The sequence below is a fragment of the Enterobacter sp. ECC-219 genome, from assembly GCF_043966805.1.
Taxonomy (GTDB): domain Bacteria; phylum Pseudomonadota; class Gammaproteobacteria; order Enterobacterales; family Enterobacteriaceae; genus Enterobacter; species Enterobacter cloacae_N.
This window is the reverse complement of the sequence record NZ_CP143680.1, coordinates 971810-1200021: the sequence shown is the minus strand read 5'-3', so window position 1 is coordinate 1200021 and position 228212 is coordinate 971810. Positions and strand designations below refer to the sequence as shown.

The window sequence follows — 228212 nt, the reverse complement described above, 5'->3', positions numbered from 1 at the left end:
CCGGCGACGTGCGCGGCTGGCTGGCGGATATGCCGCACCGCGAACTGGCGCGCAGACTGAGCGGCGGATTAACCTACGGTGAAATTCCGGCGGCCATTAAAAATATGGTGGTCGATACCCACACGGCGAATGATTTTATTATGAAGCCGCTGCCGAACCATTTATTTACCCGCGACACCTCGTGCTGGATTTATAACGGCGTCTCTATTAACCCCATGGCCAAACCGGCGCGTCAGCGCGAAACGAATAACCTGCGGGCAATATATCGCTGGCACCCGGCGTTTGCCGACGGCGATTTTATTAAGTATTTCGGCGACGAGAATATTAATTACGACCACGCCACCTTAGAGGGCGGCGACGTATTAGTAATTGGCCGCGGCGCGGTACTGATCGGCATGTCCGAACGCACGACGCCGCAGGGCGTGGAGTTCCTCGCCAACAGCCTGTTCAAACACCGTCAGGCCGAGCGCGTGATCGCCGTTGAGCTGCCCAAACACCGCTCCTGCATGCACCTCGACACCGTGATGACCCACATCGACGTGGACACCTTCTCCGTTTATCCGGAAGTGGTGCGCAAAGACACCCAGTGCTGGACGCTCACCCCGGACGGACGCGGCGGCCTGCTGCGCAACCAGGAAACCGACCTGCTGCACGCCATCGAGAAAGCGCTCGGCATTAGCCAGGTGCGCCTGATCACCACCGGCGGCGACGCCTTTGAAGCCGAACGCGAGCAGTGGAACGACGCTAACAACGTCCTGACCATCCGTCCGGGCGTGGTAATCGGCTACGAGCGCAACGTCTGGACCAACGAGAAGTACGACAAAGCGGGCATCACCGTGCTGCCCATCCCTGGCGACGAGCTCGGACGCGGCCGCGGCGGCGCGCGCTGCATGAGCTGCCCGCTGGAACGCGACGGAATTTAAAGGAGCCATCATGGAACGAAAACCCACTCTGGTTGTGGCCCTGGGCGGCAACGCGCTGCTCAAGCGCGGCGAGCCGCTGGAAGCGGAGATCCAGCGCCAGAACATCGAGCAGGCCGCCCGCACCATCGCCGGGCTGACGGCGCAGTGGCGCGTGGTGCTGGTTCACGGCAACGGCCCGCAGGTCGGGCTGCTGGCGCTGCAGAACAGCGCCTACGACAAAGTGACGCCCTACCCGCTGGACGTTCTCGGCGCCGAAAGCCAGGGGATGATCGGCTACATGCTCCAGCAAGCGCTGAAAAATAATCTGCCGCAGCGCGAGGTGAGCGTCCTGCTCACGCAGGTCGAAGTGGACGCCGCCGACCCGGCCTTCAGCAACCCGACCAAGTACATCGGCCCGGTGTACAGCGAAGCCCAGGCGAAAGCGCTGGCCGCGGAAAAAGGCTGGGTGTTCAAGGCCGACGGGAGCTACGTCCGCCGCGTGGTGCCGTCGCCGCAGCCGAAGCGCATCGTCGAGAGCGACGCCATCACCGCGCTGATTCAGCGTGACCACCTGGTGATCTGCAACGGCGGCGGCGGCGTGCCGGTGGTGGAAAACGCCAACGGCTATCGCGGGATTGAAGCGGTGATCGACAAAGACCTCTCCGCCGCGCTGCTGGCGAGGCAGATCGAGGCCGACGCCCTGCTGATCCTCACCGATGCCGACGCGGTGTACCTCGACTGGGGCAAGCCGACCCAGCGCCCGCTGGCGCAGGTGACGCCGGAGCTGCTCAGAGATATGCAGTTCGACGCCGGATCGATGGGGCCGAAAGTGGCCGCCTGCCGCGAGTTTGTTGAAGCCTGCAACGGCATTGCCGGGATCGGCGCGCTGGCCGACGGCGCAGAGATCCTGGCGGGCGAGAAAGGCACGTTGATTCGTAATTGAACACCCTTTTCCCCTCACCCACCTCTCCCTCTCCCCGTGGGAGAGGGCCGGGGTGAGGGCATCAGACAGCTAAATTTTAAAAAGGATTTACCCATGACCATCAACCTGAAAAACCGCAACTTTCTGAAACTGCTGGACTACACCCCGGCGGAGATCCAGTACCTGATCGATCTCGCCATCGACCTGAAGGCGGCCAAAAAAGCCGGGCGTGAGAAGCAAACCCTGGTCGGGAAAAACATCGCCCTGATCTTTGAAAAAACCTCCACCCGCACCCGCTGCGCTTTTGAAGTGGGCGCGTTCGACCAGGGCGCGCAGGTCACCTACCTCGGCCCAAGCGGCTCGCAGATTGGCCATAAAGAGTCGATGAAGGACACCGCCCGCGTTCTGGGGCGCATGTATGACGGCATTGAATACCGCGGCTACGGCCAGGCCATCGTCGAAGAGCTGGGCGAGTACGCGGGCGTACCGGTATGGAACGGCCTGACCGACGAGTTCCACCCAACGCAAATCCTCGCCGACCTGATGACCATGCTGGAGCATTCGCCGGGCAAAACCCTGCCAGAGTTGAGCTTTGCCTATCTCGGCGACGCGCGTAACAACATGGGCAACTCGCTGATGGTCGGGGCGGCCAAGATGGGGATGGATATCCGCCTCGTCGCGCCGAAATCCTTCTGGCCGGAAGCCGGGCTAGTTGAGCAGTGCCGCGCCATCGCCAAAGAAACAGGCGCGCGCATTACCCTCACCGACGACGTGGAAGAAGGCGTGCGGGGGACCGATTTCCTCTACACCGACGTGTGGGTCTCCATGGGCGAGCCGAAGGAAGCCTGGGCCGAGCGCGTCAGCCTGATGAAGCCGTATCAGATTAACGCGGACGTGATGAAGGCCACCGGAAACCCGAACGTCAAGTTTATGCACTGCCTCCCGGCGTTCCACAACGAGCACACCAAAGTGGGCCGAGAGATCGAGATGGCGTACGGCCTGAAGGGGCTGGAGGTGACGGAAGAGGTCTTCGAATCACCGAACTCCATCGTTTTCGACGAAGCAGAGAACCGCATGCACACCATTAAAGCGGTCATGGTGGCGACACTCGGCGACTAATCACCGCCCGGCGCGCCGCGGGGTGCGCCGGGTTTCAGGAGAACATCATGGGCAAGTTTAAGTTTCCCTCCGCTTACACCATTCTCTTTTTTCTGATTGCCGTGGTTGCCGTGCTGACGTGGATTGTGCCGGCCGGGCAGTACCATATGGCGATGAACGAGGCGCTCGGCAAGGACGTGCCGGTTGCCGGCACCTACGCGCACGTGGCGGCGCATCCGCAGGGGCTGGTTTCGGTGCTGATGGCGCCGATTGCCGGGCTCTACGATCCGGAATCCGGCCAGGCCGGGGCGATCGACGTCGCGCTGTTTATTCTGATCATCGGGGGCTTCCTCGGGATCGTCACCAAAACCGGGGCGATTGACGCCGGGATCGAGCGCGTCACCACTAAGTTGCGTGGCCGCGAGGAGTGGATGATCCCGATCCTGATGGCGCTGTTTGCCGCTGGCGGCACAATTTACGGCATGGCCGAGGAGTCGCTGCCGTTCTACACCCTGCTGGTGCCGGTGATGCTGGCGGCGCGGTTCGATCCGGTCGTCGCCGCGTCCACCGTCCTGCTCGGGGCGGGGATCGGTACCCTCGGCTCTACTATTAACCCGTTCGCCACGGTGATCGCCGCCAACGCCGCCGGGATCCCCTTCACCAACGGCATCATGTTGCGCATCGCGCTGCTGGTGATTGGCTGGGTTATCTGCGTGGCGTGGGTGATGCGCTACGCCCGCAAGGTCCGCAAGGATCCTTCGCTGTCGATCGTGGCGGATAAGCAGGAAGAAAACCTCGCCCATTTCCTCGGCAACAAGGGCGAGCAGTCGCTGGAATTTACCCCGGTGCGCAAACTCATCCTGGTGATTTTCGCCCTCGCCTTCGCGGTGATGATCTACGGCGTGGCGGTGCTGGGCTGGTGGATGGCGGAGATCTCGGCGGTGTTTCTCGCCAGCGCGATTATCGTCGGGCTGATTGCGCGGATGAGCGAAGAGGAGCTGACCTCAACCTTTATCAACGGCGCGCGAGATTTGCTGGGCGTCGCGCTGATTATCGGCATCGCGCGCGGTATCGTAGTGATCATGGATAAGGGCATGATTACCCACACCATTTTGCACAGCGCCGAGGGGATGGTCACCGGGTTGTCGACGGTGGCGTTTATCAACGTGATGTACTGGCTGGAAGTGGTGCTGTCGTTTCTTGTGCCATCTTCGTCCGGCCTGGCCGTTCTGACGATGCCGATCATGGCGCCGCTTGCCGATTTCGCTAACGTCAACCGCGACCTGGTGGTAACGGCTTACCAGTCGGCGTCCGGCATCGTTAACCTTGTCACTCCCACCTCTGCCGTTGTGATGGGCGGGCTGGCTATTGCCCGCGTGCCCTACGTGCGCTATCTGAAATGGGTCGCGCCGCTGTTGGGGATATTAACGGTGGTGATTATGGTGGCGTTAAGCCTGGGTGCCATGTTGTGATTTGCCGGATGGCGCTGCGCTTATCCGGCCTACGGATCGGTGCAGTGCCACCGGTTATTTCGGGAACTGATATGGGAACTATGATGGATTACGAAGAGTACTCTCCCAAAGAGCAACTACAGCTAACGGTCTGCCAGCGTCTGATCGCGGAAAAAAGCTATCTCTCTCAGGAGGAGATCCGCCGCGACTTGCAGGAGCGGGGTTTTGAGACCATCAGCCAGTCCACCGTTTCACGTCTGCTCAAGTTGCTTGGTGTCATAAAAATTCGAAATGCCAAAGGTCTAAAAATTTATTCGCTGAATCCCCAGCTGCGCCCTGCCCCCGATGCCGCGCGCACCGTATCCGAAATGGTGGTGAGCGTGGAGCACAATAGCGAATTTATCCTTATCCATACCGTTGCCGGATATGGCCGCGCGGTGGCGCGTATTCTGGATTATCACCAGTTACCGGAAATTTTAGGCGTGGTGGCCGGAAGCAGTATCGTCTGGGTCGCACCCAGGGTCGTGAAGCGCACCGCGCTGGTGCATAAGCAAATTAATTATTTACTCAGAACGCATTAATATTCATAAAGAACCGTTTGCATTGAGTAAAGCGTGCATTAAATCGCTTGATCCGCAAAGCGAGCTGCGTATAATGCCCGACAATTTGCCGGGAGGAAGCATGGTCAAGCGTGTACGACATAACGTCTTACCGCGTCTGAATTCAGACGCTGGCCTGCCGTTTTTCTTCCCGTTGCTAAACCTATTCCCAGAGCCCCTCATTTGAGGGGCTTTTTTTTGCCCGGCGTCAGGAGATAAACATGAATCCGCTTTATCAAAAACACATCATTTCCATAAACGACCTCAGCCGCGAAGAGCTGGAACTGGTTCTGGAAACCGCGGCAAAACTGAAGGCCAATCCGCAACCGGAGCTGCTGAAGCACAAGGTGATTGCGAGCTGCTTCTTCGAAGCTTCAACCCGCACCCGCCTCTCCTTTGAAACCTCCATGCACCGCCTGGGCGCGAGCGTGGTGGGCTTCTCGGACAGCAGCAATACGTCGCTGGGTAAAAAAGGCGAGACCCTGGCGGACACCATTTCAGTCATCAGTACCTACGTGGACGCGATTGTGATGCGCCACCCGCAGGAAGGCGCGGCGCGTCTGGCGACGGAATTTTCCGGCGGCATTCCGGTGCTGAACGCCGGTGACGGTGCCAACCAGCATCCGACGCAGACCCTGCTGGATCTGTTCACCATTCAGGAGACGCAGGGCACGCTCGAGAACCTGAACATCGCCATGGTCGGCGACCTGAAGTACGGCCGCACCGTCCACTCCCTGACCCAGGCGCTGGCGAAATTTAACGGCAACCGTTTCTTCTTCATCGCCCCGGACGCGCTGGCGATGCCGCAGTACATTCTCGACATGCTGGACGAAAAAGGCATTCAGTGGAGCCTGCACGCCAGCATCGAAGAGGTGGTGGGCCACGTGGATATTCTCTACATGACCCGCGTGCAGAAAGAGCGTCTGGATCCGTCCGAATACGCCAACGTGAAGGCGCAGTTCGTGCTGCGCGCCAGCGACCTCGACGGCGCGCGCGACAACATGAAGGTGCTGCATCCGCTGCCGCGCATCGATGAAATCGCCACAGACGTGGACAAAACGCCGCACGCCTGGTACTTCCAGCAGGCCGGAAACGGCATCTTCGCCCGCCAGGCGTTACTGGCACTGGTTCTGAATCGCGAATTGGCACTGTAAGGGGAAACAACAATGACACACGATAACAAACTCCAGGTTGAAGCCATCAAGCGTGGCACCGTGATTGACCACATCCCTGCACAGGTGGGCTTTAAGCTGCTGACGCTGTTCAAACTGACCGAAACCGACCAGCGTATCACCATCGGCCTGAACCTGCCGTCGGGTGAAATGGGCCGCAAGGATCTGATTAAAATTGAGAACACCTTCCTGACCGACGAGCAGGTTAACCAGCTGTCGCTGTACGCGCCGGACGCCACGGTCAACCGCATCGACGAGTATGAAGTGGTCGGCAAATCCCGCCCGAGCCTGCCGGATCGCATCGAAAGCGTGCTGGTCTGTCCGAACAGCAACTGCATCAGTCACGCTGAGCCGGTTTCCTCCAGTTTTGCAGTGAAAAAACGCGCCAATGACATCGCGCTCAAATGCAAATACTGCGAAAAAGAGTTTTCTCATTATGTGGTGCTGGCCAACTAATTGAGGTTGGTAAAGGATCCCGGCCTCCCTATAATGGCCGGGAACATTTAATCAGCTGTTATTCTGGAGAAATCATGACCAAAGTACTCGCGACGGAAAGTGCACCAGCGGCTATCGGCCCTTACGTTCAGGGCGTCGATCTGGGCAGCATGATCATCACCTCTGGGCAGATCCCGGTGAACCCGAAAACTGGTGAAGTGCCGGCCGACGTAGCGGCACAGGCGCGTCAGTCGCTGGAAAACGTGCAGGCGATCGTTGAAGCTGCCGGTCTGAAAGTGGGCGATATCGTGAAAACCACCGTTTTCGTGAAAGATCTGAACGATTTCGCGACCGTTAACGCCACGTATGAAGCCTTCTTCAACGAGCACAACGCCTCCTTCCCGGCGCGCTCCTGCGTTGAAGTGGCCCGTCTGCCAAAAGACGTGAAAATTGAAATTGAAGCGATTGCCGTACGTCGCTAATTTATTTCAATAAAGAGAAGGCAGCTCCGGCTGCCTTTTTTATTTCGACTACTTTTACTCTCTGTATAATATGACATGTCAGTCAGTCCATTATTAGACTCTCCCCTCCCGGTAATATTCTCTAATAATGGATGAGTAATGAAACTTTCAAAAATTGCACTTGCCCTTGCGACATTGACCGTTGCATCTTCAGCATTTGCTCACGGATATATTGAATCTCCGGCCAGCCGCGCTTATATGTGTAAGCTGGGTCAAAACGTTGACTGCGGCTCTGTACAGTATGAGCCACAGAGCGTAGAGAAAACCTCTGGCTTCCCGTCAGGCGCTGAGCCCGCGGACGGACATCTCGCCAGCGCGGGTATTTCTCAGTACTCTCAGCTTGATAAGCAGAGCCTGAATGCCTGGACCAAAAACCCGATGACGGCGGGCCCACATGAATTCGTCTGGCACCATACTGCACCGCATAAAACCACCAACTGGCGTTATTACATTACTAAGCAGAACTGGGATCCAAATAAGCCGCTGACTCGCGATCAGTTTGAATTAACCCCATTCTGTACAATCAACGGAAATAACCAGGCTCCTGCCGTCACAAAAAGCATGACCTGTAATGTTCCTGAGCGCACGGGCTACCAGGTTATTTACGGCGTATGGGAAATTGCGGATACCTCGAACAGTTTCTATCAGGCCATTGACGTTGATTTCGGCAACGGCGGCAACGTCACCCCGGACGACACGCCTGCGGTGGTGTCCGAATGGAACAAAACGCTGAGCGGGCAGATTGCCGGTAATAACCTGAATGCAGGCGATAAAGTCATCGCGCGATTCTTCGATGCCAACGGCGAAGTTGCCGCCATGCGCACCGAGATGACCATTAGTTCAGCAGCCCAGGGGGATGCGAACCAGTGGGCATACGATCTGGCGCAGAAAATCAACGCGGCGCACAGCGACGTACGCGTCGGCGTGAAGGATGAAGCGGGTGAAATCAGCCCGGTCCACGGCGCGAACAGCGTCTTCGTCAAAGACGGCAGCGCCCTGCAGTCCGTTGCGATCTCGTATGAAGAGCAGAAGGCGGAAGTGCATGAAACCATTGCCGTTTCTAACCTGCAGTACAGCAAAATCGAGAACGGCAAGGCAACCGTCACCTTCCACGTAAACACCAAAGGTGACGTGAACCTTGAAGCACACGTGATGAACCACAGCGGTGCGGAAAAAGGCTACTTGAAGCAGGACATGAACAACGCCAACCAGGACGTGACCATGACCCTGAATGACGTGACGGCGGGTCACCACATGCTGAAATACTACGCGACCAACAAAGACGGCACGATGTTCGCCCAGGACGTGCTGAACCTGATGCTGGAAGGCGATTCAGCCGCAGACGGCACCGGTCAGCACGATTTTATCTTCCCGGACAGCATTGCGTCTTACAAAGCGGGTACCGTGGTACTGCAGCCTAAAGACGGTAAGACCTACGAGTGCAAGCCGTTCCCGTACAGCGGCTACTGCGTGCAGTACAGCCCAACCGCAAACCAGTATGAGCCAGGCGTTGGCGCACACTGGAAAGAGGCGTGGGTGCTGAAGAACTGAGTTGCTTGATTCCCTCACCCTAACCCTCTCCCAAAGGGAGAGGGAATTTATACACCCTCTCCCTTTGGGAGAGGGCCGGGGTGAGGGGTTACTGATTCCGCGTCGCCCGCAGCAGCGTCTCCAGCGGATATACCGCCGCAATCACCACCTCGTCCTGCACCTTCGCCGCGTTATCCAGCTCGCTCTGAATCGACGCAATCTCTTTATCATCCAGCGTGCCCTGGCGCGCCACCAGATCCGTCAGCCTCAGGCCAATCGAGGCCAGCTTATCCACCTCCTGAATCACCGGTTTCATGCTCTTCAGCTGATAGCTGTTTTCGCTTAGCGCCAGCGCGTCGCTGGTGTTGCCCTGCCAGCGGTTAAAGACGTGGCGCAGCGCGTCGGCACTTTCCGTGTCTTCCGCATCGCTCACCAGCCTGTCGGCCCATTTGTTCATCTGCCGCACCGTGGCGCTTTCGGCGTTCAGTGCATCCGCGAAGCGGTTGAGCGGTTCGAACTGATGATAATTTCCCGCCTGGAACTTCAGGTGCTGGCGGGTGTAATACTGCGCGGGCTCCACCGCCTGGGCGAGGATTTGCAGCGGCAGGGTGTCGGCACTGTTAGAAAGGCGCGTGAACTGCACCTGCTGCTGGGTATGCTGCTGCAGCCCGACGGACACCGTCGACCAGCTGTCCATCGCCTGCAGGCGGGTATACATGTTGTCGACGTCGTTGACGTCCTTCGCTGACCACAGCCGCTCCGCCACCGCAAAGGCGCGCGGCCACAGGCGGATATCCAGCACCGGTGCGACCACGTTCTCCGCCCACAGCGCGGCTTCACCGCCGAGCAGGTTGGCCTGATTCGCCACGTCCGGCACGACGGGCGGAATGCCTTTCGGTACCTCGTCCACACGCGAGCCGCTAATCGGGTAGCGCGTATTCCCCATCAGGAAGTAACCGGAAAGCTTGTCGTTATCAACGTTGACGACCGGGCGCGTCTCGCCCATCCAGGTGTCGACGGTGAAGGTCACCTGATTGTCGTCACGCCATTCAATGTCCTGCACCGCGCGGCGGGATTTCCCGGCAAAATCAATAAATCCGCGCCAGCCGGCATCCCCTTTTACCAGCGTAAAGCTCCCCTCTACCGGCTTGCCCTTCAGGCGAGGCATGGTGAAGGCCCAGCTCTGGACGCTGTCGGTGTCTGCAATCACATCCACGCCGTTCAGCCCCTGCGGGACGATTTCATTGCGGTAGTGGTAGGCGGTGGACTGGGGCTGATCGAGATAGAAGCCCGTCGAGAGAATGCCTTTGTAGCCGTTCTGCGCCACCTGCCCCAGCGCGTCCTGCCCCTGCCAGGACTGGATCAGAATGCTTTTCGGCAGGTCGGGATGGTAGATCTCGTCCCAGCCGACCATCTGCCGGTGATGCTTCTCAAGGATCGTTTCCAGCCTGCGGTTGAAATACGCCTGCAGCGCGTGGCTGTCGGCAAGCTTCTTATCGCGCATAAATTGCTGAATGGCCGGGTTCGCTTTCCACTGGCTGTCGTCCACCTCATCACCGCCGATGTGCAGATAGTGATCGGGGAAGATCGCCGCCAGTTCGCTGACCATCGCGTCGGCAAAGGCGTAGGTTGCGTCTTTTGTTGGATCCAGCACCGGCTTCAGCACGCCCCAGCTGCGCTCCATGCTGTATGGCCCCGGGGCGCTCATCAGCTCCGGATAGGCCACGGCAATCGCCGAGGCGTGGCCCGGCATGTCGATCTCCGGCACCACGCGAATGCCGCGCTCGGCGGCGTAACGCACCACCTCGCGCATCTGTTCAGGGGTGTAGAACAGCCCGTCGCTGGCAAGCTGCGTCAGCTTAGGGTAGCGCTTCGAGCTGAAGCGCCAGCCCTGATCGTCGGTCAGATGCCAGTGCAGGACGTTGAGCTTCGCCGCGGCCATACCGTCGATCTGGCGCTTGATATCCGGCAGCGGGATAAAGTGGCGCGCCGAGTCGAGCAGCAGTCCGCGCCACGGGAAGCGCGGCGAATCTTCAATGGTGACCCACGGCAGCGAGGTGTTTTCCGCGCCGTTCTGCATCAGCTGGAGCAGCGTTTCCATGGCGCGCAGCGCGCCGAAGCGGGTGTTTGCGGAGATATCGACGCCGTTGGCGTCCACCGTGAGCCTATAGCTTTCATCGCTGTCCGGCAGCGGCTGCGGCTTGACCTTTTTGGCAATCGCGATGCGGATGGTCGGTTTGTCTGGCTTTTCAGCCTGAGGCTGCAGCGTCCAGCCGGTTTGCAGGGCAATGCGCTGGCGCAGGCGGTTGACGGCGTCACCGAGATCGTCCCCGGTGACGCTAATGGATACGTTGTTGCTGAGCACCAGCGCGCCCTGGGTGGTCGGGCGTTCGACCTTAGCAGGCCAGGGCATCAAAGGGAGATCGCCTGCCGGAGCGGCAAAGGCAGAGGCGCCGAGCATCAGCCCGGCGGTTAAGAGACTGTACCGTAACATGAATGTTCCTTATCTGACGGGCCAAATAAAGGCAAAACATTCTGTTAACATGCGCTCAATTTGTCGTCAAGCGAATGCGCCGATGGAGATCACAGGTTGTTGAATTTGGGAGGAAAGCCAGTCCCCTCACCCCGGCCCTCTCCCCAAAGGGGAGAGGGTGAAAAACTTACTGCCACCCGTACCGACGCGCATAGAATCCTTTCACCATTTGCGTCAGCACCATATAGCCCGCGAGGATCGCCACCAGCCACGGGAAGTAGCTCAGCGGCAGCGCCTGCAGCTGCAGGTAGCCTGCCAGCGGCGAGAACGGCAGCGCGATGCCGAGCGCCATCACAATCCCCGTCATCACAATCAGCGGCCACGCGGCACGGCTCTGGATGAACGGAATGCGGCGGGTGCGGATCATATGCACAATCAGCGTCTGCGACAGCAGACCTACCACGAACCAGCCGGACTGGAACAGCGTCTGATGTTCCGGGGTGTTGGCGTGGAATACAAACCACATCAGGCAGAAGGTCAGAATGTCAAAGATGGAGCTGATCGGCCCAAAGAACAGCATAAAGCGCCCCAGATCGGCGGGGTTCCAGCGCTGCGGCTTCTGGATCTGCTCGTCGTCCACGTTATCAAACGGAATCGCTACCTGAGACACGTCGTACATCAGGTTCTGGATCAGCAGATGCAGCGGCAGCATCGGCAGGAACGGCAGAAACGCGCTCGCCACCAGCACGCTGAAGACGTTACCGAAGTTGGAGCTGGCGGTCATTTTGATGTACTTGAGCATGTTGGCGAAGGTGCGACGCCCTTCGATAACGCCCTCCTCCAGCACCATCAGGCTCTTTTCCAGCAGGATGATATCCGCCGCTTCGCGGGCGATATCCACCGCGCCGTCTACGGAGATACCGATATCCGCCGCACGCAGCGCGGGCGCGTCGTTGATGCCGTCGCCCATAAAGCCCACCACGTGCCCTTCGCGACGCAGCAGGGTGACGATGCGCTCTTTGTGCATCGGAGTCAGGCGGGCAAACAGCGTGGTGCGCTGGGCAAGCTGCGCCAGTTCGTCGTCGGTGAGGTGCTCAATGTCGCTCCCCACCACCACGTCGCCCGCGTCAAGGCCGACCTCGTGGCACACTTTGGCGGCCACCAGCTCGCTGTCGCCGGTGAGGATTTTGACGGTAATACCGCTTGCCTTCAGCGCCTTCAGTGCCGGCGCGGTGGTCTCTTTCGGCGGATCGAGGAATGCGATGTAACCCTCAAGGATCAAATCGGATTCGTCGATACGCTGATAGTCCCCCTCACGCGCGGGCAGGAACTTGCTCGCCACCGCCACCACGCGCAGCCCCTGACGGTTCAGGTTGTCGGTGACGCGCTTGATGCGGCGCAGCATGGTGTCGTCCAGCGGGACGATCTCACCGTTATAGCGAACCTGCGTCGATACGTTGAGGATCTCCTGCAGCGCCCCTTTGCAGATCAGCTGGTGCACGTCTGTCTGCTCGCTCACCACCACCGACATGCGGCGGCGCTCGAAGTCGAACGGGATTTCGTCCACCTTCTGCCAGCGGCCGGAGAGCGTGCGGGCGGCTTCCTCGTCCACGCCTTCCAGCACCGCCACGTCGAGCAGGTTTTTCAGCCCGGTCTGGTAGTGGCTGTTCAGCCACGCGCTGTGGAGCACGCGCTCGCTGGTTTTACCGGCGATATCGGTGTGGTTCTCCAGCACGATTTTGTCCTGCGTCAGGGTGCCGGTTTTATCGGTGCAGAGGATGTCCATCGCGCCGAAGTTCTGAATGGCGTCCAGGTGCTTGACGATCACTTTCTGTTTAGAGAGTTTCACCGCCCCGCGCGCCAGCGTGGAGGTGACAATCATCGGCAGCATTTCCGGCGTTAAGCCAACGGCCACGGAGAGCGCAAACAACGCCGCCTCCCACCAGTCGCCCTTGGTGTAGCCGTTGATCAGCAGCACAATCGGCGTCATCACCATCATAAAGCGGATCAGCAGCATGCTGACGCGGCCAATCCCTTTCTGGAAGGCGTTAGGCTCGCTCTCCTGCTCGCTGACGCGCCCGGCAAGCTGACCAAACCAGGTATTGCCCCCGGTGGCGGTGACAATCGCCTGCGCGGTGCCGCTCACAACCGTGGTGCCCATAAAGCACAGGGTATCGCACTCGAGCGGGTTCATCTGCTGCGGGTCGCGGCTGCGCGATACCTTTTCAACGGGCAGGGATTCCCCGGTCAGAGAGGCTTGCGCCACGAACAGATCGCGCGCCTGGATGATGCGTAAATCCGCCGGGATCATGTCCCCCGCCGCCAGCTTCACCAGATCGCCCGGCACCAGTTGGTCGATAGGCAGCTCCACCCAGGCGTTTTCGCCGAGATCGTTAATCACCCGCGAGACGGTCGCGGTGTTGCTGACCATCGCCTTCAGGGCATCCGCCGCTTTGGTGGAGCGGGCTTCCTGAATGAAGTTCAGCAGCGTGGAGATGCCCACCATCAGGGCGATGACGCCCGCGGCGAACAGATCTTCCGTCGCGTAGGAGATAATGCCGAGCACGGTCAGCAGCAGGTTGAACGGGTTGCGGTAGCAGAGCCACAGGTGCACCCACCACGGAGAGGGCTTCTGCGCCGGGATCTGGTTATCGCCGTGCACGGCGCGGATTTTTTCCACTTCAGACGCGTTCAGCCCTTCAGGATGACCGCCAAAGGCGCGCCAGACTTCGTTTTCATCCATCGCCGCCACGTTCAGGCAGCGTTCGGTCAGGGACGCGGGGATCGCCGCCCCCGCCATGTTTTTGGCATTGGGCAGCGGGTCGCGCTGAACAAGACGGTGTGGCAGGTGGCGGCTCAGCAGCGCCTGCAGCTGCCGGGTGATATTTTTAAACATAGACATTCCTCCGCATCCGCCTGGGCGGACGCAGCATTCCCTTCAGGCGTGGCAAAGCCGTACCTGTCAGGCACTCAATTTTTCAAGCAGGAACGTTTGGGACGTTGCTGCCTCACATTACCGGTGAGACAGCAAAAGCTGGCTTACCGGAAAGAACGTGTTCTCCCGTTCAGGAGAGGTGTGGGATCGGGATCCATAAAGCCTCCGGTAAGTAAAAAAACAGGGTGTCGCCGCGCAGTATAAGGATTTAAGCGTACCCTTTGTGGCGATTCGGGCGGTATTATACCCGCCTGCAAATAAACAGTACGTAAACCAGACTTTGCCCATAGCGAAATCGCGCTATAGCATTAGGCTCAATTGACCATTTTGTCGTTGTTACAGGGAAAACAGCATGCAGAACCGCCTTACGATTAAAGACATCGCGCGTTTAAGCGGCGTGGGGAAATCCACCGTGTCGCGCGTGCTGAACAACGAAAGTGGTGTCAGCGAACGCACCCGCGAACGCGTTGAGGCGGTCATGAATCAGCACGGTTTTTCCCCTTCCCGCTCCGCGCGGGCCATGCGCGGGCAGAGCGATAAAGTGGTCGCGATCATTGTTTCGCGTCTGGATTCACTCTCAGAGAACCTCGCCGTGCAGACCATGCTGCCCGCCTTCTACGAGCAGGGCTATGACCCGATCATGATGGAGAGCCAGTTCTCGCCGCAGCTGGTGGAAGAACATCTGGGCATGCTCCAGCGACGCAACATTGACGGCGTGGTGCTGTTTGGTTTTACCGGCATCAACGAAGAGATGCTGAAACACTGGCAGCCGTCTCTGGTGCTGCTGGCGCGCGATGCCCACGGTTTTGCCTCCGTCTGTTATGACGACGAGGGCGCGATTATCACCCTGATGCAGCGCCTGTTTGACGAAGGCCATCGCCACATCAGCTTCCTTGGGGTACCGCACGCGGACGTCACCACCGGCAAGCGCCGTCACGAGGCATACCTGGCCTTTTGCAAAAAGCACAATCTCCCGGCCGTGGCCTCCCTGCCGGGGCTGGGCATGAAGCAGGGCTACGAGCAGGTCGCCAGCGTTCTGACGCCGCAGACCACCGCGCTGGTGTGCGCCACCGATACCCTGGCGCTGGGCGCCAGCAAATATCTGCAGGAGCAGCGCATCGATAGCCTGCAGGTGGCGAGCGTGGGTAGCACGCCGCTGATGAAGTTCCTGCATCCGGAGATCATCACCGTCGATCCGGGCTACGCCGAGTCCGGCAGACAGGCCGCCGCGCAGCTGATCGAGCAGATCAACGGGCGGAGCGAGCCGCGTCAGATCGTCATTCCCGCTCACCTTTCGTAACCCCTCTAAAACGGATTATTGTGATCTTCGCCTGATTTCGGGAACGTTCCCATTTTCGCCGTCACGCTGAAGGAGTAGGCTTGCGCTCAGGTCATTACACCCCTCTCACCATCTGTCATGAGGTTTCATGATGAGTAAAGTCAAACAAGCAGATATCGATCGGCTGATCGTCCTGGTCGGCGGCCGCGAGAACATCGCAACCGTCAGCCATTGCATTACCCGCCTGCGCTTCGTGCTGAATGATCCGGCCAAAGCCAATCCGAAGGCCATTGAAGAGCTTTCCATGGTTAAAGGCTGCTTCACCAACGCCGGACAGTTCCAGGTGGTTATTGGTACCGAAGTGGGCGATTACTATCAGGCTCTGCTGGCGACCACCGGGCACAGCGCGGCGGATAAAGAGCAGGCCAAGAAGGCCGCGCGCCAGAATATGAAATGGCACGAGCAGCTGATTTCCCACTTCGCGGAAATTTTCTTCCCGCTGCTGCCGGCGCTGATCAGCGGGGGCTTAATCTTAGGCTTCCGTAACGTCATCGGCGATGTGCCAATGAGCGACGGCAAAACCCTGGCGCAGATGTATCCGGCGCTGAAAACCATTTACGACTTCCTGTGGCTGATTGGCGAGGCGATCTTCTTCTATCTGCCGGTCGGGATTTGCTGGTCCGCGGTGCGCAAGATGGGCGGTACGCCGATTCTCGGTATCGTGCTGGGCGTCACGCTGGTCTCTCCGCAGTTAATGAACGCTTACTTACTTGGTCAGCAGGTGCCTGAGGTGTGGAACTTCGGCCTGTTTACCATCGCCAAAGTGGGCTATCAGGCGCAGGTCATTCCGGCACTGCTGGCCGGTCTGGCGCTGGGCTTTATTGAAACGCGCCTGAAGCGCATCGTGCCGGATTACCTCTATCTGGTGGTGGTGCCGGTCTGCTCGCTGATTCTGGCGGTGTTCCTGGCGCACGCCTTTATCGGTCCGTTTGGCCGCATGATCGGCGACGGCGTGGCCTTCGCGGTCCGTCACCTGATGACCGGCAGCTTCGCGCCAGTCGGTGCCGCGCTGTTTGGCTTCCTGTACGCCCCGCTGGTGATCACCGGCGTGCACCAGACCACGCTGGCTATTGATATGCAGATGATCCAGAGCCTCGGCGGCACGCCGGTCTGGCCGATTATCGCCCTGTCTAACATTGCGCAGGCGTCGGCGGTCACCGGCATCATCATCGTCAGCCGTAAGCACAACGAGCGTGAGATCTCCGTTCCGGCGGCCATCTCTGCCTACCTCGGCGTCACCGAACCGGCGATGTACGGTATCAACCTGAAATACCGTTTCCCGATGCTCTGCGCGATGATCGGCTCCGGTCTGGCGGGCCTGCTGTGCGGCCTGAACGGCGTGATGGCAAACGGGATTGGCGTCGGCGGCCTGCCGGGCATCCTCTCCATCCAGCCCGCTTTCTGGCAGGTGTTTGCCCTGGCGATGGCGGTAGCGATTATCGTCCCCATGGCGCTCACCACCGTGGTTTACCAGCGTAAGTTCCGTCAGGGCACGCTGCAGATTGTTTAACTTCATCTTTCGGGGCGCAGTTGCGCCCCTTCGCATTTGCAGGAACGCACTATGAATACCCTTCCTCACTGGTGGCAGAACGGCGTCATCTATCAGATTTACCCAAAGAGTTTCCAGGACACCACCGGCAGCGGCACGGGCGATCTGCGCGGCGTGACCCAGCGCCTGGATTACCTGAAATCCCTCGGCATCGACGCCATCTGGCTGACGCCGTTTTATATCTCCCCGCAGGTGGATAACGGCTACGACGTGGCGAATTACACTGCCATCGACCCGTCCTATGGCACGCTGGATGATTTCGACGAGCTGGTTGCCCGGGCGCACGAGCGCGGCATTCGCATTGTGCTCGATATGGTGTTTAACCACACCTCCACGCAGCACGCCTGGTTCCGCGAGTCGCTGAACAAAGCGAGTCCGTACCGACAGTTCTACATCTGGCGCGACGGCACGCCGGAGCAGCTTCCTAACAACTGGCGATCCAAGTTTGGCGGCAACGCCTGGCGCTGGCACGCCGAGAGCGAGCAGTACTACCTTCACCTTTTTGCCCCAGAGCAGGCGGATCTCAACTGGGAAAACCCGGCGGTGCGCGAAGAGCTGAAAAAGGTGTGCGAGTTCTGGGCCGATCGCGGCGTGGACGGCTTGCGCCTGGACGTGATTAACCTCATCTCTAAAGATCAGGATTTCCCGGACGACAGCATCGGCGACGGCCGCCGCTTCTACACCGACGGGCCGCGCATCCACGAATATCTGCAGGAGATGAGCCGCGACGTCTTCACCCCGCGCAACCTGATGACGGTGGGCGAGATGTCCTCAACCTCCCTGGAGAACTGCCAGCAGTACGCGTCGCTCGACGGGCGCGAGCTGTCGATGACCTTTAACTTCCATCATCTGAAGGTGGACTACCCCGGCGGCGAAAAGTGGACGAAGGCGAAGCCTGACTTCGTGGCGCTGAAAACCCTCTTCCGCCACTGGCAGCAGGGGATGCACAACAAAGCCTGGAACGCGCTGTTCTGGTGTAACCACGACCAGCCGCGCATCGTGTCGCGCTTTGGTGACGAAGGGGAACATCGTGTGGCTGCCGCGAAGATGCTCGGCATGGTGCTGCACGGCATGCAGGGCACGCCGTATATCTATCAGGGTGAAGAGCTGGGAATGACCAACCCGCACTTCAGCCGCATCACCGACTACCGCGACGTGGAGAGCCTGAACATGTTCGCGGAACTGCGGGCCAGCGGCCGCGAGCCGGATGAATTGCTGGCAATTCTGGCGAGCAAATCCCGCGATAACGGGCGCACGCCAATGCAGTGGGACGCGTCGCACAATGCGGGCTTTACCGAGGGCGAGCCGTGGATTGGTGTCTGCGACAACTACGAAACCGTGAACGCCCGCGCGGCGCTGGACGACCCTGATTCGGTGTTCTACACCTATCGGTCGCTGATTAGCCTGCGCAAAACCCTGCCGGTGCTGACGTGGGGAGACTATGACGATCTGCTCCCGGAACACCCTTCCCTGTGGTGCTATCGCCGCCGGTGGCAGGGCCAGACGCTAATGGTAGTAGCTAACCTGAGCGGCGAGCGCCAGCAGTGGCAGCCGGACCCGGTACAGGGCGCATGGCGGGTCGCCCTTAGCAACTATGAGGACGTCCCCTCCCGTCCCGATACGCTGCTATTGCGCCCGTTTGAAGCCATCTGGTGGGTGCAGGAATAAACGTCAGGAGATACAGCATGCTGTATCTCCTTTTTTATGTTTAGCGATACGCTAAATGTACGACGATAACTTTTACATCACGACGTACCCAAAATAAAAATAGCCCTGCCAATTAAATAACCTCGGCAGGACATTATGAAAAAGACAATTATTAAAGCAACGTGTATTAGCGCATTATTATTAAGTACGCAGGGATGGTGCGGAAATACGTCCGTCGACCTTCGTTTTGGGCATAATACGCGCTCAGACGTCAATGATTCACGTATTAAAGTGATGCACCAGGCGAATAACGGCTTTTACTTCTCCGTTGAAGCCGCACAAAACCACAACGATACCTTTTTTGGTGATACCGACCGTTATAATTCCGACGACAAGGGGTTAACGGAAGCGGCGCAGGAGATTGAAACGCGCTGGCGCTTCGATCTGGGAAATGGCTTCGCCGTTGCGCCTGGCATGGTGACGGTTTTCACCGCCAGCAATACCCATTACCGCCCCTTCATTCAGGGGTGGAAAGCGTTCGATAATGGTCTGAACCTCTCCGCCCGTTATCGCTATAACACCGTCAATGACGCGCACAGCGACAAAGAACTCGACGGCAGCGGCTACACCCGCCGCCAGTCACACCAGTTCGACATTTGGTTCGCGTACAACATTGGCAAATTCGGCATGTCCTACAACCCGCGCTTCCGCTGGCAGGATAATGTCGATCAGGGAACCGGGGATGATACCTACTGGGAACATACCGTCGCGTTCAACTACAAGCTCGACGATGGCTGGACGCCATACGTCGAACTGGTTTCGCTGGATAAAACCTATATCAACGATGACGGCAACCATGAAAATGATTATGCCGTACGTCTGGGGATAGTGAAGCAGCTCTGACGACCTGACTACACCGTATCGTGCTGCAGCAGCCTGCAGCCGATACGGTCCACGGCGCTTAACAGTTCAAGCTGGCCCTCCCGCTGATACAGCGACACCGCGTTAATGTCGATCGGTAACGGCCAGCATAGCGTTGAAATTGCCGCCAGTGCCGACCCCTCGCGGGTAATGGCAATAATCTTTAAGCCTTTACGCAGCGCGTTACGCGCCATTTCAATCAGCGACTGCGTCTCCCCGGATTTACTGATCAGCACCAGCGTCCCCTTCGATACCCGTGTCAGCTGGTGCATGTCATTCAAAATAAGGTGCGGCAGGCTCGCCAGCGATAAAAAGCGCGACAGGTAGTTGAGGCTGGTGAGCGAGGCGCCGCGTGCGTACAGATAGATATGGCTGGAATGGGCGAGCAACCTGGACACCTCCGCCACAATATCGTCCGCCTGTGGCCCTACGTCGGGCGCTACTGGCGCAGGGGTAAAATGATCGCGCAAAAAACGGTACCGGAGCTCGGTATAACTTTTATATCCCATTTTTTTACACACACGATTAACGGATGTTGTCGTTGTAAAGGTATCACGGGCAATCTCTTTTGCCGATATATTAGAAATATTACACGCGTGATGCTGAATGTATTCAAATATCAAGCGTTCACTTCCCTGGAATGAATTCATATATTACACCCTGTTTAATCCCGGCATGATATTAACACAACGGGAAAATAGTCTCTGGAAGGCGCTTCACACATTGCATTTACGCGTATCACGATACGTAATTAGTATTAGCAAACGTTAAAAACTGTTTTAGGTTCTCTTTATACTTTCCCTGTTTTCACATCCAGGGAATTATGACAATGACGAAACAAAAAGTTGTCGCGGTAACAGCCTGCCCGACGGGCATTGCACATACCTTTATGGCGGCGAATAAAATTATTGCATGGGCTAAAGCGCACAATATTGAGGTTAAGGTCGAAACGCAGGGCAGCGACGGCGTTAAAAACCGCTTAACGAAGCAGGACATCGCCTCCGCCACGGCCATTATTCTGGCAACCGACGTCCCCATTCAGGATGCCGAGCGCTTTGAAAACATTCCTCACCTTCAGACCCGTACGCAAGAGCTGATCAAGCATACCGATCGATATCTGCGCCAGGCGCTGGCCATGGAAAAAAGCGTCACCACTGTCGTACATGAAGACGATCTCCAGCGTTCGGCTTACCAGATTTTTATCGGCCATATCATGGCAGCCATCAGCTATATGCTGCCGGTGGTGGTCATGGGCGGGCTGATGATGGCAACGGCTAAAATTACCGGCCAGTTTATTAACATCGAACATTCGCCGTTCAGCGTGCTGGATAAAGTGGGCTTTATGACCATCAAGTTCATGTATCCGGTTTTCGCTATGTATCTGGCATTTTCCATTGCCGGCAAACCGGCGCTGATCCCAGGGCTTATCGGCGGCATTATGTCCGACGAAGTCTACAAGCGCTTCTTTGATATCGAAGGTTTTATGCCGTCCGGCTTTTTCGGCGCGATCGGCATCGGCTTTTTTGTGGGCTATCTGGTGCGCTGGCTGAACGATGCTATTCACGTCCGCCAGCAACTGACCACCATTAAGACCATGCTGATCGTCCCGCTGATCACCGGCATTACGCTGGTGATGGTCATGGAGTATTTGATTAACCCCATTTTTGGCTCACTTAACCAGCTGATGGTGGTCTTTTTTACCTCGGCAGGTGACACCGGGCGCGGGTTCTATTCTGCGATGATAGCCGCAGGCACCGCGTTCGACCTGGGCGGCCCGGTTAACAAGGCGGCAGGTTCCGTCGCACTCGGCCTGAATGGCATGAGCGAGACGTTTGATTTAACCGCCCGTGAACTCTCCATCGTCATCCCCTCTATTGGCGTTGGCTTTGCCGCGTTCCTTAACGGCCGCTTTGGACTACCGGATGTCTTCAGCCGGGAAGAGAAGACCGTTGGCAGCACCTCGCTATTGCTGGGCGTTATTGGGATCTCGGAAGGTGCGATCCCGTTCATCCTGAAAAACCCACGCCTGATCCCGGTGTTCATGACCGGTGCCGTCGCCGGCGCGCTGGTCGCCATTGCACTCGGCGTGAAGCAGACGCTGCCGCTACCGGCCATCTGGGGCTGGCCGCTGGCAACCAACGTGGCGGGCTACCTGGCGAGCGTCTTTATTGGCGCACTGATTTGCGCCCTGGGCGTGCTTTACGTCAGCCCAAAGAACGCCAGGTAAGGGGAACGTCATGAATCAGATCCATGTCATTGCCCACACGCACTGGGATCAGGAGTGGTATTTCACCCGTCAGGACAGCATGGTGCTGGCGTCATATAACTTTGCGGAAGTCATCGACACGCTGGAGCAGGACCCGGCATATAGCTGCTATCACCTTGACGGCCAGATGGCGGTGGTGGAGGACTTTCTCGCCATCAATCCCGATTATCGCGCCAGGCTGGAAACGCTGGTCAGAGACAAAAGGATCTTCGTGGGGCCATGGTATACCCAGACGGACACCTACAACGTGCATGGCGAATCCATCATCCGCAACCTCAAATACGGCATCTTCGCCGCCCGGACGCTGGGGCACGCCATGCAGGTTGGCTATCTTCCGGATACCTTCGGCCACAATGCGCAGATGCCGACGATCTTGCAGGGCTGCAATCTCGACAGCATCGTCTTCTGGCGCGGTATCGATCATGACAGGCACGCCAAAAGCAGCCAGTTCCTCTGGCGCGCGCCGTCAGGGGCGACCGTTATCGCCTGCGCGATGTCGTTCGGTTATGGCGCGGCGAAAAACATAGAGTCAGAAGCGAGCCATCTGGAGGGCAAAATCTTTCCGATGGTCAATCACCTGCGTTCACGCGCCGGTATCAACGACCTGCTCCTGCCCTGCGGCGGCGATCAGGTCAGCATCGACCCGGCGCTGCCGAAAATCCTGGAGCTCGCCAGCGCACGCTCCCCCGACGAGGACCGTTACGTCCTCAGTTCGCTGGAGCGCTACGTCGACACCCTGCGCGCGCAGCGTGAGCTGTTTGAACTATGGGAAGGAGAGTTGAAATCACCGCGCTACACCCGCATTCATAAAACGATCGGCTCCGTGCGCTACGACATCAAAAAGAAAAATGATGAGGTTGAGCAGTTCATCCTGCGACAGCTGGAGCCGACAATCGCCATGGCGCGTCATCAGGGCATCCCGGTCAACCTCTCAGTGGTCGATACCCTCTGGAAGAAGCTGTTGCGAAGCCACGCCCACGACTCCATTGGCGGCTGTAACAGTGATGCCACCAACCGCGACATCCTGCATCGGCTGGAGCAAACCGAACAGCTGTGCCACAGCCTGTGGAATCTGGTGGTGAAAACCCTGGCCGCCTGCATTCAGGACGGCGACCTGCTGATTTTCAACCCGCTGGCCGCGCAAACGCAACGCGTGGTGAAAACCACTCTCTACAGCCGCGCTGACAATATCGCACTGACGTATCAGGGCCAGCCCATCCCCTTCGACGTCCTGAAAAGAGACGTGTTGCCCGGCGGAACGGCGATCTCCCTTACCGCTGAAGGCGAGTGTGAAACGCCCCTTCCCCCTTATTTCCGCTGGCAGGTTGCTTTGCAAACCCCGGTTCTGCCGTCGGTCGGCTACATCACGGTTAACGTGGAAGATGACCCTGCGCCGTTCCGCCAGCATTTACAGACAAAGGGAAGCGAGATAGTGAATGCGCACTATCGACTGTCGCTGGACGCCGGAACGCTAACCCTGGAAGACAAACGCAGCGGCAGGCGTATCCCCTCTCTCTTTACCCTTGAAGACTGCGCAGATGCGGGCGACAGCTACGATTTCTCGCCGCTTGCGGGCGACGTACCGACGCGCTGTTCGCATTTTACGCTCGTCGACAGCCTGAAAACGCCACTTGTTGAAAAGCTGATCGTTGAGGCCACGATGCTTCTTCCGCAGGATCTCGCAGGCCGTCAGAATACGGACCGAACGCCGCTATCCATTCGTCTGGTGTGCGAATTACGCCACGACGATCCGAACCTGTATGTCGAGAGTACGCTTGAAAACAGCCACTGCGATCACCGGCTACGTTTACTGATCGGCAGCGATATTCACACCCGTCACGCTATCGCCTCCCAGCCCTTCGCGATAATCCAGCGCGAAACGGGATGTGCCGGAGAAAACTGGCAGGAGCGCTATCGCGAGATGCCCGTGGATATCGAAACCACCGAAGGCATTATTGCCGTCGCGGAAGCGGGCAAAGCGCTGGTGGTGAATAGCCGAGGTATGAAAGAGTTTCAGATTATCGGCAGCGAACCGGCGGCGATTGCCCTGACATTGTTTAAAGCGACGGGCGTGCTCGGGCGCAACGATCTCGACTGGCGGCCAGGCCGGGCGTCCGGCATTAATAATACGGTGGTTGAAACCCCCGATGCCCAGTTGCTGAAACCGCTGCACTTTTCATTCACCGTCGCGCTGGCCGACAGCGCCGACCATCTCACGCTTCGTCGGCTGGAAAATCAGGCCGCCGGGCAGCCCTTCACCTATCAGCGGCAATCGTTGCACACGCTCGATCACCGTCTTGAGCGCTTTTCGTTGCGCCTGCCCGACCGCCAGCTTCCGGCACAATTCTCACTATTGACCCTGCCGGAGCCGCTCATCCTTTCTGCCCTGCCCCATGCGCAGCAGTCGCGCGGCACGGTCGTCCGGGTGTTTAACGCCGGGACGCAGCCGGTTCCCGTCCCGGCAGCGCTGGCAGAGCTCCATCAGATCAACTATCTGGAAGAGCCGGTGCAGCCGGTAACGGCGATCCCCCCTTCCGCGACCTGCGATTTTTTAATGGAGGCTTAATATGAACTTGCTTGCATTGACGCACCCCGATCTGGTTTTTATCAACCCGCCGCACCGTACGCCTGAAGCGCTGATCCGCTGGCTCGCCGAACCGCTCGCCGGGCGGAAAATCATCAGCGATCAAGAAACGTTTATCCAGAGCGTTTTACAACGCGAAAGCGAAGGTCCTACCGCGCTGGGTGAAGCGCTCGCCGTTCCGCACGGTAAAACCGAGGCGGTGCAGCAGGCGGCGTTTTGTCTGGCGCTCTTTGACGACCCGATACGCTGGCCGGGTCTGGAAGGGGATGAAGAGGTGAGAATGGTTTTTCTGCTCGCCATTCCGCCCGCAGAAGCAGGCAGTACCCATATGCAGCTGCTGACGACGCTGACCAGTTTATTGACGGAAGATCGGGTACGTGAGCAGCTTCTGGCGTCGCGCACCCGGGAAGAGGCGATGTCAGCCCTGAGTGCTGAAGAACCGCAAAAACAGGATGCGTCCCCCGACCGCTCCCTTCTCATTCCGGTGATACTGGGTAGTATCGCTACCGCAGCCTTTATACAGGCAGGATTGAGCTGGGCCTGCGGAATGAGTTAACCGAACGGCGCTCAGCACGTACCGTGCTGAGCGCTTGTTTTTGTTGAATAATTAATCAGATTTTTCCTCTGCGTCTTTACAAAGGCTGAAGCGCCCGCCGTTTGTACTCTCGTCTTTTTACTTTGTTCTGCGTCAAATAAATCGCAAACTTGTTTGATGCAAATCACTATATGTAGCACTTAAAATGCACGCCGACCCAACATCTTGTATTTTTCGTCTACTATTCCAACAACAAGACGGCGCTGACGCTGGCCGGAACTGTGGATAACACGAGCTGGGAACGCGGGAAGTCTTTGGCCCGGCGGGGAATACGCCCGGTGAATACTTCTCCACCTCTGTGGATAACCTGTTTTCAAAAAATGGAGTGATCATGACACCGCATGTGATGAAACGTGATGGCTGTAAAGTGCCGTTTAAATCAGAGCGCATCCAGGAAGCCATTCTGCGTGCAGCTAAAGCAGCGGGAGTCGATGACGCAGATTACTGCGCCACCGTCGCAGAAGTCGTTAGCAGCCAGATGACTGAACGCAGCCAGGTCGATATCAATGAGATCCAGACCGCGGTTGAAAACCAGCTGATGGCGGGGCCTTACAAGCAGCTGGCGCGCGCCTACATTGAGTACCGCCACGATCGTGACGTGCAGCGTGAGAAGCGCGGTCGCCTGAACCAGGAGATCCGTGGCCTGGTGGAGCAGACCAACTCTGCCCTGCTCAACGAAAACGCCAACAAAGACAGTAAAGTGATCCCGACCCAGCGCGACCTGCTGGCCGGTATCGTCGCCAAACACTATGCCCGTCAGCACCTGCTGCCGCGCGACGTGGTGTCTGCGCACGAGCGCGGCGAGATCCACTATCACGATCTCGACTATTCGCCGTTCTTCCCGATGTTCAACTGCATGCTGATCGACCTGAAAGGCATGCTGACCCACGGTTTTAAAATGGGTAACGCCGAGATTGAACCGCCAAAATCCATCTCCACCGCCACCGCGGTTACGGCACAGATCATCGCCCAGGTGGCGAGCCATATTTACGGCGGGACCACCATTAACCGCATTGATGAAGTGCTGGCCCCGTTCGTAACGGCGAGCTTCAACAAGCACCGTAAAACCGCCGAAGAGTGGCAGATCCCGGACGCGGACGGCTATGCGCACTCCCGCACCGAAAAAGAGTGCTACGACGCGTTCCAGTCGCTGGAATATGAGGTGAACACGCTGCACACCGCCAACGGCCAGACGCCGTTTGTAACCTTCGGCTTTGGCCTGGGCACCAGCTGGGAATCACGCCTGATTCAACAGTCCATCCTGCGCAACCGTATTTCCGGCCTTGGCAAGAACCGCAAAACGGCGGTATTCCCGAAGCTGGTGTTCGCGATTCGTGACGGCCTGAACCACAAGTTTGGCGACCCGAACTACGACATCAAACAGCTGGCGCTGGAGTGCGCGAGCAAGCGCATGTACCCGGACATCCTGAACTACGATCAGGTCGTTAAAGTGACCGGCTCGTTTAAAACACCAATGGGCTGCCGCAGCTTCCTCGGCGTGTACGAAGATGAAAACGGCGAGCAGATCCACGACGGGCGTAACAACCTGGGCGTGATCAGCCTGAACCTGCCGCGCATCGCGCTGGAGGCCAAAGGCAATGAAGCTGAATTCTGGAAGCTGCTGGATGAACGCCTGCAGCTGGCGCGTAAGGCGCTGATGACCCGTATCGCTCGGCTTGAAGGAGTGAAAGCCCGCGTTGCACCAATCCTTTATATGGAAGGGGCATGCGGCGTGCGCCTGAAGGCGGACGATGACGTGTCCGAGATCTTCAAAAACGGCCGCGCGTCGATTTCGCTGGGCTATATCGGCATCCACGAGACCATCAACGCACTGGCTGGCGATACGCATATGTACGACAGCGAGGCCCTGCGCGAAAAAGGCATTGCGATTGTTCAACGCCTGCGCGACGCGGTTGACCAGTGGAAAGAGGAAACCGGCTACGGATTTAGCCTCTACAGCACGCCGAGCGAGAACCTGTGCGACCGCTTCTGCCGTCTGGATACCGCCGAGTTCGGGATTGTGGAAGGCGTGACCGACAAAGGGTATTACACCAACAGCTTCCACCTCGACGTGGAGAAAAAGGTGAACCCGTACGATAAGATCGACTTCGAAGCGGCCTATCCGCCGATCGCCAGCGGCGGCTTCATCTGCTACGGCGAGTACCCGAACATTCAGCACAACCTGAAGGCGCTGGAAGACGTATGGGATTACAGCTATCAGCACGTGCCGTATTACGGGACCAACACGCCCATCGACGAATGCTACGAATGCGGCTTTACCGGTGAGTTCGAGTGTACGAGCAAAGGCTTCACCTGCCCGAAATGCGGCAACCACGATGCGGCCCGCGTCTCCGTGACCCGTCGCGTGTGCGGCTATCTCGGCAGCCCGGACGCGCGTCCGTTTAACGCCGGCAAGCAGGAAGAGGTGAAGCGTCGCGTCAAGCATTTGGGGAATGGGCAGATCGGGTAAGTTCTGCGCAGGGTTTTCCCCCTCACCCTACCCCTCTCCCTCAAGGGAGAGGGAACTCTTCCCCCTCTCCCACAGGGAGAGGGCCGGGGTGAGGGCATCAGCGCGCGCACATTCTCTGGACATTTTCTATGCGATACCATCAATACTACCCCGTCGACATCGTCAACGGCCCCGGCACCCGCTGCACCCTGTTCGTCTCAGGCTGCGTCCACGAATGCCCCGGCTGCTACAACAAAAGCACCTGGCGTCTGAACTCCGGCATGCCGTTTACCGCTGAGATGGAAGACAAGATCGTCAACGACCTGAACGACACGCGCATTCACCGTCAGGGGATCTCACTTTCCGGTGGCGACCCCCTGCACCCGCAAAACGTGCCGGATATCCTGAAGCTGGTGAAGCGCATTCGGGCAGAGTGTGCGGGAAAAGATATCTGGGTCTGGACAGGCTATAAGCTGGATGAGCTGAACGCGCAGCAAATGGAAGTGGTGGAACTGATTAACGTGCTGGTCGACGGCAAGTTCGTACAGGATTTAAAAGACCCGGCGCTGATTTGGCGCGGCAGCAGCAACCAGGTTGTGCATCATCTGCGTTAAACGCTAAAGCCGTTTGTTTGCATCATGATAAACGGCTGATTTCTCTCTCTTTCCGATAGCGATAACAAATACCGTTACTACGTTGTCCTGCACCTGATAGACCAAACGATAACCCTGAGATCTGAGTTTTATTTTGTAGCAATCCGGCAGACAGTGCAGGCGTGCCGATTCGATCCTGGGGTTCACTAAGACGTCAGCAAGTTTCTTTTTAAACTGGCATTTCACCGTATCGCCCAGCTTATGCCACTCCTTTAACGCCCTCGGGTCAAATACCAGCTCATAAGTCATCCAGACTAACCTTAATTCCCTTTTGCGGATTCGCCAGTCGCTCCCGGACTGCCTGTACCAGTTCATCTTCACTGTCGCTAATGGTGACAGTTTTCACTGGCATACGCCCTGTTTCCGCGACGTACTGAAACAGTAACCGCACGGCTTCCGTTGGGGTGATATTCAGTTTTTCCAGCACGGCATAAGCCTCATTTTTGAGTTTGTCATCCAGACGGACGTTCAGCGTGGCCATTATGCCTCCAGTAAAATCGAATGTGTAATGCAGTTTAGCATTACATTCGCATTACATCGAATTCTGGATAACGCCTCTCAAAACCGGCTCAAACTCTCCATCGCCACCGCCTTAAACCCGGCAAAATCTCCGCACTGGCACAGGCGCGCCATCGCCCGTTCACGCAGGAAGGTGACGAAGATATCGTAAATCGCCATCGCCTCTTCGTACTCGCTTTTGCTGATGGCGAGCAGGAAGATGACGTGCGCGGTTTCATCCCCCCACGGGATGCCCTGCGGAGCCAGAACCGTGTAGACCACCGTTTTCTGCGCCAGCAGGCCGAGGGAGTGAGGCAGCGCAATGCCGTCGCCGAGCATGGTGCTGACGATGGCTTCACGCTCGACGACCGAATCCAGAAACTCCGCGCCAACAAAACCTTCGCGTTCAAGTTGATCACACAGCTCGCGGAACAGCGTTTGCTGGTCAACGGGCTTGTCGAGAATGCGGAAATGGGCCGCGTCGAAGTATTTCTCCAGCATCCACGGGCGGGTGCGGTCCACCAGCACCAGCTTGCCGATCTGCTCTAACTGATAGTCGGTCGGGAACGGGGCGATCGTCACCACCGGTTTGGATTTTTCGCTGACGCGGGCGGTAGAGATAACAAAGTCCTCGCCGATGGCATCCGCCAGCTCGTACTCGCGCAGGGTGAGCGTGCGCGTCACCTCGATCTGCGGATACTTGCGCTGAAGCACCGCCTCGATCATGCGCACCATGGCATTCCCGGCATCGCACACCAGCAGCACGCGCGGCTGGCGCTGGTAGCCGATGTTGTAGTGGCGCTCCAGCCCGACGCCGATATGCAGCACCAGAAAGCCAATCTCGTTTTCGCTGATCGCATACGGCGTGTATTTGCCCCAGCTCGACACCGCCGCCAGCGTCATATCCCATGCCATCGGGTAATGCTGCTTGATGTTTTCCAGCAGCGGATTGGGGATCATGATTTGATACCGCACGCGGGTGATCATGGTTTTAATGTGCGTGAGCAGATCCGCGTGCAGCTGCGCGTCGCTGAGCAGGTTGTAGTTATAGTGGGTGTTGATGTAGCGCAGGATGTAGTTGACCAGCGCTTCGTCGTCGTCGGCGTTAATCGCGCTTGGGGCGATCTCCTGAATCTGCCGCGCCGCAATGTGCACGCACAGCCAGCTCTCTTCTGACGGCGACAGCGCTTTGCCCGCCAGCTCCTGAATGACCACCGCGATATCCTTCGCCGCCTCGCGCACGTTCTCTTCCACGTCTTCCGCATGAAATTCCGGCAGCGGAAAGCCTTCGCTGATACGACGCACCGACACCGCACAGTACAGACGCAGGAACAGCTCGCCTTCGTCAGTCAGGCGGATGTGGTGCCGGGTAAGCGCGTCGTGCAGCACGGCTACCATCTGCTCCGGTACCCCGGCGTTGAGCGCGATCTCCGTCACCAGCGGGTTGAGGCTGTCCTGCTGCGCCAGTTCCCACAGGAGATCGGTGAGGCAGGCGCGGACCGACATCTCGCTGCCAAACAGCTTCATGCCGTGGCGCGGGCGGGTTTCCAGCGTCAGGTTATAGCGCTGGAACCACTCGCGCACTTCCACCATGTCGCTTTGCAGCGTGGCGCGGCTGACAAACCACTCGTCAGCCAGATCTTCAAGCTTAAGCGAAAACGCCGACGTCAGAAAACGCACCACCAGATAGTGCACGCGCTCCGGTCCCGTTCGGGGAATTCGCAGCGCGCGCGGGTGCGATGCCTGAAGCTGCTGATAGCGCTCGGCATCATCAATTTTTAGCTGGTAGCCGTTGCCCCGGCTCAGAATAAACTGCGCGCCGTGGCTTGCCAGCAGCGCGTTCAGGGCGGTGATATCGGCGCGGACGGTTCGCGTGGAGACCGACAGCCGCTGCGCCAGCTCGTCCTGTGGCAGCGTCTCGTTTTGCAACAGATCGAAAAGTTGCGCTAAACGTTGGTTCGGAAATCGCACGGGTTTGTCCTCTTACAGCTTAAGGTGAAATGACCATCTGGGATGGGCTGCCGACCGGGGTATAGTCAGGCTCGAAGCTCAGCTTGCCGTCCTGCGCCACGCGGAAACGGGTAATGTTGTCGCTGCGCTGGTTCATGACGTACAGCCAGCGTCCCTGCTTATCAAGCGTCAGGGTGCGCGGGTAGTCGCCGCGCGTCCACACGTCATCCTGATGGGTCAGCGTGCCCTCCGCTGTTACGGTAAAGTGCCCGATGCTGTTATGCAAACGGTTAGCCACATACAGCTGCTTACCGTCGGCGCTTAATGCGAGCCCGGCTGCAAAGCTGGTGCCTTTATAGCCGTCCGGCAGGGCAGAGACCGTTTTGCCCTCTTTCAGCCTGCCGCTGCTGTCCAGCGCATAATGGGTGAGCGTAGACGCCTCTTCGTTAATCAGCCACAGGGCGTCCCCCTTTGGCGTAAAGACAAAGTGGCGCGGGCCGGCGCCTTTTGAGGAGGCGCTGATAAACGGCGGATCGTTCGGCGTCAGCTTTCCGGTTCGATCGTCAAAGCGGTACTGATAGATACGATCCAGCCCCAGATCGGTAGAAAAAACATATTTCCCGCTCGGATCGGCAGCGATCATGTGCGCATGGGGGCCGTTGTGATCGCTGATGGCAAAGCTACCTTCGACAGCCGCTTCCGGCTTCGCCGCGCCCGGTTCCCCTTGATCCTGATGTTTGTCCGTAGCGTCACCCAGGCTGCCGTCCGCGTTGAGGGGCAACACGGCAATCGATCCGCTGACATAGTTCGCCACCAGCAGATGCTTGCCGTTCGGCGTCAGGGAGAGATACACCGGTCCGGCACCGCCGGAGGCCACCTGATTCAGCTCGCTCAGCTCCCCGTTATCCCCCACCCGCAGCGCCTGCACCACGCCCTGCTCCACTTCGCTTGCCAGATAGAGCGTTTTGCCGTCGTGCGAGACGGTCAGCTGCGCGGCGTTCGGCAGCTTGCTCACCAGCGTTTTATTCGCCAGCGCGCCGGTTTGTGGGTCAACGGTAAAGCGGTACAGCCCTTCACCGTTGGGGTTGTAGGTGCCCACCCAGGCGTATTGCGTCTGGGCGACAGCGGCAGTGGCGAACATTGAGAGTGAAGCAACAAGCAGGGTACGGGTGTGCATGGTGGCTCCTTTATATTTGTGCGGTTTGTTTTCCCTCACCCCGGCCCTCTCCCAAAGGGAGAGGGGGTAAAAGTTCCCTCTCCCTTTGGGAGAGGGTTAGGGTGAGGGCAGATACTACTTCACCAGCTTCTTCGTCATTTCAAGCAGCGTACGTACATCTTCCGGACGCGTGTCGCCGCTGGCCTTGTCGATAATCGAGCTGTAGATATGCGGGATGATTTTGCTCACGCCCGCGTCGAGGGCGATCTGCAGGATCTCCTCATAGTTTTCCAGATCGATACCTCCGGTTGGCTCGAGCCAGAAGTCGTGACGGGCGCAGGCTTCCGCCACCGCTTTGTACTCGTCACGGCACTTCAGGCCGCCCATCGGGAAGTATTTGATGGAGCTGCCGCCGAAATCTTTCAGCAGGGCAATCGCCGTTTCAACCGGCACGATGCCGTCCGGTGCTGCGCTGCTCAGCGGACCGGTGGAGATTTTTACCATGCCGACGGTGCCGGTCGGAGAGACCAGACCGTTGACCACAGACTCATTCTGCCCCAGCAGCGCGCGGCTGGTGGCCACGCCGGTAAAGACCTGGTTGACGTGCTGCGGCTGCACCTGACGGGAGATTTCGCTCACCATCGCAGACTGGTTCGGATCCCCCGCGCCGAGGCCGACGGAAAGCGCGTTATCAATCAGCGCGGCATATTCACGCATATCGGCAACGGCGCTCGCCACGTCCGGGTAATTTTTGGAGAGCACGCCCACCAGCACGTGGCCTTCCGCCGCCTCGTAAATGGCGCTGGCGTTGGCTTTCGATCCTGCCAGCACGTTCAGGCAGACGCGGTCACGGTAAAAGTTGGGGGTCAGTTTCATGCGTTTTTCTCCTGTCCTAATACTTCGCTAATGCGGCGGTAGACGATGTTCAGCTGGTCAGCGCTCACGCTGCGCACGTCCGCCTCGATAATCCCTTCGTTGGCCTTGTAGCCGCGGAAGTAAATGGCGTATTCCCCCTGTTTCAGCTTCGCCACCAGGTCACCCGTGCCGACGCCCGTTGCGGCTTCGTCGAACTTAATCTCGGTGCGCGCGATATCGCGACCGGCGCTGTCCCAGACCACGCGCGCGGTCACGCCGTTCAGGGTATTGAGCGCGTCGATAAACGGCGTCATCTTCGCCACCATCTCGGCCCCGCTCTCTTTGGTCGCCGTCAGGTAGTGTTCGATGGCGCAGGTCAGACCAAGAATGCCCTCTTTCCCGACCTTCATCGCACGGCCAATGCCCGCAGTCTGGCGCTTCACCCACTCAACGTACTGGGTTTTGCCGATCACCAGCCCGCTGGTTGGCCCTTCAATCGCCTTCGCGCCGCTGTAGATCACCAGATCGGCACCGGATCGGTAGTAAGCGTGCAGATCTTCTTCCGCCGCCGCATCGACGATCAGCGGGAGATCGTGCTTGCGTGCCACGACCGCCGCCTGCTCGACGCTGAGCATGCTTTTCTGCACGCAGTGGTGAGATTTGATGTAGAGGATCGCCGCGGTGCGCGGGGTGATCGCCGCCGCCAGCTGATCGGCAGAGCATTCGTTGGCGTAGCCCGCCTCCACCAGCTTGCCGCCGCCCAGCGCCACCATGGTGCCCACCGGCGCGCCAAAGTTCACGTTGTGGCCTTTCGGCAGGACGATTTCGTTGTTCTCAATCGGGGTCACGTGCAGGTTTTCCAGCAGCCAATCGCTGTCTTTCACCAGCACCGCCGCCACGGACTGGGCAATGCCCGCTGATGCGCAGGAAACTACCGTCGCGCCCTCCACGTCCAGCAGCTTCGCGATGTACTCCCCGGTTTTGTTAACCAGATCCTTCATCTCGAAATAGTGATTCATGCCGTCCATCGCCGCCTGCACCACTTCCGGGCGCGGCGTGGAGACGCCCAGCGCCGTCATGCGGCCAGAGGTGTTGATAACCTGCTTTAAATTATACTTCTCATAAATCGAAGGCATGTTCCGTGCTCCCTTGTTCGGTCATGTAGCCCTTGCCCGCGCGGATCGCGGCAAGCGGCACCAGAATGTGTTCAGCCTGCAGGCTGTCGTTTTCAGCATCCGTCAGCACCGTTGGCTGGCGTTTAATCGTGAACAGCGTCAGGTCGGCGTCGAGACCCGGCTGGATGCGACCCTTGCGCGTCAGGCGCAGGCCGTCGGCGGCGTTGGCGGTCACGCAGTCAATCACCTGCGGCAGCGACATGCCGATGGCGAGGAATTTCGACATCACGCTCGCCAGCGAGCCCACCGGGCCGTTGATGCGGTTGCGGCAGTAGATATCCGAGCTGATGGTGTGCGGCAGAATGCCCATGGCGATGGCGCGTTTCGCCACCTCAAAGCTGAAGCTCGCCGTGCCGTGGCCGACGTCCAGACGCACGCCGCGCTTCAGGGCGGAGGTGATGGAGGCGCGCAGCTCGCCGGAGGGCGTCAGAATGCGGTTTGGCTTGCCGTTGTAGCAGTGGGTGATGATGTCGCCCGAGCTCAGCAGCTCGGCAATTTCGTCGAGGTTCGGCGGGTTGTTGCCAATGTGCACCATCAGCGGCAGGTCGCCGTTCTCTTTCTGAATGGCTTTGGCGCGCTCCAGCGGCGTAATGCCGTTTTCACCGACCACGCTACTACTCATGCGCGCCTTCAGGCCGACGATAAAATCCGGATGGCGCTTCACCGCCTGCTTCACCGCCTCGGCGTCAATATTCGCCATGTTGGCCAGCTCGTTCTGGGCAATCAGCCCCACGCGGGAGATGTTCAGCAGGGCAAAGACTTCGGTGGAAGCTTTGCGGGTGATGTCGTAGAAATCGTCCACGTCGTCGGCCCCGGTACTGCCCGCGTCCACCACGGTGGTAACGCCGGTGGCAATGCCCACGCTGTCCGGCTCGTCGTGGTAAATCGGGGAGTTCGGGTAGCAGTGAACGTGGGAGTCAATCCAGCCTGCGCTGACGAACACGTCGCCGTTCAGCTCAACCGTTTTATGGGCGGGAGCGTCAATGTCGCCCGTCGCGGCGATCTTTCCGTCCTGAATGGCGATATCGGTCAGGGTATCGTCGGCGAGGCGCGCACGGCGCAGGAGTAAATCAAACATGAGGATCTCCTGATAAGGCGGGCGCCGGAGCGCCCGCAGGTATTAAAGGGCGACCGGGAACAGCCAGCCCAAAATCATTGCGCCGAGGATAGCGCCACCGGTAATCGGCTTCTGCCAGATGTAAAACAGCAGCGCGCCCACCAGTGAACCGACGCCGATAGGAATGGAGGCGGTCATGGCGCTGAGGATAATCAATGGCCCGAGGAAGCGGCCGGAGGCGTTGCCCGCGCCCATCATCACGTCTGCACCGTAGGTAGAGTTGCTCTGGTTGATGGTGAACTTACGCGCCAGGATGATGACGTAGCCGATCGCCAGACCAATCACCAGGCCGGTAATCAGCGAGGCGATGAAGTTGGTCACCGGGAACATGATCCCCGCGCCCAGCAGCAGCGCCGGAACGCCGAGGCCCACGCCGGTCTGGATCGCACCGCCGATATCAAGAATACCGACCAGCGACCCTTCGATAATGCGGGCGAACAGGAAGCTTGCGCCGAACGCCGCCACCGCGCCGTAGACGCCGGTATCAATCCCCGCTTTCAGCATCGCCACGAAGGCCACTTCGTTAAACGCGCCGATGCCGTAGAGGTAGTACATGTGCGTCCCGGCGAAAACGCCGGAGGAGAGCAGGCCAACGAAGATCGGGAACGACCAGTCGGCATACCAAAAACCTTTATTCTGTTCCATGTAGAGGCTCCTGTTATTTACCGCTGAGCGAGTTGTGGATCATATCGAGCCAGTTCGGCACGGTCAGATGGAAGGATTCGATCATCTTCATGTCGAAGCCGCGGAAGAAGCCGCTCAGCACGAAGAGCAGGACGATAGCCGCCATCATCACTTTGGTGACGTGGTTCCAGCCGCTCTCTTCCACGCCTTTACCGATCAGGATCCCCAGCACCAGGCCCGGTACGGCGTTGCCCATAATCAGCTGCGCCGCGCCGCCGAAGATGGTGGCCCAGAAGCCCGATTTTTTACCCGCGTCGATAGCCGCCAGCCAGAAGATCACCGGCATGACGGTGTTCACCAGCAGGTTCGCGGCAGGCACCAGTACCTTCACGGCGGTGACCTGAAGCGCGGCCGGAACGGAGGAAGCGGTCAGGTTAAGGAAGGTGACGACGAGCATGCCAATCACACCGCAGGCAATCGCCATTTTGCGGGGATCGTGCAGCGTTTCGCCGACGTTACGGTTTTTGATCATCAGTGCAGCAGCACCCCAGTTCGGGATGATGCGGTGGTCAACGTCCTGTGTGAAGGCGCCTGCAGCCACGGAAGAGGCCCAGGCGTTAAAGAAGAAACCTAACCCAAAGGAGAAGTGAGAAGCCGGATCCCCTTCGCAGGAGTTCAGTTCCCCCAACGTACGAAACGCGCCCATACCCTGAGTGGTAGGCGCATGAAACATGCGTGCAGCCCCGGCGCCAACACCGACGCCTACCAGGCCGCCGATGATGAGCGATTTTATTAATATAATTAAGAACATCAGTCTGCCCTTTTTATGAATAATCAGCGTTGCGTGACGAAATCCACCCGGTCGAGATTGATGGCGGTCACGTTGACGGTCACATCCAGCTCCACGCTGTAGGTGCGTCTCTCCCGGCGCAAAAAGAAGAACAGAAACGCTTCTTTACGCACCGCTTCTTGCGCCTGAACAACCTGCACATCCTGTGGCTCAATACGCAGTAAGATATGCGGTGAGGCTTTCATCACCGCGGCCTGAACGTGGTTGAGCGCGTCAGCAAAGGCGCGCGCTTTGGCGTCGCCCTTCCCCTTCACTCTCACCGTGGTTGTGAACTGTTCTTTCATGCTTATGCGCCGTATTTCTTCTGCCACGCCTGTACCAGACGCTCGCCCAGCTCTTCTTTATCCATAAAGCCAAAGCCCAGCACGTTGCAGCCTTCGTTGATGGCGGTCACGCCCTCATCCACGGAACGCATGCCGTATTTGGCTTTGTAGCCATATTTGGTTTGCGCGGTGATAGCGCCCGCACCGCCACTGCCGCAGAAGGAGATGCCGAAGGTGGCATTTTCCGCTTTCATCACGTCGCCGAGCTTCATGTCCGCCGCCATGCCCGGCACAACCACCGCGCGTCCGCCTGCTTTTTCCACACCGGCAGCCACTTTCTGACCTTTGCCCAGGCGATCGCCAATCACGACTGTAATCTGTTCCATGTGTTGCTCCTTAAAGGTTGTCTTTCGCGACTTCAAAGTGAACGGAGAGCAGCCAGGCCTCTTCATCAGGAAGATTGCCAAACTGCGCTACCACTTCACGGGCAAGTTGCATTGAATCTGGTGAAATTTCGTCAAACAGCTCTGCTTCTACCTCCGGCAGCGGCTCGCCGGTCACGGACCGGTGCGCCATTGCGCGCACGTGGGAGGTGAGCATCTGCTCCTGTACCGCATTGGGGATGATGTTGTTTCGGGCCAGCAGGGCATAAACCTGCTGCAGCATGGTGGTCGCGAGCTGTTCTGTTTGCTCCGCCTGTTCCCCAACGTCGTTCATTACCGCTCCGTTAATCACTGGTCTTACCCCGTTAATGGCTCTGGAATAAAACTAACGTTGGGGGGGAATTGTTTGTAGCGAGTTGTTTTCCACTTCGAAGTGGAAAGGCGAGCCGCAGCAGTGATCTGTGCCACATAAATGCGGTGAATCTGGATTAATAACGGTATTTGCGTGATGAATATCACATATTCCAGCGGCAAAACGCGCGCCGGGGAAACGAAAACGTTCAGGCGTGGTGACGCAAAAATGTGATGGCGATAGGGTTTACTTATTACCGCGAAAAAAAAAACGGGAGCCACTGGCCCCCGCTGGTTGTTTGTCAGATGCGCGATCGATTAACGATATTTCTTGTGATACGTGTTACGCGTCGCCACAAACTGGTCAGCCGCCGCCTGGGCTTCCTTCACTTTGCCTTCGTTAGCCAGCTTCAGCGCACCGTCGATCTGGCCGACCAGCACGTCAAAGCCGTGGCGATAGTCTTTCATCTCTGCGCTGTCTGCCGCTTTGCTTTCCAGCTTTGGCGGGGTCGCTTTTTGCGCGTCCAGCGCCGCTTCACGCATTTTGGTCAGTGCGCCTTTCATTTCCGCCGCATTGTCCGTTTTCTGCACTATCTTCAGGTTTTGACTGAGGATGTCCATGTTGTCTTCGAGATCGGCAGCAAACGCAGAAGAGCCAAGAACCAGCGTTGAAGCCGCGACGATCGCTAACAGGTGTTTACGCATTGCTCACTTCCTTTTTTATTATTAAAACGCTTTTCGGGTATTACTGGCCGGCGATTTTCATTTCCGGCAGTAATACAGAACCACACTGTATATTGCTACGTGTTTCAATATCGTTACCGACCGTAACGATATTGCGCCACATGTCCTTCAGGTTGCCGGCGATGGTAATTTCGCTCACCGGATACTGAATTTCGCCGTTTTCGACCCAGAAGCCTGCCGCACCGCGCGAGTAGTCGCCGGTGATGCCGCTCACGCCCTGCCCCATCAGCTCGGTGACCACCAGACCGGTGCCCATCTCTTTCAGCATCTGCTCGAAGTTAAGGCCCTGACCGGCAATGCGCCAGTTGTGGATGCCGCCCGCGTGTCCGGTGCTTTTCAGCCCCAGCTTGCGCGCGGAGTAGTTGGTCAGCAGCCACTGGGTCAGAATGCCGTCTTTAACGATATCGCGGCGTTCCGTGCGCACGCCTTCGCTGTCGAACGGCGTCGAGGCCAGCCCTTTCAGCAGGTGCGGGTGCTCTTCAATCGTCAGCCACTCCGGCAGGATCTGCTTGCCCAGCGAGTCGAGCAGAAAGGTCGATTTACGGTACACCGAGCCGCCCGCGATAGCGCCCACCAGATGGCCAAACAGGCCGGTCGCCACTTCATTGGCAAAGATCACCGGGGCCTTCATGGTGGAGAGTTTACGCGGCGACAGGCGCGACAGCGTGCGTTCGGCACACTCTTTACCCACCCACTCAGGAGACTGCAAATCCCCCAGCGCGCGGCCAATGGTGTAGGCGTAGTCGCGCTCCATGTCGCCGTTCTCTTCAGCGATGACGCAGCTGGAGAGCGAGTGGCGGGTAGAGCAGTAGCCCTGCAGCATGCCGTGGCTGTTGCCGAACACTTTGATGCCATAGTGGCTGTTGAAGCTGCCGCCTTCGGTATTGGTGATGCGCTTGTCAGCCTGCAATGACGCCTGCTCGGCGCGCGCGGCAAGTTCAATGGCTTCATCCGGCGTCACTTCCGCCGGGTGGAAAAGATCGAGATCCGGCGCGTCAAACGCCAGCAGCTCTTTATCCGCCACGCCTGCGTAAGGATCCGGAGAGGTATAGCGGGCAATATCCAGCGCCGCCTGCACCGTACGGGCAATGGCATCCGGGCTGAGATCGGTGGATGACGCGCTGCCTTTGCGATTCTGGTGATACACCGTGATCCCAAGCGCGCCATCGCTGTTAAATTCTACATTCTCCACTTCGCCATAGCGGGTGCTCACGCTAATGCCGGTGGTTTTGCTGACCGCCACTTCGGCGCCATCTGATTTACCTGAAGCGAGCGTCAGCGCGGTGGAGACGGCTTCTTCCAGAATCTTACGCTGCGCTTCAACTTGTGAGGTTACTTTCATCGCAAATGCCATACTGTAAGAGAGAGTTAAGTGAAGTCTAACAGAGAACCGTTTTTCAGTGCGCGTCTTAACTGGTAACATTAGCCTCTTTTTTTAAGGAGCCTGACATGACTAAGCAGCCCGAAGACTGGCTCGACGACGTTCCCGGTGATGACATCGAAGACGAAGATGATGAGATCATCTGGGTCAGTAAAAGTGAAATTAAACGTGACGCCGAAGAGTTAAAACAGCTTGGCGCAGAAATGGTAGAACTGGGTAAAAACGCGCTGGACAAGATCCCGCTCGACCAGGATCTGCGTGATGCCATTGAACTGGCACAGAAAATCAAAAAAGAAGGCCGTCGTCGCCAGCTTCAGCTTATCGGTAAAATGCTGCGTCAGCGCGACGTGGATCCGATCCGTCAGGCGCTGGACAAGCTGAAAAACCGCCACAACCAGCAGGTTGCGCTGTTCCATAAGCTGGAGCAGATCCGCGATCGTCTGATTGAACAGGGTGATGATGCAGTACCGGAAGTACTGAACCTGTGGCCGGATGCCGACCGCCAGCAGCTGCGTTCTTTGATCCGCAACGCGAAGAAAGAGAAAGAAGGGAATAAGCCGCCGAAGTCCGCGCGCCTGATTTTCCAGTATCTGCGCGAGCTGTCTGAGAACGGCGAGTAATCTCTTCTCCTCACCCCGGCCCTCTCCCCAAAGGGGCGAGGGAGAAAACACGGGAAAGTAGGCCCGGTAAGCGCTAGCGCCACCGGGCTTTTTTTTACTCTGCAGCCGCCGCTTCCGCTTTCTTCGCCAGACCGTCCAGCAGCTTCTGATGGATCCCACCGAACCCGCCATTGCTCATCACCAGAATGTGATCGCCAGGCTGAGCCGCTTTCACCACCATATCCGCGAGCACATCCACGTCCGCACTCCAGTGCGCAGGCTGAATGCAGGCATCCGCCACTTCAGCCACCTGCCACGGAATATGCTGCGGCTGCAGCAGGAAGACTTCGTCGGCACGTCCCAGGGACGGTGCGAGGTCGTCTTTGCAAATGCCCATTTTCATGGTGTTTGAGCGCGGTTCCAGCACCGCCAGAATGCGCGCGGTACCGCCAACCTTGCCGCGTAACGCGGCAAGCGTCGCCAGAATGGCGGTCGGGTGGTGCGCGAAATCGTCATAGACCGTCACGCCATTCGCTTCGCCGCGCAGTTCCAGGCGGCGGCGGGCGTTAATGAACGAGCCGAGCGCATTAGCGGCATCCGCAGGCAGCACGCCCACGTGGCGCGCCGCAGCAATCGCCATCAGGCCGTTGTGCATGTTGTGCTCGCCCACCAGGCCCCACTTCACCTCGCCCACTTTTTCACCGTCGAGCAGCACTTCCCACTCGGAGGCATCCGCGTTGAGCTTTTTCGCCTGCCAGTGGCCCTGCTCGCCCACCAGCTCCTGCTCGCTCCAGCAGCCCATCGCCATGGTCTGCTTCAGGTTGATGTCGTTCTCCGGCAGGATGATGCGGCCCTGACCCGGAACAATGCGCACCAGATGGTGGAACTGTTTCTGAATCGCTTTCAGATCGTCAAAGATGTCCGCGTGATCGAACTCAAGGTTGTTGAGGATCAGCGTGCGCGGGCAGTAATGCACGAACTTGGAGCGCTTGTCGAAGAATGCGCAGTCGTATTCATCCGCTTCAATCACAAAGAACGGGCTGTCGCCAAGACGCGCAGAGACGTCGAAGTTACCCGGCACGCCGCCGATCACAAAGCCCGGCTTGTAGCCGCAGGCTTCGAGGATCCAGGTCGCCATGCCGGCGGTAGTGGTTTTTCCGTAGGTACCGGCCACGGCAACTACCCAGCGGTCGCGCAGCACGAAGTCATGCAGCCACTGCGGGCCGGACATGAACGGAATATTGCGTTCCAGCACCGCTTCAACGCACGGGTTACCGCGGGTCATGGCGTTGCCAATAATGACCAGATCCGGCTCGGGATCCAGCTGGCTGGCATCGTAGCCCTGAATTAGCGAGATGCCCTGTTTTTCCAGAAGCGTGCTCATCGGCGGATACACATTGGCGTCCGAACCTGTCACTTCATGGCCCAGCGAGCGCGCCAGCATTGCCAGTCCGCCCATGAAAGTGCCACAAATCCCCAATATATGAATGCGCATACGTCACTATCCTTCTTCAATGTGGCGCACATTTTACTCACATGTTAGCGGCTGTGAAACGCATTTCAGGTAAATCCGTATGTTGCTGGCGCGATTCACCTCTGCGCTACTATTTGAATATTTGTTAAGATTGTTGGGCTTTAGTCGTTTTAGTGAACATACAATCGCTCTACTCACAAAGATGCAGGGAAAGTGTTATGAAAACGTTAGGTGAATTTATTGTCGAAAAGCAGCACGAGTTCTCTCATGCTACGGGTGAACTCACTGCTTTGCTGTCGGCAATAAAGCTGGGCGCTAAGATCATCCACCGTGATATCAACAAGGCCGGTCTGGTCGATATCCTGGGTGCCAGCGGTGCCGAAAACGTTCAGGGCGAGGTTCAGCAGAAACTCGATCTGTTCGCAAATGAAAAACTGAAAGCTGCACTGCGCGCGCGCGACATCGTTGCGGGTATCGCCTCTGAAGAAGAAGATGAAATTGTTGTTTTCGAAGGGTGTGAACACGCTAAATACGTTGTTCTGATGGATCCGCTCGACGGCTCCTCCAACATCGACGTTAACGTTTCTGTCGGTACCATTTTCTCCATCTACCGCCGCGTCACGCCTGTTGGCACGCCGGTGACCGAAGAAGATTTCCTGCAGCCTGGCATTAATCAGGTTGCAGCCGGTTACGTCGTTTATGGCTCCTCCACCATGCTGGTGTATACCACCGGGTGCGGGGTTCACGCCTTTACGTACGATCCGTCACTGGGCGTTTTCTGCCTGAGCCAGGAACGCATGCGCTTCCCGGAGAAAGGCAACACCTACTCCATCAACGAAGGCAACTACATCCGCTTCCCGAACGGCGTGAAGAAGTACATCAAATTCTGTCAGGAAGAAGATAAAGCGACCCAGCGCCCTTACACGTCCCGCTATATTGGCTCTCTGGTCGCGGATTTCCACCGTAACCTGCTGAAAGGCGGTATCTACCTTTACCCAAGCACCGCCAGCCACCCGGACGGGAAGCTGCGTCTGCTGTACGAATGCAACCCGATGGCGTTCCTGGCCGAACAGGCGGGCGGTAAGGCGAGCGACGGTAAAGAGCGTATTCTGGATATCGTGCCGGAAAGCCTTCACCAGCGCCGTTCATTCTTCGTCGGCAACAACCACATGGTTGAAGACGTTGAACGTTTTATCCGTGAGTACCCGGACGCGTAATCCCCCTCCCCCGGGGAGCCAGTCAGGCTCCCCGACACATTTATATATTTTACCGTATAAGTGTTTATAAAAAACACGCTTTAATATTCACCCCTGCTCCTGCATTATTTCCATAACAGTTTGACAATTATTTCCTGGAGCAGAACTGCAATGAAAAATTATTCCCGGGCTAATACCGGCATTGATTTAAACCTTATTCCTGTATTTATTGAAGTCGTCCGCTGCGGCAGTATGGCAAAAGCCTCTTTGCGCCTGGAGATGTCCCGTCCTGCGGTGAGCCTGGCGTTGAAACGCTTTAATCAACTGTTTGATGAGTCTTTATTTTCCCGAAAAGGTTTATATCTTGAACCGACGGAAAAAGCGTTAGCGTTAACCAGCTCGCTGGAAATATTAATGGGTGATATTCACGATAATATTGCGGCGGTAAATTCCGCGAGGAATAAAACCCCGGCACAGAATGCACCGGGGCCGGGGAATATTATGCCGCAGTCTGAGCCGTCACTTTGAACGATGACATGGCTTCCATCAGCTGACGCGACTGCTCCTCAAGGGAGCGGGTCGCGGCGGAGGATTGCTGCACCAGCGCCGCATTCTGCTGCGCGGTTTCGTCCATCTGATTCACCGCAATATTCACCTGCTCAATGCCGCGGCTCTGCTCCTGAGACGCGGTGGCAATTTCGCGCATCAGTTTAGTCATGCGCAGCACTTCTGTTGCGATCTCATCCATCGTTTCACCCGCCTGCTGGGCCAGCTCGCTGCCCTCGTTAACGTGGGTCTGCGAATCACTGATAAGCGAGCGGATCTCTTTCGCCGCGTCGGCGCTGCGGCTGGCAAGGTTGCGGACTTCACCCGCGACGACGGCAAACCCGCGTCCCTGCTCGCCCGCGCGCGCCGCTTCCACGGAGGCGTTGAGCGCCAGAATGTTGGTCTGGAAGGCAATACCGTCGATCACGCTCAGGATGTCGGCGATGCGCGCCGAGCTGCCTGAAATATCGCGCATTTTTTCAATCACGTAGCAGACCATTTCGCTGCCGTGATCGGCGGTGTCGGAAACGGACTTCGCCAGCTGGTGCGCCTGCTCGGCATTATCGGCGTTGAGCTTCACCGTCGCGGTGATCTGCTCCATGCTGGCGGCGGTCTGCTCCAGCGACGTGGCGGTAGATTCGGTGCGCTCGGCAAGATCCCGGTTCCCCGCCGTCAGCTCGCGGCTGCCGGTGTCAATTTGCGAGCTGGCATCGCGTACCCGCATAACCGAGCTCATCAGCGACTGGCGCATCTCCTCTATCGCCGCGTTGAGGCGGTTAAACTCCTGGCTCGCCGGCGCATTCAGCGTATGGGTTAAGTCCCCCGCCGCCACGTTCTCCAGCTGCGCAATGGAGGCCGACAGCGGCTTAAGCAGCATATGGCGCAGCACCAGCCAGGCGAGCACGATAATGCCCGCCGTCAGCAGCGCGGCGACGATAATCAGGATCAGCACGCGGGTTTTGCTCGCCTGCACAGCGCTCACTTCCGCCTGACCTCGCACTTCGCTCCATTTTTGAAACGCCTGCATATCGTTATCAAACTGCTTCGCTACCGGGATTAGCGTGTTCTCCAGCAGATCGTAATAGCTGTCCGCGCTCTGGTCATTCAGGGTTTTCAGCATCGGGCCGATCCCCTGCTGGTTATACGTCGCCAGGCTGGCCGCGACTTTATCGAGGAGCTGCTGCCCCTGCTCGTCAGCCACGCCGCCGTCAATCACGCCTTTCAGCGTTTTCTGGGCCAGGGCAACTTCCTGATTGATGTTTTTTACCGCTTTGGCCGCATCGTCCAGCATGCCGATTTCCATCATCCGGACGGCCTGGCCCGCCTCATTGCGCGCGCGCAGGAGCAGCGTATAGCCTGAATTAAGCTGCACCATCTGCTCACCCTGAAGGTGATTAATGCGCTGCAGTGAAGAAGAACTCTGTGTGAGGGCATAAATGCCGATACCGCTGACAATCAGCAGCAGAAGGGTCATAACGGCCAGTAAAGAGAGCAAGCCGGTACGAATCGATAGCGTTTTAAGCATGATATTATTTCCGGTAGCGAGATATTTCTGGGCATAAAAGAAGAGTATCGGCCGCTACCGGTAAATGTTTATACACGTCATCCTTCAAGCTGCCTCTGCGTTGGCTGCGTCTGCTCACCCCAGTCACTTACCTTAGTAAGCTCCTGGGGATTCTCAGACTTGCCGCCTTGATGCAGCTTGAATGATTTAGTGTATAGACTTTAAGCAAATTCAGCGTGTTATCGCTCTGTTACTGATGTGTTTACGCGGGTAACAGGCGAGCTTTGTCGGTTCTCCCAGAGCACCGTCAGGCCGCGCTGGAGCGCGATAAAAATAAACAGCAGAATGCCGATGGCGATCTTCGTCCACCATGAACTGAGCGTGCCGTCAAAGTTGATATAGGTTTGTATCAGTCCCTGGATGGCCACGCCGAACAGCGTCCCCAGCACCGTTCCTACCCCGCCGCTGAGCAGCGTGCCGCCGATAACCACCGAGGCAATCGCATCCAGCTCCACGCCTACGCCTGCAAGGGCATAGCCCGCCTGGGTATACACCGAGAAGACGATACCCGCCAGCGTCGCCAGGCCTGTCGAGAGCATATAGATGCGGATGGTGGTGCTGCGGGTCGAGATCCCCATCAGGTTTGCCGACGTAGCGTTGCCGCCGATGGCGTAAACCTGATTGCCGAACCGAGTGCGGTGGGCGAGGAAGATGCCAATCACTACCACGCCCAGCATCAGCAGCCCCATCGCGCTCAGGCGGCCGCCGCCGGGAATTTTCCACGCCAGGCTGGAGAGCGTGTCGTACACCGGATGGTTAATCGGAATCGACTCTTCCGACACCAGATAGCTCACCCCGCGCAGGAAGAACATTCCCGCGAGGGTAATAATAAACGCCGGGATTTTTAACGCGTCGATCAGCAGCCCCATAAAAGCGCCAAACGCGCAGCCCATCGCCAGCACCAACGGAAACGCCACCAGCGGAGAGATGCCCCAGAAGCCGATCGCCTTCGCGAGGAATACCCCCGTAAACGCGATCACCGAGCCGACGGAGAGATCGATCCCGCCGGAGAGGATCACAAAGGTCATCCCGACCGCGATGATGCCTAAAAAGGCGTTATCGGTCAGGATATTGCAGATCACGCGCGTCGAGGCAAAACCGGGGAATTGAGTGAGGCAGTAGAGATACCCCAGCACAAACACGCCCAGCGTGATCGTTAACGGTAAATTACGTTTTATCATGGCCACGGATCCCCTTAATGATGCTGACAAAGCGCGGCGACTGGACGATCAGCACGCAAAGCACGACCACCGCTTTTACCACCTGGTTGAGTTCCGGCTGGAACCCCGAAAGCAGGATCCCGGTGTTCATGCCCTGAATGATCAGCGCGCCTATCACCGAGAGCAGCAGGTTAAAACGCCCGCCCATCAGCGACCCGCCGCCGATCACCACCGCTAGGATCGCGTCCAGCTCCAGCCAGAGCCCGGCGTTGTTGGCATCGGCCCCGCGAATATCTGCCGCGACGATGACCCCGGCGATGGCGGCACACACGCCGCTCAGCACGTAGGTCAGCATCACCATCAGCCGGGTGTTGACCCCGGCATTTCGTGCCGCACGAATGTTGATCCCCACCGCCTCAATGAACATGCCGAGCGCCGTTTTGCGGGTGAAGAGCCAGAACACCACTAACGTGATCAGCGCAACGATCACCGGTGTCGGGAAGAACAGGAGATTGCCGCTGCCGATCCACGCCAGGCTCGGCGAGTTGAAGGTGACAATCTGTCCGGAGGTAATCAGCTGCGCCACCCCGCGCCCGGCCACCATTAAGATAAGGGTGGCGACAAAGGGCTGAATTTTCAGCACCGCGACCAGAATGCCGTTCCATAGTCCGGCCAGCACCCCGGTGCCCAATGCCGCCAGCAGTACCACCGGCAGGCTGTGTCCGGCCACGGTCATGGAGGCAGCGGTAGCGCCGGCGATTGCCATTACCGCGCCGACGGAGAGGTCAATCCCGCCGGTGGCGATCACCAGCGTCATCCCAATCGCCAGCAGCGCCACGGGCGCAGCACGGTTTAAAATATCGATCGGGCTGCCAAACAGGCGGCCATCCTGCACGACGATCTGGAAGAAATGCGGTGCGACAAGGCTATCTACCAGCAGCACGACCAGCAGCGCCGCAATTTGCGGCGTGCCGGTTGGCCAGCTAAAGCGGCGCTTTGACTCACCGGTTTGCGAAAGCGAACGGGACATCACGATTCACTCCTTACGCCGCGATGGCATTCATGATTGCCGGAACGGACAGCTTATCCAGCGGGATCTCTGCCACCTGTTTGCGATCGCGCATGATAATGACGCGATCGGCATAGCCCACCAGCTCTTCCAGCTCGGACGAAATAACCAGCAGGGCCAGCCCGTCCGCACAGAGCGTTTCGATAAGCCGTATAATTTCGGCGTGCGCGCCCACGTCGATACCGCGCGTCGGCTCGTCGAGGATCAGGAACTGGGGTTTGGTCAGCAGCCAGCGGGAGAGCAGCACCTTCTGCTGGTTACCGCCGGAGAGGAACTCAATCGGCTGTTCCGCGCTCGGGGTGCGGATGCCGAGCTGGCGGATAAAGCGCTCGGCGATCGCGTTTTGCTCTTTACGGGGGATCGGGCGTAGCCAGCCGCGCTGCGCCTGCAGGGCCAGGATGATATTTTCGCGCACCGAGGCGGCGGCAATAATTCCGTCCGTTTTCCGGTCTTCCGGGCAGAAGCCGACGCCCAGACACGACGCCTGATGCGGCGATCGCAGGGTTTGCGGTTTGCCTTTGATCATCGCGCTGCCGCTGTCCGCTGGCTTGATCCCGAAGATCACCTCGGCGGTTTCGGTTCGTCCTGAGCCTAACAGGCCCGCCAGCCCGACAATTTCACCGGGCCGCACTTCAAGGTTAAACGGCGAGATCACCCCTTTTTTACCGTAATCGCTGAACGCGGCGACCGGCTTCTCGCTCAGCAGCGTGCGCCCTGCGCGCTGAAGGGCGTTAGTTTCCAGCTCACGGCCCAGCATCATTTTCACCAGCTCTATTTGCGGCAGCTCGCGGGTTTCGCGGCAGCCGACAAAGCTGCCGTTGCGCAGCACCGTAATGCGATCGCTCACCTCATACACCTGATCGAGGAAGTGCGTGACGAAGATCAGGCTCACGCCCCGATCGCGCAGCTGGCGCATCAGGGTAAAGAGCATCTCCACTTCCTGGGTATCGAGGCTGGCGGTGGGTTCGTCGAGGATCAGCACCTTCGCGGAGAGATCGATCGCCCGACAGATGGCGACGATCTGCTGCATCGCCACGGAAAAGCGGTTCAGCGGCTCGCGGACGTCGAGGGAGAAGCCGTACGACTCCATCAGCTGCGTGGCGCGCGCCTCCATCTCTTTGCGGCGCAGCAGGCCAAAGCGGCGTGGCTCGCGGCCAATAAACAGGTTATCCGCCACCGACATATTCGGCAGCAGGTTCACTTCCTGGTAAACCGTCCCGATCCCCAGCTGCTGGGCATGGGCGGTATTTTTTGGCGAAATGGCGTTACCTTCCAGCCAGATGGTGCCGCGATCGGCTTGATACACGCCGGTCAGAGATTTAATCAGCGTTGATTTGCCCGCGCCGTTCTCGCCCAGCAGCGCCATGATCTCACCTCGCCGCAGGCTGAAATCGACGTTATCCAGCGCCTTTACGCCAGGGAAGAATTTGCTTAAGCCCTCTGTGCGGAGGATTTCCTGGTGTTGTTCAGTGGTCATAATGTCCGCCCCTCACCCTGACCCTCTCCCCGGAGGGGAGAGGGGAATGTTCGTGCCTGTCTTTAATTTTCTGCCCAACCCGCCTTTTTCCCTCTCCCCTCCGGGGAGAGGGCTAGGGTGAGGGGCGCGGCGGGGCTTAGTAGCCCATATTTTTCTTCTTCTCTAACTCTTCTTTCGCCGTATCCGGCAGGTAGAGCGTGGACTTGGTGACGGTCACCTTCTCAGGCATCGTGCCGTCTTTCTTGAATTTCTCCAGCGCGTCGAATGCCGGACCGGCCATGTTTGGCGTAAGCTCCACGCTGGCGTTGGCTTCACCATCGATCATTGCTTTATAGATGTCAGGCACGCCGTCGATAGAGCCGGTGAGGATGTCTTTGCCCGGCTTCAGGCCCGCTTCTTTAATGGCCTGAATTGCGCCGATCGCCATGTCATCGTTGTGGGCGTAAACCATGCAGATGTTCTTGCCGTTGTTTTCAGCCTTGATAAAGCTCTCCATGACCTCTTTACCCTTACTGCGGGTAAAGTCGCCGGACTGGGAGCGGATAATCTTGATGTTTGGCGCTTTGGCAATGGCCTCAGCAAACCCTTTCTTACGGTCGATGGCCACGCTGGCACCGACGGTGCCCTGCAGCTCAACGACGTTACACGGCTTGCCGTCGACCTGTTTAATCAGCCAGTCGCCAATTAACTGTCCTTCAAGCACGTTGTTGGCAGTGACGGTGGTCATATAGAGAGATTTGTCTTTGACGTCGATGGAACGGTCGAGCAGGAAGACCGGAATTTCAGCGTCTTTCGCTTCCTTCAGGACGGGTTCCCAGCCGGTCGCCACCACTGGTGCAATAAAGATGGCATCCACGCCCTGGGCGATAAAGGAGCGTACGGCTTTGATCTGATTCTCTTGTTTTTGCTGACCATCAGCGATTTTCAGGGTGATACCGCGTTTCTGAGCCTCGCTTTTCGCAACGTTGGTTTCTGCCGCACGCCAGCCGGATTCAGAGCCAACTTGCGAGAAACCTACGGTTAAGGGAGCGGCCATCGCCATAGACGACATGGCTGCCGAAACTGCTGTGACAAGAAGTAAGCGCTTCCACATATGAGCGTCCTCGTAGGGGTGTTTATTGTTGGTTAAAAGATGTTCTGCGAAATGACTATAGCCAATGAAATATGTAACGAATTGCGTTACATCACACTTCAGAAAAGTGAATAAAACGTTAATCACAAGTTTGTAATCGCTTTCATTTCACCATTAAAAATGCGGCTGAGTTTATGGATATTTCTGTCATGGAAACGGTCTGAAAAGTGGGGCTAGCGGGGAGAGAAAGCGAAAACAGGCGGAGACATTCGGCGTGAGTTGGCTATAATACCTGCCACTTGTTTACCATCCATTTTTAAGGACACCGACATGAGCTTACTCAACGTCCCTGCGGGTAAAGAACTGCCAGAAGACATCTACGTTGTTATCGAAATCCCGGCCAACGCAGATCCAATCAAATACGAAATCGACAAAGACACCGGTGCGCTGTTCGTTGACCGTTTCATGTCTACCGCAATGTTCTATCCGTGCAACTACGGCTACATCAACCACACCCTGTCTCTGGACGGTGACCCGGTTGACGTGCTGGTCCCAACGCCATACCCACTGCAGCCAGGCTCAGTCATTCGCTGCCGTCCTGTTGGCGTGCTGAAAATGACTGACGAAGCGGGTGAAGATGCGAAGCTGGTTGCGGTACCGCACACCAAGCTGAGCAAAGAGTACGATCACATTAAAGATGTGAACGACCTGCCAGAGCTGCTGAAAGCGCAGATCGCCCACTTCTTCGAGCACTACAAAGACCTCGAAAAAGGCAAATGGGTTAAGGTTGACGGCTGGGACAACGCAGAAGCGGCGAAAGCAGAAATCATCGCCTCCTTCGAACGCGCTGCTAAGAAGTAATTCTTACTGCCAGACACAAAAAACAACGCCACCTTACGGTGGCGTTGTCGTTTTTCAGTACTGGTCTCTGTCTAACCAGTTACCGCTTACAATCCGCGTTAACCCGTCGACCGGACGCTGGTAGACATACATCCACGCGCTTCCGTACGGCGTCTGGATCAACTGGCGAGCGTATTCACCGCCCCTGGTGCGCAAGGCATCAAGTTCGGCAAGTGTCGCGTTATCAATACGATAAACTTCACCCTGTACTGTTCCTTCGCCGGGAACCGCGCCTGGATAGTGGCCCAGGCTGTACAACTGGTAGTTCTCGATATTGTAATTCCCCAGTAGCTGGGCATTGGTCATCCAGTGACTGTTGCCTTGCCTGGTTCGTAAACTGCCGTAGACAAATATTCGCATTGCTAAAACTCAAACTGATAGAGCAGATCAAGTGCCTGGTCTACGCCGGACACTGCTTCCAGATATAGCTTAGGCATCAGGCGATAGCGTAACGTGAGTGTTGCCAGTGAGTCAAAGATCCCCACACCATATTTTACCTGCAGACCCGGCAGTACATAGCCGCTGACCACCACCTGCGAGGAGTCACCCACGCCCTGGGTGTCCAGCGCCAGATTGCTTACGCCGAACGTCTCGCCGATTTTACCCACAACCTGCCCACTTTGTGCAACCCCCAGGCCGACCAACATTGAGGTCATCGCCGCGCTGTCGCTCTGACCGCTGTCCAGGCCTTGTCCGCGCAGCAGGTAAGAGAGAGCTTCCTGCTGCGACATCGCCGGGTCAGAGAAGATCTCCGCCTTCGGTTCGTCGGCAGAGCCGGTAACGCGTACGCCAGCAATGACGTCGTTTTCCGTCGCTTCCGGGTTACGAATCGCTTCGATGTTCAACAATGGTTGATCCGGTGGACCGGAGAACAGCAGCTCGCCTTTGCGGACAATCAGATCCTGACCATAGGCGTGGAAACGCCCTTCAGGGATATTGATCTGCCCGTTCAGGCCAAGCCCTTGCTTATCCTGCGCCACTTTCAGGTCGCCCGTGAGCCTCGCCTTCAGCCCAAACGCATCCAACCGCACGTTATTCCCCACGTGCACGATAAGGTTACTATTAATCGGTATGCCAGCGCTCTTCTCTTCGGCAGGTTTCAGATTTTCATTGAGCATAACTTCATCACTGGAGACGCCGACCGCGCTTTCCGGTACCTCGTGAACCACGATGCGCGCCCACGGCACGTCCACGCGGCCATCCAGGGTGAAGAGGCTTGGCGTCGCTTCAAAGACCACGTCCGGCGAGACGTCCAGGCGCACCATTGGCGGTACAGTGATGCGCACCTTACTGCCTTTCGCAGCAATACGGGCTCGCCAGTTGTCGAGCTGGCTCCAGTCCGCGTCGCCGCTCAGGTTAATTTGCCCCTGCTGAGTTAATACCGAGCCGCTCAGCGTCGAGCTCATGCCGTTGAAGTTCATCGCGATCTGGCTGGGCTGCATATCAAACGGCATGAAGTTACCGTCGATATCCACACCGCTGAGCCGCAGCTGGCCGAACAGCTGAGGGCTTTGCGCGTCGCCAGCCAGACGCAGATTGGCATTCACCATGCCCTCGGCTTTTTCCCCGCGGGCGAAAATCGGGTTCACCATCGCCAGGTTGAAGTTCCGAATATTGACGTTACCGCCCAGATTGCGCCGTCCCTGCGGATCGGTGATCTGTATCTGCCCGTCCATCTGCCCGTTGTTGGTCAGTCGGATAAGCCATCCCAGCTCCGCACGGTTGTTATGCAGGTCCGCGCTGACGTTCAGGGTATCGAAGGCCACCGGCAGCGGCGCGTCGTTCACCTCCTGCGTCACCTTCACGTTGCGGCCGGAGAGCGTAACGCTGCCCTGTGGCAGCCCCTCTTTGGTGGTGTCCCAGGCGACATCGGCTTTCCCGCTGAAGACGCCGCTTGCCTGCGTGGTATCCGGCATAAACGGTTTAAGCATCGCCAGATCGAAACGGTTGAGGTTGATCTGCGCGCGCCCTTCCGCGCCCGCATCAATGGTCTGCGGCACGCACAGCTCCGCATTCGGGTTGGTCCAGCAGTGTGGCCCGATGCTGATCTTCTGCTCGGCGTTACGGTAGTCCAGCGCAATAGAGCGCGACAGCGCCAGCGGACCCACCGGGGTGTTGAAGCGGGTGTTGTCCAGCGTCCCTTTCCAGCGCGCTTCTTTGCGATCGAAGCTGCCGGTCAGGTGAAGCTGGCCGGAAACCGGTTCGCCCTGCACACGCAGCTGGAGATCGTGCTGCTTCTCGTTCCCTTTGGCGTCCAGAGTCACCAGGCTAATGTTGACGTCCGGCTGGGAAATGCGCTCCACGCGCAGGTTCAGGTTGCCGCCGATTTGATCGGTGGATTTCACATCCCCTTCCACGCGGACGCGGGCGACGCTCAGTTCCTGCCAGCGCAGGTTATTGGCGGTAATGTCCGCCAGCAGCTGTGGCGCCTCCACGGTGCCGCGCACTTTCACGAGCCCTTTCGCCGTACCGCCCAGACCCGGCAGAGCGTTATCCAGATTCGGCGCGTCGATGGTGGCATCCAGATTGAGATCCTTCACCCCCAGTTCGCCTTTGATATCCGCCGTGTTGCGGCCCAGCGCCACGTGCAGCCCTGGAATCACCCACTGCAGGTAACTGTTGCCTTTCACCGAGCCTTCAACGTTCACCTTGTTCTGCTTCACGTTCCCGGTGAGCTTGATTTCCGGCACGTCCATCTGCCACGTACCGCCGTAGAGGCTGCCGCGGGTTTTAATCAAACCATCGAGCTTCGACGGCCAGTCCGGCACCTCTTTGGCGGTGTTGATCCCCTTCAGCTTCAGTTCGCCGCGCCAGCTGATCGCCTGCTGCCAGTCGAGCAGCGCGGTCAGCTCGGTCTTACCTTCCAGCGCCGCGACGGTCAGCTTGTCGAGGTTAACCTGCTGTTCGTTGCCTTTTGCATCCAGCGTGATAGTTGCGGGCGGGACGTCCTGCCCCTTCACCGCGGTGCGGAACGAGAGCGTGTAGTCGGTCATCTTGCCGCTCAGCTTCAGCTTCAGGTCATCGGCCTGATACTGTTTTTCGCCGGTAAACGGCCAGTAAAGCTGCTTGCTGACCACCTCAAGATTGAGCGGCAGCCCGGCTTCCGCCAGCTGGGTTTGCGCACGCAGGACCATGTCTACCGGGCCGGAGAGATTCACCCCGACGTCCAGCTTTTCGCGCAGCGCCCCGCCCACTTTAACCTTCACTTTTTCGCCCTTCAGCGGGTCAATATTAAGCGAGCTGTTGAGGGTGATATCCACCGGCCAGTTGTCGCGCAGCAGGGCGTTGCCTGACGCTTTCACCGAGCCCTGGTTGGTGTCGATATCCAGCGCGTCGAGCTTCATGTTGCCGTCAATGCTGCTGACTTTCAGCAGCATGTTATAGACCGTCAGGTCGGTATCGCCGGTCAGGCGCAGCTGTTCGCCTTTGAACTCCTCAATGTTGAGGTTCAGCGGCAGATGCACGTCGGTCATTTCCGGCAGGACAGGCTTCGAGAAGAGATCTTTCAGCGTTTCGCCCAGCGGCTTCTCTTCCGGCTGCGGGTTCTGGATCTTCGGCTCGACGATCTCCTCCTGCGCCACGTCCGCCACTTTCGGCAGCGCGATCAGCAACCCCTGCAGTGAGGTTGGCGTCAGGGTGAGGTTTTTCTCCTGCCAGCGCAGCCCGGAGGTGAAGTCCATGACGGACACAGTGGTGTCGTCGATTTTGATATTGACGTTATCCAGCGCCACCCGATAAAGCGCAATCGGGTACGGCGTGGAGAGATTCAGCGGGCCGCCGTCCTCTTCCTCGGCCGGCGCAGACGGCGGCATCTTCTTTGAGTCTATCGCCACGTTGACGTCTTTTAGCGACAGATCGTTCACGCAGAGCTTACTGTCCCGAAGGCAGCCCAGCTTCACCGCGAGATGGAATTCCCCGGCGTTGACCGCCACGCCAGGTTGCTCGTAGCGGATGTTCTTCAGATGCAGATCGCGCCAGCCGCCCGTCACCTGACCAATCTCCAGCCCCGGCACCCAGCGGTTCGCGGCGTTAAACAGCAGATGCAGCCCGGTCGTCGTTCCTACCAGAAACGCCACCGTACCGAGCAGTAACACGATAAAAATCAGCACCCCGAGGCTTATTTTCTTCCATAAACTCATAATTCAGGCCCCAGACCGATGTAAAACTGTAATCCGTGTTCGTCTTTGTCGCCGACAGGCACGGCGAAATCGAGCTTGATGGGCCCGACGGGTGATTGCCAGCGTACGCCCACGCCCGCGCCGGTTTTGAAATCGCTGCGGCGGATATCGTTCACCGCTTCACCACCGTCAACAAACATGGCGCCCCACCACTTGCCGCTGACGTTGTACTGATACTCCAGCGATCCGGTCGCCAGTTTTGATGCCCCGGTCAGCTGGCCTTTTTCGTTTTCAGGCGAGATCGATTTGTACTTATACCCGCGAATGCTGCGGTCGCCCCCGGCGAAGAAGCGCAGGTCCGGCGGAACGCGCTCGAAATCGCCCGTTTCAATCCAGCCGAGATTGCCGCGCATGACAAAGCGGTGTTTATCATACAGCGTACGGATCCAGACGTTTTGCGCCTGCACCACCGTGAAGTCGACGTCAGAGCCCCACATCGTATTGGAGTAGTCGATAGAGTAACGCTGTGAATCCCCCCAGGTTGGCATCAGGCCACCGCGCGAGCGGGTGCGGCTGATCATCACCCCAGGATAGAGCAGCATGGTGGTGTTGGTGACGTTAGCCTGGGTAAAGTGGTCCAGGCTCCAGCGCAGGTTAATGGCGCGCTGCCAGCCGCTGGAGAGATCCCAGAAGCGGGAAACCGCGAGCGTGGTGGAGTCGGACTCCGTATCGTTCAGGTCGGTACGCTTAAAGCCCCCCTGGACCAGATAGTACTGCTCAAGCGGGTTTTTCAGCAGCGGCATTTTGTAGCTGAAATCAAGCTGCTGTTCCGGGGCGGAAATGCTGGCGCTGGTGGTCAGGCTGTGACCGTAGGAGTTCATCCACGGCTTTTTCCAGGTGGCCTTCACGCGCGGGCCGACGTCCGTCGAGTAGCCAACACCGGTCTCAATGGTGTTCTCGGTGCGCGGCGAGACAACGCCATGCAGCGGCAACACCTTGGTTTTGCGAGACTTATCAAATTCCGGTGCGACAACCACGGAGTTAAACCAGCCGGTAGCAGAAAGACGACGGTTCAACTCCGCCAGGTCGCTCGACTGGTAGTAATCGCCTTTTTTGAACGGCACGAGGTTTTGCAGGTACTCTTCACGAATTTGCGAACCTTCAAACGTCACATCGCCAAAGCGGTAGCGTTCTCCACTGTCGTAATCGATATCCCAGAAGGCCTGACGTCGATCCAGCGCAATGCCCAGCTGGCTTTTATTGAACTGGCTGTCGAAGTAGCCCTTGCGCAGGGAGACGCTCGTCAGCTCTTTTTTGAAGTGGTCGTAGTCGCCGTGATTGAGCACGGTGCCGACTTTTGGCCGCGTGCTGAGCAGATCCAGGTAATCCCGGTCGGTACGCGCGCCGCCGCGCAGGATGACGTTCGTGCCACCGATCAGCACCGGCTCACCCGGTGAGACGCGGGCAATAAGCACCTGACGCCCCTTCTTTGGCGGCGGGCGGAGATCGAAATCAATGGTGGGTTCGTAATACCCCAGCGCTTTTAGCCCTTCACGGATCGCATCATCCACGCGCGCACGAAAACGCCGGTCCGGCGTCACCTCATCACTCTGGATGGTCGACAGCTGCGCACGCACGTTTTTTTCCAGCGCCCCGGATAACCCCTCAACCTGCAAACGGACATTCGCCGCGCTGGCAACCCCGCTTGTCAGCAACACACTGACTAAACATAACTGGCGGATTTTTGTCACGTTTTCTCCTGAATATCCCTTTTCCACCCTGGAAGCAAATGAAGCGCCGCTGTGCGGCAAAATACGGCCTGGTAGCCAAAAACCCAAATCGTGGGTTGAAAACGGGTGTAACACCCAAATATTTCTTATGATTAAATCTAGTCTCATTCAGCGCATTTATTGTGTTCAATTAAACGCTTCGTGACAACCTTAACCGAAACATCGCACCCCGGGAGGCCCCATCGTGAGTTTATTCGACAAAAAGCATCTGGTTTCACAAGCTGATGCATTACCGGGACGCAACACCCCTATGCCTGTGGCAACCTTACACGCCGTCAACAACCATTCAATGACCAACGTGCCGGATGGAATGGAAATCGCCCTGTTCGCCATGGGCTGCTTCTGGGGCGTTGAGCGCCTCTTCTGGCAGTTGCCCGGCGTGTACAGCACCGCGGCCGGCTACACGGGCGGTTACACGCCGAACCCAACCTACCGCGAAGTCTGCTCCGGCGAAACCGGGCATGCGGAAGCGGTCCGCGTGGTGTATGACCCTGCGGTCATTAGCTACGAACAGCTCCTGCAGGTCTTCTGGGAAAACCACGACCCGGCCCAGGGCATGCGTCAGGGCAACGACCACGGCACGCAGTACCGCTCGGCGATTTATCCGCTCACGCCTGAGCAGGATGCCGCCGCGCGCGCCAGCCTTGAGCGTTTCCAGCAGGCCATGCGTGAAGCGGGTGATACGCGCGACGTGACGACAGAGATCGCCGCCGCGAAACCGTTCTACTATGCCGAGGACGATCACCAGCAGTACCTGCACAAAAATCCGTACGGCTACTGCGGTATCGGGGGCATCGGCGTCTGTCTGCCGCCACAGCTGGCCTGATTAGCGTTCCAGCGCCACGCGAGCCGCGTGGCGCGTGGCGTTACTGACCGAACCGTAGTCCATTACCTTCCCCTGCAGCAGCAGGTTAAAGACCGGCGCCTGCGGCCGGTTGAGCCGCGTTTGCAGCAGGTGTACGGCTTCAATCCCCAGCTCGCGACAGGGCACCGTCACGCCCGTGACCGGTTTTTCCAGACGGTGCGCCAGGTTCCATGCAAAATCGGTCGTAATCAGCGAAATGTCTTCCGGAATGCGCAGCCCGTGGCGGGTTAACGCCCTGACTACCCCCTCCACCATACTGGTGCTGTTCGGGAAAATAACCTCCGGCCACTGGGATCTGTCATGATTCATCAGCCACGCATCCAGCGCCCGCTCGGCCTCCTCTGCGGTAAACCACTCCGTCACCAGCAAATCTCGCTGGGGATCAAAGGCCACGTGAAAATGGCGGTACGCCTCTTTAATGCCGTCCAGACGCGCATACAGCGTTTCTCGCCGCAGGCAGGTGAGCGTGAGTACCCGCCGATGTCCCTGCTCAAAAAGATACTGCATGGCGGTAAAGCCAATCGCCCGGTGATCGGGCGAAACGGCATCCAGCTCCCGATCCCGGTCAACGGAATTAATTAATACGCAGGGCTTATTCAGCGTGCTGGCGAGTTTAAATATGGTGGAATCATCAGTCCCAATAATAATTATCGCGTTGATATTCTTCTGGCTGGCCTTTTCCATAAATAATTTCACATCGGCGTGCTGCTCTTCTAATCCACAGCAGCTGACCCACACGTTGTGCCGCGCGCAGGCTTCAGCAATCCCTTTCGTCACCTCCAGATAAAAAATATCCCCGCGTCCCTGAAAAGTTCTTTCTGGTGCAAAAACAGCGATACCGTTAATTAATAGTCTGCCGCTCGCCATTGACTCCAGTACGCCTAATTCTCGTGCGGTGCGAACGATCGCCTCCCGGGCTTTATCGCTGGTATACGATTTGCCGCTTAACACCCGCGAAACCGTGCTGACGGAAAAGCCCGTCAGGGCCGCAATTTCCTCCATTTTTAACCTGCCGGGCATAGTGTGACCTCGCTCTCATTCAGTTTTTGCAAATATTTGCAGAAACAGCCTTTTGATTTTAAAACCAAATTTCAAAAAGCCTGGAGATTACTTAACCACCTTGCGAGTATTCTCACAAAAACACATTGTCGCTGCGGCTCGCCTTTCCTATTTTCCGGTCATCACTTCTTTTCAACAGAAATTAAGGTGTGACATGGAGAAGGTACGTTTTGGCATTATTGGAATAGGTAATATCGGTACGGTCCACGCACGCTATTTACTGGCGGGTACGGTCAGCGACGCCTGCCTGACGGCAGTTTGCGATAATGCCGTTGAAAAGCACCCGGCTATTCGCCAACTGGTCGGCACCCTCCCGTTATTCAGCGACGCGCAGGAGATGCTCCAGAGCGGGCTTATCGACGCGGTGATTGTCGCGACGCCGCACTACGAGCATCCGCGCCTGTCGATGCTGGCGATGCGCAACGGTATCCACACCCTGTGTGAAAAACCGGCAGGCGTATATACGGCGCAGGTGCAGGAGATGAACGCCTGCGCCCGGGAGTGCGACGTGATGTTTGGCATCATGTACAACCAGCGCCCGAATCCGCTTTACCAGAAGGTGAAAGATCTTATCGACAGCGGCGAGCTGGGTGAGATCCGCCGCTCCAACTGGATCATCACCAACTGGTATCGCTCGCAGAGCTACTACAACTCCGGCGGCTGGCGCGCTACCTGGAAAGGAGAAGGCGGCGGCGTGCTGCTCAACCAGGACCCGCATCAGCTCGATCTCTGGCAGTGGCTGGTGGGGATGCCGGTCCGCCTGCGCGCGTTCTGTCAGTTCGGCAAGCATCGCGATATCGAAGTGGAAGACGAGGTCACCGCCTACGCTGAGTATGCCAACGGCGCGACCGGCGTGTTTATCACCACCGTGGCGGAAACGCCGGGTACCAACCGGCTGGAAATCGTCGGCGACCGCGGCAAGGTGGTCGTTGAAGAGGGCAAGCTGCGCTACTGGCGGCTGCGTGAGTCCGAAACCGCTTTCAACGCCCGCTGGCAAAACGGCTTCGGTGAACCTGAATGCTGGGAGGTGACGCTCCCCGTCGCCCCGGAATGCAGTGATCATCACGTTATTACCGCCAACTTCTGTGCCGCCATCCTTCGCGGCGAGCCGCTGATTGCGCCGGGTCTGGAGGGGATCCGCGGGCTGACGCTCTCCAACGCCATGCACCTCTCCACCTGGACAGACGACTGGGTCGACCTGCCGCTCAACGAGAAACAGTATCTGCGCCTGCTTCAACAGCGTATCAGCACCTCAATAGCTAAAGAGACCGCCAGCGTCACGCTGGACGCCTCTGGCACCTGGTAACTTCGGAGATAAAACGATGTTAAATGTCGCCATCGTGGGAACAGGGAATATCTCCCATAACCATATTCAGGGCTATTTGCAGTTTGACCAGCGCTGCCGGATCGTCGCGCTGGTCGATATCTACCCGGAAAAAGCCCACGAGAAAAAAACGCGCTACGGCCTGACAGATGCGCGCGTGTATGAAAGCCACCAGCAGATGCTGGCGTCAGAGGCGGATATCCACATCGTCGACGTATGCACCCCGCCTTACGTCCATGCAGAAATCAGCATTGATGCCCTGCACGCGGGTTGCCACGTGCTGTGCGAAAAACCGATGGCCGCCTCGCTGGAGGAGTGCGACGCGATGATCGCCGCACAAAAGGCCAGCGGCAAGACGCTCTCCATCATTGCCCAGAACCGTTTTACCGATGCCTTCTGGCGCTTAAAAGCCGCGCTGGAATCGGGGCTCGCCGGGAAGATTTGCCACGCGCAGGTGGATTCGCTCTGGTGGCGCGGACACTGCTACTACGACCTGTGGTGGCGCGGCACCTGGGAAAAAGAGGGCGGCGGCTGCACCCTGAACCACGCGGTACACCATATCGACGCCATTCAGTGGATGCTCGGCTTCCCGTCAGAGGTGGTGGCGATGATGACCAACGTGGCGCACGACAACGCCGAAGTGGAAGACCTCAGCGCGGCAATTTTCAAATATCCCGGCGGCGCGCTCGCGCAGCTTACCGCCTCTGTTGTGCACCACGGGGAAGATCAGAAGATCGTCATTCAGGGCGATAAGGCGCGCATCTCCGCGCCGTGGCAGGCCTTCGCCAGCGTCAGTGCCGATAATGGCTTCCCGCAGGAAACTAACGATCTGTCGCGAGAAGCGCAGCTCAACGCCGTTTTTCACGACACCCGGAAACTCGAATGGACGCTGCACGCCGGTCAGATTAACGATCTGCTTTATGCCATCGAGCACGGCACGGCGCCGTTAGTGGATGGGTTACAGGGCAAACGCTCGCTGGAGCTGATTACCGCGATCTATAAATCCGCCATTACCCGGAGCGTAGTTTCGCTGCCGATTCAGCGTGATGACCCGTTTTATCGCACCGGCGGGACCAACGCCCTCGCCCCCCGTTTTTATGAAAAATCTGCAAGCGTCGCCAACTTCAGCGAAGTGGGCGCTATCCCTCTGGGTAAAGATTTGGATCGAGGAGTATCAGCATGAACAAAAATGACGGAATGAACTACGCCCCGGTGGGCAAACCGCAGCCCGTTGTCAGGGAAGGAGAGTTTGTGTTTGCCGCCGCCGCGCTCGACCACGGCCATATCTACGGGATGAGTAACGGCCTGATTGAAGCCGGCGCCACGCTGAAGTGGGTGTACGACCCTGACCCGGCAAAAGTGGATAAATTTATCCAGCAGTACCCGCAGGCAAAAGTGGCGGAGTCGCTGGAGGTGATACTCAACGACGACGAGGTGCGTCTGGTTGCGGGTGCGGCCATCCCGTCCGAACGCTGCGCGCTGGGGCTGAAAGCGATGGCGGCGGGCAAGGACTACTTCACGGATAAAGCACCGCTCACCACCCTTGAACAGCTGGCCGACGCTAAAGCGATGGTGGAGAAAACCGGGAAGAAATACGCGGTGTACTACAGCGAACGCCTGCACGTAGAGAGTGCGGTTTTTGCCGGACAGCTGGTGCAGCAGGGCGCGATTGGCCGCGTCGTGCAAACCCTGGGAACCGGCCCGCACCGGGAAGGCACCGGTCGCCCGGACTGGTTCTACGATCGTCGTTACTTCGGCGGCATTTTGTGCGATATCGGCAGCCACCAGATTGAGCAGTTCCTGTTTTACACCGGAAACAGCGAGGCCTCCGTGGTGGCAAGCCAGGTTCGCAACGTTAAACACCCGCAGTACCCGGCATTTGAAGATTTTGGCGATGCCATGCTGAAAGGAGAAAACGGCGCCAGCGGCTATTTCCGCTGCGACTGGTTCACCCCGGACGGGCTCTCAACCTGGGGCGACGGCCGCCTGACGCTGCTCGGCACAGAAGGCTATATCGAAATCCGTAAATATGTCGATCTCACTCGCGGCGAGCAGGACGTGGTTTACCTGGTCAATAAAGAGGGGGAATTCCGTTATCCGGTGGCTGGGCAGGTCGGGTTCCCGTTCTTTGGGGAACTGATCCTCGACTGCCTGCACCGTACCGAAAACGCCATGACGCAGTCGCACGCCTTCAAGGCGGCGGAGCTCTGCGTGAAGGCACAGATGCTGGCCAACGCGACGGCATAACGGGAGGTAACGATGACGATCCTGAACACGGCGGTTATCGGCGCCGGCGCGATTCACGGCTGCCATGTGAACGCCTTACGCCAGATCCCCAACGTCGCGCTGCGCGCGCTGGTAGACATCGACAGCGTCAAAGGACTGAAGCTGGCGATGGATTACCAGTGCCGTTTTTATCAGGATTACCGGGAAATGCTGCGGGATGATGCCATCGACGTGGTCCATATCTGCACGCCGCATTTCGAACATAAACGTATGATCCTGGACGCACTCTCTTCCGGGAAGCATGTGTTCTGCGAAAAACCGGTAGGGATGAACAGCAGCGAACTCGACGATATCGCCCGCGCCGTTGAGCAGGCTCCAGGCCTGCTTGGCGTTTGCTATCAGAACCGGCTCAACCCCACCAGCCTGCGCATCCGTCAGGCGCTGAACGATGGCGAGCTGGGGAAGATGCTCAGTATGAAAGCGGTGCTGACGTGGTCACGCTCGGGGGCGTACTACACCGAAAGCCCGTGGCGTGGACGGCTGGCAACGGAAGGCGGCAGCCTGCTGATCAACCAGGCGATCCATACCCTTGACCTGATGCAGTGGTTCACCGGCGGCGTGACGCGTCTGAAAGGCGTGGTGGATAGCGGTGAACTGGCGGACGTCACCGAAGGGGAAGACAGCGCAATGGCGACGCTGCACTTTGCCAACGGCGCGCGCGGCCTGTTTTATGCCAGCAACTGCAATACCGTGGATTCCCCTCTCTGGCTGGAAATCCACTGTGAACGGGGTTCGCTGTTAATGAATGACAACGTGCTCTGGCGCATCACCCCCGGCGAGCGTCGCAGGCTGGTGAGCGATGACTCCCCTGACGGCTCGGTCAAAAGCTACTGGGGGCTGGGACATCAGCAGGCGATCCGCCGTTTTTATCACGCCATTAATCACTCGGGAGAAACGGACTACACCGATATCCATTCTGCCGGAAAATCACTCGCGCTTGTGGAGGCCCTTTATCGCTCATCTCAATTGAGACAATGGATAGATATCAATAATTAGAACGTAATGTGTCGTCCAGCAGTAAATAAAAATACGACCTGAAAACAGGTTAATCATTACCCTACACTGGATATTATTATGGTCAAACCAACTGAACGTAGAGTTGGTTATGGCGTAGCGCTTGGCTACGGCGTAACCGATCTGTTTGGCGGAGGCGCTTTCGCCATTATCGGCACCTGGCTGCTATTTTTTTACACCACCTATTGCGGACTCTCGGTTATTGAAGCGGGTTCGATATTCGCGATTGCCCGCGTCATTGATGCACTCTTAAGCCCGATTATGGGCTATATCACCGATAATTTCGGCAATACCTGGCTCGGCCGTAAATTTGGCCGTCGCCGCTTCTTTTTATTACTCAGCGCCCCATTAATGTTTTTGTATGGCCTGCTGTGGCTGACGGATATGGGCTACTGGTATTACCTGGGAACCTATCTCTCGATCGAATTGCTGTCGGCGATGGTGCTGGTGCCCTGGGAGACGCTGGCGGCGGAAATGACAAACCGCTATGAAGAGCGTAGCCGCCTCTCCGGCGTGCGTATGATCTGCTCCCAGCTGGGTGGTTTCCTTGCGGTTTCCGTCCCGGGCGTGATCATGCAGTTCACGGGGAAAGATAATCCGTTTACCTATACCCTCACCGGGCTGATATTTTCCTGCGTATTTTGCATCGCGGTATTTATTACCTGGTACACCACCTGGGAAGCCAAAGATGTGCAGCAGGAATCCGATTTTAAGGTGGATAACCAGCGCAGCAGCGGAATACTTAATCACCTGAAATATCTGGTACTGGATCTCTTTTCCTCATTCCGCATTCGCGCGTTCCGCCTGCATATTATTATTTATATCTTTTCGTTTACGGCGATGGACGTATTCGGTTCGGTGTTTACCTATTACGTCGTGTACTGTCTGAGCCAGGATGCAGCTGCGGTATCCGGCTGGTTGAGCATTGCGGCCTTCGCCTCGGTACCCGGCACGTACGGGTTTATGCTACTGCTGAACCGGCTGAATGTTACCCCTTCGGCCGCTCTGCGCCTCTCCTACGGCTGTATCTTCTGCGTGCTGGTATTCCTGTTTACGGTCTACCTCACCAAAACGCAGGTGCCGACGCTGCTGTTCTCGGCGGTCTTTATCCTGCTGGGCGCTTCCCGCTCTGGCCTCTACTATATTCCGTGGAACATCTACAGCTTTATTCCGGATATCGACGAGATGGTGACGCAGCAGCGCCGCGAAGGGATTTTTGCCGGCGTGATGGTTCTGACCCGCAAAAGCACCGTGGCAATTGCCATCATGATTATTGGCCTTGTGCTGCAGGAGTCCGGCTTCGTGAAGGGCAGCGGCGCACAGCCAGAAAGCGCGCTGGGGGCAATTATCGGCCTGATGATCTTCGCAACGGCAGCCCTTCTGGCGGTGAGCTTCTTTACCACCTACAAATTTAAGCTCACCCGCGAGACGCATAAGCTGCTGCTCAAGGAGATTGCCCGCCGGAAATTGGGCGGAGATTACCGCGACTGCGACGCCAAAACCCGCCTGATAATCAAGCAGTTGACGGGTTATGAGTATGACCAGGTGTGGGGAGGCGATGCCACAAGACGGACGGTGGGAAGCGCCCGCTTATCTCCCGTGAAATAACCTCGCGTACCGGGCAGCCCCCCGCTGTCCGGTCTGTTTTTATGCCAAAATGTGACCTCTGGCAGATTTACATCTCTTTACGCTATACTACCGCTGAAATAATCGGCTCAACGCTACGAGCTGACGTTCTACGTGTTTTCACACAAATGGTATCAACTCCCCTTCTGAGGATCTGGCGTGAAGCCGGATAAACTATGTTAAACAGTATTTTAGTAATACTTTGTCTGATTGCCGTCAGTGCATTTTTCTCGATATCTGAGATCTCGCTGGCCGCGTCCCGTAAAATCAAACTTAAGCTGCTTGCCGATGAAGGCAACATCAATGCCACCCGCATCCTGAAAATGCAGGAAAACCCCGGTATGTTCTTTACCGTGGTGCAGATTGGCCTGAACGCAGTCGCCATCCTCGGCGGTATCGTAGGGGATGCAGCGTTTTCTCCGGCGTTTTATAGCCTCTTTGTGAAGTACATGTCCGCTGAGCTTGCCGAACAGCTGAGCTTTATTCTCTCCTTCTCGCTGGTAACCGGCCTGTTCATCCTTTTTGCAGACCTGACCCCGAAACGCATCGGTATGATTGCGCCAGAAGCTGTGGCTTTGCGTATCATCAACCCGATGCGCTTCTGTCTGTACGTGTTTCGTCCGCTGGTGTGGTTCTTCAACGGCCTGGCGAACGTGATTTTCCGCATCTTTAAGCTACCGATGGTGCGTAAAGACGACATCACCTCTGACGATATTTATGCGGTGGTGGAAGCCGGCGCGCTGGCCGGGGTGCTGCGTAAGCAGGAACACGAGCTGATTGAGAACGTGTTTGAACTGGAATCCCGTACCGTGCCCTCTTCCATGACGGGCCGTGAAAACATTATCTGGTTCGATTTACATGAAGATGAGCAGAGCCTAAAGAACAAAGTGGCGCAGCATCCGCACTCCAAGTTCCTGGTCTGTAATGAAGATATCGACCACATCATCGGTTACGTCGACTCCAAAGACCTGCTGAACCGAGTGCTGGCAAACCAGAGCCTCGCGCTTAACAGCGGCGTACAGATCCGCAATACCCTGATTGTGCCGGACACCCTGACGCTCTCAGAAGCGCTGGAAAGTTTCAAAACCGCCGGGGAAGACTTCGCGGTGATCATGAACGAATACGCGCTGGTGGTGGGCATTATCACCCTGAACGACGTGATGACCACGCTGATGGGCGACCTGGTAGGCCAGGGTCTGGAAGAGCAGATTGTCCAGCGTGACGATAATTCATGGCTGATTGATGGCGGCACACCAATTGAAGACGTGATGCGCGTGCTGGATATCGACGAGTTCCCGCAGTCCGGCAACTACGAGACCATCGGCGGCTTTATGATGTTTATGCTGCGTAAAATCCCGAAACGTACCGACTCGGTGAAGTTCTCCGGCTACAAGTTTGAGGTGGTGGATATTGATAACTACCGCATCGACCAGCTACTGGTGACGCGCATCGACAACAAGCCGACCGTGCTGGTGCCGAAGCTGCCGGACGCGGAAGAGAAAGTGTCGGCGTAACGTTCATGCCTCCCACAAACATCAACGGCTCCCATCGGGAGCCGTTTTTCTAACTACTTACTGCATAGCACGTTGGTTAAGCCATCTCAGTTTGCAGACGCATAACCTGACGGTTGACTTCGGACATCACAGACAGGTGCTGTTTGTCCTTCACTTTTGGGACAAGGATCTTGCCCTTATCAAACTCAAAAGCGCCAACATCCTTGATGTACAACCGTCCACGGAACAGGATCTTCACGTACTTCGCCACCTGAAGCGGGTTGTAGCGTTGGAAAATTTTCATTCTTGTATCTCCTGCGAATCATACGCTCTTGCGGTGCCACAATCGGCCCGACTGTCCTGAGCGCAAATTTTGATGCCCAATGACTATAGACCAGAACTACGGTGTTACCCAGTGTGCATAAGTTTATTTACCGTTTGATTACAATTATTCAGAATAATCTTTGCAAAGCGTGATAGAGAGCAGTATAAGCCGTCGTTTTTTCATGGATATGTGCGTTCGCCCGCAAACTGGCATCGGGATTGCGGGAAAACCACATTGATCGCACTTATGATTAAAAGCGTATGACCAAGTGGTCGGATCACCTGCAAACAATAAGGAAACGCCATGACCCTACGTAACATCCTTGCAGCAGCTTGTCTGCTGCTGCCCCTGTGGGCTTGCGCTCACAACATTGAAAAAGGACAACGTGTACCGCCAGTCGGCATTGCAGACCGGGGAGAATTGATTCTCGACAATGCTAAGTTTAGCTATAAAGCCTGGAATAGCGCGCAGCTCGCGGGCAAAGTGAGAGTTGTACAACATATTGCCGGTCGTACATCCGCAAAAGAGAAAAATGCCAACCTGGTGGAAGCGATCAAGGCCGCAAAATTCCCTCACGACCGCTACCAGACCACCACGATCGTGAACACCGATGATGCTATTCCGGGCTCCGGGATGTTTGTGCGCTCGAGCCTTGAGAGCAATAAAAAGCTCTATCCGTGGTCGCAGTTTATCGTCGACAGCAACGGCATCACCCGTAAGGCCTGGCAACTGGAGGAAGAGAGCTCTGCGATTGTCGTGCTGGACAAGAACGGTCGCGTACAGTGGGTGAAAGACGGGGCGTTAACCCAGGAAGAGGTGCAGCAGGTTGTCGACCTGCTGCATAAGCTGCTGGCTCAATAAATAGAGACGCGGAAGCCGGGGTTGAGGAAGGATTCGCGCGGGGTGTAGTCCAGCGGCTTGCCCTGCCAGTCATGAACGTGCGCCCCGGCGGCCGCAGCCACGGCGTGACCTGCCGCAGTATCCCAGACGTTGGTTGGCCCAAAGCGCGGATACAGCTGCGCCTGACCTTCCGCCACCAGACAGAATTTCAGCGACGAGCCAATCGAGGTAGTCTGGTGTTCACCCAGCTGTTGCAGGTACTCCTGCAGCTCGCTGTCGCTGTGCGAGCGGCTGATCACCACCAGCGGTGGACGCGCATCGCGCACCTGGATCTGCTTCCGTACGCCGCACTCCTCTTTCCAGGCCTTGCCTTCTGCGGCGCTGTACATCACGTTCATCACCGGCGCGTAGACCACGCCGAGCACCGCTTTGCCCTTCTCAATCAGGGCGATATTGACGGTGAACTCACCGTTGCGCTTGATGAACTCTTTTGTCCCGTCCAGAGGATCGACCAGCCAGTAGCGCTGCCAGTGCTGGCGCTCGTCCCAGCTTTGCGGCGCTTCTTCTGACAGAACGGGGATCTCCGGCGTTAAAGCCTGTAATCCTTTCAGGATCACCTTATGCGCCGCAATATCCGCCGCCGTGACTGGAGAGTCGTCGGCTTTGCTGACCACCTCCATGGGTTTACTACCGTCATACACCTGCATGATGGCATCTCCCGCATCCCGTGCGAGCTGACAAATTTTATCTAGCATTCTCCACCTCTTTGTTAACGCAGTGAGGTTAACTCTTTGTTTTAGTTATATCGTAATGTGAACAATTCCGCTATCTGTGAAGCAATTCTGGTTTCAGGACGCTTTTTTCTGTCAGGATTCACATTTCTGTAAGCAACAAGCGATAGATACATACTCTTTTGTGGTCTGCATCGAAAAAAGGACTCCTCTGATGATTAAGTTTAGTGCAACGCTCCTGGCAACGCTGGTTGCAGCAAGCGTACAGGCGGCGACGGTAGATCTGCGTATTCTGGAAACGACCGATCTGCACAGCAATATGATGGACTTCGATTACTACAAAGATACCCCTACGGAAAAATTCGGACTGGTACGCACAGCAAGTTTGATTAACGCCGCGCGCGGTGAAGTAAAAAATAGCGTGCTGGTGGACAACGGCGATCTCATTCAGGGCAGCCCGCTCGGCGATTACATGGCGGCGAAAGGCCTGAAGAAAGGCGAGATCCATCCGGTTTATAAAGCGATGAACACGCTGGATTATGCCGTCGGTAACTTGGGCAACCATGAATTCAACTACGGCCTGACATACCTGCACGATGCGCTGGCCGGCGCGAAATTCCCGTACGTTAACGCCAATATCATTGACGTTAAGACCCGGAAGCCGCTCTTTACCCCTTACCTGATAAAAGAGACTGACGTTGTCGATCAGGACGGTAAAAAGCAGACGCTGAAAATCGGCTATATCGGCTTCGTACCGCCGCAGATCATGACCTGGGATAAAGCCAATCTCGACGGTAAAGTGACCGTTAACGACATTACCGAAACCGCGCGCAAATACGTGCCGGAAATGCGCGAAAAAGGCGCGGATCTGGTCGTGGTTGTCGCCCACTCGGGTCTCTCCGCCGACCCGTACCAGGCCATGGCTGAAAACTCCGTTTATTATCTGAGTGAAGTTCCGGGCGTTGACGCGATCCTGTTCGGCCACGCCCACGCCGTCTTCCCGGGCAAAGATTTTGCCAGTATCAAAGGGGCTGATATTGAGAAAGGGACGCTCAACGGCGTGCCGTCGGTGATGCCGGGCATGTGGGGCGACCATCTTGGCGTGGTGGACCTGGTGCTGAATAACGACGGCGGCAGCTGGAAGGTGACGCAGTCAAAAGCCGAAGCGCGCCCGATTTACGACGCTGCGGCTAAAAAATCTCTGGCGGCTGAAGATAAAAAACTGGTCGACGTGCTGAAGCACGATCACGACGCCACCCGCGAATTCGTCAGCAAGCCGATCGGCAAATCCGCCGACAATATGTACAGCTTCCTGGCGCTGGTGCAGGACGACCCGACCGTTCAGGTGGTCAACATGGCGCAGAAAGCCTATGCCGAACACTTTGTGCAGGGCGATCCGGATCTGGCAAAACTGCCGGTCCTGTCTGCCGCTGCGCCATTCAAAGTGGGCGGGCGTAAGAATGACCCGGCAAGCTATGTTGAAGTTGAAAAGGGCCAGCTGACCTTCCGTAACGCCGCCGATCTCTATCTCTACCCGAACACGCTGGTAGTGGTTAAAGCCACAGGAAAGGAGGTGAAAGAGTGGCTGGAGTGCTCCGCCGGACAGTTTAACCAGATCGATCCGACAAGCAGCAAACCGCAGTCGCTGATTAACTGGGACGGCTTCCGCACCTACAACTTCGACGTGATCGACGGCGTGAATTACCAGATTGACGTCACCCAGCCGGCGAAATATGACGGTGAGTGCCAGGCCATTAATCCGCAGGCGGAGCGCATTAAAAACCTGACCTTCAACGGCAAGGCGATCGACCCGAATGCCACCTTCCTGGTGGTGACAAATAACTATCGCGCCTACGGCGGTAAGTTTGCCGGTACGGGGGATAGCCACATCGCTTTTGCGTCACCGGACGAAAACCGCTCGGTATTGGCGGCGTGGATCGGCGCAGAGTCGAAGAAGGCGGGCCAAATTCACCCGGCGGTGGATAACAACTGGCGTCTTGCGCCGATTCATAGCGAGACAAAACTGGATATCCGCTTTGAAACGTCACCGTCCGATAAGGCGGCCAGGTTCATTAAGGACAAGGCGCAGTATCCGATGAAGAAGGTTGCGACGGATGATATCGGGTTCGCGATTTATCAGGTGGATTTGAGCAGGTAAAAGCAAAACGGCAACGCACGTTGCCGTTTTTGGTGTTTGTTCCCTCTCCTTGTGGGAGAGGGGCATCAGGCCTCACATACCCGGCTTTTACGCCGCACGCTCATCCCGATTCGCCATCACCTTCGGCGTATTGACCTCAATCCAGTCTGCCAGCGCGGCCACTTTCTCACTGACCTCAATCCCCATCGGCGTCAGGCTATACTCGACATGAGGCGGCACGACCGGATACGACACGCGATCGACAAATCCGTCCTGCTCCAGCGCCTGAAGCGACTGGGACAGCATCTTTTCGCTCACCCCACCCATTTTACGGCGCAGATCGCTGAAGCGGTGCGTTCCCTCCTGCAGGGCCAGCAGAATCAGTACCCCCCAGCGGCTGGTAACATGCTTGAGCACCTCCCGTGAAGGGCACTGTTCCGCGAAAAGATTGCCATCGCGCATTTGTTCGCTGAGCGTTGGTATCGTTGTTTTCATACTTACCTTTTTGTACGTACTTACTAAAAGTTAGCTATGGTGCTAGTGTGCCACAACACCAGACAAACACGAAGGAGATTCATCATGATCGCGATTACCGGCGCTACTGGTCAGCTTGGCCATCTCGTTATTGAGCAGCTGTTAAATACCGTACCGGCCAGCCAGATTGTGGCTATCGTGCGTAACCCGGCGAAAGCTGAAGCATTGAGCCAGCAGGGCATTGTGGTTCGTCAGGCGGATTACACCGACGAAGCCGCCTTCACCGCCGCGCTGAGCGGTGTGGGTAAGCTGCTGCTGATCTCTTCCAGCGAAGTGGGCCAGCGCGCAACCCAGCACCAGAACGTCATTAACGCCGCCAAAACGGCAGGCGTGAAATTTATCGCCTACACCAGCCTGCTGCATGCGGACAAATCACCGCTGGGTCTGCACGTTGAACACGTCGCGACGGAAAAAGCGCTGGCGGCGTCCGGCATTCCTTATGCCCTGCTGCGCAACGGCTGGTATACCGAAAACTACCTGGCGAGCGCGCCCCCCGCGCTGGAACACGGCGTGTTTATCGGTGCCGCAGGCGAAGGCAAAATTGCCTCTGCGACCCGTGCAGACTATGCAGCGGCGGCCGCCAAAGTCATCGCTGAAGAGGGTCATGCGGGCAAAGTATACGAACTGGCAGGCGACCACGGCTGGACGCTGAGCGAGCTGGCGGCGGAGCTCAGCAAGCAGAGCGGAAAGCCGGTAACCTATCAGAATCTCAGCGAGGCAGATTTCGCCGCTGCGCTGAAAAGCGTCGGCTTGCCTGCCGGGCTGGCAGATATGCTCGCGGACTCCGATGTGGGCGCGTCCAAAGGCGGTCTGTTTGACGACAGCCGTACCCTCAGCAAGCTGATTGGCCGTCCAACCACGCCGCTGGCGGAGAGCGTCAAAGCCATTCTGTAATTGTTACGGATTGGTTATTTTTTGTGGCATCCCCTCGGGTCATCTCTGATAATGAAACGATGACCCATGAGGAGGCTCACCGTGCAAGGCGTACCGGAACAGTTTATTGATGAGAGAGACAGCGCGCGCTTTCGCCACCTGGCGCAGCTGCCGGGCCTTGAACTCTATCACGCGCATATCTCTGACTACGCCTTTGAGCCTCACACCCATGAAGCCTTCGGGATCGGCACGATTGAAACCGGTGCCGAACGCTTTCGCTATCGCGGTACCCAGCATCTCGCACCTGAAAAATCCGTTGTTACCATGAACCCGGATGAGATCCATACCGGGGAGTCCGCCACTGAAGACGGCTGGCGCTACCGGATGGTTTACATCGAGCCTGACCTGCTGGAAGAGGTAACCGGCCTGCGCCACTGGTGGTTCAGCGACGTAACACGCTATGACCCGCTGCGCTCGCAGCAAATCGGCAGGCTGATTTACGGCCTGTGGCATACGGACGACCCGCTGGCGCAAAAAGGCTTATTGCTGGATTTGATTGAGACCTTTCAGCCGTTAGCCCATCACGCGCCGGTAGTTCAGGAAGGTGCACACCGGTTCGAACGCGTGCGCGAGTATCTGCACGACAACTATATGCACGCCCTGACGCTGGACGAGCTGGCGAACGTTGTCTCGCTCAGCCCGTACCATTTTCAGCGTCAGTTCAAAGCCCATTTCCACGTTACGCCGCACCAGATGCTGATGGCCATCCGCCTGTGGCGCGCCAAAGCGTTCCTCACCCACGGCATGCCCGCAGCTGAGGTCGCCGCCGCAACCGGGCTGACCGACCAGTCGCATTTAACCCGCGCGTTTACCCGCCGCTACGGCATTACTCCCGTTCGCTACCAGAAGCAGGTCACCCGGCGCTAAAGCGCAATCTCATACAATACGTGCGTATTTGTCCCTCCTACACTGAGTGCAACGTGAATCAAACAGGATGGAAAAATGATTAGTGGCGTGTTGTATGCCCTGCTGGCAGGGATGATGTGGGGGCTGATTTTTGTCGGCCCGCTGATCGTACCCGAGTATCCGGCCATACTGCAGTCGACCGGACGTTACCTGGCGCTGGGGCTGATTGCCCTGCCCCTGGCGTGGCTGGGACGCGCGCGCTTGCGTCAGCTCAGCCGTCAGGACTGGGGTACCGCGCTGGCGCTGACCATGATGGGTAACCTGATCTATTACGTCTGTCTGGCAAGCGCCATTCAGCGTACCGGTGCGCCGGTTTCCACCATGATTATTGGCACGCTGCCGGTGGTCATCCCCATCTTCGCGAATCTGCTCTATAGCCACCGGGACGGCAGGCTGGCGTGGTCAAAAATGGCGCCGGCGCTGATGTGCACCGCAGTGGGACTGGTGTGCGTCAATATCGCCGAGCTGCGCCACGGGCTGGGCGATTTCAGCTTATGGCGTTACGGTTCGGGGATCGTTTTAGCGTTCGTCTCGGTAGCGTGCTGGGCCTGGTACGCCCTGCGCAATGCGCGCTGGCTGCGGGAAAACCCGGACAAGCACCCGATGATGTGGGCGACGGCGCAGGCGCTGGTCACCTTGCCCGTATCACTGGTGGGGTATGTCGGCGCGTGCATCTGGTTAGGCCATCAACAGCCAGACTTCGCCCAGCCCTTCGGGCCGAGGCCGTGGGTGTTTATTGGCTTAATGGTTGCGATTGCGGTGCTGTGCTCCTGGGTGGGTGCGCTGTGCTGGAACATTGCCAGCCAGAAACTGCCGACGGTGATTTTAGGGCCGCTGATTGTCTTCGAAACCCTTGCGGGGCTGCTTTATACCTTCCTGATGCGCCAGAGCGTACCGCCGCTGTTAACGGCCTGTGGAATATTATTGCTGGTCGTGGGGGTGGTGATTGCGGTGAGAGCGAAGCCGGAAAAACCAAGGGTCGTTCCGGCGTCGGAGATGTGAGCATTGCCCGGCGGCGCTGCGCTTGCAGGGCCTACAAAACCGTAGGCCCGGTAAGGCGTAGCCGCCACCGGGCAAGTCCTTAAAACGTTTCCCAGTTCCCTTCTGACGCCGCCGCTGCGGGCTGCGCTTTTGGCACATAGGTTTTCACCGGTGCCGCTTTGACCGCCTGGTTGCGGGTGATTTTGAACACCGCCACCGCTTCGTTCAGGCGTGCAGCCTGATCTTCCAGCGCGGCCGCAGCAGCCGCAGACTCTTCCACCAGCGAGGCGTTCTGCTGGGTCACGCGGTCCATCTCGGCGACCGCCTGGCCCACCTGGTCGATACCGCGGCTCTGCTCGTCAGAGGCAGAGGCAATTTCGCCCATGATGTCGGTCACGCGGGTGACCGCGTTGACGATCTCCGCCATCGTCGCGCCCGCTTCATTCACCAACTGCGAGCCTGCGTTGACGCGCTCGCCGGAATCATCGATCAGCGCCTTAATCTCTTTCGCCGCCTGTGCGCTGCGCTGGGCAAGCGTTCGAACTTCCCCTGCGACTACCGCAAAGCCACGGCCCTGTTCGCCCGCGCGCGCCGCTTCCACCGCCGCGTTCAGTGCCAGAATATTGGTCTGGAAGGCAATACCGTCGATCACGTTGGTAATTTGCGCGATTTTGCTGGAACTGGTCGCGATTTCATCCATCGTACGCACGACGCCTTCTACTACATTTCCACCCTTCTTCGCCGTTGAGGAGGCATCCAGCGCCAGACGGGAAGCCTGACGCGCGTTATCGGCGTTCTGCTTCACGGTGGCCGTCAGCTGTTCCATGCTGGCTGCCGTTTCTTCCAGAGACGCGGCCTGCTGCTCGGTACGGGAAGAGAGGTCGTTACTCCCGGCAGAAATTTCACCGGCGCCGGTGTAGATGGTATCCGCACCTTCACGCACCACGCCCACGGTGTTCGCCAGCGAGGTTTGCATCTCCTGAACGTTGCGCGCCAGAATAGCCATTTCATTCTTACCTTCAGCCTGAATCGGCTGGGTTAAATCCCCCGCCGCAATGGCGCGAATATGGTTAATCACCTCTTCCAGAGGCAGCAGCAGCACGCGGCGCATAGCGATCCAGCTGGATACAATCACCACAATCACCAGCAGCATCACCGCAGAGAGGATCCACAGGATGCGTTTGTAGTCGCTTTCATTATCCTGGATGCCTTTATCGGTAAGCGTTGCCTGCGCTTCGCGCCACTCGCGGTAAACCGCCTGCATCGCGGTCTGTTTATGCTCCGCGTTCTGCTTGAACATCTCTTCCAGATTGCCCTGGCTCAGCAGGACGTTCATTTGCGTCAGTGTGGAGGAGTAAATGCGGTACTGCTCTTCGAGACGCTTGGCCAGATTCTCATCCAACCCCGGCGTATTCGGCAGGGCGTAGTATTTATCGTAATGGGCTTGCGCATCGGCCAGCAGATTCTTCGCCGTGTTAACCAGCTCATTGAGCTGCCCACCGTTAATCTGAGAGGCCATGCTGCTTTGCAGGCGCAGCATCCCGCGGTTCAGCGTCACCCGCGCCTGATTCAGGCTGATCCACGCATCGGTAAACTCCGCGACGTTTTTACTGGAGAGCTGCGACACGGTGAAGTTGTCTTTATCGTTATTCAGCGCGTTAATAAAAATACCCGCGGAAATCACTTGCATGATGCCGAGCACAAGCAGCACCGAAATAAGAAGAGTAATGACTTTTATACGTTTAAACATACGTTGCCTTTGTTATATGCAGGTTTCTCTGACGAGTATCTATCGGCACGCGCGGCGGGTTGTTTACTGTTTCTCCACCTTTAAAAAGTTTCTAAACCACTTTCCTAAGTCCATTCAGGGAGTTAAACGGGACATTTTTTTGTGATCCCCGTCGCACTTTTTCCCTTCCCTCTAAAGGGTTATAGCGCCGCCATAAAGATGCATTTAATATGCACCTTATATTCTTGATGACGAGGTAACTGCTATGGCCTTTCGCGACCAACCCCTTGGCGAGCTGGCGCTCTCCATCCCTCGCGCTTCTGCGCTGTTCCGTAAATACGATATGGATTACTGCTGCGGCGGTAAGCAGACCCTGGCGCGTGCGGCCTCACGCAAAGAGCTGGACGTTGAGGTGATTGAAGCAGAGCTGGCGCTGCTGGCCGAGCAGCCCGTCGACAAAGACTGGCGAACCGCCCCGCTCGCGGAAATCATCGACCATATCATTGTGCGTTACCACGACCGCCACCGTGAGCAGCTGCCTGAGCTGATCCTGCAGGCGACGAAAGTTGAGCGCGTCCACGCCGACAAGCCTTCCGTACCGCGCGGTCTGGCAAAATACCTGACCATGCTGCACGAAGAGCTTTCCAGCCACATGATGAAAGAAGAGCAGATCCTCTTCCCGATGATTAAACAGGGTATGGGCAGCCAGGCGATGGGGCCCATCAGCGTGATGGAAAGCGAACATGATGATGCGGGCGAACTGCTGGACGTGATCAAACACACCACTAACAACGTCACGCCGCCGCCGGAAGCGTGCACCACCTGGAAAGCGATGTACAACGGCATTAACGAGATGATTGACGACCTGATGGAACACATCAGTCTTGAGAATAACGTTCTGTTCCCGCGGGCATTGGCGGGGGAATAAAAAAGGCCGCTGCGGCCTGATGCCCTCACTCCGGCCCTCTCCCACTGGGCTGAGGAATCCCCAGTAATGATTAAACAGAAGCAATAACGTTGTTTCAGAAAGATTGAAGACTTACAGCGACGCCCTGGTCCGGCTGTAAATCGCTGAGGCGTTTGCCTTCCGGCCGGGGCGAGGCGCATGGATGCGCCGAGAGGGCGGGCTTTACAGGGATGTTACCTCCGCCCGTCCCCGACAAGCCGGAAGGAATAAGCCGAAGGCACCGCGAAGCGGCGATTTACCGCCGGGAGCCCGGGTCGCCAGGGCGGTGGCGACTGAGCCGCCCTGGCACGTTCACCGGCCATGTCCTTACAGAGTAGCAAGGAACATAAAGTGAACGGAATGACCACCAGAGCCGTATGTTCCCCCTCACCCCAGCCCTCTCCCTCAAGGGAGAGGGGGTCGTCCATGCAAACATTATTTTGTGGGGATCCCTCAGGCCACGGGAAGAGGGTGCAAAAACTAAAAACGGCAACCGAAGTTGCCGTTTTGCTTTTATCTTATGCCAGCCATACGTTTCTTGCCGATAAACAGCCAGCCCAGCCCCAGCGCGATAAACCACAGCGGCGTGACGATGAGCGCCTGACGGGTATCATCTTCCAGCGTCAGCAGCACCAGAACGAACACGAAGAACGCCATGCACACCCAGCACATCAGCTTGCCCAGCGGCATCTTGTAGATCGATTTCTCATGCAGGTGTGGACGCTGTTTGCGGTACACCAGGTACGAGCACAGGATAATGGTCCAGACGAACATGAACAGGATCGCCGAGACCGTGGTGATCATAGTGAACGCGCCAATCACGCTTGGGTTCACGTAGAGCATCACCACGCCCCCCAACAGGCACATGCAGGAGAAGGTCAGCCCTTTCGCCGGCACCGCACGTTTAGACAGTTTCGCAAAGGCGCTCGGCGCCACGCCCTCCTGCGCCAGACCAAATAGCATACGGCTGGTGGAGAACACGCCGCTGTTCGCAGACGATGCCGCTGAGGTCAGTACCACGAAGTTAATCAGGCTAGCGGCAGCGGGCAGCCCTACCAGCACAAACAGCTCAACGAACGGACTCTTGCTGGGCACCACGGAGCTCCACGGCGTCACGGACATAATAATGATCAGCGCGAAGACGTAGAACATAATAATGCGCAGCGGAATAGAGTTGATGGCACGCGGCAGGGATTTCTCCGGGTCTTTGGTTTCCGCAGCCGTAGTCCCCACCAGCTCAATCCCTACAAACGCAAACACCGCAATCTGGAAGCCAGCAAAGAAGCCGCTGATGCCTTTCGGGAACCAGCCGCCGTCGTTCCACAGATGGGTAAAGGACGCCTGAACGCCCGTTGGCGACTGGAAGTGCGTCAATACCATCACCAGGCCCACAACAATCAGCCCCACGATAGCGACGATCTTGATCATCGCGAACCAGAACTCCATCTCACCGAACATTTTCACGGTGGCGAGGTTGAGGCTCAGCAGCAGAATAATCACCGCCAGCGAGGCGACCCAGTCCGACAGCCCCGGGAACCAGAACTGCGCGTAGGCGGTAATCGCCACGACGTCCGCCATTCCGGTGACCACCCAGCAGAACCAGTAGGTCCACCCGGTAAAATAGCCCGCCCATGGCCCGAGCAGGTCAGACGCGAAGTCGCTGAAGGATTTGTATTCGAGGTTCGAGAGCAGCAATTCACCCATTGCACGCATCACGAAGAAGAGCATAAAACCGATGATCATATAAACGAAAATGATCGACGGCCCGGCAAGACTGATGGTTTTGCCCGATCCCATAAACAGCCCGGTGCCGATGGCACCGCCAATGGCGATAAGCTGTATATGACGGTTTGTGAGATTGCGCCGTAGCGACTGTTCAGACGTCGCCTCTTCTGCAGCGGCGACTTTGACCTGATCTACCATGTAATTTTTCCTGTTTATGCCTGTCTGTGTTGTTAAGGCTCTTCTGGCCTTTAAAAACGTCAAATAAATGACGGTCCCTTTGTAAGGGTTTATCGATATTAGGTAAGAATCGGCGGGATGAATACTATGATTTAGATATTATGTTAATAATATGTTGAAAGTGAGTGTCATATCACTCATACAGCGCGAAACAGCTCACAAAAATACACGCAACAGTTTCGTTTGCAAGATAAAATATTGATTCTGTCGTAACTATAGGTTTTATCACTATTTCCTCTCCCCGAGCGGAGAGAGGAAATAAGAAAAGTCGATTACAGGATTTCCAGCAGTTCGACTTCAAATACCAGGGTGCTGAATGGCGGAATGGACGCGCCAGCGCCACGCTCGCCGTAGGCCAGGTTGTGCGGGATGGTCAGTTCCCATTTGGAACCGACTGGCATCAGGGTCAGGGCTTCGATCCAACCCGCGATAACGCCGTTGACCGGGAATTCAGCCGGTTCGCCGCGCGCCACGGAGCTGTCGAACACGGTACCGTCGATCAGTTTACCGGTGTAGTGAACGCGAACGTGGTCGGTACGCGCCGGGATAGCGCCGTCGCCCTGGTTGATCACGCGGAACTGCAGGCCAGACTCGGTGCTGTTCACGCCTTCACGCTCGCGGTTCTCTTCCAGATATTTCACGCCTTCGGCTGCCATCTCTTCGAAACGCGCGCGACGCACGGCGTCAGCACGTTCGTGAATTTCACGCAGCGCACGGTGCACAACGTCAACCGGAACGGCAGGCTGTTTACCTTCCAGCGCGTCAGCGATACCCGCCACCAGCGCTTCAGGTAACAGACCTTCCAGGCCGGATTCGCTCAGCTGCTGTCCTACCTGCAAGCCGATACCGTAACTTGCCTGCGCTTCGATAGTGTCAAAAGTCGGGGTGGTCATGGGTTTTCCTTCCATCACATTTAAAGTAGCGGGCAGCATATCAGCCATGCCCTTATGGGTAAAACTTTGTCTTAAGTTAGGGTGACAAACCGCGACGAAACAGAAACAATAGAGGCAACCAGGATTAATCCCGAACTGATGTCACGGAAGTCGGGTTTGTTACGTCGTTCAGGCAGTTAGCGGACTATACTTCGAAGCACAGGATATAAAAGACGCGGAGCAGGAGGAGAGCCATGCCCGGGCGATTTGAACTGAAACCTACCCTGGCGAAAATCTGGCAGGCGCCGGACAATTTTCGCATTATGGACCCGCTGCCTCCTCTGCACCGCAGGGGGATCATCATTGGTGCGCTGATGGTCATCGTGGGCTTCCTGCTTCCTTCCGGCGGTGATGATGTCGATACCGCGCCTGTCACCCGCAATGCACAGCTGGATATTCAGTCGCAAACGCGGCCGCAGCCTGACGCGCAGCCCATGCAGACACAGCTGGTGACCCCGTCTAACGATCCAGGCCAGGTCGCGCCGGTTGAACCTGAACCCGTTCAGGATGAACAGCCGCAGGAGCAGGCCGCGGCCCCGTCTGAGCCGCAAACCCAGCAGCCTACCGGCATTGAGCAGCAGTGGCGTTCCTATCGCGTGGAGCCGGGCAAAACGCTGGCACAGCTTTTCCGCGACCACAACCTGCCACCAACCGACGTGTATGCCATGGCTAAGGTTGAAGGTGCAGGTAAGCCGCTCAGTAACCTGCAGAATGGCCAGATGGTGCAGATTCGCCAGAATGCCAGCGGCGTGGTCACCGGGCTGACGATTGATACCGGAAATGGGCAGCAGGTACTGTTTACCCGCCAGCCGGACGGTAGTTTCATCAGAGCACGTTAATGGCATAGGCCGGGTAAGGCGAAGCCGCCACCCGGCACTTTTGTTCTCAGGCACTCCTTTTATTCACCCACCAGATCCCCGAGCAGACCAGCACCAGCGCAATCGCATATTTGATATCCAGAATATTTTCGCCGAGAAAGATTGCGGAAAGTACCGTCCCTGCAACCGGAATGACAAAGTTGAACGGGGCAATCATGCTCACCCGGTTCACTTTCAGCAGTGCGCTCCACAGGGCGAACGCCACGGATGAGAGCAGCGTCAGATACCCCAGCACCGCGACAGCCTTCATGCTGTGCACTTCCAGCGTCCCGCCCGTGGCATAGCCTCCTGCAACCAGCGCAGCCCCGCCTATCGCCAGCTGCCAGCCGGTCATCACCGTTGGGTCGACGGTCTGGGAAATACGTTTCCCGTAAAGCGTGGCGGCAGAGAGAATAAAGGCCGCCAGCACCACGAAGCCGTCACCTTTCCAGACAAACTGGAAATCGCTTAACCCACTGTGGAAATTCACCAGCATCACCCCGGCAAACCCGAGAATACAGCCCAGCGTTTTGTTATAGCTGAGTTTGTCGTTGTGATAGATAAAGTGCGCCAGCAGCACGCTGAAGAAGGTGCCGGTGGCGTTCATGATTGAGCCATTCACCCCAGTCGTGTAGGCAAGCCCTATATAGAAGAAGGTGTACTGGATTGTCGTCTGGGTCAGTCCGAGGATCGTGAGCTGGCCAAACTGCGTGGGCGTGAGCCTGCCAATCGGTTTTCGCTGAGCCAGAGCAAACAGCAGCAGCAGCGCACCGGCAAACAGAAAGCGGTATCCGGCAAAAACAACTTTGGATGGGATGTCATCGGTCGCAATCTGAAAGAGTTCATAACCATTTTTAATGGCTGGGTACGAGCTTCCCCAGAGTAAACAGCAGAGCGTGGCGCAGGCATAGGCCACATTTCGACGGGCAAAGACGGGCGTGGGCAGAGCGGTATCCATGACAAATCTCATAAATAAAATTGCGTTTCATTTTATTATCTGAGAATGCGTCAGGAATAGCTACCATACAAGATAAAAAGAGAATGGCCGGTAGCCTTAAAAAAGCAAAACGCCGGCACAAGGCCGGCGCTTCGACGCGAGCAGAGTAAAATTACTCAGCTACAACGTTAACAACCAGTTTAGCGAACACTTCGCTGTGAACCTGGAAGTCAACTTCGTGCTCACCAGTGGTACGCAGAACGCCGTTCGGCATGCGAACTTCGCTCTTAGCCACTTTAACGCCTGCTGCAGTAACTGCATCAGCGATATCGCGGGTACCGATGGAACCGAACAGTTTACCTTCGTCGCCAGCTTTGGAAGCGATGGTAACAGTGCCCAGTGCGTTGATTGCTTCAGCGCGAGCGTTAGCAGCCGCCAGAACGTCAGCCAGTTTGGCTTCCAGTTCAGCACGACGTGCTTCGAAAAACTCTACGTTTTTCTTAGTAGCTGGAACAGCTTTACCCTGTGGAACCAGGAAGTTACGAGCGTAGCCCGCTTTAACGTTTACCTGATCACCCAGGCTGCCCAGGTTTGCTACTTTATCAAGCAGAATAACTTGCATTACCTTATCCTCTTAAAGTCGTATTAATGGACCGTGCCCGATTACTGATGACGATCAGTGTACGGCAGCAGGGACAGGTAGCGAGCGCGTTTGATAGCGCGAGCCAGCTGACGCTGATATTTTGCACGAGTACCGGTGATACGGCTTGGGACAATCTTACCGCTTTCGGTGATGTAGTTTTTCAGCGTTGCGATATCTTTATAGTCGATCTCTTGAACGCCTTCCGCGGTGAAACGGCAGAACTTGCGACGACGGAAATAACGTGCCATATGGCTAGTCTCCAGTATCTATCAAATCAATCTGCTCGGCATGCAGAACCATTTTGCTCAGGCCGTTCTTTGCCTTATGGCAAGAGATGAACCCCTGAACGATTACTGCGCTACCGACCGTTAAACTGTGAGTAATGGCCTGGTTTTCGTGTCCGCTAATAATAACGGGCATTTGGCACCACGCCTGCCGGTGAAACCCGGCTTCCTCTTGCACAGAACGATGCTCAAGCACGAACTGGCAATGCGGAATTCCTGATGGACTGACCTTTCGAAGGGGAGCCCTGCATACGATGCCGGACAACGCCAGACGGTTGGTCATCAGAAATTACTCTTCAGAATCCCCAGCATCAGAATCATCTGCGGTTTCGTTTGCGAAATCATCGCGACGCTCACGGCGCTCGTCTTTCGCTTTAACCATCGGAGATGCTTCGGTAACTGCGTTTTTGGTACGCATAACCATGCTGCGGATAACGGCATCGTTGAAGCGGAAGGTAGTTTCCAGCTCATCGATCACTTCCTGCGGCGCTTCAACGTTCATCAGAACGTAGTGTGCTTTGTGCAGTTTGTTGATCGGGTAAGCCAGCTGACGGCGGCCCCAGTCTTCCAGACGGTGGATCGTACCTTCTGCACCAGTGATGGCAGCAGAATAACGCTCGATCATACCCGGAACCTGTTCGCTCTGGTCAGGATGGACCATAAAAACGATTTCGTAATGACGCATCGAATTGCTCCTTACGGATTATTCAGCCTCCTGTCTGGGTCAGCCGAGGCCCGGGGAGGCAAGGAACGTGTTAAAGGTCGGCTGAAAAATTGACGCGTCATAATACTTGCGCGCCCCTGGAAACTCAAGCTGATTGCACAAATAATTCGCACAAAGCGTAAAGCTGGTCTAAGTGGGTGATTTAATATTAAACGCATCCGGAAGCGTTGCTTTTTTGAACAACTGCATCAGAAATGGTCACGTATCCCCGCCGGATGAGTGATTACACTTTAATCAGAGACCCACTGAATTAAAGAAGGAGCATTCCCCCTCTCACAGCACGCAGTCGTGGAGCGCATATCATGAAAAAAATCGCATTAGCCATAATGGCTGCGCTTTTGCTCAGTGCAAACGCGATGGCAGCCATCAAAATAGACGGCCGGCAGGCCAGAAACATGGATGATGTGCACAGCTTAGGCGTAATCTATATCAATCATAATTTCGCCACTGAAAGCGAAGCAGATCAGGCACTAAATGAAGAGACCGATGCCCAGGGCGCAACCTATTACCATGTGATGTTAACCCGTGAGCCCGGCAGCAACGGCAATATGCACGCCAGTGCAGATATCTACCGGTAATGCCTTAACGCTAGCACCAGGAAAGCCAACAACGAGAACATAGCCATAGTTGACGTTGCCCCCTGCCCGGGGGCTTTTTTTTGTGAATGGCTCCGGAATACCACCGGTTACAACTGTTTTTTGGTATTCCAGAGCACTTATTCACTTCTGCCCGTAGTAGGCATTTGGGCCGTGCTTGCGCATGAAATGCTTGTTCATCAGGTAATCATCAATGCCCTGAAGCTGTGGATTAATGCCGCGGGCAATCCACGCCATTTTAGCCACCTCCTCCATCACGACAGCATTATGTACCGCGTCGTGAGCATCTTTACCCCAGGAGAATGGACCGTGCTGGTACACCACAATCCCCGGCGTATGCAGCGGTTCCGTTTCACCCAGTGTTTCGATGATGACCTTGCCGGTGTTGCGTTCGTACTCCCCTTCTACTTCAGCCTGCGTTAACGTTCGCGTGCAGGGAATGTCGCCAAAGAAATAGTCCGCGTGGGTCGTGCCCAGCGCCGGGATGGGCAGCCCCGCCTGTGCCCAGGCCGTCGCGTGCGTGGAGTGGGTATGCACCACGCCGCCAAGGGACGGATATCGCCGGTACAGCGCCAGATGGGTTGAGGTATCTGAAGAGGGACGCCATTTTCCCTCCACGACGTTTCCGTCGAGATCCACCACCACCATATCGTCTGCTTTCATGGTGTCATACGCCACGCCGCTCGGCTTAATCACGATTAGCCCCTGCTCGCGGTCGATAGCGCTCACGTTGCCCCAGGTGAACGTGACCAGGCCATAGCGCGGCAGATCCATATTGGCTTCAAAGACCTGCTGTTTCAGCTTAAGCATGTTCAACCTCCAGCAAACCCGCCCGCACCATCCGCTCGCGCACCCAGTCCCGCGCTTTTGCTACTTCCGCAGCCGGGTCGTCTGACGTTTCGCTCCACATCTCAATCAGGTAAGGCCCGCAATAGCCTGTCTGCCTGAGCGTCTCGAAGCACCGTTCAAAATCCACCACCCCGGTGCCGAACGGTACGTTTTTAAACACGCCAGGACGGGTATCTTTGACGTGCACCGCCACGATATGCCCGATGCCCGCCTGCAGCTCCATCTGTACGTCGTTATCCCATGCCGACAGGTTGCCGATATCCGGATAAAGCTGGAACCATGGGTTATTCAGATAGTGCGCATAGCCCAGCGCTTTGCTGATGGAGTTCATCAACGGGTAGTCCATGATCTCCATCGCCAGCGTGACCTGCGCGCGGCTTGCCATCTCAACGCTCTCTTTCAGGCCGTCACGGAAACGACGGCGCGTTTCATCGTTGGCTTCCTGATAGTAAACGTCATAACCCGCCAGTTGGATCACGCGGATACCCACGTCCTGGGCAAAGCGAATGGCTTTGCGCATGATCTCCAGACCTTCAGCACGCACGGCATCATCTTCACATCCCAGAGGGAAACGACGATGGGCGCTCAGGCACATGGACGGCACGCGCACGCCGGTCTCGGCAATGGCGCTCACCAGCGCCAGACGCTGTTCGCGGCTCCAGTCCAGGCGAGAGAGACGCTCGTCCGTCTCATCCACTGACATTTCGACAAAATCGAAACCCAGCTGTTTTGCCAGCTGTAACCGCTCCAGCCAGCACTCCCCCGCAGGGAGTGCCTTTTCATAGATGCCAAGCGGGACCTGTTTTGACAACATACCCGCTCCTTAGCCCCAAAGCTGAGCGATTGAGCGTTTGAACTGACGCGCCGCTTCGACCGGAGAGGCCGCGTCGCGAATGCTGCGGCCGGCGATAAAGACGTGAATTGGGATGCCCTGGAACAGCGGCAGATCTTCCAGCGCCAGGCCACCGGTGACGGTGACTTTGAAGCCCATATCCGCCAGACGCTTAATCGCGCTGATATCCGCTTCGCCCCACGCCACGCCTGCGGCCTGGGCATCGCGGCTGCGGTGGTAAACCACCTGCTGGATGCCCGCTTCGCGCCACTCCTGCGCCTGCTCCCAGGTCCAGAAGCCGGTCAGCTCAATCTGCACGTCGCCGTTAAACTCTTTTGCCACGTCCAGCGCGCCTTTGGCGGTGTTGATATCCGCACAGCAGATCACGGTGACCCAGTCGGCGTTGGCTTCAAAGCACATGCGGGAAAGGATTTTGCCTGCGTCGGCAATTTTGGCATCCGCCAGCACGATTTTGTGCGGATAGAGCGCCTTCAGGTCGCGAACGGCGCGCACGCCTTCGCCCACGCACAGAATGGTGCCCACTTCGATGATATCCACCTCTTCCGCAATCAGGCGGGTGGTTTCGTAAGCGTGAGACAGCGTCTGGTTATCCAGCGCAACTTGCAACATTGGTAATGACATGTTCAATTCCTCTTAAACGGCCGCCGCAGTGGCGTTATCAATTAAATCCAGCACGTCCTGCGCGGTGCGGCAGGCGCGTAAACGGTCAAAATTGGCTTCGTCATCAAACAGATTGACGATCTGCATAATGCCCACCTCCTGGTGGGTGTTGGCATCAACGGCCGCCATGGTGATGAGAATATCGACCGGGTCGTTATCTTCGTGGTTAAACACCAGCGGCGTTTTCAGCGTCACCAGCGCGAAGCCGGTTTTCTTGACGCCCTCTTCCGGGCGGCCGTGCGGCATTGCCAGGCCCGGCGCAATCACAAAGTAGGGGCCGTGCTGCGCCACGCCATCGAGAATGGCCTGGTAATAGCGCGGCTCGACAACGTCCGCCTTAACCAGCAGATCCACACTCAGCTTCACCGCTTCCTGCCAGGTGCTGGCGTCGGCCTGTAAAAGGATGGAGTTATTCTCTGCCAGCGAATCACGTAGTTTCATGTGGCGTCCTTACTTCACGTCTTGTGGGAAGTGCTCTTTGATCACTTCCAGCAGTTTTGGCCCGAAATCCGCAGGCGACAGCATGTTGCGTACGCCTACCACATATTTGTTGCCCGACACGCTAATCTCACCGGCAATGTGAGTTGAAGCGATGATGATGTCCGCGCCGTTTAGTTCACTTTTGTATTCACCCACTGCGCAGCTGTTCACCGTGTGGTCGATGTTTGACTGGGTTAGAAACTGGTCCACTTTCATCTTCATGATCATGGAACTACCTTGCCCATTGCCACACACAGCCAGGATACGTACGGTCATAATCGATACTCCTTAGTGAGCAGAAACTTCTGCTGTTTGTTTTTCCGCATCTTCTTCTGCTCGCAGCGAACGGCCAGCGAAGAACATATAAGCCAGAGCAATCAGGATGATGACGGCCATAAAGACCAGCCCGACGGAGGCAAAGCCCTGCATCATCGGCGGTGCCAGAATTGACCAGTCCGCCATACCCATCCAGGCGCTCATACCGGTGAGCTTGACCGCCCACACGCAACCGAAGATTTCCACCATGCCCATCACCAGGCAGATCTTGAGCGCCGCGCGCCAGCCGCCGAAGTGGTTAGCAAACACGCCGATGGTGGCGTTGGAGAAGAACATCGGGATAAAGCCAGGAATAATCAGGATTGAGGAACCGCAACCCACCAGAATGCCCACCGCAATCAGCTGGCCGATGGTGCCCCACATAAAGCCCCAGACGACGGCGTTTGGCGCAAAGCTATAGATAGCCGCACAGTCAATCGCCAGTACCGCACCAGGGATCAGGCGCTGAGAGATACCGTTGAAGGCTTCCGACAGTTCGGCGACGAACATACGCACGCCCTGAGTGATGATGAAAATCGCCACCGCGAAGGAGAAGCCGGTCTGCAGGATATAGACCGTCCAGTGGGTTTTCCCTGCCATCGCCTGCACCACGTCAATACCGAAGGAGAGCAGAATGGCGCCGAAGAAGATGGTCATCACAATCGCAGTCGAAACGATGTTGTCATGGAAGATATTGAGCCAGCCCGGCAGCTTAAGGTCTTCAACGCTCTCTTCTTTTTTGCCCAGGTACGGCGCAACTTTATAAGCAAGCCAGGCGGCAAACTGCTGCTGGTGACCGATGGAGAAGCCGCAGCCGTCAGTCACTATCTGCGTTGGCTTGTACATCATGTTGGAGGTGATACCCCAGTAGAGCGAGACCAGCACGGCGGTGCAGATGATCGTGGTCCACATGGGGTAGCCGAAGATATAGAGAGAAACCGCGATCAGCCCCGCCTGCTGGAACATAATGTGCCCGGTGAGCATGATGGTGCGAATACCGGTAATGCGGCGCAGCAGAACATAGATAATGTTCAGCGCCAGCGCGAGCAGAACCGCATATCCCACCCAGCTATAGGCATCGCCCATGCGATCGATGGTCGCCATCATTGAGGCGTAGGTATCAGAGATAGCCCCGTTAATGCCGTACACTTCCGACATTTTGGCGACAACTGGCTTAAACGTGCTGGTCAGAATGCCTGACCCCGCCTGTAACAGCATGAAACCGATAATGGTTTTGATGGTGCCTTTAATAATCACGCTGACGCTTTTGCGCAGCAGGATGTACCCCAGGCACGTCACGATACCCAGCAACAGCGGGGCGTTGGTCATTACCTGATTAAAGAAAACGGTAAAGACGTTGTAGAGGATCTCCATAACTCTCTCCAGAAATGAGAACACAAGGGGCAATCCCTGTGCGGTTGGTGTCATCACTCTATTAATCACAAATAATCACCACAAGATTGAATTTGATTATTTGTGACGCATCACGCAATTTATTTCCATGCTGTTAGTAATGATTTTCACCACCGTACCATGAAAATAAATTAATCCTTATAATTCATTATATTAATGTTTAATATGCGATACTCTAACAAGTAAATAGCGGAGAGTCCGTGAAGTCGCGCAGATAAAATTCCTCATTTTTACCATTGCAAAGCGCGTTAAATGGTGCCAGCATTAATCACAACAAATCACCATATGATTACTTTTGATTAAACCCAGGAGTCAAAACGATGAGTAAAGTGAAAACCATCACCCGTGAATCATGGATTCTGAGCACATTCCCGGAGTGGGGTAGCTGGCTGAACGAAGAGATCGAGCAGGAACAGGTTGCTCCTGGCACGTTTGCAATGTGGTGGCTGGGCTGCACCGGTATCTGGCTGAAATCAGAAGGCGGCGCCAATATCTGCGTTGATTTCTGGTGCGGCACCGGCAAGCAGAGCCACGGTAATCCGCTGATGAAAAAAGGCCACCAGATGCAGCGTATGGCCGGCGTTGAAAAACTGCAGCCGAACCTGCGCACCACGCCGTTTGTGCTTGATCCGTTTGCCATTCGTCAGATCGATGCCGTGCTTTCTACCCACGATCACAACGATCATATAGACGTGAACGTGGCGGCCGCGGTAATGCAAAACTGCGCGGACGACGTACCCTTTATCGGGCCGCAAACCTGCGTAGATCTCTGGATTGGCTGGGGCGTGCCGAAAGAGCGCTGCATCGTAATGAAGCCTGGCGACGTGGTGAAAATCAAAGACATTGAAATCCACGCCCTGGATGCCTTTGACCGTACCGCACTGATTACCCTGCCGGCCGACCAGAAAGCTGCGGGCGTACTGCCGGACGGCATGGACGAGCGCGCGGTGAACTACCTGTTCAAGACGCCGGGCGGCTCCCTGTACCACAGCGGTGACTCCCACTACTCCAACTATTACGCGAAGCACGGCAACGAACATCAGATTGACGTAGCGCTGGGCTCGTACGGCGAAAACCCGCGCGGTATTACGGATAAAATGACCAGCGCCGACATGCTGCGTATGGCGGAAGCGCTGAATACCAAAGTGGTTATTCCGTTCCACCACGATATCTGGTCAAACTTCCAGGCCGATCCGCAGGAAATCCGCGTGCTGTGGGAGATGAAAAAAGACCGCCTGAAGTATGGCTTTAAGCCGTTTATCTGGCAGGTCGGCGGCAAGTTCACCTGGCCTCTGGACAAAGACAATCTCGAGTATCACTACCCACGCGGTTTCGATGATTGCTTCACCATTGAGCCCGATCTTCCGTTCAAGTCCTTCCTCTGATTATGAGGCCACATCGCCAGACCCTGAGTCTGGCGATTCCATATTTATTTTAGTAATTTCACGCTATTTCAAATATCATCTTTTCAAATCAATTCTTATCGGAATAGCTCATGACGGAAGCGCAACGGCATCAAATTTTACTGGAACTCCTGGCGCAAACAGGGTTTATCACCGTCGAGAAAGTGATCGAACGTTTAGGCATCTCCCCCGCTACCGCGCGGCGGGACATCAACAAGCTGGATGAGAGCGGCAAGCTGAAAAAAGTCCGCAACGGCGCGGAAGCCATCAGCCAGCAGCGTCCACGCTGGTCGCCGATGAATATCCATCAGGCGCAGAATCACGATGAAAAGGTACGGATTGCCAGAGCGGCATCGCAGCTGGTGAACCCCGGTGAGAGCGTCGTCATCAACTGCGGCTCCACGGCGTTTTTGCTGGGTCGCGAGATGTGCGGCAAGCCGGTGCAAATCATCACCAACTATTTGCCGCTGGCTAACTACCTGATCGATCAGGAACATGAGAGCGTGGTGATCATGGGCGGCCAGTACAATAAAAGCCAGTCCATCACGCTCAGCCCACAGGACAGCGAAAACAGTCTCTACGCCGGGCACTGGATGTTTACCAGCGGCAAAGGCCTGACCGCTGACGGTTTGTATAAAACCGATATGCTGACCGCAATGGCGGAACAAAACATGCTTAACGTTGTGGGCAAGCTCGTAGTGCTGGTCGACAGCAGCAAAGTCGGTGAACGCGCAGGCATGCTGTTCAGCCGCGCAGAACAGATCGACATGGTGATCACCGGCAAAGGGGCGAACCCCGAGATCCTCCAGAAGCTGGAAGATCAGGGCGTCAAAGTCCTGCGCGTTTAAAGGTGCTGGCGGAAAAATGCCACCGTGGCGTCCAGCGCCGTTGGCGTGATGCGGTGGCGGACGCCCGATTCCCACAAACAGGTCAGATTAGCGTCCAGTCCTTCATTCTTTAACGCCTGTTGCAGGCGGAAGGTTCCGTCCGGCGGCACCACATCATCCGCATCACCGTGCCACAGCAGCAGCGGGCGATCGCCAAGGCGCGGCAATGCCCGGGTCACTTCCCACTCTGCCAGCATCGCCGCAATTTGCGTTAAATCCTGAGGGGGGAAAAGCGTCTTCGCCAGCGAGGTAAAATAGCCCGAGCCCATCAGACAGGCGACAGACATCACGTCAGGATGATGCGTCATAATCCCCAGCGCCGTCATACCGCCCATCGACGCCCCGGCCACCGCCAGCCGATTATCGGCCACCAGCCCTGCCTCATAAAGCGCATCGCGCAGCCCGGCAAACTCGGTCAGGCTGCCGTGCAGAATGTGCCAGAACTGCCCAAGCCGCGCATGTCCATCGCCCGTGAAGCGCGCCCCGTGGTCAGGGGCATCCGGCATTACCACGCGAAAACCCGCCTGCGCCAGCGCCACCGCAAAATAGCTGTAAACCAGTTTAGATGAGGTAAACCCATGATAAAAAACCACAACCGGCAGCGGTTTATCACGTTTTCCTGCCGGCACGGCATGTAAAATTTCATGTTCACCGAGATGGCGTATTTCAATTTCAATCATTGTCGACCCTGTACGAATGAATGATTCATAATGTTGAGAACTGGGTTACGGTTTGACGCTATTTTCATTCGAAAATAGCGTACCAGATAACACTTCGGGAACATTCCCCCAAAACTAAATTCGCAGACAACTACACTATGGCTAACAGGAAACGAGATATGGTTATGCACAGGTTTGCTGCTTTATTGCTGGTGTTTCTGCTCAGCGGCTGTAGCGCACTGCAGGGTACACCGCAACCCGCTCCCCCGGTTGCCGATCATCCGCAGGAGATTCGTCGTAATCAGACGGAAGGATTACAGCGAATGGGCACCGTCTCCGCGCTGGTTCGCGGTTCGCCGGATGACGCAGAAGACGCAATAAAGGCACAAGCCGTCGCCGCCAAAGCAGATTATTACGTCATTATTATGATCGACGAAACCATCATAACGGGACAGTGGTATTCACAAGCCATTTTGTACCGAAAATAATGGTTTACCTTTGAACGACATTTACACTGCTTTGCGTCCATAGACATTTTCCTGTCCACAATAAACTCCATGCCAGCGACAAGGAATGGGAGTTTATTCGCGAAGGATTGCCCGGCGGATACCGGAAATATGTGAAATGGAGCTGACGATGAAACGAACTCTTGCTTTGACCTCTCTGTTGCTCTCAGCAGGCCTTGTGAGCACCACCGCGCAGTCAGCAGAATTCGCCAGTGCGGATTGCGTAACGGGTCTGAATGAAATAGGCCATATCTCCGTCAATAACATTTCGGGGAGCCCGCAAGACGTTGAACGTATCGTGGCATTAAAGGCCGATGAACAGGGCGCGTCATGGTATCGCATCATCCAGATGCAGGAAGATAACCATATCGATCACTGGCGGGTACAGGCCATTCTCTACATATAAGTCCTTCCTGATAAAAGCCACTTATTTTTAGTGGCTTTTCGTTTTTGCAAATTTTTTATCTATTTTAAAACCACTCAAAAACAACAAAATAACATTTTGTTACATTAATTCAGTAAACGTAATCTCCGCTCTGCCGTTGAAGAACCATACCTTTTCAATGATGAGCAATTTATGATCAATTTTTTCCGCCGTGCGGGCCTTGGAACAAAGCTGTCGCTGCTGACGGGCGTCAGTGTCGCCACGCTGTTTCTGCTTTTCACTTTCCTGCTCAGCCAAAAAGCCAGCCAGCAGCTTGAAGCCCTCGCGGTAGAAGATCTGCATAATCAGTCCACCGGTATGGTCGACATGGTGCAGATGTTTAATACCAGCCTGAGCGAGGAAGTCGAAAGCTATACCAGACTGTTTACAACATTTCTGCCCCAGCCGTTTAGCGTCGATACTAATCAGACCCGGACCATTAACGGGCTCACCGTTCCCCTGCTTAAAGGGGGCAACGCTGAACTCCATGAAAACACGACATTTTCTGATGACTTTCTGAGTCGTACAGGAGCAATCTCCACGCTGTTTGTTCGCAGCGGTAACGACTTCATTCGCGTTGCCACTTCCCTGCGCAAAGAGAATGGCGATCGCGCCATGGGAACCGTTCTGGACGCGAGCAGCCCGGCGTTTGCCGCCGTCAGCAAAGGTGAAGTCTACCGCGGCCTGGCGCTCCTGTTTGGCAAACGCTACATCACCCAGTACCAGCCCGTTAAGGATAGTGAAGGCCAGGTCATTGGGATCATCTTCGTTGGGGTGGATATCACTCACTCCTGGAACGTCATGCGCGAGAAAATCCTTAACCGCCGCCTGGGCGAGAGCGGGCACTTCTTTGTGCTGGACCGCAGCAACGGCAAAACGCGCGGTCAGTATCTGTTCCATGCCAGCGAAGAGGGAAAACAGCCGAAGTGGGATAGCGCCACCCAACAGCAGCTGCTGAGCGATTCCTCAGGTAAGCTGGAACGCGTAAGCGACGACGGCCGCACGCTGAAAATGGCCTATACGCCGCTGCCCGGCTGGAACTGGACCATCGTCGGTGAAGTGGATAAATCAGTCCTGCTCGCGAGCGTTAACGCCATGCGCGACCGTTTCCTGCTGGCCGGCGTAGCGTTGTCAGTCCTCTTCGCGGGCCTGTTTGTGGTGCTTATTCGCCGGATGCTGACCCGTCCGCTGCGTAACGTGATTGACCTGGCCCGCCAGTATGCCGCAGGCGATTTGCGCTCCAGCCTGCCCGTCACCCGTCAGGATGAGGTTGGTCAGCTGGTTGATGCCATCAACGGTATTGGCGATGGGCTACAGAAAATTGTCCTGCAGGTCCGTGAAGCCGCAGGCGAGATCCATCTGGGCACCAATGCGCTGGCCTCCGATACCGGAGACATCTCCGAGCAGATCAACAAGCAGGCCAGCAGCGTGGAAGAAACCTCCGCCAGCATGGAGCAACTGGCCGCGACCGTGCAGCAAAATGCCGCCAACATGGAGCAAACGCAGCAGCTGGTAGGTGAAACCTCACGCGCGGTTCATCAGGGTGGTGAAACGGTAACCCATGCGGTTGCTACGATGGACGACATTCGCGAAGCGTCAAAACGCATCGAAGACATCACACGCGTAATCGAGTCCATCGCGTTCCAGACCAATATTCTGGCGCTGAATGCGGCGGTTGAAGCAGCACGCGCAGGGGAGCACGGAAAAGGGTTTGCGGTGGTCGCGCAGGAAGTTCGCGCCCTGGCAGGACGCAGCGCTAACGCGGTGAAGGAGATTGAACAGCTGATTGGCGATACGCTACGGAAAGTGGGCGAAGGCCACGCGCTGTCTGAACAGACGCGTCTGGCGATGGATTCCATCATCGTTCATATCGACAACATCAGCCAGCTGGTCACGGAGATTAACCATGCGTCACGCGAGCAGTCCGCGGGGATCGGCCAGGTCAATCTTGCGATGACCCACATTGGCGAAGCGTCGCATATCAACGCCGATCGCATCTCACGCAGCGAGCAAACCGCACGCACGCTGCGCGAGAAAGGGTCACACCTTACCCAACTGGTCAGCCTGTTCCAGCTTAAACGCTAGCCAACCCTGCCCGTGGCGCGCAGCAGCAGATCGCTTTGCACCTGCTCGCTCATCAGCGTACCGCCACGGGTATCCAGCATCATGCGGCACCACGCCTGCGCCACAGGCGGCGATGCGTGCCGCAGCATCTGGCTTCCGGCGCCCAGCAAAAAGAGCTGCCGCGCGATCTCCCTCCCCTGTGCCTCCTGCGGTTTACGCAGCTTTTGCTGCAGCTGCCGCCAGCTGCGGTCAAAGTGTCGGTCCTGTCCTTTCACCTGGGCAAACTCATCGGCAAGCAGGTCGTGGATCCCTGGCTGCTTCGCCAGCACGCGTAGCACGTCCAGGCACATGATATTTCCCGATCCTTCCCAGATGCTGTTCACCGGCATCTCGCGATACAGGCGCGGAAGTTCACTCTCCTCGCAGTACCCTACGCCGCCCAGCACCTCCATCGCCTCCGCGACAAACGGAATGCCCGCTTTGCACACGCTAAATTTTGCAGCCGGGGTAAAAAGCCTTGCCCAGGCGGCCTCCTGCGGATCGGTACGGTTATCCCACGCCCTGGCCAGGCGGAACAGCAGCGCCGTTTGCCCCTCCAGCACCAGCGCCATGCGGCTTAACACTTCGCGCATTAACGGCTGATCGATAAGATTTTTGCCGAAGGTCTGACGTTGATGGGCATGGTACAGCGCCACGGATAACGCCCGGCGCATTAGCCCGTGGCTGCCCAGGGCGCAGTCGAAGCGCGTCAGACCGCCCATTTTGAGGATCTGCCGTACCCCTTCGCCCTCTTCCCCCAGCAGCCAGCCGGAAGCGTCGAGGAACTCCGCCTCACTGCTGGCGTTGGAGCGGTTGCCAAGCTTCTCTTTCAGACGCTCAAGGCGCACGGCGTTGCGCTGTCCGTCGGGCAAGAAACGCGGAACAAAAAAGCAGGACAAACCGCCTTTCGCCTGCGCCAGCACCAGATGCGCATCGCTCTGCGGCACGGAGAAAAACCACTTGTGCCCCACCAGCCGGTAGCTGCCGTCGCTGCATTTTTCCGCTCTGGTGGTATTGCTGAGCACGTCTGAGCCGCCCTGCTTTTCCGTCATCCCCATGCCGATCAGCAGGCCGCGCTTTTGCCCACCCGGCGCGAGATGGGGATCGTAGCGATCGCTCATCAGCGGCGTTAACCAGCCATGAAACGGTTTGGGCAGCGACTGCTGCAACAGCGGCGTGGCGGCAAAGGTCATGGTCACCGGGCATAACGTCCCCGCTTCTACCTGAGCATGGAGCACGAAGCGCGCGGCCCTGGCGATAAAAGAGCCTTTTCGCGCCTCCTCTTCCCATGCCAGATTATGTACCCGGTTGGCGCAGAGCCCCTGCATCAGCAGGTGCCACGCGGGGTGAAAGCGAACGTCATCCAGCCGCTCTCCGGTGGCGTCGTAGCGTAATAGCTCCGGTGGATTCACGTTCGCGAGCCTGCCCAGCTCCAGCGATTCCGCCGTACCCAACTGCTGACCAATGCTGGCGAGGAGTTCTATATCCCACTCGGCCCCTTCACGCGCCACCGCATCGCGCAGGGCGCAGTCTGAAAGGAAAAGGTTGCTGTTAGAGAGTGGGGCAGGTTGATTAAAAACGGTATGGGTCTGCCAGTGCATGCTGTCTCCCTCCTTCAGTGGCAATGAAGGTAAGTATGGACAGACCGCGTGCACGCTGCATGGGATTGAGGTCACACGGTGGTGATCCCGCTGATATCATTCGTGAAATAGCTCACAGAACATAAGAATAAACTATTTCATTACCCCGCTTATGTTGAATAATTTATTCTTAACCCGTCTTTGTGAGGATCGTTATGCAACAGGATGCGCACAAGCGTGCATTAATTGCAGGCTCCATTGGTAACTTCATCGAGTGGTATGAGTTTGCGGTCTACGGTTTTCTGGCGACCGTGATTGCGAAGAACTTCTTCCAGCTTGAGGGAGAGGCGGGACTGACCAGTCTGATCCTCACCTGGGCCTCGTTTGCCATCGCCTTCTTCTTCCGTCCGCTGGGTGCGGTGGTATTTGGCCGAATTGGCGACAGGATTGGGCGAAAACCGACGCTGATTATTGTGCTGGTGCTGATGACGCTCGCCACCACGGCCATCGGCATCGTGCCCGTCTACGCCAGTATCGGCATTGCTGCGCCGTTAATCATTACGCTGCTGCGCATCCTGCAGGGGCTGTTCGCGGGCGGCGAGTACGGCGGTGCGGTCTCGCTGATGACCGAGTTCGCCCCGCGCGGCAAGCGCGGCCTGTACGGCGCGTGGCAGTCCTTTACCGTAGCGCTCGGGCTGTTAGCGGGCGCTGCTATTGTCGCGCTGCTCTCTGCCGTTCTTACCCCTGAAGACCTGCATGACTGGGGCTGGCGCATTCCGTTCTTCCTTGCCCTGCCGATGGGTGCGGTCGCGCTATGGCTGCGGGTGAGTATGGAAGAGACGCCGAGCTTTGTGCAGCAGCAGGAAAAACCGGCTGCTGCTCAGGCCAGCACTTCCGCCACGCTCAAAACCATCCTGATGGGCATTGGGCGCGTGATGGTCTGGTCCGCGGCGGGATATACCTATCTGGTGATTATGCCAACCTACCTGCAGTCAGCGCTGCACACCGGCTTTAACCAGGCGCTGCTGATCGCGGTGATTTCGAATATCGGCTTTGCGCTGACGATTATCCCGGCCGGGATCCTGAGCGACAGGATTGGCCGCCGCACGGTGATGATTATCGCTACCGCGCTGCTGCTGATCCTCGCCCTGCCGCTGCTGAAAATTTTGCAGGCGGAGTCGAGCACGCTGGCGGTGAAGGCTGGTGTGGTACTCATTGCGGGCGGTCTGGTGGGCATGCTGGCGGGGCCGGGCCCGGCAATGCTATCTGAGATGTTCCCGACTCGCGTGCGCTATACGGGGCTGGGGCTGGCCTACTCTTTGTCGAACGCGATTTTCTCGGGATGTGCAGGGCTAATCATTACCGGGCTGATTAAGCAGACGGGCAACCTGGATATTCCGGCGTATTACGTGATGGCGACGGCGGTAGTGAGTATTTTCGCGCTGATGACGCTGAGGAAGGATGACCATTTGCGGTCGCTGGAAGAGTGAGTTTGTCACCGTCTGGTGCCTCACCCCGGCCCTCTCCCACAGGGAGAGGGAGAAAACACAAAAGGCCGTCCTGTGGACGGCCTTGCTGTTTATGCTCCCCGCTGGCGCACCGCTTCAAACAGGCAGATGCCCGTCGCAACGGAAACGTTCAGAGACGACACGCTGCCCGCCATCGGGATGCTAATCAGCTCGTCGCAGTGTTCGCGGGTCAGACGACGCATGCCTTCGCCTTCCGCTCCCATAACCAGCGCCAGACGGCCGGTCATTTTGCTCTGGTACAGAGTATGATCCGCTTCACCGGCGGTACCGACGATCCAGATGTTCTCCTCCTGCAGCATACGCATGGTGCGCGCCAGGTTGGTCACGCGGATCAGCGGAACGTTTTCCGCCGCGCCGCAGGCCACTTTCTTCGCCGTCGCGTTCAGCTGCGCGGAGCGATCTTTCGGCACGATCACCGCGCGCACGCCCGCCGCATCGGCGCTGCGCAGGCACGCGCCGAGGTTATGCGGATCGGTTACGCCATCGAGGATCAGGAAGAACGGATTATCCAGCCCGGCAATCAGATCCGGCAGATCGTTTTCCTGATACTGACGGCCCGGCTTCACGCGGGCAATAATCCCCTGGTGCACCGCGCCTTCGCTTTTCTCATCCAGGAACTGGCGGTTAGCCAGCTGGATCACCACGCCCTGCGCTTCCAGCGCGTGGATCAGCGGCATCAGACGCTTATCTTCACGCCCTTTCAGAATAAACACTTCCTGAAAACGCTCCGGTGCGCGGTCGAGAAGGGCCTGCACCGCGTGGATGCCGTAAATCATTTCACTCATTGATGGTTCTCGTAATAAGTATTTCCCCTCTCCCGGTTGGGGAGAGGGTCAGGGTGAGGGGAGAATTACTCCGCCTGCTTTTTCTTGGCCGCGCGCTTCGCTTTGGTGGCGGCAGCAATTTTCTGCGTTTTCGCGGAAGGCTTTTTCGCTGAACGGGCTTCTTTCTTCGCCGCCTTCGGCTTCTGTTTCTTCTCGCCGCGGAACGCGCTGTCCGGCTCGAAGTTTACCTTTTTACCTGCCTGGCGACGTTTACCGCTCGCTTTACCGTTGCCGCCCTTTTTCGCCCTTTCACGCTCGGTTTTACCGACGTTACGCGGCGCGCGCTCGCTGGAGATCAGGCTGAAGTCGATTTTACGGTCGTCCATATTCACGGCTTCAACCTTCACTTCCACACGGTCGCCCAGACGATAGGTCTGGCCGCCAGATTCGCCAATCAGGCGCTGGCCGACCTGGTCGAAGCGGTAGTAGTCGTTATCCAGGCTGGAGACGTGCACCAGGCCGTCGATGAACAGCTCATCCAGACGAACGAAGAAACCAAAGCCGGTAACGCTGGCAATCACGCCTTTAAAGACATTGCCCACCTGGTCCAGCATAAAGTCACACTTCAGCCAGTCCGCTACGTCACGCGTGGCTTCATCAGCACGGCGTTCGGTCATGGAACAGTGCTGGCCCAGCTGCAGCATCTCTTCCATCGAATAGTGATACCCGCCGGTTTCGGTGGTGTTCCCTTTATGACCCTGCTCCTGCGCCAGCAAATACTTGATCGCACGGTGCAGGGACAGGTCAGGATAGCGGCGGATCGGCGAGGTAAAGTGCGCGTAAGACTGCAGCGCCAGGCCGAAGTGCCCCCGGTTTTCCGGATCGTAAATAGCCTGCTTCATAGAGCGCAGCAGCATCGTCTGCAGCATTTCTGCGTCAGGACGGTCGCCAATGGACTCCAGCAGCTCGGCGTAATCACGCGGCTCTGGCTTGTTACCGCCTGGCAGCTCCAGACCCAGTTCAGCCAGCACGGAGCGGAACGCGGTGATGGCTTCCGTCGACGGCTTATCGTGGATACGGAACAGCGCAGGCTCTTTGGCTTTCTCAACAAATCTCGCCGCCGAGATGTTCGCCAGAATCATACACTCTTCGATCAGCTTGTGCGCATCGTTACGCTGGGTCTGCTCGATACGCTCAATGCGGCGTTCCGCATTGAAGATAAACTTCGCTTCTTCGCTCTCAAAGGAGATCCCGCCGCGCTCTTCGCGCGCCTGATCCAGCGTTTTGTAGAGGTTATGCAGCTCTTCGATGTGCTTAACCAGCGGCGCGTACTGCTCGCGAAGATCCTGGTCGCCCTGCAGCATATGCCAGACCTTGGTATAGGTCAGACGCGCGTGCGAGCTCATCACCGCTTCGTAGAATTTGTAGCCCGTTAAGCGCCCTTTGGTGGAGATAGTCATCTCGCAAACCATACAGAGGCGGTCAACCTGCGGGTTAAGGGAACACAGGCCGTTTGAGAGCACTTCCGGCAGCATCGGTACAACCTGAGACGGGAAGTAGACCGACGTACCGCGGCTGCGCGCTTCGTTATCCAGCGGCGTGTGCGGACGAACGTAGTAGCTTACGTCAGCAATCGCCACCCACAGACGCCAGCCGCCGCCGCGTTTTTTCTCGCAGTAGACGGCGTCATCGAAGTCGCGGGCATCTTCACCATCAATGGTGACCAGCGGCAGGGAGCGCAGATCCACACGGCCCGCTTTGGACTCTTCCGGCACTTCTTCACGCAGGTTTTCAATCTGCTCCTCGACCGCTTTCGGCCAGACGTACGGGATCTCATGCGTGCGCAGCGCCATATCGACGGCCATGCCGGTGCCCATGTTATCGCCCAGCACTTCGACGATTTTCCCGACCGCTTTGGTGCGACGGGTTGGGCGCTGGGTAAGTTCCACCACCACCACAAAGCCCATGCGCGCGCCCATCACCTCTTCAGGTGGGATCAGAATATCGAAGCTCAGACGGCTGTCGTCCGGCACAACAAAACCCACGCCCGCATCGGTAAAGTAGCGGCCCACAATCTGGCTGGTTTTCGGCACCAGCACGCGAACCACGCGCGCCTCGCGGCGGCCTTTACGGTCGGCACCCAGCGGCTGCGCCAGGATCTGGTCGCCGTGGATACACATTTTCATCTGTTCGGATGAGAGATACAGATCGTCTTTACGGCCTTCCACTCGCAGGAAGCCAAAGCCGTCACGGTGACCAATCACGGTGCCTTTCAGCAGGTCGAGGCGTTCAGGCAGCGCGTAGCACTGGCGGCGGGTAAAGACCAACTGCCCGTCGCGCTCCATGGCGCGCAGGCGGCGGCGAAGGGCTTCAATTTGCTCTTCACCTTCAATATTTAATTCAACGGCAAGTTCTTCACGATTGGCGGGTTTTTCGCGTTTTGTTAAGTGTTCAATGATGAACTCGCGGCTGGGAATAGGATTCGCGTATTTTTCGGCTTCGCGTTCCTGGAAAGGATCTTGTGACATGTCGGTTCCTCCGTTGTCAGCTCCGGTGGAAATTTTCTTCATTCCACCAGCAATAATTTATAAAGCGGTTGATTCTCTTCAACCAAATCGGCCAGCGTGTAGTTATCCAGTTCCTTGAGAAAACTTTGCACGGCCTTAGAAAGCGCCTGTTTCAGGCGGCAAGCGGGCGTAATGTGGCAGAACTCGCTGCTGCAGTTCACCAGAGACAAGGGCTCCAGCTCGCGTACCACATCCCCGATACGAATACTCTGTGCCGGTTTACCAAGACGGATCCCTCCATTCTTCCCGCGGACGGCAGCAACGTATCCGGCACGGCTAAGTTGATTGATTATTTTGACCATATGATTACGGGATACACCGTATACCTCTGTCACTTCAGAGATACTGGTCATCTTCCCTTCGGGTAACGACGCCATGTAAATCAGCGCGCGTAAGCCGTAATCGGTGAAACTTGTTAACTGCACATCAACCTCAGGAAAAAGGGAAAACGCGGTCAAACCGCTGAGATATTCATTAATGATGATAAACCAGCCAGATAGTTAGGGGCTAATTTATTTGACAGACGGGGCGAAAAAGCGGAGATCCAGGAGCGGTCGCCGGTTGGCGCTGCGCTTATCCGGCCTGCGGGTCTCCCCGCAGGCCAGCAGTCACGAAGATTATGCGTCGAAGGGGTCGCGCAGAATCATCGTTTCAGTACGATCCGGGCCGGTAGAAATAATATCGATCGGCACTTCGGTCAGTTCTTCGATGCGCTTGATGTAATCCAGCGCCGCCTGCGGCAGGCCGCTACGCTCTTTCACACCGAAGGTGGTTTCAGACCAGCCCGGCATGGTTTCGTAGATTGGCTCGATGCCTTCCCAGTCGTCAGCGGCCAGCGGAGTGGTGGTCACTTCACGGCCATCTGGCATACGGTAGCCTACGCAGATTTTCACTTCTTTCAGGCCGTCCAACACGTCCAGCTTGGTCAGGCAGAAGCCAGACAGGGAGTTGATCTGCACTGCACGACGCACTGCAACCGCATCCAGCCAGCCGGTACGACGACGACGACCGGTGGTCGCGCCAAACTCGTTACCCTGCTTGCACAGGAACTCGCCGGTTTCATCAAACAGTTCGGTCGGGAATGGACCCGCACCCACGCGAGTGGAGTACGCTTTGATGATGCCCAGAACGTAATCCACATAACGTGGGCCCAGGCCGGAGCCGGTCGCCACGCCACCCGCGGTGGTGTTAGAGGAGGTTACGTACGGATAGGTACCGTGGTCGATGTCCAGCAGCGTACCCTGCGCACCTTCGAACATGACGAAATCGCCACGCTTGCGCGCCTGGTCCAGCAGATCGGACACATCAACAACCATACCGGTCAGAATGTCTGCAATCGCCATGACGTCATCCAGCACTTTCTGGTAGTCAACAGCGTCAGCTTTGTAGAAGTTCACCAGCTGGAAGTTGTGATATTCCATCACTTCTTTCAGTTTTTCAGCGAAGGTCGCTTTGTCGAAGAGGTCGCCCACGCGCAGACCGCGACGTGCAACTTTATCTTCGTAAGCCGGGCCGATACCACGACCGGTGGTGCCGATTGCTTTCGCGCCGCGCGCTTTTTCACGCGCTACGTCCAGCGCCACGTGATAGTCCAGAATCAGCGGGCAGGCTTCGGAGAGCAGCAGACGCTCACGAACAGGGATACCACGGTCTTCCAGACCTTTCATCTCTTTCATCAGCGCAGCAGGAGACAGCACAACGCCGTTACCGATGATGCTGGTGACGTTATCGCGAAGAATGCCTGATGGAATAAGATGGAGGACGGTTTTTTCACCGTTGATTACGAGAGTATGGCCTGCGTTGTGACCGCCCTGGTAGCGTACAACATATTTAGCCCGTTCAGTCAGAAGATCAACAATCTTCCCTTTACCTTCGTCACCCCATTGGGTGCCCAGTACGACGACGTTGTTACCCATTTTTTTCAAAATCACCGTTTGCTTAAAAATGGATTCTACCATCGCTTTTTCAGATATACAGCACTTTTTGACCCTAAAATATGCCAATTGCGGCTAGTTTTTGATCAGCCAATCGTTTTCCTCAACATGTAGTAGATAACGATACCGGCAACCACAAGACCACCGCCGAAACGACGCAAGATATTATCCGGCAACTGGCTCATGGTCGCGATCATACGACGCCATGCGCGCGGATAGAGCATCGGACCGAGGCCTTCCAGCACCAGAACCAGGGCCAGCGCAAGCCAGATCGTTGAATTCATTTTTCATCCTTATAAAAGAAAACCACCGCTCCGTTGGGAGCGGTGGTTTGAATACTCAAACGAGCCTGAGTTTATCGCGTTGCGTTGGTCGGCGTCTTCATATAACGGAAGAAATCGCTGTCCGGGCTGAGCACCATCACATCCTGGTTGCTCTTGAAGCTATTCTCGTACGCGCGCAGGCTACGGATAAAGGCGTAGAAGTCTGGATCCTGGCTGAAGGCATCGGCGAACAGCTTCGCGGCTTCGGCATCGCCTTCACCGCGCAGGATACGGCCCTGACGCTCAGATTCCGCCAGCGTCTTGGTCACTTCATAGTCCGCTGCCGCACGCAGTTTTTCCGCCTCTTCCTGACCCTGTGAACGGTGACGACGGGCTACCGCTTCACGCTCGGCGCGCATACGGTTGTAGATCGCCTCGGACACTTCAGCTGGCAGGTTGATCTGCTTGATACGCACGTCAACCACTTCGATACCCAGCGCTGCCATACTGTTCGGGTTGATCACCGGAACTTTACCGTTGGTTTCAGCCTGAACGCGTTCAGCGGCTTTAGCAATCGCGTCATCCGCTGCTGGCGTTTCCACTTCGTCTTCCGTACCCGCTGTACCGGAGTTCAGCGCATCGCGCACTTCCAGCGTCAGACGACCACGGGAGTCGGTCACGATGTCTTTCACATCCAGACGACCAATCTCAGAACGCAGACGGTCAGAGAACTTACGTTTCAGCAGCACTTCCGCCTGAGAAACGTCACCACCGCCCGTTGCCAGGAAGTAGCGGCTGAAATCGCTGATGCGCCATTTGATATAAGAATCAACGATCAGGTCTTTCTTCTCTTTGGTCACGAAACGGTCAGCCTGGTTATCCATGGTCTGGATACGCGCATCCAGCGTTTTCACTGACTGAATAAACGGCACCTTGAAGTGCAGACCCGGCTCGTAAATCACCGGACGTTTGTCACTGTCACGCACGACGCTGCTGAACTGGAATTTGATCCCACGCTCGCCCTCTTTCACCACAAAGATCGAGGTATACAGCACGACCAGTACGATGACGACGATCGCAATAACTGACTTACGCATCCTTATTCCCCCTGACGCTGGTAGTCGTTACGCTGCGCGTTAGCACGGCGTTGGTCCATAATGTCACCATCGTTCGAAGAAGGCGTTGTGTTCGCGCTGGAGCTGCCTGATGAGGCTGGCGGCAGACGCAGCAGGTTGTTCGCTCCGCTGGTGTCTTTCGCTGCCGGTGCAGAACCGCCTTTCAGCATCTGATCCAACGGCAGAACCATCAGGTTTCCACCTTTGCTATCGTTAACCAACACTTTGCGGGTGTGGCTCAGCACTTTTTCCATGGTCTCGATATACAGACGCTCGCGGGTAATTTCCGGCGCGGCTTTGTATTCCGGCAGGATGCGCGCGAAGCGAGCCACTTCACCCTGAGCTTCCAGGATGGTCTGGGTCTTATACGCACGCGCCTCTTCCAGAATACGCTGCGCCTGACCGTTAGCACGCGGCTGCACTTCGTTGGTGTACGCTTCTGCTTCGCGGATGTACTGCTGTTCGTTTTCACGGGCGGCAATCGCATCATCAAACGCGGCCTTCACCTCTTCCGGCGGACGCGCAGCCTGGAAGTTGACGTCCAGCAGGGTGATACCCATGTTGTACGGACGAATCGTCTCTTCCAGCTCGCGCTGGGTATCGCTACGAATAACGGTACGACCTTCGGTCAGGATGCGGTCCATCGTGTATTTGCCGATTACACCACGCAGGGCGCTGTCGGTCGCCTGACGCAGGCTGTCATCGGCGCTGGTCACGCTAAACAGATAACGCTCAGGATCGGTCACGCGGTACTGCACGTTCATCTCGACGCGCACCACGTTTTCGTCAGAGGTCAGCATCACGCCGGAGGCGGCCAGTTCACGGACGGACTCCACGTTGACTGCAGTAACGTCGTCAATGAAGGTCGGTTTCCAGTTCAGGCCCGGCTCAACCAGATGGCTGAACTTACCGAAACGGGTGACCACGCCGCGTTCTGCTTCTTTAATGGTGTAGAACCCGCTGGCTGCCCAGACGATCACCAGCCCGGCAGCAACGATGCCCACCAGGCGGCCACCTAATTGCGGGCGCGGTCCCTGGCTGGAACTGCCACCCGAGCCTGAACCTTTTCCTCCGCCAAGGCCACCAAGCTTTTTGCTCAGCTTGCGGAAGATATCATCCAGATCCGGCGGCCCCTGCTCGCGACCACCTTTGTTGCCATTTCCCCCAGAGTTGCCGCCTTGATTATTGCTGCTTCCCCACGGGTCGCGGTCTTGTCCGTTATTACCGGGCTGATTCCACGCCATGTATATGCTCCATATTTGTTATGCAAGGGCGAATTTTTCAGGCTTCCCCTTTCTGATCAGACGATATAGTCCGCCAGCGCAGGTTCTTGTTTACAGAGGCGACGCCAGTCAACGATCGGCATACGCACCTGCATCCCCACGCTGCCGTCATCCTCCATCCACTCTTTTTCTATCGCCTGAAGCTGATAAAACCGGCTGCGCAGCCTGCCTTCCTGTGGCGGCAGTCGCAGCGTGTGCTGAGCTACCTCACCGGAAAGACGTTCTGTCAAAGCCTGGAAAAGCAGTGGCACACCAATACCGGCCTGAGCAGAAAGCCAGACCCGAATCGGTTTGTTCTCTTCATCTCGGTCGATACGCGGTTCGAAATCCTCCAGCATATCGATCTTATTCATCACCAACAGCGTGGGAATTTCGTGGGCGTCAATTTCTTCCAGCACCACGTTCACCGCGTCGATGTTCTCCTGCACGCGTACGTCAGCCGCATCAATCACGTGCAGCAGCAGGGTCGCCTGACGCGTCTCCTGCAACGTCGCCTTAAACGCCGCCACCAGATCGTGCGGCAGATGGCGGATAAACCCTACGGTATCCGCCAGCACTGTTTCACCCACGTCTGCAACGTCAATGCGGCGCAGCGTCGGGTCCAGGGTCGCAAACAGCTGGTCTGCGGCATACACCTGGGCCTCGGTTATCTGGTTAAACAGGGTGGATTTACCGGCGTTGGTATAGCCCACCAGCGACACCGTTGGGATGTCGGCTTTGGTTCGCGCCCGACGCCCCTGTTCACGCTGTTTCTCTACACGTTCCAGACGTGAGAGGATCTGGGTAATACGGCCACGCAGCAAACGGCGGTCGGTTTCGAGCTGGGTTTCACCCGGACCGCGCAAACCAATCCCGCCTTTTTGTCTTTCAAGGTGGGTCCAGCCACGCACCAGACGCGTCGCCAGATGGCGCAACTGCGCCAGCTCAACCTGCAGTTTCCCCTCGTGGGTTCGGGCACGCTGAGCAAAAATATCTAAAATCAATCCCGTGCGATCGATAACACGGCATTCGCAGAGAGCTTCCAGGTTGCGCTCCTGGGCTGGAGACAGCGCATGATCAAACAACACGACTGACGCGCCGGTTGCTTTTACGGCATCCGCAATTTCTACTGCTTTACCTTCACCAACAAAATACTTTGGGTGCGGCGCTTTACGGCTACCGGTAATCACCTGCATTGCTTCGACACCGGCGGAAGAGACCAGAGATTCAAATTCCTGGAGGTCTTCCATATCTTTGTCTTGCGAAAAATAGATGTGTACCAGCACCGCCTGCTCACCGGCATCATAACGGTCAAACAAGCGTAAACCTCTCTAAAAAGATCAGCGGGGAACGCAGGATCCCTGGCTCCCCGTGTGGATAACAGCTGAAACCTTATTCGGTCTCGTCGCTGTCCTGCGCTGGCGTTGAAGAACCCTGCGCGTTGCTGCCGTGATGGTAGTTACTGCCTGTGCCGCCGCCAGCGTTATTGCTGTGATGAGAGACCGGACGGGACGGAACAACAGTAGAGATAGCGTGCTTGTAGACCATCTGGCTGACCGTGTTTTTCAACAGGATCACGAACTGATCGAAAGACTCAATCTGACCTTGCAGCTTAATACCATTCACCAAATAAATAGAAACTGGAACACGTTCCCGACGCAATGCGTTCAGGAACGGATCTTGTAAAGATTGCCCCTTAGCCATTCTATCTTTTCCTTATATGCTTGTTTTGTACTTAGAACCTTGCGATTCTGAAAAATTGCGCACGATACGTCTCAATTGTACACATTCAGTGGGCGATATCACCAACAACCTCAATCACCTCGTTTAACGCCTGTTGCGGTTTTTCACTGTCTAACCAGTGAACTCCCTCCCAACCGCGCAACCAGGTGATCTGGCGCTTCGCTAACTGTCTCGTGGCGCAAACACCTCGATAAACCATTTCATCGTATGAAATCTCACCTTCAAGATACGACCACATCTGGCGGTATCCCACACAACGAACGGAAGGCATATCCGTATGCAAATCTCCACGGGCAAATAGCGCCCGCACTTCTGCTTCAAAATCTGAAGCCAACATCTGATGAAAACGCTGCTCAATTCGTTGATGGAGCAGTTCACGGCTCGCCGGGGCGATGGCGAACTGATGCACCTGATACGGCAGAGCGTCTCCTGACGTTTGCGTCAGTTCCGTTAAAGTTTTACCCGAAATGAAAAAAACTTCCAGTGCCCGGGAAAGCCTTTGCGGATCATTTGGATGGATCCGCGCTGCCGCAACCGGGTCAACCTCCGCCAGTTGCTTATGCAATACGTCCCATCCCTGCTCTGCCGCCTGCTGCTCAATCTTTGCTCTCACCTCAGGGTCCGCGGAAGGTAAAGGAGACAACCCTTCGAGCAGCGCCTTGAAGTAGAGCATGGTTCCGCCAACCAACAGCGGTATACGCCCCGCGGCGGTGATCTCGGCCATCTCGGCTAAGGCATCCCGGCGGAAATCCGCTGCGGAGTAAGCCTCTGCCGGGTCGAGAATATCCAGCAAACGGTGCGGTGCCGCACGCAGTTCGTCTGCGCCGGGCTTCGCCGTGCCGATGTCCATCCCTCGATAGATGAGGGCGGAATCAACGCTAATCAACTCTACAGGCAAAACTTTACGTAACTCAATGGCTAACGCCGTTTTGCCCGAGGCCGTTGGGCCCATTAAAAAAATTGCCTTTGGCAGGCTCGCCTTACTTACGTCAGTCATGTTTCAGGGCGGTCATCGCCGTTTTTAAATCAACAGGTTGTAATAACCCACCCGGCGGCGCTTTCACCAGCTGTGGGCAGAGGCGTTCCACCTCCGCAAGCACGGTAATCGCCTGCGCCATACTCCACGGTGAATGTTCGCTGGCCAGATGGCGGGCGATCCACTGCGCGGTGTTGGCAGCCTCAAACGATGTCTGCTGCGCCAGGTAGCCTATCAGTTCAGGAATCAAGTTTTGTAAATTTTGTTGGCGTAAGGGTAAAGGCACTGCGCGAATTGTCACATGTTGTGGTTCAAGCACAATTTCAATGCCCATTTGCGCCAGCTGGGCCTCTGCACGCTGCAATACCCTTGTTTCCTCAGTGGATATTTTCAGGCGAACCGGGATTAACAGCGGCTGCGCACATGCCACATTATCCCCCGGCGTCAGCTGCGCCTGCTTGAGCCAGCGTTCGGCAACCGGCAGCGCCAGAAGCAGCAGTTTGCCGTCGCGCTCAAGCAGCGCCATATCCGGTGCGATAATCGTCAGCACCCGGCCAAAACTCTGGCTATGGCCTTCAAGGGAAGGTGTCGCCACCGCAACGTGCTCTTTGCGCTCGACTGCCGGCGTTTCCAGCAGTTTACGGTACAGCGCCCCCTGCTGCTTTTGATAGCCGGGCTGAGCGTTCGGGTAGTTCGCGCCCGTCGGACGCGGTGCGGCCCCTGCTGAGGAGAAACGCGGGGCGTCCGGTTCACGCGCGACGGCAGGCTCCGCAAAATGGTTGCGACCCGCAGCGACACGATTTTCCGGAATGGGGCGCGGTGCGGAGTCTTCTTTTTCCAGCGGCAGTGTGGGTTCAAGCTGCTGTTGCAGTACGCTCAGCACGCCCTGGTAGATAAAATCATGTACCAGACGCGACTGATGGAACCGCACCTCATGCTTGGCAGGATGGACGTTGACATCCACCTGATGCGGGTCGATCTCCAGATAAAGTACAAAGGCAGGTTGCTGATCTGCCCCGAGCTTATCTTCGCAGGCCTGGCGAATGGCGTGGTTAATGAGGCGGTCGCGCATCATACGGCCGTTAACGTAGCAATACTGAATTTCAGAGAACGCCGCGCTGCTGGCATGCGGATCGGCCACCCAGCCACGTAAAGCCAGATCGCCGTGCTGCCACTCGATAGCCAGCGCCTGTTCCAGGAACGGCGTCCCGCAGATAGCCCCTAAACGTCGCTCTTTCTGCCCACCTTCAGCCACCGCGCGGTACTGGCGCATCACCTTGCCGTTATGGCTGAGGTTGATGGTGACGTCGAAACGGGCGAGCGCAATTCGGCGGATGATCTCGTCGATATGGCCGAACTCGGTTTTTTCGGTACGCATAAACTTACGGCGGGCGGGAGTGTTGTAGAACAGATCCAGAACTTCCAGCGTGGTACCGACAGGGTGCGCCGCGGGTTTGACCGTCACGTCCATATCCCGCCCTTCAGCGTAGGCCTGCCAGGCTTCCTGCTGTTCAGCGGTGCGGGAGGTCAGCGTTAAACGAGACACCGAACTGATACTGGCCAGCGCTTCGCCGCGAAAACCGAGGCTGATAATCGCTTCCAGGTCATCCAGAGAGGCAATTTTACTGGTGGCATGACGCGCCAGCGCCAGCCCCAGCTCCTCTTTTTTGATCCCGCAGCCGTTGTCGCGAATGCGGATAAGCTTCGCGCCGCCGCGTTCAATATCAATATCAATGCGGGTTGCGCCCGCATCGAGGCTGTTTTCCACCAGCTCTTTCACTACCGACGCAGGGCGTTCCACCACCTCACCGGCGGCGATTTGGTTCGCGAGCTGCGGCGGCAGAACCTGAATCGGCATGAATTCTCCTTAATTTGTGGCGGTCAACTCACCCGGCTGCGCGGCGCTGGCCGTCTGGGCAGCCCCGCCCTGCGGCGCGGACTGCAGAGGATGCGCCTCAAAATATTTACGTAAACCGTTGTATATCGCTTCGGCAATTTGCTGCTGGTAGCTGTCGCTGCCCAGCAGGCGCTCTTCGCTGTTATTGCTGATAAAGCCCGTCTCCACCAAAATTGACGGAATATCCGGCGAACGCAGAACGCCCAGGCTCGCATGTTCCGGGCGACGCTTATGCAATGCTCCGATGCCCTGCAGCTGATTCAATACGTTAGTGGCGACATCATACCCGACGCGCTGAGAATGACCGAACTGTAAATCCAGCACCGCCTGGCTGAGATACGGGTCAGACTGGCTGTTAGCCAGCACATCACCCGCGCCGCCTAACAGTTCAGACTGTTTCTCATGCTCTTCCAGCCAGTTTGCCATTTCGCTGTTCGCCCGACGGTTCGACAGGACCCATACCGAGGCGCCCGTCGCGTTACGGTTCGGTGCGGCATCCGCGTGAATGGAGACCAGGAAATTGGCGTTTTGCTTACGCGCCACGTCTGAGCGGCCCATCACAGAGATAAAATAGTCGCCGTCGCGCGTCAGTACGCCTTTAAACATCGGATCGTCGTTTAACAACGTCCGCAGCTTGCGGGCCACTGCAATAGTGACATTTTTCTCTCGCGTGCCGCCCGGGCCAATCGCACCAGGGTCCTGACCACCGTGCCCGGCATCAATGGCGATAATCACTTTATCACCGCTGACCGCACGCCGCGCGCTGGACGCCGGACGCGTTACCGTATTGCTGCTGGTTGCCGCGGTGATGCGATCGTTCTGCGATTTAAACGGATTACGCGCAGGTTCCGATGGGCGCGGCGTATAGACCGGCTCTTCCACGCGTTTCGCGACAACCGGTGGCGGCGGAGGCGGCGGAACATCGGCATTGATGGTGAAGACCACCGTATAGTTCGCCCCGTTTTGCTGCTTCACCGCCTTCGTTTTACCCTTTTCGGTCAGATCGACCACCAGACGCAGCGACTGGCTGTCCTGCGGGGTACCCGAACGGATACTTTTCACCAGGTTGTTACCGCTGAACCGCAGCGGTAACCCCTGGATCACGCCAGTCTGTTTGATATCCAGCGCCACGCTGCGGCTGTCTGGCTGTGAAAACGCATATTCAGGGTCACCCATAAAGCTGAACGTGATCCGGGCCTGGCTTTCGCCGTTTGACACCTGAATATCCGAAAGGCTTGCCGCCCCGGCCTGCGCGCACAGCAGCACCGTCGCAGCCAACACCCAACCTTTAACGCGACTAATCATCCCGTCATCCCTACTCTTAACCGGCGAGACGCGCCAGTAAGGAACACCCTGATGAGGAAACCGCACTGATGCGAGCCTCACGCCCTTGCGCCTGGTAATCTAAGTGAATTTCGACATCCGGGTCAGGTAACACACCCGCACCTTGTTGCGGCCACTCCACCAGGCAGATGGCGTCGTTGGCAAAATAATCACGGATCCCCATAAATTCCAGCTCCTCAGGATCCGCAAGGCGATATAAATCAAAGTGGTACACCATAAGATTGTCGAGGGTGTACGGCTCGACCAGCGTGTAGGTTGGGCTTTTCACATTCCCGTTATGCCCTAACGCCTGCAAAAAACCCCGGCTGAAGGTGGTTTTACCCGCACCTAAATCACCATACAGATAAATGACGGTTGCCCCCTGACAGGCCTGCGCCACGCGCTTGCCGAGATCTAAAGTGGCTTGTTCATCAGGTAAAGGAATCGCTCGATTAGTCATTTTCTACGTCAATCACATCCGGGTTAACAACACGCCGCAGCGTGCAAAAGAGATCGGTGGCCAGCATACCGCGTGTACCCTCTCGCGCAGCAAGCCTGTCAGCTGCCGCGCCGTGGGCCACGCAGCCCGCACAGGCTGCATCATAAAGGGGAAGTTTCTGTCCAAGCAATGCGCCAATGATGCCTGAAAGCACATCGCCCATGCCGCCGCTCGCCATGCCCGCATTTCCGGCATCAATAATGCCCTGCGTCTCGTCACTGGCGACAACGGTTCCTGCCCCTTTCAAAACGGCAACACCTCCGTAACGTTTTACCAGACGCTGAGCAGAAAGTAAGCGATCGCTTTCAATTTCTGCCACGCTGCAGTTAAGCAGGCGCGCGGCTTCGCCGGGGTGTGGCGTCAGAATGCGATTGTGACGCTTATCCGGGTTTATTGCCAGAAGGTTAAGCGCGTCGGCATCCCACAGCATCGGTTTACGAAAATTTTCGACCTTTTGCAGGGCCTGTTTACCCCATGCCTGCTGTCCAAGACCGGGACCAATGACCACCACATCCGCCCATTCGAGGCTTTCTTCAAGAGTCTGGGGCGTAAGCTCATGGACCATCAGTTCCGGTCGAGCTGTAATGATTGGCGTAATGTTCTCGATGCGAGTGAGTACTCGCACTAATCCGGCACCGCTGCGCAGTGCCGCCTCACCGGCCATGCGAACCGCACCTGCCGTACCGCGATCGCCACCAATAATCACCAGCCTGCCGTGGTCGCCCTTATGGGACGTTGGGCGGCGCGGCGGAAGCCACTCTTTTAGCTGCGAGGCATCAAAGCGCGACAGGCGCGTTTCCTGCCCTGCGAGCCAGCTCTCCAGCCCCAGGGCGTTATGGTGCAATACGCCAACCACATCCCGGGCTTTTCCGGTTAACAAGCCCGGCTTCAGAGCGATAAAGGTCACGGTGTGCGCAGCCTGAATAACGGTGCCAGGCGTCGCGCCGGTCTGCGCGATCAGGCCCGACGGAATGTCCAGCGCCACTACCGGCGCGGAGTGCCCGTTAGCGTGTTCAATAAGCGCGGCGATGTTCTCGCGAGGCGCGCTGCGTAGCCCGGTCCCCAGCAGACCATCAACAATCAGATCAACATCTTCCGGCCAGACGATATCAGGGGCATGAATCACGCCGCCTGCATTCAGCCATGCCTCCCGCGCCGCGCCGGCCTCTTCCGGCAGGGGCTTATCACTTTCCAGCGCCAGCAAGGTAACGCGGATACCGGCCGCAACCGCGAGACGCGCAGCAACGTAGCCGTCGCCGCCGTTATTGCCGTGCCCACACAAAATCAGCCAGTGAGTGGATTGCGGGTACGCGCCGCGGGCAACGTTAAACGCCGCCTCCCCCGCGCGCTGCATCAGTTCATAAAGAGTAATGCCGAGGCTGTCTGCGGCCTCTTTTTCGGCGCGCCGGAGGTCATCCGCATGCCAGATGGAATGTGGTATACTTGCGGGGTTTTTCTTCACCGTATGGTCCGTCATGTCACAGCCCCTCGATCTCAATGAATTAGCGCAAAAAATAAAACAGTGGGGTGCTGAGCTTGGCTTTCAGAAGGTAGGCATTACCGATACCGACCTCTCTGCCAGCGAGCCAAAACTGCAGGCCTGGCTGGACAAACAATACCACGGCGAAATGGAGTGGATGGCGCGTCACGGCATGATGCGTGCCCGTCCACATGATCTTTTACCGGGTACATTGCGCGTCATCAGCGTGCGCATGAACTACCTGCCTGCCAACGCGGCCTTTGCGCGCACGCTAAAAAATCCCTCTCTGGGTTACGTCAGCCGGTACGCCCTGGGGCGTGATTACCATAAGCTACTGCGTAACCGTTTAAAAAAACTCGGGGAAACTATTCAGCAGCACTGTGTTTCGCTGAATTTTAGACCCTTTGTCGATTCCGCGCCTATTCTTGAGCGCCCGATCGCCGAAAAAGCCGGGCTTGGCTGGACAGGTAAGCACTCACTTATCCTTAGCCGCGACGCCGGATCGTTCTTCTTCCTCGGTGAACTGCTGATTGATTTACCCCTGCCGGTAGACGGCCCGGTAGAGGAAGGCTGTGGCCGCTGCGTGGCCTGCATGACCATCTGCCCGACGGGCGCCATCGTTGAGCCGTACACTGTTGATGCGCGCCGCTGCATTTCCTATCTCACCATCGAGCTCGAAGGAGCTATCCCGGAAGAGTTTCGTCCACTTATCGGCAACCGCATCTACGGCTGCGACGACTGTCAGCTGATCTGCCCGTGGAACCGCTATTCACAGCTGACGGATGAAGAAGACTTCAGTCCCCGCAAGGCGTTACATGCCCCGCCGCTGATCGAGCTGTTCGCCTGGACCGAAGCCTGGTTCCTGAAGGTGACGGAAGGTTCCGCCATTCGGCGTATCGGCCACCTGCGCTGGCTGCGAAACGTGGCCGTCGCGCTGGGCAATGCCCCGTGGGATAAAGCAAATATTCAGGCGCTTGAAAGTCGTAGAGGTGAGCACCCACTTCTTGATGAACACATAGAATGGGCGATTGCGCAGCAAATCGAGAAGCGCAATGCCTGCGTGGTCGAGGTGCAGCTTCCTCAGAAACAGCGGCTGGTGAGGGTGATTGAAAAAGGGCTCACGCGGGATGCGTGATATATTCACAGCCTGTGAATAAAAATAAAAACTCAAGCGCCATCTGGACTTGAGAAGAGGTCAAGTGATCTTGCTAACATTTTGAAATGAAAATTTATCCATTAAATACAATGGATTGCAAATATACTATTCACCCTGCTAACTTTCTGTACGGTTTGGGTAAAGCGCGAATTCTGTGGATAACTCTGTTTACAAGAGTATTTCAGATGCAATAGAAAACGTCCCTAGCGCGTCTTTTCGCTGTGGATATTTTAGAGATGAAGAAGAATTTGGAGCGGGAAACGAGACTCGAACTCGCGACCCCGACCTTGGCAAGGTCGTGCTCTACCAACTGAGCTATTCCCGCTTGGGTGGTCCGTGCTTTAGAAGCACTTTCAAATTTTGGAGCGGGAAACGAGACTCGAACTCGCGACCCCGACCTTGGCAAGGTCGTGCTCTACCAACTGAGCTATTCCCGCTTGGGCAGTCTGTGCTGTGGAAGCACTTTTCAAATTTTGGAGCGGGAAACGAGACTCGAACTCGCGACCCCGACCTTGGCAAGGTCGTGCTCTACCAACTGAGCTATTCCCGCAAATCTGTACTGCTTTTGTTGCTGTCGTAACGTGTAATTCTCTGTCGTTACGGGAGGCGCATTATACGAGAAATCCTTTTAGCTGCAACCCCCCTGAAAGTGATTTTTTCGAAATTCAGTTCAAATGCTTATTTAATCGGCAAGCTGAACAATTTAACGACAAAATCCCGGCCACGCAAGGCGCCGGATCTCAAAATCACAGCTTAATAAAGTTTTCGCGGTAGTACGCGAGTTCCGCCACAGACTCGCGGATATCGTCCATCGCCTGGTGCGTTCCTTGCTTTTTGAAGCCATCAAGGATTTCTGGTTTCCAGCGACGCGCCAGCTCTTTCAGGGTACTGACATCCAGATAGCGGTAGTGAAAGTAAGACTCCAGCTCCGGCATATACTTAAACAGGAAACGGCGATCCTGGCCGATGCTGTTCCCGCAGATAGGCGATTTACCCGCCGGCACCCACTGCTTCAGAAATTCGAGCGTCGCCAGTTCCGCCTCACGGTCACCCAACGTGCTGGCCTTCACGCGCTCCACCAGCCCGCTTCCGGTATGGGTGCGCACGTTCCACTCGTCCATCAGCGCCAGCTGGTCGTCTGACTGATGCACCGCAATCGTTGGCCCTTCGGCCAGGATATTCAGGTTGGCATCGGTGACCAGGGTTGCAATCTCAATAATGCGATCGCGCTCGGGATCCAGCCCGGTCATTTCGAGATCGATCCAAATCAGGTTGTTTTCATCCGCGCTCATGTTATTTTCCACCCTTCTCGCATAACCGGCAGTAGCAGGTTAACTAGTATTAATTAGAGTGTATCATAGAGGTTTTGCCCCTTACGGGCGACCAGGAGCCAGTGCGATTGAGTAAAAATAAACTCTCCAAAGGGCAGCAGCGCCGCGTGAATGCCAATCACCAGCGCCGTCTTAAAACCACTTCGGAGAAGGTCGATTACGACGACAACCTGTTTGGCGAACCAACGGAAGGCGTAGTCATCAGCCGTTTCGGTATGCACGCTGACGTGGAATCCGCCGATGGTGAAATCCACCGCTGCAACATCCGCCGGACCATTCGTTCTCTGGTGACCGGTGACCGCGTCGTATGGCGTCCGGGTAAAGAGGCGGCGGAAGGCGTTACGGTAAAAGGTATCGTTGAAGCGGTTCATGAACGTACGTCCGTGTTAACCCGTCCCGATTTTTACGACGGGGTGAAGCCGATTGCCGCCAACATTAACCAGATTGTTATCGTATCGGCGATTTTGCCTGAACTTTCGCTCAATATTATCGACCGATACCTCGTCGCGTGCGAAACGCTGCAGGTTGAACCGATTATCGTGCTGAACAAAATCGATCTGCTGGATGACGAAGGCATGGCTTTCGTTAATGAGCAGATGGATATCTATCGCAAGATTGGCTATCGCGTCCTGATGGTCTCCAGCCATACTAAAGATGGCCTCAAACCGCTGGAAGAGGCGCTTACCGATCGCATCAGCATTTTTGCGGGCCAGTCCGGCGTAGGCAAATCGAGCCTGCTGAACAATCTGCTCGGCCTCCAGCAGGAGATCCTCACCAACGATGTGTCTGACGTCTCGGGTCTGGGCCAGCACACCACTACCGCCTCGCGTCTGTACCACTTCCCGCACGGCGGCGATGTCATCGACTCCCCGGGCGTGCGTGAATTCGGTTTATGGCATCTTGAGCCGGAACAAATCTTTAATGGATTTGTCGAATTCCATGATTATTTAGGCGCTTGCAAATACCGCGACTGTAAACACGATAACGATCCAGGCTGCGCTATCCGCGAAGCGGTTGAGAAAGGTGAGATTGCGGAGACCCGCTTCGACAATTACCACCGCATTCTTGAGAGCATGGATCAGGTAAAAACGCGTAAAAACTTTTCTGATTCTGACAACTGACAACTAAGCTAAGCATCGCTAAAATCGTCCCCTTTTTTCAGGTTCCGGCGGCTTACCGCCGGATCAGGAACGACAAAACAATGGCCTGGAGGCTACCTTGTTAAACGCATTTAAACTTTCGCTTCAATACATTCTGCCAAAACTGTGGCTCACTCGCCTGGCGGGCTGGGGCGCAAGCAAACGCGCGGGCTGGCTGACCAAACTGGTCATCGACCTTTTCGTGAAGTATTACAAGGTCGACATGAAAGAAGCGCAGAAGCCGGACACCGCCAGCTACCGCACGTTCAACGAGTTTTTCGTGCGCCCGCTGCGCGACGAAGTGCGCCCGCTGAACACCGATCCTAACGTCCTGGTGATGCCAGCAGACGGGGTGATCAGCCAGTTGGGTAACATCGAAGACGACAAAATCCTGCAGGCGAAAGGCCATAACTACAGCCTGGAAGCGCTGCTGGCGGGCAATTACCTGATGGCGGATCTGTTCCGCAACGGCACCTTTGCCACCACCTATCTGTCACCGCGCGACTACCACCGCGTGCATATGCCGTGTAACGGTATCCTGCGTGAGATGATCTACGTGCCGGGCGATCTGTTCTCCGTAAATCACCTGACCGCGCAAAACGTACCGAACCTGTTTGCCCGTAACGAGCGCGTCATCTGCCTGTTCGATACTGAATTCGGCCCTATGGCGCAGATTCTGGTGGGCGCGACCATTGTCGGCAGTATTGAAACCGTCTGGGCTGGCACCATCACCCCTCCGCGTGAAGGCGTAATTAAGCGCTGGACGTGGCCTGCTGGTGAAGAGGAAGGCTCTGTCGCCCTGCTGAAAGGTCAGGAGATGGGCCGCTTCAAGCTGGGTTCTACCGTCATCAACCTGTTTGCGCCGGGTAAAGTGAAGCTGGCTGAACAGCTCGAAAGCCTGTCGGTCACTAAGCTCGGCCAGCCGCTGGCGGTCTCTACCGAAACCTTCGTGACGCCGGACGCAGAACCTGCTCCGCTGCCGCAAGAAGAGATTGACGCCGAGCACGACGCCAGCCCGCTGGTTGACGACAAAAAAGACGAAGGCTAACAACAGAAGGATCGCTGACGTGCGCCCGATTATCGTTTTACTGATGGCCTGGTGCCTCAGCATGGGGGCGTACGCAGCGACAGCCCCCGACGCCAAACAGATAACCCAGGAACTGGAACAGGCGAAAGCGGCTAAACCCGCTCAGCCAGAGACCGTTGAGTCGCTCCAGTCCGCACTGAACGCGCTTGAAGAGCGGAAAGGCTCGCTTGAGCGCGCTCAGCAGTATCAGCAGGTTATCGACAACTTCCCTAAACTCTCGCAAACGCTGCGCGCGCAGCTCGCTAATCTGCGCGATGAGCCGCGCAATGTGCCGGAAGGCATGACCACCGACGCCCTGAATCAGGAAATCCTGCAGGTGAGCAGCCAGCTTCTGGAAAAGAGCCGCCAGGCTCAGCAGGAGCAGGAGCGGGCGCGTGAAATTGCCGACTCCCTCAGCCAGCTTCCGCAGCAGCAAACCGACGCACGCCGCCAGCTTAACGACGTTGAGCGTCGCGTGGGTACGCAAAGCGGCAATACGCCGCAGGCTCAGGCGCAAAATCTGGGTCTGCAGGCCGAATCAGCTCGTCTGAAGGCCCTTGTGGATGAGCTGGAGCTGGCGCAGCTTTCCGCCAACAACCGCCAGGAGCTGGCGCGGATGCGCTCTGAACTTGCTCAGAAGCAGAGCGAGCAGCTGGATGCGTATCTTCAGGCCCTGCGTAATTTGCTTAACAGCCAGCGTCAGCGCGAAGCCGAGCGTGCGCTTGAAAGCACCGAGCTGCTGGCGGAAAACAGTGCCAATCTGCCAGAAGGTATCGTCGATCAGTTTAAGGTCAACCGCGAGCTTTCTGCCGCCCTGAATCAGCAGGCGCAGCGTATGGATCTGGTTGCCTCCCAGCAGCGCCAGGCGACGAATCAAACCCTGCAGGTGCGCCAGGCGCTCAACACCCTGCGCGAGCAGTCCCAGTGGCTCGGGTCATCAAACCTGCTGGGCGAAGCGTTACGCGCCCAGGTCGCACGCCTGCCGGAAATGCCGAAGCCGCAGCAACTGGATACCGAGATGGCCCAGCTTCGCGTGCAGCGACTGCACTTTGAAGATCTTCTCAATAAGCAGCCGCAAATTCGCCAGATCCGTCAGGCTGACGGACAGCCCCTGACCAGCGAGCAAAACCGTATTCTTGAAGCCCAGCTGCGCACCCAGCGCGAGCTGCTGAACTCCCTGCTGCAGGGCGGGGATACGCTGATTCTGGAACTGACTAAGCTCAAGGTGTCTAACAGCCAGCTGGAAGACGCACTGAAAGAGGTGAACGAGGCGACGCACCGTTATCTCTTCTGGACGTCCGACGTGCGTCCGATGACCTTCTCGTGGCCGATTGAGATCGTTCAGGATCTGCGCCGCCTGATTTCGCTGGACACCTTCAGCCAGCTCGGACAGGCCAGCGTGATGATGCTGACCAGTAAAGAGACGATAATCCCGCTGCTGGGCGCGTTGGTTCTGGTGGGCTTCAGCATTTACTCGCGCAGACATTTCACCCGCTTCCTGGAGCGTTCCAGCGCGCGGGTGGGGAAAGTCACTCAGGATCACTTCTGGCTGACGTTGCGCACCGTGTTCTGGTCGATTCTCGTCGCGTCTCCGCTGCCGGTGCTGTGGATGACGCTTGGCTACGGCCTGCGGGAAGCCTGGCCCTATCCGCTCGCGGTCGCCATTGGCGATGGCGTCACCGCTACGGTGCCGCTGCTGTGGGTGGTGATGATTTGCGCCACGTTCGCACGGCCGAATGGCCTGTTCATTGCCCACTTTGGCTGGCCGCGTAACCGCGTGGCGCGCGCCATGCGCTACTACCTGATGAGCATCGGGCTGATTGTGCCGCTGATTATGGCGCTGATCATGTTTGATAATCTCAACGACCGGGAATTTTCAGGCTCGCTGGGCCGCCTCTGCTTTATGCTGATCTGCGGCGCGCTGGCCATCGTGACGCTCAGCCTGAAACGCGCGGGGATACCGCTCTATCTGGATAAATCCGGCAGCGGCGACAACATGTTCAACCGGCTGCTCTGGAACCTCCTGCTGAGCGCCCCTCTGATTGCGATGCTGGCAGCCGCGGTAGGTTACCTGGCAACCTCGAAGGCACTTCTGGCGCGACTGGAAACGTCGGTGGCGATCTGGTTCCTGCTGCTGGTGGTGTATCACGTGATCCGTCGCGGGATGCTGATCCAGCGCCGTCGCCTGGCCTTCGACCGCGCCAAGCATCGCCGGGCGGAGATCCTCGCTCAGCGTGCCCGGGGTGAGGAAGAGCCAACCCATGTCAACAGCACGGAAGGCACGATGGATGCCGACGAGGTCGAACTGGATCTGGATGCCATCAGTACCCAGTCTCTGCGCCTGGTGCGCTCCCTCCTGATGCTGATTGCCCTTCTGTCGGTGATTTTCCTGTGGTCAGAAATTCATTCCGCGTTTGGCTTCCTGGAGAATATCTCTCTGTGGGACGTGACGTCCACGGTGCAGGGCGTTGAAAGCCTGGAGCCGATCACCTTAGGCGCGGTGCTGATTGCCATTCTGGTACTGATCATCACTACCCAACTGGTGCGTAACTTCCCGGCACTGCTGGAGCTGGCGCTGCTGCAGCATCTGGATTTAACCCCCGGCACGGGATACGCCATTACGACCATTACGAAATACCTGATACTGCTGTTTGGCGGGATGGTTGGTTTCTCAATGATTGGTATCGAGTGGTCTAAACTGCAGTGGCTGGTAGCGGCGCTGACGTTTGGCCTTGGCTTTGGCATGCAGGAGATCTTCGCTAACTTTGTGTCCGGCCTGATCATCTTGTTTGAAAAGCCGATTCGTATTGGCGATACGGTGACGATCCGCGATCTGACCGGGAGCGTAACGAAGATCAACACCCGTGCCACCACGATCAGCGACTGGGACCGTAAAGAGATCATCGTGCCGAACAAGGCGTTTATTACCGAGCAGTTTATCAACTGGTCGCTGTCGGACTCCGTTACGCGCGTGGTGCTGACGGTACCGGCGCCGTCGGATGCCAACAGCGAAGAGGTCACGCAGATCCTCTACACTGCCGCCGAACGCTGTACGCTGGTGCTCGATAATCCCGTACCGGAAGTGTTCCTGGTCGATTTACAGCAGGGGATCCAGATTTTCGAACTGCGTATTTACGCTGCCGAAATGGGGCACCGTATGCCGCTGCGCCATGAGATCCACCAGCTGATTCTGGCTGGCTTCCGCGAGCACGGTATTGATATGCCGTTCCCACCGTTCCAGATGCGTCTGGAAAGTATGGACGGACGCAAGATGGGTAAAACGCTCACGTCGGCGGCAAGATCGCGCCCGGCGGGCAGCTTGTAATCTTTCTCCCCTCCCTTTCGGGAGGGGCATTTTACCGCTACGCCACTTCCGCGACGTACGCCATTGAACGCCGACGGTAATTCTCATAAATCCCCATCGCCAGCAGCGAGAAGAAGATCGGCCCACCGACCATCCACAGCGCGCTGTTCCAGTCGTTTGCCTCAACCACGGGCTGAATAACGGTAAAGATGTTGGCAAACGCCACGACCAGCACCACCACCGTAGTTGCCAGCAGCGTTGCCGCACGGGTTTTGAAGATCACAAACGGACGCTCAAGGTCCCGCTTCGCCTTAAAGAACGGGAACGCCAGGGTGAGGAACAGGTACGGCAGCGTCATCGACACGTTCGCCATCAGGGTCAGCTTGTTATAGAACGCAGACGCGGTATCACCGCCAAATGACACCAGCAGAATGAACACGCACACCAGCAGACACTGCATCCACATGGCGTTGGCAGGCATGCCTGCGGTATTCAGCTGCGTCATGCGTGCCGGCCACAGCGCTTTTGGCGTGCCCTGAATGATCGCTTTCAGCGGCGAGTAGATCAGCGTAAAGAACGCGCCGGTATAGGCAAGGAACATCGACAGGCCGGTAATGCGCGCAAACCAGATCCCCATGGTGGCCGATGCTTCCGGCGTCAGGTGCATGGCGTTACCCAACGTCATCCCCAGGCTTTTCATCAGCACGTAGGTGATGTTCCCGAGGTTAGTGGTGTCGTTACTCAACACCTGCTGCCAGCTGGTACTGACGCCCCAGAGGAAAATCGCCAGCGAGTAGCCGATGGAGATGACGATGGCGGCAAAAATAATCCCTTTGGCGAAATTCTTTTCCGGGTTCTCGGTCTTATCGACCAGCCCGCCTACCGCTTCAATACCGCCGTAGGCAAAAATGGCAAACACCACGAAGGAGAGCATGGCCAGCCCGGACTGATAGCCCGGATTAGGCGATGATACGAAGTTCACCTCCTGCGCGAAGTGCCCGCCGTTCAGGTACAGAATGGCGATACTCGCCAGCAGCAGCACCAGGTTCAGGCACATCACGGAAATACCGCCAACGGCGGTGATACGGGCAATTTTGTTGATGCCTTTTGACGCCACCAGCGTGACCACCACCATCCAGCACACCGCCAGAATACCGACCACCTGCGTGGAGCTCAGCCCCGCCAGAGACCATATCTGCGTTTTATCCGCCCCGAAAAGAAACGTTGAGAACGGCACCCAGACTTTGGCCGCCGTGCTGACCATCCAGACGACGTAGGAGGAGAACCACATAAACGTGCCGATAAACGCGTAACGCGGACCGATGCTGTTGTTCATCCACGAGTAGATACCGCCCTCTTCTTTCCGGTAAGCCGAGCCCATCTCCGCCATCATCAGCGCAAACGGGATAAAGAAGAACAGAGCAGAAACGATATAAAACGGCGTCGCGCTGTAGCCCATCAGATAGAAAGCCGACGGGCTATTGGCAAAGCCAAAGACTGACGTAAAAATCATCAGGATAAGCCCGGTGAGGGTCATCTTTTTGAGTGACTGGGACATATAACCATCCGAAGAGGAATTAAACTGCGCGGATGGTAGCAGATGACCAGACTAATATTGTGGCTATGCGAGGCAATTTAAGAAAAAGAACCGTGTACAGAGAAAATGGCAGTTTTTAATGTCGCCGTGCGGAAATGGAAAGGAATATTGCCACAGGTAATATATGCCGGGTAAGCACAGCGCCACCCGGCATTTTTTCAGGCGCGATCGACCGTAAAGGCAATCACATCGCCAAGCTGCTCGGCATCCAGCGCCAGCATGACCAGACGGTCAACCCCCAGCGCCACGCCGGAGCAATCCGGCAGACCCGCCTTTAAGGCTTCCAGCAGGTTAGTATCAATCGGCTGCTGCGGCAGACCGCGCGCAGCGCGCTTGCGGTTATCCTGCTCGAAACGCTGCTGCTGTTCGCGCGCGTCGGTCAGCTCGTGGAAGCCGTTCGCCAGCTCGATGCCTTTGTAATAGACCTCAAAACGCTCTGCCACGCGGTGATCTTCGGTGCTGATCTGCGCCAGAGACGCCTGGCTTGCGGGGAAGTGATAGACAAACGTCGGACGTTCTTTACCAATCTGCGGTTCCACGCCGAAGGTGAACAGCAGCTGCAGCAGCGTGTCACGATCCTCCTCGGTATCCGCCACGTTGCTCAGATCCAGTTTTGCCGCCACTTCACGCAGCTGAGCTTTGTCCGCCGACAGCGGATCGATTTCCAGATGGCGCTGGAAGGCCTGTTGATAGGAGAGCGTTTCGGCTTCTGAACAGTCCAGCACCTGCTGCAGCAGATCGTCCACCTCGTTCATCAGGCGGTACATATCATAATGCGGGCGGTACCACTCCAGCATGGTGAATTCCGGGTTGTGGTGACGCCCCATCTCTTCATTACGGAAACTGCGGCACAGCTGATACACCGGACCACACCCCGCCGCCAGCAGGCGCTTCATGTGATATTCCGGGCTGGTCATCAGATACAGATTCATGCCCTGAGAGTGGCCAGGGCCAACAAAACGGGTTTCAAACGGGACCAGATGTATATCCGTTACCGTTGCCTGACTCATGCACGGGGTTTCCACCTCCAGGACGCCGCGGTCGGCAAAGAAACGGCGGATCTCCGTCATAATTGCGGCGCGTTTTAACAGATTTGGGATGGATGCGCTCGGCTGCCAGGTGGCCGTTTCGCTCATGAGTTTTTCTCCGATTTCAGACAAGGGCACGAAGTCTACTCGTTAGCAGGGACAGAGACAAATTTTGCGCAGTAAAAAAGCGCATTTCATTTAGGTAAGCAATTACGTGACGCAATTCATCAATCACGATGATAAATCACCGCACAGAACAGCAAAAAAATCGAACACGTCAAATTTCCCTGACGTCTACACGGTTATACTCTTTTACCCATAAAGGAGCAGTGGAAACGCTTTCGCAATCGTCCGCGTGGACGGGTGAACTACCTTTAGTTTGTCGCGTTGCGAAATAACAAAAATCTGGAGGAATGTCGTGCAAACTTTTCAAGCCGATCTTGCCGTAATAGGCGCTGGCGGGGCTGGATTACGTGCTGCGATTGCTGCAGCACAAGCTAATCCTGACGCTAAAATCGCATTGATTTCAAAAGTCTATCCAATGCGCAGCCACACGGTGGCAGCAGAAGGAGGGTCCGCCGCCGTTGCGCAGGATCATGACAGCTTCGAATACCATTTCCACGACACGGTTGCAGGGGGCGACTGGCTTTGCGAACAGGATGTCGTTGACTACTTCGTACACCATTGTCCAACTGAAATGACCCAGCTTGAACAGTGGGGATGTCCGTGGAGCCGCCGTCCGGACGGCAGCGTCAACGTTCGTCGCTTCGGGGGGATGAAAATCGAACGTACCTGGTTCGCCGCCGATAAGACCGGCTTCCACATGCTGCACACCCTGTTCCAGACCTCTCTTCAGTTCCCACAAATCCAGCGCTTTGATGAACATTTCGTCCTCGACATTCTGGTCGATGACGGTCATGCACGTGGCCTGGTGGCGATGAACATGATGGAAGGCACCCTCGTCCAGATCCGTGCCAATGCGGTGGTGATGGCAACGGGCGGTGCGGGACGCGTCTATCGCTACAACACCAACGGCGGCATCGTCACCGGTGACGGCATGGGCATGGCGCTGAGCCACGGCGTGCCGCTGCGCGATATGGAGTTTGTACAGTATCACCCAACCGGTCTGCCGGGCTCGGGCATTCTGATGACGGAAGGCTGCCGCGGCGAAGGCGGTATCCTGGTCAACAAAAACGGCTACCGCTATCTGCAGGATTACGGCATGGGCCCGGAAACCCCTCTCGGCGAGCCGAAGAACAAATACATGGAACTCGGCCCGCGCGACAAAGTCTCTCAGGCCTTCTGGCACGAGTGGCGCAAGGGCAACACCATCTCCACGCCGCGCGGCGACGTGGTCTATCTCGATCTGCGTCACCTGGGCGAGAAGAAACTGCTGGAGCGTCTGCCGTTCATCTGCGAACTGGCGAAAGCTTATGTCGGCGTCGATCCGGTGAAAGAGCCGATTCCGGTACGCCCAACCGCGCACTACACCATGGGCGGGATTGAAACCGACCAACAGTGTGAAACCCGCATTAAAGGGCTGTTCGCCGTAGGCGAGTGTTCCTCCGTCGGCCTGCACGGCGCCAACCGCCTGGGCTCTAACTCGCTTGCAGAGCTGGTCGTCTTTGGCCGCATGGCGGGCGAGCGCGCGATGGAGCGTGCGGCGACCGCAGGCGAAGCAAACGGCGCGGCGCTGGATGCGCAGGTCACAGACGTTGAAAAACGCCTGAAGGATCTGGTGAACCAGGAAGGTAACGAGAACTGGTCGAAGATCCGCGACGAGATGGGCCTGTCGATGGAAGAAGGCTGCGGTATCTACCGTACGCCGGAACTGATGCAGAAAACCGTCGACAAGCTGGCGGAACTGCAGGAGCGCTTCAAGCGCGTGCGCATCACCGACACCTCCAGCGTCTTCAATACCGACCTGCTCTATACCATTGAGCTTGGCCACGGCCTGAACGTCGCAGAATGTATGGCGCACTCTGCGCTGGCGCGTAAAGAGTCTCGCGGCGCACACCAGCGTCTGGATGAAGGCTGTACCGAACGTGACGACGTCAATTTCCTGAAACACACTCTCGCCTGGCGCGATGCGGATGGCACCACGCGTCTGGATTACAGCGACGTGAAAATCACCACGCTGCCACCGGCTAAACGCGTGTACGGCGCAGAAGCAGAAGCCGCCGAGAAGAAGGAGAAGGCGAATGGCTGAGATGCAAAAACTGAAAGTTGAAGTGGTGCGCTACAACCCGGAAGTGGATACCGCCCCCCACAGCGCTTTCTATGAAGTGCCCTATGACGAGCAAACCTCCCTGCTGGATGCGCTCGGCTATATCAAAGACAACCTGGCGCCGGACCTGAGCTACCGCTGGTCCTGCCGCATGGCGATCTGTGGCTCCTGCGGCATGATGGTCAACAAGGTACCGAAGCTGGCGTGTAAAACCTTCCTGCGCGATTACACTAAGGGCATCAAGGTTGAAGCGCTGGGCAACTTCCCGATCGAGCGCGATCTGGTGGTCGATATGACCCACTTTATCGAAAGTCTGGAAGCGATTAAGCCGTACATCATCGGCAACCCACGCACGCCGGACCAGGGTCCGAACACCCAGACGCCGGCGCAGATGGCGAAATACCATCAGTTCTCTGGCTGCATCAACTGCGGCCTGTGCTACGCCGCCTGTCCACAGTTTGGCCTGAACCCGGAGTTCATCGGCCCGGCCGCTATTACCCTGGCGCACCGCTATAACGAAGACAGCCGCGACCACGGTAAAAAAGAACGTATGGCGCAGCTTAACGGTCAGAACGGCGTCTGGACCTGTACCTTTGTGGGCTACTGCTCCGAAGTCTGTCCAAAGCACGTCGACCCGGCCGCGGCCATTCAACAGGGTAAAGTGGAAAGCTCGAAAGACTTTCTTATCGCTACCCTGAAACCACGCTAAGGAGTGCATAATGACGACTAAACGCAAAGCCTACGTGCGGCCAGTGCCGTCCACCTGGTGGAAAAACCTGCCGTTTTATCGCTTCTATATGCTGCGTGAAGGCACGGCGGTACCGGCGGTCTGGTTCAGCCTTGAGCTGATGTACGGCGTTTTCGCCCTCAAACACGGGCCGGAAACCTGGGCCAGCTTTGTGGGGTTCCTGCAAAACCCAATCATCGTAGTTCTGAACCTGATCGCGCTCGCGGCGGCGCTGCTTCATACCAAAACCTGGTTTGAACTGGCGCCAAAAGCGGCGAATATCATCATAAAAGACGAAAAAATGGGGCCGGAGCCAGTCATTAAAGGGCTGTGGGCAGTGACGATCCTGGTCACTGTGGTCGTTCTGTTTGTCGCACTGTTCTGGTAAGGAGACTACTGTGATCAATCCAAATCCAAAACGTTCAGACGAGCCGGTCTTCTGGGGCCTGTTTGGCGCAGGCGGCATGTGGAGTGCCATCATCGCCCCGGTTATCATCCTGCTGGTCGGCATTATGCTGCCGCTGGGGCTGTTCCCGGGCGATGCGCTGAGCTACGAGCGCGTGCTGGCGTTTGCGAGCAGCTTTATCGGCCGCGTGTTCATCTTCCTGATGATCGTCCTGCCATTGTGGTGCGGTCTGCACCGTATTCACCATGCGATGCATGACCTGAAAATCCATGTGCCGAGCGGTAAATGGGTATTCTACGGGCTGGCAACCATCCTGACCGTGGTGACGCTGATTGCGGTTGTCACTATCTGACGCTTCTGGCCCGCCATCCGGCGGGCCTTTTATTTCTTCATCTTTCCCACCAGCCACTGGGCAAATTCACGCATTGCGGACGTTTCAGCCCGCGACTGCAGTCTCGTTAACCAGTAACTGCCCAGATCAATTTGCGTTGTAAACGGCTGCACAATACGCTCGCTGTTCAGCAAATGGGTAAACATATCGACAGGCGCAATGGCAATGCCCATACCTGCCTGCGCGGCTTCCAGCATGGTGACAGACGAATCAAATACCATCACCCGGTGCGTTGGCGAGGGAGGATGCTCGCCTGCCGCCTGCATCCATGCCGACCATTCGTCGCGTCGGTAAGAGCGCAACAGGGTAAACTTCAGGATGTCGGTCGGAGAGTGGAGCACGGCGGCGATTTCGGGCGAGCAAAGCGGCGCCAGCGGTGCGGGGCACAGGAAGTGCGCCTCGGTGCCGTGCCACGCTCCACCGCCGTAGCGGATCGTATAATCAAGCCCTTCAGCCGCCGGATCGACGCGGTTGTTATGGGTGGAAAGATGGAGATCGATATGCGGATAACAGCGGCGAAAGTCTGCGAGCTGAGAGAATAAAACACCCGTAGCAAAAGTCCCAACCACGCCGATTTTTAGCTTCTCCTGGGCGCGCTGGCTGGCAAAGCGATCCAGCATTCCGGCGATACGATCGAATGAATCATTCAGCACCGGCAGCAGATTTTCCCCCTCCGTGGTCAGCATCAGGCCGCGCGAAACGCGGACAAACAGCTGACAATTCAGATGCTGTTCCAGCGCCTTAACGTGCTGGCTGATGGCTGAATGGGTGACATTCAGCTCTATCGCGGCATGCGTAAAACTGAGATGCCGGGCGGCCGCTTCGAAGGCGCGAAGCGAATTAAGTGGGAGATAGCTGCGGGTCATCGTTCCATCCGTTAGAAAAATTAACAGCTCATGCTAAATTTAACCGTTTGTCAGCCATAGTCAAATCCAACAGACTACAGCGGTCTGTCGGGCCCGGACACTCCCTTGACCTGCTATTACGGAAGATAAATGATGATGACAAAATCCCTTTGCTGCGCCCTGCTGCTCAGCACCTCCTGCTCGGTATTAGCTGCCCCGATGTCAGAAAAACAGCTGGCTGACGTGGTGGAACGTACCGTTACGCCGCTGATGAAAGCGCAAGCCATTCCTGGCATGGCGGTGGCCGTGATTTATCAGGGCCAGCCACGCTACTTTACCTTCGGAAAAGCCGACATCGCGGCGAACAAGCCCGTCACCCCGCAAACCCTGTTCGAGCTGGGCTCTATAAGTAAAACCTTCACCGGCGTGCTGGGAGGCGATGCCATTGCCCGCGGCGAAATATCGCTGGGCGATCCGGTAACCAAATATTGGCCTGAACTGACAGGCAAGCAGTGGCAGGGAATTCGCATGCTGGATCTGGCAACCTATACAGCAGGAGGTCTGCCGTTACAGGTACCGGATGAGGTCACGGATAACGCCTCCCTGCTGCGCTTCTATCAAAACTGGCAGCCGCAGTGGAAGCCGGGCACCACGCGTCTTTATGCTAATGCCAGCATCGGTTTGTTTGGCGCGCTGGCGACCAAACCTTCCGGCATGGGCTATGAGCAGGCCATGACGACGCGGGTCTTTAAGCCGCTCAAGCTCGACCATACCTGGATTAATGTTCCGAAAGCGGAGGAGGCGCATTACGCCTGGGGATATCGTGACGGTAAAGCGGTCCACGTTTCACCGGGCATGCTGGACGCAGAGGCGTATGGCGTGAAAACCAACGTGCAGGATATGGCAAGCTGGGTGATGGCCAACATGGCCCCTGGCGCGCTGCAGGATACGTCCCTGAAGCAAGGCATTACGCTGGCGCAGTCCCGCTACTGGCGCGTGGGTGCTATGTATCAGGGGCTGGGCTGGGAGATGCTCAACTGGCCGGTCGATGTAAAAACCGTTGTCGGAGGCAGCGATAACAAGGTTGCCCTGGCACCGTTGCCCGCGAGAGAAGTGAATCCTCCGGCGCCTCCGGTAAAAGCCTCATGGGTGCATAAAACCGGCTCAACCGGCGGGTTTGGCAGCTACGTGGCATTTATTCCTGAAAAGCAGCTCGGCATTGTGATGCTGGCAAATAAAAGCTATCCGAACCCGGCGCGAGTTGAGGCGGCATACCGTATTCTTGACGCGATGCAGTAAAACATTGCCGGGTAGCGCTAACGCTTACCCGGCGAAACATCCCGCACATTGCTCCGCTTTTTTCCTGCTGTCATCTACACTTAACAAAAAACAGTAAGGAAACTCCTATGCGCATTCTGCCTGTTATCGCCGCAGTGACGGCCGCGTTTTTAGTTGTTGCCTGCAGTTCCCCTACCCCACCGCCTGGCGTCACCGTCGTCACGCCTTTTGATGCACAACGCTTCCTCGGAACATGGTACGAAATCGCACGCCTCGATCACCGGTTTGAGCAAGGCCTGGAGAAGGTCACGGCACATTACAGCCTGATGGATGATGGCGGTATTCAGGTGATCAACCGGGGTTATAATCCCGATCGAGAGATGTGGCAGCAGTCGGTTGGGAAAGCCTACTTCACTGGCGACCCGCGACGGGCCGCGCTCAAAGTCTCTTTCTTCGGCCCGTTTTATGGCGGCTATAACGTAATAGCGCTCGACAGAGAGTACCGTCACGCGCTGGTCTGCGGGCCAGATCGCGACTATCTGTGGATACTTTCCCGCACGCCAACTATTTCGTCAGAAATGAAACAGCAGATGCTGGATGTCGCGACCCGGCAGGGGTTTGATGTATCGAAACTCATCTGGGTAAAACAGCCCCATTAATGGGTGCTGAGCTTCAGTCCAATGATACCGGCCACAATCAGAGCGAGGCTGGCAATGCGCGCCAGGCTCGCTGACTCACCCAGCAGCAAAATGCCGGTAATCGCCGCGCCTACGGCACCGATCCCCGTCCAGACGGCGTAGGCCGTTCCCACCGGCAGGGAACGCATCGCCCACGAGAGCAGAACAATACTCACGATCATCGCAGTAACGGTAATGACGCTGGGCGTCAGGCGGGTAAATCCGTGCGTGTACTTGAGGCCAATCGCCCACACCACTTCGAGCAGGCCAGCAATCAAAAGAATAATCCAGGACATATCAGGCTCCTTAACTTAAAAAAGTTGGGGCCGTCCCCGATGAAGGAAGCGCTTACGGGTCGTCCCGCAAGGCAGATAACACCCCATATTTTGGTTAGTGTGCGATTTTTTTTCAATCAATTTCTGCTGATCGCGTTAAGCCCAGAAATAGCCGCAGTAAGGCGCGGAGTTCAGGCATTTATTACTCATCGGACTTCTCTATGATGATGTGCTTTCTGATGGCAGGAAGCCAAACCACTAGCCGATTGCGAATAAAATATGTTCAAAATTCTTTTGATTGACCGTTGTCACTTCACCCGTACCGGGTTCGAAGCATGGCTCAATCATTCCGGTTTGTTCCCGGGGCACTACGTTGTGACCGGGCTGAACAATCTCTTCCTTGCCAGAGAACACATTCTGCAATGGAAACCCGCGCTGGTTATCGCTGACCTGCATGGTTTCCGCCAGGATATTCACCATTTTCAGCAATTCTCGTCCTTGCTGAACGCCAGCGAAAAATTACCCTTTATTATGCTGCAATCAGGAGAGGACAGGGACATGACGGCCTGGCTGGAGAACTTCCCGGTCTGGTCTTCGCTGATGAAAAATGCCCGTCTTGAGGAACTCGCGGCGGTTATTAATGACGCGTTAATCTCGGGCGCAAGCACGCACAGACCTACTGTGGCCGCTCCCTTGCTAACCCGACAGGAAGAGAAAGTGCTGACATTGTGGATGGACGGCGCGAGCAATCAAAAAATTGCTGCTCACCTGAGTATCAATGGCAAAACGGTTTATACCTATAAACGAAATATCCGCATGAAACTGCATATGGATACGCGCTTTTCACCCTTTTTATCCTTGCAGGAGTCAGAAAGCTGACGGTACGAAACCCATTCGGTCCCGTACCGTGTGTTCATTACTGCTGAGCTTTCGTTGCCGCACCAGAGATCGCGCTACCGCCTTCAGAAATATCCTGACCGACGCCGCGCGTGGTATTACAGGCCGTTAACACTGAAGAAAGCACCAGGACTGAAAAGATCGCTGCAATTGTCTTCTTAACCATAATATCTTCCTTTTATAGCCAAAGTTGTTTTGTGTATAGCAACTTAAGAATAGACAAGATCCCGTCGGTTGACGGAAAAGGAAGCATTTTTAGGAAAATTAGACGAGCCTAGCTGGCTGCGTGGGAAATGATATGTCCAAGGTCCCGGATATCTTCCCCCATGCCACGCGCGGTGTTACAGCCGGAAAGCAGTACGCTGGAGAGCGCTAACAGAAGCAGAATTTTAACGGTACGTTTCATCATCCCTGCCTGCAAAAATCAGGCGCAGCGGGCGCTGCGCCTCGAATCATGACGTAAATTACTTCACGCGGGATACGTATTCGCCGGAGCGAGTATCCACTTTGATCACTTCACCGATCTGAACGAACAGTGGCACTTTCACCACAGCGCCAGTGGAGAGCGTTGCTGGCTTGCCGCCAGTACCCGCGGTATCACCTTTCAGACCTGGATCGGTTTCAACGATTTCCAGCTCAACAAAGTTTGGTGGGGTAACAGCGATAGGCTGGCCGTTCCACAGGGTCACGATGCACTCAGCCTGATCCAGCAACCACTTCGCGTTATCGCCAATTGCTTTCGCGTCAGCAGACAGCTGCTCGAACGTTTCGTTGTTCATGAAGTGCCAGAACTCACCGTCGTTGTACAGGTAAGTCAGGTTCATATCGACAACATCAGCGCCTTCAGCAGAGTCAGTAGATTTGAAGGTTTTCTCAACACGGGTACCGGTCAGCAGGCGGCGCAGCTTAACGCGTGCGAATGCCTGGCCTTTACCTGGTTTAACGAATTCGCTGGCTTCAACCGCGTACGGTTCGCCGTCCATCATGATTTTAAGACCAGCACGAAAATCGTTGCTATAGTACGTTGCCATAAGGCCCTCTAAATTTGTTAACTGGTAGCTAAGCCACAAAATGGCGCATATTGTAACCCTAAACACCCCGTCCAGAGAAGATTGGTTATCGCAACTTGCCGATGTAATCACCAGTCCTGATGAATTGCTGCGTCTTTTAGACCTCGATCAGCACCCGGAGTTGCTTGCAGGCCGCGAGGCAAAGCGACTTTTCGCCCTGCGCGTTCCCCGCGCGTTTGTTGCGCGCATGGAAAAAGGCAATCCAGACGATCCTTTATTAAAACAAACGCTTACGTCACAGGATGAGTTTATTACAGCGCCGGGATACAGCACCGATCCGCTGGAAGAGCAGAACAGCGTGGTGCCGGGTTTACTGCACAAATATCTCAATCGCGCCCTGCTGCTGGTAAAAGGCGGCTGCGCGGTTAATTGTCGTTATTGCTTCCGTCGGCACTTCCCGTACGCCGAAAACCAGGGAAATAAGCGTAACTGGCAGGTTGCGCTGGACTATATCGCCGCCCATCCAGAGCTGGATGAGATTATTTTTTCCGGCGGTGACCCGCTGATGGCAAAAGATCATGAGCTGGACTGGCTTTTGACGCAGCTTGAAGCCATCCCGCACATCAAACGTCTGCGCATTCACAGCCGTTTACCGATTGTCATTCCGGCACGTATCACTGACGGCCTGGTTGCGCGCCTGGAGCAGTCCCGTCTGCAGGTGCTGCTGGTAAACCATATCAACCACGCGAACGAAATCGACGATGAATTTCGCGCGGCGATGGCGCGTCTGCGTAAGGCGGGCGTCACTCTGCTCAACCAAAGCGTCCTCCTGCGCGGCGTGAACGATAATGCCCGCGCACTGGCCGATCTCAGCAACGCCTTGTTTGACGCAGGCGTGATGCCCTATTACCTGCACGTACTGGATCGCGTGCAGGGTGCGGCACACTTCATGGTGACGGATGAGGAAGCCCGACAGATTATGCGCGAGCTGTTAACGCTGGTTTCAGGGTATATGGTGCCGAAACTGGCACGCGAGATTGGCGGAGAGCCGAGTAAGACGCCGCTGGATTTGCAACTGCGGCAGCGCTAAAAGGCAGGTGGCGCTACGCTTACCTGCCCTACGAGGTGGGGCGCAGCGCCATCAGAAAGTAAACTCAGTTCGGGCACTTATAAACCTGGCCGCTCATCTGGCTGGCCGTCGGCACGAAGCTGGAAAGCATTCCTTGCGTCGGGCTGCTCACGCCGTAAATCACGTTCCCCCCCATAGCTGCAGCCTGGTTACGCAGGGCATTCGCCGCGCCGCGCATAGAGCCGCCTTCTTCACCGTGCTGACCCGACATCCAGTTACTTTGTTCACCGGTGGCCGTGCCTAACAGCTGGCATTCGCTGCCTGGCTTATCTTCCACAAAGCGAACGCCCTGGCCCGCTGCCGACAGTTCATTGCTGGAGCTACAACCCGCCAGCAGCAATGCTGCTCCTACGATCCCTGCACAGACTTTTACGCGCATGTTATTCCTCGTTTTCAATAAGCAGGACAGTAATTGTCCGTGTGTAAATCTTATACCTAAAAGATGACTAAAAGAAAAATCCCCGCGCATTTCTGCGAGCCAGATTCCGTACGCTACTCCTCCGATATCATAAATGAATTCTGATAATGCCCTTTGGGATATCGTGTTTTAGCCCCCGATCGTTTTTAGTGTTGCGACGTACAACTTTTGTACGCGATTAAAACAGGGGGTTTCATGAGTGCATCATCCTCAGGAGAGGAAAAGGTAACATGGGTGGGCTATCTGGCGTTTGTGCTCACCATCGTATTTTTCTCAGGCTTTTTCGCCAAAAGTACCGAATGGTGGCGCGTGCTGGATTTTACTGTCTTAAACGGCAGCTTTGGTCCGGTGAACGGCGCACTAACATTTCGCGGCGAGGGCGGTACGGGGGCGAAAGACGGTTTCTTATTTGCCCTTGAACTGGCGCCTTCGGTCATTTTGTCGCTCGGGATCATTGCCGTCACCGAGGGGCTGGGCGGGCTGCGTGCCGCACAACAGCTAATGACGCCCATTTTGCGCCCGCTGCTTGGCGTACCGGGCATCTGCTCTCTGGCCCTCATCGCCAACCTGCAAAATACCGATGCCGCAGCAGGGATGACCAAAGAGTTGACCGACGAAGGGGCAATTACCGATCGCGAGCGCGCCATTTTCGCCACCTTCCAGACCAGCGGTAGCGCCATCATTACCAACTATTTTTCTTCCGGTGCCGCACTTTTTACCTTCATTACCGTCCCGGTGATTACGCCGCTTGCCGTCATACTGGTGTTTAAATTTGTTGGCGCGAACTTCCTGCGCCTGTGGATCGCCCACATGGAAGATCGTTGTATTCAGGAGGAAAAAAATGATCGCCCAGCCGCGTAAAAATATCATGGACATGTTTATTGATGGCGCCCGCCGAGGCTTTACCATCGCCACCACCAGCCTGCTGCCTAACGTGGTTATGGCGTTTGTCATCATTCAGGCGCTCAAGGTGACCGGCCTGCTGGATATTGTTGGCAATATTTGCGAGCCGATCATGGCGCTGTGGGGGCTTCCGGGCGCGGCGGCAACGGTCCTTCTGGCCTCAGTGATGAGTATGGGCGGCGGCGTGGGGGTCTGCGCCAGCCTGGTGGCTGCCGGCACGCTCAACGGCCACGATGCCACCGTCCTGCTTCCCGCCATCTATCTGATGGGCAATCCGGTACAAAACACGGGCCGCTGCCTGGGTACCGCAGGGGTGAACCCCAAATATTACCCGCACATCATTACTGTCTGCGTCATTAACGCCCTGCTCTCAATGTGGGTAATGCAGCTACTCTTCTGAGGAGATAAAAATGGATTTTTCAGTGCTGGAACCCCATCTTTTCCGCAATGTGCACCTTTACGCGCCGGAGGATCGGGGACGTTGCGATCTGCTGATCGCCGGGGGAAAAATCGTCGCGATTGAAAAAACGGATCGCGCAACAACACAGCTTAACTGTCCTGAAAGCGATCTCGCCGGGGCGGTGGTTTGCCCGGGCTTTATCGATCAGCACGTGCACCTGATCGGCGGCGGCGGTGAAGCTGGCCCGCACACCCGGACGCCGGAGGTGCGGTTATCCGCGCTTGTGGCGGCGGGCATCACCTCCGTTGTTGGACTGCTGGGTACCGACGGCGTAACCCGCCATCCCGAATCCCTGCTGGCAAAAACGCGGGCGCTTGAGCACGAAGGGATCAGCGCGTGGATGCTGACAGGCGCGTACGGGCTGCCTTCTCCGACGATTACCGGCAGTGTCGAAAAGGATGTGGCACTGATTGATAAAATCATCGGCGTGAAATGCGCGATTTCCGACCATCGCTCCTCCGCACCGACGGATGACCAGCTCGCGAATATGGCCGCCCAGTCGCGCGTCGGCGGACTGCTGGGTGCCAAAGCCGGCATATCCGTGTTTCACCTCGGCAACAGCCCGAAGCTGCTGGAGCCGCTGTATAACATCCTCGATAACGCCGACGTTCCTCGCACGAAGCTGCTGCCAACCCACGTTAACCGCGACCAGACGCTGTTCCTCGCCGCGCTGAACTATGCCCGCGAAGGGGGTTATATCGACATTACCACCAGCATCCGAGAGCCCCTTGATGCCGCCACCGCCATCGTGACGGCCCGTGAAGCGCAGGTGCCGTTTAACCGGCTTACGCTCAGCTCGGACGGTAACGGCAGCCAGCCGATTTTTGATGCAAACGGCAATCTGGTGGGCATTGGCGTAGCGGGCTTCGAGTCCCTGCCCGACACCCTACAGCAGCTGGTCAGCCGGTATCACCTGCCGCTGGAGGAGGCGCTTCTGCCGTTTACGCGTAACGTGGCGGAGTTTCTCGGGCTGGAGCATAAGGGGCGGATCGCGCCCGGATGCGATGCCGATTTCCTGGTGCTGACGGATGACCTGAAGATCCGCGAGGTCTGGGCGAAAGGCCGCCAGATGGTGCGCGAAGGCGTAGCGTGCGTGAAAGGAACATTTGAGTAGCGGCAATAAAAAACCCCGGGCATTTCTGCCCGGGGTTCGTTCTGAGAGGTTCAGAACAACATGATTACATCATGCCGCCCATTCCACCCATGCCGCCCATACCAGCAGCACCTAAGTCAGGCGCGTCACCTTTTGGCAGGTCGGTCACCATGCACTCGGTAGTGATCATCAGGCCAGCTACAGATGCCGCGTACTGCAGAGCAGAACGGGTCACTTTAGTTGGGTCCAGGATACCGAAGTCGATCATGTTGCCGTATTCTTCAGTTGCAGCGTTGTAACCGTAGTTACCTTCGCCCGCTTTCACGTTGTTCGCAACCACAGACGGCTCTTCACCGGCGTTGGACACGATCTGACGCAGAGGGGCTTCCATTGCGCGCAGCGCAACTTTGATACCCACGTTCTGATCTTCGTTCTGTGCGGTCAGGCCAGCCAGTTTAGCAGCTACACGCACCAGCGCGACACCACCACCAGCAACTACGCCTTCTTCTACCGCAGCACGGGTCGCGTGCAGGGCATCGTCAACGCGTGCTTTCTTCTCTTTCATTTCAACTTCGGTCGCCGCACCGACTTTGATTACCGCAACGCCACCAGCCAGTTTCGCTACGCGCTCCTGCAGTTTTTCACGGTCGTAATCGGAAGTGGCTTCTTCGATCTGCTTACGGATCTGACCAACACGGCCCTGAATAGCAGCTTCTTCACCCACACCGTCGATGATGGTGGTGGTGTCTTTGTTGATCACAACGCGTTTTGCCTGGCCCAGGTCTTCCAGGGTCGCTTTTTCCAGCTCCATACCGATCTCTTCAGAGATCACGGTACCGCCGGTCAGGGTAGCGATATCCTGCAGCATTGCCTTACGGCGATCGCCGAAGCCAGGTGCTTTAACCGCAGCCACCTTCACGATGCCGCGCATGGTGTTAACCACCAGAGTCGCCAGCGCTTCGCCTTCAACGTCTTCAGCGATGATAACCAGCGGCTTGCCTGCTTTCGCAACGGCTTCCAGCACTGGCAGCATTTCGCGGATGTTGGAGATTTTCTTGTCAGCCAGCAGGATGAACGGGCTTTCCAGCTCAACAGCGCCAGTTTCCGGCTTGTTGATGAAGTATGGGGACAGGTAACCGCGGTCGAACTGCATACCTTCAACCACGTCCAGTTCGTCTTCCAGACCGGTACCGTCTTCAACAGTGATCACGCCTTCTTTACCGACTTTATCCATCGCTTCAGCGATCAGTTTACCTACGGTTTCGTCGGAGTTAGCGGAGATGGTACCAACCTGTGCAATGGCTTTAGAGTCAGAGCAAGGTACGGACAGCGCTTTCAGTTCTTCAACAGCGGATGCGACAGCTTTGTCGATACCACGTTTCAGATCCATTGGGTTCATGCCCGCAGCAACGGCTTTCAGACCTTCGGTGATGATTGCCTGCGCCAGAACGGTCGCGGTGGTGGTACCGTCACCCGCAGCGTCGTTCGCTTTGGAGGCAACTTCTTTCACCATCTGCGCGCCCATGTTTTCGAACTTGTCTTCCAGCTCGATTTCACGTGCTACAGAAACACCATCTTTAGTGATGGTTGGCGCGCCGAAGGATTTATCCAGCACTACGTTACGGCCTTTCGGGCCCAGGGTCACTTTAACTGCATCTGCCAGTACGTTTACGCCGCGGAGCATTTTTACACGAGCGTCGTTACCGAATTTTACGTCTTTAGCTGCCATGTTCTTATTTCCTCAAATTCTCGTGCGTAAATTACGCTTCAACAATTGCCAGAATGTCGCTCTCGGACATGATCAACACTTCTTCATTGTCGATCTTCTCGGATTTCACGCCGTAGCCATCGTTGAAAATTACGATGTCACCAACTTTAACGTCCAGCGGCTGCACAGTTCCGTTTTCCAGGATGCGGCCCTTACCGACAGCGATGATTTCGCCACGCGTTGATTTGGCTGCTGCAGAACCGGTCAGAACGATGCCGCCAGCAGACTTGGTTTCAACTTCTTTACGTTTGACGATCACACGATCATGTAACGGACGAATACTCATTGATAGCTCTCCTTTGAGAAAGTCATTATCAGTTATGGATGACGCCGGCCCGCATGCGGTTTTCCGACTAGTGCCCTGAGAGATGGGGATAGCTTTTTACCCCTTCAAGGGGGAATAGAAAAAAAATTTGCGAAAGTGTTACCATCCACTCTCTTTTGATGGCGGCAGGACAGGGTAAATGAGTGGACTCAGGCAGGAGCTGGGGCTGGCGCAGGGCGTTGGCCTGCTTTCAACCTCCTTGTTAGGGACGGGCGTGTTTGCCGTACCGGCACTGGCGGCGCTGGTCGCCGGAAATAATAGCCTTTGGGCATGGCCGGTGCTGATCCTGCTGGTGTTCCCGGTGGCGATTGTGTTTGCCATCCTTGGACGACATTTCCCCAGCGCGGGCGGCGTGGCGCATTTTGTCGGCATGGCGTTTGGTCCGCGTATGGAGCGCGTGACCGGCTGGCTGTTTTTGTCGGTCATACCCGTTGGCCTTCCGGCAGCCCTGCATATCGCCACCGGCTTTGGGCAGGCGCTGTTTGGCTGGCACGACGAACAGCTGCTGCTGGCTGAACTGGGAACGCTGGCGATTGTCTGGTGGGTGGGCTCGCGCGGGGCCAGTTCAAGCGCGAATCTGCAAACGCTGGTTGCCGTGTTGATCGTCGCGCTGATCGTCGCCATCTGGTTTGCGGGTGACATTACCGTGGCGGATATCCCTTTCCCTGCGATAAACGATATCGACCATTCTCAGCTTTTCGCTGCGTTATCCGTCATGTTCTGGTGTTTCGTTGGTCTTGAAGCGTTCGCGCACCTGGCCTCCGAGTTTAAACAGCCCGAGCGTGATTTTCCCCGCGCCCTGATGATTGGCCTGCTGCTGGCGGGCACCGTATATTGGGCCTGTACCGTGCTGGTGCTGCACTTCAACGCGTTCGGCGAAGATAAAGCCGCTGCCGCATCGCTACCGGGTATCGTGGTTGAACTGTTCGGTGTGAAGGCGCTATGGGTGGCCTGCGTGATTGGCTATCTCGCCTGCTTCGCCAGCCTCAATATTTATATCCAGAGCTTCGCCCGTCTGGTGTGGTCGCAGGCACTCTACAAACCGGAGAGCCGCCTTGCACGTTTGTCTAAACGTCGACTCCCGGTTAATGCGCTGAATGCCGTGTTGGGCTGCTGTGTGCTGAGCTCGCTGTGCATTTATATTCTCGACATCAACCTTGATGCGCTGATCGTCTACGCCAACGGCATTTTCATCATGATCTACCTGCTGTGCATGCTGGCGGGTTGTCGTCTGCTTAAAGGGCGCTATAAGGCACTGGCGGTTTTCGGGGGTGTGCTTTGCCTGCTGCTGCTGGCGATGGTGGGATGGAAGAGTGTGTACGCCATCGTCATGCTGGCGGGGCTGTGGGCGTTTTTACCGAAGCGGTAAAATCTGCAGGCCCGGTAAGCGACGCGTCACCGGGCCAAAAAAATCAACGATCGTCTTTATGATCTAAACGATCGCGCTGGTCATCCTTACGCTGATACTCCCCTTCAAAAGTATCGCCTGGCCCTGTGCTGAACCCGCCGCCCGGCATGCGGCTAAAGCGCAGATGCGGCAGCAGCTTCATGGTCAGGTGCTTCTGAACCGGCGGCAACAGCAACAGCAGGCCGAGGAAGTCGGTGAAGAACCCCGGCAGGATCAGCAGCAGGCCCGCAATAATCAGCGACACGCTTTTGATCATCTCTTCTGCCGGGCTTTCGCCTGCGGCCATCTTCTGCTGCATTATCAGGAAATTTTTGAAACCCTGGTTACGCACCAGTGACATACCAATCACCGAGGTGAAAATCACCAGAATCAGCGTCAGCAGGACGCCCAGCACGTGGGCAACCTGGATAAAAATTGAAATCTCAATGTAAACATAGAGAAAGAAGGCAATAAACGGTATCCAGCGCACTGGCATCTCCTGTTGGGCAGGTGCCGTCGGGCCCCTGTCTGAATGTGTTCGCGACGCGCGTTTGTATGAGATGGTGACGGTTAGCGAAAATTCAATCGGTTTGCACGGATATTTTTTTTGGAAATATTAAAGCGGTGACCCATTTCACAGATTAATAATTATCATGGAATCGGCTCGATAATAAGTGATCCAGCTTACGGCAATTCGCTATCATCAGCATATGATCTCGAACATCTGGCTGATTGAGGGAATAATCGTCGGCCAGAAAATATTCAAAACCACATAAATACTGTGTGTTTAGTACAATCCATCGGCAGCTTGAAAAGAAGGTTCACATGTTAAACAACATTCGTATCGAAGAAGACTTGTTGGGTACCAGGGAAGTTCCAGCGGATGCCTACTATGGTGTTCACACTCTGAGAGCGATTGAAAACTTCTACATCAGCAACAGCAAAATCAGCGACATCCCTGAGTTTGTCCGTGGCATGGTGATGGTGAAGAAAGCCGCAGCGCTAGCGAACAAAGAGCTGCAAACCATTCCTAAAAGCGCGGCAAATGCGATTATCGCTGCCTGCGATGAAGTGCTGAACAACGGCAAATGTATGGACCAGTTCCCGGTTGACGTCTATCAGGGCGGCGCGGGTACCTCCGTCAACATGAATACGAACGAAGTACTGGCAAACATTGGCCTGGAGCTGATGGGTCACCAGAAAGGTGAATACCAGTACCTGAACCCGAACGACCACGTTAACAAATGCCAGTCCACCAACGACGCCTATCCTACCGGCTTCCGTATCGCGGTGTATGCCTCTGTAGTGAAACTGGTAGATGCTATCAACCAACTGGGTGATGGCTTCCAGCGTAAAGCGGTTGAGTTCCAGGACATCCTGAAAATGGGTCGCACCCAGCTGCAGGACGCGGTGCCAATGACGCTGGGCCAGGAGTTCCACGCGTTTAACGTGCTGCTGAACGAAGAAACTAAAAACCTGCTGCGCACCTCCGAGCTGCTGCTGGAAGTGAACCTGGGCGCAACCGCCATCGGTACGCGTCTGAACACCCCGGATGGCTATCAGCAGCTGGCGGTTCAGAAGCTGGCGGAAGTGTCTAACCTGCCGGTTGTGCCTGCGGAAGACCTGATTGAAGCCACCTCCGACTGCGGTGCCTACGTGATGGTACACAGCGCCCTGAAACGTTTGGCGGTGAAACTGTCCAAAATCTGTAATGACCTGCGCCTGCTCTCTTCCGGTCCGCGCGCTGGCCTGAACGAAATCAACCTGCCAGAACTGCAGGCCGGTTCGTCCATCATGCCAGCCAAGGTGAACCCGGTTGTGCCAGAAGTGGTGAACCAGGTGTGCTTCAAAGTCATCGGTAACGATACAACCGTGACCATGGCCTCTGAAGCGGGTCAGCTGCAGCTGAACGTGATGGAGCCGGTAATTGGCCAGGCGATGTTTGAATCTATTCACATCCTGACCAACGCCTGCTACAACCTGCTGGAAAAATGCATTAACGGCATCACGGCGAATAAAGAAGTCTGTGAAGGTTATGTTTACAACTCCATCGGGATCGTCACTTACCTCAACCCGTTCATCGGCCACCACAACGGCGACATCGTTGGTAAGATTTGTGCCGAAACCGGTAAGAGTGTTCGTGAAGTCGTGCTGGAGCGCGGGCTGTTGACCGAAGCTGAGCTGGACGATATCTTCTCGGCCCAGAACCTGATGCACCCGGCATATAAAGCGAAACGATATACCGATGAAAGCGAACAGTAACAGTTCAGGCTAGGCTTCCGAAAGGCACGTCACAAGTGACGTGCCTTTTTTCTTTTTAGGCGTTACCTAAATACAACAATTCAATATCAACTTGTTAATAAGCAAGGCAGGTCTTTATGTTTGGAGCAGAACTCGTCATCGTCCTGTTGGCGATTTATTTGGGCGCGCGGCTCGGGGGTATCGGCATTGGTTTTGCCGGCGGCCTCGGGGTGCTCGTGCTTACCCTTATCTTTCAGATTAAACCCGGCGCAATCCCTTTTGACGTTATTGAAATCATCATGGCGGTTATTGCTGCTATTGCGGCCATGCAGGTCGCAGGCGGTATGGACTACCTGGTGAGCCTGGCGGAGCGCATGCTGCGCCGCCATCCGAAATATATAACCTTCCTCGCCCCGCTGGTGACCTGGTTTATGACCATTCTCGCGGGAACCGGCCACACGGCATTTTCCACGCTGCCGGTGATTACTGAAGTGGCAAAAGAGCAGGGTATTCGCCCGTCTCGTCCGCTCTCTATTGCTGTAGTGGCGTCTCAGATTGCCATTACCGCGTCGCCAATCTCTGCCGCCGTAGTCTTCTTCGCGGGTATCCTTGAGCCAATGGGCGTGAGCTATCTGACGCTGCTGGCGATCTGTATTCCGGTTACGCTGATTGCGGTGATGATTACCGCCGTGCTGTGTAACTTCCTCGGCGCCGAGCTGAAAGACGATCCGGTTTACCAGGAGCGTCTGGCAAAAGGTGAAGTGAGCCTGCGCGGTAGTCAGGTCTTCGAGCTGAAGCCGCACGCGAAACGCTCCGTGCTGCTGTTCCTGATCGGTATTGTCGCCGTGATGTTCTACGCGACCGCCATCAGCGACACCGTGGGGCTGATTCAGAACCCGGTGCTGCCGCGTAACGAAGCGATTGTGGTGTTCATGCTGACCATTGCGACGCTGATTAGCATCACCTGTAAAATCGACACCAGCGAAGTGCTGAACGCCAGTACCTTTAAATCCGGCATGAGCGCCTGCGTGTGCGTACTGGGCGTGGCGTGGCTCGGTGACACCTTCGTGAAAGCGCATATTAGCGATATCCAGACCGTGGCGGGTGACCTGCTGCACAACTACCCGTGGCTGCTGGCAGTGGTACTGTTCTTTGCCGCGACGCTGCTTTACTCCCAGGCCGCCACCACCAAAGCGTTGATGCCTGCTGCACTTATGTTAGGCGTCACACCGCTGACGGCGATTGCCTCTTTTGCCGCCGTTTCTGCGCTGTTCGTTCTGCCAACCTACCCAACCCTGCTGGCGGCGGTTGAGATGGACGATACCGGCTCAACCCGCATCGGTAAGTACGTGTTTAACCACGCGTTCCTGATCCCGGGTGTCGTGGCGATTACGCTTTGCGTCGTCCTTGGCTTTATCATCGGCGGCATTGTGCTGTAAACGGTTAGCCGTTGTAAAAATAGTTAAAATCGGGCCGCTCTGCGGCCCGTTTCATTAATGACCAATCGCCTTGCGTGATATAGTGAAGACTTTCGTGATGAGGAGGTCGACTTGTGAACACGCCTGATGCTGTTGTTGTACTGTGTACCGCCCCTGATGAAGCCTCTGCCCAGGATCTCGCCGCCAAAGTGCTGGCCGAAAAACTGGCAGCCTGCGTAACGCTGCTGCCCGGCGCGACCTCCCTCTATTACTGGGAAGGCAAGCTGGAGCAGGAGTATGAAGTCCAGATGTTACTTAAAACCAATCTGGCGAATCAGCAGGCGCTCCTTGACTGCCTCAAGTCTCATCATCCTTACCAAACCCCGGAGCTGCTGGTGCTGCCAGTGGTCCACGGCGATAACGACTATCTCTCATGGCTCAACGCTTCTTTACGCTGATCCTGCTGCTGTGCAGCACGTCAGTATTTGCCGGGTTGTTTGACGCACCCGGCCGTTCAAACTTTATTCCTGCCGACCAGGCGTTTGTTTTCGATTTTCAGCAGAACCAGCACGATCTCAATCTGACCTGGCAGGTGAAAGAGGGCTACTATCTCTACCGCAAGCAGGTCAGCATCACGCCTGCAAAGGCTAGCGTCGACGCGTTGCAGATGCCCGCTGGCGAGTGGCACGAGGACGAGTTCTACGGTAAAAGTGAAATCTATCGCCAGCGCCTGAGCGTGCCCGTTACGGTGAACCAGGCAGATAAAGACGCCACGCTGATGGTGACGTATCAGGGCTGTGCCGATGCGGGCTTCTGCTACCCACCAGAAACGAAGGTCGTTCCGCTTAGTGAAGTTAAAGCGGCTGCCTCCCCTCTCCCCTCAGGGGAGAGGGCCAGGATGAGGGGTGAAGGCGAAGCTGCTTCCGACCTTCCTTTCTCAGCGCTTTGGGCCTTACTGATTGGCATCGGCATTGCCTTTACCCCGTGTGTGCTGCCGATGTATCCGCTTATCTCCGGGATTGTGCTGGGCGGCAAACAGCGTCTTTCTACCGCCCGCGCCCTACTGCTGGCGTTTATCTACGTGCAGGGTATGGCGCTCACCTACACGGCGCTCGGGCTCGTGGTCGCCGCGGCCGGGCTACAGTTCCAGGCGGCGCTCCAGCACCCTTACGTGCTTATCGGCCTGTCCGTCGTATTTATCCTGCTGGCACTGTCGATGTTTGGCCTGTTCACGCTGCAGCTGCCCTCTTCGCTGCAAACCCGCTTAACGCTGATGAGCAATCGCCAGCAGGGCGGCTCTGCGGGCGGCGTATTCGCAATGGGTGCCATCGCCGGATTGATTTGCTCCCCCTGCACCACCGCGCCGCTCAGCGCCATCCTGCTGTACATTGCCCAGAGCGGCAACATGTGGCTCGGCGGCGGTACGCTGTATCTCTATGCGCTCGGTATGGGCCTGCCGCTGATTCTGGTGACGGTATTTGGCAACCGCCTGCTGCCGAAGAGCGGCCCGTGGATGGAGACGGTGAAAACCGCGTTTGGCTTTGTCATTCTGGCACTCCCGGTGTTCCTGCTGGAGCGTATTATTGGTGACACGTGGGGTCTGCGCCTGTGGGCCATGCTCGGCGTGGCGTTCTTCTCATGGGCGTTTATCGTCAGCCTGGGGGCCAAAAAAGCGTGGATGCGTCTGGTGCAAATTCTCCTGCTCGCCGCCGCGTTGGTGAGTGTGCGTCCGCTTCAGGACTGGGCTTTCGGCTCGCCGGTGGGCCAGACGCAGGCACATTTAAACTTTATACACGTTAAGAACGTCGATGAGCTCAACAGCGCGCTGGCGCAGGCAAAAGGCAAACCGGTGATGCTCGATCTCTATGCCGACTGGTGTGTCGCCTGCAAAGAGTTTGAAAAATACACCTTTAGCGATCCTCAGGTGCAAAACGCCCTGAAAGATACGGTGTTGCTCCAGGCAAACGTCACGGCCAACAATGCGCAGGATAAGGCCCTGCTTAAACACCTTACCGTGCTCGGGCTGCCGACCATTCTGTTCTTTAATGAACAAGGGGAAGAGCAGCCAGAACAGCGTGTAACCGGGTTTATGGATGCAACGGCATTCAGCGCGCATTTGCGCAATCGCCAACCGTAAACAACACTTTAGACGGGACATACCGTTGGGAATAGCGGAGGAGACAACCGTGCAACGCGAAGACGTACTGGGACAAGCCCTGCAACTACTTGAGATTCAAGGGATCGCCAGCACCACGCTTGAGATGGTAGCCGACCGTATCGATTACCCTCTGGATGAGCTAAAGCGCTTCTGGCCGGATAAAGAGGCGCTGCTTTATGATGCCCTACGCTATCTTAGCCAGCAGGTGGATATCTGGCGCAGGCAGCTAATGTTGAATGCAGAGCTGACGGCTGAGCAAAAGCTGCTGGCGCGCTACACCGCCCTGACAGAATGCGTCAGCAACAATCGTTATCCGGGCTGCCTGTTTATTGCTGCCTGTACGTTTTACCCCGATCCTGGCCATCCAATACACCAGCTGGCGGATCAGCAAAAACGTGCGGCGCATGACTTCACCCATGAACTGCTGACAACGCTTGAAGTGGATGACCCGGCAATGGTCGCTAAGCAGATGGAGCTCGTACTGGAGGGCTGTTTGAGCCGCATGCTGGTGAACCGTAGCCAGGCCGATGTGGATACGGCGCACCGTCTGGCGGAAGACATTCTGCGCTTTGCCCAGTGTCGTATGGGTGGGGCGTTGACCTAGACCAGCATGCCCGCCCAGGCAGAGATGAGAAGACATAGCGCCATCAGGCGCTGAAACCGCACCATCGCCACGGTGGTGCGAAACACCCGGCTTACTGCCTTCCCCAGCCACGCCCAGCACATCAAACACATCACAGAAATCAGTAAGAACCATAGCGCCATCAGCGCAATATCTCTTAACGGGTGAATGCTCGCGGGGGCAAAAAGACTCACTACCGCCAGCGCCATCATCCACGTTTTCGGATTCACCAGCTGCAGCAGCGCTGCGGCTTGCGCCGTGAAACGATGAGGCGCCTTCTCAGCAATATTCGCCGCAGGTGCGCGATACAGTTGCCAGCTCATCCAGGTGAGCCACAGCACGCCCACCCAACTCATTGCCTGGCGTATCAGAGGAAACTGGCGCAACCCCTCCCCGGCGCCGGCACCCGATATCAGCACAATCAGACTCGCCGTAATACATCCCCCCAAAATGGCAGGGACGGTATTTTTCACGCCAAAGTGCTGGCTGTTGGTGAGAACAAGAATATTCGTCGGACCGGGCGTTATCGACGCGACAAAGGCAAACAGCAGATAAGACATCAGGCTCACAGGGGGCTCCTTTTTTCTTAGAGCCCTCACTGTGCCGCTATTTTCTGGAAACGTCTGGAAGGTTTGTGCACAACCGGCGGTAGTGGGCGGGGGAAATGCGGTATGCGCGCTGGAACCAGCGTCCCAGATGGCTCTGGTCTGCAAAGCCGAGCGCTGTAGCGACATTAACAGGCTGCTCGCCGTGCGCCAGCAGCTGTCGCGCCTTTGCCAGACGCAGCTGAATAAGCCAGGCGTGCGGCGCCAGGTTGAACTCACGCTTAAAACAGCGCGTCAGCGTAAAGCGATCCGTGCCCGTCTCGCGCGCAAGGTCTGACAGCCCCACGTTCTCGCCGATATGCGCATAAAGATAGTCACGTGCGCGGTGCGCCACGGCAGCGCTCTGTAGCTGCGACGGGAGTTTCTTACGCCAGTGGCAATGGGAGGTGATCTGAGAGAGCAGTTTATCCATTGTGCTTTGCTGCACAATTTTCATCTCATCGCTATGCAGCGCGTTAAACGTCTCGCCGATAGAACGGACCAGCTGAGGTTCTCGCGTTAGCGTTTGAGCAAAGTGAAGCGAGTAGCGGTCTGGCGTTGCTTCATATAATCCCCGGAGGGTGCGCGTCAGCCATTGCTCGTCAAGATAGAAGGTCAGATAGGTAAAGCCCCCTTCCACAGGCGCGTCGCCGTCGTGAATTTCACCCGGCTCCAGTAAGAACGCATCACCCGGATGGCTGCGGTGACGTTCGCGACGACAGTGGAACTGCTGGGTGCCTGAAAGGGTAATCCCCACCAGATAGCTATCGTGCCAGTGGGGATCGAAGGCATGGCCTTCGAAGTGCGCTTTAATCGTTTCAATACCGGTATCCGCATGCTGACGGAGCTCAAGCCAGTCTTTTGCCATACTTCCCTCCTGTTGTTATCAGCATTGCCTCACAGGCTGGTATTGTCTGGAAGATTTGTGCATTTTCACGGCGAAAACGAACAGATTGCCGCAAACTTAAGCAGTTGAACAGCTTTTCCTGAAATAATGTTGACGATAAGGCGCGATTGCGGTTTAATGCGCTCCGTTGCCCGGATAGCTCAGTCGGTAGAGCAGGGGATTGAAAATCCCCGTGTCCTTGGTTCGATTCCGAGTCCGGGCACCACTATTTAAAGAACCCAGCCTATGGCTGGGTTTTTGCTTTTCTGCGTTTATAAATCCCTTCTTTATATTCTTGCTTCTCTTTGCCGTGGGATCGTGCGGTCTGCATTGCCGGATGGTACTGTTTTTACCGGTCCTGCGGATCCTGGCCGGGTAAGGCGAAGCCGTCTCCCGGCATTTTTGGCATCCAAAGCAAAAAACCCCGCACCTTACGGTACGGGGTTCTTCTTAATTGATGCCTGGCAGTTCCCTACTCTCACATGGGGAGACCCCACACTACCATCGGCGCTACGGCGTTTCACTTCTGAGTTCGGCATGGGGTCAGGTGGGACCACCGCGCTAAAGCCGCCAGGCAAATTCTGTTAATCTGTATCAGGCTGAATATTGATTGTTCTGTCTCTTCCGCCAAAACATCTTCGGCGTTGTAAGGTTAAGCCTCACGGTTCATTAGTATCGGTTAGCTCAACGCATCGCTGCGCTTACACACCCGACCTATCAACGTCGTCGTCTTCAACGTTCCTTCAGGACTCTCAAGGAGTCAGGGAGAACTCATCTCGGGGCAAGTTTCGTGCTTAGATGCTTTCAGCACTTATCTCTTCCGCATTTAGCTACCGGGCAGTGCCATTGGCATGACAACCCGAACACCAGTGATGCGTCCACTCCGGTCCTCTCGTACTAGGAGCAGCCCCCCTCAATTCTCCAGCGCCCACGGCAGATAGGGACCGAACTGTCTCACGACGTTCTAAACCCAGCTCGCGTACCACTTTAAATGGCGAACAGCCATACCCTTGGGACCTACTTCAGCCCCAGGATGTGATGAGCCGACATCGAGGTGCCAAACACCGCCGTCGATATGAACTCTTGGGCGGTATCAGCCTGTTATCCCCGGAGTACCTTTTATCCGTTGAGCGATGGCCCTTCCATTCAGAACCACCGGATCACTATGACCTGCTTTCGCACCTGCTCGAGCCGTCACTCTCGCAGTCAAGCTAGCTTATGCCATTGCACTAACCTCCTGATGTCCGACCAGGATTAGCTAACCTTCGTGCTCCTCCGTTACTCTTTGGGAGGAGACCGCCCCAGTCAAACTACCCACCAGACACTGTCCGCAACCCGGATTACGGGTCCACGTTAGAACACCAGCCATTAAAGGGTGGTATTTCAAGGACGGCTCCACGCAGACTGGCGTCCACGCTTCAAAGCCTCCCACCTATCCTACACATCAAGGACCAGTGTTCAGTGTCAAGCTATAGTAAAGGTTCACGGGGTCTTTCCGTCTTGCCGCGGGTACACTGCATCTTCACAGCGAGTTCAATTTCACTGAGTCTCGGGTGGAGACAGCCTGGCCATCATTACGCCATTCGTGCAGGTCGGAACTTACCCGACAAGGAATTTCGCTACCTTAGGACCGTTATAGTTACGGCCGCCGTTTACCGGGGCTTCGATCAAGAGCTTCGCGTTGCCGCTAACCCCATCAATTAACCTTCCGGCACCGGGCAGGCGTCACACCGTATACGTCCACTTTCGTGTTTGCACAGTGCTGTGTTTTTAATAAACAGTTGCAGCCAGCTGGTATCTTCGACTGATTTCAGCTCCGCCCGCAGGGGCTTCACCTACATATCAGCGTGCCTTCTCCCGAAGTTACGGCACCATTTTGCCTAGTTCCTTCACCCGAGTTCTCTCAAGCGCCTTGGTATTCTCTACCTGACCACCTGTGTCGGTTTGGGGTACGATTTCGTGTTACCTGATGCTTAGAGGCTTTTCCTGGAAGCAGGGCATTTATCACTTCAGCACCGTAGTGCCTCGTCATCACGCCTCAGTGTTAAAGTGAACCGGATTTGCCTGGAACACACACCTACACGCTTAAACCGGGACAACCGTCGCCCGGCTGACATAGCCTTCTCCGTCCCCCCTTCGCAGTAACACCAAGTACAGGAATATTAACCTGTTTCCCATCGACTACGCCTTTCGGCCTCGCCTTAGGGGTCGACTCACCCTGCCCCGATTAACGTTGGACAGGAACCCTTGGTCTTCCGGCGAGCGGGCTTTTCACCCGCTTTATCGTTACTTATGTCAGCATTCGCACTTCTGATACCTCCAGCAGCCCTCACAGGCCACCTTCAACGGCTTACAGAACGCTCCCCTACCCAACAACGCATAAGCGTCGCTGCCGCAGCTTCGGTGCATGGTTTAGCCCCGTTACATCTTCCGCGCAGGCCGACTCGACCAGTGAGCTATTACGCTTTCTTTAAATGATGGCTGCTTCTAAGCCAACATCCTGGCTGTCTGTGCCTTCCCACATCGTTTCCCACTTAACCATGACTTTGGGACCTTAGCTGGCGGTCTGGGTTGTTTCCCTCTTCACGACGGACGTTAGCACCCGCCGTGTGTCTCCCGTGATAACATTCTTCGGTATTCGTAGTTTGCATCGGGTTGGTAAGCCGGGATGGCCCCCTAGCCGAAACAGTGCTCTACCCCCGAAGATGAGTTCACGAGGCGCTACCTAAATAGCTTTCGGGGAGAACCAGCTATCTCCCGGTTTGATTGGCCTTTCACCCCCAGCCACAGGTCATCCGCTAATTTTTCAACATTAGTCGGTTCGGTCCTCCAGTTAGTGTTACCCAACCTTCAACCTGCCCATGGCTAGATCACCGGGTTTCGGGTCTATACCCTGCAACTTAACGCCCAGTTAAGACTCGGTTTCCCTTCGGCTCCCCTATACGGTTAACCTTGCTACAGAATATAAGTCGCTGACCCATTATACAAAAGGTACGCAGTCACACCACGAAGGTGCTCCCACTGCTTGTACGTACACGGTTTCAGGTTCTTTTTCACTCCCCTCGCCGGGGTTCTTTTCGCCTTTCCCTCACGGTACTGGTTCACTATCGGTCAGTCAGGAGTATTTAGCCTTGGAGGATGGTCCCCCCATATTCAGACAGGATACCACGTGTCCCGCCCTACTCTTCGAGTTCACAGCCTGTGTGCTTTCGTGTACGGGAGTATCACCCTGTACCCTGCGACTTTCCAGACGCTTCCACTAACACACAAGCTGATTCAGACTCCGGGCTGCTCCCCGTTCGCTCGCCGCTACTGGGGGAATCTCGGTTGATTTCTTTTCCTCGGGGTACTTAGATGTTTCAGTTCCCCCGGTTCGCCTCGTTAACCTATGTATTCAGTTAACGATAGTGCAACGAATTGCACTGGGTTTCCCCATTCGGACATCGCCGGGTCAAAGGTTCATATCACCTCGCCGGCGCTTTTCGCAGATTAGCACGTCCTTCATCGCCTCTGACTGCCAGGGCATCCACCGTGTACGCTTAGTCGCTTAACCTCACAACCCGAAGATGTTTCACTTCTGATTGCGAAAATTTGAGAGACTCGAACACACATTAACTGTGTGTCGTTTCAATTTTCAGCTTGATCCAGATTTTTAAAGAGCAAATATCTCAAACATGACTCGTAAGTCAGTTTTGAGATATGACGGCAGGTGACTTTCACTCACGCACCAGCAAGTGGCGTCCCCTAGGGGATTCGAACCCCTGTTACCGCCGTGAAAGGGCGGTGTCCTGGGCCTCTAGACGAAGGGGACACTGAAGTCTCAATCGCAAGACGCCTTGCTGCTTACTTTTCATCAGACAATCTGTGTGAGCACTGCAAAGGCAGGTTCTTTAAGGTAAGGAGGTGATCCAACCGCAGGTTCCCCTACGGTTACCTTGTTACGACTTCACCCCAGTCATGAATCACAAAGTGGTAAGCGCCCTCCCGAAGGTTAAGCTACCTACTTCTTTTGCAACCCACTCCCATGGTGTGACGGGCGGTGTGTACAAGGCCCGGGAACGTATTCACCGTGGCATTCTGATCCACGATTACTAGCGATTCCGACTTCATGGAGTCGAGTTGCAGACTCCAATCCGGACTACGACGCACTTTATGAGGTCCGCTTGCTCTCGCGAGGTCGCTTCTCTTTGTATGCGCCATTGTAGCACGTGTGTAGCCCTACTCGTAAGGGCCATGATGACTTGACGTCATCCCCACCTTCCTCCAGTTTATCACTGGCAGTCTCCTTTGAGTTCCCGGCCGGACCGCTGGCAACAAAGGATAAGGGTTGCGCTCGTTGCGGGACTTAACCCAACATTTCACAACACGAGCTGACGACAGCCATGCAGCACCTGTCTCAGAGTTCCCGAAGGCACCAATCCATCTCTGGAAAGTTCTCTGGATGTCAAGAGTAGGTAAGGTTCTTCGCGTTGCATCGAATTAAACCACATGCTCCACCGCTTGTGCGGGCCCCCGTCAATTCATTTGAGTTTTAACCTTGCGGCCGTACTCCCCAGGCGGTCGACTTAACGCGTTAGCTCCGGAAGCCACGCCTCAAGGGCACAACCTCCAAGTCGACATCGTTTACGGCGTGGACTACCAGGGTATCTAATCCTGTTTGCTCCCCACGCTTTCGCACCTGAGCGTCAGTCTTTGTCCAGGGGGCCGCCTTCGCCACCGGTATTCCTCCAGATCTCTACGCATTTCACCGCTACACCTGGAATTCTACCCCCCTCTACAAGACTCTAGCCTGCCAGTTTCGAATGCAGTTCCCAGGTTGAGCCCGGGGATTTCACATCCGACTTGACAGACCGCCTGCGTGCGCTTTACGCCCAGTAATTCCGATTAACGCTTGCACCCTCCGTATTACCGCGGCTGCTGGCACGGAGTTAGCCGGTGCTTCTTCTGCGGGTAACGTCAATCGACAAGGTTATTAACCTTATCGCCTTCCTCCCCGCTGAAAGTACTTTACAACCCGAAGGCCTTCTTCATACACGCGGCATGGCTGCATCAGGCTTGCGCCCATTGTGCAATATTCCCCACTGCTGCCTCCCGTAGGAGTCTGGACCGTGTCTCAGTTCCAGTGTGGCTGGTCATCCTCTCAGACCAGCTAGGGATCGTCGCCTAGGTGAGCCGTTACCCCACCTACTAGCTAATCCCATCTGGGCACATCTGATGGCAAGAGGCCCGAAGGTCCCCCTCTTTGGTCTTGCGACGTTATGCGGTATTAGCTACCGTTTCCAGTAGTTATCCCCCTCCATCAGGCAGTTTCCCAGACATTACTCACCCGTCCGCCACTCGTCACCCGAGAGCAAGCTCTCTGTGCTACCGTTCGACTTGCATGTGTTAGGCCTGCCGCCAGCGTTCAATCTGAGCCATGATCAAACTCTTCAATTTAAGTTTGATGCTCGTGAATTAAACTTCGTAATGAATTACGTATGTTCACTCAGAGACTTGGTATTCATTTTTCGTCTTGCGACGTTAAGAATCCATGTCACTTTGAGTGCCCACACAGATTGTCTGATAAATTGTTAAAGAGCAGTGCAACGCGGCTTTCAGCTCACCGTTGCGAGGTGGCGTATATTACGCTTTCCTCTTTCAGAGTCAACCCGTTATTTCAGGATTTTTTCTCTTCAACCGACCGGGTTGTCTGTGAAGTGATTCACATCCGCCGTGTCGATGGAGGCGCATTATAGGGAGTTCTCCGCAGGCCGCAACCGTTAAATAACAGAAAAATGACTGACTGCTGCATTCCACAGCAAAACCCCGCCTTATACCTTTTTACACACAGACTTATCCACAATTACATCAGGATCCCGGTGCGATCCTGCGAACTGAAAGGGAAGATCATCTATACTAGCGGCAAATATTCTTCTCCGCAGAGCCCCCTTCATGAATACACAACGCCTGCGCCGTGACTGGCACCTTCCTGGAGCCGGGTTAATATTGCTGGCAATCCTCTTCGCGGGATTTACCCTGCATACGCACTGGAACGCCTTTATCCAGTGGTGTCTTGCCACGCAAATTACCCTGCACCGTTATCTGGTGATGTATCTGCTGCAGCTTAACAACCACCAGTACAGCGGCGGATTATGGCTCTTAACGGGCGCTTTCCTCTATGGCGTCCTTCACGCCATCGGGCCGGGGCATGGAAAATTCATAATGACGACCTATCTGACCACCAATAAGGAGAGCGAGCTGGCCGCCCGCATGGTCCCCTTCATTGGCAGCCTGATGCAGGGCGTTAGCGCGATTCTGTTCGTCTTTATTCTGGCGGTGGGGTTTAACCTCGCGTCAGGCGATATCAGTACCAGCCGCTGGTACGTTGAGAAGATAAGCGCCGTGCTGATTGGCGCGTTTGGTGCTTTCATCATTTACCAGGCGCTGAAGAGCCTGCGTCCGCGCAGAATGACGGTCTCCACCATTAATCCGCTCCATCAGCATAATGAACGCTGTGGCTGTGGCCATCATGGCGTGGGCGCAGATCTGACACAAGGTGACTGGAAAACGCGTCTGGGCGTCATTCTGGCTATTGGCGCACGCCCGTGCAACGGTGCGATCATGATTCTGATGTTTTCGAACGCGCTGGGCATTGTCACCTGGGGGATGGCGGCCGTTATGACCATGTCTTTAGGAACGGCACTCTCTATTATGGGGCTATCACTGGCGGTTCGTTATGCCCGTGAACGCACGGTGGCATGGTTCGGAGGAAATAGCTCGTTAAGATGGCTGGTGCCGGCAGTTAAAATTGCCGGAGGGGTCGTCCTGATCCTGTTCGCGACCATTCTTTTCCTGACGGTCATCCCCATCAGCGCCAACGGCGACTACATCGCCGCCGGATGCTAATAAAAGAAAACCCGCCGTTGGCGGGTTTCTTTATTACTCGTTAATCCGAGGATGTTGATCAACAAGACGGGAGCGTTTCTTCTGCAGCTCTTCAATCTCTGCGTCGATATCCTCAATCTTCTGCTCAACGTTGTCGTAATGCTCGCGCAGGATCTCTTTCGCTTCCTGAATATCGGATGCCGCAGGCGTCGCCCCTTTCAGAGGACGGTTTGCCGTCTCCTTCATGGTCAGGCCGGTCGCCAGACCGACTACCGCGATAACCATCAGGTAATAGGCTGGCATCATCAGATTCTGCGTGCTTTCCACCAGAGAGGCAGCAAGCGTAGGCGTCAGGCCAGCAATCAGAACGGAGATGTTGAACGCTGCCGCCAGTGCGCTATAACGAATGTGCGTCGGGAACATCGCAGGTAACGTAGATGCCATCACCCCGATAAAGCAGTTCAGGATCACCGCCAACATCAGCAGACCCGCGAAAATCAAACCCAGCACGTTACTGTTGATCAGAATAAAGGCCGGGATCGCCAGCGCAAACAGCGCCACACTCCCCAGGATGATAAACGGTCGACGGCCAAAGCGGTCGCTCAGCAGACCCATAATTGGCTGCACGAACAGCATACCCACCATGATGGCGATAATGATCAGCACGCCGTGATCTTCCGAGTAGTGCAGGTTATGCGACAGATAGCTCGGCATGTAGGTCAGCAGCATGTAATAAGTGACGTTGGTGGAAATCACCAGACCAATACAGGTCAGCAGGCTGCGCCAGTGCTTCGTCGCAATCTCTTTAAAGGAGACTTTCGGACCATCCTGCAGGCCTTCGCGGTCACCTTGCTCCAGTTTCTCAACGTGCTGCTGGAAGGCAGGCGTCTCTTCCAGCGCGTGACGCAGGTAAAGACCGATAATACCCAGCGGAAGCGCGATAAAGAACGGGATACGCCAGCCCCAGTCGAGGAAGTTCTCCTCACCGACCACGGTTGAAATCAGAACCACGACGCCCGCGCCCATCACAAATCCGGCAATCGAACCAAAGTCCAGCCAGCTGCCCATGAAGCCGCGCTTACGGTCAGGGGAATACTCCGCGACGAAGATCGACGCACCGGTATACTCGCCCCCGACGGAGAAGCCCTGCGCCATCTTACAAAGCAACAGCAGAATAGGTGCCCAGATGCCGATCGTGGCGTAGGACGGAATCAGGCCGATACAGAACGTACTGATCGACATAATGACAATGGTGATAGCAAGTATTTTCTGGCGACCGTATTTGTCACCGAGCATACCGAAGAACAGACCGCCCAGCGGGCGAATGAGGAAGGGAACAGAGAACGTACCCAGTGCGGCAATCATCTGCAGGCTGGGGTCAGCCCCGGGGAAGAACACTTTACCTAACGCGTAGGCGACAAAGCCATAGACACCAAAATCGAACCATTCCATCGCATTACCAAGCGAGGCTGCGGTAATGGCTTTACGCAGTTTTGCGTCATCAATAATGGTGACGTCGCGCAGTGTGATGGGTTTAACCTTTTTCCTTCTTAGCATAGCTATCCTCGTTGACTCGGCCCTGTCTGTTTCACAGTCCAGTTAGCGTGCTGCGAACCATGGGATCCGCTCCATGCGAATCGCCTTATTCAAGCGTAGCAGGTTTACTTACATTGACGTTTTCCGTCGATACAACCGAACCTGTTGACGCCTGTCTGGGCAGTTAATGACCTTTTTACCCTACCAGCGTTTATATTTGTGATCAACTTCACACATATATTTATGCTGCGTAAAGTGAAGACAGCATTTGTCAACTTCCGCAAATAAGACCTTTCTCAACCCTTCCCAGGATAATGATTTTCAGCATGATCCGTTTTCTTTTTATCCCGGAATATAAAGGCAAATTTTTACAAGAGATTTACATAAAACCTCACCTGACAGAACGCGTCGTAAAGTTTACATTCAATATGTGATACAGATAACTAAAACATCGTTTTATTTTCATTGAATCATTATTCCAGCGATCGCATGATAATTCCCGAAACATAGCACCAGGTGCTTTCTGGCAAGAGAAAAGAAGAGCACTTACTGCATTTTGGTTGCGGGGTTATCAAATACAAACCATCAAAAAACCCTTCATCAACTTGAATTTATTGATTTTTTATTTACACCTGCCGCTCGCCACGAGTGGTAAAAATTATGAGGGTTGTATATGAAGATTAAAGCCACGATAGAACGTATACCGGGTGGTATGATGCTGGTGCCGCTGGTACTCGGAGCCATTCTGAATACATTAGCACCTGATACCGGGGCTTATTTTGGTGGTTTCACAAAAGGGATGATTACGGGTACCGTTCCCATCCTGGCCGTCTGGTTCTTTTGTATCGGCGCATCCATTAATTTACGCGCTACGGGTACCGTATTACGCAAATCCGGAACGCTGGTGATAACCAAAATAGCGGTCGCCTGGGTTGTCGCAATGATATGCGCGATGTTCATTCCGGAAAATGGAATTCAGACCGGTTTCTTCGCCGGGCTATCCGTCCTGGCGATTGTCTCGGCGATGGATATGACCAACGGCGGGCTGTATGCCAGCCTGATGAACCAGTACGGAACGAAAGAGGAGTCCGGCGCATTTGTTTTGATGTCTCTGGAATCCGGCCCGCTCATGACGATGCTGATCCTGGGGTCCGCTGGCCTGGCTTCTTTTGAGCCGCACCACTTTGTCGGCGCGATCCTGCCGTTTCTAATCGGTTTTGCCCTGGGTAATCTGGATCACGATCTGCGTGATTTCTTCAGCAAAGCTACGCCAGTGCTGATCCCGTTCTTTGGCTTTGCGCTGGGCAACACCATCAACCTGAACGTGATCCTTGATACGGGACTGCTGGGGATTGTGCTGGGTGTCGCGGTTATCATCATCACCGGTATTCCGCTGATTATTGCCGACCGCGTGATCGGGGGAGGAAACGGCACAGCGGGCGTTGCCGCCTCTTCAGCCGCAGGCGCTGCCGTCGCAAACCCGGTAATTATTGCCCAGATAAACCCGGCCTTTGAACCGGTAGCCGCTTCCGCGACGGCACTGGTTGCCGCCAGCGTGATTGTCACCGCGATCCTGGTGCCCATCATCACAGCGCTGTACGCAAAACGCTACGGAAATGCACCCAAGCAGGAATTAGAACAGGAAACTGTAGAACTTCATCATTAACACACCGCACCCTGACCCTCTCCCCTATGGGGAGAGGGTCAGGGTGAGGGGGGGTCAACCAAAAATCTCCTCCACCATCGCATCCACCAGCCGTTTTGCCGAACACAGCCTCGGCATACCCAGCGCGACGGTCTGCCAGCTTTGCGTTACTGACCAGCTCACCGGGTGTGCATCCGCCTGACACCAGTCGCCGAGCCAGCCCAGCATGTCTTTATGATCGATTAAACCCGCCGAAGCGGGCGTAGTCAGCCACTGATGATAAAAATGGCGCGTCGTGGGAGACGCATTGATGCCCTGAGCCAGGTAGTTGGCAGCCATGCTGCGTAAATTATCCTTGAGCATTGCCGACACATCGTCGTTCGCCAGACGGCATGCATCGCCAAATGCTCCCCAGCGCAGCTCTTCGAGGACGATGAAGCAGCGCCCGGCCAAAGACCAGCCATCATAGTGGCCGGCTCGCCAGCGGGTGAAAATTTGTTCACTGTGCTCGCCCGCCTGTACCGTCAGTCCACGCTGGGTCAGCGCCTTTTCTTTATAGGCAGCACGTTGGGTAAAATGAGAGGAGAGCTGCGCGTACTGCTCAAGCAGGCCGGGGGATGGCTGAGCGCGCAAGTGGGCCTGCTGGCGCAGCGCAATCAGTTTATCGGCCATCAGCGTCAGCGCGAGATGGCCCGGATCCAGCATGCCGGCAAGTTTTTCCGCCAGCCCCAGGCGCAGGGCCGCGTTCTCATTAAGCATTCCCGCCATCGCCCAGGGCCGTAGCCGAGTGTGCGTCATGATTTCCTGAGTCAAACGCTCACGAAACTGCAGCTGCTGCGGCCCCAGATGGGGATATCGCGCCGCGTCCACGCCCTGCACAAGATCGACCATAAACTTGGGATGAATACACTCCAGCGTCCGCCCGGGACCGTCCAGTAGCTGTGTTGTCATGGTTGCTCTGCCGCGAATAGTGTTTGAATATCATCGCGTAACAGTCGGGTATCTTCCTGAATCCACGCCGCAGTCGTAATGCTTTGCTTCAACAGCTGGCTGAGCGCTCGGGTCGAATGCTCATTTTGTTGACGCACTGCGAGGCTATCACGCAAGCTTTCCTGTAAGCCGGTCAGGCATAACGAAAATTCTGCAAAGAATGTCGCCATTCCGGCCGTAACAGAGACATCGACCTGAGCGGACAAAGCTTTACGTATTTGTTCACAAAACTGATCAATATGTTGCTTAAATTTGTCATGCAGCTGCGCAATGTCGATAACATAGCGCGTGCGCGTGACCACATAATCATCCCAGCCCCAGCCAGGATTATTCAGCCACCGCGAAACGGTTTCACGCATACTGCTCCCGGCGGAAGGCTGACCTGCCGGGCGGTTATCCTCCGCAATAGCATCGTTAAACAGGGACCGCGTATTGAAATTAAGCTGGTTAGCCTGAAAAGCCGGGAAGCTGATCCGCGCCCGGAAGCCGGCATGGCTCAGATGCTCTTTAATACGCGTTTCAATGGGGCGCATAGCTTCATTCAGCGAACGCGCCAGCGTAGATTCCAGCTGATCGAAGCGTAACGCCAGCTCCCTGCAGATTTTCGTCTGCGCATCCAGCATGATCAGTTCACAGGAGGAGCGAATTTTACTCAGCGCGATCTGCGCCTGCCCTTCATCATCCAGAACCAGCTGTTTCAGCTCTTGCGGTTCGTCACTGCGGTGATTCAGCCGGTCAATGCCTGCCAAATCAAGAATATTGTGAGTGCTGAAAACCTGATCAATCGACTGATGAAGCGCCGTTTTCTGGGCCCCCATAAAGTCCGCGGTAGCGTTCAGCGCCTGCTCAACTTCATGTTTCACCTCATCGCTCACCGCGCGCTGACGCGTTTGCAGCAGCGCCATATCTTCTTCAAGACGCGCGATGTTCATTTCCAGCGCCTCAAAGGCCACCGTCAGCCCCTGATAGCGGAAGTCGAGATACTCCCGGGCATTCTGCGCGTAGTTGAGCAACTTATGCGACGCCGAACGCAGCGCGAATAACGAGGCATTGGCATAGGCGGCGTAAATCAGTTTGCGTATCGGTTGTTCAAACAGCGAATCTTCCCACAGCAAATCGGCTGCGTGACGGATATGGTCAATATCGTCCAGGTCCGCCGTACGCCAGCGGCGTCCGAGGGCAGCTTCGGCAAAATCCTGCACCCAGGGCTGCTCCTGATGATCCGGCAGGCGTCCGTGGCTATTCATTTCGTAGCGCGCGCGGTTTGCCAGATACGCCCACATAGATGAAACAGGGTAGATCTGGCCAGGCGAAATATTGCCTTTCATTAAGGTGCCAGAGATCATCGCCCTGACCTGCTCTTCATCGTCGCTATTGCGATCCTTCTGGTCGAATTTATTCACCAGCGCATAAAGAGGCACTGATTTCCCCGCCACCGAAATAGCCTGACGGACCTCTTCATCAGAAATAGATTTTAGCTGGGTATAATCCATCACCGCCAGCACCGCCGACGCGCGGGCGAGCTGTTCGCTAAGCATTTTTTGCAGATGCGGTTGTCCAGCCTCATTGGGGCCGGGGGTATCGAGCAGCGTCAACTGCCCGAGGTGGGCATCCAGACCCGCAAGATGCACGAACTCCACTTCAATCACCGGAATATGTTCGATGGCCGCGTATTCGGAAAACGGAAACGCCACGCCCAGCGCCTGGGAGAGTCTCACCAGGTCATTGAGACTTTTCAGGCAATGAAATATTGGCTGCGCGCCCAGATGATGCTTTTCAAAGGCCTCGCCTCTCTCAATGCGTTCAAGCAGCGTATTCATGTCCTTATCAATTTCCAGATGCAAAGCCAGCTTGCCGCGATCGTAATCGCAGAGCTTTTTCTGCAGCAGGTGGATCAAATCATCAATAGGAGAGGCATGTGAGAAGTGGAGCACCGGCTCCTTCTGGCCTGGCGTATGACGGATCAGCGTAGGAAGCGCCGTCATTGGGCGGTTGCGGTTCGGCAACACTTCGGTACCTATAATGGCATTAATGGTGGTCGATTTCCCCGCTTTCATCGTGCCAACGATAGCCAGAACCATTTCCAGACGTGTTATTTTGCGTAATTCATTATTCAGAGTTGCCTGCTGTGCTTCAACGCCCCGCGCACTAAAATGCAAAGGCAGAACGTTGTTCTTTTCTCCCGTAATAGCCGCCGTCGTGTTCTCCAGCATCGCTGTCGGCATTGACCTCAGGGTATCGAGATTTTGCAGGGCGAGCTGTAACAAACGTTCAGCTTCCTGGCTTAATTCAAAAATGGTCTGTGTGTGCATGATAAAAGCCTTTCCTTAACGCAAATTTATTACTTTTATTAAGCCACTTGTTTTAATTATAATGTTCAGGCTTATATGATCACGTGTGGAAAACATGTTCACCGGAATATAACTGATTGAAGATAATCAGAAATAAATGGCTATCCCTGCATGGCGTGTAAAGCTCTCCTCAAGGCCCGGAAGCCAAAAGATAAAAAGCCTGACCCATTTTAAGAAGCTCCAGGATATATCATCATTATTTACCCACCTAAAAAGAGAGGGATAGGCCGCCGCCATAAGAAATGTATGGCAGCAAAGTTCGAAGATAAATAACAATGTGTTGCTTCACCTTATCTGAAATGAAGGTGCGTAGCAATTTGCCGTAATAAAATATTCGATATATTTAGCGACTTCTCTTTCCACCGTGTTAATGACGTTAGCATCGCTTAGCTGACTGACAGTAAGTGTCACTCACAATACATTTTCTGCGTTTTTTAAATTCACAATATCACCGACAAACGTGTGGATTTGCGCTATACTTGCCGCCTTTTTCGGCACTCTGCCGTCATTAAGCTGGCACTTTCCAGCGCGTTAACACTTTTGAGGATACCGATATGCAACTCCCACACTGTCCAAAATGCAATTCTGAATACACCTATGAAGATAATGGCATGTTCATCTGCCCGGAATGCGCACACGAATGGAATGATGCCGAGCTAGCGCAGGATGCTGATGCGCTGGTCGTCAAAGATGCGAACGGCAATCTGCTGGCGGATGGCGACAGCGTAACCGTGGTCAAAGATCTGAAGGTGAAAGGCAGCTCTTCCATGCTGAAGATTGGTACCAAAGTGAAGAATATCCGTCTGGTTGAAGGCGATCATAATATCGACTGCAAAATTGACGGCTTCGGTCCAATGAAACTGAAATCTGAGTTCGTGAAAAAGAACTGATTTACCCGCCCGGTGGCGCTTCGCTTACCGGGCTTTCGGGAACTACACTTAACGGGCTTTTCTTACGTGAGGTAAAGATTATGCCGTTAAGTCCCTACATCTCTTTCGCCGGCAACTGTGCAGAGGCTACCGCCTTCTATCAGCAGGCCGTCGGCGCAGAACTCCTCTATAAAATAACCTTCGGCGAAATGCCAAAAAGCGATAACAGCGAAGAAGGCTGTCCGTCCGGCATGCAGTTTCCGGATTCGGCTATCGCCCACTCCAATGTCCGCATTGCGGGCAGCGATATCATGATGAGCGACGGGCTGCCGCCGGGCAGCAGCGCACAGTACGCGGGCTTCACGCTGGTGCTCGACACGCAGGATGTGTCGGAAGGCAAGCGCTGGTTCGACAACCTCGCCGATGGGGGCAATATCGAAATGGCCTGGCAGGAAACCTTCTGGGCGCACGGCTTCGGTAAGGTCACCGACAAATACGGCGTGCCGTGGATGATTAACGTCGTTAAGCAACAGCACTAATTTTCGGGCGGTGGGCGGTCTGCCTCCGCCTGTCATCAAACTCCCCTCAACTCTTCAAACTCCCGCAACCTGCACTTAACCCAAATGTCATATTGATGCGCCAGCATGAGGCCACATTTATCGTGAGGCCCAGCACATGCAAACTGTTATCCGCGTCGAGAAACTGAGCAAAACCTTCAATCACAACAAGGCGCTGCATGCCGTTGATCTGACCGTCCAGCAGGGCGACATGGTGGCGCTTCTCGGGCCGTCTGGTTCGGGAAAATCCACCCTTTTACGCCACTTAAGCGGCCTCATTACCTGCGATAAAACGCCGGAAAGCCACATCGAGCTGCTGGGCAACACCGTGCAGCGCGCAGGGCGTCTGGCGAGCGATATTCGAAAAAGCCGCGCCCGGACGGGCTACATCTTCCAGCAGTTCAACCTGGTGAACCGTCTTACGGTGCTGGAGAACGTGCTGATTGGCGCCCTCGGCAGCACCCCGTTCTGGCGCACCTGCCTGCGCTGGTTCTCCCCATCCCAGAAGCAGGAAGCCTTACAGGCGCTGACCCGCGTCGGCATGGCGCACTTCGCCCACCAGCGCGTCTCCACCCTCTCCGGTGGACAACAGCAGCGCGTCGCCATCGCCCGCGCGCTGATGCAGAAAGCGCAAATCATTCTGGCCGACGAGCCTATCGCCTCGCTGGACCCGGAATCGGCGCGCATCGTGATGGAAACCCTGCGCGACATCAACCAGAACGACGGCATTACCGTGGTGGTCACGCTGCATCAGGTGGATTACGCCCTGCGCTACTGCGAGCGCATTGTCGCCCTGCGGCAGGGGCATGTCTTCTTTGATGGCGCGAGCCATCAGTTTGATAACGAACGTTTAGATCATCTCTACCGCAGCGTAAACCGCGTCGAAGAGCGCGCGCAGGCTGCATAACGTCCCCATAACGAGGAATGGAAATGAACTATAAAGCCGTTGCCGCGCTGGCCTTTACCAGCATGTTCAGCATCAGCACCCTGTTAAGCCCGGCGTATGCGGAAGAGCAGGAAAAAGCGCTGAATTTCGGCATTATTTCGACGGAATCACAGCAGAACCTGAAGCCTCAGTGGGAACCGTTCCTGAAAGATATGGAAACCAGGCTGGGGATCAAAGTAAACGCCTTTTTCGCCCCGGACTACGCGGGCATCATCCAGGGAATGCGCTTCAACAAAGTGGACATTGCCTGGTACGGTAACCTCTCGGCGATGGAAGCGGTGGACCGCGCCAACGGCCAGGTCTTTGCCCAGACCGTTGCGGCAGATGGCTCCCCTGGCTACTGGAGCGTACTGATCGTCAACAAAGACAGCCCGATCAACACCCTCAACGACATGATCGCCAAACGCAAAGAGCTGACTTTTGGTAACGGCGATCCGAACTCCACCTCCGGCTTCCTCGTTCCCGGCTACTACGTCTTCGCGAAAAACAACATCTCCACCAGCGACTTCAAACGCACGGTGAACGCCGGGCACGAAACCAACGCGCTGGCCGTGGCGAACAAGCAGGTGGACGTTGCCACCAACAACACAGAAAACCTCGACAAGCTGAAGACCTCCGCGCCGGACAAGCTGAAAGAGCTGAAGGTCATCTGGAAATCGCCGCTGATCCCTGGCGACCCGATCGTCTGGCGCAAAAATCTCTCCGAAAGCACCAAGGACAAGGTCTACGACTTCTTTATGAACTACGGCAAAACGCCGGAAGAGAAAGCGGTTCTGGAACGTCTGGGCTGGGCGCCGTTCCGTGCGTCCAGCGATCTGCAGCTGGTCCCGATTCGCCAGCTGGCTCTGTTTAAGCAGATGCAGGCCGTGAAGGACAACAAAGGGCTGAAGGACGAGGAGAAGACCAGCAAAGTGTCTGAAATCCAGGCTCAACTGGAAGACCTCGACCGCCTGACCGCCGCGATCGGCGCGATGACCAGCGTGAATAAAGCGGTGCAGTAGTGCTTTTCTCCCTCTCCCTGTGGGAGAGGGGACATAACCCAAAGGAGTCAACATGCAAACCATCACCCTCCCGCCGCCAAAGCGCAGCTGGTTCTCGCTCATCAGCTGGGCCATTCTGCTGGCGGTGCTGGTTATCTCCTGGAAGGGCGCAGAAATGGATCCGCTGCTGCTCTTCAAAGATTCCGGCAACATGGCCACCTTCGCCGCCGACTTCTTCCCGCCGGACTTCAGCCAGTGGCAGGACTACCTCAGCGAAATGGCGGTCACTCTGCAAATCGCCGTCTGGGGTACTGCCCTTGCCGTCATTCTCTCCATTCCGTTTGGCCTGATGAGCGCTGAAAACATCGTGCCGTGGTGGGTCTACCAGCCGATGCGCCGCCTGATGGACGCCTGCCGCGCCATCAATGAAATGGTCTTTGCGATGCTGTTCGTGGTGGCCGTTGGCCTGGGTCCGTTCGCGGGCGTCATGGCGCTGTTCATCCACACCACCGGCGTACTTTCCAAACTACTGTCCGAAGCGGTCGAAGCCATCGAGCCCGGCCCGGTGGAAGGCATCCGCGCAACCGGCGCCAACAAAATCGAAGAGATCCTTTACGGCGTCCTGCCGCAGGTGATGCCGCTGCTGATCTCTTACTCTCTGTACCGCTTTGAGTCCAACGTCCGCTCCGCCACCGTCGTGGGTATGGTGGGCGCAGGCGGGGTTGGCGTCACCCTGTGGGAAGCGATTCGCGGTTTCCAGTTCCAGCAAACCTGCGCCCTGATGGTGCTCATCATCGTCACCGTCAGCCTGCTGGATTTCCTCTCTCAACGTTTGCGTAAGCACTTCATCTGAGAAGCGAGGCTTTGATTTGTATGCACTTATCCAGACATCCGACCAGTTACCCCACCCGCTGGCAGGAGATTGCGGCAAAGCTCGAAGTGGAGCTGCGCACGCACTACCGCTGCGGGGACTACCTGCCCGCCGAGCAGCAGCTTGCCGACCGCTACGAGGTCAATCGCCATACCCTGCGCCGCGCCATTGACCAGTTGGTCGAGCGCGGCTGGGTGCAGCGCCGCCAGGGCGTGGGCGTGCTGGTGCTGATGCGCCCGTTCGACTACCCGCTTAACGCCCAGGCGCGCTTTAGCCAGAACCTGCTGGATCAGGGCAGCCACCCGACCAGCGAAAAGCTGCTCTCGGTATTGCGCCCGGCCTCCAGCCACGTGGCGGACGCGCTGGGGATACAGGAGGGTGATAACGTCATTCACCTGCGCACGCTGCGTCGGGTCAACGGCGTGGCGGTGTGCCAGATTGACCACTACTTCGCGGACCTGGCCCTCTGGCCCGTACTGCAAAACTTTACCAGCGGTTCTCTGCACGACTTTCTTCAGGATGCCACGGGCATCGCCCTCAAGCGCACCCAGACGCGCATAAGCGCCCGCCGCGCGCAGGCAAAAGAGAGCAAGGTGCTCGAAATTCCCAACATGGCCCCGCTGCTCTGCGTACGCACCCTCAACCACCGTGACGGCGAGATCAACGCGACGGAATACTCCGTCAGCCTGACCCGCGCCGACATGATTGAATTCACCATGGAGCACTGAATGCACGTCGATACCTCCACCCGACAGCGCTGGATGCGCGTGCTGGCCCATTGCCAGCCTGCCGCCCTGCGCGAGCGCATGAACGCGCTGGGCCTGGCGCCTGACTACGACACGATCCGCGCGCCGGAAATCGGCCTGGTACAAATCCAGGCGCGGATGGGCGGCACCGGCCAGCGCTTTTTTGCAGGCGACGCCACCCTCACCCACGCGGCGATCCGCCTGAACAGCGGTACGCTGGGCTACAGCTATGTGCTGGGTCGCGATAAGGCGCACGCCGAGCGCTGCGCGGTAATCGACGCCCTTTTGCAGGAACCCCCGCATTTCCAGACGTTAATGGAAACCCTTATTGCCCCGCTGGAAGCCGACCGCGCCGCACGGGTTGCCGCCCGTCAGGCCGAAGTGAACACCAGCCGGGTCGACTTCTTTACGCTCGTTCGCGGAGATAACGCATGACGCTTCAACCTGCTTTTACCCTGGCCGTCCAGGATGCCCAACAAAGTTTTCGTCGCCTGCTGAAGGCCATGAGCGAGCCGGGCGTGATTGTCTCCCTGCACCAGCTCTCTCAGGGCTGGCTGCCGCTGAACCTCGCCTCCGCCAGCGTGCTGCTGACGCTGGCGGACAACGATACCCCGGTATGGCTGTCAGGTGCCCTGTCGAACGATATCGCCAGCCAGAACCTGCGTTTTCACACCAGCGCCCCGCTGGTCGATCAGCCCCAGCAGGCGGTTTTTGCCGTGGCCGATGAGCAAATCAGCCATGAACAGCTCAACGCCCTGAGCGAAGGCAGCGCCGTCGCCCCGGAGACCAGCGCCACGCTGATCCTGCAGGTCTCCAGCCTGAGCGGCGGCCGCATGCTGCGCCTGACGGGCGCAGGCATCGCCGACGAGCGCATGGTCGCGCCGCAGCTGCCGGAGTGCATCATTCACGAGCTGACCGAGCGCCCGCACCCGTTCCCGCTGGGCATTGACCTGATCCTGACCTGCGGCGAACGCCTGCTGGCGATCCCGCGAACCACCCACGTGGAGGTGTGCTGATGTACGTAGCCGTCAAAGGGGGCGAAAAGGCCATCGCCGCCGCCCATGCCTTGCAGGAACACAGACGACGGGGCGATGAACGGCTTCCCGAGCTGAGCGTCGCCCAGATTGAACAGCAGCTTAACCTCGCGGTTGACCGGGTGATGACCGAGGGCGGCATCGCCGACCGCGAGCTGGCGGCGCTGGCCCTTAAGCAGGCCAGCGGCGATAACGTGGAAGCCATCTTCCTGCTGCGCGCCTACCGCACTACCCTTGCCAAACTGGCGGTGAGCGAGCCGGTAGACACGGCGGAGATGCGCCTGGAGCGCCGCATTTCTGCCGTTTATAAAGACATCCCCGGCGGCCAGCTGCTTGGCCCTACCTACGATTACACCCATCGCCTGCTGGACTTCACCCTGCTGGCGAACGGCGAAGCCCCAACGCTTAGCACTTCAGACGCCGAACAGGAACCGTCTCCGCACGTCTTTAGCCTGCTGGCAAATCAGGGGCTGGCGAAGGCGGAAGAGGACACGGGAGCCGCGCCGGATGACATTACCCGCACGCCACCGGTTTACCCGTGCTCGCGCTCGTCCCGCCTGCAGCAGCTGATGCGAGGCGACGAAGGCTATCTGCTGGCGCTGGCCTACTCCACCCAGCGCGGCTACGGGCGCAACCACCCGTTTGCGGCGGAGATCCGCAGCGGCTATATCGACGTTGAAATCGTACCGGAAGAGCTGGGTTTTGCAGTGAACGTCGGCGAACTGCTAATGACCGAGTGTGAAATGGTGAACGGTTTCGTCGCGCCAGAGAATGAAGATCCGCACTTTACCCGCGGCTACGGGCTGGTGTTTGGCCTCGGCGAGCGCAAGGCGATGGCGATGGCGCTGGTTGACCGCGCCCTGCAGGCACCGGAGTACGGCGAGCACATCGCCGGCCCGGCGCAGGACGAAGAGTTCGTGCTGGCCCACGCGGATAACGTCGAGGCCGCTGGCTTTGTCTCGCACCTCAAGCTGCCGCACTACGTCGATTTCCAGGCCGAACTGGAACTGCTGAAACGCCTGCAACGGGAGCGCGCCAATGACTAACTTAAGCGGCTACAACTTTGCCTATCTGGACGAGCAAACCAAACGCATGATCCGCCGCGCTATTTTAAAAGCGGTGGCTATTCCGGGCTATCAGGTGCCGTTCGGCGGCCGCGAAATGCCGATGCCCTACGGCTGGGGCACGGGCGGCATCCAGCTGACCGCCAGCGTGATCGGTGAAGCGGACGTGCTGAAGGTCATCGACCAGGGTGCGGACGACACCACCAACGCGGTGTCGATCCGCAACTTCTTTAAGCGCGTAACGGGCGTCAACACCACCGAAAAAACCGAAGACGCGACGCTGATCCAGACCCGTCACCGCATCCCGGAAACTCCGCTGACGGAAGATCAGATTCTGATTTTCCAGGTGCCAATCCCGGAACCGCTGCGCTTTATCGAGCCGCGCGAAACCGAGACCCGCACCATGCACGCGCTGGAAGAGTACGGGGTAATGCAGGTCAAACTGTATGAGGATATCGCCCGCTTCGGCCATATCGCCACCACCTACGCCTACCCGGTGAAGGTGAACGGGCGCTACGTGATGGACCCGTCACCGATCCCGAAATTCGATAACCCGAAGATGGACATGATGCCCGCCCTGCAGCTCTTTGGTGCCGGACGTGAAAAACGCATCTACGCCGTACCGCCGTATACACGTGTCGAAAGCCTGGATTTCGACGATCACCCGTTTACGGTGCAGGAGTGGGACGAGCCGTGCGCCATCTGCGGCTCCAGACACAGCTATCTCGACGAAGTGGTGCTGGACGACACGGGCAAACGAATGTTTGTCTGCTCCGACACCGATTACTGCCGCCAACAGAGCGAGGCGAACGGCCAATGAAACCGCTGCTTTCGGTTAATAACCTCACCCATCTATATGCGCCGGGCAAAGGCTTCAGCGACGTGTCGTTTGAGCTGTGGCCGGGCGAAGTGCTGGGGATCGTCGGCGAGTCCGGCTCCGGCAAAACGACCCTGCTGAAGTCCATCTCCGCGCGCCTGGCGCCACAACACGGTGAGATCCTGTATCAGGGACGCTCCCTCTACGGCATAAGCGAGGCCGAGCGCCGCCGCCTGCTGCGCACCGAGTGGGGCGTGGTGCACCAGCATCCGATGGACGGCCTGCGCCGTCAGGTCTCTGCCGGGGGCAATATCGGCGAACGCCTGATGGCCACCGGCGCGCGCCACTACGGCAACATCCGCGCCACCGCCCGGCACTGGCTGGAGGAGGTGGAAATCCCCGCCTCGCGCATCGACGACCTGCCGACGACCTTCTCCGGTGGGATGCAGCAGCGTCTGCAGATTGCCCGCAACCTGGTCACCCATCCGAAGCTGGTGTTTATGGATGAACCCACCGGCGGGCTGGACGTCTCCGTGCAGGCGCGCCTGCTCGACCTGCTGCGCGGTCTGGTGGTGGAGCTGAACCTTGCGGTGGTGATTGTCACCCACGATTTAGGCGTTGCGCGCCTGCTGGCGGACCGTCTGCTGGTGATGAAGCAGGGCCTGGTGGTGGAAAGTGGGCTGACCGACCGGGTGCTGGACGATCCACACCATCCGTACACCCAGCTGCTGGTGTCCTCGGTATTACAGAATTAAGAGGCCAACATGATCCACGTACAAAACGTAAGTAAGACCTTTGTGCTCCACCAGCAAAACGGCGTGCGCCTGCCGGTGCTGCAAAATGCCTCGCTAGAGGTCAGCAGCGGCGAATGCGTGGTGCTGCACGGCCACTCCGGCAGCGGTAAATCCACCCTGCTGCGCTCCCTGTACGCCAACTATTTACCGGACGAAGGACACATCCGCATTCGCCACAATGATGAATGGGTCGATCTGGTTCAGGCCCCGGCGCGCAAGGTGCTGGAAGTGCGCCGCTCGACGATCGGCTGGGTCAGCCAGTTCCTGCGGGTGATCCCGCGGATCTCTTCCCTGGACGTGGTGATGCAGCCGCTGCTGGATCTCGGCGTGCCGCGTGAAACCTGTGCCGCCAGGGCCGCGAGCCTGCTGACGCGCCTCAACGTGCCGGAGCGCCTGTGGCACCTCGCCCCGTCGACCTTTTCCGGCGGCGAGCAGCAGCGCGTGAATATCGCGCGCGGGTTTATCGTCGATTATCCGATCTTACTGCTGGATGAACCCACCGCCTCGCTCGACGCTAAAAACAGCGCAGCGGTGATAGCGCTGATCGAACAGGCCAAAGCGCGGGGCGCGGCGATCGTCGGGATCTTCCACGACGACGCCGTACGCACCCGCGTGGCAGACAGACTGCACCCGATGGGGACAAACGCATGATTATCAATAACATCAGGCTGGTGCTGGAAAATGAGGTCGTTAAGGGTTCGGTTGAAATCCATGAAGGCGTCATCCGCACGTTTGCCGAAACCCAAAGCCGTTCCCCTGAAGCGATGGACGGCGACGGCGGCTGGCTGCTGCCGGGGCTGATTGAGCTGCATACCGATAATCTGGATAAATTCTTCACCCCGCGCCCGAAGGTGGACTGGCCCGCCCATTCGGCGATGAGCAGCCACGACGCGCTGATGGTCGCCAGCGGCATCACCACGGTGCTGGACGCGGTGGCGATCGGAGACGTGCGCGACGGCGGCGATCGCCTGGAGAATCTGGAGAAGATGATCAACGCCGTGGAGGAGACGCAAAAGCGCGGCCTCAACCGCGCCGAGCACCGTCTGCACCTGCGCTGCGAACTGCCGCACCACACCACGCTGCCGCTGTTTGAAAAGCTGGTGGGCCGCGAGCCGGTCTCGCTGGTCTCCCTGATGGACCACTCGCCGGGGCAGCGCCAGTTCGCCAACATTGAAAAGTATCGTGAATACTATCAGGGCAAATACTCGCTCAACGACGCGGAGATGGCGCGCTACGAAGAAGAGCAGCTTCAGCTTGCGGCCCAGTGGTCGCAGCCCAACCGTCTTAAGATTGCCGCGATGTGCCGGGACCGGAATATCGCGCTGGCGAGCCATGACGACGCCACGCGCGAGCACGTGCGCGAATCCCACCAGCTTGGCAGCGTAATAGCCGAATTTCCCACCACGTTCGAAGCAGCTGAGGCGTCGCGCCAGCACGGCATGAACGTGCTGATGGGCGCACCGAACATCGTGCGCGGCGGATCGCACTCCGGCAACGTGGCGGCAAGCAAACTCGCCTCCCTCGGCCTGCTGGACATTCTCTCGTCCGACTACTACCCCGCCAGCCTGCTGGATGCGGCATTCCGGGTGGCGGACGACGAGGGCAACCGCTTTACGCTGCCGCAGGCAATTCGCCTGGTGACCAAAAACCCGGCCACCGCGCTCAATCTTCAGGATCGCGGTGAGATTGCCGAAGGCAAACGGGCAGATCTGGTGCTCGCCCACCGCAGGGGCGAGCACGTTCATATCGACCACGTCTGGCGTCAGGGAAAAAGGGTGTTCTGATGGGAAGACTCATCTGGTTAATGGGGCCGTCCGGCTCCGGGAAAGACAGCCTGCTCTCGGCGCTGCGGCAGCGGGAACATTCACAGCTGCTGGTGGCGCACCGCTACATTACCCGCGCCGCCAACGCCGGAAGCGAGAACCATATCGCCCTGAGCGAGCAGGAGTTTTTTACCCGCGCCGGGCAAAATCTGCTGGCGCTGAGCTGGCACGCCAACGGCTTTTATTACGGCGTGGGTATTGAGATTGACCTCTGGCTGCACGCGGGATTCGACGTGCTGGTTAACGGCTCGCGCGCGCATCTGCCGCAGGCAAAAGCCCGGTACGAAGCGGCGCTGCTGCCGGTCTGCCTGCAGGTTTCCCCGGATATCCTGCGCAGCCGGCTGCAAAGCCGGGGACGGGAAAATGCGCGTGAGATCGACCAGCGGCTGGAACGTGCGGCGCGCTACACTCCGTCGGGCTGTCACATCCTCAATAACGACGGAAGTTTGCTACAGTCAGTCGAGACCTTTTTATCGCTTATCTGCCAGAAGGAGAAACAGCATGCCTGACTGCCAGCTTCGCCCCGCCACCGCCGACGATGCGCAGATTGTCTATGCCCTGATCTGCGAACTGAAGCAGGCAGAGTTCGACCATCAGGCGTTCCACGCCGGATTTCTTGCCAACCTTCAGGATCACAACATGCGCTACCAGCTTGCCGAGCTGGACGGACATGTCGTCGGCATGATCGGCCTGCACATGCAGTTTCACCTCCATCACGCGCGCTGGATCGGCGAGATCCAGGAGCTGGTGGTAATGCCGCAGGCGCGCGGGCTAAAGGTGGGCAGCCAGCTGCTGGCCTGGGCGGAAGAGGTGGCACGGCAGGCCGGCGCGGAGCTGACCGAGCTCTCCACCAGCGTGAAACGCACTGACGCGCACCGTTTTTACGTTCGTGAAGGATATACGCAGAGCCATTTTCGATTCACCAAACCGCTGTAGAGGTGCGTTATGAGTCTGACCATCACGTTAACGGGAACCGGAAGTGCACAGCTCGTGCCGGTCTTTGGCTGCGACTGCGCGGCGTGTCGACGGGCGCGCCTGCAGGACAACTATCGCCGTCGCCCCTGCAGCGCGGTGGTCAAATTCAACGATGCGGTCACCCTGCTGGATGCGGGTATTCCGCACCTGATGGACGACTGGCCGGCGGGTAGCTTTCAGCAGTTTTTGCTCACGCACTATCATATGGATCACGTCCAGGGGCTGTTCCCCCTGCGCTGGGGCGTGGGCGCAACCATCCCGGTCTACGGCCCGCCGGACGACGCAGGGTGCGACGACCTGTTTAAACATCCCGGAATTCTGGATTTCAGCCACACGGTTGAGCCGTTCGTGATGTTTGAGCTGCAGGGGCTGCGGGTCACGCCGCTGCCGCTCAACCATTCAAAACTGACCTTCGGGTATCTGCTGGAATCCGCCCACAGCCGCGTGGCGTGGCTTTCTGATACCGCCGGGCTGCCGGATAAAACGGTGACGTTTCTGCTCAACAATCAGCCACAGGCGATAATCATCGACTGCAGTCATGAACCGCGTGACGAGACCCCACGCAACCATTGCGACTTAAACACCGTGGTTGCGCTGAACGAGGTGATTGGCTGCCCGCAGGTGATCCTGACCCACATCAGCCATCAGTTTGACGTGTGGATGATGGATAATCCGCTACCGGACGGCATTGAAGCGGGATATGACGGGATGGTGCTGGTGCTGGATTAGGTTTTCTCCCTCTCCCGTGGGAGAGGGTTGGGGTGAGGGCAACAGGCTGCGCTTATCCTCGATCGTAATCGTCTTCTAACCGACGCTCATCTTCTTCTAACCGACGTCTGTCGTCATCCAGCTGGCGCTGACGCTCGTCTAAGCGGCGGCGTCGGTCTTCAAGCTGCCGACGACGGTCGTCGTACTGTCGGCTGTCGATTTGACGGTTGCGGTCGTAACGATCGTCGTCATCGTCATTACGGCTGCTGCTGGGGTTATAGGCATCGTTGATCGCCTGCTGAATGTTGCCAATGGCATCATCAATCACATCGGCATGCGCCAGTTGGCTGGTGAGTGACAGCAGACCAAATAACAGAGCGGTAGAGTAACGTTTCATAAGGCCAGACTCGCAGGGGAACTGGCCTTACGGTAATCAACGGCATTGTTCCGGGGTAGCGGAGGAATCTCAAATTCAGTTGTGTCCAGGGCCTTCCATCAGCTGATTCGCACGCTGTTTATTTTCTGCAACCAGTACAATGCCATAACATTTTTGATCCGGCGAATGACTCCAGATACGATCTTCGGGTATACACCCCCCGTCATAGATAACCTTGCTACCATCATACGGCCAAAATGCTCCCTGCTCGGTATCGAGAACAAATACAGCGATTTGGTCAGACTCGCGGGCAATTTTCTGCCAGAGCATCTTCCCACCCTCATATTGTTCAAAGTCGCTAATAAGCGTCACGCCACACTGTAATACCAAGGCTTCATACAGACGAGTTGCCAGTCCCTTGTCACGCTCGGCTGGATCAACGCATATACCTTCTACCTGAATAACATTGGTATCTTCCCAACAACGCTCGACAGCAATGATACCTTCCCCCAAATGCGTTTTACGTTGTAAATCCAGGGCAGCAACAACCCGATGCCGAGGTACACCATCGAAGGTTTCGACATCCGCTTCAATAATCGCAGCTCTTGGCGTCTGGCTATCAAAAATGACATGTAACACTCGCCCGGAGAGTTCGAATTCATCAACGAGCTTGAAAGACCTTGCTACGGTCTTTGGGCTGTAAGTTGTAGGCATCACAATCATTTGTGAGTCCCCTCTTGTAAGTACCGGCATAGTTCCCTTTATATCCCAATCTGCCAAATTTTGCGCAGGTTAGCATCCCCCGGTTTACTCACGCTCTTGATGAATTCCGAAATATCAATGCTTATAAACAGACTTTCCGCAGCGCCTGCGCCAGCTGCGCCCGCGTAAACGGCTTACGCAATAACTGCACGTCCGGCAGCTGCGGGTTGTGCGCCGGGCGCAAATCCTGCCCGCTGATCAGCAGCACCGGAAGCTGCGGATAATGGCTGCGCACATGGTTAATCACCTCAGCCCCGCTCAGGCCTCCGGGCAACATCAGATCGCTGATAAACATGCCAATATCCGGCGACGCCGCCAGCATGCTCAGGGCCTGCTCGCCGTTGTCCGCTTCGAGCGTCAGGTAACCAAGCTGATGCAGCTGTTCGCACAGGGTCTGACGAACGTCCGCCTCATCTTCCAGCACCAGTACAAGCCGCTCGTTATCCACGGACGTTGTGGCAGCCAGCGCTTCATCCTCCGAAACGGCGGGCAGCGTCGAGCGCGGGAGGTGCAGCCGCACGGTGGTGCCCTGCCCCGGCGCGCTTTCGATCTCAACCCGGCCCCCGGACTGGCGCACAAAACCGTAGACCATCGACAGGCCCAGCCCGCTCCCGCTTCCGGTCTGCTTGGTGGTGAAGAACGGTTCAAAGACCCGGGATTTCACCTCCTGCGACATGCCGCTGCCGCGGTCAATCACTTCCAGCGCCACCATATCCTGCCTGCGCCCGTCGCTGCGGGTGACGCGCTGATTCCAGGTGCGGATTTTTATCACCCCGCTTTGTCCTTCCATCGCATCGCGCGCGTTCATCACCAGGTTGATAATAGCGTTTTCCAACTGGCTGACGTCTATCCACGCGGGCCACGCAGGCGATTGCGCTTCAATTTCCAGGGTCAGGGTGGCAGGCAGGGAGTGGCGCATCAGTTCCCGGAGGTTCTCCAGCAGCGGCAGCATCTCAACCGCATGCGGCGTCAGGGATTGCTTGCGGGAAAACGCCAGCAGGCGCTGCGTCAGTAAGGCACCACGCTCGGCCGCCTTCAGCGCCCGGCTAATGCGCGGCGCGTCTTTTGATTCGGGGTCGGTGAGCTCAAGGCTGCCGATGATCACCGCCAGCAGGTTGTTAAAATCATGCGCCAGCCCGCCGGTCAGCTGTCCGACGGCCTTCATTTTCTGGCTGTGCAGCAGCGCCTCTTCCAGCCCCTGACGCTCGATGCGGTCGATCTCCATCTGCGTGGTTTTCTCTTTCAGCAGCCGCGTAGTGTGCTCAAGCGAGGCGGTATTGCGGGCAAAAACGTTAAACGCGCGCGCCAGCTCGCCCAGCTCGTCGCGCCGCTGCAGCGCGGGAACGGAAACATCCTGCTCGCCGTGGGCAAGTCGCGACATCGCCCGGGAGATGGCCGTCAGGTTGGAGGCCAGATTGCGGTAGATATACCAGCAGGCGCACCCGGTAATGATCAGCGCCAGCACGGCGAAGATGCTGATAAACACGCTGATGGATTGCAGCTCGTGATGGCTCTGGGCCGTGCGAAGTCGGGAGGCCTGCGCCACCTGCTCAACGTACTGATTGATATCGCTATTGAGGATCGCCACCAGCGCCTTGATGTGGAACATATACCAGCTGATGGACAGATCGCTCTCTTCCAGCTGCTTCGACAGCGGGGCAAGCTGACGCAACTCGGCGTTAAAATCGGGCAGAACGTCCTTCACGACCGGCTGTATGGCGCTCCGGGGCAGCGTGGCGGTCACAGCGTCCAGTTGCTGAACGGTCGCGCGCGGCGAAGGGGTGTCGATGGCGGCAGCGATCAGCCGATCCATCTCCATCAGCTGCTGCGCATCCGGTACGTTGCTGTCATAACGGCGGTTGATGTCCTGAAGATGACGCAAATAGCTCTGGCTTTGATAGAGCGAGCTCAGCAGCGCGTTACGTTCAAGGTGCCGCTTTTGCCCGCGCTCCAGCATCCCCGTTACGCTTTGCTGTAATTCATTGCTTCTGCGAATAATCCGCGCCACCAGCGCCGGCTCCTGCTGCGCCAGCGGGGCATCGGCAAGCTGCTCCAGCGAGCGGCGCAGCGCCGTTTGCATCTGCTTTAGTCGCTCGGCTTCGCCTTTGTACTCCAGCGCCCCCACCACCTGCGAAAGCCGTACCGCCGCCGTTGCGACGTTGGCCGTGTCGCGGGCGAGATTCATGCTGCCGGTCATGTCGTCCAGCGTTTGCTGCTGCACCTGTTCCTGGATCTGGCTGGCGTGACGGAAACCGAGCACCGCTACGCTGCTCACCATCAGCGTAACGGCGACCACCAGCAGATTGAAAATCAGCAGGCGGCCTCGGGCGCTGGCGAAGAACGGGGGGCGTGAAGACATGTTGACTCCGTAACTGTGATCCACATTCGCTATTCATAACTATGACAAATATGAACAGCTTCTGACATTTTGCATTTACGCGCCTGTGATGAAGTGCAGATATCGACATTCACAGGAGGTCCGCCATGAGCAGAATCCCGGTTTTAGAGATGCGCCACATTGCCAAAACCTTTGGCAATTTCCACGCGCTCAAGGGTGTGGATTTGACGGTCTTCCCCGGTGAGATCCACGCGCTGATGGGGGAAAACGGCGCGGGAAAAAGCACGCTGATGAAGATCCTCGCGGGAGCCTATACCGCCACCAGCGGCGAGATCCTGATCGACGGCCAGCCGTTTCACATTAAAGGGCCAAAAGATGCGCTGGCCGCAGGCATCACCCTGATTTACCAGGAGATGCAGCTCGCGCCCAATCTTACCGTGGCCGAAAACATCTTCCTCGGCAGCGAGCTGTCGCGCGGCGGGCTGGTCCAGCGCAAGGAGATGGCCGCCCAGGCGCAGGCGGTGATTGACCGTCTCGGCGCGCAGTTCAGCGCCACAGACCTGGTGATGAAGCTGACCATCGCCGAGCAGCAGCAGGTGGAAATCGCCCGCGCGCTGCACCGCAACAGCCGCATTCTGGTGATGGACGAACCTACCGCCGCCCTCTCCTCCCGCGAAACCCACCGCCTGTTCGAACTGATTTTGCGCCTGCGCGACGAGGGCATGGCGATTATCTATATCAGCCACCGCATGGCGGAAGTGTATGAACTCTCTGACCGCGTGAGCGTTCTGCGCGACGGGCAGTACGTCGGGAGCCTCACGCGCGACAGGCTCAACGCCTCCGAGCTGGTGAAAATGATGGTGGGCCGCCCGTTAAGCGACCTGTTCAACAAAGAGCGTGATATTCCCCTCGGCAGCCCTCGTCTGAACGTGCACCACCTCACCGACGGTAAAAAAGTACAGCCGTGCAGCCTGCAGGTGCGTTCCGGCGAAATCGTCGGGCTGGCGGGGCTGGTCGGAGCCGGACGCTCCGAGCTGGCGCAGCTTATCTTCGGCGTGCGTAAGGCCACCGGCGGGATGATAGAGGTGGACGGCGAACCGGTGGTGATCCACTCCCCGCGCGCGGCCATCGAAAACGGCATCGGTTTTCTCACCGAAAACCGCAAGGAGCAGGGGCTGTTTCTGGAGCTGGCGGCGCAGGAGAATATCACCATGGCGACGCTGGAGCGCGACGCCACCTTTGGCATGTTGAACCGCAAAAAAGCCCAGTCCATTTCCGACGACGCCATCGCCCTGCTCAACATCCGCGTGCCTCATTCTCAGGTACGCGCGGGCGGGCTTTCGGGCGGCAACCAGCAAAAGCTGCTGATCTCCCGCTGGGTGGCGATTGGCCCGCGCATTCTGATTCTGGACGAGCCGACGCGCGGCGTGGACGTCGGCGCAAAAAGCGAGATCTACCGCATCATGAACCAGATGGCGCGCAAGGGGGTGGCGATTCTGATGATCTCCAGCGAGCTGCCGGAAGTGGTGGGAATGAGCGACCGGGTCTACGTGATGCGGGAAGGCAGCATCGCGGGTGAGCTTCACGGGCACGATATCTCTCAGGAAAACATCATGACGCTGGCAACCGGCGTGAACGACACATATCATCAGGCGGTGTAATTATGACAACTCCTACCCATCCGCAGCAGGTGGCGAAATCCGCCTCCGCAAAAAAAATGCTGATGAGCGATCTGATGCAAACGATCGGGATTTTACCGATTCTGATCCTGATTGTGGCGGTATTTGGCTTTATTGCCCCGAACTTCTTCACCGAGAGTAACCTGCTCAATATCACCCGCCAGGCATCCATCAACATCGTGCTGGCGGCCGGGATGACCTTCATCATCCTGACCGGCGGGATCGACCTCTCCGTAGGTTCGATTCTGGGCACCACGGCGGTGGCGGCGATGGTGGTCTCGCTAATCCCTGAATTTGCGATGCTCTCTATTCCAGCGGCGCTGATGCTCGGCATGGTGCTGGGATTATTCAACGGCGCGCTGGTAGCCTTTGCCGGGCTGCCGCCGTTTATCGTCACGCTCGGCACCTACACGGCGCTGCGCGGTGCGGCGTACCTGCTGGCCGATGGCACGACGGTGATCAACTCAAACATCAGCTTCGAGTGGATCGGCAATAACTACCTCGGCCCCATTCCGTGGCTGGTGGTGATCGCGCTGGCGGTGATTGCGGTGTGCTGGTTCATCCTGCGCCGCACCACGCTCGGCGTTCACATCTACGCGGTGGGCGGCAACATGCAGGCGGCGCGCTTAACGGGCATTAAGGTCTGGCTGGTGCTGCTGTTTGTCTACGGCATGAGCGGCCTGCTCTCCGGGCTTGGCGGCGTCATGAGCGCCTCGCGCCTCTACAGCGCCAACGGCAACCTCGGCACGGGGTACGAGCTGGATGCGATTGCGGCGGTGATCCTCGGCGGTACCAGCTTCGTCGGCGGGATCGGCACGATCACCGGCACGCTGGTGGGCGCGCTGATCATCGCCACCCTCAACAACGGCATGACGCTGATGGGCGTCTCCTACTTCTGGCAGCTGGTGATCAAAGGGGCGGTGATCATCATAGCGGTGCTGATCGACAAATACCGTACCCGACACCATCAAAGTGCATAACAACAATACCCTACAAGCGAGGAAGACAAGATGCGTTTGAAACCCTTAGTGACCGCGCTCTGTGCTGGCGCGCTGCTTGCCGCAACGCCGTTTGCGCAGGCAAAAGATCTGAAGTCCATCGGCGTGACGGTGGGCGACCTGGCTAACCCGTTCTTCGTGCAGATCACCAAAGGTGCCGAGCTGGAAGCGCGCAAGCTGGCGGGGGATAACGTCAAGGTGACGCTGGTCTCCAGCGGTTACGACCTGGGCCAGCAGGTTTCGCAGATCGATAACTTTATCGCCGCGAAGGTGGACATGATCATTCTCAATGCTGCGGATTCCAAAGGGATCGGCCCGGCGGTGAAGCGCGCGAAGGACGCCGGGATCGTGGTCGTCGCGGTGGACGTGGCGGCGGAAGGGGCCGATGCAACCATCACCTCCGATAACACCCAGGCGGGGGAAATGGCCTGTAAGTACATTACCGACCGCCTGAAAGGCAAAGGCAACGTGGTGATCATCAACGGACCACCGGTCTCTGCGGTGCAAAACCGCGTGGAAGGCTGTCAGACGGAATTCAAAAAACATCCGGACATCAAGGTGCTCTCGGATAACCAGAACGCCAAGGGCAGCCGTGAAGGCGGTCTGGAAGTGATGACCTCTCTGCTGGCGGCGAATCCGAAGATCGACGGCGTGTTCGCGATTAACGATCCGACCGCGATCGGTGCCGATCTGGCGGCGAAACAGGCCCAGCGCAACGAGTTCTTTATCGTCGGCGTGGACGGTTCCCCGGACGGTGAAGAGGCGCTGAAGCGCGAAAACTCCCTGTTTGTGGCGACCCCGGCGCAGGATCCGCAGGTGATGGCGGCGAAGGCGGTGGAGATCGGCTATGACATTCTGCAGGGCAAACCTGCGCCGAAAGCGCCGGTGCTGATCCCGGTGACGATGATCGATAAAAAGAACGTCGGGACCTATAAGGGGTGGACGGTTAAGTAACCCCCTCACCCTGCCCTCTCCCCATAGGGGAGAGGGTGTTCAAGTTCCCTCTCCCCTATGGGGAGAGGGCCAGGGTGAGGGGAAAGGTTTTGCACGTAACTCAAGGAGTCCCCATGAAACGCTCCGACATCAATGAAATTCTCGGCCACACGCGACAGTTCTTTTCCATGCACGACGTGCATCTCCCGCCTTTTGCCAGCTTTCCGCCCACAAAATGGCAGCAGCTTGAGCAGGCCGCATGGCTGGAAGTGTTTGACCTCAAGCTCGGCTGGGACGTGACGGCGTTCGGCGGTAACAATTTTGCCGCACAGGGGTTAACGCTGTTCACCCTGCGCAACGGCTCGCCCAACGGCGTGCCTTATGAAAAAAACTATGCCGAAAAAATTATGCACGTGCGCGATGGCCAGGTGACGCCGATGCATTTCCACTGGCGCAAGCGGGAAGACATCATCAACCGGGGCGGCGGGAATCTGATTGTTGAATTGTGGAATGCGGGAGCGCATGAAGAGACCGAAAACACGGACGTGACGGTCACCGTCGACGGCTGCCGTCAGACCCACGCGCCCGGCAGCCAGCTGCGCCTCACGCCTGGGGAAAGCATCTGTCTTACGCCAGGGCTGTATCACAGTTTCTGGGGCGAACGCGGCTTCGGCGACGTGCTGGTCGGGGAGGTGTCATCGGTAAACGACGACGAGCACGACAACCACTTTTTGCAGCCCGTTGCCCGCTATAACAACATCGAAGAAGATGAACCGGCGCTGCTGGTGCTGTGCAACGAGTACAACCTGTTTCGGATATAAGGGGTGAATGATGCCATTGATTTCTCTTGCCGAAGGTCTGGAGCACGCCAGAGCGCATCGCTATGCGCTGGGCGCGTTTAACGTGCTTGACTCCCACTTCCTGCGCGCGCTGTTTGCCGCCGCGAAGCAGGAACGCTCGCCGTTTATCATCAACATCGCCGAAGTGCATTTTAAGTACGTGTCGCTGGATTCGCTTGTCGAAGCGGTGAAGTTCGAAGCCGCCCGTCACGATATTCCCGTGGTGCTCAACCTCGACCACGGTCTGCATTTTGAGGCGGTGGTGCGCGCCCTGCGCTTAGGGTTTAGCTCGGTGATGTTCGACGGCTCGACGCTGAGCTACGAGGAAAACATTCGCCAGACGCGGGAGGTGGTGAAGATGTGCCACGCGGTGGGCGTCTCGGTGGAGGCCGAGCTGGGCGCGGTAGGCGGTGATGAAGGCGGCGCGCTTTACGGGCATGCGGATGAAGCGTTCTTTACCGACCCTCAGTTGGCGCGGGAATTTGTCGATAAGACCGGCATCGACGCGCTGGCGGTTGCCATCGGCAACGCGCACGGCAAATACAAAGGCGAGCCGAAGCTCGATTTCCCCCGCCTGGACGCCATTCGCCAGCAGACGGGCCTGCCGCTGGTTTTACACGGCGGCTCCGGCATTAGCGATGCCGACTTCCGCCGCGCCATCGAGCTGGGCATTCATAAAATTAATTTTTATACCGGCATGTCGCAGGCCGCGCTGGATGCCGTTGATCAGCGCATGGCAAACCGCCAGCCGCTGTACGATGAGTTTGCCGAGCTGCTGCTGGGGATAGAAGAGGCCATAACCGATACGGTCGCCGAACAGATGCGCATCTTCGGCAGCGCGAGGCAGGCATAATGGAACGCAAAGGCATCATCGCCGCTGGCAATATGCTGGTGGATCATGTCCACCAGATCGTGCAGTGGCCGGAGCGCGGCTGGCTGGCGGAAATCACCCACAGCGAACGTTCCACCGGAGGCGCGCCGCTGAACGTTCTGCTGACGCTGGCGAAAATGCACGTTAGCCTGCCGCTGCAGGCTGTGGGGCTGATTGGGGAAGACGGTGACGGGGATTACATTCTGGCGATGCTCGATCAGTATCACGTTAACCGCCAGCGCGTGCAGCGCACCACCTTCGCACCGACCTCCATGTCGCAGGTGATGACCGACCCCAGCGGGCAGCGCACCTTTTTCCACTCGCCGGGCGCCAACCGTCTGCTGGATCTCCCCGCTTTCGATCGTCTCGACGGATCGATGAAGATCTTCCATCTCGGCTACCTGCTGCTGCTCGACAGTCTGGATATGCCGGATGACGAATTTGGCACCCGCAGCGCGCGGCTGCTGGCGCAAATGCGCGAGCAAGGGTATGAAACCTCGCTCGATCTGGTCTCCCGCAAGGGCGACCCACGCTATCAGCCGCTGGTACTCCCTGCCCTGCGCCATCTCGATTACCTGGTGATTAACGAGCTGGAAGCCGGCGAATTTAGCGGGCTGGAGATGCGCGACGCCGACGATGCGCTGAACATCGCCCATATCGCCGATGCCGCTGCGCAGCTGCTGGCGGCAGGCGTTCGTCAGCGGGTGGTAATCCACTGCCCGGAAGGGGCATGGGGTGAAACACCGGGAGAAGCGGGCCAATGGGTTCCGTCGTGGAAGCTGGAGCAGAACGAGATTATCGGCAGCGTCGGCGCGGGAGACGCGTTTTGCGCGGGCTTTTTATACGGCTGTCATGAATCGCTGACGCTAACGGAGAGTATTCATCTGGCGCACGCCTGCGCGCGGGCCAGCCTGCTGGCGGCCAATGCGATTGACGGCGCGAAAACGCTGGCCGAACTGCAACTGTTTATTAAAGAGAATACTTAGGCCGCTTTCTCGCTATGCGACACATCGGCGGCAAAAACGTAGCCCAGCCCGCGTATGGTTTTAATCAGCGCAGGCTGATGCGGGTTAGCTTCAATTTTCCGGCGCAGGCGCATGATCAACACGTCAATTGTGCGGTCGAACACCTCGGTACTTTCGCTGTGGGTGAGCTCAAGGAGTTGCTCGCGGCTAAGTACCCGCCGGGCATTCTGCGTGAGCGCCAGCAGCAGGCCATATTCCCCCTGGGTCAGGGGCACGACGTTACGCTGCGGATCAATCAGCTCACAGCGGGTGGTCTCCAGCGTCCAGTCGTTAAAGGTTATCCCCGCCGCGCGTGGCATCGGCGCTTCTGCCGCCAGCGCCCCGGTACGGCGCAGCACGGCTTTAACCCGGGCCACCACCACCCGCGGATTAAACGGCTTACCAATATAATCGTCGGCCCCCATCTCCAGCCCTACCACCACGTCTGATTCACTGCCCAGCCCGGTTAACATGATTACCGGTAGCGCCGGGTGCTGCTTTTGCAGCTGCTGCAAAACCTGCAGGCCATTGATATCCGGCAGCATCATGTCCAGCAGAACAAGGGCGATATCCTGCTCCTGCTGCACCCGTCTCAGCGCATCCTGGCCGTTATGACAGACAAGCACCGTAAAGACGTGCTCACTCAGCACGTCCTGCAGCAGTTCGCAGACCGCCATATCGTCATCAACCACCAGAATCGCCGGTTTCATCATATGCTTCCGTCAGGGGATTATGTTAAGTCTGAACCATTCTGCCGCCGGCTCCAGTGAAATGGTTTTTTCCATGACGGAAATTCAACCCATGTCACATCCGCTGCCCATTCGACACGTCAATTTTGACGATTGTCGGCCTTTCGTCAGGGTTTTCACCAGAAAAGCGCCCATAAAGCCCAGGAGTAACCACATCAAAAACATGGCATAGATGCTGCATTAGTGGGTGCGAAAGATTTGATTAACTGGAGCAGACTGATGAAAAAAGTCGTCACGGTTTGCCCTTATTGTGCCTCAGGTTGCAAGATCCACCTGGTGGTCGATAACGGCAAAATCGTCCGGGCGGAGGCCGCGCAGGGGAAAACCAACCAGGGCACGCTGTGCCTGAAAGGGTATTACGGCTGGGATTTTATTAACGATACCCAAATCCTCACCCCGCGCCTGAAAACCCCTATGATCCGCCGCGAGCGCGGCGGCAAGCTGGAAGCCGTCTCCTGGAATGAGGCGCTGGATTATGTCGCCACGCGCCTCGGCGCCATCAAGGCTAAGTATGGCCCGGATGCCATTCAGACCACCGGCTCTTCACGCGGGACGGGGAATGAAACTAACTATGTGATGCAAAAATTCGCGCGCGCCGTTATTGGAACCAATAACGTCGACTGCTGCGCTCGCGTCTGACACGGCCCATCGGTTGCAGGTCTGCACCAGTCGGTCGGTAACGGCGCAATGAGTAATGCCATCAACGAGATAGATAACACCGATCTCGTGTTTATTTTCGGCTATAACCCGGCGGATTCTCACCCTATCGTCGCGAACCACGTTATTCGCGCTAAACAGAACGGGGCGAAAATCATCGTCTGCGATCCGCGCAAAATCGAAACCGCGCGCATTGCGGATATGCACATCGCGTTGAAAAACGGCTCGAACATCGCGCTGTTGAACGCAATGGGGCACGTCATTATTGAGGAGAATCTTTACGACCAGGCGTTTGTCGCGAGCCGTACGGAAGGCTTTGAAGAATATCGGAAAATCGTCGAAGGCTACACGCCGGAGTCGGTAGAGGCAATAACCGGCGTCAGCGCACAGGAGATCCGCCAGGCGGCGCGGATGTATGCCGGGGCGAAAACCGCCGCCATTCTCTGGGGCATGGGCGTGACCCAGTTCTACCAGGGCGTGGAAACCGTGCGTTCCCTGACAAGCCTCGCGATGCTAACGGGAAACCTGGGCAAGGCGCATGTGGGCGTGAACCCGGTGCGCGGCCAGAATAACGTCCAGGGCGCGTGCGACATGGGGGCGCTGCCGGATACTTATCCGGGCTACCAGTACGTTAAGTTCCCGGAAAACCGCGAGAAATTCGCAAAAGCCTGGGGCGTCGAGAGCCTGCCGGAACACACCGGCTATCGCATCAGCGAGCTGCCGCACCGCGCGGCGCACGGCGAAGTGCGTGCGGCCTACATCATGGGTGAAGATCCGCTCCAGACCGACGCCGAGCTCTCTGCGGTGCGCAAAGGGTTTGAGGATCTGGAGCTGGTGATTGTCCAGGATATCTTCATGACCAAAACTGCAGCGGCGGCGGATGTCATTTTACCGTCGACCTCCTGGGGCGAGCATGAAGGCGTCTACACGGCGGCGGATCGCGGCTTCCAGCGCTTCTTTAAGGCGGTCGAGCCGAAGTGGGATCTGAAAACCGACTGGCAGATCATCAGCGAAATCGCCACCCGCATGGGCTACCCGATGCACTACAACAACACTCAGGAAATCTGGGACGAGTTGCGCAGTCTGTGTCCGGACTTCTACGGTGCCACCTATGAAAAAATGGGTGAGCTGGGGTATATCCAGTGGCCGTGCCGTGATGAGTCCGAAGCTGACCAGGGGACGTCGTACCTCTTTAAAGAGAAGTTCGACACCCCGAACGGGCTGGCGCAGTTCTTCACCTGCGACTGGGTCGCGCCGATCGATAAGCTTACCGAGGAGTTTCCGATGGTGCTCTCCACCGTGCGTGAAGTGGGTCACTACTCCTGTCGCTCGATGACCGGCAACTGCGCCGCGCTGGCGGCGCTGGCGGATGAGCCGGGCTACGCGCAGATCAACACCGCCGACGCGGAGCGCCTCGGCATTGAGGATGAAGCGCTGGTGTGGGTGAACTCGCGCAAAGGCCGCATCATCACCCGCGCGCAGGTCAGCGACCGTCCAAACAAGGGGGCGGTCTATATGACCTACCAGTGGTGGATTGGTGCCTGTAACGAGCTGGTGACGGAGAACCTAAGCCCGATAACCAAAACGCCGGAGTATAAATACTGCGCCGTCAACGTGGAGCCGATTGCGGATCAACGCGCGGCGGAACAGTATGTGATCGACGAATATAACAAGCTGAAAGCACGGCTGCGTGAAAGCGCAATGGGCTGAAGCCGTTATTTAATCGTTGAATAAAGGGAGTGATATATTCACTCCCTTTTTATTTCCGCTTAGCACATTAAAAATATCAATTATTATTCTGGAAAGCGGCTCGCAAAAATAATGTAATTCGCGCTGAACAGAATTACATCTTTGCATTTTAATTCAGAGGGATAAGATGTGCGGCGGGTGCTTAAGACTTTCTGTCTTGAGCATTGTTGAGGGACAGAAAGTGGAAAGCCCCGGGAAATTTTCATTCACCCGAGGCTACCCCTCAACAACCAACAGGTTGAGAGTAGCCTCTTATTCTTTTTTTGACAAGGAGTAAAAGGCATGACGCCATTAAAAGCTGCGTTAGGCATCGTCTTTATTGTTTGCCTGGCGATAGTGATTTTTACCTTTATTACTCGCGGTAAGCTCTGCGAGTTTTCAATAAAGGGTGAACATCAGGAGGTGGCGGCGAAATTAGCCTGCAACGCAGGCTAACCTCTTCGGGCGGAACCACGGTTCCGCCCGGCTTGTAGGATGCTGAGGTCTTAATGCACCCATTTTTTTCTTTTGCTACCGCGATTATACTGCGCGGCGTGTACCCAGATGATAAGAATCCATGAAAGCCATTTTTCTGTTGTTGTTATTTTTAACATCGTTCGCCCGCGCGGATGAGATAGGCAGCCAATATCAGAAGCAGGCGGAAGCCGGCGATGCCCGCGCCCAGTATTATCTCGCCGATACCTACTTCAGCTCCGGTGACAGAAAGCAGGCAGCGCTGTGGGCAGAGAAAGCCGCAAAAGGCGGCGATGTTGATGCCATGGCGCTGTTGTCACAAATCCTCTTCACGCAGGGCGATTACGCCCAGGCCAAAGCCCTGGCACAGCAGGCCAACATCGCGGGCAGCAAACGCGGCGCGATCATGCTGGCGCGCGTGCTGGTCAACACGCAGGCGGGTAAAACCGACTATCCTCAGGCCATCAAGCTCCTGCAAACGGCGACCGAAGATATCGACAACGACTCGGCGGTCGATGCGCAGCTGCTGCTGGGGCTGATTTATGCCAACGGCGTAGAAGTGGCGCAGGACGACGTCCAGGCGGCGTCATGGTTTAAGCGCAGCTCGTCTCTGTCACGCACGGGCTACGCCGAATACTGGGCAGGAATGCTGTTCCAGCAAGGTGAGAAAGGCTTTATTACGCCCAATAAACAGAAAGCACTCTATTGGTTAAACCTGAGCTGTACGGAAGGGTTTGATACGGGGTGTGAAGAGTTTGATGCGTTGAGCGGGGAGTAGAATCCCCTCCACCTAACCCTCTCCCCAAAGGGGAGAGGGTAGAATACCTTACATCACTGATCGGCCGTCTTATCAAAACGTCCCAGCACCTCGCGTTCATACGCCAGCGCTTTTTTACGGTCGAATTTGTGTTCCCACTTGGCGATAACCAGCACCGCCAGGGCATTCCCCACCACGTTCAGCGCCGTACGCGCCATGTCGAGAATACGGTCCACACCGGCGATAAACGCCAGACCTTCCAGCGGAATACCGACGCTGCCAAGCGTAGCCAGCAGCACCACGAAGGAGACGCCCGGCACGCCAGCGATGCCTTTAGACGTCACCATCAGGGTCAGCACCAGCACGATCTCCTGCCACAGCGACAGGTCAATGCCGTACAGCTGCGCAATAAAGATAGCGGCGATACTCTGGTACAGCGTTGAGCCATCCAGGTTAAAGGAGTAGCCGGTCGGCACCACGAAGCTGGTGATAGACGCTGGAGCACCGTAGGCTTCCATCTTCTCAATAATGCGCGGCAGCACGCTCTCAGAGCTTGCCGTCGAGTACGCCAGAATCAGCTCATCCTTCAGGATACGAATCAGGATCCAGATGCTCAACCCGCACAGGCGCGCCACAATCCCCAGCACCACCAGCGCGAAGAACAGGATCGCGAAGTGCACCAGGATCACCAGCTTCGCCAGCGGCCACAGGGAGGCAAAACCGAAGTTCGCCACGGTCACTGCGATAAGCGCGAACACCCCGACCGGCGCGTAGCGCATCACCATGTGGGTCACTTTGAACATGGTTTCGGAGACAGATCGGAACACGGTGACCAGCGGTTCACGGTGCGTTGCGGGCAGAGAGGAGAGCCCCAGGCCAAACAGCACCGAGAAGAAGATGATCGGCAGCATCTCGCCTTTCGCCATGGAAGCAATGATGTTGGTCGGCACCAGCGACAGGATAGTCCCCATCAGACCGTGGGAATGGCTCTGCACGTCAGCAGTGGTGCTTTGGTATTTCGAAATATCCACCGTCGCCAGCTGCGACATATCGATCCCGGAGCCTGGCTGGAACACGTTCGCCAGCGTAATGCCGAGGATAATCGCAACCGTAGTGATCACTTCGAAATAGAGAATAGTTTTCGCGCCGATACGGCCTAACTGCTTCGCATCACCGACGCCCGCGATACCGACCACCAGCGTCGAGATCACAATCGGCACCACTATCATCTTAATCAGATGAATAAAAATATCGCCTGCCGGAGAGAGCAGGTTCGCAATCAGCCATTCGCGGCTGTCGCTGTGATAGTGGAGGTAACTGCCCAGCAGAATGCCCAGCACAAGGGCGATTAAGATCTGCCAGGCCAGGCTGACTTTAACGTTTTTCATAGAAACTGACTTCCTCAATGAAGCGCCTTATTCACGTAAACTGCATGAATATGGAGACATACTGAAAGGGTATGAATTGTGTTGCGTTGGTTTATGGGATTTTTTAACGCGGCGTATGAGTATCATTTGCGCGACCTGTTGCGCAAGCCTTAAAGAACGACGCGTTTCACTCACAAAAGCGACGATGACGGGAGTTTATTCTAATTCTTATAAATAACCTTTTGTTATAAAAACGCTTTTTTAAACGAAAATGTGAATAATAGTTATCGTAAATTATTTCCCTTCAAAGTTTCATTCGCTCGTTTTTCATACTCTTCAGACAATGCGTGATCTGCCGCCCAAATAATAAACAAAGCTTGTAAAGCCCCTACTATTAACGTTTTTGCGACATATTATTAACATCTTACAAGGAGAAAAAAAGCCATGAGCCAAATACATAAACACGACATTCCCGCAAACATTGCGGACCGTTGCCTGATCAGCCCGGAGCAGTACCACGAGAAATATCAGCAATCTGTTACCAACCCGGACGCCTTCTGGGGCGAGCAGGGCCACATCCTTGACTGGATCAAACCTTACCAGAAGGTGAAGAACACCTCCTTTGCGCCAGGCAACGTCTCCATTAAATGGTATGAAGATGGCACACTGAACCTGGCGGCGAACTGCCTGGACCGCCATCTTGCCGAACGCGGGAATGAAACCGCCATTATCTGGGAAGGCGACGATGCCTCTCAGAGCAAACACATTACCTATAAAGAACTGCACCGCGACGTCTGCCGCTTCGCCAACGTCCTGCTGGATAAAGGTATCAAAAAGGGAGACGTGGTCGCCATCTACATGCCGATGGTGCCGGAAGCGGCGGTGGCCATGCTGGCCTGCGCGCGCATCGGCGCGATCCACTCCGTTATCTTCGGCGGCTTCTCCCCTGAGGCGGTTGCCGGGCGTATTGTCGACTCAAACTCGAAGCTGGTGATCACCGCCGACGAAGGCGTGCGTGCGGGCCGCGGTATCCCGCTGAAGAAAAACGTCGACGAAGCGCTGAAAAACCCGAACGTCAAAACGGTCAGTAACGTCATCGTCCTTAAGCGTACCGGCGGCAAAATCGACTGGAACGAAGGGCGCGACCTGTGGTGGAGCGACCTGATTGAGAACGCGAGCGACCAGCATCAGCCGGAAGAGATGAACGCAGAAGATCCGCTGTTCATTCTTTATACCTCCGGCTCAACCGGTAAGCCGAAAGGCGTGCTGCACACAACCGGCGGCTATCTGGTCTATGCGGCCACCACCTTCAAATACGTCTTCGACTACCATCCGGGCGACATCTACTGGTGTACCGCAGACGTGGGCTGGGTCACCGGGCACAGCTATCTGCTATACGGCCCGCTGGCATGCGGCGCAACCACGCTGATGTTTGAAGGCGTACCGAACTGGCCGACCCCGGCGCGCATGTGTCAGGTGGTCGATAAGCACCAGGTCAACATTCTCTACACCGCGCCAACGGCCATCCGCGCGTTAATGGCGGAAGGTGATAAAGCCATTGAGGGCACCGACCGTTCTTCATTGCGCATCCTCGGTTCCGTGGGCGAGCCCATCAACCCGGAAGCCTGGGAGTGGTACTGGAAAAAGATCGGCAACGAGAAGTGCCCGGTGATGGACACCTGGTGGCAGACCGAAACCGGCGGCTTCATGATCACCCCGATGCCGGGCGCGACGCAGCTGAAGGCCGGCTCGGCAACCCGTCCGTTCTTCGGCGTGCAGCCTGCGCTGGTGGATAACGAAGGTAATCCGCAGGAAGGGGCCACCGAGGGCAACCTGGTGATCGTCGATTCCTGGCCGGGCCAGGCGCGCACCCTGTTCGGTGACCACGAGCGCTTCGAGCAGACCTACTTCTCGACCTTTAAAAACATGTACTTCAGCGGCGACGGCGCGCGCCGCGACGAAGACGGCTATTACTGGATCACCGGACGCGTGGACGACGTGCTGAACGTCTCCGGCCACCGTCTGGGCACGGCGGAGATTGAATCGGCGCTGGTATCGCATCCGAAGATTGCCGAAGCGGCGGTTGTCGGGATCCCTCACAACATCAAAGGCCAGGCGATTTACGCCTATGTCACCCTGAACCACGGTGAAGAGCCGTCGCCGGAGCTGTACGCCGAAGTGCGCAACTGGGTACGTAAAGAGATTGGCCCGCTGGCCACGCCGGACGTGCTGCACTGGACCGACTCGCTGCCGAAAACCCGTTCCGGCAAAATCATGCGTCGTATCTTGCGCAAAATCGCGGCGGGGGACACCAGCAACCTCGGTGATACCTCAACGCTCGCGGATCCTGGCGTGGTGGAAAAACTGCTCGAAGAGAAGCAGGCCATCGCGATGCCTTCCTAGTGTTTTCTCCCTCTCCTCGTGGGAGAGGGCCGGGGTGAGGGCATCAGACCGCACCTTCCTACCCTAACCCTCTCCCCATAGGGGAGAGGGGATAAAAACAAACCAACCTTACCTTTGGAGAACTCTGTGATGAATAACGATATTTGTCAGCAGATAGAGAATAGTGCGCACTACAGGGAGCTCGTCGATAAGCGGCAACGGTTTGCCTTCATTCTTTCCATCATCATGCTGGTTATCTACGTCGGCTTTATTATGCTGATCGCCTTTGCGCCGCACTGGCTGGGCACCCCGCTGCATGAGGGTACCAGCGTCACACGCGGCATTCCGATTGGCATTGGCGTGATTGTGATTTCATTCTTGCTCACGGGCGTGTACGTCTGGCGCGCCAACGGTGAATTCGATCGTCTCAATAAAGCGGTACTGCAAGAGGTAAAAGCATCATGAAGCGAGTTCTGACGGCGCTCGCCGCCACACTTCCCTTTGCTGCCGATGCGGCAGATGCCATTACCGGTGAGGTACAGCGCCAGCCAACCAACTGGCAGGCGATTGTGATGTTCCTGATTTTCGTGGTGCTGACGCTGTACATTACGTACTGGGCGTCGAAACGCGTGCGCTCCCGTAATGATTACTACACCGCGGGCGGCAACATTACCGGCTTCCAGAACGGGCTGGCGATTGCGGGTGATTTTATGTCTGCCGCCTCGTTCCTTGGGATCTCCGCGCTGGTCTACACCTCCGGCTATGACGGGTTGATCTACTCCCTCGGCTTCCTCGTCGGCTGGCCGATCATTCTGTTCCTGATTGCCGAGCGCCTGCGTAACCTCGGTCGCTATACCTTTGCCGACGTGGCCTCATACCGCCTGAAACAGGGCCCTATCCGCATGCTCTCAGCCTGCGGCTCGCTGGTGGTCGTGGCCCTTTACCTGATTGCCCAGATGGTGGGGGCAGGCAAGCTGATCGAGCTGCTGTTCGGCCTGAACTACCACGTCGCAGTGGTGCTGGTGGGCGTCCTGATGGTGATGTACGTCCTGTTCGGCGGCATGCTGGCAACCACCTGGGTGCAGATCATCAAAGCCGTGCTGCTGCTGTTCGGCGCCAGCTTTATGGCCTTTATGGTGATGAAGCACGTCGGCTTTAGTTTCAATAATCTGTTTACCGAAGCGATGGCGGTCCACCCGAAAGGGGAAGCGATCATGAGCCCTGGCGGGCTGGTGAAAGACCCGATCTCCGCGCTCTCTCTCGGTCTCGGGCTGATGTTCGGTACCGCTGGCCTGCCGCATATCCTGATGCGCTTCTTTACCGTGAGCGATGCGCGTGAAGCGCGCAAGAGCGTCTTCTACGCCACCGGCTTTATGGGTTACTTCTACATCCTGACCTTTATCATCGGCTTCGGCGCAATCATGCTGGTGGGGGCGAACCCGGCGTTTAAAGACGCGGCGGGCGCGCTGATCGGCGGTAACAACATGGCGGCGGTGCATCTGGCCGACGCGGTGGGCGGCAACCTGTTCCTCGGCTTTATCTCCGCCGTGGCCTTCGCCACCATTCTTGCGGTGGTGGCAGGGCTGACGCTGGCGGGCGCGTCTGCGGTATCGCACGATCTCTACGCCAACGTCTTCCGCAAAGGCGCGAGCGAGCGCGATGAGCTGAAGGTCTCTAAGATCACCGTGCTGGTGCTGGGCGTGGTCGCCATTCTGCTGGGGATTTTGTTCGAGAAGCAGAATATCGCGTTTATGGTGGGGCTGGCCTTCTCGATTGCCGCAAGCTGTAACTTCCCGATCATCCTGCTCTCCATGTACTGGTCAAAACTGACCACCCGTGGGGCGATGATTGGCGGCTGGCTGGGCCTGCTGACGGCGGTGATCCTGATGATTCTGGGCCCGACAATCTGGGTGCAGATCCTCGGTCACGAAAGCGCTATCTTCCCGTACGAGTACCCGGCGCTGTTCTCCATTGCCGTGGCGTTTATCGGTATCTGGGTCTTCTCGGCTACCGACAACTCGCCGGAGGGTAACCTGGAGCGTGAGAAATTCCGCGCCCAGTTTATCCGTTCACAGACCGGCCTGGGCGTTGAGCAGGGCCGCGCTCACTAAGCCTTTCTCCCCGGCCGCTCTGGCCGGGGAGTTCAAAACATCACCCACGCCACCAGCGGCGCAATCAGCACCATCGTCACGCCCGAGAGCATCATCACCAGGCTTGCGACAACCCCCTCCTGCTGACCGAGTTCATACGAACGCGCCGTCCCCGCGCCGTGCGACGCCGCGCCAAATCCTGCCCCCTTCGCCATGCCTTCCCGGATAGAGAGCCGCAGGAACAGCACATCCCCCACCGCCATACCAAAGACGCCCGTGACCACCACAAACAGCGCCACCAGATCCGGCTGCCCGCCGAGCGGTTTAGCCGCTGCCAGCGCAAACGGCGTCGTGACCGATCGCACGGCCAGGCTGCGCTGAATTTCATCAGGCAGGGTAAACAGCCGCGCCAGCCAGACCGAGCTGCACACCGCCACCACCGTCGCGGTAATGACGCCCGCGCTGAGCGACATCCAGTGGCGTTTAATAATCTTCAGGTTGTCATAGACAGGGACGGCAAAGGCGATGGTCGCCGGGCCGAGCAGCCACAGCAGCCAGTGGGACTCACCAATGTAGTTCTGCCAGGAGATATGGCCGAATACCAGCATCAGCACCAGCAGGATGGGCGTGAAGACCAGCGGCATCAGCGGCAGCGCGCGGAAGCGGCGGTACAGGCGCTTGTTGGCAAAGTAGATGAAGACTGTCGCAATCAGGCACAGCACGCTTATCTGAAAGTTAGTCATGCTTCTGCCTGCTGATTTCAAACCGATACACGTTATCCACCACCCAGGCGGTAGCGCCCAACACCATCAGCGTGCTCAGGGCGATAACCGCGAAGATGCGCCAGCCGTCGACCATCAGCAGCTGCGCATAGTTCACCACGGCTACCACGGCCGGAACGAAGAACAGCAGCATCTCCGCCAGCAGCCAGCGCGCGCCGGCCCGCACCCAGCTAAGGGGTAACGCACGTGAAAGGATCAGCGTCAGCATCAGCACCATCCCCACCAGGTTGGCGGGTAAAGGCAGGTGCAGCCAGTCAACAAGATATTCCGCAAAAACAAACAGTCCCGCGTAGAGCAGTACCTGAACCGGTACCTGGAGTCGTTGCACAACGGCAGGCGTAACACGGCTTAACGCCACGGCCATGGGGGTTTTCCTCAGAAATGAGACGAGGCGCCAGTATAGTGAGCGTACGTCATCGACTGAAATGAATTAAAATCATCGAAGGTATAGTTTCGAGGAATAATCATGGACATAAGAACGCTGCGCTATTTTGTCGAGGTGGTTCGCCAGCAAAGTTTTACCCGCGCAGCGGAGAAGTTGTTCGTTACCCAGCCGACCATCAGCAAGATGCTGAAAAACCTCGAAGATGAGCTGAACTGTACCCTGCTGATCCGCGATGGGCGCAAGCTACTGCTGACCGATACCGGACGCGTGGTGTTCGAGCGCGGGCAGGCGATCCTGGGGGAGTTCCGCCAGCTTGAGGCCGAGCTTGCGGACATCAACCACCTGACTAAAGGTCTGTTACGTCTCGGCATTCCGCCAATGGTCGGCATGATGATGGCCGGGCCGATTAGCCTGTTCCGCCAGCGCTACCCCGGCGTTGAGCTTAAAATTTCTGAATTTGGCGGCCTGACCGTGCAGCAGGCGGTGATCAACGGCGAGCTGGACGTGGCGATGACGGCACTTCCCGTGGAGGAGGAGAGTGGTCTGGCGACGCTCCCGCTCTTTAGCCACCCGCTGTGCGTGCTGGTGCCCCGCTCCGGCGACTGGCTAACGATAGACTCAGTGAAGCCCGAGCTGCTTGGCGAGCATCCCCTGCTGATCTACAACGAAGACTTCGCCTTAAGCCGCCAGCTGATGACCCTGTTTAACCACCATAACGTGAAACCGCGCATTGCGGTGCGCAGCGGCCAGTGGGATTTCCTGGCGGCGATGGTGCAGGCGGGCGTGGGGATTGCCATTCTGCCGCAGCCGATCTGCGAGCGGCTGGATAAAAACACGCTGCGCTGGATCCCGCTGGAGAGCGATCTCCACTGGCAGTTAGGGATGATTTGGCGTGAAGGGGTGTATTTGTCGCACAGCGCGCAGGCGTGGTTGCAATGTTGTGAGGGGTTTTGGGTCCCCTCACCCTAACCCTCTCCCACAGGGAGAGGGAACCGATCGAGCACGTAGGCCCGGTAAGCGCAGCGCCACCGGGCAATTACAGCGCTACTGATTCTCTATCAACAGCGCTTCCAGCAGGTCCAGATCGTGCAACAATTTTTGCAGCGTTTCGTTGCTGATCTGGCGCGTGGCGCGCAGGTGATACAGCTCGGCGCGCTCGGAGCGCAGCGCCGCCAGGCGGAACCGACGCTCCAGGTTCTCCTCCTGCAGCGAGCTTTCCACGTCGTTACGCCCGTCGGCGCGGCGGCGCAGGTTACCTATCACCCGCGAGCTGACTTCCTTCAGCAGCTGGTTATCAATGTTCTCTTCGGCGTCGGCGGCCAGACGCTCCTCCATCTTCTCAATGGCTACAATCGCCACTTCCGCCGTGGCCGCGCGGGCAATCCGCTCCTCTTTGTGCTGTTGGGTCGAGTCACCGGCATCAATGTGCTGGAGTAAAATCGGCAGCATAATCACGCCGACAAACAGCGAGAAGAGGATCACGCCCGCCGCCAGGAACACCAGCTCGTAGCGCGCCGGGAAGACGTCCCCCGTTGGCAGCAGCAGCGGAATAGAGAGCACACCAGCGAGGGTAATCGCCCCGCGGACGCCCGCGAAGGAGGCAATCAGCAGCTCGCGCGTGGTCCAGGAGCCGAACTCCATCGGCTTTTTCGTCAGGAAACGCACGCTGAATCTTTTCATCGTCCAGAGCCAGCCGAAACGCACCAGCATCAGCGCCATGTAGATCAGCACGATATCGGTAAACAGCATCCAGACTTCAACGTTCGGATCGGCCTCTGCTGCGATGAGCGAGGACTCCATAATGCCCGGCAGCTGCAGGCCCAATAGCAGGAATACCATGCCGTTGAACACAAATTCCAGCATTGCCCAGGTGCTGTTGGCGCGCAGGCGCATCGCCAGCGGCGCGCGGCGCATTACGCCGGAGCGGGTGATGGTCATCCCCGCCGCCACTGCCGCCAGAATGCCCGATACGCCGATATGTTCGGCAATCAGATAAGAGGCAAACGGCAGCAGGAACAGCAGCACGATCTGCGTAGCCGGTTCATCGCCGCCCCAGCGGCTGAGGAAGCGTAGCGAGCGGCCATACAGCCAGCTCACCACAAAGCCTGCGAGGATACCGCCAATCGCCACCTTGAAGAATTCCAGGGTCGCACCACCCACGGTAAAGACCATCGTTCCCATGGCAACTGCCACGGCAAACTTCAGGGCGACCAGGCCGGAGGCGTCGTTCATCAGCGCCTCCCCCTGTAAAATGCCCATGATTTTCTTCGGAATGCGGCCTTCGCCCACAATGCCGGAAAGCGCTACGGCATCGGTTGGCGACAGCACGGCGGCCAGCGCAAAGGCGGGAATTAACGGGATACCCGGTACGGTCCAGTAGATCAGGAAACCAATCCCGACGACGGTGACCACCACCAGCGCCAGCGCCAGGCCGAGGATCTCTCGTCCATGCTCAAGAAATTCGCGCGTGGGGGTTTTCCAGCCATCGGCAAACAGCAGCGGCGGGATAAACAGCACGAGGAACAGTTCCGGATCGAACTCCACGTGCAGACCGAACGTCGGCCACGCCAGCAGCGCACCGATAGCTATTTGCATTAAAGGCAGGGGGACCTGGAAGGGCAGTACGCGTGTAACCACCCCGGATAACGAGACCACAAGGGTCATGATGAGTATTGTGAAGAAGATTTCCATGCGTTCCCTGTTTGCTGTGTTACTTATGTACTACGGAAGGCGTCGTGCCTTTTATTCTATCTTCCCCAGAGTAACGCAAAAGGCAACGGGATGAGTCCTGAAAATAAAAACGGGCGGCCTGAGCCACCCGTTTTCGCATCAATGGATAACTCAGATTGCCCAGCCGCCCGCGTAGAACGCCACCAGCGCAACGGCGATCACCACGGTGCCGATGTTCAACTTACGCCATTCACCGGAAACCAGACGGCCAATCACCAGTGAGGCGAAACCGATCATGATGCCGGTCACGATGTTACAGGTCAGGACGATAAACACTGCGGTAATCAGGCCGGACATCGCATCCACGAAGTCCGCAAAGTCGATTTTCGCCACGTTGCTCAGCATCAGCAGGCCGACGTACATCAGCGCTGGCGCGGTCGCGTAGGCCGGAACCAGGTAAGAGAGCGGAGAGAGGAACAGGATCAGCAGGAACAGCACGCCGACGGTGATCGCCGTCAGGCCGGTTTTACCGCCTGCTGCCGTACCCGCTGCAGATTCGATGTACACCGCCGCAGGTGCCGCGCCGACCAGACCAGAGAAGACGCTGCTCAGGGAGTCGGTGGTTAGCGCTTTGCCGCCATCGATAATCTGGCCGTCTTTATCCAGCAGGTTGGCCTGACCGGCCACCGCGCGTATGGTACCGGTCGCGTCAAATACCGCGGTCATCACCAGCGCCAGCACGCTTGGCAGGATCACCGGGTTCAGCGCGCCCACGATATCCAGGCTGCCGATCAGGGAGTTGCCTTTGTCATCGCTCAGCGACGGCATTGCGAAAATACCGGAGAAGTGGACGGTCGGATCGAAAATCAGGCCGACGATGGAAATGCCGATAATGGTCAGCAGGATGCCGCCCGGTACCTTCAGTTTCTCCAGGCCGATAATCACCGCCAGACCGATCAGCGACATAATGACCGGGAAGCTCGCAAAATGACCCAGCGCCACCGGCAGGCCGTCCAGTGGGTTCTTGATCACCAGGCCAACACCGTTGGCGGCGATCAGCAGCAGGAACAGGCCGATACCGATTCCGGTGCCGTGCGCCACGCCCTGCGGCAGGTTGCGCAAAATCCAGCTACGGATGCCGGTGGCGGAAATGACGGTAAACAGTACGCCCATCAGGAATACGGCGCCGAGGGCAACCGGTACGCTGATCTGCTGGCCCAGCACCAGGCTGAATGCGGTAAAGGCGGTCAGAGAGATGGCGCAACCAATCGCCAGCGGCAGGTTCGCCCACAACCCCATGACGATGGAACCCACGCCAGCCACCAGGCAGGTGGCGACGAAGACAGCCGCTGGCGGGAAGCCCGCTTTGCCCAGCATGCCCGGTACCACGATAACGGAGTAAACCATCGCCAGAAACGTTGTCAGACCGGCAACAACTTCCTGACGCACGGTGCTGCCGCGAGCCGAAATTTTAAACATGGCGTCAAGTGAACCGCCGGTACGCGCAGATGGCGTAGACATAGAAACATCCCCTGAGAGTTTTTATAGAACGTCCATAAGCGTGGTGGAGACACCGCTGCCAGCTAAAACGTCAAATCCGTGTGTTGCGTTTGCGACGAAAGGGCGTCACAAAAAAAGCAAACGTTTAGCTCCGCGCTTATAAAACGGGTGGTCAAATTAAGGCAAACGATTATCCAGCCTAATCCACGCCCTTTTCAACTGAACTTTGTCGATTTTCGCTAAAATTCACTTATGACGATGAAGAAATATACAGAGGATGCGCAAACGTTATCGTCTATGCGCAATTTATTTACATCTCAATCCTCGCCCGGGATAGATAACGGGCCACCTTGTTGCAGAGTTCTTTGCCAGCCAGGGCTGCTTTCCACCTTTTGCTTCCATGCCTGAATATGCGGCAGATTATCAATGCCGCCGCGCGCCAGCAGGGCAAAGAGTGGAAAGCTCATCTGAATGTCGGCCATACTGAACGCTTCTCCGGCAAACCAGCTGTTTTTAGCAAGATGTGAGTCAATAAAGCGCGCATGGGTTTCCAGCTGGGGGTTGAGATATGCTTTCTGCACCCCCTGCCCCAGCGCCTTGCCCAGAGTTCGGATGCCAAACGGCACGGGCGGCTTGCCGAGGCTGCTGAAGACCAGCTTCATTAACAGCAGCGGCATCAGCGACCCTTCCGCGTAATGCAGCCAGAAGCGATATTGCACCTTGTGCGCGGGGTCCAAAGGTTTCAGCCGCGATTCGGCATCATAGGTTTCCTGCAGATACTCCAGAATGGCGCCTGACTCCGCAAGGATCAGCCCGTTATCTTCAATGACCGGGGATTTGCCCAACGGATGCACCTTTTTGAGGGACTCGGGTGCCAGCATGTTCTTTTCGCGCTGGTAGTGAACTATTTCATAAGGCAGGGCGAGTTCTTCCAGCGCCCAGATCACGCGGTGCGAGCGCGACTGGTTCAGGTGATGTACCGTGAGCATGATTTTCTCCTGTTATTCATACTTTTTAACTATAGAAAATCGAACAACACCGCGAAAAAATTTCGTCTAAAAAACGGCTCGCGTGGCTGGCGAAAAAACGGGTCTTGCATAGAATTAAAGTGTCAGCACAATCCGGAACCTCCCCAACCAGCTCGACACGAGGGGTGCTGATGTCGGGGGAAACCCTCCCGTGAACCAGCGGGATAGAGAGAAAGACAAAGACCGGGAAAAACTAAAGCGCCCTTTGTGGCGCTTTAGTTCTTTATGATGCTTTTTGCCGGGTGGCGCTTCGCTTACCCGGCCTACGTTCTCGGTTTTGTAGGCCGGGAAGGCGAAGCCGCCACCCGGCAAACAGGCCGCACGGACTCAATCCTCCTCCAGCAACCGTGCCCCCGTCCCCTGCTCGCCCAGCCTGTCGCCGGGGTTACGCAGCGGGCAGTCGCTACGGGACAGGCAGCCGCAGCCGATGCAGCCGTCCAGCTCGTCACGCAGCGCGACCAGCGTGTGGATACGTCTGTCCAGCTCTTCACGCCACTGGGACGAAAGTTCTTTCCACTCTTTCGGGCTAAGCGTATGCCCTTCCGGCAACACGCCAAATGCCTCACCGATCGTCGCCAGGGGTATGCCGATGCGTTGCGCAATTTTGATAATCGCCACGTAACGAAGCACGTCGCGGGTATAGCGGCGCTGGTTTCCGCCGTTACGGATGCTTTTAATTAACCCTTTGCTTTCATAGAAGTGGAGCGCCGATACCGCAACGCCGCTTCGCTTTGCCACTTCGCCGGGGGTTAAAAGCGCTTTAATACGCGGCAATCTCTTTTCCATAAAACCTCTTTACCTCAAGTTAACTTGAGGAATTATACTCCCCCGCAGAGAAAACGACGAATCAACCGAGAAAGTTGTATCTACAGAGGGGCAACCTTATGTCGCATCAGCAGATTATTCAGACACTTATTGAATGGATTGACGATCATATCGACCAACCGTTGAACATTGATGTGGTCGCTAAAAAGTCGGGCTATTCGAAATGGTATTTACAGAGGATGTTCCGCACGGTCATGCACCAGACGCTGGGTGAGTACATTCGTCAGCGCAGGCTGCTGCTGGCGGCGCAGGCGTTACGCTCAACGCAGCGGCCGATTTTTGATATCGCGATGGATCTTGGCTATGTGTCGCAACAAACCTTTTCCCGCGTGTTTCGCCGCGAGTTTGACCGTACGCCAAGCGATTACCGCCACCAGTTGAATTAATCCCGTCATTGCAAAGGTTGCTGCTGCCAGGTCATAAATTCCTGGGGCGGCATCGCTTTCGCGAAGTGCCATCCCTGACAGAACTGAACGCCGCGCTTCAACAACCAGCTCACCTGCTCAGCCGTCTCAACCCCTTCGGCAATGGTTTTAAGCCGCAGGCTTTGCGCCATCTCGATAATATGCTCGGCGATCAGGTGGCTGGTACTGTTGGTGGTTAAGGTGTCGATAAACGATTTGTCGATTTTCAAAATATCGACGTTCAGCGAGTAGAGGTTGTGCAGGTTGGAGTAACCGGTTCCGAAATCATCGATCGCCACTTCATAGCCCGCCTGACGGAAGGCCTGAATCACCGGCGTGGTTTTTGGGACATCGATAAAACCGCGTTCCGTCACTTCAATTTTAATTTGCTGGGCGCGTACGGCGTAGTGCCGGGCCTTGTCAGAAATCATGGCGATCAGCCGCGAAGAGTGGAAGTCCGTGGCCGACAGGTTAATCGAAATATAGAGATGCGGATGCGCCGCCAGGAAATTGCCCAGATCGCTGAACACCTCCTCAACAACATAATCCGTAATTCGCTCGCTCATTCCCTCTTTTTCAGCCAGCGGAATAAATTCAGCCGGGCTCATCACCTGCCCGTTGAAACCAGGCCAGCGCAACAGCGCCTCTGCCCCCACGCACTGGTTATTCTTGATATCAATAATCGGCTGATAGTGCAGACAAAGCTGACGTTTGTTCAGCGCCCGGTGCAGTAGCCGCCCCGGCGAATTAAGCTCACGATGGGTACGGGACCACACCAGCAAAATAATAATGCTGCAGATCATTCCCAGCGGCAGCGTCAACGTCGCCTGGTGATAGAGCGTTTCATAAAAACGTTTATCTGACGTCGACACGATAGCGGCAATAGGCCGTTTTGGCGATTTCACGACGGTATAGAAACGGTTATCTTTTTGAAATACCGATTCCTTATCCTGAATCATCGAATTTAATAAAGTCGCATTGGCTTTCTGACTGACGGAAAAGAAGGCATTGGTTACCGTATCGTATACCCCCCATGCGAGGGAATGATCGGTAGACATCACTTCACTGTAAGAAAGCGGATTGACCACCACGACATAATTTCCGCGCTGCATATATGTCATTTTATAGCCAGTATAAAATGGCGTATCGCGAAAATAATAGATCGCAACGTCAGGTTTACGCGTGTAATTAGCAACCGGAATGACATAGGGTTGATCCGGTGTAAAAACGGTCGAACAAAGAAAATTCTGACCTTCAGCATAAATTAAATCGGCGACAAACAGGCGGCCACGAACAACGTTCAACATATATTGACGATGTTCCGGCGTACAACGTTCACCCTGATATTTTTCTGCCTCGTCCCTGGCCAGGTCAACTTGTTGAATTACCAGTTCTGTTTTGTCTAAAGCCAGTTCAGCAAATGTACGTAGCTGAGCGCTCGTTTCCGACTCGGCTCTCAGCTGGGCAAACCATAGAGCAAGCATCACCGGCAGCATAACTACCATGATGATTCCTACCACCCTGAGTATTTTGCGCCGCGCGCTACGATTCATTTCCCGCCCTATATCCCTGCATGTTGTACGCCTGTAGTAATGAAGGCCGGATGCTTTGTTAAACAGGTGATTACGTTGCATGAATCATGCGAAGTTAGCAACTGACTTTTAGTATTAAAAATCTTAAATTTCGTTATGACGATAATATTTTCCCGTAAGCTAAACTGTAAGTATTCGTTCCGTTTCAATTAAGGAAAATAATTATCCACCACGCCTGGGTGGTTTTGAGAGAACACCACAGAGGATCGCTGATTAAGCCAAACTTCTGGCGGCATGAAAAAAGCACAACGCCAACGTGACGTTTTATCCTATTTATGCGGGTGTATTTTGTTCGTTGATTTATAAATAATCAGACATCATCACAATATTATCAGAAAATAATGCTTCTCCTAAAAACGGCACGGCTGGACGTCTCTTTGCCTCCAGATGCTCTTCCCCGCTTGCCCGGCGGGCATTACCCCGCACGTTGTGGGTCCGCATCCCTTTGTACGAAGGCAGTCCCGTACCGCACACTCTTTTTCCGGCTAATAAAATCCCCTTTTTGGCTACGCAGACACTGGCGAATAAATCAACAAATGTGATATAGTTCACACATATTGTGTAACGAGAAACACTGTTTCATTCAGTTCGTCTGTTTTGTAGAGGATGGGTTTTATGGCAACCATTACTACCAGCATGGTTCTCCTGCGCTGGCCCTTGTTGAGTGCGTTTTTGATGTTTTTAGCCAGCACGCTGAACATTCAGTTTCGTAAATCCGACTACGCGGGTCTTGCCGTCATCAGTACCCTGCTAGGGCTTGGCGCGGCTTGCTGGTTCGCAACGGGCCTGCTGGGCATCACCCTGCTGGATATGGCCGCCGTCTGGGAAAATATTAAAGTAGTGATGGTTGAGGCGATGAGCCACACGCCACCAGACTGGCCGATGGTCATTACCTGATCCCTTCAGCAATAAAAAACCCAGAAGATGTCTGGGTTTTTTGTTTTAGCATCCGTTGTTCAGAACGGGATGTCGTCGTCGAAGTCCATTGGCGGTTCGTTAGACGGGGCAGGAGCAGACTGCTGCTGCGGACGAGACTGCGCGCCGCCGCTGAACTGGTTGCCGCCCTGTGGCTGCTGAGGCTGACCCCAACCGCCCTGCTGCTGGCCGCCACCGACTGGTGCGCCGCCGCCCTGACGGCCACCCAGCATCTGCATGGTGCCGCCAACGTTCACCACCACTTCCGTGGTGTACTTCTCAGCGCCGGACTGATCGGTCCATTTGCGGGTACGCAACTGGCCTTCGATATAGACCTGAGAACCTTTACGCAGATACTCACCGGCTACTTCTGCCAGTTTGCCAAACAGCACAACGCGGTGCCATTCGGTCTGCTCTTTCATTTCACCGGTCGCTTTATCACGCCAGGATTCGGAAGTAGCCAGCGTAATGTTGGCAACTGCGCCACCACTCGGCATGTAGCGTACTTCCGGGTCCTGGCCCAGATTACCGACGAGAATCACCTTGTTTACGCCTCTGCTGGCCATGTTCGTGTCTCCTGAATACGTTTCTTAATAGTGTAAACGCGCGAGTGTACCATTTCCATGCTGCACTTTGATAGTTGCGTAGCACGTTCCAGAGTTCTCTCGCCACTCGACATTGTTACACAGCGAATCAGAAAATGCATTCCAACACTGTATATTCAAACAGGTTAAATTGTGTCATAATTAGCCGTTTCTGACAGCCGTTTGTCCTTCAAACAAACCAGGCAATCCGTGTTCCAACCGGGAAAGGTGAATGGATAAGATCGAAGTTCGGGGCGCCCGCACCCACAATCTCAAGAATATCAACCTCATAATCCCTCGCGACAAACTCATCGTCGTGACCGGGCTTTCGGGGTCTGGCAAATCCTCACTGGCCTTCGACACTTTGTATGCCGAAGGACAGCGTCGTTACGTTGAATCACTCTCTGCGTACGCGCGTCAGTTCCTGTCGCTGATGGAAAAACCGGATGTCGATCATATTGAAGGGTTATCGCCTGCTATCTCCATTGAGCAGAAGTCGACCTCGCATAACCCGCGTTCAACGGTCGGTACCATCACTGAAATTCACGACTACCTGCGTCTGCTGTATGCCCGCGTGGGTGAGCCGCGCTGCCCGGACCACGACGTCCCGCTGGCGGCACAGACCGTGAGCCAGATGGTCGACAACGTGCTGTCGCAGCCGGAAGGCAAACGCCTGATGCTGCTGGCGCCTATCATTAAAGAGCGAAAAGGCGAACACACTAAAACGCTGGAAAACCTGGCAAGCCAGGGCTATATCCGCGCCCGCATCGACGGCGAGGTGTGTGACCTGTCGGATCCGCCAAAGCTGGAGCTGCAGAAGAAGCACACCATTGAGGTGGTGATTGACCGCTTTAAGGTGCGTGACGATCTCGCCACGCGTCTGGCGGAATCTTTCGAAACGGCGCTGGAACTCTCTGGCGGCACGGCCGTGGTCTCCGACATGGACGACCCGAAAGCGGAAGAGCTGCTCTTCTCCGCCAACTTCGCCTGCCCGATTTGCGGCTACAGCATGCGCGAGCTGGAACCGCGCCTGTTCTCGTTCAACAACCCGGCGGGCGCGTGCCCGACCTGTGACGGCCTGGGCGTACAGCAGTATTTTGATCCGGACCGCGTGATCCAGAACCCGGAGCTATCCCTGGCGGGCGGCGCTATTCGTGGCTGGGACAAGCGTAACTTTTACTACTTCCAGATGCTGAAGTCGCTGGCGGAGCACTACAAGTTCGACGTTGAAGCCCCGTGGGCAAGCCTGAGCCCGAACGTACACAAAGTGATCCTGTTCGGTTCCGGCAAAGAGAACATCGAGTTCAAATATATGAACGACCGTGGCGACACCTCCGTGCGTCGTCACCCGTTCGAAGGGGTGCTGCACAATATGGAGCGCCGCTACAAAGAGACCGAATCCAGCGCGGTGCGCGAAGAGCTGGCGAAGTTCATCAGCAACCGCTCCTGCGCCACCTGCGAGGGCACGCGTCTGCGTCGCGAAGCGCGCCACGTATTTGTTGAAAATACGGCGCTGCCGACCATCTCAGACATGAGCATCGGCCACGCGATGGACTTCTTCAACAACCTGAAGCTCTCCGGCCAGCGCGCAAAAATCGCCGAAAAAGTGCTGAAAGAGATCGGCGATCGCCTGAAGTTTCTGGTGAACGTTGGCCTGAACTACCTGACGCTTTCCCGCTCGGCAGAAACGCTCTCCGGCGGTGAAGCCCAGCGTATCCGTCTGGCGAGCCAGATTGGCGCGGGCTTAGTGGGCGTGATGTACGTACTGGATGAACCGTCCATCGGCCTGCACCAGCGCGACAACGAACGCCTGCTCGGGACGCTGGTCCACCTGCGCAATCTCGGCAACACGGTAATCGTGGTCGAGCACGACGAAGATGCGATCCGCGCGGCTGACCATGTGATCGATATCGGTCCTGGCGCGGGCGTACACGGCGGCCAGGTGGTCGCAGAAGGGACGCTGAAAGATATCATGGCGGTGCCCGAGTCGCTGACCGGCCAGTACATGAGCGGCAAGCGCAAGATTGAAGTGCCGAAACAGCGCGTCGCGGCGAACCCGGAAAAAGTGCTTAAGCTCACCGGGGCGCGCGGCAACAACCTGAAGGACGTCACCCTGACGCTGCCAGTTGGCCTGTTTACCTGCATTACCGGCGTGTCCGGTTCCGGTAAATCGACGCTGATCAACGATACGCTGTTCCCGATTGCGCAGACGGCGCTGAACGGCGCGACGCTCGCCGAACCTGCGCCGTATCGCGACATTCAGGGACTGGAACATTTCGACAAGGTTATCGACATCGACCAGAGCCCGATTGGCCGTACGCCGCGTTCCAACCCGGCAACCTATACCGGCGTCTTCACGCCTGTACGTGAACTCTTCGCCGGCGTACCGGAAGCGCGTTCGCGCGGTTATACCCCTGGACGTTTCAGCTTTAACGTGCGCGGCGGCCGCTGTGAAGCGTGTCAGGGCGACGGCGTGATCAAGGTTGAGATGCACTTCCTGCCGGATATCTACGTGCCGTGCGACCAGTGCAAAGGCAAGCGCTATAATCGCGAAACGCTGGAGATTAAGTACAAAGGCAAGACCATCCACGAAGTGCTGGACATGACCATCGAGGAGGCGCGCGAGTTCTTTGACGCCGTCCCTGCGCTGGCGCGTAAGCTGCAGACGCTGATGGACGTAGGGTTGACCTATATTCGTCTGGGGCAGTCCGCCACCACGCTGTCAGGCGGTGAAGCCCAGCGCGTGAAGCTGGCGCGCGAGCTCTCCAAACGCGGTACAGGCCAGACGCTGTACATTCTGGACGAGCCGACCACTGGCCTGCACTTTGCCGATATCCAGCAGCTGCTGGAGGTTCTGCATCAGCTGCGCGATCAGGGCAACACGATTGTGGTTATCGAACATAACCTGGACGTGATTAAAACCGCGGACTGGATTGTCGATCTTGGCCCGGAAGGCGGCAGCGGCGGCGGTGAAATCCTCGTCTCCGGTACGCCAGAGACCGTTGCAGAGTGCGAAGCCTCGCACACCGCGCGCTTCCTTAAACCGTTGCTGTAATCTCAGACGGAGAGCTGCTGTCGGGTCGTTTCCGGCAGCAGCTCAACCGCCTGCTTATAAGACGCATCCACCAGATAGTAAATTTGCGAGCCAGGCAGCGAACCGTCCAGATAGACGGTGCTCCAGTGCGCTTTATTGAGGTGCTGGCTCGGCCTCACATCATCATGCTGCTGACGTAACAGATCCGCCAGTTCCGGGCTGGTTTTCAGCGACGCCGCCGGGCGCCCCTCTACCTCTTTCACCATCGCAAACAGCACGTCTCCCACTTTAATCTGCGTGGCTTTCCAGTCGCTATGAACGCTCTGCTCTGCGCCAGGTTTACTCATGCAGTACTGAAGTAGCTCCGAAATTGTCATCTTTATTCCCCTTGTAGCGTTGCGATAATTTTACGCGAACCACCATGAATGCGATGTTCTCCCAGCCAGATCCCCTGCCACGTTCCCAGCAGTAGCCGCCCGTTGTGTACCGGCAACATCAGCGATACGCCCAGCAGAGAAGATTTGATATGCGAAGGCATGTCATCCTGGCCTTCATAATCGTGCTCGTAGGGGGCGTTGTCCGGAACTGTCTTCAGGAAATGGTGTTCCATATCTGACCGGACGGTAGGATCGCAATTTTCATTAAGCGTGAGAGAGGCTGACGTGTGCTGAAGCAGCAGATGCAGTAAACCCGTTTTGACGCGCGACAGATCGCGGATTTGCCCGATGACTTCCTCCGTCACAAGGTGAAACCCGCGGGGTTTAGCGCTTAAGGTCAGGGTCTGTTGATACCACATGTGCTGCTCCGTTAAGAAAGATGAATCTTTCTAAGTGTGCAGCAAGAAGGCGAAAGGTAAAACCCGCAGCGGCGGATTTGTTCAAAAAAGAATCAAACTCGCCGCGCGCGTGCTAATACTCGGAGTTCACAATCACCTCTTCGCCAAACTTGCCTGCCATTGGCAGCGGTCGATAGGTCGAGTTAGAGGCACGCAGCACCCGGATCGCTCTGGCCCCCACATCCTGCGCCGCGGTAATGTCGTTATCCGAATCACCGTAGAACACTTTGATGTTTTTCTGCTCCAGCCACTGGGTTTTGGTGTTTTGTCCCTCTTTATCACCCGCAAAAATGACCGGGTTCATGCTGGCTGCCGGGATCTGAAAATCGTCCTGCAGGGTTTTGGACACTGTCTCGGTTTTGGTCTGGCTACGGCCGGTGACAAAGTAAATGCTGTCGCCGCGCTTAACGTGCATAGCAATTACCGCCCGGGCGACCTCTTTCGGGATGCTGTACTCGTCCCAACCGTTATTCATTTTTTCCCAGAACTCCGGGTTCTTCAGATACGCTTCGCTGTCGGGCGAATACATTTTCTTGCCACGCCAGAACCCCGGGCTGGAGAAGAGAACGGTATCGTCAATGTCGAAGCCCACGGCCATTGGCGGACGGCCCACCAGGCTGTTTTCGATTTGTGCCACGGAAACCCAGTGAATGGGGGCCTGTTCGGCCAGCATGGCGGCGGTGGTGCCGGTGTAGAGCGGCGTCGGTGCAGAAGCTCGCGCCACAACAGCACTATTAAGCGAGAACAATAAGCAGGCGGCGCTGAGCGCCAGTGTGATCTTGCGCATGTTTTCCCCTGAATATTCAGTTTGTTATCGTTTTATTTTGAGTGGATGGTCAAAAAACTATCCGACCATAACCCCAGCGGGAGGTGAAGGAAAGGAGTTTTTGCTTATGAAGCGGAATAAAAAGAAGAGGATCACAGAATGCCGGGCAACGTATTTGTGCGGACTGATGCCCTCACCCCGGCCCTCTCCCACGGGGAGAGGGAGGGTTTGTAAGCACTTACATCACAGCGGCAAACGCCTGCGCCACGCGATGAACGTTGCTGGCATTCAAACCCGCCACGCACATGCGGCCGCTGGCGATCAGGTAGACGCCGAACTCTTCGCGCAGGCGATCGACCTGTGCCGCGCTCAGTCCGGTGTAGCTGAACATCCCGCGCTGCTTGAGCAGATAATCAAAGTTATGCCCCGGTACGGCCTCTTTCAGGACGTTAACCAGCTCCTGACGCATTGACAGGATGCGCTTACGCATCGCTTCCACTTCGGCAAGCCAGGACGCTTTCAGCTGTTCGTCACCGAGTACCCTCGCCACCACCTGCGCACCAAAGTTTGGCGGGCTGGAGTAAATGCGGCGCACCGTCGCCTTCAGTTGACCCAGCACGCGGCCCGCCGCTTCGGCGTCTTCACACACCACGGACAGACCGCCAACGCGCTCGCCGTAAAGTGAGAAGATTTTTGAGAAGGAGTTGCTGACCAGCGCTGGCAGCCCGGTGCTGGCAACGGCGCGGATGGCGTAAGCATCTTCTTCCATGCCCGCGCCAAAGCCCTGGTAGGCGATATCGAGGAACGGGATCAAATTACGGGCCTTCAGCACCTCTATCACCGCATCCCACTGAGCATTGGTGAGGTCCGCACCGGTCGGGTTATGGCAGCATGGATGCAGCAATACGATACTGCGCTCCGGCAGTGTGTTCAGTTTTTCCAGCAACGCTTCGACGCGCACGCCGTTGGTTTCGCTGTCGAACCACGGATAGGTCTCGACCTTAAAGCCTGCCCCCTCGAAGATCGCAACGTGGTTTTCCCACGTCGGGTCGCTGACCCACACGCCGGAATCCGGGAAGTACTTTTTAAGGAAATCTGCACCCACTTTCAGTGCCCCTGAGCCGCCCAGCGTCTGGATGGTCGCCACGCGTTTCTGCGCGAGTACCGCGTGATCGGCCCCAAACAGCAGAGGCGCGATGGTGTTGCGGTAGGTGTTAAGCCCTTCCATCGGCAGATAAAGAGACGCACCGTGCGGAACAACGTTAAGGCGCGCTTCGGCTTCAGCAACGGCTTTTAATTGCGGGATGATGCCATCCTCGTTGTAATACAAGCCAATGCTGAGGTTCACTTTGTCGCTGCGAGGATCTTCTTTGAAACGCTCCATTAAGGAGAGGATAGGGTCGCCGGCATAGGCGTCAACTTTCTGAAACACGCGATGGTTCTCCGGAATTCGATGAGGCAGGAATTTCAACAATAAACCGGAAGTGGGAGAAGGTCGAGAGGATGTTAATAAAGTTGGAGTGAGGTTAAATTCCTCACTCCACTGGCGGTTCAATCAATGTATTTCATTGCCACCCGCGACGTCAGGCGCGTGATAAGTTCGTAAGCACTCACTTTCGTGATTTCAGCAATGCGTTCAACGGGCAGACCTTCGCCCCACATCACCACATCGTCGCCCGCTTTATCCTGGGCTTCAGGTCCCAGATCTACACAAATCATATCCATCGCCACGCGGCCGACAATCTTCACTTCACGACCGTTGACCAGCACCGGCGTACCCGTTGGCGCAGCGCGCGGATAGCCGTCGCCGTAGCCCATCGCCACCACGCCGAGACGCGTGTCGCGCTCGCTGGTCCAGGTGCCGCCGTAACCCACCGGCTCTCCCGCTTTGTGCTCACGCACGGCAATCAGCTTTGAAACCAGCGACATCACCGGCTTAAAGCCTAAGTCCGGCCCCCAGGGTTTGTTCTCCAGCGGTGAAACGCCATAAAGGATGATGCCCGGACGCGCCCAGTCGAAGTGCGACTGCGGCCATAGCAGGATCCCGCCGGAGGCCGCAATCGAGCGCATCCCCGGCTTGCCTTCGCAGAAGGTGTTAAAGATATCGAGCTGCTGCTCGGTTGCCCCGCACTCGGGCTCATCGGCACGGGCAAAATGGCTGACGATATTCACCGGCTGGCGCACGTTTTTGCACTGGCTCAGACGCTGATAAAACGTTTCTGCGTTTTCCGGACGCACGCCCAGCCTGTGCATGCCCGTGTCGAGCTTCATCCAGACGGTCACCGGCTCGCTCAGTGTGGCAGTTTCCAGCGCGGCCAGCTGCTCTTCGTTGTGTACCGCCGTATGCAGACGCTGGTCGGCAATGGTTGGCAGATCCGAGGCTTCAAAAAAGCCTTCAAGGAGCAGAATAGGTTGAGTAATGCCGCCTGCGCGCAGACGGAGAGCTTCTTCAAGACGGGCGACGCCAAAGGCGTCGGCATCGGGGAGCGTTCGCGCGGTCTCAAGAAGACCGTGTCCGTAAGCGTTCGCTTTCACGACTGCAACGAGCCTGCTGGCGGGTGCCAGTTCACGCAGACGTTGCAGGTTGTGTCGCAGAGCGCGGCGGTTAATCACAACAGTTGCCGCTTGCATTTGAATTCCTTAGAAATTACTCATCATCATATTGAGGACCGGCATAGTTGTCGAAACGCGACCACTGTCCGTTAAAGGTCAGACGCACCGTCCCGATCGGGCCGTTACGTTGCTTACCAATGATAATTTCGGCGATCCCCTTCAGGTCGCTGTTCTCGTGATAAACCTCATCACGGTAGATAAACATGATTAAGTCGGCATCCTGCTCGATGGAGCCGGACTCACGCAGGTCGGAGTTGACCGGGCGCTTGTCGGCACGTTGTTCCAGAGAGCGGTTCAGCTGCGACAGCGCCACTACCGGCACGTGCAGTTCTTTGGCTAACGCCTTGAGCGAGCGGGAAATCTCCGCAATTTCCAGCGTACGGTTGTCAGAGAGCGACGGGACGCGCATCAGCTGAAGGTAGTCGATCATGATAAGGCCGATGCCGCCGTGTTCACGGGCGATACGGCGCGCGCGGGAACGGACCTCAGTCGGCGTCAGGCCGGAGGAGTCATCAATATAGATGTTCCGTTTTTCCAGCAGAATGCCCATGGTGCCGGAGATACGCGCCCAGTCCTCATCGTCGAGCTGGCCGGTACGAATGCGGGTCTGATCCACGCGCGACAGCGACGCCAGAGAACGCATCATGATCTGTTCGGAGGGCATCTCAAGGCTGAAAATAAGTACGGGCTTATCCTGCAACATCGCCGCATTTTCGACGAGGTTCATTGCAAAAGTCGTTTTACCCATCGACGGACGCGCCGCGACGATGATCAAATCCGACGGCTGCAAACCGGCAGTTTTCTTGTTCAAATCGTCATAACCGGTGTTCACCCCAGTTACACCGTCGTGCGGCTGCTGGAACAGCTGCTCAATACGCGCCACGGTAGCGTCGAGCACATCGGCGATGTTTTTTGGGCCTTCGTCTTTGTTCGCACGGCTTTCGGCGATTTTGAAGACGCGGGACTCGGCAAGGTCAAGCAGGTCTTCGCTGGTGCGGCCCTGCGGGTCAAAACCGGCCTCGGCAATCTCATTCGCCACCGAGATCATCTCGCGAACGACGGCACGTTCGCGCACGATATCGGCGTAAGCGCTGATGTTCGCCGCGCTTGGGGTGTTTTTTGACAGTTCTGCCAGGTAGGCAAACCCACCGACGCTGTCCAGCTGCCCCTGACGCTCAAGCGATTCCGCGAGCGTGATCAGGTCAATCGGGTTGCCGGACTCCTGCAGGCGCGCCATTTCGGTAAAGATGTGGCGGTGCGGACGGGTGTAGAAATCTTCAGACACCACGCGCTCGGCAACGTCGTCCCAGCGTTCGTTATCCAGCATTAAACCGCCCAACACCGACTGTTCCGCTTCAATCGAGTGCGGCGGGACTTTTAACCCTGCGACCTGGAAATCACGCTCGCGAGGTTCAGTCTGTTTGTTGAAGGGTTTGTTTCCTGCCATAGTGAATGGAGTTACCGAGATAAAGAGTGGGTCGAAAGATTACCATATTTTTCTTACGGAGGGAGCATGGCAACGCGCATTGAGTTCCAGAAACACGGCGGTCCTGAAGTGCTGAAAGCGGTGGAGTTTACCCCCGCTGCGCCTGGGGAGAACGAAATCCAGGTTGAAAACAAAGCTATCGGCATTAACTACATCGATACCTATATTCGCGGCGGCCTCTACCCGCCTCCGTCAATGCCGAGCGGCCTGGGCACTGAAGCGGCCGGCATCGTCAGCAAACTGGGCAGTGCGGTTAAGCATATCAAAGAAGGCGATCGTGTGGTGTATGCGCAGTCTGCCCTGGGCGCTTACAGCTCCGTCCACAACGTCCCGGCGGACAAAGCCGCTCTGCTGCCGAACGCCATCTCCTTTGAGCAGGCGGCCGCCTCATTCCTGAAAGGGCTGACAGTTTATTATCTGCTGCGCAAAACCTACGAAATTAAGCCCGATGAGCAGTTCCTGTTCCACGCTGCCGCCGGTGGCGTGGGGCTGATTGCCTGCCAGTGGGCGAAAGCCTTAGGCGCGAAGCTCATCGGCACCACAGGCAGTGCGCAAAAAGCGCAGCGTGCGCTGGACGCGGGCGCGTGGCAGGTGATCAACTACCGGGAAGAGAGCGTCGTCGAGCGGCTAAAAGAGATCACTGGCGGCAAAAAAGTACGCGTGGTGTATGACTCGGTGGGGAAAGATACCTGGGAGGCGTCGCTGGACTGCCTTCAGCGTCGTGGGCTGATGGTGAGCTTCGGTAACGCCTCAGGCGCTGTAACCGGCGTTAATCTGGGCATTCTGAACCAGAAAGGGTCTCTGTACGTGACGCGCCCTTCTTTGCAGGGTTACATCACCAACCGGGAAGAGCTGGAGGAAGCCAGCAACGAGCTGTTCTCGCTGATCGCCAGCGGCGTGATTAAGGTGGATGTGGCAGATGCGCAGAAATACCCGCTAACCGATGCACGGCGTGCTCATGAGGTGCTGGAAAGCCGGGCGACGCAGGGTTCAAGTTTGTTAATTCCCTGACCCCTTAAAAGAAATTGGGCTTCCCGTGGGAAGCCCTTTCTTTTTTTAGTTCGGCTGTATGTAGGGTACAGCTCGATGAATTCTGTAGCGGCAGTCATAGTGACAGATTCGATAAGTAAATCCTATTCTGTTCTAAGCCATGCTGCCGGAAAAGTTACAAGTATGTGACGAACCCCTCAATACCTTAGTAACGGAAGCGGTTATTGCGCTGATAAGTCGGCAATTTTGGCGCTTTAATCGCCCGTATTACCCACACCACGGCGATAGCCAGCAGCAGCCACGGCAGCAGTTTGATCGTCAGGGCAAATAACCCGCCGATAAACATTACCACTGTCGCCACAACGAGCGCGGCCAGAATGCCGAGCAGCGACACGCCTGTGGCTAACAGCATGACAAAAAAGCCAATGATAAAAAGTAGTTCCAGCATGGTGCTCTCCCACGAGTTCCCGAATGTTGCTGCAATCATTACAAGAATCATGCCAAAGCTAACGCATTGTTCTTAAAGCAAAACGCCCCGCGAGAATTCGCAGGGCGTGGTGAATTTGACGAACTTTTAGCGAAAGTTATCGCTTGTCTGCCACCAGTCGCAGCGCATGTTCCAGCACTTCAATATCGGCACCGGCTTTATGCGCATTCTCGCTCAGGTAGCGACGCCACTGACGCGCGCCCGGAATACCCTGGAACAGGCCAAGCATATGGCGAGTGATATGGCCGAGATAAGTGCCATTGCTCAGCTCGCGCTCAATGTAAGGGTACATCGCACGCACGACGGCAACCGGATCGGTGTCCGCGCCTTCGATGCCAAAGATTTCGCGGTCGACCGTCGCCAGAATGCCCGGATTCTGATACGCCTCGCGCCCGACCATCACGCCATCCATATGTTCAAGGTGCGCTTTGGCCTCTTCCAGCGACTTGATACCGCCGTTAATTGACATCGTGAGGTGCGGGAAATCACGTTTCAGTTGATACACGCGCGGATAATCCAGCGGCGGGATCTCACGGTTCTCTTTCGGGCTGAGGCCGGAGAGCCAGGCTTTCCGGGCGTGAATGATAAACATCTCGCACTCGCCTTTCCCGGATACCGTGTTGATGAAATCGCACAGGAATTCGTAGCTGTCCTGGTCATCAATTCCGATACGGGTTTTGACCGTTACCGGTATGGAGACCACATCACGCATCGCCTTGATACAGTCCGCCACCAGCTGTGCATTGCCCATCAGACAGGCGCCGAACATGCCGTTTTGCACGCGGTCGGAAGGACAGCCAACGTTGAGGTTGATCTCGTCGTAGCCGCGTTCTTCCGCCAGCCTCGCGCACTGCGCCAGCGCGGCCGGATCGCTGCCCCCCAGCTGCAGGGCAACCGGATGCTCTTCTTCGCTGTATGCCAGGTAGTCGCCCTTCCCGTGAATGATTGCGCCCGTGGTCACCATTTCCGTGTACAGCAGCGTATGGCGGGAGAGCTGACGCAGGAAATAGCGGCAGTGTCTGTCCGTCCAGTCGAGCATCGGCGCAATAGAGAAACGGTGTGCAGGGAAAGCGGTCTGGTATTCTGACGACATGGCGAAGTTTTAAGCATCTGGTGGAAAAGGGGCGCTACTATAGCACAAAGAAAAGCCGGAGGCGCATCGCCCCCGGTAGACTTTAGAACGTCATACTCAGCTGAGCCCCTGCGCCCCAGGTTTCGTCTTCACCGTACAGGCCCATCAGGTCAACATGAACGGTACTGAACGGCGCGAAACCAACACCGCCGGTAAAGACGTTGCTGTCGTTACCTTTCATGTCCGCGCGATAACCGGCGCGCACCGCCAGCCAGCTCAGCGGAGTCACTTCAGCACCGACCCCAACATACTGCGACGTATCTTCGCTCTTGAAGCCTTTGGTTTCGGTCAGATCGCCATCGGCGGTCAGGGTCACCAGATCGTTGTGCCAGGCGGCGCCCGCGGTCACCAGCGGACGGATCTGGTAGGTGTCTTTATAGCTCACCACTTCCCCCGTACGCCCGTTGCGGATGCGGATATCTTTGGTGTCGATATCGCGCGACATCAGGTTTTGCCCGCTCACGCCGACCGTCCAGTGTTCGCCAAAATCAGCGGCAATACCGGCATCGACGTTAAAGCCGGTATCGTCTGTACGGTAGCGGCTGTCGTTCCACTTATTACTGTCGTAATCGTAGATTGAGGTGGTGTAGTTATAGATCCAGGTTTTTTGCAGTTTTGGCGTCACGCCCACGGAAACCGGAACACCGCCAAGGTCAAACTGGCGGGCAACGGCAACGCCATAGTCAGACACAATCGCCGCCCGACCGGACGCCGTTGAGTTGAGGTTTTTAGTGATCTGATCCGTGCCGTTCAGCGCAGCGTCCAGGGCAACACCGGCAGCCACCACATTGCTTCTTTGAATACTGCGCAGATAATCAATATCCTGCTGATCGATAGACGAACTGACCCGACCATGGGCATAGCCTTTCGCCATAAAGGCCACGGAAAGCACATCGTTAGGGATACTCACGGCAAGCCCTGCCCCTGCCGTCGCGCGTGCGGTTTTACCCTTGAGATAGTCCAGTTCATCGGCCAGATCTTTGGCCGCGCCCTGGAACTGATTAATCGAGCCTAGCGGATTGGTGATGACCTGAATTGGCGTAAGGTTATCAACCACATCTTTATAATGATTGATTTTGTCGTTGATGGTATCAATTTCATCCTGAAGATTGTCTTCATCCGTCACCTGCACCCCAACGGACGGCAAAATGACCGTCACATCATCGTCCGGTTTTGCCTTTGCAAGCAGTGCGGGGTTGATTAATGCCCCGCTGCCATAACTGCCCGAAGCAACGCCGGTCCCCCCCATCGCGTCGCTACGTGATTCTGTCCAGGTATTGGCTGCTCCCGCCTGATTTGCCATAAACAAGGAGACAGCGATGCTAACCACCGAAAATTTAAAATGTTTTTTCACAGTATGCCCGTCTTATAGTCTGTTATGAAATAACCCCTGTCTGTTATCCCCCAAACAGGCGCGAACTATTGCTGTGAATAAAGATAAAAAGACCCGCTAATTCACTCCCTAAGTAAAACTCCCTTACGGCCTGTTGTAATTTGTGACGGCCCTCAATATTTATAGAAGAGGAAATTATTTTTTCACAGGTTTTCCATCATGTGGGCCAAAAAATTGAGGGGGATGATCTACCCAGCGGTCCTCTCGCGTGGCGGCATAGACCGGGTTGAGCGGATAGTAGATGCGGTTTTGCTTCTTGTTGGCCTCACCCACCACCAGTAACCGAACCTCTTCGTCCGTATTGTTGATAAAGGTGTGGCACACGCCCGTTCCGGCGGGAAAGCCCACGCTGTCACCGGGTTCAAGCTTCCACAAATAGCCATTAATCCAGGCTTCGGGATAGCCCTCAAGCACGTAGATAAACTCTTCTTCGTCACTTTCCGCATGGGGATAGGACGTCCGACGTCCTGGCGGTAAACGCTCATGATGGATGCCTATGCGCCTGAGGCCCAGGCTGCGAGCCAGCGGTGCACCGATGGAAAAAAGCTCGTTACTGTCGGGGTAGGTGGCGTCATCTGGTCCTTCTACCTCGCGCCAGTGCGTAATACAGTCTGGTTTTTTCATGGTTACATTCCCGGTTTGCGATGCGCCAGGTATAGCACAGCCTGGCGGATATCGGTGTTTTTGCCATAACATGGTAAAGTGAGGGTTTTACATCCCAGAACATCCGAGGTGCTAAATGGATAAGTCCACAAAAGAGCTGTTAGCGCAGGCCGAAAAGCTGTGCGCGCAACGCAATGTGCGCCTGACCCCTCAGCGCCTTGAAGTCTTGCGCCTGATGAGCCTGCAACAGGGGGCAATCAGCGCCTACGATCTGCTCGACCTGCTCCGTGAAAGCGAGCCGCAGGCTAAACCGCCCACGGTGTATCGCGCGCTGGATTTCCTGCTGGAACAAGGGTTTGTGCATAAAGTCGAATCCACAAACAGCTATGTGCTGTGCCATCTTTTCGATCAGCCAACCCACACATCGGCGATGTTTATTTGCGACCGTTGCGGCGTGGTAAAAGAAGAAGGCGCAGAGGGCGTAGAGGACATTATGCACACGCTGGCGGCAAGGATGGGTTTTGCCCTGCGTCATAACGTGATTGAAGCACACGGGTTGTGTTCAGCATGCGTAGAGGTGGAAGCCTGTCGGCATCAGGATGCATGTCAGCACGACCACTCAATTCTGGTGAAGAAAAAGCCGCGTTAACGGCAAAAGAAAAGGCGGCCTGAAGCCGCCTGTGTGGGTTATTCAGCGTTACCAACGATAGTCGTTACGGGTTTCCCAGTCTTTGACTTCGTTTTCCGCCTGATCTTTCGCGTAGCCGTAACGTTCCTGAATTTTACCGACAAGCTGATCGCGTTTACCTTCAATGACGGTCATATCGTCATCTGTCAGCTTACCCCACTGTTCTTTCGCTTTACCTTTGAACTGCTTCCAGTTGCCGCCGATTTCGTCTTTATTCATCATCGTGTCCTCTTAGTTAAGCGTCGGGTCGTAACGTCCGTTACGTTCTTTTCTGCTGGACGTGATAATTATTGTAGTTAAGGATTCGGCGGTTGGTTTCATATTCGGAATCTTTAACCGTCACGATATATCATGGCGGGAGGGAAGCCAGGTATTATTTTGCCAGTGACGGTGCCAGATAAAGGCAAGCGACAGGCCGCGCAGAGAGAGGAAGACCGCAAGCGCCAGCCACAAACCGTGATTACCCAGCCAGGGTAGCGTCAGCAGCGTCAGACCAAACCCCGCCGCCGCGACCGCCATACTGTTGCGCATTTCCGCCCCGCGCGTCGCGCCGATAAACATGCCGTCCAGCAGATAGCACCAGACACCTACTACCGGCAAAATAACCTGCCAGACGATGTAGCGGTCCGCCAGTTCGCGTAAAGCCGGTAACGAAGTGAGCAATGCAATAATGTCACGGCCAAAACAGGCGTAAATCAGTGCGAATGCCAGCGCGACCAGGCCCGACTGGCGGCAGGCCGCACGCCAGACATTCCGAAGCTGCCCACTTTCCCGCGCGCCGTACGCCTGCCCGGAATGCGCCTCAACGGCATAGGCGAAGCCGTCCAGCGCGTAGGCGGTGAACGTCAGCAATGTCATCAGGACTGCATTCACCGCAACGATTTCTGGCCCCAGTCGAGCCCCAAAGACCGTCAGAGCGCCGAAACAGATCTGAAGCAGCAGCGAACGCAGCATGATGTCACGGTTGAGCGCCAGCAGCCTGCGGATATTGCCGCGCCATGCTGTTTTGAGCAGCGCAAGGGAGATCCCGCGCATCGCCAGCACGCGCCAGACCATCCACAAGCCAATGAAAAAGGTCCCGTATTCTGCAATCGCCGTCGCCAGTGCCGCCCCGCGTACGTCCATATGCAGGCCCATCACCAGCCAGAGATCGAGCACAATGTTGAGAAGGTTTCCCGCGACCAGCAAAATCACTGGCGCACGGGCATATTGCACGCCCAGTAACCAACCCAGCAGAACCAGGTTTGCCAGCGAAGCGGGCGCGCTAAGCCAGCGAATTTCCAGGAAGCGACGCGCCTGCTCCAGTACCGCCTCGCTGCCGCCAACGACCTGGAGTGCAAGGTCGATCAGGGGCGTGCGTAGTAAAACAATCAACATTCCCGCCCCCAGCGCCAGGATCAGCGGCTGCACCAGCGCACGCGCCAGACGTAACGGGTCTTTCGCACCGTACGCCTGTGCCGTGAGCCCGGTAGTACTCATACGTAAAAAGAGCAGCAGCATAAACAGGAAGCTGGTTGCCGTCGCCCCAATCGCCACGCCGCCAAGATAAACAGGGGAATCGAGATGACCAATAACGGCCGTGTCGACCAGACCCAGCAAGGGCACGGTGATATTGGAGAAAATCATCGGCAGGGCAAGACGCCACAATGCCTTATCTGAAGCCGTCAGCAGTGACATGGGAAATACCGGGAATGGAAGACGAAGCAGGCTACAGCGAAAGCGTAGCCTGTCAGGAAGAGATTACAGCCATTCGCCGTTGCGAATCACGCCTACTGCCAGACCTTCAATAGAGAAGCTCTGTTCGCGGAGGTCGACCACAATCGGGGTGAACTCGTTGTTTTCAGGCAACAGCTGGACGGTGTTACCCTGTTTTTTCAGGCGCTTAACGGTCACTTCGTCATCAATGCGCGCAACCACCACCTGGCCGTTCCGCACATCCTGCGTTTTGTGAACGGCCAGCAGGTCGCCATCAAGAATGCCGATGTCTTTCATCGACATCCCGCTAACGCGCAGCAGGAAATCAGCGCTCGGCTTGAACATACCAGGATCGACCTGGTAGTGGCCTTCTATATGCTGTTGTGCCAGCAGCGGTTCACCTGCGGCAACGCGGCCTATCAGAGGAATGCCCGTCTCTTCTTCCACCAGCAGGCGGATACCGCGCGACGCGCCTGACACAATCTCAATTACACCCTTACGCGCCAGCGCTTTCAGGTGTTCCTCGGCAGCATTCGGAGAACGGAAGCCCAGACGCTGCGCGATTTCCGCACGCGTGGGTGGCATACCCGTCTGGCCGATATGATCCCGAATGAGATCAAACACCTCTTGCTGCCTGGTCGTTAATGCTTTCATTCCGCCCCCTGGGTGTATATACAGTTATGCTGTGAGTATATACAGTCAAAGGCGATTTTGGAACCAAAAACTGCACAAAAAACCAGGGACTTAATTATTCCTCGAGGCTCATCGGAAATGTGACCAAAGCAGCGTGACCCAGGTAATGGCTGCAGTGATAATTGCCAGCAGCACAGCGGCAGAGCCCATATCTTTCGCCCGGCCAGAAAGCTCGTGGAAATCTGAGCCGATCCGGTCAACAACGGCCTCAATAGCGCTATTGAGAATTTCCACTATCATCACCAGAAGTACGGAACCGATGAGAAGCACGCGGGTAATAGCATCTACATCAAGGAAACAGGCGATGATAACCGCGACGATAGCGGCGACACCTTCCTGGCGAAAAGCAGCTTCATTAACCCACGCGGCACGGAAACCTTTCCATGAATAGCCAGCGGCTTTGATGATACGCGTTAACCCAGTGGTATTATTGGCCATTAAAAGAACCTTTTTTAAAAAAGAGCGTCAGTAACAGGAGCAGCAGCGCGTTTCGCTGCCGCCTGAAGTATGACGGGTAACAACAGAAATTTTGCGCGCTTTCTGTTATCCTTGCGCCGCAATTGCATTATTAACCAGAGGCTTTACATCGTTTATGTCCGGCTGGCCACGAATTTACTACAAATTACTTAATTTACCATTAAGCATCCTGGTAAAAAGCAAGTCTATCCCAGCAGAACCCGCGCTGGAACTGGGGCTCGATACGTCGCGCCCTATTATGTACGTTTTGCCTTATAACTCGAAGGCAGACCTGCTGACGCTTCGCGCCCAGTGTCTGGCGCATGATTTACCCGACCCGCTTGAACCGCTGGAAGTTGACGGCACTTTGCTGCCGCGCTACGTGTTCATCCACGGCGGGCCGCGCGTGTTTACCTATTACACGCCGAAAGAAGAGTCCATCAAGCTGTTCCACGACTATCTCGACCTGCACCGCAGCAATCCTGACCTGGATGTGCAGATGGTGCCGGTATCGGTAATGTTTGGTCGCCGCCCGGGCCGCGAAAAAGGTGAAGAGAACCCACCGCTGCGCATGCTTAACGGCATTCAGAAGTTCTTCGCGGTCTCCTGGCTGGGACGCGACAGCTTTGTGCGATTCTCCCCTTCCGTCTCCCTTCGCCGGATGGCGGACGAGCACGGCACTGACAAGATCATCGCGCAAAAACTGGCGCGCGTGGCGCGTATGCACTTCGCCCGTCAGCGCCTGGCTGCTGTAGGGCCGCGCCTCCCGGCGCGTCAGGACCTGTTCAACAAGCTGCTGGCCTCTAAAGCGATTGCCCGCGCCGTTGAAGACGAAGCGCGCAGCAAGAAAATTTCGCATGAGAAAGCCCAGCAGAACGCCATTGCGCTGATGGAGGAGATCGCAGCGAACTTCTCTTACGAGATGATTCGCCTGTCCGATCGTATTCTCGGCTTTACCTGGAACCGCCTGTATCAGGGCATCAACGTTCATAACGCCGAACGTGTGCGGCAGTTGGCGCACGATGGCCATGAGATTGTCTATGTCCCCTGCCACCGCAGCCACATGGACTATCTGCTTCTCTCCTACGTGCTCTATCACCAGGGGCTGGTACCGCCGCACATTGCCGCTGGTATTAACCTGAACTTCTGGCCAGCAGGCCCGATTTTCCGCCGTCTGGGTGCGTTCTTTATTCGTCGTACCTTCAAGGGCAACAAGCTCTACTCCACCGTGTTCCGCGAGTATCTCGGCGAGCTGTTCAGCCGCGGCTATTCAGTGGAGTACTTCGTGGAGGGCGGTCGTTCCCGTACCGGTCGCCTGCTCGATCCGAAGACCGGCACGCTCTCGATGACCATTCAGGCGATGCTGCGCGGAGGAACCCGTCCGATCACGCTGGTGCCAATTTACATTGGCTATGAGCACGTGATGGAAGTGGGCACGTACGCCAAAGAGCTGCGTGGTGCGACCAAAGAGAAAGAGAGCCTGCCGCAGATGCTGCGCGGCCTGAGCAAGTTACGCAATCTGGGTCAGGGCTACGTAAACTTTGGCGAACCGATGCCGCTGATGACGTATCTGAACCATCATGTTCCGGAGTGGCGCGAGTCTATCGATCCTATTGAAGCGGTTCGTCCGGCCTGGCTGACGCCAACGGTGAACGGTATCGCGTCCGAGCTGATGGTGCGGATTAACAACGCCGGTGCAGCCAATGCCATGAACCTGTGCTGTACGGCGCTGCTGGCTTCCCGTCAGCGCTCCCTGACTCGTGAACAGCTCACAGAGCAGCTGGACTGCTACCTGGACATGATGCGCAACGTGCCGTACTCGGCTGATTCGACGGCCCCTTCTGCTACCGCCAGCGAGCTTATCGATCACGCGCTGCAGATGAACAAGTTTGAAGTCGAGAAAGACACCATCGGCGATATCATCATTCTGCCGCGCGAGCAGGCGGTACTGATGACGTACTACCGCAACAACATCGCTCATATGCTGATGCTGCCGTCGCTCATGGCGGCCATTATCACCCAGCATCGCCGCATCTCACGCCAGGAGCTGTTGCGCCACGTTGAGACGCTCTACCCGATGCTGAAAGCGGAGCTGTTCCTGCGCTGGAGCAAGGAAGAACTGGCCGTTGAGCTGGATAAACTGACGGAAGAGCTGCGCCGTCAGGGGCTGATTACCGTTGCAAACGACGAACTGCACATCAATCCGTCACGCTCCCGTACCCTGCAACTGCTGGCGGCCGGTGCGCGTGAAACGCTCCAGCGCTACGCCATTACGTTCTGGCTGCTGAGCGCGAACCCGTCGATCAACCGTGGCACGCTGGAGAAAGAGAGCCGGACACTGGCACAGCGCCTGTCCGTTCTGCACGGCATTAACGCCCCTGAATTCTTCGACAAAGCGGTCTTTAGCTCCCTGGTGCTGACGCTGCGTGACGAAGGCTTCATCAGCGATACGGGCGATGCCGAGCCGGAAGAGACGCTGAAGGTTTACCAGATGCTGGCTGAGCTGATTACCTCGGACGTGCGCCTGACGATTGAGAGCGCCACGCAGGGCGAGTGATGTTAAAAAGCCGGGTAGTGGTTTCACCTGACCCGGCCTGGCGTTCTGCATAATAAAAGGCCCGGTAAGCGTTAACGCTACCGGGCCTTATTTTTGCTTGTTAAATCACCGCATTCAGCTTAGCAGCGTGAAGGCAATCATCCCGACAATCGCACCCGTCGTGCCGAGAATGGTTTCCATCAGCGTCCAGGTTTTCAGGGTTTGCGCTTCGGTCGCGCCGGTAAACTTACCGAACAGCCAGAAGCCCGCGTCGTTAACGTGCGAGACCACAATCGAACCACCCGCGATACAGATAGACAGCGCAGCCATCTGCGCACCCGAGTAGTTGAGCTGTTCAATTACCGGCATCACCAGACCTACGGCGGTTAAGCACGCCACGGTTGCAGAACCCTGAATGATACGCACCGCCGCAGCCAGCACGAAGCAGGTTACCGCAATCGGCAGCCCCATCCCGGTCAGCGCTTCTCCCAGAGCCGGACCCACGCCGGAATCGACCAGCACCTGCTTGAACACGCCGCCCGCACCGATCACCAGCAGGATGATACCCGCAGGCTGCAGCGCCGCACCGCAGATCTCCATCACGCGGTCTTTTGGCATCCCCTGGCGCATCGCCAGGCCGTAAATCGCCACCAGACAGGCCACCAGGATCGCCGTGAACGGGTGACCGATGAACTCAAACCATTCGTAGGCGCTGGAGCCCACCGGCACAAAGCGTGCGGCGATGGTTTTCAGACCCACGAGAACCAGCGGGAGCAGGATCAGCGACAGGCTGAAGCCGAAGGACGGCATTTTGCCCTCGCCCAGGTGCGGCTCGGTGATGTCATCAGGAATGTGTAGCTCAACGTAGCGGCTGATGAAGTTACCCCACAGCGGGCCGGCAATAATCATCCCCGGGATTGCCGCGCACAGGCCAATCAGGATCATCCAGCCAAAGTCAGCGTGCATCTGGGACGCCAACAGCATCGGCGCAGGCCCAGGCAGCAGAAACGCTGCGGCTGCCGCCACGCCCGCAAACAGCGGAATGACCAGCTTGACGAGGTTAGTGCCGGTATGGCGCGCCATAGAAAACGCGACGCTGATGAGCAGCACAACGGCCACTTCAAAGAACAGGGGCAGCGCGCAAATCAGACCGGCCAGGCCAATCGCGTAGTGCGCGCGGCTGTGACCGAACGATTTCAGCATCTTGACGGCAATCTGGTCGACCGCGCCCGTCTCGTGCAGAATCTTGCCAAACATCGCGCCCAGCGCGACCACAATCGCCAGGAAGCCCAGCGTACCGCCCATCCCTTTTTCCATCGTCGCGGCGATCTTGTCGAGCGGCATGCCGGAAAAGAGACCTGCACCAATAGAAACCACCATCAAAGCAACGAAGGCGTGCATACGCGCCTTCATCACTAAAAACAGCAGCAGCAATACCGAACCCACTGCTGTCAAAACTAGCGTTAATGTACTCAAAACTTACTGCCTTTTGTTAATGACCTCGATGGTGCTGGCTACAACACCCTCCAGTGACTGATCGATATCAACCACTAAGACGTCTTTTTCATCTTCACCCGGCTCCTGAAGCGCTTCGAACTGCGTCACCAGCATCTGGGTTTTAAAGAAGTGGCCTTTACGCGCCTTCAGACGGCTTTCAATCACCTCAAAATCCCCTTTCAGGTAGATGAAAGAGAGGTTCGGGTTGCCGTCGCGCAGCAGGTCGCGGTAGGTTTTTTTCAGCGCGGAGCAGACGATCAGGGAAACTTTATTGGTGCGCTGCATCGCGAACGCGGCGTCATTCAGGGCCTGCAACCACGGTTTGCGGTCGTCATCGTTCAGCGGCTCGCCGGAGGCCATTTTCATAATGTTACTGCGCGGATGGAGGAAGTCACCATCAAGAAACGCAGCCTGAAGTTGATGCGCCACTTCGCTCGCCACGGCAGATTTACCGCTACCGGACACGCCCATCAGGACGTAAACGTGGTGATCGTGATTAGTCGTGCTCAAAGGGTGTCCCTCAGTCAATTGTTACGGGTAACAGTTATCGGTAACATTGTCCTGCTGGGGCAAAAGAGAAGCAATATCCAAACGTGCGCGAAGTGAATAAGTGTGAGCTACTTCAAATTTGTCAGTTCAAATAGATCCACCCGGTGACAAGGTGAAACCTAAATCTAACATTTTCGGGGTAACCGTCTCGCCACGAATGCGCGCCAGCAGGCGTTCTGCGCCAATGCGGCCCATACGTTCACGCGGGGTCAGGACGCTCGCCAGACGCGGCTCCATCACCTGGCCGATGTCGTGGCCGTGGAAACCGGCGATCGCCATATCATCAGGGATCTTCAGCCCCAGACGCTGACACTCAAACGCCGCGCCGACCGCCAGGTCATCGTTGGTACAGAAAATACCGTCCAGTTGCGGATACTCGCGTCGCGCCTGACGCATCAGCTCAATACCCGAGGTGTAAGATGAGGACTGCTCCACCATCACGCTGTACGGGGTTAAGTTTGCGTCGAGCATCGCCTGCTCGTATCCCTTCTGTTTGATGATAGTACGTTCATCAAGACGCGCACCCAGATAGGCAATATGACGATGCCCACGGGCGATGATGGCCGCCGTCATCTGGCGTGCCGCTTCGAAGTTATCGAACCCAACGGCGATGTCGAGGCACGGAGACTGGCTGTCCATCAGCTCTACCACCGGGATACCGGCCACTTCAATCATTTTGAGCGTGCGGGCAGTATGGGTACGTTCGGTTAAAATCAGGCCGTCAATGTTCCAGGAAAGCATCGATTCAAGACGTTCCTCTTCCAGTTCCGGCTTGTACCCGTAGTGGGCGAGCATGGTCTGATAGCCAAAAGCATCGGTGACGCTTTCGATACCGCGCAGAACTTCAGCGAAAACCTGGTTGGTTAAGGAAGGAAGCAGGACGCCCACCGCACGGCTGGTCGCATTGGAGAGAATATCGGGTGCGCGGTTGGGGATATAACCCAGTTCATCAAGGGCGGCGGCAATCTTGCCACGCAACGCCACGGAAACCTGTTCCGGGTTACGTAAAAAACGGCTGACCGTCATTTTGGTCACACCGACGCGATCGGCGACATCCTGAAGTACGGGGCGTTTCTTTTTCATCGTCCTGAGAAATCTTGAAGTGAGAGATTTGCTCAGTTTATCACGGACAAAGCTCAACCTTCCCCGTTTAAAGGGAAGGTTGAGAAATTATTTAGACCGGAGGCAGGTCAAACAGCAGGATTTCACTTTCGCTGTCGGCATGTACGGAGAGCGCCTGCTCATCCCAGACGGCCAGACCATCGGCGGTGGTGGCTTTGGTGCCGTTAATGGACACTTCACCTTTCACCACCTGGATCCAGACGCGGCGGTTGGCGGCAATCTGGTGCACGGACTGTTCGTCTTTTGCCAGCGCCCAGCGGTAAAGCTCCATATCCTGATGCACCTTCAGGGAACCTTCACGCGCGTCCGGGGACAGCACCAGCTGTTTGCCCTGTTTCGCGTCAAAGCGGCGCTGCTCGTAGCGCGGCGTGATGCCGGTCTCTTCTGGAATGATCCAGATTTGATACAGGTGCAGTTTTTCCGTTTTGCTCGGGTTGTACTCGGAGTGGCGCACCCCGGTACCCGCGCTCATAATCTGGAACTCGCCCGCCGGAACCTGCTCTTTGTTGCCCATGCTGTCCTGGTGCTCAACCGCCCCTTCCAGCACATAGGTCAGAATTTCCATGTCTTTGTGCGGGTGGGTACCGAAGCCCTGGCCTGCATCAATCACGTCGTCGTTAATCACGCGCAGTGCGGAGAAGCCCATGAAGTTCGGGTCGTAGTAGTCGGCAAACGAGAATGAATGCCATGAGTCCAGCCAGCCATGATTTGCGTGACCACGTTCGTTTGCTTTGCGTAAGTAGATCATTGTTTTCACCCTCAGTTCGTTTCGATGGAGTAAGTGTGGACGCAAACGGCCGGGGATCATAGAGGGTGAAAATTGACTCCTCTGTTCAAAAATTATGAACAAGCGCAGAGGAGCCGTTTTTGCTTATTTCGCGAGGGTTATCGTGGCAGGAGAAGCCTGCTCGAAGGCCCGCTCAAGGATTTCCAGGTTGGTCAGAACGTCAGATTCCTTGACGTAATTCGCCGTGCCGTTTGTGAGGGTCTCAAACAGCGCATCGTAGACGCGGCCATAGTCGCCGGTTTCCGGTTTCAGCGTTTCTTTGACCGTCACGCCCTCGTCGTTCACATACTCCAGCACGCCCACGGAATCGTCCGCCGCAAAGCCAGGCTCACCGGGCATGATATTGGCCTTCAGGCTGGTCTCCTGCTGGTCGATACCGTATTTGATAAACGAACCTTTGGTACCGTGAACGATAAATTTCGGGTAGTCGATTTTCACCAGATGGCTGGTTTTGACGATGGCTTTCAGGTCGCCGTAAAACAGCTGCGCTTCAAAGGTATCGTCCGGGTTGGCTTTATTGCGCAGGCTGCGGATGTCGTAAGCGACGTGATCCGGGCGGCCAAACAGGGAGATGATCTGGTCCATGGTGTGCACGCCCAGACCATAGAACGAGCCGTCCTGCGGCAGGCCGGGCTGGGTTTCCGCCACCGGACGGTAGTAATCGAAGTGGCTTTCAATTTCCACAATGTCGCCCAGCCTGCCGCTTTCGATCGCTTTTTTCGCCGTCAGGAAGCAGCTGTCAAAGCGGCGGTTCTGATACGGCGTCACGGTCAGCCCTTTGCTTTTCGCCAGCGCGAACAGTTCCTTCGCTTCGGCAATGGTCGGGGTGAACGGCTTTTCCACCAGCACGTTTTTGCCCGCTTCCAGCGCGCGTTTCGCATACTCAAAATGACTTTCGGCGTGGGTGCAGACGACCACCAGCTTTACCTGCGGGTCATTCAATACCTCGTTCAGATCGCTGGTGAAATGAATATGGGAATACTGCGGAGATTGCTCTTCCGGCTTCGCGCTGCGACGGTAGATATGGGCCACATGCCAGGTATCTTTACGGTGGAGGACATACGGAAGGTGGTAGCGGGTCGTACTTTTACCAAATCCAATAAATGCGCAATGTAGTGTCATAGCTCAGTCCTTTTGGAAGGTTACTGGGTTTTACCATAGCGCATGTTTTGCCCTCACCCCAGCCTTCTCCCACGGGGAGAGGGAGAAAAAGGGCAAAAAAAAGCCAGCGAGAAGCTGGCTAAAGTAATACTGGAAGCAATGTGAGCAATGTCGTGCTTTCAGGTTCCCGTAGGGGTCTTCCTGAATGCAAAGCAATAATAATCATTCTCATTCGCACTTGTC

At 56.7% G+C, this 228212-nt stretch carries 212 protein-coding genes, 5 tRNA genes, 3 rRNA genes and 1 pseudogene (1 of these 221 cut by a window edge); 103 read left to right on the top strand and 118 right to left on the bottom strand.

Going from position 1 to position 228212, the window contains the following annotated elements; all coding sequences use genetic code 11:
• The 5 genes from arcA to V1603_RS05575 all read left to right on the top strand — a co-directional run.
• Positions 1-923, top strand: partial view of an arginine deiminase gene (arcA, locus tag V1603_RS05595; protein WP_395313588.1) — the 3' portion only. 298 nt of this gene lie to the left of the window's left edge; only the last 923 of its 1221 coding nucleotides appear in the window; its start codon lies off the left edge, out of view; its stop codon occupies positions 921-923.
• Between the two features lie 10 nt (positions 924-933).
• On the top strand, positions 934-1845 hold the full coding sequence (gene arcC, locus V1603_RS05590) for a carbamate kinase (protein WP_116343960.1): 912 nt from the start codon (positions 934-936) through the stop codon (positions 1843-1845).
• A 93-nt stretch (positions 1846-1938) separates the two neighbouring features.
• Positions 1939-2943 (top strand): ornithine carbamoyltransferase, encoded by a 1005-nt coding sequence (argF, locus tag V1603_RS05585; RefSeq protein WP_116343961.1) that lies wholly within the window; start codon positions 1939-1941, stop codon positions 2941-2943.
• Positions 2944-2990: 47 nt separating this feature from the next.
• Positions 2991-4394 (top strand): YfcC family protein, encoded by a 1404-nt coding sequence (locus V1603_RS05580; RefSeq protein ID WP_166709957.1) that lies wholly within the window; start codon positions 2991-2993, stop codon positions 4392-4394.
• Positions 4395-4474: 80 nt separating this feature from the next.
• Positions 4475-4954: an arginine repressor gene (locus tag V1603_RS05575; RefSeq protein ID WP_003863366.1), complete on the top strand. Its 480-nt coding sequence runs from the start codon at positions 4475-4477 to the stop codon at positions 4952-4954.
• Between the two features lie 3 nt (positions 4955-4957).
• On the opposite strand, the pseudogene V1603_RS05570 reads toward V1603_RS05575, so the two are convergent.
• Positions 4958-5075 (bottom strand): annotated as a pseudogene (locus tag V1603_RS05570) (hypothetical protein).
• On the opposite strand from V1603_RS05570, the gene V1603_RS05565 reads away from it, so the two are divergent.
• The 5 genes from V1603_RS05565 (at position 5055) to gbpA (ending at position 8651) form a co-directional block, all read left to right on the top strand.
• Positions 5055-5159 carry a pyrBI operon leader peptide gene (locus tag V1603_RS05565; protein WP_116343963.1) on the top strand — a complete coding sequence of 35 codons (105 nt, stop codon included), beginning with the start codon at positions 5055-5057 and terminating at the stop codon, positions 5157-5159. The pseudogene V1603_RS05570 and the gene V1603_RS05565 overlap by 21 nt on opposite strands.
• A 34-nt stretch (positions 5160-5193) precedes the next feature.
• Entirely contained in the window at positions 5194-6126 is a 933-nt protein-coding gene (pyrB, locus tag V1603_RS05560) for an aspartate carbamoyltransferase (protein ID WP_116343964.1), read from the top strand.
• Between the two features lie 12 nt (positions 6127-6138).
• Positions 6139-6600, top strand: a complete 462-nt coding sequence (gene pyrI / locus V1603_RS05555) for an aspartate carbamoyltransferase regulatory subunit (protein WP_045631242.1) — start codon at positions 6139-6141, stop codon at positions 6598-6600.
• Between the two features lie 74 nt (positions 6601-6674).
• Positions 6675-7061, top strand: a complete 387-nt coding sequence (ridA, locus tag V1603_RS05550) for a 2-iminobutanoate/2-iminopropanoate deaminase (RefSeq protein ID WP_116343965.1) — start codon at positions 6675-6677, stop codon at positions 7059-7061.
• A gap of 138 nt (positions 7062-7199) precedes the next feature.
• Entirely contained in the window at positions 7200-8651 is a 1452-nt protein-coding gene (gene gbpA / locus V1603_RS05545) for an N-acetylglucosamine-binding protein GbpA (protein WP_395313587.1), read from the top strand.
• An 88-nt stretch (positions 8652-8739) separates the two neighbouring features.
• Here gbpA and V1603_RS05540 read toward each other — a convergent pair whose 3' ends face one another.
• Both V1603_RS05540 and mgtA read right to left on the bottom strand, forming a co-directional pair.
• Positions 8740-11124 carry a beta-N-acetylhexosaminidase gene (locus V1603_RS05540; RefSeq protein WP_395313586.1) on the bottom strand — a complete coding sequence of 795 codons (2385 nt, stop codon included), beginning with the start codon at positions 11122-11124 and terminating at the stop codon, positions 8740-8742.
• 166 nt (positions 11125-11290) lie between these two features.
• Positions 11291-13999, bottom strand: coding sequence for a magnesium-translocating P-type ATPase (gene mgtA, locus V1603_RS05535; RefSeq protein WP_116343558.1), 2709 nt, complete (start codon positions 13997-13999; stop codon positions 11291-11293).
• 391 nt (positions 14000-14390) lie between these two features.
• On the opposite strand from mgtA, the gene treR reads away from it, so the two are divergent.
• The 4 genes from treR (at position 14391) to V1603_RS05515 (ending at position 19476) form a co-directional block, all read left to right on the top strand.
• A complete protein-coding gene (gene treR / locus V1603_RS05530) occupies positions 14391-15338 on the top strand; it encodes a trehalose operon repressor TreR (protein ID WP_116343559.1) in 948 nt (315 codons plus the stop codon).
• A 130-nt stretch (positions 15339-15468) separates the two neighbouring features.
• Positions 15469-16887: a PTS trehalose transporter subunit IIBC gene (gene treB, locus V1603_RS05525; protein ID WP_116343620.1), complete on the top strand. Its 1419-nt coding sequence runs from the start codon at positions 15469-15471 to the stop codon at positions 16885-16887.
• A gap of 51 nt (positions 16888-16938) precedes the next feature.
• Complete coding sequence (gene treC, locus V1603_RS05520; protein ID WP_320720098.1) at positions 16939-18594, top strand: alpha,alpha-phosphotrehalase; 1656 nt, start codon at positions 16939-16941, stop codon at positions 18592-18594.
• A gap of 135 nt (positions 18595-18729) precedes the next feature.
• Entirely contained in the window at positions 18730-19476 is a 747-nt protein-coding gene (locus V1603_RS05515; protein WP_061099423.1) for an oligogalacturonate-specific porin KdgM family protein, read from the top strand.
• 8 nt (positions 19477-19484) lie between these two features.
• Here V1603_RS05515 and V1603_RS05510 read toward each other — a convergent pair whose 3' ends face one another.
• Positions 19485-20144, bottom strand: coding sequence for a MurR/RpiR family transcriptional regulator (locus V1603_RS05510; RefSeq protein ID WP_233003423.1), 660 nt, complete (start codon positions 20142-20144; stop codon positions 19485-19487).
• A gap of 179 nt (positions 20145-20323) precedes the next feature.
• On the opposite strand from V1603_RS05510, the gene V1603_RS05505 reads away from it, so the two are divergent.
• The 5 genes from V1603_RS05505 to nrdG all read left to right on the top strand — a co-directional run bounded on the left by V1603_RS05505 (position 20324) and on the right by nrdG (position 28002).
• Complete coding sequence (locus tag V1603_RS05505) at positions 20324-21721, top strand: PTS fructose transporter subunit IIC (protein ID WP_163330708.1); 1398 nt, start codon at positions 20324-20326, stop codon at positions 21719-21721.
• Between the two features lie 10 nt (positions 21722-21731).
• The gene (locus tag V1603_RS05500) at positions 21732-24326 is read left to right on the top strand and encodes a glycoside hydrolase family 38 C-terminal domain-containing protein (protein WP_395313585.1); all 2595 of its coding nucleotides are present in this window, start codon (positions 21732-21734) and stop codon (positions 24324-24326) included.
• Between the two features lies 1 nt (position 24327).
• Positions 24328-24900 carry a PTS sugar transporter subunit IIA gene (locus V1603_RS05495; protein WP_192981807.1) on the top strand — a complete coding sequence of 191 codons (573 nt, stop codon included), beginning with the start codon at positions 24328-24330 and terminating at the stop codon, positions 24898-24900.
• Positions 24901-25270: 370 nt separating this feature from the next.
• A complete protein-coding gene (gene nrdD, locus V1603_RS05490; RefSeq protein ID WP_163330705.1) occupies positions 25271-27409 on the top strand; it encodes an anaerobic ribonucleoside-triphosphate reductase in 2139 nt (712 codons plus the stop codon).
• A 128-nt stretch (positions 27410-27537) separates the two neighbouring features.
• On the top strand, positions 27538-28002 hold the full coding sequence (nrdG, locus tag V1603_RS05485; protein ID WP_116343566.1) for an anaerobic ribonucleoside-triphosphate reductase-activating protein: 465 nt from the start codon (positions 27538-27540) through the stop codon (positions 28000-28002).
• A gap of 3 nt (positions 28003-28005) precedes the next feature.
• Here nrdG and V1603_RS05480 read toward each other — a convergent pair whose 3' ends face one another.
• The 14 genes from V1603_RS05480 to pmbA all read right to left on the bottom strand — a co-directional run bounded on the left by V1603_RS05480 (position 28006) and on the right by pmbA (position 39361).
• Entirely contained in the window at positions 28006-28290 is a 285-nt protein-coding gene (locus V1603_RS05480) for a type II toxin-antitoxin system RelE/ParE family toxin (protein WP_163330703.1), read from the bottom strand.
• Positions 28280-28522: a type II toxin-antitoxin system RelB/DinJ family antitoxin gene (locus tag V1603_RS05475; RefSeq protein WP_131634141.1), complete on the bottom strand. Its 243-nt coding sequence runs from the start codon at positions 28520-28522 to the stop codon at positions 28280-28282. Before V1603_RS05475 ends, V1603_RS05480 begins: the two co-directional genes overlap by 11 nt.
• Before the next feature lie 77 nt (positions 28523-28599).
• The gene (locus V1603_RS05470; protein ID WP_395313584.1) at positions 28600-30510 is read right to left on the bottom strand and encodes a BglG family transcription antiterminator; all 1911 of its coding nucleotides are present in this window, start codon (positions 30508-30510) and stop codon (positions 28600-28602) included.
• 19 nt (positions 30511-30529) lie between these two features.
• Positions 30530-31666, bottom strand: a complete 1137-nt coding sequence (locus V1603_RS05465; protein WP_395313583.1) for a lactonase family protein — start codon at positions 31664-31666, stop codon at positions 30530-30532.
• A gap of 114 nt (positions 31667-31780) precedes the next feature.
• Complete coding sequence (locus V1603_RS05460; RefSeq protein ID WP_316379793.1) at positions 31781-32521, bottom strand: KDGP aldolase family protein; 741 nt, start codon at positions 32519-32521, stop codon at positions 31781-31783.
• The gene (locus V1603_RS05455; protein ID WP_316379794.1) at positions 32518-33636 is read right to left on the bottom strand and encodes a DgaE family pyridoxal phosphate-dependent ammonia lyase; all 1119 of its coding nucleotides are present in this window, start codon (positions 33634-33636) and stop codon (positions 32518-32520) included. The genes V1603_RS05460 and V1603_RS05455 overlap by 4 nt, the downstream gene beginning before the upstream one ends.
• Positions 33620-34753, bottom strand: coding sequence for an amidohydrolase/deacetylase family metallohydrolase (locus V1603_RS05450; protein ID WP_395313582.1), 1134 nt, complete (start codon positions 34751-34753; stop codon positions 33620-33622). Before V1603_RS05450 ends, V1603_RS05455 begins: the two co-directional genes overlap by 17 nt.
• 42 nt (positions 34754-34795) lie before the next feature.
• Positions 34796-35437, bottom strand: coding sequence for a DUF4310 family protein (locus tag V1603_RS05445; protein ID WP_003856081.1), 642 nt, complete (start codon positions 35435-35437; stop codon positions 34796-34798).
• A 13-nt stretch (positions 35438-35450) separates the two neighbouring features.
• A complete protein-coding gene (locus V1603_RS05440; RefSeq protein WP_023310182.1) occupies positions 35451-36227 on the bottom strand; it encodes a DUF4311 domain-containing protein in 777 nt (258 codons plus the stop codon).
• 23 nt (positions 36228-36250) lie between these two features.
• Positions 36251-36550, bottom strand: coding sequence for a DUF4312 family protein (locus V1603_RS05435; RefSeq protein ID WP_008501409.1), 300 nt, complete (start codon positions 36548-36550; stop codon positions 36251-36253).
• A 2-nt stretch (positions 36551-36552) separates the two neighbouring features.
• Positions 36553-36915 carry an SFCGS family glycine-rich protein gene (locus V1603_RS05430; RefSeq protein ID WP_006810339.1) on the bottom strand — a complete coding sequence of 121 codons (363 nt, stop codon included), beginning with the start codon at positions 36913-36915 and terminating at the stop codon, positions 36553-36555.
• A gap of 10 nt (positions 36916-36925) precedes the next feature.
• A complete protein-coding gene (locus V1603_RS05425) occupies positions 36926-37264 on the bottom strand; it encodes a glycine dehydrogenase (protein WP_116343574.1) in 339 nt (112 codons plus the stop codon).
• A 317-nt stretch (positions 37265-37581) separates the two neighbouring features.
• Complete coding sequence (gene cybC, locus V1603_RS05420; RefSeq protein WP_116343575.1) at positions 37582-37968, bottom strand: cytochrome b562; 387 nt, start codon at positions 37966-37968, stop codon at positions 37582-37584.
• 40 nt (positions 37969-38008) lie between these two features.
• Positions 38009-39361, bottom strand: a complete 1353-nt coding sequence (gene pmbA, locus V1603_RS05415; protein WP_059354955.1) for a metalloprotease PmbA — start codon at positions 39359-39361, stop codon at positions 38009-38011.
• A 95-nt stretch (positions 39362-39456) separates the two neighbouring features.
• On the opposite strand from pmbA, the gene yjgA reads away from it, so the two are divergent.
• Positions 39457-40008: a ribosome biogenesis factor YjgA gene (gene yjgA, locus V1603_RS05410; RefSeq protein WP_116343576.1), complete on the top strand. Its 552-nt coding sequence runs from the start codon at positions 39457-39459 to the stop codon at positions 40006-40008.
• Positions 40009-40102: 94 nt separating this feature from the next.
• Here the strand turns inward: yjgA and mpl are convergent, their stop codons facing one another.
• The gene (gene mpl, locus V1603_RS05405) at positions 40103-41482 is read right to left on the bottom strand and encodes a UDP-N-acetylmuramate:L-alanyl-gamma-D-glutamyl-meso-diaminopimelate ligase (RefSeq protein ID WP_395313581.1); all 1380 of its coding nucleotides are present in this window, start codon (positions 41480-41482) and stop codon (positions 40103-40105) included.
• 197 nt (positions 41483-41679) lie between these two features.
• Here mpl and fbp point away from each other — a divergent pair, with 197 nt between their 5' ends.
• Positions 41680-42678 (top strand): class 1 fructose-bisphosphatase, encoded by a 999-nt coding sequence (fbp, locus tag V1603_RS05400; RefSeq protein WP_023310178.1) that lies wholly within the window; start codon positions 41680-41682, stop codon positions 42676-42678.
• Between the two features lie 150 nt (positions 42679-42828).
• Positions 42829-43185: a LysR family transcriptional regulator gene (locus V1603_RS05395; protein WP_163330748.1), complete on the top strand. Its 357-nt coding sequence runs from the start codon at positions 42829-42831 to the stop codon at positions 43183-43185.
• Here the strand turns inward: V1603_RS05395 and V1603_RS05390 are convergent.
• The 5 genes from V1603_RS05390 to ytfQ form a co-directional block, all read right to left on the bottom strand.
• Complete coding sequence (locus tag V1603_RS05390) at positions 43157-44728, bottom strand: methyl-accepting chemotaxis protein (RefSeq protein ID WP_163330695.1); 1572 nt, start codon at positions 44726-44728, stop codon at positions 43157-43159. The genes V1603_RS05395 and V1603_RS05390 overlap by 29 nt on opposite strands.
• 218 nt (positions 44729-44946) lie before the next feature.
• Positions 44947-45948, bottom strand: coding sequence for a galactofuranose ABC transporter, permease protein YjfF (gene yjfF, locus V1603_RS05385; protein WP_166709927.1), 1002 nt, complete (start codon positions 45946-45948; stop codon positions 44947-44949).
• The gene (ytfT, locus tag V1603_RS05380; protein ID WP_162874996.1) at positions 45935-46960 is read right to left on the bottom strand and encodes a galactofuranose ABC transporter, ATP-binding protein YtfT; all 1026 of its coding nucleotides are present in this window, start codon (positions 46958-46960) and stop codon (positions 45935-45937) included. The genes yjfF and ytfT overlap by 14 nt, the downstream gene beginning before the upstream one ends.
• Before the next feature lie 10 nt (positions 46961-46970).
• Positions 46971-48473 (bottom strand): galactofuranose ABC transporter, ATP-binding protein YtfR, encoded by a 1503-nt coding sequence (gene ytfR / locus V1603_RS05375; RefSeq protein WP_233003414.1) that lies wholly within the window; start codon positions 48471-48473, stop codon positions 46971-46973.
• Between the two features lie 136 nt (positions 48474-48609).
• Positions 48610-49566: a galactofuranose ABC transporter substrate-binding protein YtfQ gene (gene ytfQ, locus V1603_RS05370; protein WP_021240696.1), complete on the bottom strand. Its 957-nt coding sequence runs from the start codon at positions 49564-49566 to the stop codon at positions 48610-48612.
• A gap of 309 nt (positions 49567-49875) precedes the next feature.
• Between ytfQ and ppa the strand changes: the two genes are divergently transcribed.
• Positions 49876-50406: an inorganic diphosphatase gene (ppa, locus tag V1603_RS05365; protein WP_041911466.1), complete on the top strand. Its 531-nt coding sequence runs from the start codon at positions 49876-49878 to the stop codon at positions 50404-50406.
• Positions 50407-50460: 54 nt separating this feature from the next.
• On the opposite strand, the gene V1603_RS05360 is transcribed toward ppa, so the two are convergent.
• From V1603_RS05360 to tamA, 3 genes are read right to left on the bottom strand one after another with little or no spacing between them, the layout of a single operon-like run.
• Positions 50461-50805, bottom strand: a complete 345-nt coding sequence (locus V1603_RS05360) for a gamma-glutamylcyclotransferase (RefSeq protein ID WP_008501424.1) — start codon at positions 50803-50805, stop codon at positions 50461-50463.
• 2 nt (positions 50806-50807) lie between these two features.
• Entirely contained in the window at positions 50808-54584 is a 3777-nt protein-coding gene (gene tamB / locus V1603_RS05355; protein WP_395313580.1) for an autotransporter assembly complex protein TamB, read from the bottom strand.
• Positions 54581-56314 carry an autotransporter assembly complex protein TamA gene (tamA, locus tag V1603_RS05350; protein ID WP_116343584.1) on the bottom strand — a complete coding sequence of 578 codons (1734 nt, stop codon included), beginning with the start codon at positions 56312-56314 and terminating at the stop codon, positions 54581-54583. Before tamA ends, tamB begins: the two co-directional genes overlap by 4 nt.
• Before the next feature lie 223 nt (positions 56315-56537).
• Here tamA and msrA point away from each other — a divergent pair, with 223 nt between their 5' ends.
• Positions 56538-57179, top strand: a complete 642-nt coding sequence (gene msrA / locus V1603_RS05345; RefSeq protein ID WP_116343585.1) for a peptide-methionine (S)-S-oxide reductase MsrA — start codon at positions 56538-56540, stop codon at positions 57177-57179.
• On the opposite strand, the gene V1603_RS05340 is transcribed toward msrA, so the two are convergent.
• Positions 57180-58238 carry a LacI family DNA-binding transcriptional regulator gene (locus V1603_RS05340; RefSeq protein ID WP_116343586.1) on the bottom strand — a complete coding sequence of 353 codons (1059 nt, stop codon included), beginning with the start codon at positions 58236-58238 and terminating at the stop codon, positions 57180-57182. It lies immediately after the preceding gene.
• Between the two features lie 193 nt (positions 58239-58431).
• Between V1603_RS05340 and V1603_RS05335 the strand changes: the two genes are divergently transcribed.
• From V1603_RS05335 to V1603_RS05310, 6 genes are all read left to right on the top strand, one after another.
• On the top strand, positions 58432-59583 hold the full coding sequence (locus V1603_RS05335; protein ID WP_163330691.1) for a Gfo/Idh/MocA family protein: 1152 nt from the start codon (positions 58432-58434) through the stop codon (positions 59581-59583).
• A gap of 16 nt (positions 59584-59599) precedes the next feature.
• A complete protein-coding gene (locus V1603_RS05330; protein ID WP_116343588.1) occupies positions 59600-60784 on the top strand; it encodes a Gfo/Idh/MocA family protein in 1185 nt (394 codons plus the stop codon).
• The gene (locus V1603_RS05325) at positions 60781-61848 is read left to right on the top strand and encodes a Gfo/Idh/MocA family protein (RefSeq protein ID WP_192981773.1); all 1068 of its coding nucleotides are present in this window, start codon (positions 60781-60783) and stop codon (positions 61846-61848) included. Before V1603_RS05330 ends, V1603_RS05325 begins: the two co-directional genes overlap by 4 nt.
• Positions 61849-61860: 12 nt before the next feature.
• Positions 61861-62883, top strand: a complete 1023-nt coding sequence (locus V1603_RS05320) for a Gfo/Idh/MocA family protein (protein WP_395313579.1) — start codon at positions 61861-61863, stop codon at positions 62881-62883.
• Positions 62884-62961: 78 nt separating this feature from the next.
• Positions 62962-64509, top strand: coding sequence for an MFS transporter (locus V1603_RS05315; protein WP_395313578.1), 1548 nt, complete (start codon positions 62962-62964; stop codon positions 64507-64509).
• A 194-nt stretch (positions 64510-64703) separates the two neighbouring features.
• Positions 64704-66041 (top strand): hemolysin family protein, encoded by a 1338-nt coding sequence (locus V1603_RS05310; RefSeq protein WP_028015283.1) that lies wholly within the window; start codon positions 64704-64706, stop codon positions 66039-66041.
• Between the two features lie 76 nt (positions 66042-66117).
• Here the strand turns inward: V1603_RS05310 and V1603_RS05305 are convergent, their stop codons facing one another.
• Complete coding sequence (locus tag V1603_RS05305; RefSeq protein WP_008501430.1) at positions 66118-66324, bottom strand: DUF1107 domain-containing protein; 207 nt, start codon at positions 66322-66324, stop codon at positions 66118-66120.
• Positions 66325-66648: 324 nt separating this feature from the next.
• On the opposite strand from V1603_RS05305, the gene V1603_RS05300 reads away from it, so the two are divergent.
• The gene (locus V1603_RS05300) at positions 66649-67206 is read left to right on the top strand and encodes a YtfJ family protein (protein WP_395313577.1); all 558 of its coding nucleotides are present in this window, start codon (positions 66649-66651) and stop codon (positions 67204-67206) included.
• Here V1603_RS05300 and cysQ read toward each other — a convergent pair.
• On the bottom strand, positions 67200-67940 hold the full coding sequence (cysQ, locus tag V1603_RS05295; protein ID WP_116343593.1) for a 3'(2'),5'-bisphosphate nucleotidase CysQ: 741 nt from the start codon (positions 67938-67940) through the stop codon (positions 67200-67202). The genes V1603_RS05300 and cysQ overlap by 7 nt on opposite strands.
• 190 nt (positions 67941-68130) lie before the next feature.
• On the opposite strand from cysQ, the gene V1603_RS05290 reads away from it, so the two are divergent.
• On the top strand, positions 68131-70074 hold the full coding sequence (locus V1603_RS05290; protein ID WP_395313576.1) for a bifunctional 2',3'-cyclic-nucleotide 2'-phosphodiesterase/3'-nucleotidase: 1944 nt from the start codon (positions 68131-68133) through the stop codon (positions 70072-70074).
• 87 nt (positions 70075-70161) lie between these two features.
• Here the strand turns inward: V1603_RS05290 and V1603_RS05285 are convergent, their stop codons facing one another.
• Entirely contained in the window at positions 70162-70548 is a 387-nt protein-coding gene (locus V1603_RS05285) for a helix-turn-helix domain-containing protein (RefSeq protein ID WP_116343595.1), read from the bottom strand.
• Positions 70549-70632: 84 nt separating this feature from the next.
• On the opposite strand from V1603_RS05285, the gene V1603_RS05280 reads away from it, so the two are divergent.
• The 3 genes from V1603_RS05280 (at position 70633) to V1603_RS05270 (ending at position 73428) form a co-directional block, all read left to right on the top strand.
• Positions 70633-71481 (top strand): SDR family oxidoreductase, encoded by an 849-nt coding sequence (locus tag V1603_RS05280; protein WP_395313575.1) that lies wholly within the window; start codon positions 70633-70635, stop codon positions 71479-71481.
• 81 nt (positions 71482-71562) lie between these two features.
• Positions 71563-72387 (top strand): AraC family transcriptional regulator, encoded by an 825-nt coding sequence (locus V1603_RS05275; protein ID WP_302219146.1) that lies wholly within the window; start codon positions 71563-71565, stop codon positions 72385-72387.
• Between the two features lie 75 nt (positions 72388-72462).
• Complete coding sequence (locus V1603_RS05270; RefSeq protein WP_163330682.1) at positions 72463-73428, top strand: DMT family transporter; 966 nt, start codon at positions 72463-72465, stop codon at positions 73426-73428.
• Between the two features lie 79 nt (positions 73429-73507).
• Here V1603_RS05270 and V1603_RS05265 read toward each other — a convergent pair whose 3' ends face one another.
• A complete protein-coding gene (locus V1603_RS05265; protein WP_116343599.1) occupies positions 73508-75157 on the bottom strand; it encodes a methyl-accepting chemotaxis protein in 1650 nt (549 codons plus the stop codon).
• A gap of 244 nt (positions 75158-75401) precedes the next feature.
• Here V1603_RS05265 and ytfE point away from each other — a divergent pair, with 244 nt between their 5' ends.
• Positions 75402-76064, top strand: a complete 663-nt coding sequence (gene ytfE, locus V1603_RS05260) for an iron-sulfur cluster repair protein YtfE (RefSeq protein WP_395313574.1) — start codon at positions 75402-75404, stop codon at positions 76062-76064.
• 531 nt (positions 76065-76595) lie between these two features.
• On the opposite strand, the gene cycA is transcribed toward ytfE, so the two are convergent.
• Positions 76596-78005, bottom strand: a complete 1410-nt coding sequence (cycA, locus tag V1603_RS05255) for a D-serine/D-alanine/glycine transporter (RefSeq protein WP_163330680.1) — start codon at positions 78003-78005, stop codon at positions 76596-76598.
• Positions 78006-78316: 311 nt separating this feature from the next.
• Positions 78317-78937: an FKBP-type peptidyl-prolyl cis-trans isomerase gene (gene fklB, locus V1603_RS05250; RefSeq protein ID WP_008502892.1), complete on the bottom strand. Its 621-nt coding sequence runs from the start codon at positions 78935-78937 to the stop codon at positions 78317-78319.
• A 233-nt stretch (positions 78938-79170) separates the two neighbouring features.
• Between fklB and V1603_RS05245 the strand changes: the two genes are divergently transcribed.
• Entirely contained in the window at positions 79171-79815 is a 645-nt protein-coding gene (locus V1603_RS05245; protein WP_163330679.1) for an OapA family protein, read from the top strand.
• 46 nt (positions 79816-79861) lie between these two features.
• Here the strand turns inward: V1603_RS05245 and V1603_RS05240 are convergent, their stop codons facing one another.
• The 5 genes from V1603_RS05240 to rpsF all read right to left on the bottom strand — a co-directional run bounded on the left by V1603_RS05240 (position 79862) and on the right by rpsF (position 82382).
• On the bottom strand, positions 79862-80791 hold the full coding sequence (locus V1603_RS05240; RefSeq protein WP_233003400.1) for a DMT family transporter: 930 nt from the start codon (positions 80789-80791) through the stop codon (positions 79862-79864).
• A gap of 151 nt (positions 80792-80942) precedes the next feature.
• Positions 80943-81392 (bottom strand): 50S ribosomal protein L9, encoded by a 450-nt coding sequence (rplI, locus tag V1603_RS05235; protein ID WP_006810372.1) that lies wholly within the window; start codon positions 81390-81392, stop codon positions 80943-80945.
• Positions 81393-81433: 41 nt separating this feature from the next.
• Positions 81434-81661 (bottom strand): 30S ribosomal protein S18, encoded by a 228-nt coding sequence (rpsR, locus tag V1603_RS05230; RefSeq protein WP_000135199.1) that lies wholly within the window; start codon positions 81659-81661, stop codon positions 81434-81436.
• Between the two features lie 4 nt (positions 81662-81665).
• Positions 81666-81980 carry a primosomal replication protein N gene (gene priB, locus V1603_RS05225; RefSeq protein WP_028015270.1) on the bottom strand — a complete coding sequence of 105 codons (315 nt, stop codon included), beginning with the start codon at positions 81978-81980 and terminating at the stop codon, positions 81666-81668.
• A gap of 6 nt (positions 81981-81986) precedes the next feature.
• Positions 81987-82382 (bottom strand): 30S ribosomal protein S6, encoded by a 396-nt coding sequence (rpsF, locus tag V1603_RS05220; RefSeq protein WP_014068637.1) that lies wholly within the window; start codon positions 82380-82382, stop codon positions 81987-81989.
• Positions 82383-82723: 341 nt separating this feature from the next.
• On the opposite strand from rpsF, the gene yjfY reads away from it, so the two are divergent.
• Positions 82724-82999, top strand: a complete 276-nt coding sequence (gene yjfY / locus V1603_RS05215) for a DUF1471 family protein YjfY (protein ID WP_116343604.1) — start codon at positions 82724-82726, stop codon at positions 82997-82999.
• Between the two features lie 141 nt (positions 83000-83140).
• On the opposite strand, the gene V1603_RS05210 is transcribed toward yjfY, so the two are convergent.
• The 6 genes from V1603_RS05210 to ulaA are packed head-to-tail and all read right to left on the bottom strand — an operon-like array spanning position 83141 to position 87548.
• On the bottom strand, positions 83141-83827 hold the full coding sequence (locus tag V1603_RS05210) for an L-ribulose-5-phosphate 4-epimerase (protein ID WP_395313573.1): 687 nt from the start codon (positions 83825-83827) through the stop codon (positions 83141-83143).
• Positions 83820-84680, bottom strand: a complete 861-nt coding sequence (locus V1603_RS05205; RefSeq protein WP_116343606.1) for an L-ribulose-5-phosphate 3-epimerase — start codon at positions 84678-84680, stop codon at positions 83820-83822. Before V1603_RS05205 ends, V1603_RS05210 begins: the two co-directional genes overlap by 8 nt.
• Before the next feature lie 9 nt (positions 84681-84689).
• Positions 84690-85340 (bottom strand): 3-keto-L-gulonate-6-phosphate decarboxylase UlaD, encoded by a 651-nt coding sequence (gene ulaD / locus V1603_RS05200; protein ID WP_017694667.1) that lies wholly within the window; start codon positions 85338-85340, stop codon positions 84690-84692.
• A 12-nt stretch (positions 85341-85352) separates the two neighbouring features.
• Complete coding sequence (gene ulaC / locus V1603_RS05195; RefSeq protein ID WP_061099468.1) at positions 85353-85820, bottom strand: PTS ascorbate transporter subunit IIA; 468 nt, start codon at positions 85818-85820, stop codon at positions 85353-85355.
• Between the two features lie 9 nt (positions 85821-85829).
• Entirely contained in the window at positions 85830-86135 is a 306-nt protein-coding gene (ulaB, locus tag V1603_RS05190; RefSeq protein WP_003856022.1) for a PTS ascorbate transporter subunit IIB, read from the bottom strand.
• Between the two features lie 12 nt (positions 86136-86147).
• On the bottom strand, positions 86148-87548 hold the full coding sequence (gene ulaA / locus V1603_RS05185) for a PTS ascorbate transporter subunit IIC (protein ID WP_080328803.1): 1401 nt from the start codon (positions 87546-87548) through the stop codon (positions 86148-86150).
• A gap of 359 nt (positions 87549-87907) precedes the next feature.
• On the opposite strand from ulaA, the gene ulaG reads away from it, so the two are divergent.
• Both ulaG and ulaR read left to right on the top strand, forming a co-directional pair.
• Positions 87908-88972 carry an L-ascorbate 6-phosphate lactonase gene (ulaG, locus tag V1603_RS05180; protein WP_006810379.1) on the top strand — a complete coding sequence of 355 codons (1065 nt, stop codon included), beginning with the start codon at positions 87908-87910 and terminating at the stop codon, positions 88970-88972.
• A gap of 110 nt (positions 88973-89082) precedes the next feature.
• Positions 89083-89838, top strand: a complete 756-nt coding sequence (ulaR, locus tag V1603_RS05175) for an HTH-type transcriptional regulator UlaR (RefSeq protein ID WP_024907324.1) — start codon at positions 89083-89085, stop codon at positions 89836-89838.
• Here ulaR and yjfP read toward each other — a convergent pair.
• On the bottom strand, positions 89835-90557 hold the full coding sequence (yjfP, locus tag V1603_RS05170; protein ID WP_395313572.1) for an esterase: 723 nt from the start codon (positions 90555-90557) through the stop codon (positions 89835-89837). The genes ulaR and yjfP overlap by 4 nt on opposite strands.
• A 137-nt stretch (positions 90558-90694) precedes the next feature.
• On the opposite strand from yjfP, the gene bsmA reads away from it, so the two are divergent.
• From bsmA to V1603_RS05155, 3 genes are all read left to right on the top strand, one after another.
• Entirely contained in the window at positions 90695-91024 is a 330-nt protein-coding gene (gene bsmA / locus V1603_RS05165) for a biofilm peroxide resistance protein BsmA (RefSeq protein ID WP_028015263.1), read from the top strand.
• A 136-nt stretch (positions 91025-91160) separates the two neighbouring features.
• On the top strand, positions 91161-91448 hold the full coding sequence (gene yjfN / locus V1603_RS05160; protein ID WP_395313571.1) for a DUF1471 family protease activator YjfN: 288 nt from the start codon (positions 91161-91163) through the stop codon (positions 91446-91448).
• 171 nt (positions 91449-91619) lie between these two features.
• A complete protein-coding gene (locus V1603_RS05155; protein ID WP_395313570.1) occupies positions 91620-93551 on the top strand; it encodes a methyl-accepting chemotaxis protein in 1932 nt (643 codons plus the stop codon).
• On the opposite strand, the gene V1603_RS05150 is transcribed toward V1603_RS05155, so the two are convergent.
• Positions 93548-95170 carry an isovaleryl-CoA dehydrogenase gene (locus tag V1603_RS05150; protein WP_395313569.1) on the bottom strand — a complete coding sequence of 541 codons (1623 nt, stop codon included), beginning with the start codon at positions 95168-95170 and terminating at the stop codon, positions 93548-93550. The two genes, V1603_RS05155 and V1603_RS05150, sit on opposite strands and share 4 nt — an antisense overlap.
• A gap of 194 nt (positions 95171-95364) precedes the next feature.
• Here V1603_RS05150 and V1603_RS05145 point away from each other — a divergent pair, with 194 nt between their 5' ends.
• Positions 95365-96639 carry an MFS transporter gene (locus V1603_RS05145; protein ID WP_233003394.1) on the top strand — a complete coding sequence of 425 codons (1275 nt, stop codon included), beginning with the start codon at positions 95365-95367 and terminating at the stop codon, positions 96637-96639.
• A gap of 89 nt (positions 96640-96728) precedes the next feature.
• Here V1603_RS05145 and rlmB read toward each other — a convergent pair whose 3' ends face one another.
• The 14 genes from rlmB to nnr form a co-directional block, all read right to left on the bottom strand.
• Positions 96729-97463, bottom strand: a complete 735-nt coding sequence (gene rlmB, locus V1603_RS05140) for a 23S rRNA (guanosine(2251)-2'-O)-methyltransferase RlmB (protein WP_395313568.1) — start codon at positions 97461-97463, stop codon at positions 96729-96731.
• Positions 97464-97528: 65 nt separating this feature from the next.
• On the bottom strand, positions 97529-99970 hold the full coding sequence (rnr, locus tag V1603_RS05135) for a ribonuclease R (RefSeq protein WP_163330671.1): 2442 nt from the start codon (positions 99968-99970) through the stop codon (positions 97529-97531).
• A gap of 38 nt (positions 99971-100008) precedes the next feature.
• Complete coding sequence (gene nsrR / locus V1603_RS05130) at positions 100009-100434, bottom strand: nitric oxide-sensing transcriptional repressor NsrR (RefSeq protein ID WP_061099476.1); 426 nt, start codon at positions 100432-100434, stop codon at positions 100009-100011.
• 192 nt (positions 100435-100626) lie between these two features.
• Positions 100627-101925 (bottom strand): adenylosuccinate synthase, encoded by a 1299-nt coding sequence (locus tag V1603_RS05125; RefSeq protein ID WP_024907332.1) that lies wholly within the window; start codon positions 101923-101925, stop codon positions 100627-100629.
• Positions 101926-102029: 104 nt separating this feature from the next.
• Positions 102030-102227 carry a DUF2065 domain-containing protein gene (locus tag V1603_RS05120; protein ID WP_003855996.1) on the bottom strand — a complete coding sequence of 66 codons (198 nt, stop codon included), beginning with the start codon at positions 102225-102227 and terminating at the stop codon, positions 102030-102032.
• A gap of 71 nt (positions 102228-102298) precedes the next feature.
• Entirely contained in the window at positions 102299-103303 is a 1005-nt protein-coding gene (hflC, locus tag V1603_RS05115) for a protease modulator HflC (protein ID WP_061099477.1), read from the bottom strand.
• Positions 103304-103305: 2 nt separating this feature from the next.
• Entirely contained in the window at positions 103306-104565 is a 1260-nt protein-coding gene (gene hflK / locus V1603_RS05110; RefSeq protein ID WP_028015254.1) for an FtsH protease activity modulator HflK, read from the bottom strand.
• Positions 104566-104621: 56 nt separating this feature from the next.
• The gene (gene hflX, locus V1603_RS05105) at positions 104622-105902 is read right to left on the bottom strand and encodes a ribosome rescue GTPase HflX (RefSeq protein ID WP_023331851.1); all 1281 of its coding nucleotides are present in this window, start codon (positions 105900-105902) and stop codon (positions 104622-104624) included.
• 73 nt (positions 105903-105975) lie between these two features.
• Positions 105976-106287, bottom strand: coding sequence for an RNA chaperone Hfq (gene hfq / locus V1603_RS05100; protein WP_008502919.1), 312 nt, complete (start codon positions 106285-106287; stop codon positions 105976-105978).
• 85 nt (positions 106288-106372) lie between these two features.
• Positions 106373-107323, bottom strand: coding sequence for a tRNA (adenosine(37)-N6)-dimethylallyltransferase MiaA (gene miaA, locus V1603_RS05095; protein WP_116343615.1), 951 nt, complete (start codon positions 107321-107323; stop codon positions 106373-106375).
• Positions 107316-109160, bottom strand: a complete 1845-nt coding sequence (gene mutL / locus V1603_RS05090; protein WP_395313567.1) for a DNA mismatch repair endonuclease MutL — start codon at positions 109158-109160, stop codon at positions 107316-107318. The genes miaA and mutL overlap by 8 nt, the downstream gene beginning before the upstream one ends.
• Positions 109161-109169: 9 nt before the next feature.
• Positions 109170-110504, bottom strand: coding sequence for an N-acetylmuramoyl-L-alanine amidase AmiB (gene amiB / locus V1603_RS05085; RefSeq protein WP_116343617.1), 1335 nt, complete (start codon positions 110502-110504; stop codon positions 109170-109172).
• A gap of 16 nt (positions 110505-110520) precedes the next feature.
• On the bottom strand, positions 110521-110982 hold the full coding sequence (gene tsaE / locus V1603_RS05080) for a tRNA (adenosine(37)-N6)-threonylcarbamoyltransferase complex ATPase subunit type 1 TsaE (RefSeq protein ID WP_028015250.1): 462 nt from the start codon (positions 110980-110982) through the stop codon (positions 110521-110523).
• Complete coding sequence (nnr, locus tag V1603_RS05075) at positions 110975-112498, bottom strand: bifunctional ADP-dependent NAD(P)H-hydrate dehydratase/NAD(P)H-hydrate epimerase (RefSeq protein WP_163330669.1); 1524 nt, start codon at positions 112496-112498, stop codon at positions 110975-110977. Before nnr ends, tsaE begins: the two co-directional genes overlap by 8 nt.
• On the opposite strand from nnr, the gene queG reads away from it, so the two are divergent.
• On the top strand, positions 112497-113636 hold the full coding sequence (gene queG / locus V1603_RS05070; protein ID WP_395313566.1) for a tRNA epoxyqueuosine(34) reductase QueG: 1140 nt from the start codon (positions 112497-112499) through the stop codon (positions 113634-113636). The two genes, nnr and queG, sit on opposite strands and share 2 nt — an antisense overlap.
• A gap of 270 nt (positions 113637-113906) precedes the next feature.
• On the opposite strand, the gene V1603_RS05065 is transcribed toward queG, so the two are convergent.
• From V1603_RS05065 to orn, 4 genes are all read right to left on the bottom strand, one after another.
• Positions 113907-113982 (bottom strand) — tRNA-Gly (locus V1603_RS05065).
• Between the two features lie 36 nt (positions 113983-114018).
• Positions 114019-114094: transfer RNA gene (locus V1603_RS05060), tRNA-Gly, on the bottom strand.
• A gap of 37 nt (positions 114095-114131) precedes the next feature.
• Positions 114132-114207 (bottom strand) — tRNA-Gly (locus tag V1603_RS05055).
• Positions 114208-114403: 196 nt separating this feature from the next.
• Complete coding sequence (gene orn, locus V1603_RS05050) at positions 114404-114949, bottom strand: oligoribonuclease (RefSeq protein WP_028015247.1); 546 nt, start codon at positions 114947-114949, stop codon at positions 114404-114406.
• A gap of 107 nt (positions 114950-115056) precedes the next feature.
• Here orn and rsgA point away from each other — a divergent pair, with 107 nt between their 5' ends.
• The 3 genes from rsgA to mscM all read left to right on the top strand — a co-directional run bounded on the left by rsgA (position 115057) and on the right by mscM (position 120518).
• A complete protein-coding gene (gene rsgA / locus V1603_RS05045) occupies positions 115057-116109 on the top strand; it encodes a small ribosomal subunit biogenesis GTPase RsgA (RefSeq protein WP_204320753.1) in 1053 nt (350 codons plus the stop codon).
• Positions 116110-116206: 97 nt separating this feature from the next.
• Positions 116207-117175, top strand: a complete 969-nt coding sequence (gene asd, locus V1603_RS05040) for an archaetidylserine decarboxylase (RefSeq protein ID WP_028015245.1) — start codon at positions 116207-116209, stop codon at positions 117173-117175.
• Positions 117176-117194: 19 nt separating this feature from the next.
• Positions 117195-120518 carry a miniconductance mechanosensitive channel MscM gene (mscM, locus tag V1603_RS05035; RefSeq protein ID WP_233003391.1) on the top strand — a complete coding sequence of 1108 codons (3324 nt, stop codon included), beginning with the start codon at positions 117195-117197 and terminating at the stop codon, positions 120516-120518.
• Positions 120519-120555: 37 nt separating this feature from the next.
• Here the strand turns inward: mscM and yjeM are convergent, their stop codons facing one another.
• Entirely contained in the window at positions 120556-122055 is a 1500-nt protein-coding gene (yjeM, locus tag V1603_RS05030; RefSeq protein WP_233003390.1) for a glutamate/gamma-aminobutyrate family transporter YjeM, read from the bottom strand.
• Positions 122056-122252: 197 nt separating this feature from the next.
• Entirely contained in the window at positions 122253-123230 is a 978-nt protein-coding gene (epmA, locus tag V1603_RS05025; RefSeq protein WP_166709841.1) for an elongation factor P--(R)-beta-lysine ligase, read from the bottom strand.
• A 310-nt stretch (positions 123231-123540) separates the two neighbouring features.
• Between epmA and frdA the strand changes: the two genes are divergently transcribed.
• Genes frdA through frdD form a run of 4 tightly spaced genes read left to right on the top strand, consistent with a single transcriptional unit; the run spans position 123541 to position 126834 of the window.
• Positions 123541-125331 (top strand): fumarate reductase (quinol) flavoprotein subunit, encoded by a 1791-nt coding sequence (gene frdA, locus V1603_RS05020; RefSeq protein WP_116344014.1) that lies wholly within the window; start codon positions 123541-123543, stop codon positions 125329-125331.
• Positions 125324-126058: a succinate dehydrogenase/fumarate reductase iron-sulfur subunit gene (locus V1603_RS05015; protein WP_041911494.1), complete on the top strand. Its 735-nt coding sequence runs from the start codon at positions 125324-125326 to the stop codon at positions 126056-126058. The genes frdA and V1603_RS05015 overlap by 8 nt, the downstream gene beginning before the upstream one ends.
• A 10-nt stretch (positions 126059-126068) precedes the next feature.
• A complete protein-coding gene (gene frdC, locus V1603_RS05010; RefSeq protein WP_116344015.1) occupies positions 126069-126464 on the top strand; it encodes a fumarate reductase subunit FrdC in 396 nt (131 codons plus the stop codon).
• 10 nt (positions 126465-126474) lie between these two features.
• Positions 126475-126834, top strand: coding sequence for a fumarate reductase subunit FrdD (frdD, locus tag V1603_RS05005; protein WP_000609653.1), 360 nt, complete (start codon positions 126475-126477; stop codon positions 126832-126834).
• A 29-nt stretch (positions 126835-126863) separates the two neighbouring features.
• On the opposite strand, the gene ampR is transcribed toward frdD, so the two are convergent.
• Positions 126864-127739 (bottom strand): LysR family transcriptional regulator AmpR, encoded by an 876-nt coding sequence (gene ampR / locus V1603_RS05000; protein WP_116344016.1) that lies wholly within the window; start codon positions 127737-127739, stop codon positions 126864-126866.
• 132 nt (positions 127740-127871) lie between these two features.
• Between ampR and V1603_RS04995 the strand changes: the two genes are divergently transcribed.
• Together V1603_RS04995 and V1603_RS04990 are read left to right on the top strand one after the other, a co-directional pair.
• Positions 127872-129017, top strand: coding sequence for a cephalosporin-hydrolyzing class C beta-lactamase ACT-159 (locus V1603_RS04995; RefSeq protein WP_233003445.1), 1146 nt, complete (start codon positions 127872-127874; stop codon positions 129015-129017).
• A gap of 107 nt (positions 129018-129124) precedes the next feature.
• Complete coding sequence (locus V1603_RS04990; RefSeq protein ID WP_116344017.1) at positions 129125-129655, top strand: lipocalin family protein; 531 nt, start codon at positions 129125-129127, stop codon at positions 129653-129655.
• On the opposite strand, the gene sugE is transcribed toward V1603_RS04990, so the two are convergent.
• The gene (sugE, locus tag V1603_RS04985; RefSeq protein WP_061099494.1) at positions 129652-129969 is read right to left on the bottom strand and encodes a quaternary ammonium compound efflux SMR transporter SugE; all 318 of its coding nucleotides are present in this window, start codon (positions 129967-129969) and stop codon (positions 129652-129654) included. The two genes, V1603_RS04990 and sugE, sit on opposite strands and share 4 nt — an antisense overlap.
• Positions 129970-130227: 258 nt before the next feature.
• Between sugE and V1603_RS04980 the strand changes: the two genes are divergently transcribed.
• Positions 130228-130827: a LuxR C-terminal-related transcriptional regulator gene (locus V1603_RS04980; RefSeq protein ID WP_116344018.1), complete on the top strand. Its 600-nt coding sequence runs from the start codon at positions 130228-130230 to the stop codon at positions 130825-130827.
• Between the two features lie 37 nt (positions 130828-130864).
• Here V1603_RS04980 and ecnB read toward each other — a convergent pair whose 3' ends face one another.
• The 3 genes from ecnB to efp form a co-directional block, all read right to left on the bottom strand.
• The gene (gene ecnB / locus V1603_RS04975) at positions 130865-131011 is read right to left on the bottom strand and encodes a lipoprotein toxin entericidin B (protein WP_003025482.1); all 147 of its coding nucleotides are present in this window, start codon (positions 131009-131011) and stop codon (positions 130865-130867) included.
• A gap of 108 nt (positions 131012-131119) precedes the next feature.
• The gene (locus tag V1603_RS04970; RefSeq protein ID WP_395313970.1) at positions 131120-131251 is read right to left on the bottom strand and encodes an entericidin A/B family lipoprotein; all 132 of its coding nucleotides are present in this window, start codon (positions 131249-131251) and stop codon (positions 131120-131122) included.
• A 58-nt stretch (positions 131252-131309) separates the two neighbouring features.
• On the bottom strand, positions 131310-131876 hold the full coding sequence (gene efp / locus V1603_RS04965) for an elongation factor P (protein ID WP_003855940.1): 567 nt from the start codon (positions 131874-131876) through the stop codon (positions 131310-131312).
• 40 nt (positions 131877-131916) lie between these two features.
• Between efp and epmB the strand changes: the two genes are divergently transcribed.
• Positions 131917-132945 carry an EF-P beta-lysylation protein EpmB gene (gene epmB / locus V1603_RS04960; RefSeq protein ID WP_116344019.1) on the top strand — a complete coding sequence of 343 codons (1029 nt, stop codon included), beginning with the start codon at positions 131917-131919 and terminating at the stop codon, positions 132943-132945.
• Between the two features lie 64 nt (positions 132946-133009).
• On the opposite strand, the gene V1603_RS04955 is transcribed toward epmB, so the two are convergent.
• Positions 133010-133363 carry a DUF4156 domain-containing protein gene (locus V1603_RS04955; protein ID WP_014882205.1) on the bottom strand — a complete coding sequence of 118 codons (354 nt, stop codon included), beginning with the start codon at positions 133361-133363 and terminating at the stop codon, positions 133010-133012.
• Positions 133364-133597: 234 nt separating this feature from the next.
• Between V1603_RS04955 and V1603_RS04950 the strand changes: the two genes are divergently transcribed.
• Genes V1603_RS04950 through iadA form a run of 3 tightly spaced genes read left to right on the top strand, consistent with a single transcriptional unit; the run spans position 133598 to position 135879 of the window.
• Entirely contained in the window at positions 133598-134263 is a 666-nt protein-coding gene (locus tag V1603_RS04950) for a nucleoside recognition domain-containing protein (protein ID WP_116344020.1), read from the top strand.
• The gene (locus tag V1603_RS04945; protein WP_028015231.1) at positions 134244-134705 is read left to right on the top strand and encodes a YjiG family protein; all 462 of its coding nucleotides are present in this window, start codon (positions 134244-134246) and stop codon (positions 134703-134705) included. Before V1603_RS04950 ends, V1603_RS04945 begins: the two co-directional genes overlap by 20 nt.
• A 10-nt stretch (positions 134706-134715) precedes the next feature.
• Positions 134716-135879, top strand: coding sequence for a beta-aspartyl-peptidase (gene iadA, locus V1603_RS04940; RefSeq protein ID WP_116344021.1), 1164 nt, complete (start codon positions 134716-134718; stop codon positions 135877-135879).
• 64 nt (positions 135880-135943) lie between these two features.
• Here the strand turns inward: iadA and groL are convergent, their stop codons facing one another.
• Together groL and V1603_RS04930 are read right to left on the bottom strand one after the other, a co-directional pair.
• A complete protein-coding gene (gene groL, locus V1603_RS04935; RefSeq protein WP_023310114.1) occupies positions 135944-137587 on the bottom strand; it encodes a chaperonin GroEL in 1644 nt (547 codons plus the stop codon).
• A gap of 31 nt (positions 137588-137618) precedes the next feature.
• The gene (locus V1603_RS04930) at positions 137619-137912 is read right to left on the bottom strand and encodes a co-chaperone GroES (RefSeq protein WP_003855929.1); all 294 of its coding nucleotides are present in this window, start codon (positions 137910-137912) and stop codon (positions 137619-137621) included.
• Between the two features lie 178 nt (positions 137913-138090).
• Between V1603_RS04930 and yjeH the strand changes: the two genes are divergently transcribed.
• Complete coding sequence (gene yjeH, locus V1603_RS04925) at positions 138091-139320, top strand: L-methionine/branched-chain amino acid transporter (protein ID WP_116344022.1); 1230 nt, start codon at positions 138091-138093, stop codon at positions 139318-139320.
• Positions 139321-139363: 43 nt separating this feature from the next.
• Here the strand turns inward: yjeH and V1603_RS04920 are convergent, their stop codons facing one another.
• Positions 139364-139828, bottom strand: coding sequence for an FxsA family protein (locus tag V1603_RS04920; protein WP_192984689.1), 465 nt, complete (start codon positions 139826-139828; stop codon positions 139364-139366).
• Positions 139829-140163: 335 nt separating this feature from the next.
• On the opposite strand from V1603_RS04920, the gene aspA reads away from it, so the two are divergent.
• From aspA to V1603_RS04895, 5 genes are all read left to right on the top strand, one after another.
• Positions 140164-141600, top strand: a complete 1437-nt coding sequence (gene aspA / locus V1603_RS04915) for an aspartate ammonia-lyase (RefSeq protein WP_003855923.1) — start codon at positions 140164-140166, stop codon at positions 141598-141600.
• A gap of 116 nt (positions 141601-141716) precedes the next feature.
• Positions 141717-143018: an anaerobic C4-dicarboxylate transporter gene (locus V1603_RS04910; RefSeq protein WP_008502949.1), complete on the top strand. Its 1302-nt coding sequence runs from the start codon at positions 141717-141719 to the stop codon at positions 143016-143018.
• Between the two features lie 113 nt (positions 143019-143131).
• Positions 143132-143455, top strand: a complete 324-nt coding sequence (cutA, locus tag V1603_RS04905; protein WP_014168278.1) for a divalent cation tolerance protein CutA — start codon at positions 143132-143134, stop codon at positions 143453-143455.
• Positions 143431-145134, top strand: a complete 1704-nt coding sequence (locus V1603_RS04900; RefSeq protein ID WP_395313565.1) for a protein-disulfide reductase DsbD — start codon at positions 143431-143433, stop codon at positions 145132-145134. Before cutA ends, V1603_RS04900 begins: the two co-directional genes overlap by 25 nt.
• A 49-nt stretch (positions 145135-145183) precedes the next feature.
• Positions 145184-145759: a transcriptional regulator gene (locus tag V1603_RS04895; protein ID WP_233003385.1), complete on the top strand. Its 576-nt coding sequence runs from the start codon at positions 145184-145186 to the stop codon at positions 145757-145759.
• Here V1603_RS04895 and V1603_RS04890 read toward each other — a convergent pair.
• Together V1603_RS04890 and V1603_RS04885 are read right to left on the bottom strand one after the other, a co-directional pair.
• Complete coding sequence (locus V1603_RS04890) at positions 145756-146337, bottom strand: LysE family translocator (RefSeq protein WP_395313969.1); 582 nt, start codon at positions 146335-146337, stop codon at positions 145756-145758. The genes V1603_RS04895 and V1603_RS04890 overlap by 4 nt on opposite strands.
• Positions 146338-146383: 46 nt before the next feature.
• Complete coding sequence (locus tag V1603_RS04885; protein WP_116344027.1) at positions 146384-147229, bottom strand: AraC family transcriptional regulator; 846 nt, start codon at positions 147227-147229, stop codon at positions 146384-146386.
• A 168-nt stretch (positions 147230-147397) separates the two neighbouring features.
• Here V1603_RS04885 and V1603_RS04880 point away from each other — a divergent pair.
• Positions 147398-147473, top strand: a tRNA-Phe gene (locus V1603_RS04880).
• Between the two features lie 233 nt (positions 147474-147706).
• Here V1603_RS04880 and rrf read toward each other — a convergent pair.
• From rrf to V1603_RS04860, 4 genes are all read right to left on the bottom strand, one after another.
• Positions 147707-147822 (bottom strand): 5S ribosomal RNA (gene rrf, locus V1603_RS04875).
• 73 nt (positions 147823-147895) lie between these two features.
• Positions 147896-150800 (bottom strand): 23S ribosomal RNA (locus V1603_RS04870).
• 182 nt (positions 150801-150982) lie between these two features.
• A tRNA-Glu gene (locus V1603_RS04865) sits at positions 150983-151058 on the bottom strand.
• 85 nt (positions 151059-151143) lie between these two features.
• A 16S ribosomal RNA gene (locus V1603_RS04860) occupies positions 151144-152683 on the bottom strand.
• Together the 16S, 23S and 5S rRNA genes with 1 tRNA gene alongside form the textbook arrangement of a ribosomal RNA operon.
• Positions 152684-153178: 495 nt before the next feature.
• On the opposite strand from V1603_RS04860, the gene V1603_RS04855 reads away from it, so the two are divergent.
• Positions 153179-154132, top strand: coding sequence for a nickel/cobalt transporter (locus V1603_RS04855; protein WP_395313564.1), 954 nt, complete (start codon positions 153179-153181; stop codon positions 154130-154132).
• A gap of 33 nt (positions 154133-154165) precedes the next feature.
• Here the strand turns inward: V1603_RS04855 and proP are convergent, their stop codons facing one another.
• Positions 154166-155668 (bottom strand): glycine betaine/L-proline transporter ProP, encoded by a 1503-nt coding sequence (gene proP / locus V1603_RS04850; RefSeq protein WP_041911505.1) that lies wholly within the window; start codon positions 155666-155668, stop codon positions 154166-154168.
• A gap of 652 nt (positions 155669-156320) precedes the next feature.
• On the opposite strand from proP, the gene kdgT reads away from it, so the two are divergent.
• Positions 156321-157313, top strand: a complete 993-nt coding sequence (gene kdgT / locus V1603_RS04845; protein WP_395313563.1) for a 2-keto-3-deoxygluconate transporter — start codon at positions 156321-156323, stop codon at positions 157311-157313.
• A 54-nt stretch (positions 157314-157367) separates the two neighbouring features.
• Here the strand turns inward: kdgT and V1603_RS04840 are convergent, their stop codons facing one another.
• The gene (locus V1603_RS04840; RefSeq protein ID WP_116343883.1) at positions 157368-158243 is read right to left on the bottom strand and encodes a diguanylate cyclase regulator RdcB family protein; all 876 of its coding nucleotides are present in this window, start codon (positions 158241-158243) and stop codon (positions 157368-157370) included.
• A complete protein-coding gene (gene crfC / locus V1603_RS04835; RefSeq protein ID WP_166709827.1) occupies positions 158240-160594 on the bottom strand; it encodes a clamp-binding protein CrfC in 2355 nt (784 codons plus the stop codon). The genes V1603_RS04840 and crfC overlap by 4 nt, the downstream gene beginning before the upstream one ends.
• Positions 160595-161187: 593 nt before the next feature.
• On the opposite strand from crfC, the gene V1603_RS04830 reads away from it, so the two are divergent.
• The 16 genes from V1603_RS04830 (at position 161188) to phnP (ending at position 172838) form a co-directional block, all read left to right on the top strand.
• Positions 161188-161523 (top strand): zinc ribbon domain-containing protein YjdM, encoded by a 336-nt coding sequence (locus V1603_RS04830; protein ID WP_395313562.1) that lies wholly within the window; start codon positions 161188-161190, stop codon positions 161521-161523.
• An 80-nt stretch (positions 161524-161603) separates the two neighbouring features.
• Complete coding sequence (yjdN, locus tag V1603_RS04825) at positions 161604-162041, top strand: VOC family metalloprotein YjdN (RefSeq protein WP_116343881.1); 438 nt, start codon at positions 161604-161606, stop codon at positions 162039-162041.
• A 136-nt stretch (positions 162042-162177) separates the two neighbouring features.
• Complete coding sequence (gene phnC / locus V1603_RS04820) at positions 162178-162966, top strand: phosphonate ABC transporter ATP-binding protein (protein ID WP_395313561.1); 789 nt, start codon at positions 162178-162180, stop codon at positions 162964-162966.
• Positions 162967-162989: 23 nt separating this feature from the next.
• Entirely contained in the window at positions 162990-164006 is a 1017-nt protein-coding gene (gene phnD, locus V1603_RS04815; protein WP_166709821.1) for a phosphonate ABC transporter substrate-binding protein, read from the top strand.
• Between the two features lie 52 nt (positions 164007-164058).
• The gene (phnE, locus tag V1603_RS04810) at positions 164059-164838 is read left to right on the top strand and encodes a phosphonate ABC transporter, permease protein PhnE (RefSeq protein WP_116343878.1); all 780 of its coding nucleotides are present in this window, start codon (positions 164059-164061) and stop codon (positions 164836-164838) included.
• A gap of 20 nt (positions 164839-164858) precedes the next feature.
• Complete coding sequence (gene phnF, locus V1603_RS04805; RefSeq protein WP_163331072.1) at positions 164859-165584, top strand: phosphonate metabolism transcriptional regulator PhnF; 726 nt, start codon at positions 164859-164861, stop codon at positions 165582-165584.
• Positions 165585-166037, top strand: a complete 453-nt coding sequence (gene phnG, locus V1603_RS04800) for a phosphonate C-P lyase system protein PhnG (protein WP_395313560.1) — start codon at positions 165585-165587, stop codon at positions 166035-166037. It abuts the gene before it with no gap.
• Positions 166034-166618: a phosphonate C-P lyase system protein PhnH gene (gene phnH, locus V1603_RS04795; protein WP_395313559.1), complete on the top strand. Its 585-nt coding sequence runs from the start codon at positions 166034-166036 to the stop codon at positions 166616-166618. The genes phnG and phnH overlap by 4 nt, the downstream gene beginning before the upstream one ends.
• A complete protein-coding gene (locus V1603_RS04790; protein WP_116343874.1) occupies positions 166618-167682 on the top strand; it encodes a carbon-phosphorus lyase complex subunit PhnI in 1065 nt (354 codons plus the stop codon). Before phnH ends, V1603_RS04790 begins: the two co-directional genes overlap by 1 nt.
• Positions 167675-168520 carry an alpha-D-ribose 1-methylphosphonate 5-phosphate C-P-lyase PhnJ gene (gene phnJ, locus V1603_RS04785; RefSeq protein ID WP_116343873.1) on the top strand — a complete coding sequence of 282 codons (846 nt, stop codon included), beginning with the start codon at positions 167675-167677 and terminating at the stop codon, positions 168518-168520. The genes V1603_RS04790 and phnJ overlap by 8 nt, the downstream gene beginning before the upstream one ends.
• Positions 168517-169272 carry a phosphonate C-P lyase system protein PhnK gene (gene phnK, locus V1603_RS04780; RefSeq protein ID WP_163331070.1) on the top strand — a complete coding sequence of 252 codons (756 nt, stop codon included), beginning with the start codon at positions 168517-168519 and terminating at the stop codon, positions 169270-169272. Before phnJ ends, phnK begins: the two co-directional genes overlap by 4 nt.
• A gap of 9 nt (positions 169273-169281) precedes the next feature.
• Positions 169282-169962, top strand: a complete 681-nt coding sequence (gene phnL, locus V1603_RS04775) for a phosphonate C-P lyase system protein PhnL (protein WP_163331069.1) — start codon at positions 169282-169284, stop codon at positions 169960-169962.
• Entirely contained in the window at positions 169959-171095 is a 1137-nt protein-coding gene (gene phnM, locus V1603_RS04770; protein WP_395313558.1) for an alpha-D-ribose 1-methylphosphonate 5-triphosphate diphosphatase, read from the top strand. The genes phnL and phnM overlap by 4 nt, the downstream gene beginning before the upstream one ends.
• Complete coding sequence (gene phnN / locus V1603_RS04765) at positions 171092-171643, top strand: ribose 1,5-bisphosphokinase (RefSeq protein WP_302220761.1); 552 nt, start codon at positions 171092-171094, stop codon at positions 171641-171643. Before phnM ends, phnN begins: the two co-directional genes overlap by 4 nt.
• Positions 171636-172070: an aminoalkylphosphonate N-acetyltransferase gene (gene phnO, locus V1603_RS04760; RefSeq protein WP_163331067.1), complete on the top strand. Its 435-nt coding sequence runs from the start codon at positions 171636-171638 to the stop codon at positions 172068-172070. Before phnN ends, phnO begins: the two co-directional genes overlap by 8 nt.
• A gap of 9 nt (positions 172071-172079) precedes the next feature.
• Complete coding sequence (gene phnP, locus V1603_RS04755; protein ID WP_116343868.1) at positions 172080-172838, top strand: phosphonate metabolism protein PhnP; 759 nt, start codon at positions 172080-172082, stop codon at positions 172836-172838.
• A gap of 52 nt (positions 172839-172890) precedes the next feature.
• Here phnP and yjdP read toward each other — a convergent pair whose 3' ends face one another.
• The 3 genes from yjdP to V1603_RS04740 all read right to left on the bottom strand — a co-directional run bounded on the left by yjdP (position 172891) and on the right by V1603_RS04740 (position 176314).
• A complete protein-coding gene (yjdP, locus tag V1603_RS04750; protein ID WP_116343867.1) occupies positions 172891-173214 on the bottom strand; it encodes a DDRRRQL repeat protein YjdP in 324 nt (107 codons plus the stop codon).
• Between the two features lie 75 nt (positions 173215-173289).
• A complete protein-coding gene (locus V1603_RS04745; RefSeq protein ID WP_163331065.1) occupies positions 173290-173916 on the bottom strand; it encodes a GNAT family N-acetyltransferase in 627 nt (208 codons plus the stop codon).
• Between the two features lie 121 nt (positions 173917-174037).
• Positions 174038-176314 carry an ATP-binding protein gene (locus V1603_RS04740; protein WP_395313557.1) on the bottom strand — a complete coding sequence of 759 codons (2277 nt, stop codon included), beginning with the start codon at positions 176312-176314 and terminating at the stop codon, positions 174038-174040.
• Positions 176315-176439: 125 nt separating this feature from the next.
• Between V1603_RS04740 and V1603_RS04735 the strand changes: the two genes are divergently transcribed.
• The 6 genes from V1603_RS04735 (at position 176440) to V1603_RS04710 (ending at position 182599) form a co-directional block, all read left to right on the top strand.
• The gene (locus V1603_RS04735; RefSeq protein ID WP_395313556.1) at positions 176440-177954 is read left to right on the top strand and encodes a sugar ABC transporter ATP-binding protein; all 1515 of its coding nucleotides are present in this window, start codon (positions 176440-176442) and stop codon (positions 177952-177954) included.
• Between the two features lie 2 nt (positions 177955-177956).
• Positions 177957-178952 carry a ribose ABC transporter permease gene (locus V1603_RS04730; RefSeq protein WP_116343863.1) on the top strand — a complete coding sequence of 332 codons (996 nt, stop codon included), beginning with the start codon at positions 177957-177959 and terminating at the stop codon, positions 178950-178952.
• A gap of 30 nt (positions 178953-178982) precedes the next feature.
• Entirely contained in the window at positions 178983-179924 is a 942-nt protein-coding gene (locus V1603_RS04725) for an ABC transporter substrate-binding protein (protein ID WP_008500045.1), read from the top strand.
• A 113-nt stretch (positions 179925-180037) separates the two neighbouring features.
• A complete protein-coding gene (locus V1603_RS04720) occupies positions 180038-180724 on the top strand; it encodes a D-lyxose/D-mannose family sugar isomerase (protein WP_163331062.1) in 687 nt (228 codons plus the stop codon).
• A gap of 10 nt (positions 180725-180734) precedes the next feature.
• Positions 180735-181595: a ketose 1,6-bisphosphate aldolase gene (locus V1603_RS04715; protein ID WP_166712662.1), complete on the top strand. Its 861-nt coding sequence runs from the start codon at positions 180735-180737 to the stop codon at positions 181593-181595.
• Entirely contained in the window at positions 181592-182599 is a 1008-nt protein-coding gene (locus tag V1603_RS04710; RefSeq protein ID WP_116343860.1) for a carbohydrate kinase family protein, read from the top strand. Before V1603_RS04715 ends, V1603_RS04710 begins: the two co-directional genes overlap by 4 nt.
• Here V1603_RS04710 and V1603_RS04705 read toward each other — a convergent pair.
• Positions 182596-183327, bottom strand: a complete 732-nt coding sequence (locus V1603_RS04705) for a response regulator (protein WP_395313968.1) — start codon at positions 183325-183327, stop codon at positions 182596-182598. The two genes, V1603_RS04710 and V1603_RS04705, sit on opposite strands and share 4 nt — an antisense overlap.
• A 258-nt stretch (positions 183328-183585) precedes the next feature.
• On the opposite strand from V1603_RS04705, the gene fdhF reads away from it, so the two are divergent.
• The 3 genes from fdhF (at position 183586) to V1603_RS04690 (ending at position 187003) form a co-directional block, all read left to right on the top strand.
• Positions 183586-185733 (top strand): formate dehydrogenase subunit alpha, encoded by a 2148-nt coding sequence (gene fdhF / locus V1603_RS04700; RefSeq protein WP_166709806.1) that lies wholly within the window; start codon positions 183586-183588, stop codon positions 185731-185733.
• Between the two features lie 321 nt (positions 185734-186054).
• On the top strand, positions 186055-186207 hold the full coding sequence (locus V1603_RS04695) for a Hok/Gef family protein (protein ID WP_395313555.1): 153 nt from the start codon (positions 186055-186057) through the stop codon (positions 186205-186207).
• Between the two features lie 121 nt (positions 186208-186328).
• Positions 186329-187003 (top strand): tetratricopeptide repeat protein, encoded by a 675-nt coding sequence (locus tag V1603_RS04690; protein WP_116343857.1) that lies wholly within the window; start codon positions 186329-186331, stop codon positions 187001-187003.
• A 53-nt stretch (positions 187004-187056) separates the two neighbouring features.
• Here the strand turns inward: V1603_RS04690 and gltP are convergent, their stop codons facing one another.
• Positions 187057-188370, bottom strand: coding sequence for a glutamate/aspartate:proton symporter GltP (gene gltP, locus V1603_RS04685; protein ID WP_116343856.1), 1314 nt, complete (start codon positions 188368-188370; stop codon positions 187057-187059).
• 423 nt (positions 188371-188793) lie between these two features.
• Here gltP and acs point away from each other — a divergent pair, with 423 nt between their 5' ends.
• From acs to actP, 3 genes are all read left to right on the top strand, one after another.
• Complete coding sequence (acs, locus tag V1603_RS04680) at positions 188794-190752, top strand: acetate--CoA ligase (protein ID WP_166709804.1); 1959 nt, start codon at positions 188794-188796, stop codon at positions 190750-190752.
• Between the two features lie 129 nt (positions 190753-190881).
• A complete protein-coding gene (locus V1603_RS04675; RefSeq protein ID WP_116343854.1) occupies positions 190882-191196 on the top strand; it encodes a DUF485 domain-containing protein in 315 nt (104 codons plus the stop codon).
• A complete protein-coding gene (actP, locus tag V1603_RS04670; RefSeq protein WP_116343853.1) occupies positions 191193-192842 on the top strand; it encodes a cation/acetate symporter ActP in 1650 nt (549 codons plus the stop codon). Before V1603_RS04675 ends, actP begins: the two co-directional genes overlap by 4 nt.
• Before the next feature lie 32 nt (positions 192843-192874).
• On the opposite strand, the gene V1603_RS04665 is transcribed toward actP, so the two are convergent.
• Positions 192875-193564 carry an LrgB family protein gene (locus tag V1603_RS04665; RefSeq protein WP_192984308.1) on the bottom strand — a complete coding sequence of 230 codons (690 nt, stop codon included), beginning with the start codon at positions 193562-193564 and terminating at the stop codon, positions 192875-192877.
• Positions 193557-193967 carry a CidA/LrgA family protein gene (locus tag V1603_RS04660; protein ID WP_116343851.1) on the bottom strand — a complete coding sequence of 137 codons (411 nt, stop codon included), beginning with the start codon at positions 193965-193967 and terminating at the stop codon, positions 193557-193559. Before V1603_RS04660 ends, V1603_RS04665 begins: the two co-directional genes overlap by 8 nt.
• A 102-nt stretch (positions 193968-194069) precedes the next feature.
• Between V1603_RS04660 and V1603_RS04655 the strand changes: the two genes are divergently transcribed.
• The gene (locus V1603_RS04655) at positions 194070-194957 is read left to right on the top strand and encodes a LysR family transcriptional regulator (protein ID WP_395313554.1); all 888 of its coding nucleotides are present in this window, start codon (positions 194070-194072) and stop codon (positions 194955-194957) included.
• Positions 194958-195032: 75 nt separating this feature from the next.
• Here the strand turns inward: V1603_RS04655 and V1603_RS04650 are convergent, their stop codons facing one another.
• The 4 genes from V1603_RS04650 to soxR all read right to left on the bottom strand — a co-directional run bounded on the left by V1603_RS04650 (position 195033) and on the right by soxR (position 199972).
• A complete protein-coding gene (locus V1603_RS04650; RefSeq protein ID WP_116343849.1) occupies positions 195033-196679 on the bottom strand; it encodes a Na+/H+ antiporter in 1647 nt (548 codons plus the stop codon).
• 150 nt (positions 196680-196829) lie between these two features.
• The gene (ghxP, locus tag V1603_RS04645) at positions 196830-198179 is read right to left on the bottom strand and encodes a guanine/hypoxanthine transporter GhxP (RefSeq protein WP_028015179.1); all 1350 of its coding nucleotides are present in this window, start codon (positions 198177-198179) and stop codon (positions 196830-196832) included.
• A 296-nt stretch (positions 198180-198475) separates the two neighbouring features.
• A complete protein-coding gene (locus V1603_RS04640) occupies positions 198476-199147 on the bottom strand; it encodes a glutathione S-transferase family protein (protein ID WP_116343848.1) in 672 nt (223 codons plus the stop codon).
• Positions 199148-199513: 366 nt separating this feature from the next.
• The gene (gene soxR, locus V1603_RS04635; protein WP_023331806.1) at positions 199514-199972 is read right to left on the bottom strand and encodes a redox-sensitive transcriptional activator SoxR; all 459 of its coding nucleotides are present in this window, start codon (positions 199970-199972) and stop codon (positions 199514-199516) included.
• Between the two features lie 98 nt (positions 199973-200070).
• Between soxR and soxS the strand changes: the two genes are divergently transcribed.
• A complete protein-coding gene (gene soxS, locus V1603_RS04630; RefSeq protein WP_008503387.1) occupies positions 200071-200397 on the top strand; it encodes a superoxide response transcriptional regulator SoxS in 327 nt (108 codons plus the stop codon).
• A gap of 5 nt (positions 200398-200402) precedes the next feature.
• On the opposite strand, the gene V1603_RS04625 is transcribed toward soxS, so the two are convergent.
• Together V1603_RS04625 and V1603_RS04620 are read right to left on the bottom strand one after the other, a co-directional pair.
• A complete protein-coding gene (locus V1603_RS04625) occupies positions 200403-201968 on the bottom strand; it encodes an EAL domain-containing protein (RefSeq protein ID WP_163330905.1) in 1566 nt (521 codons plus the stop codon).
• Between the two features lie 339 nt (positions 201969-202307).
• Positions 202308-202559 carry a hypothetical protein gene (locus V1603_RS04620; RefSeq protein WP_131728597.1) on the bottom strand — a complete coding sequence of 84 codons (252 nt, stop codon included), beginning with the start codon at positions 202557-202559 and terminating at the stop codon, positions 202308-202310.
• Positions 202560-202622: 63 nt separating this feature from the next.
• Here V1603_RS04620 and V1603_RS04615 point away from each other — a divergent pair, with 63 nt between their 5' ends.
• Entirely contained in the window at positions 202623-202904 is a 282-nt protein-coding gene (locus V1603_RS04615) for a YjcB family protein (RefSeq protein WP_048957473.1), read from the top strand.
• Between the two features lie 59 nt (positions 202905-202963).
• Here V1603_RS04615 and ssb1 read toward each other — a convergent pair whose 3' ends face one another.
• Complete coding sequence (gene ssb1, locus V1603_RS04610) at positions 202964-203488, bottom strand: single-stranded DNA-binding protein SSB1 (protein WP_395313553.1); 525 nt, start codon at positions 203486-203488, stop codon at positions 202964-202966.
• A gap of 250 nt (positions 203489-203738) precedes the next feature.
• Here ssb1 and uvrA point away from each other — a divergent pair, with 250 nt between their 5' ends.
• Positions 203739-206561, top strand: coding sequence for an excinuclease ABC subunit UvrA (uvrA, locus tag V1603_RS04605; protein WP_116343846.1), 2823 nt, complete (start codon positions 203739-203741; stop codon positions 206559-206561).
• A 2-nt stretch (positions 206562-206563) separates the two neighbouring features.
• Here the strand turns inward: uvrA and V1603_RS04600 are convergent, their stop codons facing one another.
• From V1603_RS04600 to dnaB, 6 genes are all read right to left on the bottom strand, one after another.
• On the bottom strand, positions 206564-206917 hold the full coding sequence (locus V1603_RS04600; RefSeq protein ID WP_116343845.1) for an MmcQ/YjbR family DNA-binding protein: 354 nt from the start codon (positions 206915-206917) through the stop codon (positions 206564-206566).
• A 2-nt stretch (positions 206918-206919) separates the two neighbouring features.
• Positions 206920-207336: a secondary thiamine-phosphate synthase enzyme YjbQ gene (locus tag V1603_RS04595; protein ID WP_116343844.1), complete on the bottom strand. Its 417-nt coding sequence runs from the start codon at positions 207334-207336 to the stop codon at positions 206920-206922.
• A gap of 112 nt (positions 207337-207448) precedes the next feature.
• Positions 207449-208162 carry an acid phosphatase AphA gene (aphA, locus tag V1603_RS04590; RefSeq protein WP_116343843.1) on the bottom strand — a complete coding sequence of 238 codons (714 nt, stop codon included), beginning with the start codon at positions 208160-208162 and terminating at the stop codon, positions 207449-207451.
• A gap of 217 nt (positions 208163-208379) precedes the next feature.
• Positions 208380-209573 carry an aromatic amino acid transaminase gene (gene tyrB, locus V1603_RS04585; RefSeq protein ID WP_395313552.1) on the bottom strand — a complete coding sequence of 398 codons (1194 nt, stop codon included), beginning with the start codon at positions 209571-209573 and terminating at the stop codon, positions 208380-208382.
• A gap of 119 nt (positions 209574-209692) precedes the next feature.
• Positions 209693-210772, bottom strand: a complete 1080-nt coding sequence (gene alr / locus V1603_RS04580; RefSeq protein ID WP_116343841.1) for an alanine racemase — start codon at positions 210770-210772, stop codon at positions 209693-209695.
• A gap of 16 nt (positions 210773-210788) precedes the next feature.
• Positions 210789-212201: a replicative DNA helicase gene (dnaB, locus tag V1603_RS04575; RefSeq protein WP_395313551.1), complete on the bottom strand. Its 1413-nt coding sequence runs from the start codon at positions 212199-212201 to the stop codon at positions 210789-210791.
• A 66-nt stretch (positions 212202-212267) separates the two neighbouring features.
• On the opposite strand from dnaB, the gene V1603_RS04570 reads away from it, so the two are divergent.
• Positions 212268-213251: a quinone oxidoreductase gene (locus tag V1603_RS04570; RefSeq protein WP_395313550.1), complete on the top strand. Its 984-nt coding sequence runs from the start codon at positions 212268-212270 to the stop codon at positions 213249-213251.
• 184 nt (positions 213252-213435) lie between these two features.
• Here V1603_RS04570 and pspG read toward each other — a convergent pair whose 3' ends face one another.
• From pspG to V1603_RS04550, 4 genes are all read right to left on the bottom strand, one after another.
• Positions 213436-213678 (bottom strand): envelope stress response protein PspG, encoded by a 243-nt coding sequence (gene pspG, locus V1603_RS04565; protein WP_166709790.1) that lies wholly within the window; start codon positions 213676-213678, stop codon positions 213436-213438.
• Between the two features lie 136 nt (positions 213679-213814).
• Positions 213815-214810: a tRNA dihydrouridine(20/20a) synthase DusA gene (gene dusA, locus V1603_RS04560; RefSeq protein ID WP_320720755.1), complete on the bottom strand. Its 996-nt coding sequence runs from the start codon at positions 214808-214810 to the stop codon at positions 213815-213817.
• An 82-nt stretch (positions 214811-214892) separates the two neighbouring features.
• A complete protein-coding gene (traF, locus tag V1603_RS04555) occupies positions 214893-216152 on the bottom strand; it encodes a conjugal transfer protein TraF (RefSeq protein WP_208327162.1) in 1260 nt (419 codons plus the stop codon).
• Positions 216153-216377: 225 nt separating this feature from the next.
• A complete protein-coding gene (locus V1603_RS04550; RefSeq protein ID WP_116343837.1) occupies positions 216378-216866 on the bottom strand; it encodes a cupin domain-containing protein in 489 nt (162 codons plus the stop codon).
• Between the two features lie 115 nt (positions 216867-216981).
• On the opposite strand from V1603_RS04550, the gene zur reads away from it, so the two are divergent.
• Positions 216982-217494 (top strand): zinc uptake transcriptional repressor Zur, encoded by a 513-nt coding sequence (gene zur / locus V1603_RS04545; RefSeq protein WP_116343836.1) that lies wholly within the window; start codon positions 216982-216984, stop codon positions 217492-217494.
• A 48-nt stretch (positions 217495-217542) separates the two neighbouring features.
• On the opposite strand, the gene V1603_RS04540 is transcribed toward zur, so the two are convergent.
• The 4 genes from V1603_RS04540 to V1603_RS04525 form a co-directional block, all read right to left on the bottom strand.
• Positions 217543-217752 (bottom strand): CsbD family protein, encoded by a 210-nt coding sequence (locus V1603_RS04540; protein WP_014882139.1) that lies wholly within the window; start codon positions 217750-217752, stop codon positions 217543-217545.
• Between the two features lie 120 nt (positions 217753-217872).
• Entirely contained in the window at positions 217873-219210 is a 1338-nt protein-coding gene (gene dinF, locus V1603_RS04535) for an MATE family efflux transporter DinF (RefSeq protein WP_395313549.1), read from the bottom strand.
• Positions 219211-219273: 63 nt separating this feature from the next.
• Positions 219274-219882, bottom strand: coding sequence for a transcriptional repressor LexA (gene lexA, locus V1603_RS04530; protein ID WP_028015162.1), 609 nt, complete (start codon positions 219880-219882; stop codon positions 219274-219276).
• Positions 219883-219990: 108 nt separating this feature from the next.
• The gene (locus V1603_RS04525) at positions 219991-220359 is read right to left on the bottom strand and encodes a diacylglycerol kinase (RefSeq protein ID WP_014830281.1); all 369 of its coding nucleotides are present in this window, start codon (positions 220357-220359) and stop codon (positions 219991-219993) included.
• 154 nt (positions 220360-220513) lie between these two features.
• On the opposite strand from V1603_RS04525, the gene plsB reads away from it, so the two are divergent.
• A complete protein-coding gene (gene plsB, locus V1603_RS04520; RefSeq protein WP_395313548.1) occupies positions 220514-222934 on the top strand; it encodes a glycerol-3-phosphate 1-O-acyltransferase PlsB in 2421 nt (806 codons plus the stop codon).
• 114 nt (positions 222935-223048) lie between these two features.
• Here the strand turns inward: plsB and gntU are convergent, their stop codons facing one another.
• The 5 genes from gntU to V1603_RS04495 form a co-directional block, all read right to left on the bottom strand.
• Complete coding sequence (gene gntU / locus V1603_RS04515) at positions 223049-224389, bottom strand: gluconate transporter (protein WP_010436459.1); 1341 nt, start codon at positions 224387-224389, stop codon at positions 223049-223051.
• Between the two features lie 3 nt (positions 224390-224392).
• Entirely contained in the window at positions 224393-224920 is a 528-nt protein-coding gene (gene gntK / locus V1603_RS04510) for a gluconokinase (RefSeq protein ID WP_008503362.1), read from the bottom strand.
• Between the two features lie 126 nt (positions 224921-225046).
• Complete coding sequence (gntR, locus tag V1603_RS04505) at positions 225047-226042, bottom strand: gluconate operon transcriptional repressor GntR (RefSeq protein WP_021242747.1); 996 nt, start codon at positions 226040-226042, stop codon at positions 225047-225049.
• A 91-nt stretch (positions 226043-226133) separates the two neighbouring features.
• Positions 226134-226829 carry a pirin family protein gene (locus tag V1603_RS04500; protein ID WP_003861565.1) on the bottom strand — a complete coding sequence of 232 codons (696 nt, stop codon included), beginning with the start codon at positions 226827-226829 and terminating at the stop codon, positions 226134-226136.
• Positions 226830-226952: 123 nt separating this feature from the next.
• Positions 226953-227990, bottom strand: a complete 1038-nt coding sequence (locus tag V1603_RS04495; protein ID WP_395313547.1) for an oxidoreductase — start codon at positions 227988-227990, stop codon at positions 226953-226955.
• Positions 227991-228212 lie beyond the last annotated feature (222 nt).

What these genes read in the sequence shown, in the direction of transcription:
- ulaC (WP_061099468.1), bottom strand. Translation starts at nt 85,820, where the DNA reads ATGAAACTACGTGATTCGCTGGCAGAGAATAACTCCATCCTTTTACAG.
- V1603_RS04980 (WP_116344018.1), top strand. Translation starts at nt 130,228, where the DNA reads ATGTTCAAAATTCTTTTGATTGACCGTTGTCACTTCACCCGTACCGGG.
- V1603_RS04525 (WP_014830281.1), bottom strand. Translation starts at nt 220,359, where the DNA reads ATGGCCAATAATACCACTGGGTTAACGCGTATCATCAAAGCCGCTGGC.
- V1603_RS04740 (WP_395313557.1), bottom strand. Translation starts at nt 176,314, where the DNA reads ATGTCTTCACGCCCCCCGTTCTTCGCCAGCGCCCGAGGCCGCCTGCTG.
- V1603_RS04600 (WP_116343845.1), bottom strand. Translation starts at nt 206,917, where the DNA reads ATGACAATTTCGGAGCTACTTCAGTACTGCATGAGTAAACCTGGCGCA.
- V1603_RS05245 (WP_163330679.1), top strand. Translation starts at nt 79,171, where the DNA reads ATGCCCGGGCGATTTGAACTGAAACCTACCCTGGCGAAAATCTGGCAG.
- V1603_RS05210 (WP_395313573.1), bottom strand. Translation starts at nt 83,827, where the DNA reads ATGCTTAAGCTGAAACAGCAGGTCTTTGAAGCCAATATGGATCTGCCG.
- V1603_RS04495 (WP_395313547.1), bottom strand. Translation starts at nt 227,990, where the DNA reads ATGACACTACATTGCGCATTTATTGGATTTGGTAAAAGTACGACCCGC.
- V1603_RS05450 (WP_395313582.1), bottom strand. Translation starts at nt 34,753, where the DNA reads ATGTTTGATTTACTCCTGCGCCGTGCGCGCCTCGCCGACGATACCCTG.
- efp (WP_003855940.1), bottom strand. Translation starts at nt 131,876, where the DNA reads ATGGCAACGTACTATAGCAACGATTTTCGTGCTGGTCTTAAAATCATG.
- V1603_RS04720 (WP_163331062.1), top strand. Translation starts at nt 180,038, where the DNA reads ATGAAACGCTCCGACATCAATGAAATTCTCGGCCACACGCGACAGTTC.
- V1603_RS04945 (WP_028015231.1), top strand. Translation starts at nt 134,244, where the DNA reads ATGATCGCCCAGCCGCGTAAAAATATCATGGACATGTTTATTGATGGC.
- V1603_RS05510 (WP_233003423.1), bottom strand. Translation starts at nt 20,144, where the DNA reads ATGAATTCATTCCAGGGAAGTGAACGCTTGATATTTGAATACATTCAG.
- V1603_RS05290 (WP_395313576.1), top strand. Translation starts at nt 68,131, where the DNA reads ATGATTAAGTTTAGTGCAACGCTCCTGGCAACGCTGGTTGCAGCAAGC.
- V1603_RS04735 (WP_395313556.1), top strand. Translation starts at nt 176,440, where the DNA reads ATGAGCAGAATCCCGGTTTTAGAGATGCGCCACATTGCCAAAACCTTT.
- epmA (WP_166709841.1), bottom strand. Translation starts at nt 123,230, where the DNA reads ATGAGCGAAACGGCCACCTGGCAGCCGAGCGCATCCATCCCAAATCTG.
- ytfR (WP_233003414.1), bottom strand. Translation starts at nt 48,473, where the DNA reads ATGACCACTGAACAACACCAGGAAATCCTCCGCACAGAGGGCTTAAGC.
- hflK (WP_028015254.1), bottom strand. Translation starts at nt 104,565, where the DNA reads ATGGCGTGGAATCAGCCCGGTAATAACGGACAAGACCGCGACCCGTGG.
- ulaA (WP_080328803.1), bottom strand. Translation starts at nt 87,548, where the DNA reads ATGGAGATCCTCTACAACGTCTTTACCGTTTTCTTTAATCAGGTAATG.
- cycA (WP_163330680.1), bottom strand. Translation starts at nt 78,005, where the DNA reads ATGGTAGATCAGGTCAAAGTCGCCGCTGCAGAAGAGGCGACGTCTGAA.
- V1603_RS05430 (WP_006810339.1), bottom strand. Translation starts at nt 36,915, where the DNA reads ATGGAACAGATTACAGTCGTGATTGGCGATCGCCTGGGCAAAGGTCAG.
- queG (WP_395313566.1), top strand. Translation starts at nt 112,497, where the DNA reads ATGTCACAGCCCCTCGATCTCAATGAATTAGCGCAAAAAATAAAACAG.
- aspA (WP_003855923.1), top strand. Translation starts at nt 140,164, where the DNA reads ATGTTAAACAACATTCGTATCGAAGAAGACTTGTTGGGTACCAGGGAA.
- V1603_RS04990 (WP_116344017.1), top strand. Translation starts at nt 129,125, where the DNA reads ATGCGCATTCTGCCTGTTATCGCCGCAGTGACGGCCGCGTTTTTAGTT.
- nrdG (WP_116343566.1), top strand. Translation starts at nt 27,538, where the DNA reads ATGCGATACCATCAATACTACCCCGTCGACATCGTCAACGGCCCCGGC.
- V1603_RS04615 (WP_048957473.1), top strand. Translation starts at nt 202,623, where the DNA reads ATGGCAACCATTACTACCAGCATGGTTCTCCTGCGCTGGCCCTTGTTG.
- fbp (WP_023310178.1), top strand. Translation starts at nt 41,680, where the DNA reads ATGAAAACGTTAGGTGAATTTATTGTCGAAAAGCAGCACGAGTTCTCT.
- ampR (WP_116344016.1), bottom strand. Translation starts at nt 127,739, where the DNA reads ATGACCCGCAGCTATCTCCCACTTAATTCGCTTCGCGCCTTCGAAGCG.
- mgtA (WP_116343558.1), bottom strand. Translation starts at nt 13,999, where the DNA reads ATGTTTAAAAATATCACCCGGCAGCTGCAGGCGCTGCTGAGCCGCCAC.
- gntR (WP_021242747.1), bottom strand. Translation starts at nt 226,042, where the DNA reads ATGAAAAAGAAACGCCCCGTACTTCAGGATGTCGCCGATCGCGTCGGT.
- plsB (WP_395313548.1), top strand. Translation starts at nt 220,514, where the DNA reads ATGTCCGGCTGGCCACGAATTTACTACAAATTACTTAATTTACCATTA.
- rpsR (WP_000135199.1), bottom strand. Translation starts at nt 81,661, where the DNA reads ATGGCACGTTATTTCCGTCGTCGCAAGTTCTGCCGTTTCACCGCGGAA.
- V1603_RS05475 (WP_131634141.1), bottom strand. Translation starts at nt 28,522, where the DNA reads ATGGCCACGCTGAACGTCCGTCTGGATGACAAACTCAAAAATGAGGCT.
- ytfE (WP_395313574.1), top strand. Translation starts at nt 75,402, where the DNA reads ATGGCCTTTCGCGACCAACCCCTTGGCGAGCTGGCGCTCTCCATCCCT.
- yjfN (WP_395313571.1), top strand. Translation starts at nt 91,161, where the DNA reads ATGGAGCTGACGATGAAACGAACTCTTGCTTTGACCTCTCTGTTGCTC.
- phnD (WP_166709821.1), top strand. Translation starts at nt 162,990, where the DNA reads ATGAACTATAAAGCCGTTGCCGCGCTGGCCTTTACCAGCATGTTCAGC.
- V1603_RS04660 (WP_116343851.1), bottom strand. Translation starts at nt 193,967, where the DNA reads ATGGCCGTGGCGTTAAGCCGTGTTACGCCTGCCGTTGTGCAACGACTC.
- V1603_RS04695 (WP_395313555.1), top strand. Translation starts at nt 186,055, where the DNA reads ATGACGCCATTAAAAGCTGCGTTAGGCATCGTCTTTATTGTTTGCCTG.
- V1603_RS05495 (WP_192981807.1), top strand. Translation starts at nt 24,328, where the DNA reads ATGAACTTGCTTGCATTGACGCACCCCGATCTGGTTTTTATCAACCCG.
- ytfQ (WP_021240696.1), bottom strand. Translation starts at nt 49,566, where the DNA reads ATGTGGAAGCGCTTACTTCTTGTCACAGCAGTTTCGGCAGCCATGTCG.
- V1603_RS04655 (WP_395313554.1), top strand. Translation starts at nt 194,070, where the DNA reads ATGGACATAAGAACGCTGCGCTATTTTGTCGAGGTGGTTCGCCAGCAA.
- acs (WP_166709804.1), top strand. Translation starts at nt 188,794, where the DNA reads ATGAGCCAAATACATAAACACGACATTCCCGCAAACATTGCGGACCGT.
- V1603_RS04745 (WP_163331065.1), bottom strand. Translation starts at nt 173,916, where the DNA reads ATGATTGTGATGCCTACAACTTACAGCCCAAAGACCGTAGCAAGGTCT.
- V1603_RS04500 (WP_003861565.1), bottom strand. Translation starts at nt 226,829, where the DNA reads ATGATCTACTTACGCAAAGCAAACGAACGTGGTCACGCAAATCATGGC.
- V1603_RS05460 (WP_316379793.1), bottom strand. Translation starts at nt 32,521, where the DNA reads ATGAAACTGACCCCCAACTTTTACCGTGACCGCGTCTGCCTGAACGTG.
- hflC (WP_061099477.1), bottom strand. Translation starts at nt 103,303, where the DNA reads ATGCGTAAGTCAGTTATTGCGATCGTCGTCATCGTACTGGTCGTGCTG.
- zur (WP_116343836.1), top strand. Translation starts at nt 216,982, where the DNA reads ATGGATAAGTCCACAAAAGAGCTGTTAGCGCAGGCCGAAAAGCTGTGC.
- ssb1 (WP_395313553.1), bottom strand. Translation starts at nt 203,488, where the DNA reads ATGGCCAGCAGAGGCGTAAACAAGGTGATTCTCGTCGGTAATCTGGGC.
- kdgT (WP_395313563.1), top strand. Translation starts at nt 156,321, where the DNA reads ATGAAGATTAAAGCCACGATAGAACGTATACCGGGTGGTATGATGCTG.
- pyrB (WP_116343964.1), top strand. Translation starts at nt 5,194, where the DNA reads ATGAATCCGCTTTATCAAAAACACATCATTTCCATAAACGACCTCAGC.
- V1603_RS04885 (WP_116344027.1), bottom strand. Translation starts at nt 147,229, where the DNA reads ATGGCAAAAGACTGGCTTGAGCTCCGTCAGCATGCGGATACCGGTATT.
- nnr (WP_163330669.1), bottom strand. Translation starts at nt 112,498, where the DNA reads ATGACGGACCATACGGTGAAGAAAAACCCCGCAAGTATACCACATTCC.
- V1603_RS05120 (WP_003855996.1), bottom strand. Translation starts at nt 102,227, where the DNA reads ATGAATTCAACGATCTGGCTTGCGCTGGCCCTGGTTCTGGTGCTGGAA.
- groL (WP_023310114.1), bottom strand. Translation starts at nt 137,587, where the DNA reads ATGGCAGCTAAAGACGTAAAATTCGGTAACGACGCTCGTGTAAAAATG.
- V1603_RS04855 (WP_395313564.1), top strand. Translation starts at nt 153,179, where the DNA reads ATGAATACACAACGCCTGCGCCGTGACTGGCACCTTCCTGGAGCCGGG.
- crfC (WP_166709827.1), bottom strand. Translation starts at nt 160,594, where the DNA reads ATGCACACACAGACCATTTTTGAATTAAGCCAGGAAGCTGAACGTTTG.
- tamB (WP_395313580.1), bottom strand. Translation starts at nt 54,584, where the DNA reads ATGAGTTTATGGAAGAAAATAAGCCTCGGGGTGCTGATTTTTATCGTG.
- V1603_RS04910 (WP_008502949.1), top strand. Translation starts at nt 141,717, where the DNA reads ATGTTTGGAGCAGAACTCGTCATCGTCCTGTTGGCGATTTATTTGGGC.
- aphA (WP_116343843.1), bottom strand. Translation starts at nt 208,162, where the DNA reads ATGCGCAAGATCACACTGGCGCTCAGCGCCGCCTGCTTATTGTTCTCG.
- V1603_RS04625 (WP_163330905.1), bottom strand. Translation starts at nt 201,968, where the DNA reads ATGAATCGTAGCGCGCGGCGCAAAATACTCAGGGTGGTAGGAATCATC.
- V1603_RS05280 (WP_395313575.1), top strand. Translation starts at nt 70,633, where the DNA reads ATGATCGCGATTACCGGCGCTACTGGTCAGCTTGGCCATCTCGTTATT.
- V1603_RS05285 (WP_116343595.1), bottom strand. Translation starts at nt 70,548, where the DNA reads ATGAAAACAACGATACCAACGCTCAGCGAACAAATGCGCGATGGCAAT.
- uvrA (WP_116343846.1), top strand. Translation starts at nt 203,739, where the DNA reads ATGGATAAGATCGAAGTTCGGGGCGCCCGCACCCACAATCTCAAGAAT.
- V1603_RS05240 (WP_233003400.1), bottom strand. Translation starts at nt 80,791, where the DNA reads ATGGATACCGCTCTGCCCACGCCCGTCTTTGCCCGTCGAAATGTGGCC.
- phnJ (WP_116343873.1), top strand. Translation starts at nt 167,675, where the DNA reads ATGACTAACTTAAGCGGCTACAACTTTGCCTATCTGGACGAGCAAACC.
- V1603_RS04970 (WP_395313970.1), bottom strand. Translation starts at nt 131,251, where the DNA reads ATGAAACGTACCGTTAAAATTCTGCTTCTGTTAGCGCTCTCCAGCGTA.
- V1603_RS04950 (WP_116344020.1), top strand. Translation starts at nt 133,598, where the DNA reads ATGAGTGCATCATCCTCAGGAGAGGAAAAGGTAACATGGGTGGGCTAT.
- gltP (WP_116343856.1), bottom strand. Translation starts at nt 188,370, where the DNA reads ATGAAAAACGTTAAAGTCAGCCTGGCCTGGCAGATCTTAATCGCCCTT.
- V1603_RS05305 (WP_008501430.1), bottom strand. Translation starts at nt 66,324, where the DNA reads ATGAAAATTTTCCAACGCTACAACCCGCTTCAGGTGGCGAAGTACGTG.
- V1603_RS04665 (WP_192984308.1), bottom strand. Translation starts at nt 193,564, where the DNA reads ATGACTAACTTTCAGATAAGCGTGCTGTGCCTGATTGCGACAGTCTTC.
- ecnB (WP_003025482.1), bottom strand. Translation starts at nt 131,011, where the DNA reads ATGGTTAAGAAGACAATTGCAGCGATCTTTTCAGTCCTGGTGCTTTCT.
- ppa (WP_041911466.1), top strand. Translation starts at nt 49,876, where the DNA reads ATGAGCTTACTCAACGTCCCTGCGGGTAAAGAACTGCCAGAAGACATC.
- V1603_RS05580 (WP_166709957.1), top strand. Translation starts at nt 2,991, where the DNA reads ATGGGCAAGTTTAAGTTTCCCTCCGCTTACACCATTCTCTTTTTTCTG.
- amiB (WP_116343617.1), bottom strand. Translation starts at nt 110,504, where the DNA reads ATGATTAGTCGCGTTAAAGGTTGGGTGTTGGCTGCGACGGTGCTGCTG.
- V1603_RS05480 (WP_163330703.1), bottom strand. Translation starts at nt 28,290, where the DNA reads ATGACTTATGAGCTGGTATTTGACCCGAGGGCGTTAAAGGAGTGGCAT.
- rlmB (WP_395313568.1), bottom strand. Translation starts at nt 97,463, where the DNA reads ATGAGTGAAATGATTTACGGCATCCACGCGGTGCAGGCCCTTCTCGAC.
- phnL (WP_163331069.1), top strand. Translation starts at nt 169,282, where the DNA reads ATGATCCACGTACAAAACGTAAGTAAGACCTTTGTGCTCCACCAGCAA.
- V1603_RS05205 (WP_116343606.1), bottom strand. Translation starts at nt 84,680, where the DNA reads ATGTTGTCAAAACAGGTCCCGCTTGGCATCTATGAAAAGGCACTCCCT.
- rpsF (WP_014068637.1), bottom strand. Translation starts at nt 82,382, where the DNA reads ATGCGTCATTACGAAATCGTTTTTATGGTCCATCCTGACCAGAGCGAA.
- V1603_RS05270 (WP_163330682.1), top strand. Translation starts at nt 72,463, where the DNA reads ATGATTAGTGGCGTGTTGTATGCCCTGCTGGCAGGGATGATGTGGGGG.
- pspG (WP_166709790.1), bottom strand. Translation starts at nt 213,678, where the DNA reads ATGCTGGAACTACTTTTTATCATTGGCTTTTTTGTCATGCTGTTAGCC.
- dnaB (WP_395313551.1), bottom strand. Translation starts at nt 212,201, where the DNA reads ATGGCAGGAAACAAACCCTTCAACAAACAGACTGAACCTCGCGAGCGT.
- ghxP (WP_028015179.1), bottom strand. Translation starts at nt 198,179, where the DNA reads ATGTCTACGCCATCTGCGCGTACCGGCGGTTCACTTGACGCCATGTTT.
- frdC (WP_116344015.1), top strand. Translation starts at nt 126,069, where the DNA reads ATGACGACTAAACGCAAAGCCTACGTGCGGCCAGTGCCGTCCACCTGG.
- phnH (WP_395313559.1), top strand. Translation starts at nt 166,034, where the DNA reads ATGACGCTTCAACCTGCTTTTACCCTGGCCGTCCAGGATGCCCAACAA.
- lexA (WP_028015162.1), bottom strand. Translation starts at nt 219,882, where the DNA reads ATGAAAGCATTAACGACCAGGCAGCAAGAGGTGTTTGATCTCATTCGG.
- fklB (WP_008502892.1), bottom strand. Translation starts at nt 78,937, where the DNA reads ATGACCACCCCGACTTTTGACACTATCGAAGCGCAGGCAAGTTACGGT.
- yjeH (WP_116344022.1), top strand. Translation starts at nt 138,091, where the DNA reads ATGAGTGGACTCAGGCAGGAGCTGGGGCTGGCGCAGGGCGTTGGCCTG.
- nrdD (WP_163330705.1), top strand. Translation starts at nt 25,271, where the DNA reads ATGACACCGCATGTGATGAAACGTGATGGCTGTAAAGTGCCGTTTAAA.
- arcC (WP_116343960.1), top strand. Translation starts at nt 934, where the DNA reads ATGGAACGAAAACCCACTCTGGTTGTGGCCCTGGGCGGCAACGCGCTG.
- V1603_RS05440 (WP_023310182.1), bottom strand. Translation starts at nt 36,227, where the DNA reads ATGTTCTTAATTATATTAATAAAATCGCTCATCATCGGCGGCCTGGTA.
- alr (WP_116343841.1), bottom strand. Translation starts at nt 210,772, where the DNA reads ATGCAAGCGGCAACTGTTGTGATTAACCGCCGCGCTCTGCGACACAAC.
- V1603_RS04690 (WP_116343857.1), top strand. Translation starts at nt 186,329, where the DNA reads ATGAAAGCCATTTTTCTGTTGTTGTTATTTTTAACATCGTTCGCCCGC.
- ulaB (WP_003856022.1), bottom strand. Translation starts at nt 86,135, where the DNA reads ATGACCGTACGTATCCTGGCTGTGTGTGGCAATGGGCAAGGTAGTTCC.
- argF (WP_116343961.1), top strand. Translation starts at nt 1,939, where the DNA reads ATGACCATCAACCTGAAAAACCGCAACTTTCTGAAACTGCTGGACTAC.
- V1603_RS04790 (WP_116343874.1), top strand. Translation starts at nt 166,618, where the DNA reads ATGTACGTAGCCGTCAAAGGGGGCGAAAAGGCCATCGCCGCCGCCCAT.
- mutL (WP_395313567.1), bottom strand. Translation starts at nt 109,160, where the DNA reads ATGCCGATTCAGGTTCTGCCGCCGCAGCTCGCGAACCAAATCGCCGCC.
- soxS (WP_008503387.1), top strand. Translation starts at nt 200,071, where the DNA reads ATGTCGCATCAGCAGATTATTCAGACACTTATTGAATGGATTGACGAT.
- V1603_RS04930 (WP_003855929.1), bottom strand. Translation starts at nt 137,912, where the DNA reads ATGAGTATTCGTCCGTTACATGATCGTGTGATCGTCAAACGTAAAGAA.
- V1603_RS05330 (WP_116343588.1), top strand. Translation starts at nt 59,600, where the DNA reads ATGTTAAATGTCGCCATCGTGGGAACAGGGAATATCTCCCATAACCAT.
- traF (WP_208327162.1), bottom strand. Translation starts at nt 216,152, where the DNA reads ATGGCAAATCAGGCGGGAGCAGCCAATACCTGGACAGAATCACGTAGC.
- tsaE (WP_028015250.1), bottom strand. Translation starts at nt 110,982, where the DNA reads ATGACTAATCGAGCGATTCCTTTACCTGATGAACAAGCCACTTTAGAT.
- V1603_RS04675 (WP_116343854.1), top strand. Translation starts at nt 190,882, where the DNA reads ATGAATAACGATATTTGTCAGCAGATAGAGAATAGTGCGCACTACAGG.
- V1603_RS04550 (WP_116343837.1), bottom strand. Translation starts at nt 216,866, where the DNA reads ATGAAAAAACCAGACTGTATTACGCACTGGCGCGAGGTAGAAGGACCA.
- V1603_RS04995 (WP_233003445.1), top strand. Translation starts at nt 127,872, where the DNA reads ATGATGACAAAATCCCTTTGCTGCGCCCTGCTGCTCAGCACCTCCTGC.
- soxR (WP_023331806.1), bottom strand. Translation starts at nt 199,972, where the DNA reads ATGGAAAAGAGATTGCCGCGTATTAAAGCGCTTTTAACCCCCGGCGAA.
- V1603_RS05465 (WP_395313583.1), bottom strand. Translation starts at nt 31,666, where the DNA reads ATGCACACCCGTACCCTGCTTGTTGCTTCACTCTCAATGTTCGCCACT.
- V1603_RS04540 (WP_014882139.1), bottom strand. Translation starts at nt 217,752, where the DNA reads ATGAATAAAGACGAAATCGGCGGCAACTGGAAGCAGTTCAAAGGTAAA.
- V1603_RS05445 (WP_003856081.1), bottom strand. Translation starts at nt 35,437, where the DNA reads ATGGAACAGAATAAAGGTTTTTGGTATGCCGACTGGTCGTTCCCGATC.
- ulaG (WP_006810379.1), top strand. Translation starts at nt 87,908, where the DNA reads ATGAGTAAAGTGAAAACCATCACCCGTGAATCATGGATTCTGAGCACA.
- treR (WP_116343559.1), top strand. Translation starts at nt 14,391, where the DNA reads ATGCAGAACCGCCTTACGATTAAAGACATCGCGCGTTTAAGCGGCGTG.
- proP (WP_041911505.1), bottom strand. Translation starts at nt 155,668, where the DNA reads ATGCTAAGAAGGAAAAAGGTTAAACCCATCACACTGCGCGACGTCACC.
- phnC (WP_395313561.1), top strand. Translation starts at nt 162,178, where the DNA reads ATGCAAACTGTTATCCGCGTCGAGAAACTGAGCAAAACCTTCAATCAC.
- V1603_RS05145 (WP_233003394.1), top strand. Translation starts at nt 95,365, where the DNA reads ATGCAACAGGATGCGCACAAGCGTGCATTAATTGCAGGCTCCATTGGT.
- ulaD (WP_017694667.1), bottom strand. Translation starts at nt 85,340, where the DNA reads ATGTCATTACCAATGTTGCAAGTTGCGCTGGATAACCAGACGCTGTCT.
- dinF (WP_395313549.1), bottom strand. Translation starts at nt 219,210, where the DNA reads ATGTCACTGCTGACGGCTTCAGATAAGGCATTGTGGCGTCTTGCCCTG.
- pmbA (WP_059354955.1), bottom strand. Translation starts at nt 39,361, where the DNA reads ATGGCATTTGCGATGAAAGTAACCTCACAAGTTGAAGCGCAGCGTAAG.
- epmB (WP_116344019.1), top strand. Translation starts at nt 131,917, where the DNA reads ATGGCGCATATTGTAACCCTAAACACCCCGTCCAGAGAAGATTGGTTA.
- V1603_RS05340 (WP_116343586.1), bottom strand. Translation starts at nt 58,238, where the DNA reads ATGCCCGGCAGGTTAAAAATGGAGGAAATTGCGGCCCTGACGGGCTTT.
- V1603_RS04705 (WP_395313968.1), bottom strand. Translation starts at nt 183,327, where the DNA reads ATGAAACCGGCGATTCTGGTGGTTGATGACGATATGGCGGTCTGCGAA.
- yjgA (WP_116343576.1), top strand. Translation starts at nt 39,457, where the DNA reads ATGACTAAGCAGCCCGAAGACTGGCTCGACGACGTTCCCGGTGATGAC.
- V1603_RS04595 (WP_116343844.1), bottom strand. Translation starts at nt 207,336, where the DNA reads ATGTGGTATCAACAGACCCTGACCTTAAGCGCTAAACCCCGCGGGTTT.
- yjfP (WP_395313572.1), bottom strand. Translation starts at nt 90,557, where the DNA reads ATGATTGAAATTGAAATACGCCATCTCGGTGAACATGAAATTTTACAT.
- V1603_RS04570 (WP_395313550.1), top strand. Translation starts at nt 212,268, where the DNA reads ATGGCAACGCGCATTGAGTTCCAGAAACACGGCGGTCCTGAAGTGCTG.
- V1603_RS05150 (WP_395313569.1), bottom strand. Translation starts at nt 95,170, where the DNA reads ATGCACTGGCAGACCCATACCGTTTTTAATCAACCTGCCCCACTCTCT.
- V1603_RS05155 (WP_395313570.1), top strand. Translation starts at nt 91,620, where the DNA reads ATGATCAATTTTTTCCGCCGTGCGGGCCTTGGAACAAAGCTGTCGCTG.
- yjeM (WP_233003390.1), bottom strand. Translation starts at nt 122,055, where the DNA reads ATGTCCCAGTCACTCAAAAAGATGACCCTCACCGGGCTTATCCTGATG.
- V1603_RS05455 (WP_316379794.1), bottom strand. Translation starts at nt 33,636, where the DNA reads ATGCCTTCGATTTATGAGAAGTATAATTTAAAGCAGGTTATCAACACC.
- phnP (WP_116343868.1), top strand. Translation starts at nt 172,080, where the DNA reads ATGAGTCTGACCATCACGTTAACGGGAACCGGAAGTGCACAGCTCGTG.
- actP (WP_116343853.1), top strand. Translation starts at nt 191,193, where the DNA reads ATGAAGCGAGTTCTGACGGCGCTCGCCGCCACACTTCCCTTTGCTGCC.
- V1603_RS05300 (WP_395313577.1), top strand. Translation starts at nt 66,649, where the DNA reads ATGACCCTACGTAACATCCTTGCAGCAGCTTGTCTGCTGCTGCCCCTG.
- V1603_RS04900 (WP_395313565.1), top strand. Translation starts at nt 143,431, where the DNA reads ATGGCTCAACGCTTCTTTACGCTGATCCTGCTGCTGTGCAGCACGTCA.
- phnE (WP_116343878.1), top strand. Translation starts at nt 164,059, where the DNA reads ATGCAAACCATCACCCTCCCGCCGCCAAAGCGCAGCTGGTTCTCGCTC.
- yjdN (WP_116343881.1), top strand. Translation starts at nt 161,604, where the DNA reads ATGCCGTTAAGTCCCTACATCTCTTTCGCCGGCAACTGTGCAGAGGCT.
- dusA (WP_320720755.1), bottom strand. Translation starts at nt 214,810, where the DNA reads ATGTCGTCAGAATACCAGACCGCTTTCCCTGCACACCGTTTCTCTATT.
- phnF (WP_163331072.1), top strand. Translation starts at nt 164,859, where the DNA reads ATGCACTTATCCAGACATCCGACCAGTTACCCCACCCGCTGGCAGGAG.
- rnr (WP_163330671.1), bottom strand. Translation starts at nt 99,970, where the DNA reads ATGTCACAAGATCCTTTCCAGGAACGCGAAGCCGAAAAATACGCGAAT.
- V1603_RS04840 (WP_116343883.1), bottom strand. Translation starts at nt 158,243, where the DNA reads ATGACAACACAGCTACTGGACGGTCCCGGGCGGACGCTGGAGTGTATT.
- orn (WP_028015247.1), bottom strand. Translation starts at nt 114,949, where the DNA reads ATGAGCGCGGATGAAAACAACCTGATTTGGATCGATCTCGAAATGACC.
- V1603_RS05505 (WP_163330708.1), top strand. Translation starts at nt 20,324, where the DNA reads ATGACGAAACAAAAAGTTGTCGCGGTAACAGCCTGCCCGACGGGCATT.
- treC (WP_320720098.1), top strand. Translation starts at nt 16,939, where the DNA reads ATGAATACCCTTCCTCACTGGTGGCAGAACGGCGTCATCTATCAGATT.
- phnG (WP_395313560.1), top strand. Translation starts at nt 165,585, where the DNA reads ATGCACGTCGATACCTCCACCCGACAGCGCTGGATGCGCGTGCTGGCC.
- V1603_RS05565 (WP_116343963.1), top strand. Translation starts at nt 5,055, where the DNA reads ATGGTCAAGCGTGTACGACATAACGTCTTACCGCGTCTGAATTCAGAC.
- phnO (WP_163331067.1), top strand. Translation starts at nt 171,636, where the DNA reads ATGCCTGACTGCCAGCTTCGCCCCGCCACCGCCGACGATGCGCAGATT.
- miaA (WP_116343615.1), bottom strand. Translation starts at nt 107,323, where the DNA reads ATGACTGACGTAAGTAAGGCGAGCCTGCCAAAGGCAATTTTTTTAATG.
- V1603_RS04725 (WP_008500045.1), top strand. Translation starts at nt 178,983, where the DNA reads ATGCGTTTGAAACCCTTAGTGACCGCGCTCTGTGCTGGCGCGCTGCTT.
- V1603_RS05265 (WP_116343599.1), bottom strand. Translation starts at nt 75,157, where the DNA reads ATGTTTAAACGTATAAAAGTCATTACTCTTCTTATTTCGGTGCTGCTT.
- ulaR (WP_024907324.1), top strand. Translation starts at nt 89,083, where the DNA reads ATGACGGAAGCGCAACGGCATCAAATTTTACTGGAACTCCTGGCGCAA.
- V1603_RS05395 (WP_163330748.1), top strand. Translation starts at nt 42,829, where the DNA reads ATGAAAAATTATTCCCGGGCTAATACCGGCATTGATTTAAACCTTATT.
- ridA (WP_116343965.1), top strand. Translation starts at nt 6,675, where the DNA reads ATGACCAAAGTACTCGCGACGGAAAGTGCACCAGCGGCTATCGGCCCT.
- V1603_RS05315 (WP_395313578.1), top strand. Translation starts at nt 62,962, where the DNA reads ATGGTCAAACCAACTGAACGTAGAGTTGGTTATGGCGTAGCGCTTGGC.
- V1603_RS05500 (WP_395313585.1), top strand. Translation starts at nt 21,732, where the DNA reads ATGAATCAGATCCATGTCATTGCCCACACGCACTGGGATCAGGAGTGG.
- yjdP (WP_116343867.1), bottom strand. Translation starts at nt 173,214, where the DNA reads ATGAAACGTTACTCTACCGCTCTGTTATTTGGTCTGCTGTCACTCACC.
- V1603_RS04715 (WP_166712662.1), top strand. Translation starts at nt 180,735, where the DNA reads ATGCCATTGATTTCTCTTGCCGAAGGTCTGGAGCACGCCAGAGCGCAT.
- phnK (WP_163331070.1), top strand. Translation starts at nt 168,517, where the DNA reads ATGAAACCGCTGCTTTCGGTTAATAACCTCACCCATCTATATGCGCCG.
- V1603_RS05325 (WP_192981773.1), top strand. Translation starts at nt 60,781, where the DNA reads ATGAACAAAAATGACGGAATGAACTACGCCCCGGTGGGCAAACCGCAG.
- V1603_RS05540 (WP_395313586.1), bottom strand. Translation starts at nt 11,124, where the DNA reads ATGTTACGGTACAGTCTCTTAACCGCCGGGCTGATGCTCGGCGCCTCT.
- V1603_RS05335 (WP_163330691.1), top strand. Translation starts at nt 58,432, where the DNA reads ATGGAGAAGGTACGTTTTGGCATTATTGGAATAGGTAATATCGGTACG.
- bsmA (WP_028015263.1), top strand. Translation starts at nt 90,695, where the DNA reads ATGGCTAACAGGAAACGAGATATGGTTATGCACAGGTTTGCTGCTTTA.
- hfq (WP_008502919.1), bottom strand. Translation starts at nt 106,287, where the DNA reads ATGGCTAAGGGGCAATCTTTACAAGATCCGTTCCTGAACGCATTGCGT.
- V1603_RS05515 (WP_061099423.1), top strand. Translation starts at nt 18,730, where the DNA reads ATGAAAAAGACAATTATTAAAGCAACGTGTATTAGCGCATTATTATTA.
- phnM (WP_395313558.1), top strand. Translation starts at nt 169,959, where the DNA reads ATGATTATCAATAACATCAGGCTGGTGCTGGAAAATGAGGTCGTTAAG.
- gbpA (WP_395313587.1), top strand. Translation starts at nt 7,200, where the DNA reads ATGAAACTTTCAAAAATTGCACTTGCCCTTGCGACATTGACCGTTGCA.
- yjfY (WP_116343604.1), top strand. Translation starts at nt 82,724, where the DNA reads ATGAAAAAAATCGCATTAGCCATAATGGCTGCGCTTTTGCTCAGTGCA.
- V1603_RS05015 (WP_041911494.1), top strand. Translation starts at nt 125,324, where the DNA reads ATGGCTGAGATGCAAAAACTGAAAGTTGAAGTGGTGCGCTACAACCCG.
- V1603_RS05390 (WP_163330695.1), bottom strand. Translation starts at nt 44,728, where the DNA reads ATGCTTAAAACGCTATCGATTCGTACCGGCTTGCTCTCTTTACTGGCC.
- rplI (WP_006810372.1), bottom strand. Translation starts at nt 81,392, where the DNA reads ATGCAAGTTATTCTGCTTGATAAAGTAGCAAACCTGGGCAGCCTGGGT.
- V1603_RS04830 (WP_395313562.1), top strand. Translation starts at nt 161,188, where the DNA reads ATGCAACTCCCACACTGTCCAAAATGCAATTCTGAATACACCTATGAA.
- mpl (WP_395313581.1), bottom strand. Translation starts at nt 41,482, where the DNA reads ATGCGCATTCATATATTGGGGATTTGTGGCACTTTCATGGGCGGACTG.
- cysQ (WP_116343593.1), bottom strand. Translation starts at nt 67,940, where the DNA reads ATGCTAGATAAAATTTGTCAGCTCGCACGGGATGCGGGAGATGCCATC.
- V1603_RS05435 (WP_008501409.1), bottom strand. Translation starts at nt 36,550, where the DNA reads ATGAAAGAACAGTTCACAACCACGGTGAGAGTGAAGGGGAAGGGCGAC.
- V1603_RS05320 (WP_395313579.1), top strand. Translation starts at nt 61,861, where the DNA reads ATGACGATCCTGAACACGGCGGTTATCGGCGCCGGCGCGATTCACGGC.
- iadA (WP_116344021.1), top strand. Translation starts at nt 134,716, where the DNA reads ATGGATTTTTCAGTGCTGGAACCCCATCTTTTCCGCAATGTGCACCTT.
- yjfF (WP_166709927.1), bottom strand. Translation starts at nt 45,948, where the DNA reads ATGATAAAACGTAATTTACCGTTAACGATCACGCTGGGCGTGTTTGTG.
- V1603_RS05575 (WP_003863366.1), top strand. Translation starts at nt 4,475, where the DNA reads ATGATGGATTACGAAGAGTACTCTCCCAAAGAGCAACTACAGCTAACG.
- sugE (WP_061099494.1), bottom strand. Translation starts at nt 129,969, where the DNA reads ATGTCCTGGATTATTCTTTTGATTGCTGGCCTGCTCGAAGTGGTGTGG.
- V1603_RS04730 (WP_116343863.1), top strand. Translation starts at nt 177,957, where the DNA reads ATGACAACTCCTACCCATCCGCAGCAGGTGGCGAAATCCGCCTCCGCA.
- V1603_RS05125 (WP_024907332.1), bottom strand. Translation starts at nt 101,925, where the DNA reads ATGGGTAACAACGTCGTCGTACTGGGCACCCAATGGGGTGACGAAGGT.
- V1603_RS05310 (WP_028015283.1), top strand. Translation starts at nt 64,704, where the DNA reads ATGTTAAACAGTATTTTAGTAATACTTTGTCTGATTGCCGTCAGTGCA.
- V1603_RS04650 (WP_116343849.1), bottom strand. Translation starts at nt 196,679, where the DNA reads ATGGAAATCTTCTTCACAATACTCATCATGACCCTTGTGGTCTCGTTA.
- V1603_RS04955 (WP_014882205.1), bottom strand. Translation starts at nt 133,363, where the DNA reads ATGCGCGTAAAAGTCTGTGCAGGGATCGTAGGAGCAGCATTGCTGCTG.
- pyrI (WP_045631242.1), top strand. Translation starts at nt 6,139, where the DNA reads ATGACACACGATAACAAACTCCAGGTTGAAGCCATCAAGCGTGGCACC.
- V1603_RS04890 (WP_395313969.1), bottom strand. Translation starts at nt 146,337, where the DNA reads ATGTCTTATCTGCTGTTTGCCTTTGTCGCGTCGATAACGCCCGGTCCG.
- cybC (WP_116343575.1), bottom strand. Translation starts at nt 37,968, where the DNA reads ATGCGTAAACACCTGTTAGCGATCGTCGCGGCTTCAACGCTGGTTCTT.
- V1603_RS04640 (WP_116343848.1), bottom strand. Translation starts at nt 199,147, where the DNA reads ATGCTCACGGTACATCACCTGAACCAGTCGCGCTCGCACCGCGTGATC.
- V1603_RS05360 (WP_008501424.1), bottom strand. Translation starts at nt 50,805, where the DNA reads ATGCGAATATTTGTCTACGGCAGTTTACGAACCAGGCAAGGCAACAGT.
- treB (WP_116343620.1), top strand. Translation starts at nt 15,469, where the DNA reads ATGAGTAAAGTCAAACAAGCAGATATCGATCGGCTGATCGTCCTGGTC.
- priB (WP_028015270.1), bottom strand. Translation starts at nt 81,980, where the DNA reads ATGACCAACCGTCTGGCGTTGTCCGGCATCGTATGCAGGGCTCCCCTT.